At 39.0% G+C, this 230,686-nt stretch carries 208 protein-coding genes and 1 pseudogene (2 of these 209 only partly in view); 88 read left to right on the forward strand and 121 right to left on the reverse strand.

The annotated features are described in order from the left end of the window. The 9 genes and pseudogenes from AY601_RS11690 to AY601_RS26060 form a co-directional block, all read left to right on the forward strand. Positions 1-212 carry the end of an SPFH domain-containing protein gene (locus AY601_RS11690; RefSeq protein ID WP_068401020.1) on the forward strand. Its footprint begins 643 nt before the window's first position, so the window shows 212 of its 855 coding nt (coding positions 644-855); its start codon lies beyond the left edge, outside the window; the stop codon is at positions 210-212. 2 nt (positions 213-214) lie between these two features. Beyond that, a complete protein-coding gene (locus AY601_RS11695) occupies positions 215-397 on the forward strand; it encodes a hypothetical protein (protein ID WP_068401023.1) in 183 nt (60 codons plus the stop codon). 23 nt (positions 398-420) lie between these two features. Further along, complete coding sequence (locus tag AY601_RS11700) at positions 421-864, forward strand: DinB family protein (RefSeq protein WP_068401026.1); 444 nt, start codon at positions 421-423, stop codon at positions 862-864. A 504-nt stretch (positions 865-1,368) separates the two neighbouring features. Continuing rightward, positions 1,369-1,722 carry a hypothetical protein gene (locus tag AY601_RS11710; RefSeq protein WP_068401032.1) on the forward strand — a complete coding sequence of 118 codons (354 nt, stop codon included), beginning with the start codon at positions 1,369-1,371 and terminating at the stop codon, positions 1,720-1,722. 167 nt (positions 1,723-1,889) lie between these two features. Continuing rightward, a complete protein-coding gene (locus AY601_RS11715; protein ID WP_068401035.1) occupies positions 1,890-2,486 on the forward strand; it encodes a hypothetical protein in 597 nt (198 codons plus the stop codon). A 401-nt stretch (positions 2,487-2,887) separates the two neighbouring features. Then, the gene (locus AY601_RS11720; protein WP_068401038.1) at positions 2,888-3,652 is read left to right on the forward strand and encodes a hypothetical protein; all 765 of its coding nucleotides are present in this window, start codon (positions 2,888-2,890) and stop codon (positions 3,650-3,652) included. Positions 3,653-3,723: 71 nt separating this feature from the next. Next, the gene (locus AY601_RS11725) at positions 3,724-4,398 is read left to right on the forward strand and encodes a response regulator transcription factor (protein ID WP_068401041.1); all 675 of its coding nucleotides are present in this window, start codon (positions 3,724-3,726) and stop codon (positions 4,396-4,398) included. 4 nt (positions 4,399-4,402) lie between these two features. Beyond that, a complete protein-coding gene (locus AY601_RS11730) occupies positions 4,403-5,734 on the forward strand; it encodes a HAMP domain-containing sensor histidine kinase (RefSeq protein WP_068401044.1) in 1,332 nt (443 codons plus the stop codon). A gap of 669 nt (positions 5,735-6,403) precedes the next feature. Beyond that, a pseudogene (locus AY601_RS26060) lies at positions 6,404-6,615 on the forward strand (transposase); the annotation flags it as partial. Positions 6,616-6,974: 359 nt separating this feature from the next. On the opposite strand, the gene AY601_RS11740 reads toward AY601_RS26060, so the two are convergent. The 5 genes from AY601_RS11740 to AY601_RS11760 form a co-directional block, all read right to left on the reverse strand. After that, positions 6,975-7,670 (reverse strand): hypothetical protein, encoded by a 696-nt coding sequence (locus AY601_RS11740; protein ID WP_068401051.1) that lies wholly within the window; start codon positions 7,668-7,670, stop codon positions 6,975-6,977. 60 nt (positions 7,671-7,730) lie between these two features. Next, complete coding sequence (locus AY601_RS11745) at positions 7,731-7,925, reverse strand: hypothetical protein (protein ID WP_068401054.1); 195 nt, start codon at positions 7,923-7,925, stop codon at positions 7,731-7,733. 857 nt (positions 7,926-8,782) lie between these two features. Then, on the reverse strand, positions 8,783-9,658 hold the full coding sequence (locus tag AY601_RS11750) for a PfkB family carbohydrate kinase (protein WP_198163674.1): 876 nt from the start codon (positions 9,656-9,658) through the stop codon (positions 8,783-8,785). A gap of 81 nt (positions 9,659-9,739) precedes the next feature. Then, positions 9,740-10,201, reverse strand: a complete 462-nt coding sequence (locus AY601_RS11755) for a DUF4268 domain-containing protein (protein WP_068401060.1) — start codon at positions 10,199-10,201, stop codon at positions 9,740-9,742. Between the two features lie 28 nt (positions 10,202-10,229). Then, a complete protein-coding gene (locus tag AY601_RS11760; RefSeq protein ID WP_068401063.1) occupies positions 10,230-11,318 on the reverse strand; it encodes a fatty acid desaturase in 1,089 nt (362 codons plus the stop codon). 213 nt (positions 11,319-11,531) lie between these two features. On the opposite strand from AY601_RS11760, the gene AY601_RS11765 reads away from it, so the two are divergent. Continuing rightward, entirely contained in the window at positions 11,532-13,793 is a 2,262-nt protein-coding gene (locus tag AY601_RS11765; protein ID WP_068401065.1) for an NADP-dependent malic enzyme, read from the forward strand. 93 nt (positions 13,794-13,886) lie between these two features. On the opposite strand, the gene cysM is transcribed toward AY601_RS11765, so the two are convergent. The 5 genes from cysM to AY601_RS11790 form a co-directional block, all read right to left on the reverse strand. Next, a complete protein-coding gene (gene cysM / locus AY601_RS11770) occupies positions 13,887-14,765 on the reverse strand; it encodes a cysteine synthase CysM (RefSeq protein WP_068401069.1) in 879 nt (292 codons plus the stop codon). Positions 14,766-14,767: 2 nt separating this feature from the next. Then, a complete protein-coding gene (gene epsC, locus AY601_RS11775; protein ID WP_068401072.1) occupies positions 14,768-15,580 on the reverse strand; it encodes a serine O-acetyltransferase EpsC in 813 nt (270 codons plus the stop codon). A gap of 20 nt (positions 15,581-15,600) precedes the next feature. Continuing rightward, the gene (locus AY601_RS11780) at positions 15,601-16,425 is read right to left on the reverse strand and encodes a mechanosensitive ion channel family protein (RefSeq protein WP_068401075.1); all 825 of its coding nucleotides are present in this window, start codon (positions 16,423-16,425) and stop codon (positions 15,601-15,603) included. A 172-nt stretch (positions 16,426-16,597) separates the two neighbouring features. After that, positions 16,598-17,308, reverse strand: coding sequence for a hypothetical protein (locus AY601_RS11785; protein WP_068401078.1), 711 nt, complete (start codon positions 17,306-17,308; stop codon positions 16,598-16,600). A 490-nt stretch (positions 17,309-17,798) separates the two neighbouring features. Beyond that, positions 17,799-19,709 carry an AAA domain-containing protein gene (locus tag AY601_RS11790; RefSeq protein ID WP_068401080.1) on the reverse strand — a complete coding sequence of 637 codons (1,911 nt, stop codon included), beginning with the start codon at positions 19,707-19,709 and terminating at the stop codon, positions 17,799-17,801. A gap of 94 nt (positions 19,710-19,803) precedes the next feature. On the opposite strand from AY601_RS11790, the gene AY601_RS11795 reads away from it, so the two are divergent. Then, a complete protein-coding gene (locus AY601_RS11795; protein ID WP_068401083.1) occupies positions 19,804-20,667 on the forward strand; it encodes an alpha/beta fold hydrolase in 864 nt (287 codons plus the stop codon). A gap of 1 nt (position 20,668) precedes the next feature. Here AY601_RS11795 and AY601_RS11800 read toward each other — a convergent pair whose 3' ends face one another. Next, complete coding sequence (locus AY601_RS11800) at positions 20,669-21,406, reverse strand: DUF6515 family protein (protein ID WP_157287867.1); 738 nt, start codon at positions 21,404-21,406, stop codon at positions 20,669-20,671. A gap of 159 nt (positions 21,407-21,565) precedes the next feature. Between AY601_RS11800 and AY601_RS11805 the strand changes: the two genes are divergently transcribed. Then, complete coding sequence (locus tag AY601_RS11805; protein WP_068401086.1) at positions 21,566-23,479, forward strand: alpha-L-fucosidase; 1,914 nt, start codon at positions 21,566-21,568, stop codon at positions 23,477-23,479. A 4-nt stretch (positions 23,480-23,483) separates the two neighbouring features. Here AY601_RS11805 and AY601_RS11810 read toward each other — a convergent pair whose 3' ends face one another. Next, positions 23,484-24,077, reverse strand: a complete 594-nt coding sequence (locus AY601_RS11810; RefSeq protein ID WP_068401088.1) for an RNA polymerase sigma factor — start codon at positions 24,075-24,077, stop codon at positions 23,484-23,486. 295 nt (positions 24,078-24,372) lie between these two features. On the opposite strand from AY601_RS11810, the gene AY601_RS11815 reads away from it, so the two are divergent. Next, entirely contained in the window at positions 24,373-25,929 is a 1,557-nt protein-coding gene (locus AY601_RS11815; protein ID WP_068401092.1) for a protein adenylyltransferase SelO, read from the forward strand. Positions 25,930-25,937: 8 nt separating this feature from the next. On the opposite strand, the gene AY601_RS11820 is transcribed toward AY601_RS11815, so the two are convergent. The 7 genes from AY601_RS11820 to AY601_RS11855 form a co-directional block, all read right to left on the reverse strand. After that, the gene (locus AY601_RS11820) at positions 25,938-26,921 is read right to left on the reverse strand and encodes a 2-hydroxyacid dehydrogenase (RefSeq protein WP_068401095.1); all 984 of its coding nucleotides are present in this window, start codon (positions 26,919-26,921) and stop codon (positions 25,938-25,940) included. Positions 26,922-27,050: 129 nt separating this feature from the next. Then, positions 27,051-28,481, reverse strand: coding sequence for a chromosomal replication initiator protein DnaA (dnaA, locus tag AY601_RS11825; protein ID WP_068401097.1), 1,431 nt, complete (start codon positions 28,479-28,481; stop codon positions 27,051-27,053). Between the two features lie 703 nt (positions 28,482-29,184). Next, positions 29,185-29,610, reverse strand: a complete 426-nt coding sequence (locus AY601_RS11835; protein ID WP_198163675.1) for an organic hydroperoxide resistance protein — start codon at positions 29,608-29,610, stop codon at positions 29,185-29,187. Continuing rightward, positions 29,603-30,037: a MarR family winged helix-turn-helix transcriptional regulator gene (locus AY601_RS11840; RefSeq protein ID WP_068401102.1), complete on the reverse strand. Its 435-nt coding sequence runs from the start codon at positions 30,035-30,037 to the stop codon at positions 29,603-29,605. The genes AY601_RS11835 and AY601_RS11840 overlap by 8 nt, the downstream gene beginning before the upstream one ends. Before the next feature lie 159 nt (positions 30,038-30,196). Continuing rightward, a complete protein-coding gene (fabV, locus tag AY601_RS11845; RefSeq protein WP_068401105.1) occupies positions 30,197-31,387 on the reverse strand; it encodes an enoyl-ACP reductase FabV in 1,191 nt (396 codons plus the stop codon). 41 nt (positions 31,388-31,428) lie between these two features. Next, positions 31,429-32,889, reverse strand: a complete 1,461-nt coding sequence (locus AY601_RS11850) for an aminoacyl-histidine dipeptidase (RefSeq protein WP_068401108.1) — start codon at positions 32,887-32,889, stop codon at positions 31,429-31,431. Between the two features lie 120 nt (positions 32,890-33,009). Next, the gene (locus AY601_RS11855) at positions 33,010-33,630 is read right to left on the reverse strand and encodes a phosphatase PAP2-related protein (RefSeq protein ID WP_068401111.1); all 621 of its coding nucleotides are present in this window, start codon (positions 33,628-33,630) and stop codon (positions 33,010-33,012) included. A gap of 184 nt (positions 33,631-33,814) precedes the next feature. On the opposite strand from AY601_RS11855, the gene AY601_RS11860 reads away from it, so the two are divergent. From AY601_RS11860 to AY601_RS11870, 3 genes are read left to right on the forward strand one after another with little or no spacing between them, the layout of a single operon-like run. Beyond that, entirely contained in the window at positions 33,815-34,636 is an 822-nt protein-coding gene (locus AY601_RS11860; protein WP_068401116.1) for an alpha/beta fold hydrolase, read from the forward strand. A gap of 34 nt (positions 34,637-34,670) precedes the next feature. Next, positions 34,671-36,305, forward strand: coding sequence for a L,D-transpeptidase family protein (locus AY601_RS11865; protein ID WP_068401119.1), 1,635 nt, complete (start codon positions 34,671-34,673; stop codon positions 36,303-36,305). 59 nt (positions 36,306-36,364) lie between these two features. Next, positions 36,365-36,937 carry a ferritin-like domain-containing protein gene (locus tag AY601_RS11870; RefSeq protein WP_068401122.1) on the forward strand — a complete coding sequence of 191 codons (573 nt, stop codon included), beginning with the start codon at positions 36,365-36,367 and terminating at the stop codon, positions 36,935-36,937. A 101-nt stretch (positions 36,938-37,038) separates the two neighbouring features. On the opposite strand, the gene AY601_RS11875 is transcribed toward AY601_RS11870, so the two are convergent. Continuing rightward, positions 37,039-37,524, reverse strand: coding sequence for a low affinity iron permease family protein (locus tag AY601_RS11875; RefSeq protein WP_068401125.1), 486 nt, complete (start codon positions 37,522-37,524; stop codon positions 37,039-37,041). 166 nt (positions 37,525-37,690) lie between these two features. Here AY601_RS11875 and lspA point away from each other — a divergent pair, with 166 nt between their 5' ends. Next, positions 37,691-38,185: a signal peptidase II gene (lspA, locus tag AY601_RS11880; RefSeq protein ID WP_068401128.1), complete on the forward strand. Its 495-nt coding sequence runs from the start codon at positions 37,691-37,693 to the stop codon at positions 38,183-38,185. Between the two features lie 13 nt (positions 38,186-38,198). After that, the gene (locus AY601_RS11885; protein ID WP_232324740.1) at positions 38,199-38,867 is read left to right on the forward strand and encodes a peptidylprolyl isomerase; all 669 of its coding nucleotides are present in this window, start codon (positions 38,199-38,201) and stop codon (positions 38,865-38,867) included. A 14-nt stretch (positions 38,868-38,881) separates the two neighbouring features. Here the strand turns inward: AY601_RS11885 and AY601_RS11890 are convergent, their stop codons facing one another. From AY601_RS11890 to AY601_RS11900, 3 genes are all read right to left on the reverse strand, one after another. Next, a complete protein-coding gene (locus AY601_RS11890) occupies positions 38,882-40,150 on the reverse strand; it encodes an ATP-binding protein (protein WP_068401131.1) in 1,269 nt (422 codons plus the stop codon). Then, positions 40,140-40,529, reverse strand: a complete 390-nt coding sequence (locus AY601_RS11895) for a chorismate mutase (protein WP_084359221.1) — start codon at positions 40,527-40,529, stop codon at positions 40,140-40,142. Before AY601_RS11895 ends, AY601_RS11890 begins: the two co-directional genes overlap by 11 nt. A gap of 172 nt (positions 40,530-40,701) precedes the next feature. Beyond that, positions 40,702-41,397 carry an alpha/beta fold hydrolase gene (locus AY601_RS11900; RefSeq protein ID WP_157287869.1) on the reverse strand — a complete coding sequence of 232 codons (696 nt, stop codon included), beginning with the start codon at positions 41,395-41,397 and terminating at the stop codon, positions 40,702-40,704. Positions 41,398-41,734: 337 nt separating this feature from the next. Here AY601_RS11900 and AY601_RS11905 point away from each other — a divergent pair, with 337 nt between their 5' ends. Then, complete coding sequence (locus AY601_RS11905) at positions 41,735-42,100, forward strand: response regulator transcription factor (RefSeq protein WP_068401140.1); 366 nt, start codon at positions 41,735-41,737, stop codon at positions 42,098-42,100. On the opposite strand, the gene AY601_RS11910 is transcribed toward AY601_RS11905, so the two are convergent. Further along, positions 42,075-43,214, reverse strand: a complete 1,140-nt coding sequence (locus AY601_RS11910; RefSeq protein WP_068401142.1) for a histidine decarboxylase — start codon at positions 43,212-43,214, stop codon at positions 42,075-42,077. The two genes, AY601_RS11905 and AY601_RS11910, sit on opposite strands and share 26 nt — an antisense overlap. 167 nt (positions 43,215-43,381) lie before the next feature. Between AY601_RS11910 and AY601_RS11915 the strand changes: the two genes are divergently transcribed. Both AY601_RS11915 and AY601_RS11920 read left to right on the forward strand, forming a co-directional pair. Then, positions 43,382-43,846, forward strand: a complete 465-nt coding sequence (locus AY601_RS11915) for an Lrp/AsnC family transcriptional regulator (RefSeq protein ID WP_068401145.1) — start codon at positions 43,382-43,384, stop codon at positions 43,844-43,846. A 409-nt stretch (positions 43,847-44,255) separates the two neighbouring features. Then, on the forward strand, positions 44,256-44,804 hold the full coding sequence (locus AY601_RS11920; RefSeq protein ID WP_068401148.1) for a helix-turn-helix domain-containing protein: 549 nt from the start codon (positions 44,256-44,258) through the stop codon (positions 44,802-44,804). Between the two features lie 20 nt (positions 44,805-44,824). Here AY601_RS11920 and AY601_RS25675 read toward each other — a convergent pair whose 3' ends face one another. From AY601_RS25675 to AY601_RS11965, 9 genes are all read right to left on the reverse strand, one after another. Continuing rightward, positions 44,825-44,968 (reverse strand): hypothetical protein, encoded by a 144-nt coding sequence (locus AY601_RS25675; protein ID WP_157287873.1) that lies wholly within the window; start codon positions 44,966-44,968, stop codon positions 44,825-44,827. A gap of 420 nt (positions 44,969-45,388) precedes the next feature. Next, on the reverse strand, positions 45,389-46,303 hold the full coding sequence (locus AY601_RS11930; RefSeq protein WP_084359223.1) for a PorP/SprF family type IX secretion system membrane protein: 915 nt from the start codon (positions 46,301-46,303) through the stop codon (positions 45,389-45,391). Positions 46,304-46,356: 53 nt separating this feature from the next. Further along, positions 46,357-51,102, reverse strand: a complete 4,746-nt coding sequence (locus AY601_RS11935) for an MBG domain-containing protein (RefSeq protein ID WP_068401157.1) — start codon at positions 51,100-51,102, stop codon at positions 46,357-46,359. Positions 51,103-51,139: 37 nt separating this feature from the next. Next, complete coding sequence (locus AY601_RS11940; protein WP_068401160.1) at positions 51,140-51,862, reverse strand: hypothetical protein; 723 nt, start codon at positions 51,860-51,862, stop codon at positions 51,140-51,142. A gap of 74 nt (positions 51,863-51,936) precedes the next feature. After that, positions 51,937-53,343 carry a hypothetical protein gene (locus AY601_RS11945; RefSeq protein WP_068401163.1) on the reverse strand — a complete coding sequence of 469 codons (1,407 nt, stop codon included), beginning with the start codon at positions 53,341-53,343 and terminating at the stop codon, positions 51,937-51,939. Between the two features lie 202 nt (positions 53,344-53,545). Continuing rightward, positions 53,546-56,746, reverse strand: a complete 3,201-nt coding sequence (locus tag AY601_RS11950) for a TonB-dependent receptor (protein ID WP_068401166.1) — start codon at positions 56,744-56,746, stop codon at positions 53,546-53,548. A 137-nt stretch (positions 56,747-56,883) separates the two neighbouring features. Then, complete coding sequence (locus tag AY601_RS11955) at positions 56,884-57,849, reverse strand: FecR family protein (protein WP_068401169.1); 966 nt, start codon at positions 57,847-57,849, stop codon at positions 56,884-56,886. Between the two features lie 42 nt (positions 57,850-57,891). Further along, on the reverse strand, positions 57,892-58,488 hold the full coding sequence (locus AY601_RS11960; protein WP_068401171.1) for an RNA polymerase sigma factor: 597 nt from the start codon (positions 58,486-58,488) through the stop codon (positions 57,892-57,894). Between the two features lie 79 nt (positions 58,489-58,567). Continuing rightward, positions 58,568-59,935 carry a S41 family peptidase gene (locus AY601_RS11965; protein WP_068401174.1) on the reverse strand — a complete coding sequence of 456 codons (1,368 nt, stop codon included), beginning with the start codon at positions 59,933-59,935 and terminating at the stop codon, positions 58,568-58,570. Between the two features lie 142 nt (positions 59,936-60,077). On the opposite strand from AY601_RS11965, the gene AY601_RS11970 reads away from it, so the two are divergent. Further along, positions 60,078-60,926, forward strand: coding sequence for an endonuclease/exonuclease/phosphatase family protein (locus tag AY601_RS11970; RefSeq protein ID WP_198163676.1), 849 nt, complete (start codon positions 60,078-60,080; stop codon positions 60,924-60,926). After that, complete coding sequence (locus AY601_RS11975) at positions 60,926-61,354, forward strand: Dabb family protein (protein WP_068401178.1); 429 nt, start codon at positions 60,926-60,928, stop codon at positions 61,352-61,354. The genes AY601_RS11970 and AY601_RS11975 overlap by 1 nt, the downstream gene beginning before the upstream one ends. 11 nt (positions 61,355-61,365) lie before the next feature. Here AY601_RS11975 and AY601_RS11980 read toward each other — a convergent pair whose 3' ends face one another. Beyond that, a complete protein-coding gene (locus tag AY601_RS11980) occupies positions 61,366-61,980 on the reverse strand; it encodes a helix-turn-helix transcriptional regulator (protein ID WP_068401180.1) in 615 nt (204 codons plus the stop codon). 82 nt (positions 61,981-62,062) lie between these two features. Between AY601_RS11980 and AY601_RS26220 the strand changes: the two genes are divergently transcribed. The 8 genes from AY601_RS26220 to AY601_RS12015 all read left to right on the forward strand — a co-directional run bounded on the left by AY601_RS26220 (position 62,063) and on the right by AY601_RS12015 (position 71,502). After that, positions 62,063-62,194, forward strand: a complete 132-nt coding sequence (locus AY601_RS26220) for a hypothetical protein (protein WP_257722242.1) — start codon at positions 62,063-62,065, stop codon at positions 62,192-62,194. A gap of 128 nt (positions 62,195-62,322) precedes the next feature. Beyond that, positions 62,323-62,832: a DUF2480 family protein gene (locus AY601_RS11985; RefSeq protein WP_068401183.1), complete on the forward strand. Its 510-nt coding sequence runs from the start codon at positions 62,323-62,325 to the stop codon at positions 62,830-62,832. A 105-nt stretch (positions 62,833-62,937) separates the two neighbouring features. Further along, positions 62,938-64,065, forward strand: a complete 1,128-nt coding sequence (locus AY601_RS11990; protein ID WP_068401186.1) for an efflux RND transporter periplasmic adaptor subunit — start codon at positions 62,938-62,940, stop codon at positions 64,063-64,065. A gap of 8 nt (positions 64,066-64,073) precedes the next feature. Beyond that, positions 64,074-67,250 (forward strand): efflux RND transporter permease subunit, encoded by a 3,177-nt coding sequence (locus AY601_RS11995; protein WP_084359227.1) that lies wholly within the window; start codon positions 64,074-64,076, stop codon positions 67,248-67,250. Between the two features lie 22 nt (positions 67,251-67,272). Beyond that, positions 67,273-68,667, forward strand: coding sequence for an efflux transporter outer membrane subunit (locus AY601_RS12000; RefSeq protein WP_068401188.1), 1,395 nt, complete (start codon positions 67,273-67,275; stop codon positions 68,665-68,667). An 81-nt stretch (positions 68,668-68,748) separates the two neighbouring features. Beyond that, positions 68,749-69,192 (forward strand): peptide-methionine (R)-S-oxide reductase MsrB, encoded by a 444-nt coding sequence (gene msrB / locus AY601_RS12005; RefSeq protein WP_068401192.1) that lies wholly within the window; start codon positions 68,749-68,751, stop codon positions 69,190-69,192. A 133-nt stretch (positions 69,193-69,325) separates the two neighbouring features. Further along, a complete protein-coding gene (locus tag AY601_RS12010) occupies positions 69,326-70,906 on the forward strand; it encodes a M20/M25/M40 family metallo-hydrolase (protein ID WP_068401195.1) in 1,581 nt (526 codons plus the stop codon). A 134-nt stretch (positions 70,907-71,040) separates the two neighbouring features. Further along, positions 71,041-71,502: a hypothetical protein gene (locus tag AY601_RS12015; protein WP_068401198.1), complete on the forward strand. Its 462-nt coding sequence runs from the start codon at positions 71,041-71,043 to the stop codon at positions 71,500-71,502. Positions 71,503-71,569: 67 nt separating this feature from the next. On the opposite strand, the gene gpmA is transcribed toward AY601_RS12015, so the two are convergent. The 3 genes from gpmA to AY601_RS12030 all read right to left on the reverse strand — a co-directional run bounded on the left by gpmA (position 71,570) and on the right by AY601_RS12030 (position 75,934). Next, positions 71,570-72,265 (reverse strand): 2,3-diphosphoglycerate-dependent phosphoglycerate mutase, encoded by a 696-nt coding sequence (gene gpmA / locus AY601_RS12020; protein WP_068401201.1) that lies wholly within the window; start codon positions 72,263-72,265, stop codon positions 71,570-71,572. A 176-nt stretch (positions 72,266-72,441) separates the two neighbouring features. Further along, the gene (locus tag AY601_RS12025; protein WP_068401204.1) at positions 72,442-74,205 is read right to left on the reverse strand and encodes an ABC transporter ATP-binding protein; all 1,764 of its coding nucleotides are present in this window, start codon (positions 74,203-74,205) and stop codon (positions 72,442-72,444) included. Further along, positions 74,195-75,934: an ABC transporter ATP-binding protein gene (locus AY601_RS12030; protein WP_068401207.1), complete on the reverse strand. Its 1,740-nt coding sequence runs from the start codon at positions 75,932-75,934 to the stop codon at positions 74,195-74,197. The genes AY601_RS12025 and AY601_RS12030 overlap by 11 nt, the downstream gene beginning before the upstream one ends. Before the next feature lie 280 nt (positions 75,935-76,214). Here AY601_RS12030 and AY601_RS12035 point away from each other — a divergent pair, with 280 nt between their 5' ends. The 3 genes from AY601_RS12035 to AY601_RS12045 all read left to right on the forward strand — a co-directional run bounded on the left by AY601_RS12035 (position 76,215) and on the right by AY601_RS12045 (position 79,566). Then, positions 76,215-76,559, forward strand: a complete 345-nt coding sequence (locus AY601_RS12035) for a response regulator (protein WP_068401209.1) — start codon at positions 76,215-76,217, stop codon at positions 76,557-76,559. Between the two features lie 48 nt (positions 76,560-76,607). Beyond that, the gene (gene dcp, locus AY601_RS12040) at positions 76,608-78,749 is read left to right on the forward strand and encodes a peptidyl-dipeptidase Dcp (protein ID WP_068401212.1); all 2,142 of its coding nucleotides are present in this window, start codon (positions 76,608-76,610) and stop codon (positions 78,747-78,749) included. A 106-nt stretch (positions 78,750-78,855) separates the two neighbouring features. After that, complete coding sequence (locus AY601_RS12045) at positions 78,856-79,566, forward strand: DUF2490 domain-containing protein (protein WP_084359229.1); 711 nt, start codon at positions 78,856-78,858, stop codon at positions 79,564-79,566. A gap of 75 nt (positions 79,567-79,641) precedes the next feature. Here AY601_RS12045 and AY601_RS12050 read toward each other — a convergent pair whose 3' ends face one another. The 8 genes from AY601_RS12050 to AY601_RS12085 form a co-directional block, all read right to left on the reverse strand. Continuing rightward, complete coding sequence (locus AY601_RS12050) at positions 79,642-80,934, reverse strand: gluconate:H+ symporter (protein WP_068401215.1); 1,293 nt, start codon at positions 80,932-80,934, stop codon at positions 79,642-79,644. A gap of 91 nt (positions 80,935-81,025) precedes the next feature. Next, positions 81,026-83,149: a carboxy terminal-processing peptidase gene (locus AY601_RS12055; RefSeq protein WP_232324741.1), complete on the reverse strand. Its 2,124-nt coding sequence runs from the start codon at positions 83,147-83,149 to the stop codon at positions 81,026-81,028. Between the two features lie 149 nt (positions 83,150-83,298). Next, the gene (locus tag AY601_RS12060; protein WP_068401221.1) at positions 83,299-84,549 is read right to left on the reverse strand and encodes a sulfate adenylyltransferase subunit 1; all 1,251 of its coding nucleotides are present in this window, start codon (positions 84,547-84,549) and stop codon (positions 83,299-83,301) included. After that, positions 84,549-85,454: a sulfate adenylyltransferase subunit CysD gene (gene cysD / locus AY601_RS12065; protein ID WP_068401224.1), complete on the reverse strand. Its 906-nt coding sequence runs from the start codon at positions 85,452-85,454 to the stop codon at positions 84,549-84,551. Before cysD ends, AY601_RS12060 begins: the two co-directional genes overlap by 1 nt. A gap of 10 nt (positions 85,455-85,464) precedes the next feature. After that, complete coding sequence (locus AY601_RS12070; protein WP_068401226.1) at positions 85,465-86,169, reverse strand: phosphoadenylyl-sulfate reductase; 705 nt, start codon at positions 86,167-86,169, stop codon at positions 85,465-85,467. A 1-nt stretch (position 86,170) separates the two neighbouring features. Further along, positions 86,171-87,667: a TSUP family transporter gene (locus tag AY601_RS12075; RefSeq protein ID WP_068401228.1), complete on the reverse strand. Its 1,497-nt coding sequence runs from the start codon at positions 87,665-87,667 to the stop codon at positions 86,171-86,173. Between the two features lie 3 nt (positions 87,668-87,670). After that, complete coding sequence (cobA, locus tag AY601_RS12080; RefSeq protein WP_068401231.1) at positions 87,671-88,468, reverse strand: uroporphyrinogen-III C-methyltransferase; 798 nt, start codon at positions 88,466-88,468, stop codon at positions 87,671-87,673. Beyond that, on the reverse strand, positions 88,458-90,554 hold the full coding sequence (locus AY601_RS12085) for a nitrite reductase (RefSeq protein WP_068401235.1): 2,097 nt from the start codon (positions 90,552-90,554) through the stop codon (positions 88,458-88,460). Before AY601_RS12085 ends, cobA begins: the two co-directional genes overlap by 11 nt. A 463-nt stretch (positions 90,555-91,017) precedes the next feature. On the opposite strand from AY601_RS12085, the gene AY601_RS12090 reads away from it, so the two are divergent. Continuing rightward, a complete protein-coding gene (locus AY601_RS12090; RefSeq protein ID WP_068401238.1) occupies positions 91,018-92,682 on the forward strand; it encodes a MutS-related protein in 1,665 nt (554 codons plus the stop codon). Here AY601_RS12090 and AY601_RS12095 read toward each other — a convergent pair. From AY601_RS12095 to AY601_RS12105, 3 genes are all read right to left on the reverse strand, one after another. Further along, the gene (locus AY601_RS12095; RefSeq protein WP_157287876.1) at positions 92,654-93,322 is read right to left on the reverse strand and encodes a hypothetical protein; all 669 of its coding nucleotides are present in this window, start codon (positions 93,320-93,322) and stop codon (positions 92,654-92,656) included. The genes AY601_RS12090 and AY601_RS12095 overlap by 29 nt on opposite strands. 65 nt (positions 93,323-93,387) lie before the next feature. Continuing rightward, positions 93,388-93,921: a carboxymuconolactone decarboxylase family protein gene (locus AY601_RS12100; protein WP_068407467.1), complete on the reverse strand. Its 534-nt coding sequence runs from the start codon at positions 93,919-93,921 to the stop codon at positions 93,388-93,390. 124 nt (positions 93,922-94,045) lie between these two features. Continuing rightward, complete coding sequence (locus AY601_RS12105; protein WP_068401244.1) at positions 94,046-94,897, reverse strand: helix-turn-helix domain-containing protein; 852 nt, start codon at positions 94,895-94,897, stop codon at positions 94,046-94,048. 156 nt (positions 94,898-95,053) lie between these two features. Between AY601_RS12105 and AY601_RS12110 the strand changes: the two genes are divergently transcribed. After that, entirely contained in the window at positions 95,054-95,701 is a 648-nt protein-coding gene (locus AY601_RS12110) for an NAD(P)-dependent oxidoreductase (RefSeq protein ID WP_068401247.1), read from the forward strand. A gap of 38 nt (positions 95,702-95,739) precedes the next feature. Here AY601_RS12110 and AY601_RS12115 read toward each other — a convergent pair whose 3' ends face one another. From AY601_RS12115 to AY601_RS12135, 5 genes are all read right to left on the reverse strand, one after another. Then, positions 95,740-96,279, reverse strand: a complete 540-nt coding sequence (locus tag AY601_RS12115; RefSeq protein WP_198163677.1) for a DUF1349 domain-containing protein — start codon at positions 96,277-96,279, stop codon at positions 95,740-95,742. A 75-nt stretch (positions 96,280-96,354) separates the two neighbouring features. Then, positions 96,355-96,591 (reverse strand): hypothetical protein, encoded by a 237-nt coding sequence (locus AY601_RS12120; protein WP_068401253.1) that lies wholly within the window; start codon positions 96,589-96,591, stop codon positions 96,355-96,357. Between the two features lie 54 nt (positions 96,592-96,645). Beyond that, positions 96,646-97,986 carry an ankyrin repeat domain-containing protein gene (locus AY601_RS12125; protein ID WP_068401256.1) on the reverse strand — a complete coding sequence of 447 codons (1,341 nt, stop codon included), beginning with the start codon at positions 97,984-97,986 and terminating at the stop codon, positions 96,646-96,648. 12 nt (positions 97,987-97,998) lie between these two features. After that, positions 97,999-99,186, reverse strand: a complete 1,188-nt coding sequence (locus AY601_RS12130; RefSeq protein ID WP_068401258.1) for an ankyrin repeat domain-containing protein — start codon at positions 99,184-99,186, stop codon at positions 97,999-98,001. Positions 99,187-99,265: 79 nt separating this feature from the next. Beyond that, entirely contained in the window at positions 99,266-99,928 is a 663-nt protein-coding gene (locus AY601_RS12135; protein ID WP_068407470.1) for an START domain-containing protein, read from the reverse strand. A gap of 246 nt (positions 99,929-100,174) precedes the next feature. Here AY601_RS12135 and AY601_RS12140 point away from each other — a divergent pair, with 246 nt between their 5' ends. Further along, positions 100,175-100,957: a murein L,D-transpeptidase catalytic domain family protein gene (locus tag AY601_RS12140; RefSeq protein ID WP_068401261.1), complete on the forward strand. Its 783-nt coding sequence runs from the start codon at positions 100,175-100,177 to the stop codon at positions 100,955-100,957. Between the two features lie 40 nt (positions 100,958-100,997). Here AY601_RS12140 and AY601_RS12145 read toward each other — a convergent pair whose 3' ends face one another. The 8 genes from AY601_RS12145 to AY601_RS12180 form a co-directional block, all read right to left on the reverse strand. Further along, complete coding sequence (locus tag AY601_RS12145) at positions 100,998-104,678, reverse strand: AAA family ATPase (protein ID WP_068401264.1); 3,681 nt, start codon at positions 104,676-104,678, stop codon at positions 100,998-101,000. Continuing rightward, entirely contained in the window at positions 104,675-105,901 is a 1,227-nt protein-coding gene (locus AY601_RS12150) for an exonuclease SbcCD subunit D C-terminal domain-containing protein (RefSeq protein ID WP_068401266.1), read from the reverse strand. The genes AY601_RS12145 and AY601_RS12150 overlap by 4 nt, the downstream gene beginning before the upstream one ends. A 59-nt stretch (positions 105,902-105,960) precedes the next feature. Next, the gene (locus tag AY601_RS12155; RefSeq protein ID WP_068401269.1) at positions 105,961-106,389 is read right to left on the reverse strand and encodes a hypothetical protein; all 429 of its coding nucleotides are present in this window, start codon (positions 106,387-106,389) and stop codon (positions 105,961-105,963) included. A 223-nt stretch (positions 106,390-106,612) separates the two neighbouring features. After that, a complete protein-coding gene (locus AY601_RS12160) occupies positions 106,613-108,025 on the reverse strand; it encodes a TolC family protein (RefSeq protein ID WP_068401272.1) in 1,413 nt (470 codons plus the stop codon). Next, on the reverse strand, positions 108,012-111,206 hold the full coding sequence (locus AY601_RS12165) for an efflux RND transporter permease subunit (protein ID WP_068401276.1): 3,195 nt from the start codon (positions 111,204-111,206) through the stop codon (positions 108,012-108,014). Before AY601_RS12165 ends, AY601_RS12160 begins: the two co-directional genes overlap by 14 nt. Positions 111,207-111,217: 11 nt before the next feature. Continuing rightward, positions 111,218-112,351, reverse strand: a complete 1,134-nt coding sequence (locus AY601_RS12170; protein ID WP_068401280.1) for an efflux RND transporter periplasmic adaptor subunit — start codon at positions 112,349-112,351, stop codon at positions 111,218-111,220. Positions 112,352-112,566: 215 nt separating this feature from the next. Continuing rightward, positions 112,567-113,166: a TetR/AcrR family transcriptional regulator gene (locus tag AY601_RS12175; protein ID WP_068401283.1), complete on the reverse strand. Its 600-nt coding sequence runs from the start codon at positions 113,164-113,166 to the stop codon at positions 112,567-112,569. A 448-nt stretch (positions 113,167-113,614) separates the two neighbouring features. Further along, the gene (locus AY601_RS12180) at positions 113,615-114,724 is read right to left on the reverse strand and encodes an FAD-dependent monooxygenase (RefSeq protein WP_068401286.1); all 1,110 of its coding nucleotides are present in this window, start codon (positions 114,722-114,724) and stop codon (positions 113,615-113,617) included. Between the two features lie 151 nt (positions 114,725-114,875). Between AY601_RS12180 and AY601_RS12185 the strand changes: the two genes are divergently transcribed. After that, positions 114,876-115,835 carry a helix-turn-helix domain-containing protein gene (locus tag AY601_RS12185; RefSeq protein WP_198163678.1) on the forward strand — a complete coding sequence of 320 codons (960 nt, stop codon included), beginning with the start codon at positions 114,876-114,878 and terminating at the stop codon, positions 115,833-115,835. Positions 115,836-115,946: 111 nt separating this feature from the next. On the opposite strand, the gene AY601_RS12190 is transcribed toward AY601_RS12185, so the two are convergent. Further along, positions 115,947-116,312, reverse strand: a complete 366-nt coding sequence (locus AY601_RS12190; protein WP_084359547.1) for a winged helix-turn-helix transcriptional regulator — start codon at positions 116,310-116,312, stop codon at positions 115,947-115,949. A 67-nt stretch (positions 116,313-116,379) separates the two neighbouring features. Between AY601_RS12190 and AY601_RS12195 the strand changes: the two genes are divergently transcribed. After that, entirely contained in the window at positions 116,380-117,258 is an 879-nt protein-coding gene (locus tag AY601_RS12195) for an NmrA/HSCARG family protein (RefSeq protein WP_068401292.1), read from the forward strand. A gap of 200 nt (positions 117,259-117,458) precedes the next feature. On the opposite strand, the gene AY601_RS12200 is transcribed toward AY601_RS12195, so the two are convergent. Then, on the reverse strand, positions 117,459-117,998 hold the full coding sequence (locus tag AY601_RS12200) for a DUF420 domain-containing protein (RefSeq protein WP_068401295.1): 540 nt from the start codon (positions 117,996-117,998) through the stop codon (positions 117,459-117,461). 162 nt (positions 117,999-118,160) lie between these two features. Beyond that, on the reverse strand, positions 118,161-118,643 hold the full coding sequence (locus AY601_RS12205) for a DUF6702 family protein (protein ID WP_068401298.1): 483 nt from the start codon (positions 118,641-118,643) through the stop codon (positions 118,161-118,163). 118 nt (positions 118,644-118,761) lie between these two features. Between AY601_RS12205 and AY601_RS12210 the strand changes: the two genes are divergently transcribed. Beyond that, the gene (locus AY601_RS12210; protein ID WP_068401303.1) at positions 118,762-121,125 is read left to right on the forward strand and encodes a M1 family metallopeptidase; all 2,364 of its coding nucleotides are present in this window, start codon (positions 118,762-118,764) and stop codon (positions 121,123-121,125) included. 126 nt (positions 121,126-121,251) lie between these two features. Here the strand turns inward: AY601_RS12210 and AY601_RS12215 are convergent, their stop codons facing one another. From AY601_RS12215 to AY601_RS12240, 6 genes are all read right to left on the reverse strand, one after another. After that, positions 121,252-122,118, reverse strand: a complete 867-nt coding sequence (locus AY601_RS12215; protein WP_068401306.1) for a DUF4302 domain-containing protein — start codon at positions 122,116-122,118, stop codon at positions 121,252-121,254. A gap of 63 nt (positions 122,119-122,181) precedes the next feature. After that, entirely contained in the window at positions 122,182-123,213 is a 1,032-nt protein-coding gene (locus AY601_RS12220) for a substrate import-associated zinc metallohydrolase lipoprotein (RefSeq protein ID WP_068401309.1), read from the reverse strand. Positions 123,214-123,264: 51 nt separating this feature from the next. After that, a complete protein-coding gene (locus tag AY601_RS12225; protein ID WP_068407478.1) occupies positions 123,265-124,746 on the reverse strand; it encodes a RagB/SusD family nutrient uptake outer membrane protein in 1,482 nt (493 codons plus the stop codon). A gap of 15 nt (positions 124,747-124,761) precedes the next feature. Further along, entirely contained in the window at positions 124,762-128,367 is a 3,606-nt protein-coding gene (locus AY601_RS12230; protein ID WP_068407481.1) for a SusC/RagA family TonB-linked outer membrane protein, read from the reverse strand. Between the two features lie 252 nt (positions 128,368-128,619). After that, positions 128,620-129,813 (reverse strand): FecR family protein, encoded by a 1,194-nt coding sequence (locus tag AY601_RS12235; protein WP_068401313.1) that lies wholly within the window; start codon positions 129,811-129,813, stop codon positions 128,620-128,622. A 62-nt stretch (positions 129,814-129,875) separates the two neighbouring features. Next, on the reverse strand, positions 129,876-130,460 hold the full coding sequence (locus AY601_RS12240) for an RNA polymerase sigma factor (RefSeq protein ID WP_068401316.1): 585 nt from the start codon (positions 130,458-130,460) through the stop codon (positions 129,876-129,878). 404 nt (positions 130,461-130,864) lie between these two features. On the opposite strand from AY601_RS12240, the gene AY601_RS12245 reads away from it, so the two are divergent. The 6 genes from AY601_RS12245 to pgl all read left to right on the forward strand — a co-directional run bounded on the left by AY601_RS12245 (position 130,865) and on the right by pgl (position 136,956). Continuing rightward, positions 130,865-131,599, forward strand: a complete 735-nt coding sequence (locus AY601_RS12245; protein WP_068401318.1) for a hypothetical protein — start codon at positions 130,865-130,867, stop codon at positions 131,597-131,599. Positions 131,600-131,607: 8 nt separating this feature from the next. Beyond that, entirely contained in the window at positions 131,608-132,240 is a 633-nt protein-coding gene (locus tag AY601_RS12250; RefSeq protein ID WP_068401321.1) for a YiiX/YebB-like N1pC/P60 family cysteine hydrolase, read from the forward strand. A gap of 208 nt (positions 132,241-132,448) precedes the next feature. Continuing rightward, positions 132,449-133,225 carry an ROK family protein gene (locus tag AY601_RS12255; RefSeq protein ID WP_068401324.1) on the forward strand — a complete coding sequence of 259 codons (777 nt, stop codon included), beginning with the start codon at positions 132,449-132,451 and terminating at the stop codon, positions 133,223-133,225. Next, the gene (gndA, locus tag AY601_RS12260; RefSeq protein WP_068401326.1) at positions 133,215-134,630 is read left to right on the forward strand and encodes an NADP-dependent phosphogluconate dehydrogenase; all 1,416 of its coding nucleotides are present in this window, start codon (positions 133,215-133,217) and stop codon (positions 134,628-134,630) included. The genes AY601_RS12255 and gndA overlap by 11 nt, the downstream gene beginning before the upstream one ends. An 84-nt stretch (positions 134,631-134,714) precedes the next feature. Continuing rightward, entirely contained in the window at positions 134,715-136,229 is a 1,515-nt protein-coding gene (zwf, locus tag AY601_RS12265) for a glucose-6-phosphate dehydrogenase (protein ID WP_068401329.1), read from the forward strand. A 1-nt stretch (position 136,230) separates the two neighbouring features. Further along, the gene (pgl, locus tag AY601_RS12270; protein ID WP_068401331.1) at positions 136,231-136,956 is read left to right on the forward strand and encodes a 6-phosphogluconolactonase; all 726 of its coding nucleotides are present in this window, start codon (positions 136,231-136,233) and stop codon (positions 136,954-136,956) included. Between the two features lie 202 nt (positions 136,957-137,158). Here the strand turns inward: pgl and AY601_RS12275 are convergent, their stop codons facing one another. After that, the gene (locus AY601_RS12275) at positions 137,159-137,671 is read right to left on the reverse strand and encodes an ORF6N domain-containing protein (protein ID WP_232324742.1); all 513 of its coding nucleotides are present in this window, start codon (positions 137,669-137,671) and stop codon (positions 137,159-137,161) included. Between the two features lie 124 nt (positions 137,672-137,795). Between AY601_RS12275 and AY601_RS12280 the strand changes: the two genes are divergently transcribed. The 7 genes from AY601_RS12280 to AY601_RS12310 are packed head-to-tail and all read left to right on the forward strand — an operon-like array spanning position 137,796 to position 143,262. Next, positions 137,796-138,929 (forward strand): NAD(P)/FAD-dependent oxidoreductase, encoded by a 1,134-nt coding sequence (locus tag AY601_RS12280; RefSeq protein ID WP_068401334.1) that lies wholly within the window; start codon positions 137,796-137,798, stop codon positions 138,927-138,929. After that, positions 138,929-139,642 (forward strand): methyltransferase domain-containing protein, encoded by a 714-nt coding sequence (locus tag AY601_RS12285; RefSeq protein ID WP_068401336.1) that lies wholly within the window; start codon positions 138,929-138,931, stop codon positions 139,640-139,642. The genes AY601_RS12280 and AY601_RS12285 overlap by 1 nt, the downstream gene beginning before the upstream one ends. Then, positions 139,639-140,691 carry a type III polyketide synthase gene (locus AY601_RS12290; protein ID WP_068401339.1) on the forward strand — a complete coding sequence of 351 codons (1,053 nt, stop codon included), beginning with the start codon at positions 139,639-139,641 and terminating at the stop codon, positions 140,689-140,691. The genes AY601_RS12285 and AY601_RS12290 overlap by 4 nt, the downstream gene beginning before the upstream one ends. A 48-nt stretch (positions 140,692-140,739) precedes the next feature. Beyond that, positions 140,740-141,186: a 3-hydroxyacyl-ACP dehydratase FabZ family protein gene (locus tag AY601_RS12295; protein WP_068401341.1), complete on the forward strand. Its 447-nt coding sequence runs from the start codon at positions 140,740-140,742 to the stop codon at positions 141,184-141,186. Then, complete coding sequence (locus AY601_RS12300) at positions 141,179-142,456, forward strand: beta-ketoacyl-[acyl-carrier-protein] synthase family protein (RefSeq protein ID WP_068401343.1); 1,278 nt, start codon at positions 141,179-141,181, stop codon at positions 142,454-142,456. Before AY601_RS12295 ends, AY601_RS12300 begins: the two co-directional genes overlap by 8 nt. Continuing rightward, on the forward strand, positions 142,446-142,712 hold the full coding sequence (locus AY601_RS12305; protein WP_232324743.1) for an acyl carrier protein: 267 nt from the start codon (positions 142,446-142,448) through the stop codon (positions 142,710-142,712). The genes AY601_RS12300 and AY601_RS12305 overlap by 11 nt, the downstream gene beginning before the upstream one ends. Then, a complete protein-coding gene (locus AY601_RS12310) occupies positions 142,654-143,262 on the forward strand; it encodes a 4'-phosphopantetheinyl transferase family protein (protein WP_198163680.1) in 609 nt (202 codons plus the stop codon). The genes AY601_RS12305 and AY601_RS12310 overlap by 59 nt, the downstream gene beginning before the upstream one ends. On the opposite strand, the gene AY601_RS12315 is transcribed toward AY601_RS12310, so the two are convergent. The 3 genes from AY601_RS12315 to AY601_RS12325 all read right to left on the reverse strand — a co-directional run bounded on the left by AY601_RS12315 (position 143,228) and on the right by AY601_RS12325 (position 147,126). Then, positions 143,228-144,112, reverse strand: coding sequence for an exopolyphosphatase (locus AY601_RS12315; protein ID WP_068401347.1), 885 nt, complete (start codon positions 144,110-144,112; stop codon positions 143,228-143,230). The genes AY601_RS12310 and AY601_RS12315 overlap by 35 nt on opposite strands. A gap of 6 nt (positions 144,113-144,118) precedes the next feature. Next, positions 144,119-146,176 carry a polyphosphate kinase 1 gene (gene ppk1, locus AY601_RS12320; RefSeq protein WP_068401349.1) on the reverse strand — a complete coding sequence of 686 codons (2,058 nt, stop codon included), beginning with the start codon at positions 146,174-146,176 and terminating at the stop codon, positions 144,119-144,121. A 134-nt stretch (positions 146,177-146,310) separates the two neighbouring features. Further along, positions 146,311-147,126: a hypothetical protein gene (locus AY601_RS12325; RefSeq protein ID WP_068401350.1), complete on the reverse strand. Its 816-nt coding sequence runs from the start codon at positions 147,124-147,126 to the stop codon at positions 146,311-146,313. Between the two features lie 74 nt (positions 147,127-147,200). On the opposite strand from AY601_RS12325, the gene AY601_RS12330 reads away from it, so the two are divergent. The 4 genes from AY601_RS12330 (at position 147,201) to AY601_RS12345 (ending at position 149,850) form a co-directional block, all read left to right on the forward strand. Next, the gene (locus tag AY601_RS12330) at positions 147,201-147,692 is read left to right on the forward strand and encodes a YajQ family cyclic di-GMP-binding protein (protein WP_068401353.1); all 492 of its coding nucleotides are present in this window, start codon (positions 147,201-147,203) and stop codon (positions 147,690-147,692) included. Further along, positions 147,692-148,138, forward strand: a complete 447-nt coding sequence (locus AY601_RS12335) for a GNAT family N-acetyltransferase (protein WP_068401356.1) — start codon at positions 147,692-147,694, stop codon at positions 148,136-148,138. The genes AY601_RS12330 and AY601_RS12335 overlap by 1 nt, the downstream gene beginning before the upstream one ends. An 81-nt stretch (positions 148,139-148,219) precedes the next feature. After that, positions 148,220-148,726 carry a hypothetical protein gene (locus AY601_RS12340; protein WP_198163681.1) on the forward strand — a complete coding sequence of 169 codons (507 nt, stop codon included), beginning with the start codon at positions 148,220-148,222 and terminating at the stop codon, positions 148,724-148,726. Positions 148,727-148,815: 89 nt separating this feature from the next. Next, on the forward strand, positions 148,816-149,850 hold the full coding sequence (locus tag AY601_RS12345) for an LLM class flavin-dependent oxidoreductase (RefSeq protein WP_068401360.1): 1,035 nt from the start codon (positions 148,816-148,818) through the stop codon (positions 149,848-149,850). An 18-nt stretch (positions 149,851-149,868) separates the two neighbouring features. Here AY601_RS12345 and AY601_RS12350 read toward each other — a convergent pair whose 3' ends face one another. After that, positions 149,869-151,182 carry a nicotinamide mononucleotide adenylyltransferase gene (locus AY601_RS12350; protein ID WP_068401363.1) on the reverse strand — a complete coding sequence of 438 codons (1,314 nt, stop codon included), beginning with the start codon at positions 151,180-151,182 and terminating at the stop codon, positions 149,869-149,871. A gap of 127 nt (positions 151,183-151,309) precedes the next feature. On the opposite strand from AY601_RS12350, the gene AY601_RS12355 reads away from it, so the two are divergent. Then, positions 151,310-153,028, forward strand: a complete 1,719-nt coding sequence (locus AY601_RS12355) for an ABC transporter ATP-binding protein (protein ID WP_068401366.1) — start codon at positions 151,310-151,312, stop codon at positions 153,026-153,028. On the opposite strand, the gene AY601_RS12360 is transcribed toward AY601_RS12355, so the two are convergent. Further along, positions 153,011-153,901, reverse strand: a complete 891-nt coding sequence (locus AY601_RS12360) for a mechanosensitive ion channel family protein (protein ID WP_068401368.1) — start codon at positions 153,899-153,901, stop codon at positions 153,011-153,013. The two genes, AY601_RS12355 and AY601_RS12360, sit on opposite strands and share 18 nt — an antisense overlap. Positions 153,902-154,094: 193 nt before the next feature. Between AY601_RS12360 and rnr the strand changes: the two genes are divergently transcribed. The 3 genes from rnr to AY601_RS12375 are packed head-to-tail and all read left to right on the forward strand — an operon-like array spanning position 154,095 to position 158,369. Further along, positions 154,095-156,227, forward strand: coding sequence for a ribonuclease R (gene rnr, locus AY601_RS12365; protein ID WP_068401370.1), 2,133 nt, complete (start codon positions 154,095-154,097; stop codon positions 156,225-156,227). Positions 156,228-156,234: 7 nt separating this feature from the next. Next, the gene (locus AY601_RS12370) at positions 156,235-157,401 is read left to right on the forward strand and encodes a carboxypeptidase-like regulatory domain-containing protein (RefSeq protein WP_068401374.1); all 1,167 of its coding nucleotides are present in this window, start codon (positions 156,235-156,237) and stop codon (positions 157,399-157,401) included. Beyond that, positions 157,401-158,369 (forward strand): polyprenyl synthetase family protein, encoded by a 969-nt coding sequence (locus AY601_RS12375; protein WP_068401377.1) that lies wholly within the window; start codon positions 157,401-157,403, stop codon positions 158,367-158,369. The genes AY601_RS12370 and AY601_RS12375 overlap by 1 nt, the downstream gene beginning before the upstream one ends. Positions 158,370-158,384: 15 nt before the next feature. Here the strand turns inward: AY601_RS12375 and AY601_RS12380 are convergent, their stop codons facing one another. After that, on the reverse strand, positions 158,385-159,350 hold the full coding sequence (locus AY601_RS12380) for a response regulator (RefSeq protein WP_068401379.1): 966 nt from the start codon (positions 159,348-159,350) through the stop codon (positions 158,385-158,387). Between the two features lie 190 nt (positions 159,351-159,540). Between AY601_RS12380 and AY601_RS12385 the strand changes: the two genes are divergently transcribed. Then, complete coding sequence (locus tag AY601_RS12385) at positions 159,541-159,897, forward strand: helix-turn-helix domain-containing protein (RefSeq protein WP_068401381.1); 357 nt, start codon at positions 159,541-159,543, stop codon at positions 159,895-159,897. A 65-nt stretch (positions 159,898-159,962) separates the two neighbouring features. Here the strand turns inward: AY601_RS12385 and rpmA are convergent, their stop codons facing one another. The 4 genes from rpmA to AY601_RS12405 all read right to left on the reverse strand — a co-directional run bounded on the left by rpmA (position 159,963) and on the right by AY601_RS12405 (position 162,746). After that, complete coding sequence (gene rpmA, locus AY601_RS25330; RefSeq protein WP_084359233.1) at positions 159,963-160,352, reverse strand: 50S ribosomal protein L27; 390 nt, start codon at positions 160,350-160,352, stop codon at positions 159,963-159,965. A gap of 59 nt (positions 160,353-160,411) precedes the next feature. Next, the gene (gene rplU / locus AY601_RS12395; protein WP_068401388.1) at positions 160,412-160,723 is read right to left on the reverse strand and encodes a 50S ribosomal protein L21; all 312 of its coding nucleotides are present in this window, start codon (positions 160,721-160,723) and stop codon (positions 160,412-160,414) included. A gap of 82 nt (positions 160,724-160,805) precedes the next feature. Further along, positions 160,806-161,321 (reverse strand): hypothetical protein, encoded by a 516-nt coding sequence (locus AY601_RS12400; RefSeq protein ID WP_232324585.1) that lies wholly within the window; start codon positions 161,319-161,321, stop codon positions 160,806-160,808. A gap of 39 nt (positions 161,322-161,360) precedes the next feature. After that, the gene (locus AY601_RS12405) at positions 161,361-162,746 is read right to left on the reverse strand and encodes a dicarboxylate/amino acid:cation symporter (RefSeq protein WP_068401400.1); all 1,386 of its coding nucleotides are present in this window, start codon (positions 162,744-162,746) and stop codon (positions 161,361-161,363) included. Between the two features lie 172 nt (positions 162,747-162,918). Here AY601_RS12405 and AY601_RS12410 point away from each other — a divergent pair, with 172 nt between their 5' ends. Next, positions 162,919-163,416, forward strand: coding sequence for an RNA polymerase sigma factor (locus AY601_RS12410; protein ID WP_068401403.1), 498 nt, complete (start codon positions 162,919-162,921; stop codon positions 163,414-163,416). Then, positions 163,403-164,002: a hypothetical protein gene (locus AY601_RS12415; protein ID WP_068401405.1), complete on the forward strand. Its 600-nt coding sequence runs from the start codon at positions 163,403-163,405 to the stop codon at positions 164,000-164,002. Before AY601_RS12410 ends, AY601_RS12415 begins: the two co-directional genes overlap by 14 nt. 21 nt (positions 164,003-164,023) lie before the next feature. Here AY601_RS12415 and AY601_RS12420 read toward each other — a convergent pair whose 3' ends face one another. The 16 genes from AY601_RS12420 to AY601_RS12495 form a co-directional block, all read right to left on the reverse strand. Further along, positions 164,024-164,647, reverse strand: a complete 624-nt coding sequence (locus AY601_RS12420; protein ID WP_068401407.1) for a hypothetical protein — start codon at positions 164,645-164,647, stop codon at positions 164,024-164,026. Between the two features lie 120 nt (positions 164,648-164,767). Next, entirely contained in the window at positions 164,768-166,654 is a 1,887-nt protein-coding gene (locus tag AY601_RS12425) for a beta-N-acetylhexosaminidase (protein ID WP_068401411.1), read from the reverse strand. A 37-nt stretch (positions 166,655-166,691) separates the two neighbouring features. After that, positions 166,692-168,110 (reverse strand): glycoside hydrolase family 125 protein, encoded by a 1,419-nt coding sequence (locus AY601_RS12430; RefSeq protein WP_068401414.1) that lies wholly within the window; start codon positions 168,108-168,110, stop codon positions 166,692-166,694. 49 nt (positions 168,111-168,159) lie between these two features. Then, positions 168,160-169,422 (reverse strand): sugar MFS transporter, encoded by a 1,263-nt coding sequence (locus AY601_RS12435; protein ID WP_068401416.1) that lies wholly within the window; start codon positions 169,420-169,422, stop codon positions 168,160-168,162. Positions 169,423-169,449: 27 nt separating this feature from the next. Then, positions 169,450-171,369, reverse strand: a complete 1,920-nt coding sequence (gene nagB, locus AY601_RS12440) for a glucosamine-6-phosphate deaminase (protein ID WP_068401418.1) — start codon at positions 171,367-171,369, stop codon at positions 169,450-169,452. 23 nt (positions 171,370-171,392) lie between these two features. Beyond that, positions 171,393-174,083: a glycoside hydrolase family 2 protein gene (locus AY601_RS12445; RefSeq protein ID WP_084359235.1), complete on the reverse strand. Its 2,691-nt coding sequence runs from the start codon at positions 174,081-174,083 to the stop codon at positions 171,393-171,395. A 501-nt stretch (positions 174,084-174,584) separates the two neighbouring features. Further along, entirely contained in the window at positions 174,585-175,553 is a 969-nt protein-coding gene (trxB, locus tag AY601_RS12450) for a thioredoxin-disulfide reductase (protein ID WP_068401421.1), read from the reverse strand. Positions 175,554-175,670: 117 nt separating this feature from the next. Then, a complete protein-coding gene (locus AY601_RS12455; RefSeq protein ID WP_068401423.1) occupies positions 175,671-176,297 on the reverse strand; it encodes a toxin-antitoxin system YwqK family antitoxin in 627 nt (208 codons plus the stop codon). 19 nt (positions 176,298-176,316) lie between these two features. Then, positions 176,317-177,945, reverse strand: a complete 1,629-nt coding sequence (locus tag AY601_RS12460; RefSeq protein WP_068407494.1) for an acyl-CoA carboxylase subunit beta — start codon at positions 177,943-177,945, stop codon at positions 176,317-176,319. A gap of 103 nt (positions 177,946-178,048) precedes the next feature. After that, positions 178,049-178,633, reverse strand: a complete 585-nt coding sequence (locus tag AY601_RS12465) for a TIGR00730 family Rossman fold protein (RefSeq protein WP_068401425.1) — start codon at positions 178,631-178,633, stop codon at positions 178,049-178,051. Between the two features lie 9 nt (positions 178,634-178,642). Then, positions 178,643-179,221, reverse strand: a complete 579-nt coding sequence (locus tag AY601_RS12470; protein ID WP_068401426.1) for a hypothetical protein — start codon at positions 179,219-179,221, stop codon at positions 178,643-178,645. 136 nt (positions 179,222-179,357) lie between these two features. After that, positions 179,358-180,446, reverse strand: coding sequence for a hypothetical protein (locus tag AY601_RS12475; RefSeq protein WP_198163513.1), 1,089 nt, complete (start codon positions 180,444-180,446; stop codon positions 179,358-179,360). 199 nt (positions 180,447-180,645) lie between these two features. Further along, on the reverse strand, positions 180,646-182,115 hold the full coding sequence (gene guaB / locus AY601_RS12480; RefSeq protein ID WP_068401428.1) for an IMP dehydrogenase: 1,470 nt from the start codon (positions 182,113-182,115) through the stop codon (positions 180,646-180,648). A gap of 108 nt (positions 182,116-182,223) precedes the next feature. Next, entirely contained in the window at positions 182,224-182,694 is a 471-nt protein-coding gene (locus AY601_RS12485; RefSeq protein WP_068401431.1) for a GNAT family N-acetyltransferase, read from the reverse strand. 114 nt (positions 182,695-182,808) lie between these two features. Next, positions 182,809-184,083: a M16 family metallopeptidase gene (locus tag AY601_RS12490; RefSeq protein WP_068401434.1), complete on the reverse strand. Its 1,275-nt coding sequence runs from the start codon at positions 184,081-184,083 to the stop codon at positions 182,809-182,811. Next, on the reverse strand, positions 184,076-185,320 hold the full coding sequence (locus tag AY601_RS12495; protein ID WP_068401437.1) for a M16 family metallopeptidase: 1,245 nt from the start codon (positions 185,318-185,320) through the stop codon (positions 184,076-184,078). Before AY601_RS12495 ends, AY601_RS12490 begins: the two co-directional genes overlap by 8 nt. A gap of 97 nt (positions 185,321-185,417) precedes the next feature. Between AY601_RS12495 and mqnC the strand changes: the two genes are divergently transcribed. Further along, on the forward strand, positions 185,418-186,542 hold the full coding sequence (mqnC, locus tag AY601_RS12500) for a cyclic dehypoxanthinyl futalosine synthase (protein ID WP_068401449.1): 1,125 nt from the start codon (positions 185,418-185,420) through the stop codon (positions 186,540-186,542). A 73-nt stretch (positions 186,543-186,615) separates the two neighbouring features. Here the strand turns inward: mqnC and AY601_RS12505 are convergent, their stop codons facing one another. Both AY601_RS12505 and AY601_RS12510 read right to left on the reverse strand, forming a co-directional pair. Then, complete coding sequence (locus AY601_RS12505) at positions 186,616-187,446, reverse strand: ferritin-like domain-containing protein (protein ID WP_068401451.1); 831 nt, start codon at positions 187,444-187,446, stop codon at positions 186,616-186,618. Between the two features lie 11 nt (positions 187,447-187,457). Then, positions 187,458-188,168 carry a ferritin-like domain-containing protein gene (locus tag AY601_RS12510; protein WP_068401454.1) on the reverse strand — a complete coding sequence of 237 codons (711 nt, stop codon included), beginning with the start codon at positions 188,166-188,168 and terminating at the stop codon, positions 187,458-187,460. Between the two features lie 155 nt (positions 188,169-188,323). On the opposite strand from AY601_RS12510, the gene AY601_RS12515 reads away from it, so the two are divergent. The 4 genes from AY601_RS12515 (at position 188,324) to AY601_RS12535 (ending at position 193,919) form a co-directional block, all read left to right on the forward strand. Then, positions 188,324-189,103 carry a LytR/AlgR family response regulator transcription factor gene (locus AY601_RS12515; protein WP_068401457.1) on the forward strand — a complete coding sequence of 260 codons (780 nt, stop codon included), beginning with the start codon at positions 188,324-188,326 and terminating at the stop codon, positions 189,101-189,103. Beyond that, on the forward strand, positions 189,093-192,038 hold the full coding sequence (locus AY601_RS12520; RefSeq protein WP_084359237.1) for a sensor histidine kinase: 2,946 nt from the start codon (positions 189,093-189,095) through the stop codon (positions 192,036-192,038). The genes AY601_RS12515 and AY601_RS12520 overlap by 11 nt, the downstream gene beginning before the upstream one ends. Positions 192,039-192,463: 425 nt before the next feature. After that, positions 192,464-192,664: a hypothetical protein gene (locus AY601_RS12530; RefSeq protein WP_068401482.1), complete on the forward strand. Its 201-nt coding sequence runs from the start codon at positions 192,464-192,466 to the stop codon at positions 192,662-192,664. Between the two features lie 127 nt (positions 192,665-192,791). Continuing rightward, on the forward strand, positions 192,792-193,919 hold the full coding sequence (locus AY601_RS12535; protein WP_068401488.1) for a hypothetical protein: 1,128 nt from the start codon (positions 192,792-192,794) through the stop codon (positions 193,917-193,919). Between the two features lie 45 nt (positions 193,920-193,964). Here the strand turns inward: AY601_RS12535 and AY601_RS12540 are convergent, their stop codons facing one another. The 8 genes from AY601_RS12540 to mce all read right to left on the reverse strand — a co-directional run bounded on the left by AY601_RS12540 (position 193,965) and on the right by mce (position 199,786). After that, on the reverse strand, positions 193,965-194,294 hold the full coding sequence (locus tag AY601_RS12540; RefSeq protein ID WP_041884843.1) for a helix-turn-helix domain-containing protein: 330 nt from the start codon (positions 194,292-194,294) through the stop codon (positions 193,965-193,967). 28 nt (positions 194,295-194,322) lie between these two features. Further along, on the reverse strand, positions 194,323-195,675 hold the full coding sequence (locus AY601_RS12545; protein WP_068401491.1) for a UDP-N-acetylmuramate--L-alanine ligase: 1,353 nt from the start codon (positions 195,673-195,675) through the stop codon (positions 194,323-194,325). Between the two features lie 44 nt (positions 195,676-195,719). Further along, entirely contained in the window at positions 195,720-196,559 is an 840-nt protein-coding gene (gene prmA / locus AY601_RS12550) for a 50S ribosomal protein L11 methyltransferase (protein ID WP_068401495.1), read from the reverse strand. Continuing rightward, entirely contained in the window at positions 196,559-197,320 is a 762-nt protein-coding gene (gene tpiA / locus AY601_RS12555; RefSeq protein WP_068401497.1) for a triose-phosphate isomerase, read from the reverse strand. The genes prmA and tpiA overlap by 1 nt, the downstream gene beginning before the upstream one ends. 124 nt (positions 197,321-197,444) lie before the next feature. Beyond that, the gene (locus AY601_RS12560; RefSeq protein ID WP_068401501.1) at positions 197,445-198,620 is read right to left on the reverse strand and encodes a putative sugar nucleotidyl transferase; all 1,176 of its coding nucleotides are present in this window, start codon (positions 198,618-198,620) and stop codon (positions 197,445-197,447) included. Between the two features lie 126 nt (positions 198,621-198,746). Beyond that, complete coding sequence (locus AY601_RS12565; protein ID WP_041884831.1) at positions 198,747-198,995, reverse strand: type B 50S ribosomal protein L31; 249 nt, start codon at positions 198,993-198,995, stop codon at positions 198,747-198,749. Between the two features lie 94 nt (positions 198,996-199,089). After that, positions 199,090-199,377, reverse strand: coding sequence for a hypothetical protein (locus tag AY601_RS12570; protein ID WP_068401511.1), 288 nt, complete (start codon positions 199,375-199,377; stop codon positions 199,090-199,092). A 4-nt stretch (positions 199,378-199,381) separates the two neighbouring features. Continuing rightward, positions 199,382-199,786, reverse strand: coding sequence for a methylmalonyl-CoA epimerase (gene mce, locus AY601_RS12575; RefSeq protein ID WP_068401513.1), 405 nt, complete (start codon positions 199,784-199,786; stop codon positions 199,382-199,384). Between the two features lie 124 nt (positions 199,787-199,910). On the opposite strand from mce, the gene AY601_RS12580 reads away from it, so the two are divergent. The 6 genes from AY601_RS12580 (at position 199,911) to AY601_RS12605 (ending at position 206,153) form a co-directional block, all read left to right on the forward strand. Then, on the forward strand, positions 199,911-201,122 hold the full coding sequence (locus tag AY601_RS12580; RefSeq protein WP_068401517.1) for an IscS subfamily cysteine desulfurase: 1,212 nt from the start codon (positions 199,911-199,913) through the stop codon (positions 201,120-201,122). Between the two features lie 75 nt (positions 201,123-201,197). Beyond that, complete coding sequence (gene iscU / locus AY601_RS12585; RefSeq protein ID WP_068401521.1) at positions 201,198-201,611, forward strand: Fe-S cluster assembly scaffold IscU; 414 nt, start codon at positions 201,198-201,200, stop codon at positions 201,609-201,611. Between the two features lie 32 nt (positions 201,612-201,643). Continuing rightward, the gene (locus AY601_RS12590; RefSeq protein WP_068401527.1) at positions 201,644-201,970 is read left to right on the forward strand and encodes a HesB/IscA family protein; all 327 of its coding nucleotides are present in this window, start codon (positions 201,644-201,646) and stop codon (positions 201,968-201,970) included. Between the two features lie 134 nt (positions 201,971-202,104). Continuing rightward, complete coding sequence (locus tag AY601_RS12595) at positions 202,105-204,018, forward strand: AMP-dependent synthetase/ligase (RefSeq protein ID WP_068401530.1); 1,914 nt, start codon at positions 202,105-202,107, stop codon at positions 204,016-204,018. 114 nt (positions 204,019-204,132) lie between these two features. Further along, complete coding sequence (gene lysS / locus AY601_RS12600) at positions 204,133-205,854, forward strand: lysine--tRNA ligase (protein ID WP_068401533.1); 1,722 nt, start codon at positions 204,133-204,135, stop codon at positions 205,852-205,854. Positions 205,855-205,940: 86 nt separating this feature from the next. Next, on the forward strand, positions 205,941-206,153 hold the full coding sequence (locus AY601_RS12605) for a hypothetical protein (protein WP_068401536.1): 213 nt from the start codon (positions 205,941-205,943) through the stop codon (positions 206,151-206,153). Positions 206,154-206,209: 56 nt separating this feature from the next. On the opposite strand, the gene AY601_RS12610 is transcribed toward AY601_RS12605, so the two are convergent. Continuing rightward, positions 206,210-206,749, reverse strand: coding sequence for a hypothetical protein (locus AY601_RS12610; protein ID WP_068401539.1), 540 nt, complete (start codon positions 206,747-206,749; stop codon positions 206,210-206,212). A gap of 192 nt (positions 206,750-206,941) precedes the next feature. Between AY601_RS12610 and AY601_RS12615 the strand changes: the two genes are divergently transcribed. Then, complete coding sequence (locus tag AY601_RS12615) at positions 206,942-207,349, forward strand: thioredoxin family protein (RefSeq protein WP_068401543.1); 408 nt, start codon at positions 206,942-206,944, stop codon at positions 207,347-207,349. 8 nt (positions 207,350-207,357) lie between these two features. Next, the gene (gene ung / locus AY601_RS12620) at positions 207,358-208,035 is read left to right on the forward strand and encodes a uracil-DNA glycosylase (RefSeq protein ID WP_068401548.1); all 678 of its coding nucleotides are present in this window, start codon (positions 207,358-207,360) and stop codon (positions 208,033-208,035) included. Between the two features lie 261 nt (positions 208,036-208,296). Here ung and AY601_RS12625 read toward each other — a convergent pair whose 3' ends face one another. Next, positions 208,297-208,767 (reverse strand): Lrp/AsnC family transcriptional regulator, encoded by a 471-nt coding sequence (locus AY601_RS12625; protein ID WP_041884810.1) that lies wholly within the window; start codon positions 208,765-208,767, stop codon positions 208,297-208,299. A 137-nt stretch (positions 208,768-208,904) separates the two neighbouring features. On the opposite strand from AY601_RS12625, the gene AY601_RS12630 reads away from it, so the two are divergent. From AY601_RS12630 to smpB, 3 genes are all read left to right on the forward strand, one after another. Further along, complete coding sequence (locus AY601_RS12630) at positions 208,905-209,570, forward strand: metal-dependent transcriptional regulator (protein WP_068401552.1); 666 nt, start codon at positions 208,905-208,907, stop codon at positions 209,568-209,570. Positions 209,571-209,611: 41 nt separating this feature from the next. After that, on the forward strand, positions 209,612-211,474 hold the full coding sequence (locus AY601_RS12635) for an Nramp family divalent metal transporter (RefSeq protein WP_068401554.1): 1,863 nt from the start codon (positions 209,612-209,614) through the stop codon (positions 211,472-211,474). A gap of 81 nt (positions 211,475-211,555) precedes the next feature. Then, positions 211,556-212,005 (forward strand): SsrA-binding protein SmpB, encoded by a 450-nt coding sequence (smpB, locus tag AY601_RS12640; RefSeq protein ID WP_068401558.1) that lies wholly within the window; start codon positions 211,556-211,558, stop codon positions 212,003-212,005. A 1-nt stretch (position 212,006) separates the two neighbouring features. On the opposite strand, the gene AY601_RS12645 is transcribed toward smpB, so the two are convergent. Next, complete coding sequence (locus AY601_RS12645) at positions 212,007-212,663, reverse strand: protein-L-isoaspartate(D-aspartate) O-methyltransferase (RefSeq protein ID WP_068401562.1); 657 nt, start codon at positions 212,661-212,663, stop codon at positions 212,007-212,009. Positions 212,664-212,941: 278 nt separating this feature from the next. Between AY601_RS12645 and AY601_RS12650 the strand changes: the two genes are divergently transcribed. After that, entirely contained in the window at positions 212,942-213,619 is a 678-nt protein-coding gene (locus tag AY601_RS12650) for a hypothetical protein (RefSeq protein ID WP_068401568.1), read from the forward strand. A gap of 12 nt (positions 213,620-213,631) precedes the next feature. Here the strand turns inward: AY601_RS12650 and priA are convergent, their stop codons facing one another. Together priA and AY601_RS12660 are read right to left on the reverse strand one after the other, a co-directional pair. Then, positions 213,632-216,112 carry a replication restart helicase PriA gene (gene priA / locus AY601_RS12655; RefSeq protein ID WP_068401572.1) on the reverse strand — a complete coding sequence of 827 codons (2,481 nt, stop codon included), beginning with the start codon at positions 216,110-216,112 and terminating at the stop codon, positions 213,632-213,634. Next, positions 216,113-216,499, reverse strand: coding sequence for a DUF423 domain-containing protein (locus tag AY601_RS12660; protein WP_068401574.1), 387 nt, complete (start codon positions 216,497-216,499; stop codon positions 216,113-216,115). Positions 216,500-217,026: 527 nt separating this feature from the next. Here AY601_RS12660 and AY601_RS12665 point away from each other — a divergent pair. Continuing rightward, the gene (locus tag AY601_RS12665; protein WP_157287878.1) at positions 217,027-218,607 is read left to right on the forward strand and encodes a hypothetical protein; all 1,581 of its coding nucleotides are present in this window, start codon (positions 217,027-217,029) and stop codon (positions 218,605-218,607) included. 51 nt (positions 218,608-218,658) lie between these two features. After that, positions 218,659-220,059 (forward strand): DUF5723 family protein, encoded by a 1,401-nt coding sequence (locus tag AY601_RS12670; RefSeq protein WP_068407498.1) that lies wholly within the window; start codon positions 218,659-218,661, stop codon positions 220,057-220,059. Here AY601_RS12670 and tsaB read toward each other — a convergent pair whose 3' ends face one another. The 7 genes from tsaB to AY601_RS12700 all read right to left on the reverse strand — a co-directional run bounded on the left by tsaB (position 220,060) and on the right by AY601_RS12700 (position 224,451). After that, positions 220,060-220,746: a tRNA (adenosine(37)-N6)-threonylcarbamoyltransferase complex dimerization subunit type 1 TsaB gene (tsaB, locus tag AY601_RS12675; protein WP_068401586.1), complete on the reverse strand. Its 687-nt coding sequence runs from the start codon at positions 220,744-220,746 to the stop codon at positions 220,060-220,062. It lies immediately after the preceding gene. A 43-nt stretch (positions 220,747-220,789) separates the two neighbouring features. Next, on the reverse strand, positions 220,790-221,020 hold the full coding sequence (gene yidD, locus AY601_RS12680; protein WP_041884785.1) for a membrane protein insertion efficiency factor YidD: 231 nt from the start codon (positions 221,018-221,020) through the stop codon (positions 220,790-220,792). After that, the gene (locus tag AY601_RS12685) at positions 221,007-221,459 is read right to left on the reverse strand and encodes a ribonuclease P protein component (RefSeq protein WP_084359549.1); all 453 of its coding nucleotides are present in this window, start codon (positions 221,457-221,459) and stop codon (positions 221,007-221,009) included. Before AY601_RS12685 ends, yidD begins: the two co-directional genes overlap by 14 nt. Before the next feature lie 62 nt (positions 221,460-221,521). Continuing rightward, the gene (gene rpmH / locus AY601_RS25335; RefSeq protein ID WP_083251894.1) at positions 221,522-221,680 is read right to left on the reverse strand and encodes a 50S ribosomal protein L34; all 159 of its coding nucleotides are present in this window, start codon (positions 221,678-221,680) and stop codon (positions 221,522-221,524) included. A gap of 134 nt (positions 221,681-221,814) precedes the next feature. Continuing rightward, positions 221,815-222,549, reverse strand: a complete 735-nt coding sequence (locus AY601_RS12690) for a LytR/AlgR family response regulator transcription factor (protein ID WP_068401589.1) — start codon at positions 222,547-222,549, stop codon at positions 221,815-221,817. Then, positions 222,546-223,589, reverse strand: coding sequence for a sensor histidine kinase (locus AY601_RS12695; protein WP_232324586.1), 1,044 nt, complete (start codon positions 223,587-223,589; stop codon positions 222,546-222,548). The genes AY601_RS12690 and AY601_RS12695 overlap by 4 nt, the downstream gene beginning before the upstream one ends. Before the next feature lie 10 nt (positions 223,590-223,599). Further along, complete coding sequence (locus AY601_RS12700) at positions 223,600-224,451, reverse strand: LiaF transmembrane domain-containing protein (protein WP_084359553.1); 852 nt, start codon at positions 224,449-224,451, stop codon at positions 223,600-223,602. 171 nt (positions 224,452-224,622) lie between these two features. Between AY601_RS12700 and AY601_RS12705 the strand changes: the two genes are divergently transcribed. Then, positions 224,623-225,477, forward strand: coding sequence for a ChaN family lipoprotein (locus AY601_RS12705; RefSeq protein ID WP_068401595.1), 855 nt, complete (start codon positions 224,623-224,625; stop codon positions 225,475-225,477). 84 nt (positions 225,478-225,561) lie between these two features. On the opposite strand, the gene mscL is transcribed toward AY601_RS12705, so the two are convergent. Then, a complete protein-coding gene (gene mscL, locus AY601_RS12710) occupies positions 225,562-226,011 on the reverse strand; it encodes a large conductance mechanosensitive channel protein MscL (RefSeq protein ID WP_068401598.1) in 450 nt (149 codons plus the stop codon). Between the two features lie 174 nt (positions 226,012-226,185). On the opposite strand from mscL, the gene rpoN reads away from it, so the two are divergent. Beyond that, entirely contained in the window at positions 226,186-227,658 is a 1,473-nt protein-coding gene (gene rpoN / locus AY601_RS12715; RefSeq protein WP_068401600.1) for an RNA polymerase factor sigma-54, read from the forward strand. A gap of 88 nt (positions 227,659-227,746) precedes the next feature. On the opposite strand, the gene AY601_RS12720 is transcribed toward rpoN, so the two are convergent. Further along, a complete protein-coding gene (locus tag AY601_RS12720) occupies positions 227,747-228,214 on the reverse strand; it encodes a response regulator (protein WP_068401605.1) in 468 nt (155 codons plus the stop codon). A gap of 128 nt (positions 228,215-228,342) precedes the next feature. Here AY601_RS12720 and AY601_RS12725 point away from each other — a divergent pair, with 128 nt between their 5' ends. The 3 genes in view from AY601_RS12725 to AY601_RS12735 are tightly spaced (each overlapping or abutting the next) and all read left to right on the forward strand, a layout consistent with a single transcriptional unit that may run on beyond the window. Then, on the forward strand, positions 228,343-229,509 hold the full coding sequence (locus tag AY601_RS12725) for a ThiF family adenylyltransferase (RefSeq protein WP_068401608.1): 1,167 nt from the start codon (positions 228,343-228,345) through the stop codon (positions 229,507-229,509). Next, the gene (locus AY601_RS12730) at positions 229,496-230,203 is read left to right on the forward strand and encodes a hypothetical protein (RefSeq protein ID WP_068401611.1); all 708 of its coding nucleotides are present in this window, start codon (positions 229,496-229,498) and stop codon (positions 230,201-230,203) included. Before AY601_RS12725 ends, AY601_RS12730 begins: the two co-directional genes overlap by 14 nt. Further along, positions 230,190-230,686, forward strand: partial view of a 7TM diverse intracellular signaling domain-containing protein gene (locus tag AY601_RS12735; RefSeq protein ID WP_068401614.1) — the 5' portion only. Its footprint extends 1,660 nt past the window's final position; 497 of the gene's 2,157 nt are visible here — the first part of the coding sequence; the start codon lies at positions 230,190-230,192; the stop codon falls past the right edge of the window. Before AY601_RS12730 ends, AY601_RS12735 begins: the two co-directional genes overlap by 14 nt.

Consider the following 230,686-nt stretch of genomic DNA (forward strand, 5'->3'; position numbering starts at 1 on the left):
GACAACAGGCCTCTGCTGTGGTTGCAGCGCGTCACAAAATTGTGGAAGGTGCTGTCGGGATGGTAGAAAGCGCACTTAAACTGTTGGCTGATAAGAAAATCATTGAGTTTGATGATGACAGAAAAGCAGCGATGGTCAGTAATTTAATGGTTGTCCTTTGTGGTGATAGCGAGACAAAACCCGTTATCAATACCGGGACATTAAATCAATAAATATGTCAGAGAAAAAATCATTTGCGTTAAGGATAGATTCAGAAACGATGAAGGCTATAGAGAAATGGGCTGCTGATGAATTTCGTAGTGTTAATGGTCAGATTGAGTGGATGCTGAATAATAGCCTCAAAAGCGCAAAAAGAATAAAAGTAAAAGGAGCACAAAAAGATACTCCTGAACAATAACGAAAACAAGAACCGGAAAATATATGACCGCACAATCAATTCAAAGACTACAATACTTATGTAATACGATACCTCAGCTTTTGAATGAAATTGACGCTCCTGTATTTTCCTTAAAACCCGCTCCTGCCCAATGGAGTAAGAAAGAAATCATCGGTCATCTTATTGATAGTGCTGTGGCTAATCATAAGCGTTTTGTAAGAGGACAGTTTGAAGATATCCCAAGAATCACATACGACCAGAACAGTTGCAATACCTATAATTATTATCAGCAAATTGATGGTAAGCAAATCATTTCTTTCTGGACGGCTTATAACAATCAAATCTTAGCATTGATTCAACTGATGCCCGAAGCCGCACTAGAGCGGTTATGTTTTACCGGAGAACAAAAGTGTGTATCCCTGGCCTTTTTATTCGATGATTATGTGCAACATTTAGAGCATCACTTGAAACAGGTGGTACCTTATTAAGCTTTTGCAAACTCATAAATTTGCGTTACAGCAATGAATAACCCCTTTTTCCCTATTTAGATACCCTGATAAATCCGAATTCACATTGACAAAATAGCTGTTCACGTAATAAAATAGCACAACTTATAATATATCCCTATTATTAAGAATAAACAAGGTTAATCATGGGAAATCTATCAAAAGCTATATTGGTAACCGCCACTTTAGAAGTCGCTCTACTTTTATTGGTATTCTTTATTAAGTTAACAGATGGAGCCTTCCCCTTTTATAATTTAGCGCTCGTTACGGGTGAAACCATAATGGTTGTTTTAATAAGTCTGATAGGCATCTTAATAGTTAAATCAATGAAATCAGATTTTCGGATAGACAACTGAGCTTTCCATTATTAAATGATTTGAGCTAATGCGTAAGTAAACGACTATATTTGGCGCTCTATTCAATTTAATCATCACAATGGATCCACTGCCCGATACAATTATTAATTTGTTAAACTATAGCTACTCCATGGCGAAAGCCCTTCTGGAAGACCAAGGCGAATTCTATCCCATAGGGGTTTGCATCGATCAGGAAGGAAAAACTATGCAAAGATTAAGCAAAGACGATACTGAAGACCTCCCGCTTGCAAATGTATTAGTAGATCAGATAAAAAATGATTTCACAAATAGCTTATCAGCTGGAAAAATCATTGCTTATTCAATCGTTTATGAGGCTACGATTACTAATCAGCAATATCCGGAGCCAACAAATGTACTGATCGCCAAATTCAGTGGCATAGATAGCAATTCTGCAGGGTCTTGTTTCCTGCCTTACAAGATCACCGGTAAAGCAGTAGAGTTTTTAGTACCCTGGCTGGAATAAGTCCAATCCTTTTCAGATTTGACCATACTAGGCTTTATAGATTTAGCGTATATTTAGCTACAACCCTTTTTTATTATAGAATTGTCAAAGAATTACTGAGGAAAAAGTATATCAAACATTACGAATATTTTCCCCTTTAGTTATCTTTGCAAAAAACACACGAAACAATGAGCGAAATTAAACAGTACCCAGTCCTGAAACATATTGTAAATGTAATTAAGAATGCAATTGCAGATTCTAAAGTTGATGCGCAATCACAAAGCGTTTCAATTATAAAAGATGGGAATGATTCAATTCACATTAAACAATTATTTGATAGCACTGATGAAAATATCGCTACAATTTTCATTACTGATAAAAAAGAAATATTATTCAGTGAAGATCTATTAGAAACCCTGCAAGACATAGAAGATAGCGCTAAAGGTGATGCAGCACTAAAAAAAGCATTACAAGCTGCTACTATCATTGTAAATGACCTGACTATTGAAACAGATTTTATATTTCAAGCAGTTAAAGAATCATTCAATGAACTAAGTGATAGTTATGAATTTTTAAAGACAACAGAAAAAAATATAGAGGAACTTGCTGCTCAGTTTAAATTTGGTGACAACAGATTTGATATTAAACTTAAAAACGAGCCGGAAGTAATCCGCATCGAGGCTCAGGTCAATGCTGCTGTAACTCCAAAAGTTAAAAAGATTATTGAAGCAGATGTTTTGAAGATTGAACAAGGTTTGACTAAAATGTTCAAAGGAGAAAAATAAGCTGAAGATGGGATCAGGTGGTTAATGTTCTGATCCTGATAAAATTTTAAAGGCACCAGCTTGTTTAGCTGGTGTTTTTTTTTTATCCAGGTCAATATGGCATTGTCCTTCTTAAAAATCAACCCGTCCCGTGTTTATCATCATGAATGTATAATTATATCATTTTGGCTTCACTTTATAAGTCCTCAATGCGTGATCAATCTGGCTCTGTTCTGATGTATTTATACTATGGATGGGATTAAAATGAAACATCAATGCGAATAATGTGGATATAAGACTGCCATAAATAACCAGGTTAGCAGGGTTAGATATGGGTTATACTAAAGATGAAGAAAAATTAATTTGTCATTCATGTGCGGTTCATGAGGTACCTTTAATTTTGAGGTATAAATTTAAAAATCATGAAAAATCAAATCAATAAAACCTGGTTAACAATGTTGTTATTATTAGCCGGCACCTACGCAGTAAATGCACAACAAGTAACACCACCACCTGCACCATCCCCTATCAAACCTGAACTATTGGCCAATGGTCCGCAACAGCCTCCCCGTCCACCAAGAGACGGTCAAAAGCCTGGCGATGACGAAGGGCCAATGGAAGTAGAAGCAGTAAAACTGACTACGATTAAAGGAACCGTGGTAAATCCTGTAGCTAACGAACGCTTTGAATATAATGGCCTTTTGATCAAAACCAATAGCGGTACAATGACCGTCATGTTTCCACCACACTTAGGTGAACAAATACTGGCTAAAGCAAAAAACGGATCAGTGATTACAATAACTGGTTTCGAGCGGACCAATCCCGAAGGTAAAAAAGAATTTCACCTGGTCAGTTTAGATGCGAATGGCAGCATTATTGCAGATGCACCACCTGTAGCACCACGAGCACCGGCTGCACAGGAACAAAAAAATATTACCGCTACTATAAAGGAGTTAAACTACTCCCTACGTAAAGATGTAAATGGTTTTACACTTTCATCGGGCGAAAGCGTAAACATACCTTCGCATATTGCAAGGCAATTAAGCAGCCAGCTTAAGGCAGGCGAAAAGGTTACAGTAAACGGATTTTTAGAACCTAAAAGACCGGGCGTTGTTTATAGCAGAAACATTGCTATAATCAGGCCGCAAACATTAACTATTAATGGCCAGGCATATTTAGTCAGATAATATACGTTAATGCTGTATGGAAATATTTTCATACAGCATTAACGTATATTATCCTATTACCAAAATTGCAAATGAAAATACTACTCATAGAAGACGAAGTTAAGCTGGCAGGTTTTATAAAAATGGCATTAGAACAGGCGGGATATGTTACCGATCATGAAACGGATGGTACAACCGGCCTGCAAAGTGCGATGATAAATAATTACGACCTTATTTTACTGGACCTGATGCTGCCTTCTCAAAATGGTTTTGATATCTTAAAGAACCTTCGTTCATTTGATAACCATGTGCCGGTAATTATGCTAAGTGCGCTGGGAAGTACAGATCAGATCATTAAAGGATTGGATGCGGGGGCCAACGACTATCTGAAAAAGCCTTTTGAAATGCAGGAGCTGCTGGCACGTGTAAGGGTTTTACAGCGGCAGCAAACGCCAAAAAGCAATGCTAAAGTAAAGGTGAATGATCTGGAGATTGATTTGCATACCCGCCAGGTGAAACGTCATGAGAAGCAGATTAATCTGAGTAACAGGGAATTTTTGCTCTTGGAATACCTCATGTTAAACCCGGATAAGGTAATCACAAAAGCACAGATGCTGGATAAAGTATGGAACATGAACTTTGATCCTGGCAGTAATATAATAGAAGTTCACCTGTACCAGTTGCGTAAAAAGATAAACGAAGGATTTGAGCACCAGCATATCCAAACCGTTATAAACCGTGGCTACACCTTAAAAACCATTGTATAGCTTTATGGACGGCTATTTTTATAAAGGACTTAAGTTTAAAATTGCATTGGTTTTCAGTGTAGTTTTCATTGTAATCAATGTGATTTTCAGTACTGTTATATACCGGTATTTTAAAAATACATACCTAAGCAATTATAACAAATATCTATATAACCGAGCTAAAACCATCGTTAACCGTACAGAAATTAATCCTGATCTGATTGCTTTGCCAGATTCGGGCGAATCGATCAGAATATTTTATCATGATAATGACCAGCGGCAGGTAATTGTGTTTCAATCACCTGGGGTTATTTCCAGGTTATCTGTTCCCTATCAACGTGGTGTGATAGACACCCTTGGGCAATATGGCGTTTATGTAATTAAGGAAGATTTTGATGGCCGTCCTGTTGAATTGCTTTTAACTGTATCTAATAAAGAGCTGGTTAGCAAGCTTAATCATTTATCCTTTTTAATGATCACAGCCACCCTTGTTAGTGTATTAGCAAGCGCTGTAATGGCCTACCTCGCAGCAGGATGGTTGCTCAGGCCAATACGTTCAATGGCTAAAGATGCTGCGCAAATCAATACCAGCCGGTTAAGTACACGTTTAAAAGTTTTGCCAACACACGACGAATTACAGCTGCTTACAGAAACTATAAATTCCATGATAGATCGCATTGCCAGCGAGCAGGAACTGCAAAACAATTTCTTTGCAGCGGCATCACACGAACTGCGTACTCCACTTGCTAATTTACAGGCAGAAACCGAACTTTATCTGGGCGAGAGTAATAATCAGGAGAATAGAACCCTGTTTATGAGTCATTTGGAAGAAATTAATCGCTTGCAGGAAATTGTTGAGCAGTTTTTACTCATCAGCCAATTTAAACACCAGGGGCTAGCCATTAATAAAAGACCGGCAGACGTATCCGACCAGCTGCTTAAAGTATTTACACGCAACAGGTTTTTAGCAGAAAGACTTCAAATAAATGCTAAGCTGCACTTTGCTGAAAATATTAAAAATTTTGAGATATATGGAGATGGCGATAAACTGGAAGTAGTATGGCAAAATTTGCTGCAGAATGCGCTTAAATATGCACAGAAAGGATCACATGTACTTTGTGAAGTCACTCAGGAAACATCGCAGCTCAATATCACATTTAAGAATAAGGTGATGGATAAACAGTTTAATGTTCAAAGTCTGACAGATGCATTTACAACTAATCGTGCTCCGAATTCCGGTGCGGGCCTTGGCCTTTGGTTAGGTAAGCAAATAGTAGAGGCACATCATGGCACGCTTAAAATAGCTATTACTGATTATATATTTTCTGTTTCTGTTACTTTGCTTAACGAAGAGTAATATTTGAACTCTGAAAGATTTAAAGGGATAAGTCATAAACTTGTGGATTAGGGATTAAATACAACCTGTACGCCAAACTCAAACTGCTGCTTTAAAAATGAAATCGTCCAGGATTCCCCATGAAAATTTACCCGTTAAACTTCCCATAATAAATAAATGCCTTTCCACCAATGTAAGCTATTCGCGTTAAAGATTATCCTGATGCGTAAAAAATGTCCGTAATTGTCCGCAGCTGTCTGCAATTGTCCGCAGTTGTCCATGGGTTAGTCAAGGGGAAAATTATAATTTCATTAATTTTCAACTAGTTATGGTTTGGTTGTACCTGAGTGGTGGTCGGGATGACACCAGGTTGTAAACAGGCTGTAAGCATGGCAAGTCCATGTTGTTTCAACTAGTTGTTTTGACTTGGACTTGCCATGGACTCAACTTGCTCTTACCTTGGTCTTACCCTAACGAGTACCCGACCAGTACTCAGGCAGTACCCGGCCGATATAGCTTTATTATTTAGCTATTTTGAATTTATTTACGAACAGCCCGGCCTTGTTTCGGCTGAGTCATTCCCCTATAAATTGAAAGCTTTCAGCGCAAATTCCACAGGCATAAGAGCATCCGTGATAGCAAAGACTTTCTGTTGAGCGTGTCAAAAATTTATGCTTAAAAAAGAGAGAAATCAGAAAGGTGATTTACACTACCAATGCAATCGAAGGAATGCACCCATAGATCCGTAAAATTACCAAAACAAAGGGGGCTTTCACTTCAGATCAATCACTATTAAAACTTCTGTATTTAGCCTACAGGGACTTTTCTAAAAATGGACGATGCCGATGTGGAACTTGGGCTTGACAATGTCGCAACTCCATATTAAATTTGGTGATAGATTAAAAGCCTTCGGCGACTTCTTCCTGGGTGGGGCTGATCGCCTCCACCCAGGAAGAAATGGTGTTGACACAGTTCACTTTACACTCCCAGTTTTATTTTAACACTTTATAAGCAATATAATTGACTATAAAAATTGAAAATACTAAAATTAGTAAGTCATAAATAAAGAATTTTAGATAGAATCCTAATTTGGCATATTCAGAAGGATTACTAAGCTTTCCCTCAGTGTATTTGTAGAAGGTAAACGGAAAACCATAAATATCATAACCGTCCACTTTCGCTTCATTCTTAGAAAAGATAAATGTCAGCAAAACAAAAACTACAATTACTAATGTGCTCAAGATTATTTTAGTCTTCATCTTTATCTATTTAGGTTTCCAGATCTGTAATTATCAATTATAACATCAATTTGACTAGGAACTATGGTGGTACTCGTTGCATCATGACTATACCTGCTATCACCACTAAACATTACATTTGTACTATCTTTTGTACGCTGCCTTTTTACTGGAAAATATTGCCTGGGATCATTTCCATAAGCATAGTGTGAATTTACGTGCAACAAACCTAATGTATGTCCAAATTCATGAGGTATTGTGCTATTATCCAATCCTTTAATAATATTGGGTACAAATTTCAAATTTACTTCTACTTCGTTGCCACCGATCTTATTAGCTCTGCCATAAAACTTAGCCATCTCTCCAATATTAGGTACAATATTCAGCAGATGTTCATTATTAATTCTTTGGCTTACGTTAGATATAATTCTCACTTGTACCCTTATAGAGACAGTAACTAATTTTTTGATTGGTAAAGCAACATTCCTACTTGGAAAATTATCTAATCCGCTTCTAACAGTTTTAAAATTATGAGTATCCTTTAAATAAGTTACCTGATATGTATGTTTTAGTTGTCTAGTGACTACATTACCTAATTGATTAAGGTTAATCCCTTTATCAGAAGTAGAATTGCAGATTGCCAGATTAAGACTAATATCAACCTGAATTGAATGTGTAGACTCTCTAACCTCTATACGCCAGCCACCTGATTTACCCATAATTTAATTATTATTCACAAAAAATGTTCTATATATAAAATATATATCAACAATTAAGCCTTAATTTACCAATGAAAATTCAACTTCCAATAAGTCTTCAATACTTTCTTCAAAATTCGGACTATTGATTACAATCGACAACAGATTATCACAATCCAAACTATTACTTACCAGCCACCCAACATTGGCCTTAGTATATATTGTATCGTATTTATTGACAAATTGAAATTGATTTAACTTTTTTAATTCTTTCATTCTTATAAATTTTATAATTTTAAGCTGCTATTTTTCTGGTAATTTTCTCTTTGAATTTTATAATTTTCAATTCATAATCTTCACATTCAATATCTTCATATTTCACAAATAAATTGTATATTATTGATTATAATGCTTTTATGCCCTATTGCTGAAACAGCAAAGCGATCAATTAGCGTTGGACATCGACATCTGTTAAAATCGCTGTAGCGACCTCAAAATCATTGCAATTTTGAATTAAAATCTCACCAGATGAGTGTTGAATTAATTTTCATCAGCCTCGATAACTGGTAACGCACAAATGGGACTACTAACGTCTCTAGATATTTCATCTAAATTAGACATAACCATTTCTGATGATTCTCTTTTGAATTTTGGGGTTATTCGGTGTTCAACCATTGCATCTAAAATTAGTTGCTCTGCGAATTCCAGATCAGCTTCATTATCACAATGTCTAATTTTTCACACAAAAATTCACACAAAAAATCGAAATTTCAGAATAAATAGACAACAAAATAAAAAGGGGGTAAAAATAAAAGTGAGTTTAAAGAGGTTTAGACATACAAAAGGTCTTAAAAAAAAGAAAGGGTTGTTCCATCCAGACACATCCCTATTCTAACCAAATATAAACCTGTATGAACGGGTTTTCTCTTTAAAATTCCGGCAGTGTTGCTGTCATTTCTAATGACTCATCCTAGATCCGGAAAATATTTACTGCTTATTTTCTGATACAAATATATACAACTTTTATATAGTGTACAAATTACACTAACAATTATTTTAAATAAAACATTTCTATGACGAATTAACGACAAATCGTGCTCTGCAATCAGGAAACAAACATTAAAAATTTGAGTTTAGCCCCTATTTACGACTAACAATTGAATTATATCTTCTTCGGTACCATCAAAAGGTCCATAAGATTCCATTTTTAGACTGGCCATAGCTGCACCAAACTCACCCGACTGCTGGATACCAACTCCTTTTACTCTTTGAGATAAATAACCTGCCATGTAAGTATCACCACATCCGGTTGCATCGACTTCAGCGACTGGTCTGAAAGCAGGGATATCATAAAACACACCATCTCCATAAATAACAGAACCTAAACTGGCCCTGGTAATTACAACTTCCTGAACACCCCAGTCCGTTAAAATCTTCACTCCCTCTTGAATACCCACAACTCCTGTTAAAACCTCCAATTCAGCTTCATCAGCCTTTACCGTATGTACATACTGAAGCGCTTCCTTTTTATCCTTCCAATCTATCGCACAAACACTTTGCCCCTTCACTTCACGCAGGTATCCCTGAACATCTAAAGAAACCCTGCTCCTGCCTGCTAACGCTTTGATCAGCTCTACTGGAATATCATTTGATAGCAATGGCCCCAAATGGAAAATCTTAGCGTCTACAGCCTTAAACTGCTCCACAGTAAACGGATCAGATTCCTGCAATACGCGCTGCGTCCGGTGATCCAGATTCCCTGTGTATATATTCTCGAAGTAAACGGTTTTTGCACTTGGAAAAACAACAACTTCAGTACCCTTTGTACGTAAATCCAATACAAATGGCATCTCACTCTGAGCTATAGCTGTAACCAGGCCATAATTTATTCCCATCTTACGGATAGCATTAGAGAAATAAAATGATGTTCCTCCTGCCATATGCTTTTCAGTAGTTGGCGTAACCACTCTGTCTAGCGTAATATGACCTACACAACAAATATCGTACATATACATTTATAATAATCCTGATCAGCTGAACCGCTAACAAGCCACAAATGTATCAAATGATTTAATTTGAAAGGATAAATTTTATTTAAACAGTTCAAAACTGTGTGACGCATCACACCAGAATTCATCCAGGGCAATGAGTCTTGGTTTGAGAAAAGAGATAATTTCAGGCCAGTCTTCTTCCTTAAAAATACTGACATCAGGTAATGTTTTATAAATCCTGCTTACAGGTTTATAATTTTCATCCAATAAATGTTGTTCCCACTCCCAATCTTCATTTAAATAGCCTTTTAGGATGTTTTTGAATTCCTTAAATTGTTCAAATAGAAGTTCCTGAACCCCAGTATCAGGGTGAGAAAGCTCAATTGCAATAAAAGCAGACTTGTTGTCTGCATGCAATTTAAAATTCAGGTGCTTAATGCCGGTCTTGTAATTTATCCAGTTAATCCTCATCCCCTCAGCAGATAGCTGGGGGGCAATATACTGGCCAAAGGCCGTCCAGAAAGCCTGTTTCAGTTTGGAAACCTGATCCTTAGAATACATTAAAAATTATAATCCTTTCAGCAGTAAATTAACCTTTATCTTTTTGTAAGATCAACATCTTATCTTCTTGTAAACGCTGCGCCTGCCCATGTTCAACCAGCGCTAACTTATTGTAATGCGTCTCTAAAAAATCTGTCTTGGAATCTTTGAAAGATTTAACCGCTCCAATCGCGTACATAAAACGGATATAATACCAGGCGATATCTACCTGATGAGGTAAAAACCCAGTTCTTGCGCTTTTTGGATATAAATGGTGGTTGTTATGCCACTCTCCGGCAACTATGCCCGGCCAAAGCTGGTTAATAGACATGTCCTCGCGTGAGAAATCATAATTATCTCTGCGCATATCCTTGCCCTTACCGTGTCCTTCGTAATTGAAAGTGCGGACACCTACTGCCCAGATACCTGCAGCACCAAAAACAGTACAAGCTAAACCAAAACCACCAATTAAGAACAGTATACCAAACCAAAAACCCCAGTTTAAAGCCCAGGCAAGAACTGTCCTTGCCGGATTAGCGATAGATCCCCATTTTAAATATTGCGCATAGGTATTCGGCTGAACACCCGTATGCTTCATTAACCTTGCCGCGCGGTGATAATCTCTTTCACATAAATCTTTCGCTATCGGCTGATGGTTAACATCCGCCAAAAAGCAATATAAAAACCCACCAGAAGCATTATAAGGATCACCAGGCGCATCAGACTTCGCATGGTGCACATGATGTGAAACCACATAGATTTCTTCCGGAATCATAGAGATGGTCAGGTTTTGCGTAATAAAGCGCCAGAATCTGTTACTGAATGCATAAGCATTATGCGTACAGAACCGGTGATGCCATACAGTTCCATGGGTACCCATAATAATCATACTATATAAGAAAGCAACGATTAATAAGCTCCAGCTAAAATATTCAAAGATAAAAAAGTAAAGAAAAGGGATAGTAATGATAACTTTTGACCAGCTCATTAATGGCAGCCAGTTTTTCTTACTTTTAAAAATGTTCAGACGTTTAAAAAATTCCTGCAACAGCTGACGAGTCGTCGGCTTCGATAAATTACCATTAGCATCAGCCCATCCATAAGTTGGCGGATCCAATACTATACTCAAAAATGCCATAGGCTATAATTAGTTTTTCCTGTGAAAGTACGTCAGATTTTTCACAAATCAGCTACTATATAAAAAATTATTACAGCTAACGGTCACTTTCAGGTAATTTCACCATTATTTTCTAGTATTATTTTAAACATATACCTACTTTCGGCCACTTATTAGCTTTCTGGAGTAATCAACTCCCCCGGGCATAACAAAGATCAAGGATACACACACAAAATGAACAAAGCAACAAACCGCAAACAGGACGCATTAGCTTATCACGCTGATGGCCGGCCAGGTAAGATTGAAGTCGTACCTTCCAAGCCAACAAATTCACAACGAGATTTAGCACTTGCTTATTCACCTGGAGTAGCGGAACCCTGTATGGAAATATACAGAAACCCGGATGATGTTTATAAATATACAGCTAAGGGTAATTTAGTAGCAGTAATTAGTAATGGAACCGCAGTATTAGGTTTAGGAAATATTGGTCCTGCAGCGAGTAAACCAGTGATGGAAGGTAAAGGATTGTTATTTAAAATCTTTGCTGACATCGATGTTTTCGATTTAGAGATCAATGCGACTACTGCTGATGAATTTGTAAACGTAGTTAAAGCCTTAGAACCAACTTTTGGAGGTGTAAACCTGGAAGATATTGCTGCGCCGATGTGTTTTGAAATCGAGCGGCGCTTAAAAGAAGAAATGAACATCCCGGTCATGCACGACGATCAGCATGGAACAGCAATTATTACCAGTGCAGCCTTATTAAATGCCTGTGAATTGCAGCATAAAAAAATAGAGAAAATAAAGCTGGTCGTAAGTGGAGCTGGTGCTGCGGCAGTATCCTGCATCAAACTATACCTTAAATTGGGTGTCAAAAAGGAAAACATGCTGGTATTCGATAAGGATGGCATCGTGAATATTGACCGTACCGACCTTGATCCAATGCGTATGGAGTTCGCTACGCCAAGGAAAGATATCAGCACTTTAGCTGAAGCAATGAAAGGTGCAGATGTATTTTTAGGGCTTTCTGCTGCTAATGTAGTATCAGTAGAGATGGTACAGTCAATGGCTAAAAACCCTATTGTATTTGCATTAGCGAACCCTGATCCTGAAATCGCTTATGATCTTGCAATCAACAGCCGTAAAGATATCATTATGGCAACCGGACGTTCTGATTTCCCTAACCAAGTGAACAATGTATTAGGGTTTCCATATATCTTCCGCGGTGCACTTGATGTACGTGCTACATCGATTAATGAAGAAATGAAGCTTGCTGCAGTGAGAGCAATTGCTGAATTAACCAAACTTCCTGTACCAGAAATTGTACACCTTGCTTACAAAGCAAAAAACCTGAAGTTTGGAAAAGACTATATCATCCCAAAACCTATTGATTCAAGATTAATTGGTATTGTTTCTACTGCTGTTGCCAAAGCGGCGATGGAATCTGGTGTTGCCCGTAAACACATTACAGACTGGAACGCTTACCAGGAAGAATTGCAAGTCAGATTAGGTGCTGACGATAAAATTCTGAGAAACCTTGCCAGCAAAGCAAAATCTGCCCCTAAACGTGTGGTATTTGCTGAAGCTGATAACTATAAAATATTAAAAGCAGCACAGATTGTTAAGGACGAAGGTATTGCAACTCCTATTTTATTAGGTAATGTGGCCAAAATCCAGAAAATCATGCTGGAACATGGAATTGAATTCGGTGAAATTGAAATCATTGATCCATGGCAGGGAACCGAGGAATCTGATCAATATGCAGCGCACCTTTTCCAAAGACGTCAGAGACGTGGCATCACCCTTTACGAAGCAAAGAAACTGGTACGTGACCGTAACTATTACGGAGCAAGTATGGTAGAATTCGGACAAGCTGATGCCCTGATCTCTGGATTGACTAAAAACTACAAATCGACTCTGAAACCTGCATTACAGGTTATCGGTACTAAACCTGGCGTTAAGAAAATCGCTGGTATGTATATGATGCTCACTAAAAAAGGGCCTGTATTTTTAGGAGATACGACTGTAAATCCTGATCCTACAGCGTTGGATATGGTTGATATTACCGGAATGATCAACGAAACTATCAAAGAATTCAATATCACTCCGCGTATTGCCCTGTTATCTTACTCAAACTTCGGTTCTAACACTGGCTCCGTTCCAGATAAGATGAGAGTTGCAACTGCTTTATTGAAAGAAAAATATCCTGATATGATTGTAGACGGTGAAATGCAAGCTAACTTTGCGATGAACGCAGAATTGCTGCAAAGTAATTATCCATTCTCCAGCTTAAAAGGCGTTCCTGCAAATACTTTGATCTTTCCAAACTTAGAATCAGGAAACGTTGCCTATAAATTATTACAGGAACTTGGAAATGTAGAAGCAGTAGGCCCGATTCTTTTAGGCCTGAACAAACCAGTACATGTTTTACAAATGGACAGTTCTGTTAGAGAAATTGTGAATATGATTACAATTGCTGTAGTTGACGCACAATAAAACGATCACTAAATATAAAAGCCTCAGCTGATTTTGAATCGGCTGAGGCTTTTATATTTAACTATATGAGGCTTCCCTTTGAACTAATAGAGGTTATTTGCTTAAAAACAAATCACTGCTCAGGTACCGGTCTCCCCTGTCGCAAGCTATAAAAACAATTACCCCTGAAGTTAATTCAGAAGCCAGTCTAAGCGCACAAGCCAAAGCCCCACCGCTGCTCATTCCAGCAAAGACACCTTCTGCTTTGGCCATTTTCCTGGTATATTCCGAAGCTTCATCCTGTGAAACGTCCATTATTCTGTCTACCCTTGACGCATCAAATATTTTAGGCAGATATTCCTTTGGCCATCTTCTGATACCAGGGATTGAAGAGTCTTCTGTAGGCTGACAACCCACAATCTGAATTGCCGGATTCTTCTCCTTTAAATACATAGAATTCCCCATTATACTTCCTGTAGTCCCCATAGAACTCACAAAATGCGTAATCTTATGTTCAGTATCTTTCCATATTTCAGGTCCTGTCGACTTATAATGTGCCAGATAATTATCAGGATTTGCAAATTGATTTAACAAAAAATACCCAGGTGTAACCCCTTTTTCCTCTGCATAATCCCTGCACTTCTCAATAGATTCCAGTAACGTAACTTTTGCACCGAATGCTTCCATGGTGAGTGTACGCTCTCTTGTAGAGTTCGAAGGCATAACCAGTTCAATATCCAGCCCATAAATAGCAGCAATCATTGCCAGCGCAATACCCGTATTTCCACTGGTCGCTTCCACTAATTTCGTCTCTTTCGTAACTTCACCGCGTTCCATTGCACTGCGGATCATATTTAAAGCAGCCCTGTCTTTAACACTTCCACCAGGATTATTTCCTTCCAGTTTAGCAAAAATCCGAACTGCCGGATTAGGGTTTAGCTTTGTAATTTCTACTAAAGGCGTATTACCTATGCAATCTATTAATGTTCCCATGCTTAAATTCTGCTTTTTGTTTCTATCACTTTCATTGCCGATTGATGGTATACCGTGGAATTTGACGGAACACTTTTAGTCAACCACACATTTCCTCCGATCACACTATTTTCTCCAATCACCGTATCCCCACCTAAAATGGTTGCACCCGAATAAATGATCACATGATCACCAATAGTAGGATGTCTTTTCGTATCCGCCATGAATTTCTCCACGCTGAGCGCCCCAAGCGTAACATTCTGATATAACTTTACATGGTTACCAATTTTCGTTGTTTCCCCAATCACTAAACCTGTTCCATGATCGATGAATAAATACTCCCCGATTTCAGCACCCGGATGGATATCAATACCCGTTGCCGAATGTGCATATTCAGTCAGTATCCTTGGAATTAACGGGATACCCATTTTTAATAACTTATGTGCTATTCTATAGATTGATATAGCCAGAAATCCAGGATAAGTCCGGATGATTTCAAATTCACTTCTTGCTGCCGGGTCACCACTCAGCGCAGCGGTAACATCTGTATTCATTTGGCGGAATAACGCTGGAAGCTCATTGTAAAAAGTCTCCGCAATCACATGATGATTGCAGGTTGTACAAGCCTTTGTCTTTTGTAGAATATGAAGTAGTTCTTGTTCAGAATGACCAAAATACTTTTTAATTTCCTCTAAAGTATGGCTTGGATTAGTTAACCGTTCGGGATAAACTAAATTAAGCAGGCTCACAGCCCATTCCGCAATTTCAAGGTTGGAGGGTACGGCTTCAATCTGGCTTTGTTTGTTATAGATATGAAGATAAAATTCTTCGTTCATTATAGGTGGATTTTAAATGTTTAAGATACGTGATTTGCCATCACATAGATATCAGCTTTTTTTGATAAAATAATTTGATTCTTTTCTAACGCCTCTTTGATTTTTTGATAGTTATCATAATAAACAGCCCAGAAGTTGCCATTTGGTGCCCATGCCCTCGCTAACAAGACTACTGAACTATCTTCCAGTGAAGAAACCAGTACTACAGGCTTAGGGTCTTTAAGGATTAACGCATCACTTTCCAGTACACCCAGGATAACCTTACGTGCACTATCAATATTCATATCAAAAGAAATACTAATCTTATACTCTGCCTGACGGATTTCATTGTCTGATGTATTATTAATTACAGCATTTGCCAGCGGGCCATTAGGTGCATAAATCGTTGTACCATTCCCAGCTTTCAAGGTGGTATATAAAATATCAATCTTCAATACTGTCCCGGAGACATTATTCGCAGCACTAATATTATGTCCAACCTTAAAGGGCTTAAAAAGCAAAATCAGAACTCCACCTGCAAAATTGGAAAGACTGCCCTGTAAAGCCAGACCAACAGCCAAACCGCCCGAAGCCAGCACCGCAACAAAAGAGCTCGTTTGTATCCCGATCATTGAAGCGCAGGAAATAACCAGTAAAATATAAAGGATAACCCTGATAATACTGACTAAAAACTCACTCAAAGAAATATCAACCGTATTGCGTTGAAAGTGCCGGTGGATAAAACCAAGAAACCATTTAATCAGCCAGATACCGGCTAAAAGAGTAACTACAGCAAGAATGAAGTTTGGCAGACTACTGATGACCTTTTCTGAAAAAACTTCTACATAATTTTCAATTCTATTCATTTGTCAATAAACGCAATGTTAATTAGAGGGGACTAAAAAAGAGCCTGTTTAAAATTTATCAGATAAACTTCAAACAGACTCTAAGATTCTTTAAAGATACGTATCTATTTTTTTGTTCAAAATCAAAAGGTATCATTGCTGCGTCACATCAGTAATATAGCCTTCAATTGCCCTAAGTAATGAATTCTACTTCGAAAGATGTCCCGGGATTAAGGACAAAAAAATGTGATTTCAAACTTCCGTCAATTGCTTCATCGATCTTTCGCCAGTCGAACTCCGCAACTGTCAAATCGCCTGGCACTTCAGTCATCCCACTCTTGAATACCATGTCTTTGGTTGAAAACAGCGGAATAAACTCCTTTCCCTCCCTCACAAAAGTCTGAAAATCGATCCCATTACTCAGCGGATCAAAGTCTTTAAAAAGGGAAGTGACCTTTGAAACCTTGATTTTCTCTACAAAACTCTTCTTATAAGTAGGATCGAACCATTGTTTCATGACCAGTACATTCAGCGGCTGAGGCTTGTCCTTTACATAAAAAGGGAAATTGCTCCCCTCAATAAAATCCAGTAATTCCGGTCGATCAACCGTAGAGGTATAAAACATGGAGACATCTGGCATAAATGTCTTTTTGATATGATGCGTCATCTTCTTCAACCCTTCCCCATCCCCCAGATGCGCTATCGCCAAAAATAAATCATTATCATCCTTTTCCTCATCATACAACAAACCAAAATAAGCCCTTAACACAGTTGGTTTACTTATAAATAAGTTAACCAGATTCTCTACAAACCCTATGTCAGTACCTCTGAAATAGGAAGAATGATCATCTCCGCGCTCATCAGCATCATTCTCATTGGTATTTAAAAAATCAAATAATCCCATATATATATATTTTCAGGGCTTTGGTTTATCTTATCAAACAGGACATTGATTACCAAACCATAGCATCTAATATATGGAATTATAAAAGGCAATAAAAAGGAATAACTTAGAATTATGACAACCAGTAGTTTTTTTTTCTGCAAGCTGTAAAAGCAGATAGTATTAAAAATACCATGGTTAAAATAATCAGCAATTTTTCATAGTTTAAGTTTAAACCAATTAACAGTTTACTATATGTATAAAAGTAACCTCAGCATAAACCAAAAAAAATAACAATAATTTGCTATTTTCTCCTAACTATCTCATCAATTGCTATTTTCTCCTAACTATCTCATCAATAAATAACAATCCTCTTTCACCTCCAAACCACCACATCAACCAACCGGATAATCAATTTTAAAAAACACAAGCTAATGTGAGGACCTTCGTTCCGAGCCTCTTCGGCGAAGGCAATGTCGGCCTCACATAGCTTATATTTTTTAAAATTTGATTACCCCTCCACAAACTCCCACGCACTCTTATACCCCTCAAACCCTTCCACATACCCAATAAACCCATTATAAAACTCCGACCTGGAAAGCGTCGCACTGTCCCCAATCACCACAAGCTTCTTCTTTGCCCTGGTAATCGCAACATTCATCCTTCTCACATCAGCTAAAAACCCGATTACCCCTTCACTGTTACTTCTTGTCAACCCTATATATACGATATCCCTTTCTTGTCCCTGAAAACTATCAATAGTATTCACAGCAATCTTATCCGCATACACCATTAACTCCGGCGCGTTCAATAAAAGCTCTTTTAATAAATACACCTGCTGCTTATAAGGTGAAATCACAGCAATAGTAGGAAAATCGGCCAAAGCCACCCCACTATCCTTCACCCTGTTCACCAACTGCGTCAGGTGCTTCATCAAAAACACTCCTTCCTCAGGATTTGTCGTACTTGTTCCCTCCAGCTTCTCCTCAAAACCACAACCCGCCGTATCCACAAACTCCACAGGTTCTTCCCCCTCCATCAACACCCGGGTAGCTACAGAAGCATGAGCCTTCATCTTATCCTCATAAAAAATCCTTGAAGAATACCCCATAATCTGCTCATTCATCCTGTACTGCTCCTCTAAAAGAACTACTGCCTCTGGATGTAAAGCCACACACTTTTCCAATAAAGTAGTACTCAACCCATTTCTTGCAGCCACATTAGACTTTACCGTAGGCGACAGCTGGCAATGATCTCCCGCAAAAATCACCTTCTTAGCTTTCAAGACCGGTATCCAGCAAGCAGGCTCAAGCGCTTGCCCAGCCTCATCAATTACTACCGTATGAAAATGACGGTTTCTGACCGTATAATGATTAGATCCCACCAAAGTTGCCGTAATCACCTGAGCCTTTGTCACCAGATCATCAATAATATATTGCTCAGTATTGCCCACCTCTTTCATAATCTTATGCGCCTCACTGAACAACGCCTTACGCTGTTCCTGCTCGGCCTTACCGAAATTACGCTTATACTTATGCGCCAGGTTTTTATACTCATTCGCTTGCTTCTTCAGGTTTTTCATCTCCTTCATGCTGCTATGCTCAGACATTTTACTATCCAGCGTTAAAGCTGTCAACCGCTCCGAAACCCTTGCCGGATTACCCACACGTAACACATTTAACCCCTCATCAGCCAACTTTTCACTCAGTAAATCGACTGCCGTATTACTCGGAGCAACCACTAAAATCTGCTGATGATCCTGTTTAATCAATGCTTTTATTGCCTGAACAAGCGTAGTCGTTTTACCCGTTCCCGGAGGCCCGTGAACAATGGCCAAATCAGTTGCAGACAAAATCTTGTCTACCGCAATCTGTTGTACCTCGTTCAAAGAAGGGATACGGTACAAATGAGTTTGAGTATTGAACGAAGGAGATAAATCACCCGTCAAAATTCTGACCAGCCTCCCATCTTCTTCCTTCTCAAAAGGGGAAGCTGCCATCTTAAGCGCATTCTGCATCTCATCATAACTATTGTTATCAAAAAGCACATCTAACCCTAACTTACCATCACGCGACCAATCAGGCAATTCATCCGTCCGTAAAGTAACCTTGATTTTATGACCAGACTGGTGAGAAACCACTCCCTCAACCCGGTCAACCTTTGGATCATGGTTAGAAAACAGCACCACTGATGCCCCAAACCGAAGCTGATGACTAATATCCAGATGAGAAGTACGCTCCATCTCTACCGTCAGATAATCACCCCGGCTCATCTCAGAACCTCTGATCGCAATCGGGTACCACGTTAAACCATTCGCCCGGCGATCTGCTACAGAAGAAGACTCCGTTAATTTTAAGTAAGCATTTTGATCTTCTTCACGTTCAGTTTTGAGTAAATCAAGCAGTTTTTTGAAATATTCCATTGTTGCAAAGGTAGCAGTTTACCTCAATTTTGACATTCAGTTGAAAAGCACCTCAAACAGAAGCCCTATATTGCCATCAATCCATTAAATTACGATGAAACATTACAGACAAATCTATCAGCAAGCCAAAGACCTGACTCAAATGGAAAGCTCAGCAATTGATGATTTACTCTGGAAATTAATCTGTTATGCCCCTAAAATCCCTTTGAGATTAGCACAACAGCAGCTTTTAGACACAGCTGAACACTTTCAACTCTCGGTAACAGATACCTACTTTACCAAACAAGAACTCGTATTTAATGGATTTAAATGGGGAACAGGCAGCCGTAAAATACTGCTTACCCATGGATGGAGCTCTAAAGCAGCAGATTTCTCTGCACTGCTCGAAGAATTGCTTAAACTCGAAGACGTAGAAATCATTGCCTTTGACGCGCCAGGAAACGGAAGTTCGCCTGCAGAACTATCAAATCTGATTCTTTATATAGAAGCTATCAAAAAGATTATCAATCAATATGGAAAGCCATCTGCCGTCATTGGACATTCCTTAGGCGCAATGGCTAATGTAATTGCCCTGCAACAAGCAGGCATCAAGCCTGATGTACTGATCAGTATTGCACCAGTTATTAAACTAAAAGCCCTGTTCTGTAATATGATGAATAGCGTAAATGTCCCTGAAAAACTGCAGGATAAATTCTTCACTTCTTTTCAGGCTACCTTTAACAGACCTGTTTCCGATTACGATCTGGATACTTATTATAACTTTGATCACACCCTGAACCACTGGATTGCATTTGATGAAGAGGATGCCGTAGTAAACTCCGCTTATCTTAACCTCTTTTTAAAAGAGCGGCCATGGATAAAGTCTGAAAACTACAAAGGAGCAGGGCATGAAAAATTAATCAGGCACACCCCACTCCTTAATGATCTGATCAGAGATTACTTCTCTGCTACCTTATAAATTATTTCCCAATCACTTTATAAGAAACCTTTCCATCATCACCAAAAACCTGTTCATAATAGACCCCATAATCAGAAACATAGTATTTATTACCTTTAACCATTACTTCTTTATAACCTTCAGGCAGCTGATTGACAACATCACCAATTTGTGGCCCGTTATCCTGATTATCATTTGCATGGTCTGTATTCAGCACTCCATCTTTACCTGCAACAATATAAACCGTTTTCCCATCCTGATCCTGAGATTCGCTGTAATACACCCCTTTGTACTCATAATAGGTTTGTCCGTTAATCACAACCTGCTGCGCATCCGAAGGCAATGAAGGAACTGAAGCTCCGATTGGTGGAACAACAACCTTATACGTATCCTCATATTGCCTGTAAAATAACCCGCCAGAATAATAAAACTGGCTATCCCCGTAAAAAAACGGATAGTATCCAAAAGGAAGAACACGAATACCAAAACCTAAATAAGGCCTGTAAAAACTGCGGTAAGCATAGTATGGCCTTCCATAGTATGGTCTTCTAAAACCCCAGCCAACCGGACGGTAATGATAACCAGCACGAACGCCGATATGTACTGAGCCGCCACCGCCAAATGAGCCTCTCGAGGAGCCATGAAAAGACCTGCCGCCTCCGCCACGTCCACCTCTTTGTGCAAAAACACTTGTTGTCAGTCCGCTGAATACCAGCAAGGCAACCACAACTATTAACGATTTAAAATTTAGAGTTTTCATAAAAAAATGAATCAATTTGGTTTTTTTGACTACAAGACAATTAAAAGGATTATTGCAAATGCTGATCAATTCATTTTTTAACTAAAAGGTGATAAAACCGTGACAAACCGGGCAAAAGAAACAGAAGAATACTATCTTAGAGCTATCAATTGATCATACATGAGGTTATTCAACAAACAGCATCTTTTAATCCTATCTGCTATTTTATTATCCACGGGCACTTATGCCCAGCAACTGGCCGGCGCACCAGAACCTTATGGCGCTATTCCTACAGAGAGACAGCTCAAATGGCAGGAAACAGAAATGTATTGTATCATCCACTTCACTCCTACGACCTTTCAAAACAAAGAATGGGGCTATGGAGATGCTGACCCTTCCATATTTAACCCCACTAAATTCAATGCCCTTCAAATTGTCAGCGCTGCTAAATCGGGAGGTTTTAAAGGGATCGTATACGTTGCTAAACACCATGACGGTTTCGCACTTTGGCCTACAAAAACTGCGGCCTATAATATTAGTGAAAGCCCATGGAAAAACGGTAAAGGCGATATGGTCAGAGAATTTCAGCAGGCAGCAAAGCAAACAGGGATGAAATTCGGAGTTTATTGTTCCCCATGGGACCGGAACAACCCCGATTATGGAACACCAGCTTACCTCACTATTTACCGCAATCAGCTTAAAGAACTTTATACCAATTATGGGGAGCTGTTTATGAGCTGGCATGATGGCGCGAATGGTGGAGACGGTTCTTACGGAGGAAAAAATGAGAAAAGACAAGTAGACCAGTCCACCTATTACGACTGGCTGAATACCTGGGAAATTACCAGGAAACTGCAACCAAATGCTAGTATTTTCAGTGATATTGGTCTGGATGTACGCTGGGTAGGAAATGAAAAAGGGATTGCACCAGAAACAAGCTGGTCTACCATTACCCTGAAAGGAAACGAAAATAAACCACCGATGCCCGGTTTCCTGCAAGATTCAAACCTGGGCAGCGGTACAAGAAATGGGGAACAATGGATACCGTTTGAGGGTGATGTATCACTGCGTCCGGGATGGTTTTACCACGCTGAACAAGATGGACAGGTTAAAACTGTAGCTGAATTATTTAACATTTATTGTAAATCAGTTGGTCATGGCGGGGCACTGGATCTTGGACTTTCCCCAACAACCGAAGGAATTCTTCATCCAAAAGATGTCAGCACCCTGGCTGCATTCGGAAAATTACTTCAACAGGTATTTGCAAATAATCTGGCTAAAGAAGCTAAAATAAGCCTCTCTGATATACGGAACAAACAACCAGGCGAATTTGGTGCAGCCAACCTGACTGATGCAAACAGATACAGTTATTGGGCCACAGATGATGCTGTTCACACGGCATGGGCACAACTTGATTTTAAGAAACCTGTGCAATTCAGTATTGTGCAACTCCGCGAAAATATTAAACTCGGACAAAGAATAGATAGTGTGGCTGTAGAGGTGTTTAAAAACAACCGTTGGGAAATACTGGCAAAAGCAACCAGCATTGGTGCTAACAGAATAATCCGTTTGCCTCAACCTGAAACCTCTGCAAAGATCCGTATCCATGTTTATGCGCCCGTAGCGATCACTTTAAGTGAAATTGGCCTTTACCTGGAGCCAGCGCTTAAATCGGAAGATACGCAAACAACAGACAGTGCTTATCCCAAAACAAATTGGAAAGCGTCTGTTTCAAATCCTTCAGCTACAGCACAATTAAAAAACAGTATAGACAATAATAAATCAACCTATTTTGAGACCAAAAGCAATAACTATATTGACTTTGATTTTGGCAAACCGCTGGTATTTTCGGTCGTAGGTTACCTGCCCGGACAAGACGGGACAGCAATCGGAGCTATTGAAAAATATGAAGTATTCAGTAGTGAAGATGGTAAAAACTGGCAGAAGATTGCCATCGGGGAATTTTCAAATATTAAGGCTAACCCTATTTTACAACGGATCACACTAGCTGCAAAAACAACAGCAAGATATCTGAGATTACAAAATAGTGAAAATGGAATAATCCGTATTGCAGAACTGGAAGTTTATAAATAGTCCGTTAAAAATAGCACCGTAATTCTTTTACAGCCAGTCTGATTTTTGATTTTACGGTGCCTAAAGGAATATGGAGCTTGTCAGATACTTCCAATTGCGTGTAGCCCTGAAAATAGACCAGGTTGAGAATTTGCTTCTGCGAATCTGACAGTACCCCCATCAGTTCACGCACGCCGATGACATCAGTATTGTACCGAAAATAGTGAAAATCATTGACTTTGGAATAGACACTGTCGATATCATCATTTCTAATACTTTTTGCAAAGTTTTTCCCTTTGAGGTAGTCTTTTGCAGTATTGCGCGCCAAACAGGCCATCCAGGTAAATAACCTGCCTTTCTCTTCATCAAATTGACCGATTGACTTCCAGATTTTGATAAATGTCTCCTGCAAAATGTCTTCAGCTACTTCTCTGGAAGAAACAAGTTTGGAGATCACCCCTAATAACACGGAAGCATAGGCCACATACAGCCGGTTAAAAGACAACCGGTTTTGCATTTTTAATTCCAGGACTATTTCTCTTTCAGATGAACCTCTCTGAACAGAAACTTTGTCTTTACTGGCAATCACCATAATTTTATGACTATAGGACCTGTTCATAGGATGAATTAATTTAACCTGAGTAATTATTTAAATTTACCGCCTTACACTAAGTATCGCAATAGATTATCATTATTCATTCCGTTCATTTTTTTTAAGAGATAATTTTGTTTTTCCTGAAATAATCCGCGTCATATCAGCCACTTCAGGCCACTGGTAACACCCCTATAAGTTAATAAAAATTCACGACAGTAACAAGTAACCTATTTAAAAACGAACATAAAATAAATGGAAAGATTATTAAACCCCATCAAATGGGTCTACCTTTGCTTATAAAAAAGAGAAACTGGATTTTATGGAAAACCTAAGTACAAAAACGTTTAAAAATGAATTTACCGATACATTTGACGGTGATGAAAGCGGAAATTTTCCACCCAGACAAACTCCTGGGGTTTTATACAGTAAAGCAATCCCTACCCCAGTTAAAAACCCAGAATTAATAGCCTGGTCTGCTGAACTGGCCGAAGAGCTTCAGGTTCAGAAACCCGATGACAAAGACCTGAGCATCCTTGGCGGAAACCTGATAACCCCTTCTATGTATCCTTATGCAGCCTGTTATGCAGGGCATCAGTTCGGAAACTGGGCGGGGCAACTTGGTGACGGACGTGCGATTACGCTTGGAGAATGGGAAACCTCAAATAAAACCGTATATGAGCTTCAGCTTAAAGGAGCAGGCCCAACGCAATATTCCCGCAGAGGAGACGGCAGAGCGGTCCTGAGATCATCTGTACGTGAATATTTAATGAGTGAGGCTATGTTCTATTTAGGTATCCCTACCACAAGGGCGCTAGCATTGGTCAGTACAGGTGACCAGGTGATGCGGGATCTTTTTTACGATGGGAACGCTGCTTATGAAAAAGGTGCGATTGTGATGCGTACAGCGCCAAGCTTCCTGCGTTTTGGGAATTTTGAAATGCTTGCTGCCCGGCAAGAACTTCCTCAGCTGCAAAAACTGACTTCATGGACTATAGAAAAATTCTTTCCGCATTTAACAGGGGAAAACAAAACACTGGCCTGGTTTGAAGAGGTAGTTGAGCAAACAGCTAGTCTGATGGTAGAATGGATCAGAGTAGGTTTTGTGCACGGCGTGATGAATACCGATAACATGTCGATCCTTGGGCTCACTATTGATTATGGCCCTTTCTCTTTTCTGGACCAATATGATCTTGAATTTACACCGAATACCACAGATCTTCCAGGAAGAAGATATGCTTACGGCCGTCAGCCTTCCATCGGTTACTGGAATTTAGGTTGCCTGGCGAGTGCCATCGCTCCCTTGTTTGAAGAAACGGAACAGCTGTCAGCAGCACTGGAAAACTACAAGACAATTTACTTTGCCAAATACCATGCGATGATGGCCAATAAGCTTGGTCTGGATGAGTTCAAACCAGCCGATCAGGAGCTCATTGAGCGGGTAGAAAAGACACTGAATTTACTCAAAGCTGATATGACTATTTTCTATCAGCTGCTCATTTCACTACCTGCTGAAACCAGTACTGAAGAATCAGTTTCGGCACATTTTTCACCCTCATTTTATGAGCTTCCCAACAAAGTTACACAACAAGAGCTATATCAAACGATAAAGTCTTATCAAAAGAGAATCAGTGAGAACCAAATTTCAACTGAAGCTTCACAAGAGCTCATGAGAAAAACTAATCCCCGCTTTATTTTAAGGAATTATTTGCTGCTGCAAGCCATACAAGAATTAGAAAAAGGAGACCAAACCCTCTTTATAAAACTGCAGGAAGCCATCAAAAATCCTTATGCTGCAACGCAAGAAGAATTCTTTAAACTAAGACCGGAATGGGCCAATGACCAGCCCGGAAGTTCGACCTTATCCTGCAGTTCTTAAACCTGAAATCAGGTCAGTTTATTTCCCGTAGACTGGCCTGATTCCGCAGCATCCAAGTTCTGCAAAGTAGTCTGGGCAATCTCAGTCAAAGCCTCTGTAGTGAAGAATCCCTGATGCGCTGTAATCAATACGTTGGAGAAACTCATCAGCCTTAAAATCTGTTCATCTTCAATCAGGCTTTCCGAAAGATCCCTGAAAAAAAGCTTGTCTTCCTGCTCATAAACATCAATCCCAAGATAGCCCAGTTTACCCTGCTTAAGGGCTTCAATTGCAGCATGCGTATCTAAAATTGCCCCTCTGCTGGTATTAATGAGCATCACTCCCCTCTTCATCTGTTCAAATCGGTTTTGATTAATCAAATGATGCGTATGGTCATTTAAAGGGCAATGAATTGAAATCATATCTGCGGTTGTCATCAAAGTATCCAGGTTTACCAAAGTGACATTAGCGGGTGCATTAGCTACTACCGGATCATAAGCAATCACTTTACAACCAAAGCCCTGCATTATTTTTGCAAAAGCGAGCCCGATTTGTCCCAAGCCAAGAATACCCACTGTTTTACCATTCAGGTTAAAACCAATTAACCTTTCTAAAGAGAAATTCCCCTCTCTTACCCTGTTATAAGCCTTATGTGTTTTACGGTTCAAAGTCATCATCATGGCAACCGCATGTTCTGCTACCGCTTCTGGTGAATAAGAAGGCACTCTGTAAACATTTATTCCCAACCCCTTAGCGGAATCAAGATCTACCTGGTTAAAGCCTGCACAACGGAGTACAATCGTATCTGTACCATTCTGATGCAGTATTTCCAATGTTTTTGCATCCACTTTGTCATTCACGAAAACACAAACCCCACGACATCCACTGGCTAAAATTGCCGTATCCGCATTTAAGGCTGGTTCAAGAAAGATAAATTCATGATCAAAATCCTCATTTACAAGATTAAAATACTGTTTATCATAAGATTGTGTACTAAATACGGCTACTTTCATGCTAAATAATTTAAGCTTAATATAAGGTTTTTAAAACCCTGAGAAATTCGATTTAACAAAAAAGGCATCCGTAATCACGAATGCCTTTTTCTATTTTAACAGGAAAACCGCCTTTTAAGCCGGATAAACCTAGCTCATTTTTAATTTTTTCTGGATATCATTCACATAACCTTTGAATTTCTTATCAGTATCAATCAGATCTTCAACTGTTTGACATGCATAGATCACCGTAGAGTGATCTCTTCCGCCATAAAAGGCACCGATACTTTTCAAAGAAGACTTAGTCAGGCTTTTCGATAAATACATTGAAATCTGGCGTGCCTGTACAATTTCCCGTTTACGGGTTGGTGACTTCACCATCTCCACAGGCACTTCGAAATACTCACAAACCAGTTTCTGGATATAATCCATTGAAATCTCTTTCGTGGTATTTTTGATAAAGTTTTTCAGCATTGATTTAGCTAAACCAAGATCAATGTCTTTTTTATTCAATGTAGACTGTGCTAACAAGGAAACCATTGCTCCTTCCAGCTCACGTACATTGTTATCAATGTTATTCGCTACATATTCAACTACATCCGAAGGAAGTTCAATCCCGTCAGCATACATTTTTTTCCTTAAGATCGCGATCCTGGTTTCCAGATCAGGAATCTGCAAATCAGCAGAAAGTCCCCATTTGAAACGGCTCAACAAGCGTTCTTCAACACCTGAAAGGTCTTTTGGAGCTTTATCTGAAGTAATAATAATTTGTTTGCCCGACTGATGTAAGTGATTGAAAATATGGAAGAAAATATCCTGAGTTTTCTCTTTTCCGGCAAAGTTGTGGACATCATCCATGATAATTACATCCATTGCCTGGTAAAAGTTCACGAAATCATTAATTGTATTGTTCTTCAGAGACTCTACAAACTGCTGGCAGAATTTCTCACAAGACACATATATAACCAGTTTATCTGGCAGAGTACGTCTGATTTCATTACCAATAGCCTGTACAAGATGGGTTTTACCCAGTCCTACAGCACCATAGATCATTAATGGGTTAAATGATGTTGCACCTGGTTTTGCTGCTACAGCAAATCCTGCAGAACGCGCCAGGCGGTTACAATCACCTTCTACATAACTTTCAAAAGTATATTGAGAATTTAATTGAGGATCAACGTTAAGTTTTTTCAATCCTGGTATAATAAAAGGGTTTTTAATGTCCTTATTAATAGATACCGGAACTGGCATTGATTGTGTTTTAGAAGCAGCCCCATTTCCATTTGATGGCATACTGGTTGTATAGGGTGAACCGCTGTTTGACGACTTATCAACCACAATATTATATTCTAAACGTCCTTCTTCTCCCATTTGCTGTTTAACTGTCTTGCGCAATAAACCAACATAATGCTCTTCCAGCCATTCATAAAAGAATAAACTTGGCACCTGTACAGTTAATATGTTGCCTTCCAATTTTAATGCCGAAATCGGTTCGAACCAAGTTTTAAAACTTTGGACCGGGATATTATCCTTAATAATCTGGAGACAGTTATTCCATACTTCGGTACAAGTTTTTTGCATAGTTATTCTATAAATTAATGGTATTCGACTTAAACAACAACCAAATACGCTGCCGTTTTGGGAGTGCGAAGATCCTAAAAATTACCAACAAAAAATCATAAAATCTCACCTAATTCATAAGTCGCTAACAGGCAAAACGATAGCCAGTAAAAAAGCATCTTTTTTGTGGATAACTTATCCACATTGAAAATTCAGTGTTTATAACTATTGCTCAAATAAAAGGTTTTCATTCCTTAATACAGGACAATATTACCAAAAAAAGCCGACAAATCCAGCGCTGTTGATCAATCAGCAGGAGAGTCAAAAAAGAGAAGAGCGACATTTTGTCATTTACAAATTGTTTATATAACAATCATATGTATCTCATTTAAAATAAAATACATTAATCAATTGATTGAATAAGGTAAACAAACAACTAAATTAGCTATTGATTTTTGAACAAAGTGAACAGTTAGCGCAACTCAAATGGCCGTTCTGATTCATAGGGCCAGAAAAAATTTAAAAAGAAGAAAAAAATTTATCAGGGTTTTACACATTCCTGTAAAAGCAAGGGTAATCAGGGGAAGTAAAAGCCAGATTTCAGCTATGATTTACCCTAAAATAACTATACAATCTACAGTCATTCCAATAGCTCTTCCACTTGGTTTTAATAGCTAAATACGCCCGCTTTCTTCTATAATTTCACGGGCGCAGTTACAATTATTTAAATATTTTCAAGTTCAACCTCAATGTTGCCACGGGTAGCATTTGAGTAAGGACACACCTGATGGGCTTTCTCAGTCAATTTCTTTGCTACATCAGCGTCTACTCCCGGAATGGCTACCGAAAGCTTCACAGCCAGCTGAAAGCCTCCTGTACTATTCTTTCCGATACTGACTTTAGCAGTTACTTTAGTTTCACCTGTCTGTAACTTATCCATTTTAATCACTAAGTTCAAAGCGCTGTCAAAACAAGCCGCATAGCCTGCTGCAAAAAGCTGCTCAGGGTTCGTATAGGCTCCTGCCCCACCCCCAAGTTCCTTTGGCATTCTTACTTCCAGGTCTAAAACGCCGTCCGATGATTTTACATTTCCATTTCTGCCGCCAGTCGCACTCGCTTCAGCAGTGTATAATTTTTCAATTTTATCCATGATGTTTATTTATTGTATTTAAGATTCCTGTTAGTTTTTGCTGAAGACTGACCATTTCGCCCTCTGTAATATCCAAAGCGCAAAACAGGGCCCCCGGGATTCCGGCAGCAGCATATTTCAATTTTAACCCGCCACTGGTTAGCTCGATCAATACGATCCTTTCATCTTCCTCACTTCTTTTCCTGGTCAGATATTGTTTTTGTTCCAGCCTTTTCAATAGCGGTGTTAAAGTTCCGGTATCCAGCAAAAGCTTTTCACCAATTTCCTTAATGCTGATTTTATTGGTCTCCCAAAGCAAAAGCATCACCAGGTATTGCGGATAAGTAAGATCTAGTTTCTCTAGCAAAGGACGATACAAAGCGGTGATCTGTCTTGATAAAGCATAGATCGGGAAGCAGAGCTGCTGCTCCAGTTTAAGCATTTCCATACCTATTAAACGGGTATTACTTAAACATATTGTGCACAATACAATATCACACAACATAAACCACAACAAGATGGATATCAGCTAAATAAAATATAATATATACAAAAAGAGGGCTCCCAACTCAATGGAAGCCCTCTTTTAAACAGGTGGAAACCGAAATTAAACTAATCCCGGAACTTCTACCATTTCATTTGTTTCAGCCTCGTAATCAACTCCGGCTACATCAAAACCAAACAGGTTCAGGAAGTCATGTTTGTAACCAGCAAGGTCACCAAGCTCTGGTAAACTTTCTGTAGAAATGCCCGCCCACAATTCAGCAACTTCTGCTTGTGTTGCTGCATCCATCTCTAAATCATCTACACGGATTCTTCCTTTTTCATCCGTTGGAATAGCAGCACCTGTATATAATCTGTCCTGGAATAAACGCTGGATCTGCTCAATACATCCCTCATGAGTTCCTTTTGCTTTCATCACTTTATAAAGTAATGAAATGTACAATGGGATCACTGGAATAGCAGAACTTGCCTGAGTTACCAAAGCTTTGTTTACAGAAACATATGCTTTTCCATTCAGGTCTTTTAATTTTTCAGTGATATGGAAAGCAGTAGCCTCCAAATCATCTTTAGCACGGCCAATTGTTCCTTTACGGTAAACCGCTTCAGTTACAGATGGGCCTATATAAGAATAAGCAACTGTTGTTGCGCCTTCTGCCAGTAAACCTGCAGCTTTAAGATCTTCGATCCAGAAACCCCAGTCCTCCCCTCCCATTACCGCAACAGTATTTTCTATTTCTTCTTCGTTTGCTGGCTGAATAGAGATATCAGTAACTACACCGGTATGAAAATCTACTGTTTTGTTAGTAAAGCCCTGACCGATTGGTTTCAATACAGAATTATACACCACTCCTGTTTTAGGATGTGTCCTGCGTGGTGAAGCCAGGCTGTAGATTACTAAGTCAATCTGACCTAAATCAGCTTTAATCAGGTCTAAAGTTTTTTGTTTGATTTCATCAGAGAAAGCATCGCCATTGATACTTTTAGCGTATAAACCAGCCTCCTGAGCTTTAGCCTCAAAAGCAGCTGTATTATACCAGCCTGGTGAAGCGGTTTTACCTGGTGCAGGTGGCTTTTCGAAATACACACCTATGGTAGATGCATCCGATCCAAAAGCACTGGTAATTCTTGACGCCAGTCCAAATCCAGTAGATGCGCCAATAACCAGCACACGTTTAGGGCCAGCTATAGCGCCTTTTGATTTCACGTAGTTGATTTGATTGACAACATTTTGCTCACATCCCTGAGGATGAGCAGTCAGGCAGATGAAACCACGTATTCTTGGTGCAATAATCATAAATTGTTCTTTAAAGAAGGTCTGAAATAATTAATTCTTTTCTATTTAGTGTTTTTGGGAATCTCTTTCAATACGCTAAGCAGGAAGCCCCAGAATTTCTGAACGGAAGAAATCTGTACCCGTTCATCCGGAGAATGTGCCCCTCTGATAGTCGGTCCAAAGGAGATCATGTCCATTCCAGGTAAATGACCACCCAGAATACCACATTCCAAGCCTGCATGACAAGCATCAACCTGAGCTGCTTTACCAAAAGCGGTCTCATACATGCGCACCATTAATCTTAAAATATCTGAGTCAGGGTTAGGTTTCCATCCGGGGTAGTCTCCATCTTGTGAAACTTCACTGCCCATATTTTCAAAAGCAGCACGGATCGCATTGGAGACGTCTGTTTTAGTACTTTCTACACTGCTGCGTTGTAAAGACTGGGTGATAAATCTGCCATCTTTAACAATTACTCTTGCTAAGTTACTCGATGCTTCTACTAAATCCTCAATATCAGGACTCATTCTGAAAACACCATTTGGCATCGCATAAATTGTGTTGACAATCTTTTTAAAGTCAGTATTTACCATAACTTGTGCAGGCAAAGCTGTTTCGCTGAGTACAATAGCCAATGCGGGTTCTACCGTTTGGTATTCTTCCTGAATTATAGCGGTAAATTCTTTTATAAATTCTTCAAATGCTGCCTTTTCTGCAGTCGGAACTACGATGACAGCAGCAGATTCTCTTGGTATAGCATTTCTTAAACTGCCACCATTGATCGTACTTATTTGCAGGCCGATAGTCTGAGCCGCTGTAAAAAACAAACGGTTCATCAGTTTATTTGCATTTGCTCTGCCTTTATGGATATCCATTCCTGAATGCCCGCCTTTCAATCCCTTAATGGTGATTTCAAATGCAGTACTCAAAGCTTTTACTGTTTCTTGCTGGTAAGTATAGTGTGTATTGGTATCTATTCCTCCGGCACAGCCGATGGTGAGTTCATCATCTTCTTCAGTATCCAGGTTCAATAAGATGGTTCCGGAAAAGTTAGCCGGATCAAGCTCTTTAGCGCCCGTCATGCCAGTTTCTTCATCAATAGTGAACATCGCTTCCAATGCAGGGTGCTGAATCGTTGTTGAGGCTAATACAGCCATGATTGCCGCCACCCCTATTCCATTGTCAGCTCCCAATGTGGTGCCTTTTGCTTTTACCCAGTCTTCGTCCACAAACATTTCAATGCCCTGTTCTTCAAAATTGAACGCAGTATCGCTGTTTTTTTGGTGTACCATATCAAGGTGAGACTGTAAAATCACTGTTTTACGATCTTCCATTCCCGGAGTTGCAGGTTTTTTGATCACTACATTCCCGGTTCGGTCTGTCACGGTTTCAAGACCAAGGTCATTTCCAAAGCTGACCATAAATGCAATGACGCGTTCTTCTTTTTTTGAAGCGCGGGGCACAGCGTTCAGCTTTACAAAGCTACTCCAAAGTTCCTGAGGTTCTAAATTATTGACTTCCATTCAAAAGGGTATATGAAATAAGCCGTTATGGCAAATTCCCTGGTTAAAATTATTGGTAAAGATATAAACAGTTTAAATCCAAATGGCTTTAAAGAGCGGCCAATTTAAGGATTATCAAAATTATATCCTTGCTACTGTCCGGCCAAGATACCAGAATAGGTAACTAAAAACCGGTGCTGCCAGTACATCTGCGGTATAATGAACGTGCTGAACTAATAATAAAACACCTAATATGCCTGTAGCAATAAAAATGATCACTTTTTCATTTTTATTTTCCAGACAAAGCCCGATTAGGCATAAAGTAGCAGTATGACCTGAAAAAAACAGATCTTTAGTAATCATATTTGATCCGTAAATGAGCACTAAAAAAGGATCAGTAAGATGAACAAGATTAACTGGCGCATCGAGCGGGATCAGCAAAATCGTAATCATCCTGGCCACGCAGAAAAAAATATACCCCCACAATGCAGTGATGCACATCGAAGTATTTTTGATTATTCTCCAGATAAAAAAAACAATCGCCGGATTAATTATCAGGAAGATATAGCGGGATACATCATGAGCTGGTAAACGGCTCAATACCCAGTCATCCATGAGCACTCCATTTCTGGCCTGTATAAATAAGAAAAAATCCTGTATGTAAAAAAGTATCAGGACCATCATTAAGATGCCCAATATAAATTTCACCCTAAAGGCAGGATACTCCCAGGCGAACTGCCAGGTCAGCTGTTTAGTTTGCATTAATATGAATCAGGTTAGATTTTGTCGCAACAAATATAATATTACTTTTCCCGCCTTTATATTTTTGAGGCAAATATTGATCAATATAAGAACATAAACAGGTAAAAATCCTGTTTTTAACTAATTAATCGCAATATTTGATTATTGTGTTTCAGCTAAGAAACATCATCAATGCTAAAATATCATGCGTATAAAAGACATCATTATCTGTGGGGCCTGTGTATTGACCTTGTTGATTAATGCCTGCCAAAGTCAGGTAATCAATTATGGGAACAATCAAAAGACTGGGAAATACTTCAATATCAGAGGGTTTAAAATGTACTATGAAATATATGGGACGGGTAAACCTTTATTGATGATCCATGGAAATGGCGGTAACATCAGTTCTTTTGCAGGTAACATCCCTTATTTCTCAAAAAAATACCAGGTTATAGTAGCAGATAGCCGTGCACATGGCAAATCTGAAGACCTGCGGGATTCACTCAGCTTTGAAATGATGGCTGATGATTATGCTGCCCTGCTGGATTCTATAAATGTAAAATCGGCTTATGTGATAGGCTGGAGCGATGGTGGCATCAATGCTTTGCTGCTGGCCATGCGCCATCCGGATAAAGTGATTAAACTCGCTGCTACAGGGGCTAACCTTTGGCCGGATTCTACAGCTTTAAAACCAGAATTCTGGAAATCTGAGCAGGAAACTTTTCTTTCTGGTAAAGACAAGGCTTTTGCTACTGTTAAGGAAAAGAATGATTGGAAGGTGTTTTTACTCGATTGGAATCAACCAAACATTCCTCTGGCTGCTTTAAAACAGGTCAAATGCCCTGCGCTGATTATTGGTGGTGACCATGACTTAATCAATACGGAACATACAGTTTTGATTGCGAAAAATATCCCCGAAGGCCAGTTATGGATTGTTCCTAAATCTGGTCATGCTACCTTAATTGAGCATAAGGATGAGTTCAACCATAAAGTTGATGGTTTTTTTCTAACCCCTGATTTGCAATAATTTAATTTCCAACGTTTTACTTATATTCATAGCTATGAAACTAAAGTTACGCTTCAATTTTTCAATTTTAAGACTTTCTTCCTTAGTACTGCTTATACTGACTTCTTTGTTTTTTATACAGTGTCAGCGAAAAGAGGTAAAAAAAATAGCCAGGGACGTTACGATTACACCTAAAAATGCAGTGACCAAACTATTAATTGATAGTATGGAACTGGAAAAATATATCATCGGGGCTAAATTAGAAGATAGTGCTGCATTAAGGCTGAGGAACTTTTACAATAGCCGGAACTTTCAGTTCGCCTGGTTAACAGAAAAAGGGCTGGCAGAACAAACCAGGGTATTTTATGCACTCGACAAGCGTTATGATTCGACTTCCAGGGACAGTTCTAAAAATGAATTGTTAATCAGGAAACAACTTGATGGGTTAATCAGTAAAGACACTACTATTCTTGCCGTAAGCCCGGCTATGGTTCAACTGGAACTGGAACTGACCCAGCACTTTTTTAATTTTGTAACCAATGCTTATGCTGGAAAAGTGGATCCCGCAGCGCTGCAGTGGTACATCCCAAGGAAAAAAATTAACGCAGTAGCTTTGCTGGATTCGCTGGTCGCAAAAAAAGGAGCTGGCGTAGCAGCATGGGAACCTGTAAACGGTTATTATAAAACACTGAACAAAGAACTCATCCGCTGGTATAGCATTCAAAAAAGGGGTAGCTGGCCACAACTGGATGCTGCTGCGCTTAAAACTATCAAAGAAGGTGATTCCGGATCGGTAGTTTTACAGTTTAAGCAGCGGCTGATTGATTTTGGAGATCTGGATGCTAAAGATTCTACTTCAATTTATTCGGCAGCAGTAACCGCAGCGGTTAAAAAAGCACAGCTGCAATTTGGATATGGACAAACCGGAAAACCAGATCGTCTGTTAATAGCAGCTTTAAATGCACCTGTTGAGTCCCGTATTCAACAAATGCTGATCAACCTGGAAAGAATCCGCTGGTCTCCACTCCTGCCTGAAGGTAAATTGATTTTAGTGAATATTCCCGAATATAAACTACATGTATTCGAGGCTAAAAAAGAGGTATTGAATATGGGCATTGTGGTTGGAAAAGCAGCGAATAAGACTGTAATTTTCAGCAATACTTTAAAAAACATCGTTTTTAGTCCTTATTGGAACATTCCTTCCAGTATTGTACGTGCAGAAGTTCTGCCTGCAATGCGTAAGAACCGCAATTACCTGGCGCAAAAAAACATGGAGCAATATGGTTTTAGTGACGGGTTGCCGCTCATTCGTCAGAAACCAGGAAACACCAATTCTTTGGGACGTGTCAAATTCTTATTTCCAAACAGTTACAACATCTATTTACATGACACACCTGCGAAATCTTTGTTTTCGGAAGACAAGCGTGCATTTAGCCATGGCTGTATCCGGCTGGCGAAGCCTAAAACATTAGCTGAATATTTATTAGCGGACAGACCGGAATGGACAACTGAAAAAATTGACAAGGCCATGAGTTCTAAAAAAGAGGTATGGGTAACAATGAAAACTCCAGTTCCGGTGATCATTGCTTATTTTACCAGCTGGGTAGATAAAAACGGACTGATCAATTTCAGAGAAGATATTTATGGCCATGATCAAAAGATGGCTGAACAGCTGTTTCCTGCAAAATAATAAAATAATGTAAACCTTTCTATGAATGAGCGGTTATGGCTACTCAAAATCAATAGAACATGGCAACTACAACAAAAAAAACTACCACAACTACAAAAGCGAATTCAAAAAAGACAACTGGTCAGACTGGAAAAATGAAGGATTCTGAATTCCATGAATTCTTTGTAGACGAACTGAAGGATATCTACTGGGCGGAGAAACACCTGGTTAAAGCACTTCCAAAAATGAAGAAAGCAGCGACAAGTCCAGAGCTTGCAGCTGCATTTGAGAAACATACGCAGGAGACTCAAACGCACATTGACACCTTAGAAGAAGTGTTTGCATTATTAGAGACAAAACCTGCAGCCAAAAAATGTGATGCAATGGCTGGTCTATTGGAAGAAGCTGATTCTATTATTGCTGATACTGATAAAGGTACGTTAACCAGGGATGCTGGCTTAATCCTGGCTGCTCAGAAAGTAGAGCATTACGAAATAGCGACCTATGGTACATTAGCTGTATTCGCTCAGAACATGGGACATACAGAAGTGGCCAGCTTATTACAGCAGACGCTTGACAACGAAAAAGCAACTGATGTAGCTTTAACTGAAATCGCGACAGCTTATGTAAATGAAGAGGCTGCGGCAGAGTAAAATGTTAAAGATTAGTGCTAAAAGAGCCTGAACAGTTTAAAATACTGTTCAGGCTTTTTTAGCACTGTAACTATAATTTCCGGTTCCAATTTGCTGATATATCAGGATTCAGATTCCGATGTTTGATCTTTATGGTGTTTTTTGCGATGTTCAACTTTTTCTTTTTCCAGATTAGTTGCAGCATCTATAGAATGAGAATTATGAATATCGTCGTCCTCTTCGGAAATATCAGAGAGTTTTTGGTAATATTTATGCAGTACATCCAGCTCTTGCTCAGTCAGATCCTCAATATCAACCATTCTGTTACTTGCATGCCTGCTAGCTGCAATCAATTCATTTAATTTTAACTGGATAGCTTTTGAATCTTTGTTCTGAGATTTCTGAATTAAAAAGACCATCATAAAAGTTATGATAGTGGTTCCGGTATTGATCACCAATTGCCACGTATCAGAATATTTAAAAATGGGCCCGCTGATCCCCCAAACAATGACAACTAATAAGGCTATACCGAATGCTGCAGAACTCCCCGTCCAGCAAGTAATTTTTGTAGCTAATTGCTCAAAAAAGGATTCTTTCTTCTTTTCCATGAACGTTATAATTTGATTTATCCGGGGTATAACAATGCGAGTGGACTTCTGTTTTGAATGTTATCTTTTAATAGTCCTATTTATTTCAGTATTGCGGAGAAGAAATCTTTTAAATTTGAGATTATAAACTAAACGGATTAAGTTTATACCGAAAATCACTGTCCGGATGAAACTTATCTTAAGAAATCTATCTATTTTACTAATTGTACTGGCTAATGCAGGCTGTGATCAGCTTTCTAAAAATGTAGCCCGTCAGAATATAGCTTACCATGAAACGATCAATGTGATTGGTAAGCATTTGATATTAACCAAAGTGGAGAATTCAGGGGCATTTTTAAGCACCGGCGATTCAATGGCAGACTCCGTAAAGTTTATTTTCTTGTCTTTAATTCCGCTGCTCGCGCTTTGTTACGGCATTTATTACCTGCTGAGAAATAGTCAACTCAATAACTTACTGGTCCTGGGCATCTGTTTTGTAATTGGCGGAGGCTTAGGAAATTTGTACGACAGGTTTCTTTATGGCTCAGTAACCGATTTTCTGCATATAGACTTCTATATCCTGAAAACCGGGATTTTCAACCTTGCTGATGTTTCCATTATGATCGGAATGATTATGCTGGTTATACATTTATATGTTAAGCGCACACTCCAATTTACGTAGAATTATCTTTAGTATGATGAACCGATCTATTCTCACTACCATTTTATTCTTGCTGAGCTGCACAGTTCAGGCACAAACCAATTATGTAAGCCTTTCTACTTCAAAAGGCAATATTCTGATTATGCTGTATGATGAAACTCCCAATCACCGGGACAATTTCCTTAACCTGGTTAAAAAAGGCCTTTTCAAAGATCAGGAGTTCAACAGGGTCATCAAAAATTTTGTAAGTCAGGGTGGTGAACTTGATGAGACTATATTAGACAGAGAAAAACTTAATCCGCAAGTTCCTGTTCAACGGTTGGCGGCTGAAATAAGGCCAGAGTTATTCCATAAAAAAGGAGCTTTGGGTGCGGGAAGAAATGACAATCCAGATAAGAGCTCCTATCTCGATCAGATTTACCTGGTAGAAGGTAAAATACAGACCGATACAGAACTGGATACGCTGGAAGTAAAAAGAGGAATTAAATTTACGCCTGCACAGCGCGAAACTTATAAAACTGTAGGTGGCCTTCCACGTCTTGATCAGGATTATACAGTTTTTGGAGAGGTTGTATCAGGAATAGAGGCAGCCGAAGCAATTAACAATGTGGCTACAGCTAAAAATGATCACCCCATTAAAAAAGAAGGCTTTACCATTCACATCCTGAGCAAAAAGGAAATCAGTAAAATTGCAAAGCCTTAAAAAAACAGGATTACTTAGTGCACTAATAAGGCAGTAAGCTCAGTTCTTTCTTCTTCTTCCAGGTCAACAATACTCTCCAGCAGATGCAGCAAACTCCCCCTTTGATCAGAGACCAGCAAGGCATCAATTAATGCTATAAATGTTTTTTTCTGATCTATACTCAGGTTACTGAATATTTTAGGCTGAATTTCGTACATGGTTTTCAACGTATTCAGTAAATCTTGTTTCCTTTTCGGATTGAGTGGTTCTTTATCATTCAGGGATAGCACGCCTTCGTTTTCAAAACGCTGAAGCAGTTTACCTGAATATTCTTTCAGGAAAAACTTCCTTTTCGCGCGCAGGAGCTCATTTACTTTTTTACTGAGTAATTTATATTCCGGTGATGATTTTGACCGGTTATACAATTTCACCTGGGTATCAAACTCGGTTCCGCTGAAATCAAAATCTGTGAAAAATTCACTTTCGATGTAAACACTGTGAAAATATTCGTCGGCTTTCTTATTCAAGGTCGTATACTCCTTAAACTTCTCTTCACCCCTTTCGTTAATATAATAGACTTTGGACAGTTCTTTATGTAAAGACTCCTTCCACTGTACAAATTTCAGCTTAAACAACGTCTGTGTACTTTCATCCTTTAACAGGATATCCTCTTCATAATATTGGATATTATCAGTATAATCAAGTGGGATTCCATTGATCAAAATAGTATAGTTTCTCTTTTTATTCAACTCCAGAAACCAGCAAAACTCCGCTTTTAGAAAAGGGATAATCTCCAGTTCCATATTTTCCTGTACTATCTTGATATTGGAGAACAGTACCCTGGTGCCTGTTTTTTCACTTAACGGCATATCGAGTAAATTAGCCTGATAATTATTCAGGGCGGACACCCCAATCCTGATTCTGCCACTTTTCAGGGAATCGTTATGCAAGAAAGTAGTTTGCCACTCGGCATCGTTGGCAAATTTAAAGAAAGTTAACCTTCCTACCCCGTTTTTGCCATGCATGGTAGACCGGTTACGATTCAAAGCCAGCTGCAGCGCTTTCTCTGATTCATAAAAAGGATCAAATTTAACTTTCAGGTTTTTAAAATTTATTCCATAGCCATTGTCATAAATCCCGAGGTGATCCATGAAGCCCAGTTCATTCGCCGTATAGTTAATTTCTACGGTATCTGCATTGGCGTCAAATCCATTCCAGATATACTCAGCCAGCGCTTGTTTTTCATTGTAATTGCGCAAGACCTTTTGTATACCGCTGGAAGTGATATTTACATTATTTGCCATGGAATTTTAATTTAATTTCATCTTCAATTCTCAGACTTTCTTTATGGATGGCATTCATCATTTCAGTAACAAAGTTAGCTGATAGGCCCTCCTTTTCACCTGCGATGATACTTTTTTCCAATACCTGCCTAAAGCGGCCTGCTTGTAAGGGTGGGATATTGTTCTTGGCTTTGTAAATCCCAATCTCTCTGACTGCAATTTCCCTTTCTCCGATCAACCGCATGAGCTGTTTATCCAGCGAATCAATCTTCTTTCTGTTGATTTGCAATGTATTCAGACTACTATCTGGTGCTTTTGGGGTGGTCTCCTGTGCAAATAACATAGCATGGCTCAGCAAACAAGTACTAAATAAAAACAGGGTACGGCTATATAGCTTCATAATGATAGGATTTAAAAGTTAAATTTAACGTTTCATCTGTGATTTGGCTTATAAAATAATAACAGATTTATTTTTGTGTTTATACAATAAAGCTTAAGTATGAGCGTCTGTATATATGAGAGCGTTAATTTAGATAGCGGGGATGAGTCGGAGACTTATCCCCGTTTCTTTTTTACAATCCTTTTATAATTGCCTTGGTAACCTGGGGAATATCATCGTCAAAACGATGAGAGCCAGGAATCGTTACCTTATGTATTTTATCTGTTTGCTTTAAAGCTTTATAAAACTCACTATCTTCCTCCTTACCGAAAATACACCATACGGGAATCACTGATTTCAACAACTCCGGGTTTACTTTATATTTTTCTTTGTCTGTAGAGCCAAAATTCAATAAGTTTTTTAGTTTAACTACGTACCCGGTCGAAAAACCTGGTGAAAGCAAAACTAAGGAGTTTTGTTTTTCTGCGAGATTGCTGGGTAAACGGGAAGGGACAAAAGCGGCAATATCTGCCCCAAACGAATAACCAATCAAAGAGAATGACTCTTTATTCCATGTTTTTAAATAAGCGGACAGGATCACCTGCATATCTTTTGCAAACTGATCGGGTGTTTTCTGCGTCCAGAAATATTTACGGGTATCCAGGACAAGTGTTGAGTACCCGTTTTTAACCAGCTCTTTTACGGTTAACTCTGAAAAATTATTCCATCCACCATCACCGGTCAAAAAAACAAGCATTGGTTTATTGGAGCGCACAAAATGTGCATGCAGTGGAAATTCTGACAATCCGCGTGCAGGTTGAGCGTTCACGTTCATCAGGCTAAATGCCGTAATGAGTAAACAGGAGCTTAAAATGGTTATTATCTTCATGGTCGTGATTTTGTCTGAAGACTAGAGTCTCCTTTATTACCTCAGTGCAAAGTTAAGAAAAAGCCACATAGATGCGATTAATTCAATAGTGATCCTTGTCATTTTTTAAAACCAGGCACCGTTTTATATTTGGGCAGATAATTTATTCCATACCGGTGGATGCCGGCTTTCATTGAGGGGGTTTTACCGGGAAGTTCAACCCCCTTGATTTTTAATTCAAGAAAAACGTTTATTTGGTACAGGGTTTGCCATCTATTCTGTCAATAGTATAATCTGCCAGCTTGTTTTGATCTATAGGACGAAAACGGGCCTATTTCTATTAGAAACCTATTGAGGAATGATGAAGCAAATATATGTTGTAGAAGATGATCAGGATATCAGACAGATCATAGAGTTCATATTGGAAGATGAAGGTTATAAAGTGCGGCTTTTTCCGGATATTTCGTCTTTTCATGCAGCGATGAAAGATAGTATCCCGGATTTATATTTGCTTGATGTAATGCTTCCTGATGGAAATGGTCTGGAATTATGCAGAGAAATCAGAACAATGCAACGAACAAAAGACATACCGATTATTGTGATGTCTGCACACGCTTCGGCGGATACCGTTTTTCAGCAATGCAGTGCCAACGATTTTATCAGTAAGCCTTTTGATTTGAATGATATCCTGTTCAGAATTAAGAAACAGATAACATTACACTAGTCGCTGCTATTTCTGTGGCCAGCTGATCAATCTGATACTTAGTTACATTTGGCATACAAATAATATGGCACCAGCCGTTTTCTAAAGCCAGTTGCCATTTGATCCTTACCTGTGCTGCGGGCTCCGGTAAATTAACAGTAATTGAATCCGGATTTCTCCAGGCATTGATTCCTATTTCTTTCAATTTCATTTCTGCATAAGCAGCGACTTCCAGACTATGTAAGGCTCTTTTCTTAAATCCTTCCAGTCCGAGGCTTTTAATCATATACCATAAAAACAAAGGGGTATGTCCATTTCTGGAACCGGTTATTGTGGTATCCATACTGCCTGTATAAGATACTGAACGGGCAATACGGTCACGGTTGTTCTTTTTCACCACCACTACTCCACATGGAATCGGAGAGCCAATAAACTTGTGTCCGCTAATTGCAATACTATCCGCGCCATCCATAAAATCAAATGCAGGACGTGGTTCTATAAATGCACTGTAACTCCCTGAAAGTGCTCCATCTGCATGAATATAAAAATGCTGTATTGCCAGATCCTGTAAAATACTTCTGATCTTACGCACATCATCCCTTGCTTCGGTCATTGTAGTTCCGATATTAGCAAAGATAATTACAGGCATATGTCTGTTCATTTTGATCGTATCTCTAAGATCATCGTAATCAATCTCTCCGCTTGCCTGAGTACGGATTACAATATTAGGCATATTTAATAAGTGCAGGTTTTTCTGCACACTATAGTGTGTAGCCTGCGAAAAATAAACCATGCCCTTTGGATGAATTTCCCTGGCCAGGTATAAACCATAAAGATTTCCTTCTGAACCCCCATTAGTCACATATCCCCACCAGTTGTTGACTGGTGCCCTGAATAACAATGCAAAAAACTCCAGTACTTCTCTTTCCATTTCACGTGTACCTATAGTATAGGTGGAAGCTACAAACGGATCTCCAAGGTTATTAATTGGAAAGTTCAGAAATTCAGCCAGTTCAGAATAATTAAAATCTTTTGATACCGGGTACCCAAGCATTAACTCCGAATCAGCAGTTAATCTTTCCATTAAATCCTTCAGTCTCCCTGCATTTTCCGGGGATAAATTATGCTGTTCCATTTTAAAAATACAGTTGGTTTAAATGAGATGTAAATTAAGGAAACCTGATTCTTTAAAACTATTATTTGGCATAAATTAGAAAACAAACACTATTATATGGATATTTACAGTATTTTTAAACCTTTTGAGAGGTTAGAAATTAATTAATTCAGTATAAAAAAACTACCGTGGAAACATTTGATCAGATTGACAAGAAGATTTTAAAGGTTTTACAGGCCGATGCCCGTCTCAATACAAAACAGATTGCTGGTAAGATAGGTCTGACTGTTACCCCTACTTACGAAAGGCTCAAAAAAATTGAGCAAAGTGGTGTGGTAAAGGAATATGTAGCTTTACTGGACAGAGAAAAAATTGGCAAGACCATAGTTGCTTTCATTAATGTTTCTTTGCAGCTGCATTCCAAGCCCCTGATTAATGTGTTTGAACGGGCCATTGTTAAGGTTCCTGAAGTGATGGAGTGTTTCCATGTGGCTGGTAATTTTGATTACCTGCTGAAAGTTGTGGTCAAAGACATGAATAGTTATCAGAATTTCCTATCCAATAAACTGGCCACCATCGAAAATATAGCACATGTCCAAAGTTCATTTGTGATGACTGAAATTAAGCAGCAAACTGCCTATGTACTGGACTAATCTTGCTATTGTGGAAGCAGCAGGCCACATGAGTATTAACCTGTCTGGTTTGGGTCTGCCACTTCCTTTTCGCCCCTGTTAATCTGGTGGCTCTTTAATAGATTGGTTAGAATGATCAATTAACTCCTGCATAATTATTGGTGTGTGATTTAAGATTTCAGCTCCTTTATTTAAGTACAGTAATAAAAAACCGTTTAATCTCCTATGCAACTGTAAGATTTACGTCTATAAGTGTAATCACAATTACGTAAAGTTCTGTTTGTTAGACTATTTACTACCGATTTAATTTTTACATTTAGATATTTTAAATATTTAATTGAAATAATTTATAATTCATATAAACATTTATTTTACATAAAAATAACATTACAGGTGATTTAAGACAATTAATAATTATCACCTTGCATTTGTGGCAGAAAACGATAAAAGCGCATTAAAAGAATACGGAAACCGGGTAAGGACATTTCGGAAAGAGGCCAATATTTCGCAGGAAGCACTAGCTACTTTCGCACAATTGTATCAATCTTATATTGCTTCCATTGAAAAAGGAGATGTAAATATTGGGATTTTAGCGCAGCAGACGCTAAGTAATACTGTTGGGGTAAAGCATTATCAATTGGCAGATCCTGACTTTCCAATTCCGCCAGAAAATGTACTGAGAGAAAATATAAGACGCTATATTACGGCAAGAAACATAGATCCAGCTTATTTAAAAGACAAGTTTCCTAATTATGTTAAATATATGGACGAGTTGCTGCAATCGGGATTTTTAAATGAACCGAAGACCACCAAAGAGATTGCGGAGAAATATAAAAGTGAATACGAATTGGAGATCACCCCCTCCCGCATTGCCGATATATTAAGCCGTGGAACCAGGAAAGATAAAATTGATATCATCAGATCGGCCTGTGGTCAAAGAAACAGGTATAAACTGATGAATCAGAAAAACAATAGTTGAACTTGAAAAGATCGGAAAAACTAACCTTTACGGATCAAATTTTTGCGGTTTAAAAGTTCCTTTATAGCTTCCAGATCTTTGGAAAGAATGTCTACTATGGTTTTTACCACTTGGGGTTCTTTTACTAATTTAGTCACCGCTTTTTCTGCTGCTTTGTTTTCCATGATTATAGAATATATCATTAAATTAATCGAAATTATTAATTGATAAACAAATATAACAAAATAATGTTTGGTTGTACTTCTTTTACCTTCAACCACTTATGGATATATTTTTAGAAACAGACATAAATAAAGTACTATTATTTGGTCCTGGTGTAAAAAACACATAAAAACCATCAAATTGAAAAATTTCAATTGCTCAAAATTTATTTAAAAATTCGCTTTATTTACATTCCATCATAACTTTGTTCACCATCCGGGCCGTCCAGCCTTTATTATATTTTAATAATACATAAACGTTTTGTCTGAATTAACGGCGAATTAATTTCCCTCCAGATGGGCTGGATACAAGATCGGGTTGGATAGAAATCTTGTACAACCTGCTTTTGGCAGGCTGCACAATTGATTTCACAAAACACACATTTATAACAATTTTGGTTGCAATGGTCCCTTACCACCAAAGCGAATGCCTACAGAAATTTCATGAGATCCTTTACTGATCCTGCCAATGTTTGAATCACCAAAGCCAGTTTGATAACTATACCCTAATTTCACGTTAGTATTTAAGATGACTGATATAATTCCTGCAACCTCACTAGTTGTCTTATAGTTAACCCCAAGCCCGAGTTTATCTTTCAAGTAAACAGTTGCTGAGAAATCTGCCTCAGTATTGTAAGTTCTGCTATAAGATACCATTGTAGCAGGTTTAAATTTGACATCTTCATTCAAATTGAACAGATATGCTCCGCTGAAATAATAAGTATTGCTATAATTTCTTTTTTCATCAGCAGATGCGTTACCCAGGCTCCGGAAGCTCAATCGTGGCAAGGAAGCTCCTATATAATACTTTTCAGGACTATATAACATAACACCTATGCCTACTGTTCCAACGGTTTCTCTGATATCGTCACGAAAACTCACATCGTTCGGATCAACTTCTGTATAACTTGCGATATAATTCCTGAATCCTGCATTAAAAGAAGCTGCAAAAAAGTTCTGGTCTGAAAGCTGTACTGCTTTGGCAAAAAAGGCAGATACTTCAGTCAGTTTCTCTATATTAAATTTATCATAAGTCAGGGACAGGCCCGCTGCACCATTGATTTTCTCCATTGGCAGGCTTCCATTGAGTTGAAAGGTATAAGGGGCTCCTTCTATACCTGTCCATTGCTTTCTGCTGTTCAGATTAACGGAAGCTGCTTTATCTAATAGTGAGTAGGCAGAATTGAATGGCACCTGGTTATCATGATATTGAGTAAAAGAAGTCGATTGCTGAGCCTGGCTTATGCTGAGTACCATCACGAGTGCACTGGTTAATAGTGCCTGTTTAAAGAGTTTCATATTTCTGTTTTATATTTTGATAAGGCCGGAACACGGTCCCGGCCCGTTAAGAATTAGTATTTAAGGATAAAATAGCCTGTTTTACGCTTTACGTGGCTATCTGTCTGGTATTCAATCAGACAGAAATAGGTACCCTGAGGTAAGTTCTCTCCGGATTTTGATTTTCCAAGAAAGACATGCTGTTCATTATCATAACCCTCTATATCAAATACTTTAAGACCATTCCTGTTAATAATTGTCACTTTATTCAGCGGAAAGTCTCTGATTCCATCGATAGAAAGAAATTCATTCACTCCATCTCCATTAATTGATAGTGCGGGGTGTACCCTGATTGCCTCGCCAGCCGCATCTGTAATTTGCAGCTCCTGCACAATCATTTGAGCAGCCGCATAACGGTTATCTCCTGCCTGAATAGCGGTTATTTGAGTTTTACCAATCCTTAACCCTTTAAGCTGGTCACCAGATAACGAAGCATAAGCTGTGTTGGTTATTTTATAGGTTACCGGTAAGCCAGAACTTGATACTGCTTTTAAGGTATAGGTGCCATTAATTTGCAAAGCAGGGATACTTTCGAAAGTAAGGGTCTGCAGTAATTTATTAACCACTAATAAACGACTTGCAGATGGCGTAGTCGCATAGTTTGAATTAACCGGGGCCGTTGCCGTGATCATCACATTCCCAGCACTTACCAAATGAACTTTATTGTCTACGATAGTTGCAATTGCCGGATCACCACTATTAAAAATTGGCGTTTCCCCACTACTCAGGATTACATCAGGTGTAAAATCAGGATCACCTACAGCTTTTGAATTCATCACCTCCATAGCAATGGTTCTGGTGGTGGATGTAATGGTTAATGTTCCATTTACATAACTGAAAGTATAGTTAGCTGCTGAACCTCCTGAAAGAAGAATTGGATAGCTACCGGCAGCTGAACTTTTTAACGCTTCAGTTGATGCTAATGGTGAATTCTGAATAACAGATTCGTTTTCAGCATTTACAAAACCGCTGTATTTAAAAGTAAAGTCAGGGTTGTCAATTCCAAAGATCCTGGTTTTATTGTCTGCAGTTACTTTGAGAATAGCTTTATCAATTGATAAAACACCTGGTTCATAACTCAGGTTATAATTCAAGGCAGATCCTCCGGCGCCAGAAATAATATAAGTTCCTGAAGGGGATAATGGTTTAGCAATTGTAGTCAGTAAAGCTGGTGCAGAAATAGCGGTGGCTATAGTTTCTCCGTTTACGAAACCATCATAAGTAGCTGTTAAAACTGGATTTGCCTGTCCATAAAGCCTTGTTTTATTGTCAACTCTGACAATCAGTGCTCTTTTTGAAATAGTGAGTGGTTTACTGACTGTCGTGGCTACAAAATCAGCTGATGCGGCAAAAGATGCCGAAATATTTACAGTTCCTGTCCCTACAATCTTCACTTTTCCATTGTCAATAACAGCAACATTCAGGTTATCAGAAGAATAAACTGGTTGTACACCTGAATTTGATGATGCAGCCGGATCAAAGTTCGCATCTCCATAATTTAAACCAGGTAAATCAGCATAAACAACGGTTGGTAAACTTCTGATAAATAATTGGCCTGCTGTATAGGTAATCGCATAGTTTGCAGCAGCAGCATTACTAACTGTAATTGGATAAATTCCTTTTCCTGATGCTGTTGTGGCCGTAGTTACTGCCAGAGGAGCTGTGGTCAGATTAGCCGCTTGATCTCCGTTTACGAAACCGGTATAAGTAAAAGTAAATACGGGGTTTGCTTGTCCTGCTCCGCGTTCTGCATCATTGGCCTTAATATTTAGCGGAGCTGGAATGATAGTTAATAAACCTGGTTGATAACTAACTGTATAATTTGCAGTTGCTGTCAGACCTGAAGGTGTGAGTGGATAGGTGGCAGCAGCTGATGAGGTTGTTGCCGTTGTGGCCACAATTGTATTCAAGTTTAGGTCGCCTATATTGTCCTGAGCGGCCAAACCTGTATAAGCTAAGGTAAATACAGGGTTTTCCTGTCCATATAACCTGGATTTATCTTCGGCTTTAACCACAAGAGCAGCTCTGGTAATAGTCAGGACTCCTTGCTGGTAGCTGAATTTATAATTCGGTGCCGCAGCTGCACTTGCATTAATTGCGTAGGTACCCACCGCAGAATTTATAGTAGCCAGGGTCGATATTTGCGGTATTGTCGTTAAAACGTTTTCATTTTCCCCATAGGCAAGACCGGTATAACTAACAGATAGCGCCGGATTTTCCTGTGCATATATCCTGGTTTGCGGATTAGGAGTAATTACAATGGCTTTCTGTTCTACTTTGAGTGTAGTTGTTCCAGAGGCACCAGAGTTGAATGTCGCGGTTATAGTGGTAGATCCTGTTCCTTTTATTTCTAATAATCCTGCTGCATTTACAATGGCAATGGCTGGATTGGCAATGGTATAGGTTGGTTTACCACCAGCACTAATTGCACCTGGATCAAAGGGGGCATCACCATAAATTTTATTTAACGGTGAAAAAGCTACGTTCCCTTCTGTTAATTTTCCATTTACAAAAGTGATGTTATAATTAGCTGAGGTCAGGCCTGCCGGAACAATTAAAAATCCAGCTCCATCTGCTTGTTTGGTAAATGTAAGCGTGCCTGCAAGTTTACTTGCATCATCTGCATTCACAAATCCTTCGTAACGGGCCGTAAAGACAGGGTCCTTTTCTCCGGTTAGTTTAGATTTATCATCAGCAGTTATCTTTAAAGGTATTTTTGCGATGTTGAGTTCCTGACTGGCAATCCCAGGTCCATAAGCGGCATCTTCGGCTTGTAAGGCAGTGATATTTACCTGGCCTGCGCCAATGATTTTCACGGTCCACTCTCCTACCACATCTTTTTCAACTACTGCAATATCCGGATCGGAACTGGTAAAAGTTATTGGATTAGTTGTATTACTGGCTGCCTGAAAAACAAGGGGTTGATCACCATAGGCAGCTGTAGCAGGAAGATTACTCAGCGTTATAACTTGATCTTTCTTAGTTTCAATGGTAAGTTTTCCTTTGACTGGGTTAAAGGTATATTTATCGGAGGTTAAGCCGGAAACATCTACCAAAATGTCATATATGCCTGCTGGCGATGTGGCGTCTGCTTGTATAGACAATATTGGAGTTCCGGTGAGCGTATTTGCATCATCTGCACCTTTAAAAGGTCCATAAGTGAATGTAGCTACTGGATTTGCACTTCCCCGTGTTTTCCTCTTATCTTCTGCGGTTACATTTAAGCTTGCTTTGGTAATAGTCAATGTACTGGTAATCTCGGCAGCTGGAGAATAATTTGCACCTCCTGCCTGATTGGCCTTAATCAGGACAGTACCTGATTTTTTGATCACAATCTGGTTAGCTGATGTAAGCTCTGCAATTGCCGGATTGTCTGAAGTGTAAGTTACCGGATTTCCACTTGCACCACCTGTAGCAGATAAAGTGATATTTCCGTCGCCATAAACTGATGCTATTGTGGCTGGCAGACCAGTGATAGTTTGCGGCGTTGCAGTTACTGTAATAGTTTTGGTTGCTGTTCCAGGATCAAAGGTTGTATTGCCAGGTTCAGTAACGGTAATCACTGCTGTTCCCCCTCCTGTTATTTTCACGGTATTACCTGTAAGCTGAAGAATCCCTGCTGGAGCTACTGTATACTGGAAAGCAGTTAAGCCAGCCGTACTGCTTGCTGACAAAGTAAAATCTGCATCTCCTACTTTGAAAGTAGTTGGAAAAGTATTGGTAAATGAAACGGTCTGTGGTGTTTTTGGCAGCGCAAGGGTGACTTTGGTTCCGTCAAGAACCAATGACAAATCTCCATCTTCACCAGCTCCTAGTTCTGTTGAAATCGTAGAAAATAAAGCACCTTGATTAGCACCATCGGGCCATGAACCATCAGCAGAAGTGTTATAGCCTACTAATGATCCATCTACCAGGCTCCGCTGTTCAATACGACGGATTCCTGTTAAATCGCTGCTCAGTATCATTGCTCCCCATGTGCCTGATACTCCGTTTACATTTGCATAATAAAACGGTGCAAGGCCATTTTGCACACCACTTGTTCCTTCTGTGGATTGAACTCCATCATCTTCAATATAGGTTCCGCCAATAGGGCGGCCAGTTCCCTCTACATTATCATAAAGGAAGACCATATTTTTGGCAATTGCTGAAGTCGCACTTGTACTTCGGATCGCTGTACCTTTGAGTTGTGTTTCATAAGGATCCAAACTAACGATCGTTAGTTTTTCTGTTTCAGAGGAATGTAATTTGTAAGCTATAGCTGTTGGGTCTGCTGCATCAGGGTCATTAAGAGTAATTCTCAAATACAGTTGTTTTCCCGGTGGAAGATTTGTTTTAACAGTTTCTTGTATAAACCATCCTGTATAGGATCCTGAGGCATCAGTAGTTAGCGATCCATAATCAGAGACAAATGGCCCTCCACCATTCGATCCATTTGATCTGATTATTGGTCTGTGAAAATCACCTTTGTTATATCCGGGAAGATCCGGGATTACATTATCTGGCGCAAGCAAATAAAGATAGGATACTCCATTATCTGTAGCCTGGGGTGAACTCACAAGATTATTTTCATACCTGTAAGTTTTACCAGGTTTCAAACCGGTTATTTTGGCGCGGTAAACATAGGGAATACCCGTGCGAATATAGTTATCTACTCCCCCTTCAATATATTTCGGAAAAATCAGCAATTCAAGAGCGGGTTGCCCCTGCCCTAATGCTGGGATAGAAAACAAGACGAATAAAAACAGTAATAACTTTTTCATTTATAGTAGTATTAAAAAATGATTCTTTTTATTACGCTTATTTACTCATAAGCGTAGTCACACCACCCTGGTCATTCACATAGAGCAAATAGACATCACTGGCTAATTCTTTTGAATTTATTTTTTTAGGCAGCGTAAAAGGGATAGTTTTAAGCACGTTTTTGCTCACAACATCTTTGATGATCAGTGTAAAAGAGTTTACTTCTTGCAGCAACTGGTCTTTTCCTGGAATTATCACTTTAAACTGTGAGAATGACTGAGTAACGTTAAGAAATTCAGCGACTTGTATGAGTTGTAAAATAGGTGGCTGATAAGTATTTGTAGTTATGGCAATATCCACTTTATTGGGTAAGGCGGAAAAATAATTAGCCATACTTATTTTAACAGACCCGGTATCTGGCAAAGTTTCTTTATCAAAACCATTTAATGTTTCGTCAAAAATGCGCAGCGTTTTATCTGCATTTGGCTTAAACATAAAATAAGTATGTTTTTTATAAGCTTCAACCCTTAACAAGGTATCTATTAATAAGATGTCTTTATCATAGAACCTGAACCGGTTCTCACCCGAAACAAAACTTGCATCTTCTATCGGGGCAGAGAATTTATTAGCTGATCCAGCTATAATTCTAATCCCACCAGGAGTAAAATCTATAAACGCCAATTTACCAAATAAAAGGTCTTTAACAGGCTCACCTTTAGAACAGGATAAAAAGGAAAAAAGGATCAGTACAGAAAATATAAAGTAAAAAATTATTCTCATAGAGTCGGAATAAGGAAAAAGCAGCCCCCTATGGAAAGGGACGCTGCTTTTTCTTAGAAATTAAATGGAGAAAATTAATCTATAGAAGTCTGAGGAGAAAATTGTACCCATCCTGAATTCCACTCGCTAAGGTTAGCAGTAAGTACAGCACCTTTTGTGCTACCCGCAACTCTTGGCGTAAGGTTACTGAAGTTATAAGATCCTGATACAGCAGTTGTGTAGAAAGGACTTAAAGTTCTTGTGCCTCTGATACCTAATGCAACAAATGCATCCGGATTAACATCAGTAGAAGTTGCATTTGTACTTCCAGTTAAAGAAGTAGCAGTTGCAGGACTGAATACAGTTGTGAATGCATGCACATTATTGTTATTGAATCCACCTGGAGTTGCACTGGTTTCAGTACCACTTTGGAATTCAGCTGCGGTGTTATAACCAGCAATGATTGAATTAGTGATAGAAAGATCACTGTTTCTTCTCCAACGGTTTCCTGCACGTAATCCTGTGCTTGTAGTTGAATATCCTAATAAAGTGAAGTTTGAATAAGTAGGTTTAGTTCTTGGAGAAGCAGTTGTACCTGTACCATCGTTATCTGACTCAATTCCGTTAGAATCCGAAACACCACCACTTGTACTATGTGTTGAACTAGGATCTTTCAGACCAATTGCATACTGGATATTTCCGCTAAATCCGAAATCAGTATCAAAATCATCATCATCATTACCAACAGCTAATAAATATTTTGCATTTACAGTACCTCCGAAGAATTCAAAAGCGTCATCAGCTCCATAAGAAACCTGGATATGATCAAGAGTTGTACCTGAACCAACACCACCTAGTGTTAAACCATTGATTTCATTATCTGGTGCTAATTTAAAACCACCGTATTCAATACGTACATATTGAATTTTACCAGAGTTATCAGCTGGAATTGAACCACCGTAAGTAATATCAATACCTAATGCAACTCCATTTGCATCATACTTTGGTAAGCCTTCAATCTGAGGAGCAGTAGCTCTGTTTGTAGTAGATTGTCCTAATACAATCAGACCTCCGAAATCACCTGCTACACGTGAACCGCTTGCTTTTGGTGAAGTGAATACGATTGGTTGTGAAGGTGTTCCAACTGCATCAATTGAAGCTCCTTTTGTGATCACTAATACCCCAGCAATAGCATTTACTACTGCAGATGAAGGATCAACTTTGTAATTTACAGCATCACCTGTAGTTAATACAGTACCTGGTTTAATGGTTAGTTTAGCTCCGCCAGTCACATAAACAACACCTTTTAATTTGTACACTTTACCCGGACTTAATGTTCTGCTTGCAGAAATGTTTCCAACGATTACAGAATCAGCTCCTGTAAAAGGGCCGCCAGCCCCAGTTGAACGGTCAAAGCTTCCATCAGATCCTTTTTTACAGCCAGCGACTGCGAATGCTGCAATTGTAACAATTGCAAGCGCCTGTTTTGTGAATTTTTTCATCGTTTTTTTAATTGGTTTTTGGGTTATTATTTATAATCATAAAGTTAATAGTCTTATGTTTTGATAAAAGATATTCTATGTTAAGTTTGTATTAATAATTAATTGACTATAAGATATTTATAAAAAATATATAAATAAATAGTTCATATAAAAATCAGGTTTATATCAGATTTACCATGATTTACAAGCCTTAATCTGATGTTTAAAATTTATAGGTAAATGCCATACTCACATTTGTCCCGTTTTTAGCCTGATACGTAATAAAATCCCCTTCATCTTTATTATAGCGTTCGGATTTTCCAGGTATTGCTGTGAATCCTCCCTCACCACCACCTGTATAGCCTTCCCAGTTTTTATAAAAAGTGGTTTTTGAATTCAGCAGGTTGGCTATATTCAATTTGAGTTCTCCTTTTTGTTTAAAAAGACGGGTAAACAACTGCAAATCCACTAAATCGCGTCCCATCTCAAATTCAACAGACTGAGGATTGTCATTAATGGTATTGGTCCGGTATCCTGATTTATTGTAAACCATATTGACACCATATTGATCTTTTGTATAAGAAAGTCCGACATTGGCTATCCATGGAGACTGACCAAAAAGCGGTCTGGTAGTCTGAACTTCTTTAGGTACTTTATTATCTGTACCTCCATACTGGATCGCTTTTACCTTTGATCTGATGATAGTCCCATTTCCAAAAACAGAAAGATTACGCAACCAGGAACGATCAGCAATAAAGCTCAATGATTTTCTGACTTCCAATTCCAGGCCATAGTTAACGGCCGATTTTTGATTTTGAAAGGCATATTGATCCACAGCCATTTCCTGGATAAAGACCAATTCAATTGGCTTATCAAATTTTTTATAGAATCCAGATAAAGAGATAATTTCACCAGCAGCAGGATACCATTCAAATCTGACATCCGCATTATTAACCTTCGTGCTTTTTAAATCACCACCCCGTATTCTGATATCCCTGCGCGGATCATAAGAGTTAAAATCTGAAGTTTCTCTAAAATCAGGTCTGATGATCGTAGTTGCATAAGAAGCTCTGAAATTCAGATTTTCAGTCAAGCTGTACGTTATATTTGCTGAAGGAAGAAAATTCGTATTGTCATCCTTATTGGCCGGTTCGTCTCCACTTTTTCTTTTAAGCTGTAAATTGGTCAGTTTGTAGGTTTCATACCTTACTCCATAAACGATTCTTAACTTCTTGAACAATCGCTGATCCAACATCGCATAAACACTATGTGAATTTGATTTGCCACTAAACTGTGATCCGAATTCAGCAGGTATATTATAAAATACCTGCCCCGGGCCTGTACCTAAAATCTCAGGGCGCAAACTATGTTCATAAGGTACAACTTCCAGAATATCATGTGAATCATTATAGATTTCAGCAATCACACTGGACAAATCTCTTTTTTTATAAAAACCGCTATATCCGATTTTCACCAGTGTTTTATCTTGCAGAAAATCAAAATTTCTGGAAAGATTCAGTCCCCAGTTATAATCTTTTTCTTTCGTATCTGTATACAAACGATAATCAGGATTACCATCATTCTGATAAGGATTGGCTACCAGATAACGCTGATAATAAGATTGACCATTGATAGTCCCTGAATTAAAAGCCGTGAACTTTCGCTGATCATTGAGTTGCTGCCCTACGTTGGTATAAGAACCATTCCAGATTAATTTAATACCCGAATCGTCCAAAGTATGCTCACCTTCCAGTTTATGTTGTATCACTGTTGTACTTTCCGGAGCCTGAAGATTAAATTTGATCCTGCGGCTTGCCAAAGTATCCAGCTCATCATTAGGTTGTCTGCTGGTATAAGTGTAGTAGTCATTTTTATAGACATGAGAATACATGTTTCTCAGGCTGATTTTAAAGCCCTTTCCCTGGAGACCAAAGTTTAAAAGTCCACTGATCGTAGCGTTGTATTGATAAATATTTCCATTCTGACGTATTTTTGCGCTATCAATAGCCTGTACAGTAAAACCGGCCCTGGTACTGATATAATCAGTTATTTCCTGACTATTGCGTAAAGTCACTCCGCCTACAAAACCAAAGGTCACCCCATTTTTCAAAGGATAAGTCCGGCCTAAAGAAAACCGGTAATTTTGATTAGGCGTAAAACCATAGCGATAAAACCTGAAACCTTCAGGATCAAAAGCTTTGCTCTGTGCTGCAACATAGTCCGGCACCCCCCCCTGATTACTATTCACCCAACTGCGTAATCCATTCGGGAGCTTGTGCCCATCTCCCATAAAACCCAGAAACTCTGCATTGCCCCGTTTTCCTGCCTGTATAAAGTCCTTACCTATAGTATTGCTGTTATAGCCACTTCCTACCTGGAACTGTGTGAAATTCTGAACTGGGATATCCAGGGTATTCACCGTAACCTGGCCACCAGCAAACTCTGACGAAAGATCTGGCGTAGCTGTCTTATTAACCACTATACTACTTACCATTTCTGCCGGTATCGCGTCAAACGCAAAGTTCTTCTGACTCATATCCGTACTTGGTTGAGTCACCCCATCTATCTGGGCCTGATTATACCTGTCACTCAATCCACGCACTACTACATACCGGTTATCCACTACATTTAAACCACTTACACGCTTTAAGATCGCACCAACATTATTGTCTGGTGTACGTGCAATCTGTGCTGCTGAAATCCCGTCAGTGATCCCCGCAGCAGTTTTCTGCCGGGCATATAATCCTGCCGTAGAAGCTTTTTGATAACCCGAAGTTACCACCACTTCCTTTAATGCATTTGCAGCAGGTTTCATAGAAATGTCCAGCTTGGTTATTGTTCCTGCTTTAATTTGTACTCCAGTTATTTTTTGCGTCTGATAAGAAATGTAGCTGATTTCCAAGGTATAAGTTCCCGGAGGAAGAGACATTACATAAGTACCATCCACAGCACTCTGCATACCTGTACCCAATTCGGTTACCCTGATACTTGCGCTTGGAAAAGTTTCTCCTTTTTCATCGCTGACTGTGCCGGTTATTTTTCCCGGCTCTGGCTTTTTTACAGGAGGCTTTACTGTTAAGCGGACTGAAATATTTGAGTTTAACATGGAAAAATTAAGATTCGTCTTCTTTTCCAGGTCTTCCAGTACAAGTTTTAGTGGTAAATGATTGTAATTAATATTTTGAAGCTTAACCTCGGCCATCTGGGCCGGATCGAATACGAAAGTAAAAGACGATTGTGCATCTAAATCCTTTAATAAGGTCTGAGCAGTACAATTTTTATACATCATGGTAATTGTTCCACTCTGCCCCTGAGCTTTGGAAATACTATAAAATGATAAGAAAATAATCAAAGAACTGATGAGTAATAGGAGTTGAAGAGGATATACTGTATATTTTTTTTTGGACAGTAAATATATAATCATACTTTTGGAATGGTTTATTGCGCCTGTGAATCGTAATTTATCATTGTTTTTTCCGGTCTGACCGGTAATTAAGAGCAGTACTGCCGCCAGCGGTACTGCTCTTTTTTTTGGTACAACGTACCTGGTTTATCGAGCGCTCAATTCATAATAACATACCCCTCAGGGATTTTTTTAAACTTTAAATGATGAGTAAATAAGAGTGTTTTAAGTACGTCTTTAACAGGTTCATTTCTAAACCTGCCATTAATAGCAAAGCCTTTCAAATCTTGCTTTTCGAATTGCAGTGTAATATTATAATAAGAGGCTACTTGCGCTAAAGCCTCCGTCAAACTTGTATTGTCAAATTCCAGTGTACCATCTTCTGTATAAGGTTTAATTTGCCCTATCTTATCAAATACTGATTTTTCGCCCGCATCGCCAACCTGGCTATATTGCTGTCCTGGGGTCAGCCTTAAAGCTGTAAAGCCTTTTTGCTGACTGCCTATTTCAACCTTACCTGTATATAAGCGTATTTTTTCCAGCTGATAGTTTTTATAGTTCTCTACGGTGAAAGAAGTGCCTAAAGCTGTAGTTGATAGTTTTGCTGAATACACAGTAAAAGGTCTATGCTTATCCTTCGCAATCTCAAAAAAACCTTTTCCTTTAATCAGGAATACTTTACGGTTATTTGCAGCGAATGCCGCCGGATATTTAAATACGGAACCAGAGTTTAGGGTAACCACAGAGTGATCTGTCAGCGTAATAATTTTAACCGAACCTACAGGTACAGTGACGGTGGTAAACGAAGTTTGTTGTTTTAGGCTTTCAGCCTTGCGATGTGCTAAATATCCTAAAGTGGAAACCAGCAATAAGGATGCTGCAACTGCTACTTTGATAAAAAGCCTGAATACAGGTCTTATTTTAACTGGTGAAGCAATTACCGGATTTTCTTCTGCAATTACCTGGATTTCCATCTTCTGTCCTTCAACCGCTGGCATCATATCCAGGTAGTCTAAATCAAATTCTCCATTTTCTACTAACAGGAAAAACTCATCCAGCTCTGCTGCATTCAATTCTTTTTCAAGAAACCTACGGTATAGCTTCTTTTTCTCGCTCGACTTCATACTACTATATACTATCGAACGGTCTCTTAAGGGGGGATAGAATTAAAATAAATTATCCAGAGAAAACAGAAGTGGTAAAAATAAATAAAGATAATCAGCCGCATCAGCAAGTTTATTCAGATCTCTCTTTGCTAAACTCATGTGCTCTTTAATGGTTTCTTTGCTCACAGAGAGCATATTAGCAGCCTCAGCATAGGTAAATCCGTCAATTTTACATAATTCGAAGGTCTGTCTGCGCTTAGCAGGAATACGTCCCATAATTTTACGGAGCAAGGCCAGGTCCATAGCCGCAGTAATTGCAACATGCTGACTCGCCTCTTCCTGGGCAGACAAATATCTTCCACGAAACACAAGCTTCATCTTCTGATCGGATAGTGTACGCTTTAACCAGGTAAAAGTTACATTTTTTGTAATCGTAAATAGATAAGGCTTAAGCTCCCGATCAGGGTCGATATTTCCCCTTGCTTCCCAGAGACGCAGAAAAACATCACTGGTTAGCTCGTCTGCGAGTTCTGCAGCACGTGTATGTTGAAAACAGTAAGATCTGATATCTTTATAATACAGCCTATAAACCTGGGTAAAAGCATATTCATCACCACTAATGAAATCCTGAATAATACCTTTTGTTAATACTGTCATACCTTGCAAATTTAAGTTTCAGAACGACGTAGTATATCAACTACAGATTAAATAAATGTTAACTTAAATGAAACAATTATTAATCAGGCCTGATAATAGTCAAACTTGATTTCAAATCGACTGGAACCCGGGAATCAAAAAGAACTTTGGCTTTTTCGCTGGCAGCTTCAGTCTTAACCTGGCTAGTACCAGCATAGCTTTTTTGAAGACAACTCTGGATCAGCGGATCTGAAAGATCACCAAAAGGTTTTAAGGGAAGTACAGACAATTCATCCGCTGTTTGATCTGGTATTAATCCATTACTGTAGTCACCTTTTCCGGAAGCATTGTATAATTTAAAAATCATAGGATAGATTTCCCACTTCGGAACCAGCTGCGGATTTCTATAGTCTTTAATTACAAAACTGGCCATATCCTTACCTAGTGTTTGCTGCCCGGATTGAATAACAGTTATATAAGGCCTTAACGAATTGATCAGCAGTTCGGCAGCAGAAGCAGTATGGCTACCTGTCAATACATAAACTCTGCTGAGGTTGAGACGATAATTGGAAAGCCCGGAAAAGCTGATTTTCTGGACGGTTTGAACCTTACCCAGTTCTGCTCCAAAACTACTTTTTCTTGTTCCTGCATTGGAATTTCCTCTGTATTCTACAAAAGTAGCTCCTTCGGTAACATTTGAAGAGATCATCGCCGCTAAGGTAGCCGCAACAGGTACACTCCCCCCCGGATTATAACGCAGGTCAACAATTAATTCCTGAACCTGTTCTTGTTTGAAATACGTAAAGGCTTTTTTTAACTGTACTAGAGCACTTTCTTCAAAGGAATTCAAAAACAGATAGCCATAAGTTTGATGACCAGCTTCAAAAACCTGATAAGTATATACTGGATCTTCCGAATTGATTAACCTGGAAATTTTAATTGTTCCGGTTTTCCCCACCAATTCGAGTTCGGTACTTTGCTGCAGGATACTAGTAGTGGTCAGCGCTGCGATATTAGCTGGGGAAGGTACTGTCCCATTAATCGTTTTAATTATATCTCCACGCGCCAATCCTTTCTCTGCACCTCCGGAACCAGGAACAACCAGGCTAATTACCGTCTGAAGCTGTCCATCACCAGTTTGCAGGGTAATCCAATCCAAACCCAAAATATGCGCTAAAGATGGGGGATAACTTTCCGGAAGATCAGGATTTACCAGTGCAGAGAAACGGTCAGCCCCATTCCGTATCCCTTTAAAAAAAGTTGAAGGATCAGTATTCAGACTTGGTTTTCCTGGTAAGCTGGAATTCCAGTAATAATAGACTTTCATACTGTCGAGTACCCAGGAATTGATGCTTTCCTGACTCCCGGCAGGATAATTTGGTTTATCTTCCGATTTCCGGCAACTGATAATGGAGAAAAAAAACAGGTATAACAGCAGCGTTTTGATCAACAGAGCGCATGTCTTCATAAAAACGTTTATATCGGTGTGCGGTAAAATTAGCCGCCTTGTATAAAGTTTATATTAAGATAAAAACATATAATGCTGCGAAATGCCATTACGCTCCTCAGTTAGTAAAACTATCATTATATTAGTCACATTTATTTAGATTATGATTAGAAAAACCAGTATTACAGCACTTTTCCTTGTATTTTTAAGCACGCAGCTTTTTGCACAAAAACTCATTATCGGAACTTATAACCTGCGTAATGACAATAAAGGAGACATCGGCAATTTATGGGTTCAAAGAGCTCCGATTGTCGCAAATCTTCTTCGTTTCCATCAATTTGATGTCTTCGGAATTCAGGAAGGATTTAAAAACCAACTGGACGACATCAACAATGCTTTACCCGAATACGCGCATTATGGCCGTGGAAGAGATGATGGAAAGGACGGTGGCGAACATTCTTCGATTTTCTATAAAAAAGACAAATTCAAGCTTTTAAAGAAGGGAGACTTCTGGTTATCAGAAAACCCTGATCAACCAGGTTTAGGCTGGGATGCCACTTGTTGTAACCGTATTTGCACCTGGGTCGAATTGCAGGATATAAAAACGGGTAGCAAATTCTATTATTTTAACGCACATTTTGACCATCAGGGAAAAATTGCAAGAGTAGAAAGCAGTAAGCTGATTGTCCGTAAAATGAAAGAAATCGCAGGAAATGGAGCAGCTGTATTTACAGGTGATTTAAATGGCGGACAAGACAGTGAATGGTATTTAACCTTAGCTAAATCTGGTTACCTGAAAGACACCTATAGCCAGGTCAAATATCCTTACGTAAACAATCCTTCTTTCAATGAATTCGGAAAACACCTGGATGGTGCTGAAATTATTGACCATGTATTTGTAACGAAAGATTTTAAGGCAAACAGATGGGGTGTTTTAACTGATTCTTACCAAGGTAAGTATCCTTCCGACCATTTTCCTATATTAGTGGAGGTAAACTTAAATAATAAGTAATGAACAAATCAAATAGAAGAAAATTTATCGGGACAGCTGCAGTTCTTGTTGCGGGAACCGCAGCAACAGCAATGCCCGTGATCTATGCAAATCATAACGAAATGAATAATAAAGAAGAATTTCCAGTAGTGCACCATGTTTTTTTCTGGTTGAAGAACCCTGCTTCAAAAGCAGATCGCGATCAGTTGGTTGCTGGTGTAAAAACGCTTTCAGCTATAGAAACAGTAAACCACCTTAAAGTTGGTATTGTAGCCAGTACAGAAAAACGTGATGTAGTGGATAACAGCTGGGCTGTCTCTGAACTGATTTTCTTTAAAGACCTGGCTGGACAAGCAGTTTACCAGACGCATCCGATACACCTGGAATTCATTAAAAATTGCAGCCACTTATGGGAAAAGGTTATTGTCTATGATGCTTTAGATGCCTGAGAAATCTCAGGCTACTGAAGTGCGATCCGGTAAGAACATCTCCGATCTCCGGAAACGATATGATCTAACCGGTTAATTTCCACTTTTTCTCCCAGGACGAACCGGAATACATTCAGCTCTCCAGAACAAAATCCCTGGCAGGAAGTTGCAGCAGCACAGATAGGACAATGATTTTCAACGAATAAATAGCCATCCCCATCCTTACTGTATTCAGCCATATATCCCTCCCGGCTTCTGATTTCTGTTAGCTTCGCAATCCTTTCTTCCAGCGTATCAAAAGCAGCTAATTCCAGCATATACTTATCTCTGCCTGTCTGCTCATTAGCATCCATTACACTTTGTAATGCATTATCCCCTAAAGTATTTCTGATCGTATTGATCAGCTTTACGGTAAGTTCAGCATGTGTATCGGGAAATTTTTCATGCCCTGAGGCTGTTAAACTAAAAAATTGCTTTGGTCTGCCTACCCCGCTGGATTCGTTCGTAGCTTCGATTAATCCTTCCTCCGTATATTTTAATAATTGTAGCCTCGCGCCTTCCTTTGTCATGCCAAGTTCTTGTGCAATTGCAGAAGCGGTTAAGGCACCACGGGTTTTAAGCAGCATCAGGAATCTGTTTGTCATCATAAATTAATAAAACAAGTGTTTAGTTGTTTTATTAACAAAAGTACTAACTTTGCTGAACTTATTCATATTTTAAATCATAGTTATGCCTTTAAAATTACATACGATTATAGTCATCTCTTCTTCGGAAAAGCAGCCGGTATTTCTTGTTCCCTATTGGAACGTGCTGATGCGAAAAACTTCCTGCTTATTTGCTGCTGCATCTGATTTTTCTTAAAAACCTTTAATTAAGCAATAAAAGGCCCTCATCAGTCTGTTTATTCTTCACCCTTAAAAAAATATTTTATGCGGGCAGGAATTGTTATGCCCAAAATAAAATGAAGCTGCCAACACAATCACAAACAAATGGAACAAATTATTAATAAAGTAGAACTGAGTGGTATTGTTACGCTTGATCTGATTAATTACAAACCTCTCAAACAAGAATATATAGTTTTTGATCTTGTCCCCTATTTATTTCAGAAATACCTGTTAAAAGAGAAAGTATTCAGAGTAGACATGATCCAGATCAACTGGAGTCAGTTTACGGGAAAAGAAGTGGTTCTTTTTTGTTCAAATGATGCGATTGTCCCCTACTGGGCATATGTATATATCACTTCACTGCTCAAGCCTTTTACTAACAAAGTCTACTTTGCCAATCAGCAGGATCATACAGAGCTGATCTGGATGGAAAGAGTAAAAAATATAGACTATAGCACATTCCATGAACAAAAAGTGGTGCTCAAAGCGAGTACTATAGTTCCTCCTGAAATCTATGTCTGCGCTGCAGGCTACCTGATGGAAAACGTGCAAAGCCTGATGTGGGGAGAAGCCGGCTCTCCTGTCATGATTTATAAAAAGAAAAAAAACTTATAAAAACCCCATAATGAAACCATCATGTGCAGCAGAACACCAACCGAAATGAACAAAATCGCGTAGCACATGATAGCTTCATCTCCATTAAACAACAATTATATACTGATGAAAACAACGCTAATTTACTCCTGCCTTTCAGCTTGCCTGATTTTATCTTCCTGCGGAAATTCTAAAAACCCGCAGCAGCAGGAGAATATACAAGAATTCCCCGTTTTATCCCTTACACCGCAAAAGGCTGATCTTTTTGCAGAATACCCAACCACACTGCAAGGCGAACAAACCGTAGAAATCCGTTCCAAAGTAGATGGTTACATAGAACAGGTCTATGTTTCGGAAGGTACAATAGTCAGTAAAGGGCAACCTTTATTTAAAATAGATGCCAATAGCTTCCAGCAGGAAATGAATAATAAAAATGCAGCCGTGCTTGCCGCTGCGGCTAACCTGGAAACTGCCAGCATTCAAACACAAAGGACAAAAGTACTGGTAGAAAAGAAAATTGTAAACTCCTTTGAGCTTACTTCTGCTAAAAATGCAGAGCAGGTAAAAAAAGCAGAGCTTAACCAGGCAAAAGCAGAGCTGTCGGCAGCGAAGTCCAAACTCGCTTATACCCATATTGTAAGTCCTATTAACGGGGTTGTAGGAAGTCTGCCTTATAAAATAGGCACCCTGGTGAGCAGTACCTCCGAAACTGCCTTAACCACTATTGCCAATACCAAGCAGATTTACGCTTACTTTTCTCTGAGCCAGCAGCAGTTAGGTGCATTCTTAAAGCAATACGATGGCCAGAAAGTCAATGAAAAGTTCAAACATATGCCACAGGTATCCCTATTGATGCAGGACGGTGAAATTTACAGCACAAAAGGTAAAATTGAAACACTGAGTGGTGTACTGAACGCTTCAACAGGGGCTGCAAATTTCAAAGCAGTATTTCCTAATCCAGAAGGTAAGTTATGGAGTGGCGCAAGTGCGACTATCAGAATCCCAACCCAGTTAAACCATGCGATTATGGTACCTAAGTCCACAACATTCGAATTGCAGGGTAAATACTTTGTCTTTAAAGTTGACCAGAAAAACATCGTTCACCATACAGCAATTGAAATTATGGAGGCTGTCACAGACAAAAACTATGTGGTGACCAAAGGACTGGCCGCAGGCGACCAGATCGTTACCGAAGGCCTGGGCAATTTAAAAGACGGTATGAAAATCAAACCCAATCCTTCAACCTCGAAATAAGCATAGACATGTTAAAGAAATTTATTGAAAACCCGGTATTGTCTACGGTCATATCGATCATTATAGTTATCCTGGGGATATTAGGATTAATGTCCTTGCCAATTTCCCAATATCCAGATATTGCCCCGCCTACAGTTTCTGTAACGGCTGCTTATCAAGGTGCCAATGCCAATGTAGTGATGAAAAGCGTCATTATTCCACTAGAAGAGCAGATTAACGGGGTAGAGCACATGACTTACATGACTTCTACGGCAAGTAATAACGGAAGTGCGACGATTACCATCTTTTTTAAACAGGGAACGGATCCTGATCAGGCAGCGATCAACGTACAAAACAGGGTAACTAAAGCAACCAGCTTACTACCTGAAGAGGTCATTAAAGCTGGGATCACAACCAGTAAAGAGCTGAGTAGTCAAGCCTATAGTTTTTTATTATTCAGCAGCAACCCCGCCTACGACCAGAAGTTCCTTGACAATTACCTGAGGATAAACATCATGCCTCAAATGAAAAGGGTAAATGGTGTGGGAAGTACACAAATTTACGGCATGCAGGAATATTCCATGAGAATCTGGTTAAAACCTGATGCCATGGCAAATCAGGGCTTAATCCCCGATGATATTGTAGCGGCGTTAAGGGAACAGAATATTGAAGCTGCACCTGGTAAATTAGGAGAAAACAGCAATCAATCTGTCCAGTATACTTTAAAATATACCGGCCGTTTACAAGAAGTTAAACAGTTTGAAGACATCATTCTTCGCAGTGCTAAACAAGGTGGTTTGTTACGTCTTAAAGATGTAGCAGACATAGAATTCGGTGCACAGGATTATACCACTTCTTTGATCACGCAAGGAAAGGTTTCTTCTGGTGGTGCAATTAGCCAGACTTCTGGTGCGAATGCCAGAGAATTGATTATTGCCTGTGAAAATATTTTAAAAGAGGCTTCGAAAGATTTCCCTCCAGGGGTAACTTACCACACCTTTTTAAATGCTAACGATTTCCTTGATGCTTCGATTGAGAAAGTAATTTCCACCCTTGCAGAAGCATTTATCCTGGTTTTTATTGTTGTATTTATCTTCCTTCAGGATTTAAGATCAACTTTAATTCCTGCTATTGCGGTACCGGTAGCCATTATTGGAACGTTCTTTTTCCTGAAGCTTTTTGGTTTCACGATCAACTTACTTACTTTATTCGCTTTAGTATTGGCGATTGGAATTGTGGTCGATGATGCGATTGTAGTTGTCGAAGCGGTACATGCGAAACTGGATCAGGGCGCAAAATCTGCTAAAAAAGCCACCATGCATGCGATGAGTGAAATCAGTGGTGCGATCATTTCGATCACCCTGATTATGTCGGCGGTATTCTTGCCTGTAACTTTTATTACAGGCTCCGCAGGAGTCTTTTACAAGCAATTCGGACTAACACTTGCAGTGGCTATTGTAATCTCGGCGGTAAATGCTTTAACGCTAAGTCCTGCTTTATGTGCTATATTTTTGAAACCACACGTGCCAGAAGATCATAAGCGTCCAACTGGATTCTTACCTAAATTCTATGCAGGCTTTAATACTGCATTTGAAGCAGTGACCAATAAATACATTGGAGGGGTCCGGTTTTTGATCCGCAGAAAATGGATTTCTATAGCCGGGATCGCTGTATTTGCAGGTATATTTTATTTCCTGATCAAGACCACCCCTACAGGGTTTGTACCGAATGAAGACAGTGGAGCTATTTTCGGAGATATTATTCTCCCTCCTGCTTCGACATTAAAACGTACAGAAGAAATCACCAATCTAGTAGATAGTATAGCCAGGTCTATACCTGAAGTAGAACTTTCTTCCAGGTTAGCAGGAATGGATTTAATTAATGGATTTGGTGGTTCTTATGGCGCATTATTTATCCGCCTGAAACCATGGAAAGAAAGGAAAGGTAAAAATCAGGATGTGACCAGTATCGTCAATCAGTTGTTTGCCAAAACAGGCCATATTAAAGGTGCTAAGGTTATTTTCTTTGCTTCACCGACCTTACAGGGCTTTGGAAATAACAACGGTTTTGAAGTTCAGCTTCAGGACAAAACAGGTGGTAGTTATACAAATTTCTCGGAAAACATAGGGAAGTTCATGGCTGCATTGAATCAGCGTCCGGAAATCATGTATGCAGCAACACCATTTAATATGGGCTTCCCTGAATTGGAAGTAAATGTAAATGTCGCTAAATGTAAAGATGCCGGCGTCAATGTAAAGACTGTATTGAATACACTTCAAGGATATTATGGTGGATTATATGCTTCAGATTTTAACAAATTTGGTAAGCAATACCGGGTAATGATACAATCTCATCCCGATTCCAGAGGTAAAGAAGCAGATATCAATAAGGTATTTGTAAGAACAGATAAAGGCGTAATGGCGCCTATTACAGAGTTCGTGACCCTTAAAAAGACTTATGGTCCTGAGTTTATCAACCGCTTTAACTTATTTACTTCTACTACAGTAACCGGGACACCTAAAATAGGCTACAGCTCTGGAGATGCAATCAGGGCAATCAATGAAGTAGCTGCACAGACTTTGGGCCGTGGTTATTCCCATGAATTTTCCGGGCTAACTAAAGAAGAACTTTCCAGCGGCAGCCAGACGACCTTAATCTTTGCCCTGTGCTTAATTTTTATCTATTTTCTGCTGAGTGCACAGTATAAAAGTTATATCCTGCCTATGGCCGTATTATTGTCCTTGCCGATTGGATTAGCAGGTGCATTTATCTTTGCTAAACTATTTGGAATAGATAACAATATCTTTTTGCAGATCAGTTTAATCATGCTGATCGGATTGCTGGCCAAAAATGCGATTCTGATTGTCGAATTTGCACTGATGCACAGATTAAGCGGCAGAAGCATTACTCAATCGGCTATTTATGGTGCAAAAGCAAGATTAAGACCAATCTTAATGACCTCCTTCGCTTTCATTTTCGGACTGATTCCATTAATGCTGGCCACAGGTGCAGGTGCATTGAGTAATAAATCAATTGGAACAGCTGCTGTTGGCGGAATGCTGATAGGTACCCTGTTTGGCGTCTTTGTAATCCCTGTATTATTTATTCTTTTCCAGGCTTTACACGAGAAAATATCAGGTGTACATCCGCCTAAGCATGAGCCTTCACCTCTTCCAGAATCATTTAATCATGTCGGGTTCAGCTGACAAAGTAAAAACAGATCAATAAATGAAAAAAATATATCACTCTTTCCTGATTCCCCTAGTGATCGTTTCGGGCTTATGGAGTTCTTGTAAGGTAACCAGGCCTTATAGCAAACCCACAATTTCTACTGCGCCGGCTTACCGTGATGCAGGTCTTTCAGATACAACAAATATGGCAGCTTTAAAGTGGTCAGCTATGTTCACTGATACCGTATTAAACCATTTAATCTTACAAGGTTTACAAGCGAATTTTAATTTGAAGATCGCGATTGAGCGGATCAATGAGGCCAAGGCAAATTTAAGAAGGAGCAAAGCTGCTTTTTTACCTGAGGTTAATACCAATGTTTCGGTGAAGCAATCCAAGCTTGCCTATCCGCAAAGCTTTGGAATTTTCGACAATGCTACGCAGTATGATTTTGGTATTACAACGGCCTGGGAAATTGATGTCTGGGGTAAATTAAGCAGTGCAAAACGGGCATCACTAGCAGAACTGCTGGCTTCTGATGCCGCTAAAAGAGCAATACAGACGCAACTGATAGCCAACATTGCCAATTACTATTATGATTTGCTAACGCTGGACGAACAATTAGCTGTGACACAAAAAACGGCCTTAAACAGAAAAGCTGATGCAGAAGCCATTCAACTTCTTTTTGAAAGCTCTGTATTAAATGGAGTCGCAGTGGTACAAAGTGAAGCCAATTATTATGAGGCAGATCTGGCTATTCCTGATATCGAGCAAAAAATCAAAGAAACAGAACATGCTTTAAGCGTTTTACTGGCCAGAACACCCGCGAAAATTGAAAGGACATCTTTGCAGCAGCAAAAACTGGATTATGATTTAAAGCCCGGCATTCCTGCTCAGTTGTTAGCGAACAGACCTGATGTACAACAGGCAGAGTATGTTTTCAGAGCCGCATTTGAGCGCACCAACGTGGCAAAAACCAATTTCTATCCTGCTTTAACCATTACCGCAGCAGGAGGTTTTTCCAGCCTTACCCTTAAGGAGTGGATTAATAGTGCTGGTTTATTTGCAAATATTGCTGGTGGCCTTACCCAACCTCTTTTCAACAGAGGTATCAATAAGGCGAAGTTAACAACTGCACAATCTCAGCAAAATCAGGCGCTGTATAATTTTGAATTATCTCTTTTAAAAGCAAGTCAAGAGGTATCCGATGCATTAGCTGTTTACCAGTCTGCCATACAAAAAGCTGGTAAGCGGCAAAAACAGTTAACCGCTTTAACGAAAGCGTTATCCTTTAATAAGGAACTGCTGAATTACAGTAAAAATACAAATTATACAGATGTTCTCACTGCTGAACAGAATCTGCTGACTGCAGAACTCAAAGGCATCAATGATCAGAGTCAGAAACTACATGCGGTGGTCAATTTATACCGCGCTTTAGGTGGTGGGTGGAATTAGGTTGTTCAGACAGCTGCAAAGATTACTTTCGGGTAGTTTTTGCAGCCTGTTTTTTTTAATTGTATTGCTTATCTTTATCCTATGAACACGAATCCAATAAATAACCCATACTATTCCAGAACGAACGGCACCAAATTAGAGGTTTCCAATACGGAATGGAAAAAGATACTGCCAGCTGATTTATACCATGTTGCAAGAGAGCAAGGTACTGAACGTGCATTTGCTGGAAAGTATTGGGATAGCGAAGAAATCGGTACTTATTATTGTGCGGTTTGCGGAAATGTGTTATTTAAATCTGATGCTAAATTTGCCAGCAGCTGTGGATGGCCGAGTTTCTTTGAAACCATTAAACCAAGCAGTGTAATTTATAAAGAAGATATCAGCTATGGCATGCGCAGAGTGGAAGTAACCTGTGGCCGTTGCGATTCTCACCTGGGACATATTTTCAATGACGGGCCAGCGCCAACGCATCAGAGATTTTGTATGAATTCTGTTTCACTTGAATTTGAGCCTGATCAGCAATAAAAGTAAACCTGATCAGCAGTATAACAAAACTGACCAGCAATAACTTTATACAGGACACAATCTTGTTACTATCCGGAGGATAAAACCTTTTATAGCTACCTTTAATTTAGATTTATTTATCAACCCTGAATTAATGAAAGCTACTCAAAAACACTCTTATCTAAAGCATAGCACAAAAGCTCTTGTTATTTCCCTGCTGCTCACAGGAAATATTGGTTATGCACAAACAAAAAACCAGGTTATTGACAATATTGTAAAAGAAGCTACTGAAAACTCACAGTTAGAAAATCTTGCACATGAATTAATGGATGTAGTAGGCCCGCGTTTAGTAGGTTCGCCGCAAATGAAACAAGCCAATGACTGGGCAGTAACTAAATATGCAGATTGGGGAATCACAGCAAAAAATGAGAAATGGGGAGAATGGCGCGGATGGGAAAGAGGAATATCTCATATTGACATGGTTTATCCCCGTGTAAAATCTTTAGAAGGAATGCAAGTAGCCTGGAGCCCGGGTACTAAAGGAAAATCTATAGTTGCAGAAACGGTAGTCTTTCCAATGCTCACAGATTCAATCGCCTTCAAGAACTGGTTGCCAACAGTTAAAGGAAAATTCGTCCTGTTTTCTATGAACCAGCCAACAGGCAGGCCTGATTATAACTGGGCAGAGTTTGCGACTCCTGAATCTTTTGAGAAAATGAAGACCAGCAGAGCCACACAAACTACTGCATGGCAGGCTAACGTAAAAAAAACAGGCTTAACCCTAAAAACCCTGCCAGCTGCATTTGAAAAGGCAGGCGCAATGGGTGTAGTAACTTGTAATTGGTCGAATGGCTTTGGTTCAAATAAGATATTCGGCGCCAATACAAAGACAATTCCTACCGTTGATATCTCTTTAGAAGATTACGGACTATTATATAGATTAACCGAGTCTGGAAACAAACCTAAAATAAGTGTTCATGTAGAATCCAAAGAACAAGGTCTGGTTCCCACTTTCAATACAATTGCCGAAATTAAAGGCACAGAGAAACCTGATGAATATGTGATTTTATCTGCGCATTTCGATTCTTGGGATGGCGGAACTGGTGCAACTGACAACGGTACAGGAACAATTACGATGATGGAAGCCGCAAGGATTTTGAAAAAGATGTACCCTAATCCCAAAAGGACTATTTTAATTGGACATTGGGGCAGCGAAGAGCAAGGCTTAAATGGCTCCAGAGCTTTTGTAGAAGATCATCCGGAAATTGTAAAAAATATACAGGTAGTGTTTAACCAGGACAATGGTACTGGAAGAGTTGTCAATCTTGCAGGACAAGGTTTCCTGAATTCTTATGATTACCTGGGCCGCTGGTTAACAAACGTACCAGAAAGTATCAAAAAACATATTACAACCAATTTCCCTGGTACTCCGGGTGGTGGTGGCTCTGATTTTGCATCCTTTGTTGCTGCAGGTGCACCAGCATTCTCTTTAAGTTCTAACAGCTGGTCTTATGGAACTTATACCTGGCATACGAACAGGGATACTTATGATAAAATTGTATTTGATGATGTACGCAATAATGCGACGCTGACTGCAATTCTCGCTTATATGGCTAGTGAAGATCCAGTAAAAACATCGAGAGACAGAGTTATGTTACCTGTTAATCCCAGAACCGGTGAACCAGGTACCTGGCCTCCTATTGTAAAACCTACCCGTAAAGGTGGAGTGAACTAGATAATGTACAACAAAGCAGATACGGTATTACAGCAAAAAGCAGATGAATGGTTAAAAAAACAAAATAAATAGCCATATCCTTATGGAATCAACTTCGTGGGCGCATCCTGTTTGTATATTAAATAATAGCGCTTATGAAAAATCCTATGCTAATTTGTATAGCTCTGGCATCAACAATACTGTACAGTTGCCGTCAGGATAATGGTAAAAACCCGGAAAAACCAATTGCCACAAACTGCTACATGGCTGTAGATGGCAAAGATACCGCCAGGATGGAACTTCAATCTTTCAGCAAAGGGAGAGTAAGTGGAAATCTGGTAGTCAACTATTATAAAAAAGATGACAATCATGGAGAATTTGAAGGCGCATTTAAAGGTGATACCTTATTTGTTATTTATTCCTTCAAAATTGGCAAAAATCCTACAGGTTATAAAAACCCGCTTGCCTTCTTGAAAAAAGACAACAAATTAGTGATGGGCATTGGAAAGATGGAAGGGGTATTGGGCAGAATCTATTTCAGAAAAGACGTCCCGATAGACTTTGCGCAAGGTAGATTTACCTATGCCCCAGTGAACTGTAAAAAGGAGCTCAAATAGCTCCTTTTTTCTCTAGTATATTTTTAAGGTTATCCAGCCCGACTAGAAAAATCTAACTATCCACTGATCATTCTGGCCGAAGAAAATACTTCCGTAAAGGAAGAAAACTATCATCCATTTCGTAAACCAGCGGAATTCCCGTTGGCACCTCATAATTGATAATATCTTCATCCGAAAGCTGATCAAGATATTTGACCAGTCCACGGAGTGTATTCCCATGGGCTGCAATCAAAATATGTTTCCCGCTTTTAAGTGCTGGTGAAATTTCATTCTGATAATAAGGGATAACCCTTTTCATCATTGTTTCCAGACTTTCAGTTAAAGGTAAAAGTGAAGGATCTATACCCGCGTAACGCAGATCTTTAAAAGGTGAACGGATATCTTCTGCAGTTAGTGCTGGTGGCGGGACCGTAAAACTTCTTCTCCAGGTTAACACTTGTGCTGCGCTATACTTAGTTATGGTATCAGCCTTATTAAGTCCCTGAAGCGCACCATAGTACCGTTCGTTCAACTGCCATGCTTTGATTTCCGGAATCCAGAGTGAATCCATAGCTTCCAATACAATATGCAAAGTTTTAATTGCTCTTTTAAGCACAGAGGTATAGGCAATATCAAAAGTAAAACCTGCTTTAGCGAGTAATTGACCGGCCTGTAAAGCCTCAGCCCTGCCCTGCTCACTTAAATCGACATCTTCCCAGCCCGTAAACCTGTTTTCAAGGTTCCATTCACTTTGCCCATGCCGGATTAAAACTAGTTTATTCATGAAAATTTATTTATGCTCTTATAGAACATCAAAACAAAGCTTTTGTTTAATTAGCCCTGCCAGAATAAATTTCTGAAATCTCCAGGTTCATTTTGCCGGTCTCCTGAATCAGGTCATGCAAAATATCTTCCTGTTTATATTTAGTAACTGCCATATTTAATCATTTAAAAGGGGCATTAACTCAATCTTTTCCCATGCATCAATCTGTCTACAGCTTCTTTAAACGAACCTGCCCTGGTTACTTCTCCCGAATTGATGAAGAAGATCTCATCTGCATTTTCAATCGTATTTAACCGGTGTGCAATCACTACTAGAGCTGTTTCTTTAGGCAAGTTAGCTAAAATCTGACCAAGCAGCTGTTCGGTTATCGTATCAATATTAGCAGTAGCTTCATCCAGAATCAACAACTCCGGTTTACGCAACACTGCCCGCATAAAAGCAATCAGTTGTTTTTGTCCGATACTCAAACTATTCCCACCAGATAAGATTGCTGTATCCAATCCTTCATCAAAGGTAGCCAGTAATCCTTCTAATTTAGCCTCTTTCAATACATTCAGGAATTGTTCATTGCTGAATTTATGATAACGCGGATTACTATAGAGAATATTTTCGCGTACCGTTCCTGTAAACAAGAAAGGCTCCTGCAGGATAAAACCAATTTTTTCCGCACGCTCTTCTGCGCTGTAAGTACGGATATCTTTTCCACTTAACAGGATTGTACCTTCCAATGGATCATACAATCGGGCCATTAATGACGCTGTTGTTGTTTTACCACCACCTGTTGGCCCTACCAGCGCATAGGTTTTACCACGTTCCATCGCAAAGCTGATATTGTGCAGGATCTCATAACCACCAGGATAACCAAAGTGTACATTTCTGAATTCAAGTACCGCATTTGTCGGGTTCTCCGTATCATCATAAGAAATGGTCACCAGGTTATTGTTGAGCGATAAAATCTGGCTGATCCTGTCCCAGCCCGCCAAAGCTAACTGGAAACTCGTCCATAAGGCCGCCAGTTGACGCAGCGGATTGTAAAAATTGGTTGCATAAGACAGGTAACTCACCAATAAACCTATCGTAAAGTTCCCTTGTGTAATCAGGTAAATACCAAAAGACAATACCGTCAATTGTGCAATTGATGAAAACAACCCAAACACAGGAAGAAAAATATTATTAGCCAGGCCTGCACCAATCGCAGTTTTATAATTTTTCTGATTAGCGAGATCAAATCGCTTTCTGAAATAATCGCGCCTGTTAAAAGCGATGATCACCTTAAAATTATTCAAGCTCTCCTGAATTTCAGCACTCATTGCACCCGTACTTTTCAGATTTAATGCATTTTTTTTCTTAATCCATGGAGAGATTAATTTGGTAAAAATCAAAATAAAAGCAGCAGGCACCAAAGCCGCCAGTCCCAATTCGATATTGATGATCAGCAAAAAGATTCCCGCTCCGATCATGATCACAATATTACTGATAAACTGCATCAATGCCTGTGAGAAGAACTGACTAAGTTTATCCGTATCATTATTGACCCTGGAAATCAGATCACCTGCTTTATTTTCATTAAAAAAAGCAAGCGGAAGTTGTTGAATCTTATTAAAGATCGTATTCCGCAGCTCGAAAATAATACGCTGTCCCAATCCTCCCATTAACTTGGTCTGAAAATAACTGCTTACAAAAGCAATCACATACATCGCTAAAAGGATACCTGAAAATACCAGTACGCCATGATACTGTTTAGTCAGGATATATTTATCAATGGTGTGCCCGATTAAAAAGGGGCCCAGTAAATTCAAAAATGCGTTCAGCAGTACCGCACTAAGTGCAATAATTAATGTTTTTCTTTCCTGTTCTACCAACTTTAACAAGCTCTTTATACCCGACCAGGTAGAACTTTTCGCTTCCCCATCGGGCAGACTGTTCAGGTTATAATTCATAATTGCTTGTACTTTGTTGAGAGTTAAGAATCTGTATATATTCCGGGCTTTTTTGTATCAGCTCTTCATGCGTTCCTTCCGCCAGCAACTCACCCTGCATCAGCAGAATAATCTTCTCATAATGCTGTACGGCTGCAATTTTCTGCGTCACAGAGATCAAAGTAAGCCCTGGATAATTTGCAGTAATATTGGCCAGTATTTTTTGTTCCGTTTGCGGGTCAACCCTTGCCGTAAAATCATCAAGCAATAATATTTTTGGATTTAAAGCTAGCGCCCGGGCTAACATGATCCGTTGTTTCTGTCCCCCGGAAAGACTTAGCCCCCGCTCCGAAACTCTAGTATTCAAACCTTCGGGCATGGCCTCTATAAAGTCTTTCAATTCTGCAGTTGCTATAGATTTTTCCAGAGATTCATCAGTAACCAGATCACTAAAAGCAATATTTTCACGGATACTCATGTTAAACATAATACTATCCTGAAATACAAATCCTACCTGTGCATGAAAAGCTTCAGACTGATATTCTTCAATAGGTTTACCATCATACAACACTTTTCCTGAACTCGCATGAATAAGCCCTGTCAGCAGGTAAAGCAATTGAGATTTGCCCGCAGCCGTAGGCCCGATAATCGCAAGCTTTGAACCAGGTTCCACTTTAAAAGAAATATCCTTCAATGCAAATTTCTCTCCATAAGTAATGCACACAGCTTCGACCTCAATTGATCCGGTCAGATTTGTTTTTAACGTACCAGTTTCTGCAGGATCTTCTGCATTCAGCACTTGACTTATCCTTCCAAAAGATGCCGTAGCCTGCGCAATAACGTTGCTCATAAAACCAATCACCAGGATCGGGAAAATCAATAACGCAAGGTAACTGTTGAAAGCCGCAAAATCCCCGATAGTCATACTCCCCTTAATCACATAATGCCCACCCAGCGCAAGAATCGTTAATCCAGCCATGTTTGCTGTAAAAACGATGATCGGAATCAGCCATGCAAATAACCGCAGAATAGAAATACCAATATTTTTTGCCTGTGTACTGGCATTAAAAAACTTTTCATATTCCAGTTGCTGGGAATTGATGACGCGGATCAGTGCAGCACCAAGAATACTTTCATTAATAACCTTGTTTAACCAGTCAATAACTTCTCTGCTTTTCTTAAATAGTACTTTTACCTTACCTAATACGATATAATACGCCCCGCCAATAATAGGAATAATACAGATTGTAGTTAAACCCAGTCTCCAGTTAATACTTAACAGCAAAATAGTAGCGCCGATAATAATAAAGATAGAAGACACTATAGAAACGATGGCCTGAGAAATAAACAACTTCACTGAATCCACATCTGAGGTCAGGTTAGTCAATAATTTTGAAGGATTGGTTTTCTCAATGAATACAAAGCTCTGTTCTGAGATTTTGCTGGTAATCCTGGTTCTCAGATCGCGTGCTACACGCTCCGAAGCGAAAGTCTGTACAATCCCCTGCAGGTAACTGAATACAAAAATAATCAGCGCGACTACGGTAAATTCTACAATAATGCCTTTATAGGAGAAGTCACCAGTATTATAGGCATCGATCCCATGACCAATCATCCGGGGAAGCCATAAATTCAATCCATTGCTGAACAAAGCAAATAGAATGAGCATGATGACCATTACTCTATAGGGTTTTAACAGGCTGAATATTCCCGGAGGACTCTTTTGATCAGTACTGATTTGTTCTTTCATTTTTAAAATTTATGCCTTCAATCCCAATCAATAGCCATTGGTTTATTGAGCTGATGAAGTTATAAATTTTTACAGGAATAATTTATCGGCAGTCTCGTTTTAATCATATTTTAACGGGGAATGAAATACTCAGACCGGTCAAATTAATTAAAAACCTCTTGTTTCCACATATAATAGGTCAAAAATTCTAAATTCCTTTTATTCCTAAAAAACATTATCTTTAATTAGATCAACAAATGCTCTCAAACTCATTTTTTGATGCTGATAAAAATGATTCGCGATGAAAAGAGTGATTATACAGGATACTGACCTTGATCTGCTCAACATACTGACCTTCCTTTTAGAGGATGCCAGTTTTGAAGTGCTGGCCGTATCTCATTATAAAGATGTGACTTCAAAAATCAACAGCTTTAATCCTGAACTGATTTTACTCGATTTCAGACTTTCGGGCGAAGAATGCACCTGTTTATGCGCAACGATTAAAAAGGACTTCCCTGGTCTCCCGGTCCTTGCATTAAGCTGTAATTATAATATCCGGAAACAGTACGCCATTTATGGTTTTGATGACTATATCTCCAAACCTTTTGACATTGACCATCTACTCTCTGTGCTGCGCAAATATTGAATCTTATAGTATTTTATGTAAATTCGGCTAAACCATTTATCATAGAAAATGAATAAAATATTCATCATGCCACTTTTGGCCGTCATTGCAGTGACCGCATCCTGTGGAAATAATAAGGAGAAATCCGGCAGCGAGCAAAAAAGTTCTTCTGCTAACCCTTTTACTGAAGCGAGTAAACTTGCTTATCAGACACCAGCATTTGATCAGATCAAGGATGATGATTTTCAACCTGCTTTAGAACAGGGAATGAAAATCCAGTTAGAAGAAATGCAGAAAATTGCAGATAACCCAGATGCTCCAACTTTTGAAAATACACTGGTTGCAATGGAAAAGAGCGGGCAGATGTTAACCAGGACAAATAATGTATTTAGTGCCTTAACCAGTGGAAATACAAATCCCAAACTACAGAAAGTACAAGAAGATATTGCGCCCAAGCAAGCAGCACACCAGGATGCCATCTATTTAAACCCCAAATTATTTAAACGTGTACAGGCAATCTACGGGAAACGCGAACAATTGAAACTTGACCCGGAGTCTAAACGCCTGGTTGAATTTTACGAACAGCAATTTGAACTGGCAGGTGCTAAATTGTCTGATGCGGATAAAACCAAACTTAAAAAACTGAACGAAGAAGAAGCTTCCTTAAGTACAAAATTCTCTAACCTGTTATTGGCAGCTAACAAAGCAGGAGCAGTTTTATTTTCGGACAAAGCAGAATTGGCCGGACTTTCACAAGGAGAACTTGATGCAGCGGCACAAGATGCAAAAGCAAACAAACAGCCAGGTAAATGGTTAATCTCCTTAAAAAACACCACACAGCAGCCTATTTTACAGTCTTTAACCAATCGTGCAACACGCGAGAAAATATTTAAGGCTTCCTGGGACCGGACAGAAAAACAAGATGCCAATGATACGCGCAGCACTATTGTACGTATTGCAAAAATAAGAGCTGACAAAGCAAAACTGATGGGTTTCCCTGATTATGCAACCTGGAAGTTACAAGATCAGATGGCTAAAAAGCCGGCAGCAGTTGACGCATTTTTCGCACAGTTGGTCCCTGCAGCAACTGCTAAAGCCAAAGTTGAGGCAGCAGACATTCAAGCACAGGCAGACCTGGAAAAAGGCGGTTTTAAAATCCAGCCATGGGACTGGGATTATTACGCAGAGAAAGTCAGAAAGCAAAAATATGACCTGGATGAAAATCAGGTCAAACCTTATTTCGAGCTTAATAAAGTATTAGAAAACGGTGTTTTCTATGCTGCAAATTTATTGTATGGAATCACGTTCACAGAACGTCATGATCTTCCGGTTTACCAGAAAGATGTCAGAGTATTTGAAGTCTTTGACAAGGACAAATCTACAATCGGCCTGTTTTATTGTGATTATTTCAAACGCGACAATAAATCAGGAGGTGCCTGGATGTCTAATTTCGTTGGGCAGTCTAAATTATTTGGCACTAAACCAGTAATTTTCAATGTGTGTAATTTCACCAAACCTGCTGAAGGGCAGCCAGCTTTGATCAGCTTTAGTGATGTAACCACGATGTTCCATGAATTTGGACACGGTTTGCACGGCTTATTTGCCAATCAGCAATATCCAAGCTTATCGGGTACTAACGTAGCCCGCGACTTTGTGGAGTTTCCTTCTCAGTTCAATGAGCACTGGGCATTAAACCCGCAGGTATTTAAAAACTATGCTGTTCATTATAAGACAGGTGAGCTCATGCCACAAGCTCTGGTTGATAAAATTAAAAAAGCAGCCACTTTTAACCAGGGATATAACTTAACTGAGATTCTTGCTGCGGCTTCTTTAGATCTGGCATGGCACAAAATCCCGGCCAGCGCACCACTGCAAAACACAGATGAATTTGAAAAGGCTTCTTTACACCAATTGAAACTGGATCTTCCAGAAGTTCCGCCGCGTTACCGCACTAGTTATTTCTCCCATATCTGGGGTGGAGGTTATGGTGCCGGTTATTATGCCTATCTATGGACAGAAATGCTGGATGATGATGCTTATTCGTGGTTTGAAGAAAACGGTGGCTTAAACAGGGCCAATGGTCAGCGTTTCCGCGATATGATCTTATCCAAAGGAAACACAGAAGATTATGGAAAAATGTTCCGCGAATTCAGAGGACATGATCCAAAGATCGGCCCCATGGAGAAAAACCGTGGTCTGACTACTAAATAGAAAGAAATTTCAACTGAACGGGATTAAGCTTAGGCATAATCCCGTTTTTTTATAGGGTGTTATTAATATTGTTATTATTTTAGCGAGACACACAAATTAAAATCAGATGATCCGTATTTCCATTTTCTTGCTGACAGTCCTTTGCTTTTTGGGCACCACTGTCATTGCCCAGACTAATTCTCAGAATAGTGGCTGGTTGTTTCTGCTTAATAATACTAAAATCAATGAAAAATGGGGAACTCATCTGGATGTACAGGTCAGGTCTGCAGACAATTGGAGTAACGTAAGAAACTTTTTGTTCAGACCAGGGATAACCTATTTTATTAATCCTCAAAATGATTTGACAGTAGGTTACCTGTTAAGTGAAACACATAATCAGGTTGATGATCTTGGTGAGCATAAGCTTGTGGAGCACAGAATCTGGCAACAGTACATTCACAAGCATAAAATCAGTACAGTAAACGTTAGCCACAGGTTCAGGTTAGAACAACGGTTTGTAGAAAAGGTACGTGATCAGGACATATTTGCGCAGCGTTTAAGATACTTTGTCCGCTTCCTTATCCCATTAAAGAAAGAAGCACAGCAGTTTGAACAGGGTCTGTTTGCAGCATTGCAAAACGAACTTTTCTTCAATGTTCAGCATAAGGATAAATTGAGTGGTCATTTCTTTGATCAAAACCGGGCTTATGCAGCACTGGGCTATCGTTTCAGTAAGAAATTCGACCTGGAAGCAGGCTATTTAAATCAGGCTGTAAAAGGAGTAAGCACCAATTCGGTAAACAATGTAATTCAACTGGCAGTATACACCAGATTTTAAATAAAATGCCTGTTTAGATTACTGGTTAACAGTGCATCTAAACAGGCCTTATCAATGCTGCGTAGCGCAATTAATTTACACAAACTGACTCATCAGCATCACCCCGGCCAGTCCAAGTACAGAAACCAGGCTTTCCATCACTGTCCAGGTTTTGAAAGTCTCTTTTAAACTCAGGTTAAAATATTCTTTGAACATCCAGAAGCCTGTATCATTCACATGAGAAAGCATTAAACTTCCTGCGCCTACCGCTAATACCATTAATTCTGGTGACGCTCCTGCAGTGATAAAAGGGATTACCATTCCCGAAGCTGTTAGTGCTGCTACTGTAGCAGAACCCAAAGTAACCCGTAACAATGCAGCGATCAGCCAGCCCAGAATTAGGGGAGAAACGTGCAGGTTACCAGTCAATGTTTTCACCTGTTCACCAATTCCACTGTCTACCAGGATTTGCTTAAAAGCCCCACCCGCAGCTATAATCAGGATAATCATCGCAATGCCCTTTACGCCTTCTACACAAGAATCCATTGCTTTTTGCATCGGCATACGCTGAATAGAAATCGTAATGAGAATGGCCATTGTTAAAGCCACTGTTGGATTTGCAATAAAAACAAGCACATGCTGGATGGAAGGATTTTGAGTGATTAAAACCCCAACGGTTCCTACCACAATAAAAAATATCGGAGAAAGTGCAATAATAAAACTTTTCAGCGCAGACGGTAAATTTTCTTCTCCCTGCAAATCCAGTTTCTGGTGTGCCCGGTCTGCTTTAGGTAATTTGATAATTGCTCTTGGAAAAAAGATCCCGGCAATAATAGCTACGGGAATACTGATGATCAAACCATAAATTAAAGTACGGCCAATATCAGCGTGAAAAATACTGGCTAAAGCAACCGGGCCAGGATGAGGCGGAAGAAAACCATGCGTTACAGAAAGCGCAGCAGCCATTGGGATTCCAACATATAGTTTAGGAAGTTTAGCAGCCGAGGCAATCGTAAATACCAATGGAATCAAGACCACAAAACCAGCATTATAAAATAACGGGATACCAACCAGGATACCCGTCAGCAGTACCGCCCATTGTATATTTTGAATTCCGAAAATCCTGACCAGCACGAAGACGATCTTTTTTGCCGCTCCACTATCCTCGGCCAGTTTACCAACCATTGCCCCTAATGCCAGTACCATGACCATATCTCCCATTGTACTGCCAATACCTTTGCTTACAGTGCTCATTACCTTTTCTACAGGTAAGCCTAACATCAGCCCTGTAGCAACCGCTACGATCAGCAGCGCAAGCATAGGGCTTACTTTCTTAAGGATCAGGATCAGCAGGATAATTATCCCAAAGAGTACGAGTAATAAGTCCATAGTAATTTGGTTATTCTTTTTCAGTAATAGTTCAAATGAAAGAAGCCGTTTAATTTGATTTTAAACGGCTTCTTAAGATAGTATTTTAGGATTAAACTGTAGGCTTCAATTGAATATAATCCGCCATTATCCTTAAAGTTTCATCCTCCAGGAAATCAAAATTCTCACTTTTCCTGATCTTGTCCCCCTTTTTCACAGGAGCCAATCCTCTGGTAGCTCTCAGTTTATTGATCTTTTCTAAAGATTTAACCTCCAGCACTTCTCTTTCTGATTTCAATTTCGCTTCATTCAAGGTAACTGAGGTTTCCAGATTACGCTTTTTCATGTCCGCAATATCCTGAACAAGAATTTTGTAATCCAGGGATTTCTCCATTCTTGTTTCATGCAATTTAGCTAATTCTGTTTTTAGCGTTCCCAGATTGGCTACCGGTACAAAATCTGATTTCTGGATCTCATCCCAAGGCAAAGCAGAAGGTTCCGTGTCCTCACCCACTTTATCCATTGGATAAAAAGAAGGCAAAGTAATATCCGGCATCACTCCTTTATGCTGTGTACTGCTCCCGTTTACACGATAAAACTTAGCGATGGTTAAATTGATTTGTCCTAACTGAGGGACCTCAGCTTTTTGAACAGGCTTACCTGTACTATCTAATTTAACCAGGTTAGCTAAACGTTCTAAAATAGAAGGGTTAACTAGCTTATTTAAATCAATTGGCTGTTGTACAGTTCCTTTACCATAAGTCTGTGTACCGATAATTACGCCTCTTCCGTAATCTTGTATGGCACCTGCAAAAATTTCAGAAGCAGAAGCCGTTGTACGGTCTACTAATACGCCAAATGGCCCACTCCAGGCTACGCCGGGATTTTGATCGCTATCCACTTCAACTTCTCCTTTTTGATCCTTCACCTGAACAACAGGCCCCTGGTCAATAAACAAACCAGTCAGATCAATAGCTTCTAATAAAGATCCTCCGCCATTCCCGCGAAGATCCATCACAATTGCATCAACTTTATCTTTATTTTTCAGCGTATCAATTAATAGTTTAACATCACGTGTTGTACTTTTATAATTAGCTTCTTTAGCAATTGCAGCTTTAGAATCGATATAAAACGCAGGCACACTAATGATACCTACTTTGTAAGGTTTACCATTAGCTTGTATCGTTTTCACTTCCTTTTTGGCAGACTGATCTTCCATTACAATCTTCTCTCTGGTAATCTCTATAATCACTGGTTTTGAAGACATATCATGTCCCACAGGGATAATTTTCAATCGGACAACAGTCCCTTTAGGCCCCTTTATTTTCGCGACAGCATTGTCAAGTCTCCAGCCAATAATATCTTCAAATTCACCATCTGCCTGTGCAACTCCAATAATCCGGTCTCCTGCATGCAATTGTTTACTTTTATAAGCCGGTCCGCCGGGTGTTACTTCTGCTATCTTCAAAACATCGTTTTCCGACTGCAGGTAAGCACCGATTCCTTCTATCGAACGGGACATCTGTTCGTTGAACTGACTGGCATTAGATGGATTGAAATAATTGGTATGCGGATCTATAGCGCCTGTAAAAGCATCCATCAGTAACTGAAATACATCCTGGTTATTCAATTTAGAAGACTGTAACTTCAGGTTTTTATATCTCTTGGTTAATGTTTCCGCATTTTTAACATCCGAAGTTCCTGCCAGTTTTAAATTGACCAGCTCATATTTAACTTTTTTCTTCCAAATATCATTCAATGTAGCGATTGAAGTTACCCAAGGCATTTTCTCCCGGTTAAAAACATAGGTATCCTGCTGATTAAAATCATATTTATCCCTGATATGCTTCATGGCATAATCCAGCGTTTCATTATATCTTTTGGAATAAATATTAAAGATATAGAATGGGGCACTCAGATCGCCGTCTCTAAAAGAATCGTCCAATGTGGTTCTGAACTGTTCAAAATCTTTGATATCAGAAGCCAGGAAATAATTGCGGTAAGGATCTAACGCCTTTATATACTTATCCAGCACAATCGAAGAGATAGAATCATTGACTACTATTTTTTTATAATTGTAGTTTTCTATCAGTGCAACAATTTGCCTCGCTACCAGGCTTTGCTTCTCATCAGGCATAATATTTGGAATACCTTCAACCACCTTTTGTGGCTTTGGAGTAGCCTGACAAGCCAGGACTGCCGCGGTAAAAGTTGCCACTAATATTCTTTTTAACATCTCTTTAAATAATTTAAAATCCATTCTTGTAACAATATCTAAATATAATGCCAGTTTCTCACTAAATAACTATAAAATCCTTTTCTATCAAAAAAGGGACAAACGTTTTGGTTTATCCCTTCCTGGATTGCATTGAATGCTATTCATCTTTATTCGACTATAGCCCTGAACATCAATGCACCTACAGTTAAATTTGTGCGTCCGTCAATCAGAATTGCTGAACCATTTGCTTTATTCTCAGTATATAAATCGAAAGCCAGTTCATCAGCCGTTTTAATAACCACACGTCCTATATCATTTAATCTAAACTCATGAGTTTCCTCTTTTTCCAAAGTATTGATATTAACTTTATGCAGGATTTCCCTGATCTTACACTTGCTTAGTTTACTGTTATGCTGTAAGAAATAAGTAATAGAATCATCCATTGGCTTATTGTCCATCCAGCATAAATCTGCCTCTATCAATTGAGAACGTTGTGGCAAATAACTTGAATTCACCAGTACATCTCCCCTGCTGATATCAATATTATCTTTCAGGTGTAAAGTAACAGATTGCCCTGCGGTAGCTTCCTCAGGCGTCTGCTCAAAGATTTCAATCCTGTCAATCACAGAACTGCTGCCCGAGGGTAAAACAGTGACTTTATCATTCACCTTAAACGCACCACTCAAAATACGGCCGGCATAACCTCTGTAATCATGCAATGCTTCAGTTTGCGGGCGGATAACCCATTGTACCGGCATCCTTGCATAATGCAGATCCTGGTTCACCGTAACTTCTACTGTTTCCAGAAAATCAAGCAAGCTAGTTCCTTTATACCAGGGCATATGCTCAGAAGTATGCACAATATTGTCCCCCTTTAAAGCGCTGACCGGGATAAAAGTAATATCCTGCAAATTCAGCTTCGCAGCCATTTTTTTATAGTTTTCAGTGATCGTATTAAATACCTCTTCACTGTAACCTTCCATGTCCATTTTATTGATACAAATAACAACATGGCTTACCCCCAGCAACGAAACCAGGTAAGAGTGCCTGATGGTCTGTTCTACCACGCCATTTCTTGCATCTACCAGAATGATAGCCAGATTAGCCGTCGATGCACCCGTAACCATATTGCGGGTATATTGAATATGACCAGGCGTATCTGCGATAATAAACTTCCTTTTCTCAGTCTGAAAATATTTGTAAGCCACATCGATTGTAATTCCCTGTTCTCTTTCTGCCCGCAGCCCATCTGTTAAAATGGCCAGGTCAATTGTACCGTCATCATTTTTACGGTTTGATTGCTGCAAAGCTTCCAGCTGATCTGCCAGAATAGAACCTGTATCATATAATAATCTGCCAATCAGGGTACTTTTCCCGTCATCGACACTTCCTGCTGTAAAAAACTTAAGTATATTCATTAAAAGTATCCTCCTTTTTTGCGGTCTTCCATTGCTGCTTCAGACACTTTATCGTCCAGACGGGCACCACGTTCACTTATTTTTGATGCGCTGATTTCATCTATAATATCATCAATCTGATCAGCTTCAGATTCTACTGCTGCAGTACAGCTCATATCCCCCACAGTGCGGAACCTCACTTTGCGGTGAGTTACGATATCTGCCTCATCCATATTCAGAAAAGGAGATGCGGCCATTAATTGTCCGTTTCTGGTGATACAATCTCTATGATGCGCAAAATAAATAGATGGCAGGCTCATTTTTTCTCTGCGGATATAATTCCAAACATCAAGCTCCGTCCAATTACTGATTGGGAATACCCTTACATTTTCTCCTTTATGGATCCTGCCGTTATAGATATTCCAAAGTTCAGGACGCTGGCGTTTAGGGTCCCACTGGCCAAATTCATCTCTTACCGAAAAAATACGTTCTTTGGCTCTCGCTTTTTCCTCATCTCTTCTGGCACCGCCGATACAAGCATCAAAACCATGCTGCGCGATCGTATCGAGTAAAGTAATAGTCTGCAAAGAATTTCTGCTTGCATTTTTACCTTTCTGCTCAATAACTTTACCACTGTCAATTGATTCCTGCACATAACCTACAATCAGTTTTTCACCTAAACGCTCAACCATTTCATCCCGGTAGGTAATAGTTTCCTGGAAATTATGCCCGGTATCAATATGTACCAGCGGAAAAGGAAATTTCCCCGGACGGAATGCCTTTTCAGCAAGCCTTACCAGCGTAATAGAATCTTTTCCTCCAGAAAAAAGCAATGCTGGTTTTTCAAACTGCCCCGCTACCTCACGCAGAATATGAATCGCTTCTGCTTCTAATTCGTCTAAATAATCTAAATTATATTTACTCATGTGTTTCTCGTTATTTTGTGGCGTGCAAACCACATTCCTTCTTTGACTGATCTTCCCACCACCATCTTCCTGCTCTGAAATCTTCACCTTCCTGAACTGCCCTGGTACAGGGGGAACAGCCAATGCTCGGAAATCCTTTGTCATGAAGCGTATTGTATACAATGTTGTTCTTTTTAATATAGGCTTTCACCTCATCCAGGCTCCAATAAAAGATTGGATGAAACTTAATCAGCTGATTTTCTTCGTCCCATTCCAGATTTGACATGTCTGTACGGTTTAAAGATTGTTCTGCCCTGATCCCGGTTACCCAGCATTTATTCCCTTGGAGGGCTCTTTTTAAGGGGACTATCTTCCGGATAGCGCAACACTCTTTTCTATTTTCAACTGATTCATAAAAACTATTCGGCCCCTTTTTAGAAACCATTGCTTCCAGAGCCGCTTCATCCGGATGATAAGCATGAATAGGCTTTTGATAGTTTTCCAAAGTCCTGTTCCATACATAATAAGTTTCAGGAAATAAACGGCCAGTTTCCAGGGTAAACACCTTTATTGGCAGATCATTAGCAAATATTAAATCTGTGATGACCTGATCTTCCCAGCCAAAACTTGTAGAAAAGGTGATCTGTCCTGCAAATTTCTGCGAAAGGAAAGTCAGGGCTTCTACAGCGCCCATGTCTTTAATCTGCACAGCTATTTCTTCCAGGTACGCTTTCATTTTATATAACTTTTAAAATAAACATAATAATACTTCTTAAACTCACAGCGATTACAATAATCCCTACAGCAACCATAATGCTCTTGACCGAAATACGGTTAGAAACTTTTGCTGCTATCGGCGCTGCTAAGGCACTGCCGATAACCAACCCCGCTACCGCTTCCCAATGTGCAGACTTTAGCATCGTGATAAAAGTCAATGAACTCATCAATGCGATAAAGAAACGGGTTATTTTTACTGTTCCCAGAGAGAACCTGGCATTTCTGCCACCAGCAATCAGGCTCGATAAAACAATAGACCCCCATCCACCGCCACCTACAGCATCAATAAAACCGCCGAAAAGCCCCAATAAAGTAATCTTCTTAATCTTTCCGCCAACTCTCTTTCTGGATACTTTAAAAGCTTTGGAAAGGATCACCCCACCAAGTATCAAGGTGTATAAAGAGATAAATGGTTTGATATAAGCCCCGTAATGCTCTAATGAAGATAATAAATAAGCACCCGCTACTGCACCCAGGATACCTGGAATAATCAATAATTTAAACAGTTTCCAATTGATATTACCCATCCGGTAATGCATCCAGCCTGCTATACCATTACTCAACACTTCAGAAAGATGGACACCCATACTGGCCGAAGCTGGAGGAATGCCCATTGACAATGAAAAAGCGGTAGAAGTAACCCCATAAGACATGCCTATAGCACCATCGATCATAGCAAAAATGAAGCCTCCTGCTAAAAACCAGTAAAACATAGGATTAATCCCTGCTACATAAGCCTGAAACTCCGGCTCTCTTTGCCAGAAAACAGCAATCAGGACCGCAATTGACAAAACAATTGTTAACCAGATCAGCCATTTGAACTTAGGATACGAAGTTTTCTGAACAGCAGGTTCCGCAAATTCCTGAACAGCAGGCTCTACAAGTACCGCGCTCACTTCATTCAGTTTCTTCACTTTCGAACTGAAATCTCCTTGTAAAGTATTACGAAATGAACTCATTTGCTGTAAAGTAATATCCAGTTCGCCCGGTAAGTTATCATTAAACAATTCTTTTAATCTTTTAGCAATGGTTGGTGATTTGCCATTGGTAGAGATTGCAATTTTCAGATCTCCTTTTTTTACGATAGAACCGAGGTAGAAATCACATAAATCAGGCTTATCAGCCACATTTACCAGTAATTTCAATGCATGGGCATCACGTATAATCTCTTCATTTAATCCATTATTATTAGTAGCAGCAATCACGATATCTGCTTGATGGAGATCGGCTGCGGTATAACTTTTCTTCAAAAGTTTAACCTGTGTTAACCTTTCAGCGAGTTCATAAACTTCCAAGATTATCTCTTCAGCAACTACAGTAATTTTTGCCTGTTCACTCTGACCAAGCACAGCATTCAGCTTTTCAAGACCTACAGGCCCTGCTCCGATAATGACCGTATGCAATTGGTTAAGCTTTAAAAAAACAGGAAATAGTTGATTGCCTTTTAGTTCTTCCACAGTCTATAACTCTTCTTTAATGGCTGCAAAAAAATCCTTGATTGGCTGAAATTGAGGATGTAAAGAAACTACTTCACCAAATACTAAAATGGCTGGTGCCCCAATTCCTTTTTCAAGTACAACTTCTTCAATCGTATCGACAATACCAATCGCCAGTTTTTCTTCTTCAGTAGAACCGCTTTGGATCACCGCAACAGGTAAATTTGATTTTCCTTCCTGCTTGTAAAGTTTTACAATCTCCTTCAGTTTGTTTAGCCCCATTAATACAACGACTGTTGCTTTAGTGCGGACAGCCTCATAAAGATCATTGGAGATTGCTCCGGAAGCCGTAGATCCTGTAACTACCCAAAAGCTTTCACTTAATCCGCGGTGTGTAACCGGAATCTGCTGTAAACCGGGTACAGAAATCGAACTCGACAATCCGGGAACCATTTGCGCCGGGATATTATACCCCGCTGCAAAATTCAACTCTTCATAACCACGGCCAAATACAAAGGGATCGCCACCTTTCAAACGTACTACATGTCCATAATTGATCGCATAGTCCACCATCAGTTTATTGATCGCTTCTTGTGAATAAGAATGTTCACCAGAACGTTTTCCTACATATACTTTGATAGCATCTGCAGCAGCATATTCCAATACCTTTTCATTCACCAACGCATCATATAAAACCACATCCGCATCTTTCAATGCATTTGCGCCTTTCATCGTGATCAGTTCAGGATCTCCCGGCCCTGCGCCAACCAGCGTAATTCTTGGTTCTCTGATTTCTCTTTTTGTTCCTGAATTAATTAACATTTACCTGCGCCTCCCTCTTCGCTCTCATTGCTGAATAAAATTGTGTTGCCTGTTCCAGATAAGCTATTGCAAACTCTTCTGTAGGCTCATTCTTATTAATTTGCAGTACCAGTTCGTTAAAAGTTGAAGGTAAAACGACCTCACCTGTTTCCACGAAATTGGTATCAAACTCTCTGATTACACCCGTTTGCGTACTGCTGCTGATACTTTTATCTAATAACAATGCCTTTGCAGTATTCACAAATACACTGTAGGAATGATAAATGGCATCAGACCAGGCCTTACCTTCAAAAGCTGAACCTGCCCATAGCAGCTTCTCTTCCCCTTCGAGTAAGAGTGTAGCCACCAAATCAATCACTACGCCAGCACATTCGCCTACGCCAATCGCAGTCACAAAAGTCTCTTCATGACCCCAATCTACATACTCTTCATCTTTTAAAGCAGTAAGGTCTGCCAGTGGTTTCAATAACTGGTAAAAGTGATCTTTACCTTTAGCATCGTAATACTGGTGGAAACTTTCATTTTCACCCGAATTCGTACTGTAGTCATCCAAAACTGTGCGTAAAATAGCTGGCGCACGTTTAGTTGGTGCTTTAATTACGCGTTCGGCTACGCGGCCTTCACCATCACCTACTGTTCCGCCACCAATCATGACCTGCACTGCAGGTACGACTTTTCCGTTTGCTTTGACCGAACTTCCATGAAATCCAAGGTGAGCCAGACCATGCTGACCGCATGAATTCATACAGCCACTTATTTTTATCTTAATGTCTTTATCGTAAATCAGATCAGGATATTCCTCATGAATTACCCCTTCTAATACTGCAGCAAGGGACATACTGTTTGCAATTCCTAAATTACAAGTATCTGTACCCGGACAAGTCGTAATATCCCCCACACTATCAAATCCAGGAACTGCAAAGTCCAGTTCATTTAATACAGTATATAATGGGATCAATGCCTCTGCGCTGACAAATTTCAACAACAAACCCTGATTCTGGGTAATTCTGATTTCATCCGCTACATATGGGCGTATAGCCGCTACAAATAACCGCGCTTTATCAGTCTTGATATCACCTACTGGTACCTTGATATATACCCCATAAAAACCACTTTGTTTTTGCGGGAATACATTGGTATCCAACCATCTTTTATAATGGACCTCATCTGCCGGACGCTGATCAGTTGCAGCAAGAGCTTCTGGCAAAGCCGGAAGGGGTACTGTTCCCAGATCAACCTTAAAAGATTTTGATTTATTGGCTATTACTTCTTCAGCAATTAAGCGCGTTACTTCTTCTAATCCAAGTTTTTGAACCAGATACTTTAACCTTGCTTTATTTCTGTTGGTTCTTTCTCCATGACGGTCAAAAACCCTCAAAACAGACTCTGAATAAGGAATCAATTGATCTTCAGGCAGAAAATCATGAACTACACTCGCCAAAAAAGGTTGTGCGCCCAAACCACCTGCAAACATGACTTTAAAACCCCGCTCTCCTTTTTCATTCACTTTAGGAATAAAACCTAAATCATGAATATAACTGAAAGCGGTATCCTTTTCTGTTGATGAAAAAGAGATCTTGATCTTCCTGCCCATTTCCTGACAGATGGGGTTCCTTAAAAAATATTTAAATACGGCCTGAGCGTAAGGGGAAACATCAAAAAGTTCCTCAGGGTTGATCCCTGCATCAGGCGAAGAAGTTACATTTCTAACCGTATTACCACAAGCTTCACGTAAAGTGATATCATCACGTTCCAGTTCTGCCCACAGTTCGGGTGTACGGTCTAAACTCACATAGTGAATCTGAATGTCCTGTCTGGTAGTTAAATGCAGGTTTCCGCTACCATATTCATCAGAAACATCTGCAATACGCAATAACTGTTTAAAGGTGACTTTTCCGAATGGCAATTTAATACGCACCATTTGTACGCCCGGTTGCCGCTGACCATACACACCACGCGCCAGCCGAAGACTGCGGAACTTTTCGTCGTGTATTTTTCCTTCTCGGAAGGCACGGATCTTTTGTTCAAGATCTATGATATCTTTTTCTACTACCGGGTTCTCCAGCTCCGTTCTAAAACTTTGCATGTCAATAAATCTTGGTTAAGGATTGTTTTGTTTAAAAGACGTTTTCAGGGTCTCTTATCCCAAAGATATATATTATAGATAGAATTAGTAGTATTAAATTAAAAAAAAGACTAACTATACTCATTAAAAGCATATTAAACGGATATTTTAATTTTCATAGGATAAAATATGTTTAACCATTTGTACTACTTTACCATTCAGGGAAACAGTTGCACTAACTGACAACAGATTGTGCTCACACTGTTCAAAATATATTTTACCAGAAAAAAAGGCAAAAAAAAACCCGGACATCCACCCAGGTATCTCTTTTATCAACTAACCTTAACTAGAAAATACTAACCAAATATTTTACTGGCACAAACATACCAGCCTTATATAAATTCAGTGTTAAAATTGGATGACCTATTCGTAATGCTCTTATTTTTATTTAAATTTCGCATCTTTTCATACTATCTATCACTCCATGCTGATTTTAGCTTACATTATTCTTGCCCTGGTAGCACTTTACCTCCTAGTTTATCTTTATAAAAAGAACTTTGCTGTTCAAACACAACGGGAGGAACTTAAGCGGGATTGGGGAAGTGCTAAAAACAGCAGATATATAGACATCGATTTAATAGAAAACTACTTTTTAAATACAATTACTGAATCATCAGAAAAACTACAGCTGATTTCTGATAAAATAGCAGATGATTTATATATCAATGACGTTTTTAAACTTATTGACAGAACCATATCCAGAGTAGGCCAGCAATTTCTATATGCAAGGCTCAGAACAATTGATAAAGAGCAAACAGACCTGATCTTTCTGGATAAGTTTGCGGATGTCATTACCGCAGATGAAAAACTAAGACTTGACACCCAAGCCACTTTACAAATACTGGAGAAAAATGATTCCTACTATTTCCAGGATCTGATTTATGCAAAGAAAATAGAGGCACCTTCATTTATGCCCATCGTTTATACCCTTTCTGTCCTGAATGTACTTTCCCTTGTTGCTGCGATCTTTCATCCAGGTTTTCTGCTTGTCTTTTTTGGAATATTCATTATCAATTCCGGAATTCATTACTGGAACAAAAACAAGGTCAGTGTACATACTTCTTCTCTCGGCGAGTTCCTAAAAGCGTTTGATACCGCTAAAAAATTAGATGCCGACGCAAAGATCAATATCCAATTTCCAGAAATCAGCACCCTCATTAAAGAGCTGACCCCACTGAAAAGAAAAATGCTTGGCGTAAAGCTGGACAACATGGCTGAGGCAGATACAGTAATGATAGGTTACATGCTGTTCGAACTGTTAAAGATTGCCTTCAATGTGGAAATCATCCTTTTCTACTCTATTATTGATTCCCTGAGATCACAAAAAGACCTGTTAAAAAGACTTTTCAAATTCATCGGAACGGTAGATACCGCTATCTCAATTGCTTCGCTAAGACATTCGTGGGATGGAGAATATTGTAAACCAGTATTTAACGAGGAAAATTGTATCCATATCTCAGGTGTCAAACATCCACTGGTTGTAAATTGTGTTCCGAATGAACTTGATTTACAACATAAAAACTTATTGCTAACAGGCTCTAATATGTCTGGTAAAACAACTTTTATCAGATCCGTTGGCGTCAACCTGATTCTTGGTCAAACTTTATTTACCTGTATGGCTAAAGAATTCAGTATGCCTTACTCAAAAATATTCTCTTCTATTACCATTTCGGATAGCTTACTGGAAGAAAAGAGTTATTATTTTGAGGAAATGAGGATCATCAAAAACTTCATTGAAGAATCTGTAAGCAAAGAACCGTGCTTCTTCATCCTGGATGAAATTTTTAAAGGAACCAATACGATTGAGCGGGTTTCGGCCGGAAAAGCGATCCTCTCCTATCTGGCCAAGGGCAATAACCAGGTTTTCGTTTCTACCCATGATACGGAGCTTAATGAGTTGCTGAAAACACAATATGAACATTATCACTTCTCTGAAACTATTGCAGAAGAAGAACTGATCTTTGACCATACCATTAAAAAAGGCCCGTTAAAAACAAGGAATGCAATCAGAATACTGGAAATTAATAATTATCCGGCAGCGGTGATTGCTGATGCCAATGCTACGGTTGATTTATTAATGAAGGATTAGTTAAATCCTGGATAATTGATTTAAAAGTCTTAATATGAAGACTGTCTCTTGCATTTTCCGGATTCTTAATATAATCTTGGAGGGCTTGTACATATGCTTTACGGAAAGACTCATTCTTCGTATTGGAATTGTACTCGCCTTGTGCTTTGTATAATGGCTGTAAATTTTCGGCAATTTTCCTTTGAATGCCATAAGGTGATTCATCTCTCATAATCACAATATTCCTTTCAAAACCGGGTATATATTTAACGATAAAACGTTCCCCCCGTGGTGGGATAATAATTTCATTGCGAATTGGATAGATCGAGGCGGTAGTGGTAGAAAAATCCGTAACCACATCTTTTCCATCGGCAGTTTGAACAACAACATCATAATCCCAGATCGCGGAATCATTTAAAGTGGAACTGGTTTCCTTTTCCAGCGTCACAACCGCAGATCCTCTCACGCCAAAATGTGCCAGAAAAGCCGCATTGACGAACTGACCAGTAAAAACATTGGCAATCGATAAAATAAAGCTAAGAACCATATAAAAAATACTACGGCGCCAAAAAGAAATAATAATACCAGTTATCAGAAGGACAAAGAATGACCAGGCCCCATGATGCGCAAAGAAGTAAAAAAGCATTGATAATATCTTCATTGTTAATCTTTTATTATATATAAAAATAGATTAATATTTCAATATTATCAATGCTGAATTATTTATTACAAAGCAGGGGCTAAAGGCCAGTCTACAGGAATATCAGTTAAGGCATGCAGGTAATTGGTAATCACTTTATCGCCGATCACCATCACAATATCAACCAGGTTTCCTTCAGTATAACCTGCTGCATAGAATTCTGATAAAAAGTGCGCATCTGCATGACCTTTATTCTCTGTAATACTTTTAACGACATTTGCTAAAGCTGAAAGTTTTGGGTCGAACGTAATTTCTGCTTTACGGATTTCTAAAATCTGATTGTCAGTAAAGCCATTCATTTTTGCGAAAGCAGTATGTGCGCTTAAACAATACAAACAATCATTGACCTGGCTAACTACTAAATTTATCACCTCACGCTCTTTAGCTCTGAGGGAGGTTTTTGCATTTTGAAGCGTCAGGTAATTCCCCAATGCATTTTCAGAATGTGCAAATGCAGCATATAGATTTGGAACAAAACCTACCATTTTATTTAAATTATCAAAAATAGCCTGGTTAGCTGGAGTTACTTCTTCTCTGGTTGGAACTGTGAATGTTTTCATGCGTTTATCAGTTAATGTTCTTGAATAGTGAACACCACAAATATCTGCCTTTGATCGGACCTGAACCATAGAGAGACTTCCCGGGGATTTGTAATTAATGCCTGAAGCTACCCTGGTTGCTTTTCTAAGAGGACAATCTGGCTGCTCTGAAATCCGAAGGAGAAAAAGAAACTTGTTTCTTGAAGAAATTACTGAAATAAGCCGCATCATCAAAACCCAGTTCATAAGCGATCTCTTTTGCAGACTTATCTGTATAAATCAAGAGGCGCTTAGCTTCTAAAACCACTCTTTCCTGAATAACCGCTAATGGAGATTTGTGATTATAAATTGCGAACAGATTGGCCAGCGTCTTTGGTGAGCGATTCAACAGTTCGGCATAAAATTGAACCTGATGCTGTAAACGAAAATGCTGCTCTACTAATAAATTATAACGCCTGATGATATCAAGCTTATCATCTGTCAGCTTCTTATCGGTTATATATTGACTTTTGGCCAGCCTGGTAATGATAATGATCAATCTTTTCAAGAGCATCTGCAACATTTCCCGCTGAATATTATCTATAGTATTAAATTCTTCAATGAAGATTTCAAAAAGTAAGGTAATCTTTTTCTGTTCCTGTTCATTCAGCCGCACAAATAGGTTGCCTGTAGATCCATAGAACAAGAATCCTACACAGCTTACCTCTTTATCATGGTCAACAATACAATAAAAATTCCTGTTATACTGCCATGCTATTACTTGTCCGGGCTTTTCAAACTGAAAAGACTGATTCACCATTAAAGGCAAAATACTCTGTTCAGGGAAGTCATATTTTACACCGTCAATCGTAATCACTTGCTCCGCTCCCCTGTTCCATGCAATCGTCAGAAATTTATCAGTCCGGTCACGCTGAAAAAAAGAACGGTCAAAATCAGCCTCATTAATAGTCAAATGGAATTCGCCTTTAGTAACCGGCTCTAAGTGATGGAACTTCATATACAAGTAATTGATAAATTACGTAAATTTAGTGCATTCTACTGTCTTTATAAAATATCGCTTCATCAAGCGGGTTAACCAAAAACCCGTGTAATCATCAGGTCAGCTGACTAATGGTGAGGGCACAATATTTTCAATAATTTTATAAAGAAATCAATGAAACAAGCTATAAAAGTTGCGTTATCAGGCGCTACAGGAAAAGCAGGTCAATACCTGCTTCAGGAATTACTAAATAATGGATATCAGGTAAAATCTCTGATCAGAAAACCAAAGGATTACAAAATATCACATCCAGCATTAGAAATAGTTTCAGGCGATATTAAAGACCTTACAACCGCAAATCAATTAATTGAAGGCTGCAACGCAGTGATCAGTACAATAGGTCAAAATAAAGATGAGGTGCTGATTTCAAGTCTGGCTACTGAAAACATCATCAAGGCTATGGAAAAGTTTAAACTCAGCAGGTATATCTTATTGACAGGTTCGAACCTTGAAGTTCCAGGAGATCAGAAAAGCGCTAAAAACCTCGAAGGAACAGCTTGGATGAAGGCGACTTTTCCCGCGATTGTGGCAGATAAACAAAAAGCTTATGAACTCCTGACCAGGAGCTCAATAGACTGGACAATTGTCAGGTTACCCTGGATTGAAAAAACAATGGAAAGACGAGGCCTGGCCATTAATTTGAAAGATTGTCTGGAAGAGCTGATCAGCACAACAGATCTTGCAGATTTTCTTATCTCTCAGCTTACAGATACAGCTTATATTAAAAAAGCCCCCTTTGTGGCTAGTAAACTCAAATTATAAACAAAAAGGGAGCCTGCAATGGCTCCCTTAATTTGTACTTATTTTAAAGTCTCCACCTTGAAATCTTCAAAAGTAACCGGAAAACTCTCTTTACCCGGAGCCGCAGCTACCATGCCGATCTGCACTTTTACTCCCGGAGGAAAATAAGCCAGACGCAGCATATCATATCTTTTTTCATCGAAGGAATATTTGATCTCCACATAATCTCCTTTGCGCAATAATTTCAACCAAACAGACTCAGGGCTATCATGACGCGGCACCACAGACCAGTCTGAAACTTCTCTGGTCACCACTGCACTGATATTCTGAACGCCATCCACGTATTCTATTCCTGTTTTGATCCAGTTCTTTTCATCTATCCTGATCATTAATCCGGCCTGATGAAAAAGTTCCTGATACTGACCTGTAATTTTTACACTGGCCTGGAAATCACCAGCAATCTCCTGATAGTAAAAAGGGCCATTATCACGTTTAAAACCGTAATGTGTCACTTGCCAGTAATCCGTATCCGGATCTACAGTGAAATTTAAAAGGGCAGCATCTCCATTCCATGTGCCGGGTTGATTGAACCATTTCATAGCTGTAATATAGGAAGAAGCTCTTTAATTTAAGCGATAAATTTAATATCAAAGCGGTATAACATCGCGGGCTAACTACATGCCCCTGTCGCGGATCATCTCACCCAATAACTGGACTAGTTCGTCAGATAAATCATCATCAGTAATCCATCTGATGCCAAGCTCAATGTCTTCTTTGGGATAGATGACACCAAGCACCAATGGAACTACAACGTCATTTACTGTTTCATCATAAGAAACAATATACTGCCCGTTATCTGCCGAACTAACAGTAACTGTATGGTGCAAAAACCTGATACTAAATTCGTCCATCTGAGTTTAATGAACGGGCCGTTTTCCAGCATAGAAACCAGCCCGTTTTTTATATTATCCTTTTAAAATCTTACTCTTTTCTGCATCAAATTCCTCCTGCGTAAGTATACCCGCATCGAGTAATTCTTTCAGATCCATTAAGGCCTGCTTTTTAGAAGCCAGGTCATTTACCGGAGCAGAGACAGGTGCATCAGCCTTAATTACAGGGGTCACAACAGTTCCAGGAGCACTGAATTTCATAATCAGCTCTGTAATCTCATTATATCCCTTGATATTAGAATAGTCGATAGCCTTTTGTTCTTTGACATTGACAACGTTAACATCAGCGCCATTCTCCAACAGGAATTTAGCAATATCCTTTTTACCATTTGAAGCCGCATAATGTAAAGCAGTATTGCCCGACTCATCCTGATAATTTACAGCAGCATCTTTCTCTACCAGCAATTTCACCATACTCAATGCACCGCATTTCACAGTCAATTGCAGCAAACTCTCCCCACTGCAAACTTCATTATTCAGCGTAAAGTTACTATCAAGAGTGATCTCCATTGCACTTTCCACCCAATCCAGGTAAGAATCCATAGCCCCATCTGCTTTATTAAATGGCCTGGCATAATTGGAATCCAGTCCATTCTCAATAAATAATTTAACAGTTTCTTTCTGATTGTGTGCAACAGCATACCAGATCGGCGACATTCCGGCTTTTGAAGAGATAAAAATATCCGCTCCTCTTTTAACCAGTAATTTAACAATCAGTTGATTATTATCATAACAAGCCACTAATAACGCGCTCTCCCCTGCATCATTGATATGATTGACCTCAGCACCATTATCAATTAATAGTTCTGCCATCTGGCTATTTTTAGCCTTTGCAGCAATCAGTAAGGCATTATCACCAAGGTTGTTTGTTTTATGAATATCCGCACCATGCTCCAAAAGTGTTTTGACAATCTCTCTGTTACTGCAACCCGCAGCAATCAGTAAAGGAGTTTCCGCATCATTATTCTCTGAATCTGCCTCCAATCCAAGATCTATCAGTTTTTTAAGCACTTCTATCTGTGCTGTTCTGGCTGTAATATGGGAAAAACTGTTGCCTTGATTATCATTGATATCTATCTTAGCTCCTTTTTCAATCAAAAACATAGCAGTTTGCTTCTGTTTCTGAACCAGCGCAAAATAAAGCGGTGTTTCTCCATTATGGTCCTCATAATCAATATTAGAACCTTTATCGGCCAGTATTTTCACGATATCAAGATAGCCCCTGTAGGCTGCATAATGTAAAGCAGTCCGGCCTCTTTCATCTGTATATTTCACATCCGTTTCATCGGAAGAGAGTAATAACTCCGCTATTTTTCTATTGCCGTTTTCGCAGGCAATCAGGAATGACATTGACATTTGATACGTTAATTATTTTGCTGAATTGGACATTAATAATTGCACTGTTTTTATCTTGATATTGTTGTTGGATGCCAGCATTAAAGGCGTTTCTTCGTTACTGTTAACCACATTCACATCTGCCCCCGATTCAATCAGCAACTTTACTTTTTTATAAATATCCTTTGCTTTTTGTTCATCCAGCACGATATTATACTTGCACACCTTATGCAAGATCGTTTCGCCCAGATCATCCTGCTCATTAATTTCTATTTTACCTGTTGCCAGCGCTATTTCTAAAGTTTCGAAAGATTTTTCCGCTAACCAGTCCAGACCGGATTTTTGCTGGTCATAATGTGGTGCTTTCTGGTTGATGTCTGCGCCTGCTTCTAAAAGTTTTGGCAAAATGCTGATATAGGAATTATTATTCAGACGGCTCAAATAAAAAGATAAAAGCGTGTTTCCGGTATCATCTACCTGATCAAAATCTGGCGTGGTATAAGCTGCCAGTTTATCATATAGTTTTTCACTGAACTGATCTACAACTGCGCGCGTAAAAGCTGTTTTACCCTTTTGATCCTGCACATTTGCATCTGCTCCATTTTCTAAAAGCAAATCCAGATAATCAATCTTATTATTATTGATGGCTGCCATGAGCGGGGTTTCTCCGATTATATTTCCCTTATTAACATCTAAACCAGCCTCAATTAAGACCTCCATATAAGCGATCGCTTTTTCAGGGGCCATCATTCTTTTATTAACAACTTCATAAAGCAGGCTCTGCTCTGCGTTATTCGTATAATTTACATCACAGCCTGCGTCAATCAGCGCCTGAATAACCTTAACATCTGCGCCATTTTCAAACGCATAACTCAATAAGGTTAGCCCCCCTATCTCATCATTGATATTATCCAGTTTCCCCAAAAAGCCGGACAACCAGTCAATTGATTCTTCATCTGCCGGAAATTCTCTGATTATGGTTTCGAAAATTGTATTCCGGAAAGAATCATATTCGTAAATATCTGTTTCAATAGTTTTATCAGCTATCCAAAGGTCAATAATTTCAAATTCTTTAGCTTTGATGACCTGACTGAAAGGAAGGGTGAAATTGGATTGACTGGTTACGTCTTTAGGGATTTTTTCACCACTGCGGAGTAAGGATTTCGCTTTTTCAAAGTCTCTGGATTGGATTGCACTTACAATTTCACTTTCGATTCTCATTTTATATTTGTAGTTTTCTGTTTATAAGTATAACTCGAAATACGGCTAAATGTTTTACAGCAGCGATAATATATTTTCTTTAATCACTAATTAGCTTAAAGTGTGCTTTTTTATACACGTCCTTTTGTACGTGTGCTTTCAGGTTTCTAAACGTTTCCAGCGGGCCTTTGGTCGCAAATAGATTAATTAACCAGGCTGGTATATTGCCCATAGGATCAACCTCCAATATATATTCCGCTCTGACCAGATTTTTACTCACTGGAGTAATCGTCCATTTTCCAACCGAATGGCTGATTCTGACTACATCTTTCTTTTCTCCGATATATCCTGGAATACAGGGAGAATTTACGGTGATTACTTTAGTCTGAGGATCCTGCTCTGCTTGAATATGGACTACATAATCACGATCTTCTGCTGGCCAGGGAACATCAACAAGAGAGTAATAGATCAGATCCAGTGGAGAAACCTGTTTAATCATCACATTTTCTTTGCTGTGGTAAACCCATTCACCACAAGTTTGTATATCCATAATCGCAGCAAGCAATTGTGAAGAAGAAGCCGGAATGCTGGTGACTACTTTGATTGCTTTGATTTTAGAATTTTCAATCGGGCGCATATAAACCTGAATACCTTCTTTATTGACAGATAAAGACCATTTTTCTTGAGCTGAGGCCAAATTCAGACCTGTAAAAAACAAGATAAAAGAAAGAAACAAGAGGTGGAAACTGGTGAACTTTGACATAAAAAACTGCCGCATAAAAAGATAATTTAACCGGGCAGTAAAAATACATAAATCGTATTTACAGGACTATTTTTATATATTTATATCAGTCATCATGAAGTAATTATACTGCAATTTTGCTCTAACCATTTAGATTTCAGTACATTTGTTCAATTAAAACTAAAAAAACCTCCTCAAAACCTACATCATCTGAAGAAAAAGACTACCTAATTAATCGTATCAAACATAGCACTTAAACCCCAATCTATGAGAAAATACCTTTTAGGCGGAGCAGGAATAACATTTAGCATACTTGCCCTGACCATTATAATTAGCTGGATACCTTGTTCAAACCGGAATTTACCGGACAAAGTTGTTACCCAAGACTCACTTTACAATTTGCATGTCAACAAAATCTACCATGCAGCCCATCTGGAGCAAACAGGTCTTAGTCCCCAGGTTTTTGAGAAAGCATTGACTGGATTTTATAACCTTAAAAATGTCGGGAAGGTTTCCAGTGAAAAATCTATTTTGACTATTGCAGACTTCGACCAGAACAGTACAAAAAAGCGGCTCTGGATTATAGATCTGTCAACGGACTCCCTGCTATTAAATACCTGGGTAGCCCATGGTCAGCGTAGCGGTGATGATTTAGCCACCCGTTTCTCTGATGTAACGGATTCTTACGAAAGCAGTCTTGGTTTTTATGTGACTGCCGAAGTTTATAAAGGAAAACATGGACGCTCACTCCGCCTGGATGGTATGGATGAAGGTTACAATTCAAACGCCAGAAAGCGCTCTATCGTAGTTCATGGTGCACCTTATGTGAGCCAGGGAACAATTAATGAGTTAGGAAGACTAGGACGCAGCCAGGGTTGCCCGGCAGTACCAGCAGAGCTGTCTGATAAAGTAATCAATACGATTGAAGGCAAGACGGTTATTTTTATCAATGGAACACATCAATCTTATTTTTCAAAATATCTGGATGTGCATCTTGCAGCAAACATCGTTGTGCCTATGCAAGACAGCAGTTTAATCGCCCGTATATAACTAGATTTATAAGCAGAGAAAAGCATGATGCCCAATTGTTTTATTGCGCATCATGCCTTATCAATTCCCCATAGCTAAACAAGGCTATTTTACTCGATCCTCCCGGCTGTCTGCTCAATTGTATCTGTGTACCTATCCGCTCCTTCAAAGTCTCCACATGCGAGATAATACCAATACTTTTACCATTCGCCTGCAAGTTCTCCAATGCGGTAATCGCAACATCCAGCGTTTCTGCGTCCAGTGTACCAAACCCTTCATCAATAAACAACGAATTGATCTGTACTTTGCGGCTTGCCAGGTCTGATAAACCTAAAGCCAGCGAAAGGCTGACCAGGAAACTCTCTCCGCCAGAAAGCGTAGACATCGGCCTGATTACATCTGCCTGATAGCCATCAATGATCTGCAAATCCAGATCCTTTTCAGGACTTTTCAGAATACTGTACCGATCACTTAACCGCAGCAAATGGCGGTTTGCCAATTCTGTTAACCTCGCTAAAGTAAGTCCCTGCGCAAAGCGGCTGAATCTTTTACCATCAGCCGATCCGATCAAAGCAGCCAGTTTCTGGAAACGATCCGACTGTTTTTGCTGTTCAGCAATTTGCCCCGCAACTTCACTATGCTTTAATTTCAGCAGGTCATCTTCAGCAAGCTGATGTCTTAACCTCACCATCTGCTCTACTAAAACTCTCAATTGCTGGCTATATTCTTCCAGCTGAGGACTGATGGCCTCAGTGGTCTCTTCTGTTAACGCTTTTTGTTTTTCCAGATCCAGATCCTTTTCAGCGGCCAGCAAGAGGCTTTTGCCTGATGCAATTTTCTGTAAAGCTTCTTTCTGCAATTCATCGGTAGCCTTTGCTTCCTCCTCAGGTAAATACAACTGCTTCAACTCCGTTAAACTTTGTAATCCCTCTTTCGTAAGCTTACCCATTAGTTTTTCTAAATGATTATTAAACAGCTCCTTAGTTGATAAGTTAGAAACATGGAGTGTTGCTTTCCGGTCTTCAATAATCCTAACTTTTGCCTGCTTTTCTTGCAATACACGCTGAAAATCCTCAGCTTCTTCCCTATATTTCTTTAAAGCATTTACCAATTGCATTCTTTCCTGCACAGGATCTTTTGAGCCAAAGAGTTCAATACGATCTTCTTGCAATTGCTGCCAGATCTTTTCTTCTTCCTTCAATTGTCCCGTAAGCAATTCAATCTGATCCTTCTTCTCATTCCATACCAGAAGACTATTTTTAAGCTCGGTTTCCTGCTGACGAAGATCAGGCTGCAATTGATTTAATTCTTTTTCAGAGGTTTCATAACGGTTAAACCGTTCTTTCATCTCAGCAATAATTTCTTCAGTACGTTCTGCTTCAAAAATAATCCCGAATGGCTTAGTCAATTGAACAGCTTTAGCCACCATCACTTTAATTTCCTGCTCAGCTGCTTCAAGCTCCTGTACAATTAAATTCAATTGTTTCTCAGCAAAACTGATGGTTAAACCTGCTTGCTCAATTTTATTCCGCTCCTGTCCTAAAACTTCTTTTTGCGTGACAATTTGTAGTTCCACTGCATTAAGTTGCGCTTGCGTATTCTTTACTGCCTTTAACTGAATTTCTAAAGCTTGCTGTTGCAATTTCTTTCTCTTGATGACCGCCTCTATAATTCCAGGCTTAACAAGCTCTAAAGGCTTTGGTAACTGCTCATTATTGGCATTAAACTCCAAAAGACGCTGTGTGATTGCTTCTTGTAGAACTATCAAAGATTGCTCTGAGGTCTGCACCTGATGATCCAGTGTATTCAGCGCGATCAGTTGTTGGTTTAAATTCTTTTTTAGCAAATTAACCTGCTCCAGCTGTTGATTGCGCCTGGTTGCCGACTCCGTTAACTTACTGGTATATTTTCCTTCCACAAATGGATGATGTACCGAGCCGCAAAGCGGACAAGGCCGTTCTGGTTCCAATTGTAAACGGTCTGCATCATACTTCTGTACTTTCACTTCCAGCTCATAAATTTGCTGTAAATAGTCTAGCTGGATTGCTCCTTCTGTACTTTCCAATTCCAGTTTAGCTACTGCCTGCGCTACCGAAACCTTCTGCTTTTGGTAAGTCTCTAAAGCCGCAGTCAATGCATTTTGCTCGGTCAAAAGCTTATGGTATTGGCCAGACAAACGTAATTGCTGTTCGGAAGTCTGGATCAGCACAGGCAATATGCTTAAATCTGCTTCTAGTTCCTCTACAGATTTTCCGGCCAAAGTGTGCGCTAATTCCTGACTAAACCGGGCTATTGCTGTCTGAAATTCAACCAGCTTAAGTTCCAGTAAACCACTGTTTTTTTCGGCCTCAACAACCATCAGCTTCCCTTTTTCTGCCTGATTTTTATACTCCAGCAAATGTTTTTGCTTACCAGCAGCACTAGCTTCCAAACTCTTCAGCTGCTGTACCATCTGGCCAAATACAATCACTTCTTTATCCAGCTCACGTTCTTTAGCATTGCTTTTCAGCCACTCCGAAAGTATATCAATCCGCTGTTTTAAAGTTTTTAACTGCTGGTCCATACGCAGCCGGGCAGTAGTAATAGTTTGAAGATTTAAATTAGCTTCCTCAAAAGATTTCCTGATCTTATCCAGCTCGTTTTTAACCTGTTCAATCCGCAAATCCTTCTTAACCACTGCCTCAAATACTGGTTCAGACTCCGTTATAGTTTGCTCCGTTAATTCAATTTTCTGTTTGGCCTGCTCCAAAGCAGTCTTCATCACAGCTTCCTCTTTAACTAAATCCGGATGCGCTGCTTCTGCCTGCTGTAAATCATGCTGGATTTTAAGCTGCTGGCTCTCTATGGTAGCTAATTCGGCTAATGCAGGGCGATGCACCAATGCGGACAAATGCTTTTGAAGCCTGAAAAAACGATCCTCATGCGCAGTATAAAAAAGCTCATCAGCAGACAAACTCTGCAGCAATTCCGTTTTCCTGGTTTCTAATTTCCCAAGCGTATTCAACCAGTCAATTTTAGTCCTCAACAATTTTTCCTGCACTTTTAACTCGCTCTCCTGCTCAGAAAGTGCCAGTAAACTATCCTGGTAAATCGTTCTTTCTTCAGTAGCCAGTAAAACTACATGATCCAATTGTCCTCTTAACTGATCCAGTTTCGCCCGTTCTTCTTTTGCTTTTTCGTAAGCATCTATAGAAATCTGCGAATAAATACCTGTATCGGTTATCCTTTCCAGCAGTTCACTTCTTTCATTCTCATCTGCTTTCAAAAAGCGTGTAAAATCCCCCTGCGATAAAATCACAGAGCGTAAAAACTGGTTATAATCCAGTCCGCATAACTCTACAATTTTATCTCTCACCTCCTGCAAAGGATGCTCAATAATAATAGTGCCGCTAACCGCTTCAGCAAGCTCCATTTTTTGCGTTTGCAATGCACCTTCAGCTTTTCCGCGGCTACGCCTGATAGACCATTTGGCCCTATATAATTTATCTTTAACTTCGAACTCTACTTCCGCAAAAGACTCGCCCGTATGCCGGGTCATAATCTCAAACACATCCTTGGTATGGCGGTGTACCCGTCCATACAAAGCGACTGTAATCGCATCCAGTATAGTTGTTTTTCCAGCACCAGTAGGCCCTGTAATTGCAAAGATCCCGCTTTCAGTAAAAGGAGGCTGATCAAAACGAATCTCATGCTGCCCTTTCAGGGAGTTAAGATTTAAAAATCTGATACTTATAATCTTCATCCCTTATCCTCCTTTTGTGCCATATATTCTAAAACCTCTTTGAAAGTAAGCAGCAGGTCCGCATGGTCCTGTTCCGGATATTCTGCCTCACAACGTTTTAAAAACACGGTCTGCGGATCAAGATCCGTCAATGCCATAGCCTCATGCGTTTGTTCATCCAGATTCAGGACTGCTCTTGTTCTGAGCTGCCGGGGAAATAACCGTTCTATAAATGGCTTATTCACGATCAGCGTATTCAACTGTTCCTCTAAATCAAAAATGAAGGCTGCTGTTTCCACCTGAACCTCTACCCATGCCGGATATAATGTGCCAGGATCTTCCAGTAAAACCAATTTAGTCTTCACCTTTTCAAAGTCCCCTTTAATCCTGATCAGCTTGCGGTAACCAGGCACTTCAACTTCTACCAGGCTAACCAACTCCCCTGCTTCAAATTCAAGAACAATAACCTGTTTTCTATCGTCAGTTTCAGAAAAACTCAATGGAATTGGCGAACCTGAATACCGGATATGATTCATTTCATTGATTACCTGCGGGCGATGGATATGCCCCAATGCCACATAATCAAACTCTACCGGGAACTGATCTCCACCAACCTGCCCCAAATTACCTACATGGATCTCTTTTTCACTATCCGAAGTACTCGACCCTGCAGCAAAAAGATGTCCTGTAGCAATGACCGGAATGTGATTAGCCTTATATTCCCCGATATATTCTTTGAAACGATGATAGTGATCACAAATCCCCTGTTTAATCCGGGTTTCTCTTTCTTCAGCAGTTTCGCCAGAAACAGAAAGTCTGATATCGCGGTCACGCAGAAAAGGGACGGCACAAACTACCAGTTCCAGTTCACCCGAAGGATTGTGTATTTCTATAATCTGATCTGTAAAATCTTCAGGGACCCCGCCAATAATGTGTACATTAAAGTACTTAAGCAGTGTAGAGGGGGCGTTTAGGGTACTGATAGAATCATGGTTGCCCCCAATAATGATTACTTCTCTGCAGTTCGTATCCTTTACCCTTCTCAAAAAACCATAATACTGCTCAAAAGCTGTATTAGAGGGGCTACCGGTATCAAAAACATCACCAGCAACGATTAAAACATCTATTTTTTCGGTCTGTAAAGTCTGTATCAGCCAGTCCAGAAAAGCCTGATGCTCCTCTGTACGTTCACTTTGTTCCAGTCTTTTTCCCAGGTGCCAGTCGGCCGTATGAAGAATTCTCATTGCCTGCTAAATTAAACAATTGCCCAGACAATTGTTTAATTTAGGCAAAGCCTGTTTCATTAGTTTTGTGTATTCACCCCATTACCAGGTGCAGCAGAAATCAAACTATCTACTACAAACACACTTACCCCTCTCCAGGGCAGTGGACTGATATATTCTTTATAATGCACTTCAATATTAGACCCTGCATTTTTATTCAGTTGTTCAGCAACCTTCGGATCTGTTACCGAAAACATAAACTCATTAGAAGCTATATTTCCCGGGGCCTGAGAACGTATTCCGGTCTGAATGAGACGCCCTTCATTTGTCTTAAACATATATCCCTTTTTCACGAAGTAATTCAGCTGACCGGCCTTCACACCTTCACCAAAAACAAAGAAATATCTATAATAGCCAAAACCAGCCAAAAATAAAACCACAATCAATATCAATATAGTCCAGAATTTACCTCTTGACTTTTTTTGCGGAGGAGTATTTATATTTTCCATAGAAGATGTTTTCTAAGTCGGTAATCAACAACTGTTCCATAATCAATTATCGCTGTCCCAACCCTCTTGTAATCAATTAAACACGCATAATACCTTCAAAACATGTCCTGAAAACCAATACAACATTCAATTAATCAGGATAATTTCTCTAATAATAAACCGCTATAAAATAAAAAAGGATACACTACCAAAGTAATGTATCCCTTTTGAAATTTTTTAGAGTTTACTTCCAACCCCCACCTAAAGCCCTGTACAATTCAACTACCGCATTCAACTGCGCAGTCTTTACAGTTGCTAAATCCAGCTCACTCTGCAACGCATTACTCTGCGCATTAATCACTTCCAAGTAATTTGCCATGCCACTCTTAAACAACATATTCGCATTACTCAAACCACTCTGCACAGTCTTCACCCTTTTATCAGCAATCACATACTGCTGCTTCAACTTCTCAATCTTAACCAGCTCATCAGAAACCTCACCAACCGCAGTCAAAACCGAAGATCTGAACTGGATCACTGATCTCTCACGGTCAACCAAAGCAACCTCATATTGAGTCCTTAACTGTTTACGCTGAAAAATTGGCTGCGTAATCCCACCAGCAACCACACCAAACAATGAACCTGGAATATTAAACCAGTTACTCGCCTTAAACGAATTCAAACCACCATTCGCAGTAATCAAAAGAGAAGGATATAAACCTGCTTTGGCAATCCCAACCTTCGCATTTGCTTTCACTAACTCCAGCTCTGCACTTTTCACATCAGGTCTTAAACTTAACATGCGGGAAGGAATACCAGTACTCACCTGATCCTGAACATTGATCGAATTTAAAGTTCCGATCCTTGCAATAGTTTTAGGGAAAGCACCCGTTAAAATACTCAAAGCATTCTCTTCCAAAGCTATTCTTTGCTCCAATTGAGGAACCAGACCAGCAGCAACCAACTGTTGCGCCTCAGCTTGTTGAATTGCTAATGAAGTCACCTGACCCGCATCAAACTGTAACCTGATAATATTTAACGTACTATCATTTAAAGACAAGTTCTTCTTAGCGATTTCCAGTTGAGTATCCAACATGATCAATCTATAAAAACTCTGTGCAATATTCGAGACTAACCTGGTTTGAACAGCTTTTTTAACCTCAGCAGACTGCATAAAAGCCGCACCTGCTGCATTTCTCTGGTTCGCAATTTTACGCCAGATATCTGCCTCCCAGCTTAATCCGCCAGTTACATTATAATCTTCAATATGTTTTGACTGAGAAAACTGGCCAATCTGCAACCCATTCAAACTATTATCCGAAGGACGGCTTGAATTTGCCCCAACCTTCAAATTTAACTCAGGTAAATTACCCAATTTTGACTGACTAAATAACAAAGCCGCAGCTTCCATATTTTTCAATGCAATCTGCATATCATAATTATTTACGATTGCAGTATCAATCAGGTTTCTGATTGTCTGTTCCTTAAAAAAATCTTTATAAGGCAGTGCTGCAATACTCGCCGTATCAGTTGAAATACTACCCCTGAATTTTTCAGGAGCAGCATTTACTGGTAAGGGAATATCTTTAGATACTTTACAAGCACCCAGCACGAGTACAAGTAAAAGAGCAGTATATATACTTTTATACGGTTTCATATTCTTTAATATTAATAGGTTCTTCATGTTCTTCTACAGCTGTATCCTGAGGTTTACCCGTAACTTTTTCCTGTAAAAACTGGAAGATCACGAACAATACAGGAATGATGAACAATCCAAGGATAACCCCTGTAATCATCCCGCCAGCAGCACCAATACTAATCGAGTGGTTACCTAAAGCAGAAGGGCCACTTGCACGCATCATTGGGATCAACCCAACCACAAAAGCAAGTGAAGTCATGATAATCGGGCGAAGTCTCAACTTAGCAGCCTCTAAAGCAGAAGAAACCAAAGTATTCCCTGCTCTTCTTCGCTGAACCGCAAACTCTACAATCAGAATCGCATTTTTCGCGAGCAATCCAATCAGCATGACCAGTGCCACCTGCACATAGATGTTATTTTCAATTCCGGTTAAACCGATGGCAACAAACACACCGAATATACCAGTAGGAATAGATAAAATAACAGCCAATGGCAGAATGTAACTTTCATATTGAGCCGATAACAGGAAGTATACAAACACCAGACATAATCCAAAAATGATCACAGACTGACCGCCAGAAGTAATCTCTTCCTTAGTTAAACCAGTAAATTCATAAGAGAATCCCGAAGGTAACTGCTTTGCAGCTACTTCTTCTACCGCCCTGATCGCATCTCCAGAACTATAACCTGGTTTTGCCATCGCATTCACACCAATGGAGTTAAACAAGTTATAACGGGACACCGTTTCCGGACCATAAACCCTTTGTAATTTCACCAAAGTATTGATCGGCACATTTTCACCAGCTCTGTTTTTCACAAATACATTATCCATCGAAGAAGGATCAGCACGGTCAGCCACATCTGCCTGAACCATTACCCTGTAGTACTTTCCAAACCTGTTAAAATCTGAAGCCTGCGCACTACCAAAATAGGCCTGCATTGTCGTTAACACATCCCTCACAGAAACACCTAACTGTTCAGCTTTAGCTTCATCCAGTTGAAGTTCCAACTGTGGATAATCCGCTCTGAAAGTCGTAAAAGCTACTGCAATCTCAGGACGTTTCATCAGCTCACCGATAAAGTTATAGGCTACACCACTGAATTTACCAATGTTACCTCCTGTTTTATCCTGTAACACCATATCCAAACCGTCCACATTACTGAAACCAGGAACTGTAGGAAAAGTAAACACGAAGAAATTCGCGCCTTTAACACCTGCAAGTTTACCCCTGATGATGTTCATGATCGCATTGATATCTTTGACCTCTCCACGTTCTGCAGTAGGTTTCAATAACACGAACATTGCACCGGCAGACGGACTGTTTGACTGCGTAAGCAGGTTAAACCCACCCAGCACGTTAAACAATTTGGTGAAAGCTAACGGTCTTAATAAAACCTCTGTTTCTTTCAATACTTGTGTACTTCTTTCCAGTGAGGCACCAGCTGGCAATGACATCGAAACCGCGATGAAGCCCTGATCTTCCGAAGGAATAAATCCTGTCGGTGTTCTTTTCACCATCCATACTGTCGCAAGGATAACGATTAATAAACCAGCTAAACCTACCCATTTAGTACGGATCAGGAATTTCAAGCTACTTACATATCTGTTAGTTAAAGATTCAAAACTAGTATTGAAACCTCTAAAGAAACGTTGTTTAAAACTAGTTGGAGCGGCAGCGGCACCATGATCTGCTGTATGTGTTTCCTTTAAGAACAGGGCACATAATGCAGGACTCAATGTTAATGCATTCACAGCTGAAATTACAATCGCAATGGCCAGTGTAAAGGCGAACTGCCTGTAGAACACTCCGGTAGATCCTTCCATAAAACCAACAGGCAAGAACACCGCACTCATGACAAGGGTAATCGAAATAATCGCCCCTGTAATCTCATGCATCGCCGCTGCCGTTGCCGGTTTTGGGCCCATTTTTTTATGCTCCATTTTCGCATGGACGGCCTCGACCACCACAATCGCATCATCGACCACAATACCAATGGCCAGTACCAGTGCAAATAAGGTTAACAAGTTAATCGAGAAACCAAAAAGCTTCATGAAAAAGAAAGTACCTAAAATCGCTACCGGAACAGCAATCGCTGGAATCAGTGTAGAACGGAAATCCTGTAAGAAGATAAATACAACAATAAATACCAGGATAAATGCTTCAATCAAAGTATGGATTACCTGGTCAATAGATTGATCCAGAGAAGTTTTAGTACTGTAAACCACATCATAAGATACGCCTTTAGGAAAATCCTTTTCAGCTTTTTTCATGAATTTAGTGATCGCTATCTGAATCTCATTTGCATTTGATCCACTTAACTGCTGAACAGCGATGTTCAGACCTGCTTTACCATTTACACGGGTTAAATTCGAATAAGTATAAGAACCTAACTCTACTCTTGCTACATCTTTAAGACGTAAAAATGAACCATCAGCATTAGAACGGATAATCATGTTCTGATACTCTTCTGGTTTGGTTAATTTACCTTTATATTTCAGTACATATTCAAAAGCATTCTTACTGCTCTCCCCAAATTTACCCGGAGCAGCTTCTAAGTTTTTATCTTTAATAACCGCCATTACTTCATTTGGCGTTAGGTTATAAGTTGCCATTTGTGCAGGATTTAACCATACACGCATCGAATAATCCCTGCTTCCGCCAAATATATTTGCCTGACCTACCCCTTGAATCCTTTTTAACTCAGGAATTAAGTTGATCTGCGCATAGTTGGCTAAAAACGTCTGATCGTAACTTTTCTCATTATCGGTGTGTAAATCTACCACCATGATTAAGCTGTTTTGTTGTTTTGCAGTGGTTACCCCTGCTTGTACAACCTCAGCTGGCAGCTGACTTGTAGCTTGTGCTACACGATTTTGTACGTTTACCGCCGCCTGATCCGGGTCAGTACCCAGTTTAAAGTAAACTGAGATGACCAATGAACCATCATTACTCGCTGTTGAGCTCATATAGCTCATGTTTTCAACCCCGTTGATTGACTCTTCCAAAGAAGGCGCTACAGAACGTAATACAGTTTCGGCATTTGCACCGGGATAAAGCGCAGTTACCTGTACAGCAGGAGGCGCGATATCCGGAAATTGCTGTAAAGGCAATTTAGTGAGTCCCAATACCCCCAGAATCACCAATAATATGGAAATAACAGTGGCTAAGACAGGTCTGTCTATAAATTTCTTAAACATGATATGTTAAATTATCTTGATGCAGTTTTAATAGGTTCTTCTTTTAGTTTTTCTGGTTTGATAACTTCACCTTCTTTTAATTTATCAATACCATCAAAAACAATTTTGTCTCCTGCTTTTACGCCTTCTTTAACCAGGTAATTGATGCCTGTAGTCCCAAGAATTGTAATCGGAGTTTTGCTCACTTTATTTCCAGCATCAACAGTGTACACGAACATTTTGTCCTGAACTTCTATCGTAGATGATTGTGGAACAAGGATCGCATCAGGGTGACTGATGCTCAATCTTAATTTACCAGTATTACCAGATCTTAACAGTCCCTGAGTATTAGGAAAAGTAGCTCTTAAAGCAATCGAACCTGTTTGTTTATCAAACTGGCCATCAACCATGTCTATTTTACCTTCTTGTCCATAAACGGTACGGTCTGCTAAAACTAAAGCAACACCAGGTAATTTTTTAAGTCTGTCGGCAATTGTTTTACCAGGATAAGTTGCATTGAAATTGATAAAGTCATCCTCTCCTAAAGAGAAGTAAACATGAACTTCGTGTGCATCTGAAAGCTGAGTAAGCGGAACTGCATCTGTAGTACCTACTAAACTTCCTTGTTTTCTTGGTAACCGGCCTACATAACCTGTTACCGGTGCTTTAATCAAAGTATAACCCAGGTTGATATTTGCTGTAGCTACACCTGCTCTTGCCTGCTCTACGCTGGCCTGGGCAGATTGAAGGGTAGCCTTAGCGCTTTTAAGCTGGAAATCAGATACCACTTTGTTTGCGACCAAAGGGGTAAGTTTATCTACTTCAAGCTGCGCATTCATTACTGCTGCCTGTGCTGCATGTAATAAAGCTTTAGCGTTGTTTACTGCTTCCTTAAATGGAAGTTCATTAATTTTAAAAAGTGGTTGTCCTTTTTGGACAAGAGCGCCTTCGTTCACATAGATCTTATCTAATGAACCCGATACCTGTGGGCGTATTTCCAAATCAACGGCTCCCTGAATGGAAGCTGGATATTCGGTAAAAGTGGTTTCTGAACTATTGTGTAACGCAATAACCGGGAGGGATTGTATTACAGGAGCAGCTACCTGAACTTTATCGCTGGAACAGCCAATAAATAAAACGGCGAGAAGTAAAATTGAAATTTTCATAACGTTAATCTGTTGTTTAACTTGTTGTGTGTGATGTAGGTAAAATGTATTATTTATTAATATTGGGGTAATGCTTTTTTAACGTAAATAGGTTATTTAACACTGTTAAGTTATGAGGCAAAAAAAACGAAATAGTCCGGGCAGACTTCCTCCTGAGCGGTGAGCTAATTACAAATAAATAATCTAACAGTGTTAAGTACTCCATAAAAAAATTTTTAATCGTTGATTGTTTGAATAATTCCGTGAATTGCATCTTTTAGAATATGCTGATTCATTTCATCGTTAGTGCCTCTTCTAACCAGGTTAATAGAAATCAATCCGTGGATGACAGACCAGAAAGTATAATACTTTCTACAAACTCTATCTTCACAGAAACTTTCTGCATTCATTATTTCTACAATGGTATCTGTAATGAGTTTACGTGAAGCTTCTGCCTCTGGTAATGCCATTTGCTGTTCACAACACATCATGTCCACGCCAAACATGACCTGGTATAAGTGTGTATGTTCAAATGCGAAATCCCAGTAAGCAATCCACATGGCTGCCAGTTGTTCTTTAGGATCGTCGTATTTTGCTTTTGCATTCTTCAGATCGATTAGCAGGAATAAATTTCCTTTTCGCGTTAATTCCAGCAGAATGCCTTCTTTATTGGCAAAATATTCATAAATAATCGGCGCAGTGTATTCAATTTTATCTGCGATTTTGCGCATACTCAAGGCCTGCCAACCGTCTTCTTTAACGATTTCTAAGGCAGCATCAAGTATGTTAGCTCTTGTTTCTTCCTTAACCCTTTGAATTCTTTCTTTACTACCCATGGTAATCTTGCTCCTGTGTAAATAATCTAACACTGTTAAACAAATGTAGAACTAGTTTTAAAAATCTATATCAGCGTATTGTCAAAACTCTGAAAAGACCTTTAATTGATCTTTAAAAGATGATTTAAAATAATGATGACTTATGTTTGAGTAAATATTGTAAGATGTTTAACTAACTACACTGGTTGTGTTCTCTTGCAGTTTGATACGGGTTTGAAACGGGTTTGATACGGGTTTGATACGGGCCGAGGCGTTTCAAACCCGTATCAAACCCGTTTCAAACCCGCTTCAATAGGCAGCAAGACACAGCCAAAGACGTCTCTAAATAGCTACTAAATACCTTCAGTAAAGGAGAACAACTATGTCTATATACTAAATCAGTCAGTATAAAGAACGACAGCAAATTAGATAGAAATTTAAAACGGGTATCCAAATTGGCATTGATGGCCTATTTGGTGACTTTATTACGCGTATTGATCTTATCTTCTGTATCTGGCAATACTAAAGACATTCCATCGTAAACAGTTGCCTGTAATTCCTCGACAACAGCCCGGAAGTTTTCATTGTATATACTAAATGCGATTTCGTGGTTTTCATTTTCAGCCATGGCATCGGCCAGAACGGTAGCGCCTTGCATTGCAAGCGTGCTTCCCATACCGGTTGGGAACGCTGGTGCATAGCCTGCATCCCCGATTAAAGCTACCCGCCCATTTGTCCAGGTTGGCATTTTAATCTGACAGCCCTGATCCAGATAAAAGTTATCTGAGCGTTTTAATTCCTCTAAAAGTTGCGGTACTTTCCAGCCGATTCCTTTAAAGGCATCGATGACGATCTGCTTTTGTCCCTCAATGTCGTAACGGTCAACTGTTATTTGGTTAGATGTTCTGAAAGCTAAAAGCGTGTCTGCTGAATCTTTATTGTAAAAATACACAGTAGCCATATTATTTGGTGTATTGTACATGTGGGCATAGTTTTGCTCCCCCAGCTTTCCGTCAACCGTAAAAACAGAGAAGTAGAAATTTAAAAAATGGGTAAACTGCGATTCTTCACCAAATATTAGTTTTCTCACTCCTGAATGGATGCCGTCAGCACCAATCACAAAATCATATATTCCTTCCATTCCATCTTTAAAAGTAACACGAACTTCTTTCTCATTCTGATCCAGCCTGATGATGCGATTACTGAATTTGCAGGTCACATTATTTTTAACTGTTGCATATAAAATATCAACCAGGTCATCCCTGCGCAATTCCGTATCATCGGGCGATATAGCACCAATCTCTTCTACCAGCATGATGCCTTGTACTTCGTTTTGAGCATTCACGAACTTAAGCCCTTTGGTGGGCAGCTTAGCTTCTTTGATAGCATTGAGTACACCCATGCGTTTGGCGCAGTGTAATGCATCTCCACGTACATCAATGGGTGAACCGCCTCGCCGCGGCTCAGCGCCAATTTCCACAACGGTCACCTCATACCCGTAATACTTCATCCAGTAAGCCATCGTTAGTCCTGCGATACTTGCCCCTGATATTAAAACTGATTTTACTTTTGTTCCCATAAGTTTTGTTGTTTACTTATTATTCAATATTAAAGAGCTGCTACTATTTGCATTGCAGAAACTTCCTTGAAGATCATAGGACAAAGATAAAATGCAGTATAAGAGTAAAATAGTTATATTTGGCCAAATTTTAGTCGCAAAAGCTCAAACAATGATACTAAATGTCAGCGAACCGAACCAAGTACTCGACAAATTGGCTGAAGTGCTTGAAACCACTTGTCAGGACGGACTACTAATAATTCCTGCAGCTAAGGGAAAGGGTTACCTTAAAGGCTTCTTTTTAGGCAACTCTATAGGATTGATGATCAGGGACTGTGAATTTAATGAGGATTTGCTGATTAAAAGAAATTTCAATCTTAATCCACATGAAAGAGTAATATTTTCTTTCAATAATATACTGATCCCTAAAATTCAAAATGCGGCGCAAACTAATGTTCAGAATCTGCCTTCTGTACAGATCGGAAAAGGGAAATTGAATCTTGAAATATTTTATCCCAGCCACACGAATTTCAGATCCATCCTTGTGACGATCTACTTGTCTGATCTGAAGTTGCTTTTAGGGGATCCTATCGAAAATTCTGTCTTAAGGTCTATATTGGAGACTGAACACGATATTTTGTTGGAGGAAATTATTACTCCCGCTATTCAGAAAGTTGCGTTGGAGATTACCGATAATGATATCCCGCAAATGCTGCATCCGCTATATTACCGGCTAAAAGCCGAGGAGCTGATCTGTCTGGTTTTCGCGGAATTGCTCAAACGTGAAAATGCTCCGATGCAGGCAATCAACGAGATCGATGCGGAAAACATATACAAGATCAGAGCAAAGATACTTAGCGATTTATCCGTTGCTCCGGTGTTAGAAGAGCTTGCGAAGGAAGCTGGAATGAGCAAGTCTAAGCTTAAACGCTTGTTTAAACAGATTTTTGGAGAAAGCATTTTCAACTATTTTCAAATCTTTCGAATGAAAGAAGCGGCGAGACTACTGAAGGAGCACAGGCGCTCGGTATCTGAGGTCGCTTATGCATTAGGCTATTCTAACCTGGGACATTTTACCAAAGTTTTTGAAGCGCATATTGGTATCAAACCAAAGAAATTTTCACTCCGATAGCACCATTAATCAATTCTTTTCCCAGTAACATTACCGTACCGTTCCACGCGCTCGGTCTGCGCCTGTATATTTAGCGCCTTTTCTTTGACACACTTGCAAAACCCTATTTTTCTATTTATCCAAAATCACCTGGCGATGTTTAAAACCAAAATCAATCAAAGCGCTTAACACGGGCCATGTTTCCCTGGCATGTGTAGTCAGCGCATAAGATACTGTCACTGGCTTGGTTGAATTTACAGTTCTTGTGATCAACTTATTTTCCTCCAATTGAATTAATTCACTGGTAAGAACTTTGGACGTTATTCCTCTGCAAGTCTCTTTTAATAGAGAAAACCGCAAAGATTCGTACTGATTTAAATTTAATAAAATATAAAATTTCCATTTGCCGCCGAGTATCTCAATAGCGTCTTTCAATGCCAACATGCGTTTCTCATATTCTTCCATGGTCTTAGCACATGGTTGATTTACAATTTCCATAGTAGGTATCCTGTAGGTAACAGATAGTAGATGTATGCGCAGTTCAGTATAAATTTGCATAAAAAAGATGAGGATACAAAGCATATTAGTTACAGGGGCTACTGGCCAGCAAGGTGGATCGACCGTTCGTGAATTATTAGCCCACGGATTCAAAGTAAGTGCCCTGACGAGAAACATAAATTCTCCGGCGGCCCGGGAACTTGTTAATAAAGGAGTAAGATTAATTGAAGGTGACTGGTCAAATCTGAATTCCTTTGCTTCCTCATTAGAGACCATTGATGCTGTATATATGGTTCTGCCCCCTACCTGGAATATGAGTGTGGAAGAAGACAATAAAGAGGCCGATTCAGGCATCGCTTTTATTGATTTACTAAAGCAGAAAAAAGTTAGTTACGTTATTTATAGCTCCGTTATGATGGCGGACAAACAGAAATCTTTCCGTCTCAGATTTAAACACACGATTGAGGAATATCTTTGGAAAAGTGGGCTAAAGGCGACTATATTGCATCCTGCCACCTTCATGGAAAATTTCTTAATGCCAACTTCCGGAATCTCAGAAGGAATACTTTACAACTTTATGCCGGAGGGCAGGAAAATCCCATACATCAGCACAGAAGATATTGGCATATTTGCCAGAATTATTTTCCAGGATCCGGAGAAATATATAGGCAAAACTTTAGAGCTTGCAGGTGATGAAGTCGATGAACAAGAAATATTAAACGCCCTGAACACGAGTTTAGGACGGGACTTAAAATTTGTTCAGCTACACAAAGCAGATCTGGCAGCCCAAAACGCCTTATTCGGAAAATTGATTGACATGTTCACCAATACAACTTTTCCTAAAATTGATTTTGAAAAATTAAGAAAAATGAATCCCCAATTACGCACATTTTCAGCGTGGTTAGCACAGTTTGGCAAAGAGGAATTCGAAAGAAAAATTACATAAAGCCACAAAGCTGGCTAGTTTATGACCGAATTTCGTTAGGCTGCTTGGTTTTTGAAAAAATGGATCAAATTGATTTTACTGGCCCATTTGAGGTTTTATCAAGAATGCCAAATAAATAGTAAAATATTTCCAGGGATACACAATCAAAACTATATTAAAAACTTACCACATCAATAACACAGGCTGAGGCTTACTCTCAATTATTTCAGATAGTAAGGAGATATCATTAAATAAACAATAACGCCAGTCATGCTTACATATAGCCAGATAGGCATGGTCCACCTGGCAAATTTCCGATGCTTCTCAATTTGCTTTGTTATCCCGTATCCGATGGTTGTTAGCGCAAGTGGCACAATGATCGCTGCTAAAATTATATGCGTAAGTAAAATAAAAAGATAAATGGATTTTAATAACCCAGTACCACCGTATTTAATTGAAGGTGTAGAAAAATGATATAATAAGTAGGATACCAGGAATACCGTTGTGAACGCAAACGCAAGAAAAATAAATGTCCGGTGCATACGGACATTTTTCTGTTTTATAGCATAAAAGGCAATGAGCAAGGAAAGAAACGTAAGTGCGTTTGATACCGCATTAACCAAAGGCAAACTGGAAAAATCATAACTCTTTAGGCTTGCAATCTTTGGTAAAAAGATAGTGATCACTATTAATCCATTTATAGCAATGGTTAGTATCCAAACCAGTGGCTTGAAATTTTTCCTAATGGTTTCTGATTTCATTCAACGAATTTATAAATAATACTAATTAGTATGTTTTTTTAATTAAAGATCAGACACCCGGTGCTCAATTGTTACCCCCGGCTCTTTCTGTAAAGGGTTGGGCTCATTCCCCTGTATTTTTTGAAAAACCTGTTGAGGTGGCTTTTATCATGAATAAAGATGCTATAGCAAAGAGTTAACCCTTTTATCTGGATAAGTCAGTTTAAAACTGTGCCTGTTGCCTTTAAAGGTTAAATGAAAGATATTCGTCTGATCATCGAAAAGATCATATAACACGGTGCTGGTGGTTTCCAGTTTAACTATATTCTTAACTTTTGCCGATTCCAGATAAACTACTACGGCTTCATTGTCTTTTTCAAAACCAATATAGTTTAGCGGCAAGGCCTTTCCGTTCGCTGCAAGTTGTAAATGAGCTGTTATGTATTTACGCACCAGCTGATCCATTTCTTTATGTTTCGCCTCCAGAGACAGATCTGCTTTAACTTTATACTTTTTACTCAGAATATCCTCGAAATCGTCCGTAAATATCCGGCAGCTCACTTCCATCGTGCTTTCTTTCAGGTTATAATTTAATTCTGTAGAACTCAGATGTAAAGGATGTTTAAAATTACTTCCGGCACCGGCAGCTGCCAATGGCTTAAACATACCGGTGATTACGTAACAAATTAATAGAGAATGGTGAAGGAAGGATAACATGGCGCTAATATAATTTTTGCTTTACAAAAAAACGGTTTAAATTTAGACTTCCTACTATAAAAGCTAAATGACTAAATTATTAACAGCTACCCTGCTGCTGTGCTCCGGCCTGCAGGTCTCTTATGCTCAAAACATTCAATATAATCCGGGTAGTAATCACGGAAATAAATTTGAACAGCTGGGTACTATCCTTTCTACGCCGAATGAACAGCGGACTGCAAGTGGTGCACCCGGTGTTAAGTACTGGCAGCAGCGGGCAGATTATGACATTAAATGTTCGCTGGATGAAAAGAAACTCGAACTTACAGGTGCAGAAAAAGTAACTTATTTCAACAATTCGCCAGATGTGCTGACTTATATATGGCTTCAGCTGGATGAAAATGAGCACAGCAATATCAGGAATGCGGGTTACCAGACCAGTACGACAATCCCTGCAACTGCAACTACCCGCGAAATAGATAATGCTGTAATGGATCAGCCTGACAATGGAAACGGTGTTGCTATTCAGAAAATTACTGATGCTGCCGGAAAAGAATTAAAATATACGATCAACAAAACCATGATGCGTGTAGAAATACCTGCTCCTTTAAAATCAGGACAGCAGTTTATTTTTAATGTAACCTGGAAATATAAGATTACAGACCGTATTGCTGGCGGAGGCCGTGGTGGTTATGAATTCTTCCCTGAGGACGGCAATTATCTGTTCACTATGGCACAATGGTACCCAAGATTGTGTGTGTACAGTGATTTTCAGGGCTGGCAGAACCACCAGTTTACTGGAAGAGGTGAATTTGCACTGACCTTCGGAAATTTCAAAGTACAAATGACAGTCCCTGCAGATCATGTGATTGGCGGAACAGGAGAATGTATCAATTATAGCGCTGTACTTTCTCCGGCAGAACTGGCCAGATATAACAAAGCGAAAACAGCTACTGAACCAGTGGAGATTGTTACGCTGGATGAAGCTAAAAAAGCAGAGGTTTCAAAAAGTAATGCCACAAAAACCTGGGTTTTCCAGGCAAACAATGTCCGTGACTTCGCCTGGACCTCTTCCCGGAAATTTGTCTGGGATGCTATGGCAGAGAAAGTTGAGGATAAATCAGTGATGTGTATGAGCTTTTATGGTAAAGAGGCCTATAATTTATACAGACCTTATTCTACCAAAGCAATTGCCCATACGGTTAAAACCTATTCGCACTTTACCATCCCCTATCCTTATCCTGTTGCACAAAGCGTAGAAGCAGCCAATGGAATGGAATATCCAATGATCTGTTTCAATTACGGAAGGGCTGAAAAAGATGGTACTTATAGCGAAAGTTCTAAAAACGGAATGATCGGTGTAATCATCCATGAAGTGGGACATAATTTCTTCCCGATGATTGTCAATAGTGATGAGCGGCAGTGGACGTGGATGGACGAAGGATTAAATTCGTTCCTCGAATACCTGACTGAAGAACTTTGGGACAATAAGTTCCCGGTAAAAAAAGGGCCCGCTTACACGATAGTTGACTATATGAAATTACCGAAAGATCAGCTGGAGCCGATTATGACCAATTCTGAAAACATTGAACGTTTTGGCCCTAATGCTTATTCTAAACCTGCGACGGCTTTGAATATCCTGAGAGAAACCATTATGGGCAGAGAATTATTTGATTACGCTTTTAAAGAATATGCCAGAAGATGGGCTTTTAAACACCCTACGCCAGCCGATTTATTCAGAACGATGGAAGATGCAAGTGGTGAGGATCTGGACTGGTTCTGGAGAGGATGGTTTTATACGACAGATCCTTGCGACATTTCTCTGGATGCAGTAAAATTTGCCAAAGCGGATGTAACTTCTAAAGTTCCGGTTTCAAGAGTAGCGATGGTTAAACTGGATCGTCCTATGGTCAATGCTTTTGATGATATTTCTAAAGTGAGAAACAGGGAAGATAAGAATATCAAATTTTATACTGATCAGGACAAATCAACACAGGATTTCTACTGGAGATATGACCGCGGAATGGAGAAGTATGATGACAAAGAACATAGACAGGAAATTCCTGAACTCGTAGAAGCTTTGACTTCAGAAGATCAGGCAAAATATGCCGGTAAATTCTTTTACGAGCTTTCATTCAGCAATAAGGGTGGTTTGATCATGCCAATTATCGTTGAATTCACTTTTGCTGATGGCAGTAAAAAGATTGACAGGATTCCTGCGCAGATTTGGAGACATAATGAATTACAGGCTTCTAAATTCTATGTGCAGGATAAAGAAATAACGGCTATAAAGTTAGATCCTATGCGTGAAACAGCTGATATTGATGAGAGCAATAATATTTGGGGAGGAAAAGCACAGACTTCTAAATTCCAGTTGTTTAAACAAAAATCAATGACTACACGCGGACAATCTGCAGGCGGTAATCCGATGCAAAATGCCAAAGGAATGTAAGCACTGAGGTTATCAGCGCATAAAAAAAAGGCTAATCATTGTTAAAAATGATCAGCCTTTTTTATTAAATCCCGGTTTCCCGGGAGGGTTGGCAGCTATTACAGGTAGGTATAGGGCCAAAGATGATTAAGGGGCAACAACCAGATCGTAGCGTTTGCCTTGCCACTGTATATACAATGATAATTTTGCATTATCATAGAATACTTCGTTAAAGGTGATACCATTATATAAAATCGGGTCTTTAAAAAAAATACTGTTTACAGTAGGCCCCCAATTTGTGGTTTGGTTTTGCTGAATACCTTTACTATCTGTATAGGTCAATGTAAACGTTCTATCTTCGTCTTTATCAGTCACAATATTACACTCTGGAGCATGTGTAGCATCTATTGTCAATAGTATTTTCTTTCCATTGGCAGCAGCTGCATAATTATCCAGTGCTAAACTGATTGCTTTCAGTCCATTATTTTGATAAGCTGTGTATTCTGCCTGCGTCGCTTTAATCAAAATCATTGGCGACTGATTAAAGTTTCCTTCAAATCTAACCGTATCGGGTGAAGCACTTACAAAAGAAAATTCAAAATCTGAACTGTAGCCAAGACCTCTGGCTCCATTTGCAGGATCTGATAAAACGTGCAACGCGGAATAAGTATCAAATATAAGAGATGGCCGTTGTAAAGATTTCAATTGATAACTGCTGGTACCAGCAATGCCAGATTTTGGTGAAATAAGTGTCACTAACGGATCAGGATAGGATTGCACCTGTTTCTGATCATCAAATTTAAAGAAAAAGCCTGTACCAGTAAAGGTACCGGGAAAAAGGACGGCCTTCCATCCATAAGGAGCCGATGTTAATATGGATTGGTCTTTTTTGAGTTCTGCTGATGCCCTCTGCCCTGGTGTTTCTCCAAAAACCAAAGAATCATCTTTTTTACTGCAGCCAGTTAAACCGGCAAACAGCAGTAGTATATAAGTATGAACTAAATATTTTTTCATTTTGCTGGTTATCTTTAATTGTTTAGGATCTGTTCGCCAGATCTGTCAAAGTTATTTATCGCTCTATTGAGTCGCTATCAGCAGAGACTTTTGTACGTTGGTTTGCAGGCTATAGAAATTGATATTATAGGCCGATTTAAAATAAGCAACGACAAGAGCTTCTTTTTGTCTTAGTTTGGCTATCCCCGGCGCATAAGCTGGGTCAGGAACTAATTTTTTTATAAAGAAAGCAGCCATTGAGGGCTCGCTACCGTCATAAACCTTAATGATTGCATCATAATCTGAATATTTATAAAATTGACCGAATATGGTACCGTAAGATCCTGCCGGGTATAATGCAGGGTCAGGTTTAGAACTTTGTTTTTTAATATATCCAGTTTCATAACCATCTTTCCCCCAGGTCAGCATCAAAGAGACCATCTCTGCAAAGTCTTCTTCCGGAGCTTTTCTTGCATATCCTGAGATAAAACCTAATGAAAGTGGATTCACCGGAGAGTTGTACCATTCAGCGATATAATCTGATGGAGTTACTTTATTGTAATCAGTCGTATATGCTTTTTTCTGATTCAGGATATGTGTAAATTCATGATGGATTAAATGCAATAAGTCTTTAGCATCAGCTGTATTTTTAACATTTATCGCATTGATATTAGTCAATAAAATATCCAGCCCGCCTTCAGCAACACCTTCTGTACTAGTCCCATCTTTATTTAACTGTGGACTGCCGGATAAGATTAATTGCTTAGGGGAATAGGTTTTCATGAATAGATCACTACCTGTTTCTGTGTTATATGGATCTATCCAAATTTGTTTTAAGGCAGTTGCTGCCGGCAAAACTTTATCTACCTGAGGAGGAACCAATGTATATTGCATATCAAATTCAGACTGGTCCCATTTATATTTCACTTCAATGTTATAAGGTTTAACAAGAAGATTATAAAGATCTTTATCCAAAGGTGTCGTACCTGACACTTCTCCTCCCAGGTAATTATCCTGAAGAACCAGTTTCTCACTTTTCTTACATGAAAATATAGAGATGGCAACCAGCGCAAGCAGAAGTATTTTTACTTGTCTGATGTTTATAATAGTTTTCATAATATACTATAATTAAGAATGTTATATTTTTTATAAATAAATCCGGGAATACTATCTGGGATTCGCTGGCAGTCCACCAGCAGTTTGCGCAGTTTGAGGAATTTGTAAAATCCTTCTTAAATCGTCCGGTTTCAATGAGAATTCTTTCTTGTCTTCGTCAACATGAACTACTGGCAGATTATAACGAAGAATATCAAACCATCTTAGTCCTTCCTGCATAAATTCAGCCCTTTTAAAATCAAGAATAGTTTTGATCAATGCTTGTTTTACATCACCGGTTTTATAGAAAGCAGTTACTCTGGCCTCAGTTATATTATGCGCTGTTGCATTGTAATTTGTTATTCTTGTACTTAAATAAGTATTAAGAATTGTCATAGCCGCAGCATTATTGCCTTGCATCACTAGAGCTTCTGCTTTGTTAAACAATACTTCTTCTGCACTTAATAAAGGGATGTATATATAATTATTACCAATTAATGGGGTTGTATTAATGAAATTGCCACGCCATTTATTAATACCCATCATCTCACCACCCGAACCGTAGCCTACTGCCTGATTAGCCCATTTACCACCCGTAACATTAGGCTGACTATAAATTTGCTTTTGGAGCGTTGAATTCAATCCATATCTGTACAATTGCCAACCGTTATTCCAGATAGAAGCCGTGGTTGCTAATAATAGATTAGCCTTTTCATTAGAACTCGTATAAATCGCTGCTTTTCCAGCATCTGTCAGGGTTAAATAAGTTGAATTCCATGGTCTCAAATAACTACCTATATTGGTTGGAAAGGTAAGATCTGCCTGTTCAATGACTTTATCATATTGCTTTTTAAACAGGTAAACCCGGCTTGCAAAAGCATGGGCAGCTGCTTTTGTAAAGCGGTAAGCAGGGACTTTATAAGCATTGTCATTTAATAAAGGCAGTCCTTCTGTTAAATCCTTTTCAATCATCTCATAAACGTAAGCTACTGTTTTGCGTTCATAAGACTTATATAAGGTTTTTTCAGGCTCTGTCACATAAGGTATCCCCAGATCAGTTGCTGCAGTAGCGGGATCATAGGTTTTTGAAAAAAGGGAAACCAGCATAAAATGAGAATAGGCACGCGCTATTAATGCCTCCCCTTTATAGGCACTGTATGCTGCAGGATTATTCGCAGTATTAATGGCTTGCAAGGCTTGGTTAGCTGCTGAAATCGCACTATAACAAGCTCCCCAGTAAGTATCGACAGCTCCATCATCTGATGATGAAAAATCTGTAAACCGATAAGGGTTATCATTGAGCAAAGCATTATTATATTCCGTTTTATACCCCCTGTCCCCCACATTGTCGGTCATCGATTCACAAAAGGTTATATAGTCTTCACTCGGATAAGCTGAAGTGAGTAATTGAGATACTTTATCGGGGCTATCAAGTTCTGCCCTGTTATCTGGTGCGGTATCGAGCATTTTTTTACATCCTGATAAGGAAGCGGAGCAAATTAATGCACCTATTATCATGACCGCTATTTTAGTATGAATATGTTTTATTTTCATGTCAAGTTTCATCTTTTATAATCCAATTTTTAAAGAAATAATCACCTGCTTTTGTAAAGGCTGGGCTACGCCTCCAGCGTTGAAAAATTCGGGATCTTGTCCTTCCAGTCTCTTATCCGCAAAAAACAACATTAGATTAGTACCAGCAGCTGTCAGCGACATATTGTTCATCCCTATCGCGTTGGCAAACTTTGCAGGTAATTGATAGGCTAATGACAGATATTTCAACCGGGCAAAACCACCATTGGCAACTCTTGCTGAGGAGAGGTCATAATTGTTATATGGATAAGTTCCTGATGGCATATTGTAATTATTGATGGCATCCAGAATAGACGGAATATTGGTTTTTGTTTCATCACCAGGCAGTATCCATCTGTTTCTGAATTCTGTTGGCATTGCATCAAGATCTGAATATGTAGGTTTGAATGAAGGGTTTAACCTTACTTTATTACCAGCCTGGTAGGTGATCTGTGCAGTTAAAGTAAAAGCTTTATAGCGAAAGCTATTGCTAAAACCGCCCGAATAAGGAGGATCTACCGGCCCTTCATACTTCAGGTATTTAGTTTCAATATCCTGTAAATTAACTTTCTGGCTAACCACTCCTTGTTCGTTGATGAAAAGAGGAACACCTGTATTATGGTCTAATCCCTGGAAATCAAGAGAATATAAAGAACTTACAGGAAGCCCGAGCCTATTGGCACCTGTTGGTACTAACATGTCAAAAATAACAGGCTGGTCTTTGGTATTGGTAATCTTATTGGCTGCATAAGAGAATATCAATGTCGATCTCCAGCCCCAGTCTTTTTGTCTGATGATTTCACCAGAAACAGAAAACTCAATTCCATGCGATTTTAAATTAGCATAGTTTCCGGTTTTTACAACCTGTCCGCCAATTCCACTGCTTCTTAAGTTTCCAATCAGGTCGAAACCTTTTTTATTGTATACATCAGCTGTAATGTTAAGTCTGTTACTGAAAAATCCTGCGTCCACACCAATATTACCTGAATATTGTTTTTCATAAGTCAAATCCGAATTCTCCAGATCTTGTATTCTGATACCAGATTCAATTTCTGAGGAATAAGGTCTGAGTGTATTAGCTGTCCGCAATACCAATGCTGAATTTGTTGCATTACCTGTACTGGCAGACAGACCATAACTCGCTCTTAGTTTCAAGTTACTGATCACGGTCACCTCTTTAATAAATGCTTCCTGATCAATATTCCATGAACCACTCACACTCCATGTTGGCAACCATCTTGCCTGTGGTGATTGACCTAATTGGTTAGAACCATCATATCTGGCTGCTGCACTCAAATTGTAGCGGCCGTCGAAAGTATAGCCAGCAGTTGCGTAAAAGGAAGCAAAACGATCATACGTTTTACCCATTCCGTAATATTGCCTGTTCTGCTCTACTCCTTGTTTGATAATTTTATAATTAACAAGTGGGATCCCACCGTTTTCATATTGGTAACCAAAACCATTGTTAAACGCATTTTGTCTGTCGGCTGATCTGAGCTCCTGGCCTACAAGAAGATTCAGATCGTGTTTACCAAAACTTCTGATATAAGTCAGGTTGTTTCTTAAATTATAAGTAGCCAATGAGTTATCTGTACGATTATATAAACCCCCGGCAGCCATAACCACTTCTGGCAAAGCATTTGGATTGTCTGAATCTTTGTATAAATAAGTATTCGCATTAGCGATCTGTGAATTATAATTAGCTCGGTATGCATTTGCTCTGTTGGAGTTTTCATTTACTAAATTTTCCTGAGTCGTTTTAGCATAACGAACAGCACCAAGGAATTCATATTTCAAATAAGGGTCTACTTTATAAGCTAGATTCAACTGTAATTTCACATCAAGATCTGTCAATTTGATCTTGTTATTTTGCAGCTCATTGATAATATTGAATGGCGCATAATTCATTCTGAAATATTCCAGGTTACCCTGGTCATCATAAGGAGTCAAGGCACGGCTTGTATTTAAGGCATAGCTATAAGGGTTGATATCAAACTCCCTGTTAAACTTTCCAAAAACAGGGTCAGCTGAACGGTTGATAGTACCTGGTGCCTGTTGATCTCTGAAGGACGCTGTGGTGATGATGCCTCCGCTAAGTTTTTTGGAAAAATTATAAGTATTCTGTGAATTAAAAGTATAGCGTTTTACTTTATCAGCAATGGTCCATCCATTATCATCATAATAACTTATTGAAGTATAATGTTGTGCTTTATCAGTTCCACTGGAAATACTGATGGAGTGCTCTTGTGTTAAAGTGTTACGAAATAACAGATGAAACCAATCTGTATTGGCATTTGCATATCTGCTCAAAAATGCGTTACGTGCATCAGGGGTATTCTCCAGAAGAAATTTACCTGTTGTGGGATCAACAGTTTGAAGGTCGTTGTACATTTTTCCAAATACGCCTACATTTGACCGGTTTCCAATATCTTTCAGGTTAAGCATCCCCTTTCCATACATTTCAGAATAAATAGACATCTGATCTGCTGAATTTGAGATATTAAAACTACTATAGGTGGGACGCAATTGTGAACTGAAATTACCCGTATAGTTAATTTGCAAATTCCCGTTTTTCCCTTTTTTAGTGGTAATGACAACTACTCCGTTCATTGCTCTTGCGCCATAAAGTGAAGTGGCTGCAACGTCTTTTAATACATAAATATCTTCAACGTCATTCATGTTAATCCCTGCAACTGATGATCCTAAAAGCGTAGTCGCATCCCCACTGGAAAGCTGATCATTCGTTACATCGATGACATCTTCCAATGCAATACCATCTACTACCCATAAAGGCTTGTTTGAACCGGTTAATGAAGTAACACCACGGATCCTGATTTTCGGCGCAGAACCAAAGGTACCAGATACATTCTGAATAGAAACCCCGGCTACTTTACCTTCCAGTGCACGGCCGATATCTAAAGATCCGGTCTGTCTGAGTTCATCGCCTTTTAGTTTTACAGATGAACCGGTGAATTTTTTCTTATCTAACTGCTGATAACCAGTGATTACCGTTTCTTTCAGGTTTGTTGAGCTTTCTTCCAGTTTAATGGCTAAAACCGGATTATTCTCTGATACCCTGACTTCATGTGGTTTAAAGCCGATTTTCGTAAAAACCAGTATGGCACCTTTCTGGACACTAATGGTAAATTTACCATCTGCGTCTGTTTGCCTGGTATTCGTGGTTCCTTTCTCAGTAATGTTCACGCCAAAAACAGTCTCACTCCTTCCATCGTTCTGGGTAAAGGTTACAGCTCCTTTCACGGTAACAGGATCAGGAGCACGATTGGTGAGTGCTTCGATAAAAGATCTCTCCTTTTCTTTAATGACAACAGTTTTATCGACAATTTCATAAGAGAAGGGCTGATCTTTGAAACATAATTTCAATGCTTCATCTAAAGTGCCATTTTGAATCTTTATGTCTACCTTTTTTGCGCTTTCAAGCAGACGTTCATTATAAAAAAACTGATATCCGCTTTGTTTACCCAAATCATTGAAAATTTCTGGCAATGCGCTGTTTTTCTTATTAAGATTGATCTTTTGGGCTAATCCGGCTGCACTCACATGCATTAATACCGAGAATAGAAGAACGAAGGTTACCTTCATGGTTCGCCAAATTAGGTTACGGCCCTGCCAATTTTTGGACAGCAGGGGGCAATGAATAATATTATTCATATTTTTGTTTGGATTGGGTTGATGATTAAACTGTTTGCAGAAATTGTTAAAGGGTTGGCCCAGTCATTTCAGAAGCTCCGATCGCCATCGGGGTTTCTGTTTTTCACAGGGTACCCAGTTGTTTAATATAGCCCGTCGTCTCTGTAGATTTGTTTCATGTAAGTTTGGTTTATGGTTGATTGATTAGTTGATTATCATTTTTCTGCCTTCGATACTGAACTTGATATCGCTCAGTTGTAATAGCTTGATGAACTTGCCAAGACTGGCAGTTTTAGGGATCTTTCCTGTAAAGCGGTCAGTTGGTACAGTACCCCGGTAAACAATTTCCAGATCGTACCATTTTGCAGCTTCACTTAATACATCTTGCAGCTTCGTGCTTTTAAAGTAAAACCAGCCTTCTGTCCAGGCTGTTACCTGTTCAATATCAGCAGGTACCATGGTAATGGTATTTGCTTTCTGTATAGCTTGTTCTCCTGGTTTCAACAGAATGGTATGCGCAGCCCTCTCTTTTTTTCCGGCGTAACCTAATGAAGAAACTTTTACTGACCCTTCTAATAAGGTGGTGTGTGTAATGGCATGGTCCGCATAACTGCTGATATTAAAATGGGTACCCAGCACTTCCACTTCTTGTGTACTCGTTTTGACTTTAAAAGGATGATGTTTGTCTTTTGCCACTTCAAAGTAGGCTTCTCCAATAAGTTCGACCCTGCGCTCTTTTTTAAAAGCAAATGATGCAGGATATTTTAAAGAAGATGCTGCATTAAGTTTGATTTTTGAGCCATCTGGTAAAACTACCTGATAGTTTTCTCCGGCTGCAGTGGAAATTGTATTGTATCCGGAACCTGATGGATTTTCATTACCAGGCTTTGAAATTACGGTATAGATGAGTTCTCCGCTGTTTGTTTTAGTAATAATAACTCCGGCTTCTTCTGCCAGTTTCCCTTTTACATCATCAGATAAAATGATCTGATGTCCGTTAGCCAGTGTCAGGGTTGCCTTATTTTTCCCCGCTGTAATATGGTTAGCTATTTCAAGGGTTTTTGTAAGACTATTTTCTGCCGTTTGCTGTCTGTTTACTAAATAAACGGAACCTATAATTAATACTGCCGCTGCCGCAGTCCATTGATACCAGCGTTTGATTGATCGTACAGGTGTTTTTTCAGAAACCGGATCTTCTTGTGCAGCCAGGTTTGCCCGCTGCAATGTTCCTGCCCAGATTTCTTCTTTCAAATGGCTGAAATCTTCTTCGGTTTCAGTAAGATTTTGTTTCAGAATTTCTGCACTATACCAGCTTTCTAACAGTTTAATCTCCGTAGCTGTAGCTGTGCCTGAATTATATTTACTAAGAAGATTTAGTGCTTCTTTCTCATTCATCATCTGAAGTGCTTATTTATAACAATAACCGTTCAGGATGAATCAGGGGGTAGATGAATCACTGATTATCTTAAAATAATTAAAATGGCAAGGCTAAAACCTATTTGTTCAATTCTTGGCCTGATAATTTTCAGTGCATTCTGTACTTGTTTTTTGACGGTCTGATCTGATAGATTCAGCTTTTCAGCAATCTCCTTGTGAGAAAGGTTCTCTTTACGGCTCAATTCAAATATCTCCCGCATTTTTGGCGGCAGGCTCTGAATTTCACGCTCAATAATTTTACTGAGCCGCTTTTCATCCAGTTTATCAATGGTATCAGGATCTGTTTCTGAGACGAAAGCAGCAATAGATTTGGCATAGTCATGGCGGACTCTGCTTTTTTCAATACTATTCAGGACTTTATTTCTTGCAGCAGTGTATAGCAGGCCACCCAAATTATGATTGGATTTAATCGCTGAAGCGTTGATCCATAGTTTACTGAATATTTCCTGAATGACATCTTTAGCCTCATCTTCATCCCTGAGCATTTTATAGACTTGTGCGTAGAGAACACTCCAATACCGATTATAGATTTCAGTAAATGCAAAGCGGTCACCAGATTTCAATAATTCAATCAGTTCACTATCTGAATACTCACTATACATTCCCATAAACTATGAATTTATAATAATCCGGCAATAAATACAACAAATTTCATCTGAAGGATTTAATTGAAGATCTTTTCTTTTAAAAAACAGCTAATGTTACCTAAAGACTATAAGTAAACCTAATTAAAATCTATTAATTAAGAATATTCAGAGAGAAAATAATCCACAACTATAAAAACAGCATAAACAGACAGAATAACTATCTATCTTGAGCGTATTTAGAAAAGTAATCTAAGAATACGCAACTATATTTTATTCGGATTAATCTTTTTTAGGATAGAAATTGCAGCACACTATTGAAAAAGAAACAATGCAATGTAAAAAATCGAGATCTTACTTAAACGGTCCTGATGAATATCAGACATTATCTCTTTTTTTTGTACCATTGTATACTAATACACCTTATTTTGAACTATAAAAAGAGCTACCTCGTACTGCTCCTGTTATTATTTGCATTTTTCGCTAATGGGCAGCAGTTAAAGAAAGTAAAAAATGTTGCCGCATGGAAAATAAGCTATGCGCTGGATTTCGGTCAGCCGCAGCAAAAAGAGGCTGCTTCAAAACAAAACCAGGGAGAGCTGGCCATGATGGATCTGGCCATGTCTCTATCCGGATCTTCGGATGACAGCCCTCCTCTGATTTGTTACCTGAGCCCTGAATATATCAGGGTAGAGCAAAGAGGTTTAGGCGGAAGCATCACTATAGCCGACAAAAGAGATACTGTAAGCTATTTATTAGATACTTTGGCCAAAACAGCTATGAAATATCCAGCAGCAATGCCTAATATACAAACTGCCATGGCTGGAGATTCTATGATGGTCATCAGTTCTGCTGATTTTGTGATGCAATTGAAAGAGGGCTCCAAGGTAATTGCAGGAAAAGCCTGCAAGAAAGCAATATTTATTAATCCGCATTCTCCGGAAAATGTGATTACAGTTTGGTATGCCCCTGAACTTCCCCGTTTGTATTGGCAACAATACAGTTATTTAAAAAGTGTACCAGGTTGTGCATTAGCTATCGGAACCTTATCAAGGGGCCTGAACATTGGCATTAAGGCGAGCCTGATTGAGCAGATGACTGTAGCAGAAAGCTTTTTCATCCCCCCGCCTGCTTATACAATTAATGACGAAATGTCTTATTAAAATCAACCATGCGTAAATTATTGATTTGTGTTTTATCAGCTGTGCTTTTATCTTTTTATGCTAAAGCACAGGAAAATATTCAACTAAAATCCGGTGATCTGATTTTCCAGAATTTAGACTGTGGCCCTTTGTGTGATGCAATCAATGCTGTTACACAAGGTTATCAGGGTAATAAATTCAGTCATATGGGAATGGTGCTGCTTAGAAATGATAGTGTTTTGGTCATTGAGGCCTCAGGCAAAAACGTGCATCTTACACCGCTCCAAACATTTTTGTCTAAATCAGCTCATCCGCATTATGTGGGAAGATTAAAACCGGCTTATCAGAAAATAATCCCTGCAGCACTGGCATTTTCAATGGCACAAATGGGGGTGCTGTATGATGATCAATACTTATATGATAATGGAAAATACTATTGTTCTGAATTGATATATGATGCATTCAAGGCAGCGAATAAGAACAAACCATTTTTCAAATTATTCCCGATGACTTATAAAGAGCCTGGGTCAGGTGCCTATTTTCCGGTATGGAAAGTGTACTTTGAACACTTAAACATGGAAGTTCCAGAAGGTAAACCAGGATGTAATCCCGGCGGCATATCTTTATCTGATAAAATTGATATTTTAGGGCAATATAAATAACCGTATATATCAGTTAAAAAGTCATATAGATATCAAATTAACCGCTAAATTCACGTTTAAATGTGCTTTATTCAATTTTTCATGAATTATCCCCGATAATTGGACATTCTTATCGGGTTTCTGGTTTTATATGGCGGGAAATTTGTTAATTTGAGTCGTCAAACATTGGCAGCAAGGCATAAAAAGCAATATTCATAAAAAAAGAAATATGGCCAACAACGAGCAAGAAAAAGAGAGTACCAATATTTTATCAATTGATATTGGCGGGACCGGTATCAAAGCCTGCATTTTAAAAGAAAATGGCGAACTATTTTCAGAATATACAAAACTGCCAACACCGAAGGATTCTACTCCTGAAAATGTAATTAAAGTTATTCATGAATTGGTTGGCCCACTTACTCCTTATAGTAAAATAGCTATTGGTTTTCCTGGTTATGTCAAACATGGTATTGTGGAAACAGCTCCCAATTTAGCCAAAAACAAATGGGCAGGTTATCCGCTTGCACAGCATATCAGTGATATTTTAGGAAAGCCTGTCCGCTTAATTAATGATGCAGATCAACAGGCACTGGGTATTATAGCGGGTAAAGGTTTTGAAATCGTACTTACATTGGGTACAGGTTTCGGCACAGCTTTAACTTTTGACGGAGAATTACTTCCGCATCTTGAGCTTTCTCATCTTCCGGTAACAAAAAACAAGGATTATGATGATTATATCGGTGAAAAGGCATTCCAGAAAGAAGGCGACAAGAAATGGAATGAAAGACTAAAACGAATTATAGAAATTTATAAAACAGTGTTTAACTATGATGTGCTCTACCTTGGAGGCGGAAATTCTAAACACATCAATTTTGAACTAGAGCACAATATTCACCTTGTTTCTAACAGGGATGGAATAAAAGGCGGTGCAAAATTATGGGCTGCTGAAGAAAAATATCACGTTTTCACTACCTATCCAAAATCAAATACAACAAATGGAAAGTAAATTCACATTAGGAATGATAGGCCTTGGTACAATGGGCCGCAATTTATTGCTGAACATGGCCGATAAAGGCTTTGCAGTAACAGGTTATGACAAGGATCCGAAAATGATCCAGAAACTTAAGGAAGATGGTGCAAAGCATAATCTGACGGCCTATAGCTCATTAGAAGATTTTATTGGAAGTCTGGAGTTACCAAGAAGAATTATGCTTCTTGTACCTGCAGGGCCAATTGTTGACAGTGTCATCCTGGAGCTTTTACCTTTATTGGATAAAGGTGATATTATTATTGATAGTGGAAACTCTCATTTCACGGATACCAGCAAAAGAGCTGCTGAACTTTCTGGTCAGGGAATGCATTTCTTCGGCATGGGTATTTCTGGTGGTGAAGAAGGTGCACGTTTCGGCCCAAGCATTATGCCAGGTGGTGATAAAACTGCTTATGGCGAGATGAAAGAGATTCTGGAAGCAGTTTCTGCTAAAGTAAATGGTGATCCATGTGTGGCTTATATTGGCCCCGGAGCTTCGGGCCACTTTGTGAAAATGGTACACAATGGTATAGAGTATGCCATGATGCAGTTGTTAGCTGAGGCTTATGACATTATGAAAAATGCACTTGAATATTCAAATGAGCAGATTCATGATGTATTTGAGCAGTGGAACAATGGTCGTTTACAGTCTTTCTTATTAGAAGTGACTAAAGATATCTTTGCTTTTAAGGATGAAAAAACTGGTGGTTACCTGGTGGATTACATCAAAGATGAAGCGAAGTCTAAAGGTACTGGAAAATGGACTTCACAAGTGTCAATGGACTTGCAGTTACCGATCCCTTCTATCAATGAGGCAGTAAGTACAAGGGATTTATCTAAATTCAAAAGCTTACGAACTGCATTGGCCAAAACTTATACTCAGGACAAATATACTGTTGGAGATAAGGATAAGTTTATTGTTGAACTGGAACAGGCTTTATATTTCGCTGTAATTTCTTCTTATGCGCAAGGCCTTCATTTATTATGGCAGGCATCTATCACTTATGAATATGAATTGAATTTACATGAAATCGCACAAATCTGGCGCGGTGGATGTATTATCAGGGCAGAATTCTTAGAAGATATTTACCAGGCTTATAAAAAGCAACCGGATCTGGAGCATCTTTATGCTGATGCAGGTATCGCAAAAAAATTAGAAGAAATTCTTCCTGGAATGAGATCTGTAGTTAGCCATACCGTATTAACTGGATTAGCTGTTCCTGCATTTGCTTCTGCCCTGACCTATTTCGATTCGTTAAAAACAGAAAGAATGCCTTCTAATTTGATTCAGGCACAAAGAGACTTTTTTGGTGCACACCAGTTTGAACGTACTGATGCAGAAGGAACGTTTCATGCGCTCTGGAATCCAGTAAAATCATAATATAAAAGAAATGATCCTGAACGCGTTATTAATGCTATAATAAGCGCATTCAGGCTTCATCACTGATAAATAAAATATGCACTAATGAAAACAAGTCAATGCCTTAACCCAACCGTTTTTGTCATCTTTGGTGGCACTGGGGATTTAAATATGCGCAAACTTGCGCCAGCACTTTATAACTTGTATTCTGATGGCTATATGCCTAAAGATTATGCAATAATCGGAACAGCGAGAAGCAAGCTCACTGATGTACAGTTCCGCAACACTATTATGGAGGGGGTAAATAGTTTTTCCCGCGCTGGTAAGGTTAAGAAAGAGAAGTGGGATGGTTTTGCAGAAAATGTATACTACAATCCTGTAGATGTATCTGCTCCTGAAACTTTCCAGGATCTTAAAACAAGTATTGAAAAGCTTAAGAAAAAATTTGGCCCTAAAACACAGGTGATTTATTACCTGGCAGTAGCACCAAATTTATTCCCGCTAATTGCGGAATGTATCGCTAAGTATGATCTTGCAGGAAATGAAGAAAATTGCCGTATCGTAATTGAAAAACCTTTCGGCCGCGATTTAGAAACTGCAAGAGAATTAAATAAATTGTTAACCGGAATTTTCACGGAGAAACAGATCTATAGAATTGACCATTATCTGGGTAAGGAAACTGTTCAGAATATTATGGCTTTCCGTTTTGCCAATTCATTCCTTGAGCCACTTTGGAACCGTACTTATATTGATCACGTACAGATTTCTGTAACCGAACAATTGGGTGTTGGAGATCGTGGTGGTTATTATGATGGCGCTGGTGCTTTAAGAGATATGATCCAGAACCATATTTTACAGCTTCTTTGTTTAATTGGTATGGAAACTCCTATCAATTTTGATGCTGATGAAATCAGGAACAAAAAAGTTGATGTGCTGAAAGCTATGCGTCCTTTTGGACCTGACGATATCCGTATGAGCACTGTTCGCGGACAATATTCTAAAGGATGGGTTGAGGGTAAAGAAGTTCCGGGTTACCGCTCTGAGAAAGATGTGGCACCAGAGTCTAATACAGAAACTTTTGCAGCAGCCAAATTCTTCGTGGATAACTGGCGCTGGCAGGGAATCCCTTTCTATGTACGTACAGGTAAACGTCTGTTCCAGACTTCTTCTTTGATCACGATACAGTTTAAGGATGTTCCTCACCAGGTTTTCCCTGCGGGTGTAACTGAACACTGGCAGCAAAACAGGTTGATCATCAGTATTCAGCCAGAAATGAGTATCCGTTTACAGGTACAGGCTAAAAGACCTGGGCTGGACATGGTATTGAATCCTGTTGATATGGTTTTCGATTATAAAGGGACTTATAGTGCTGAAGCTCCAGAGGCTTACGAGACTTTATTACTGGATGTAATGATTGCAGATCAGACACAGTTTATGCGTGCAGATCAGGTAGAGAGTGCATGGGAATTGTTAATGCCTGTAATCAATGCATGGGAAAGTAAAACTTCATTGAGTTTCCCTAACTATCCTGCTGATTCATGGGGCCCTGAAGATGCCGAAGCGCTGATTGCCAGAGATGGTTTCCACTGGTTCACCTTACCTTTAAAAAATAAAGACTAGCATGAATTTACTGATCTATAAAACAAAGAGTGAGCTGCTGGAAGATTTAGCAGATTACGTGATTGCAATTGCAGAAAAGGCGATTGCAGAAAAGGATTGTTTTAATTTTGTGCTCACCGGCGGTAATTCCCCTAAAGATTTATATGAAATGCTGTCTACCACCTATCGTGAAAAGCTGGATTGGTCAAAGGTATTTTTCTTTATTGGAGATGAACGTAATGTTCCACCCGGACATGAAAGCTATAATGGCTTAATGGCAAAGAAATCAATATTAGCTCCTTTAAATGTCGCTGCTGATCATATCTTTTTTGTAGATACTACATTAGCTCCTGAAAAAGCTGCAATTGAGTATGCTAAAGCAATTACTACTCATTTTAAGGGTGCAGACCTTGCTTTTGACCTTATTTTATTAGGCATGGGCGATGACGGGCATACAGCTTCGTTATTCCCGGGTACTGATATTTTAGACAGCAAAGAAGTAACGGTTGAGAGTGTATTTGTAGAGAAATTAGCGACTTACAGAATCAGTTTTACCGCCCCTTTGATCAATAAGGCTAAAAATGTGGCCTTCCTTGTATTTGGCGAAGCTAAAGCTGATGCGTTGAAACATGTCATTGAGGATGATCCTAAGACTCCTGAATTGTATCCATCACAATTGATTGATCCGATTGACGGAAGCCTGACCTGGTTTTTGGATAGTGATGCAGCAAAATTGCTGGATAACTAAACACATATTTTCTATAGAAAACCCTGTTTCATTCATTTGGAACAGGGCTTTTTTGTGAGGTTTTAGTCAATGGCTTTTCACACATTGCTGAAATGGACAAAAAGACAGAAAGTTACTTAGGAGGCTTTAAAGATGGTATCGCAAATTGCGATACCATCTTTAAAGCCTCCTAAGTAACTTTTACTAAAAACAACAGAAATAATCATTGCTCTTTTTTAGTCTTAAAACCAATCAGCGTTCTTGGCTGTTCATCTTTCTCTATAAACTTACTCAGGTAGTTAAAAAGAACTTCAATTTTCTCACCTTGTTTATAAAGTCGCTTCTCTACTTCCTGTACCAATAGGGAAATATCTTTATGCAGAAGAATGGTTTCTCTTAGCTTGACAAAGACTTCTATAATGCGGATACTCATCTGTATTGGCTTCTCTCCTTTAAGAACATTCGACAACATGAGCACACCATGCTCCGTAAAAGCATAAGGCAATATGCCTCCTAGCTGCTGTCTGGAAGGTATCGCAAATTGCGATAGTATGTTTTCAGTCTCCTGGGGCGTTAACTGAAACATAAAATTCAATGGAAAACGATCCAGATTACGCTTCACTTGTTCTCTTAAACGGATAGGTTTAACGCCATAAAGTTCGGCCAGATCTTTATCAAGCATAACTTTCTGCTCCCTGATCAGGTGTATTTTATTCATTACAACTTCATCTATCATATCGCCAAATTATCTCACCAAGATAATTATATTACTTTAATTTAAATAATATATTTCTATTGATTTAAACAAATAGTCCAGTATAGTGTTGTAAGATTACGCTTCTTATTCCCTTGTTTTGATTATGCCTGTACAAACTGATATTTTAATTATAGGTGGCGGGCTTGCCGGATTAACCGCAGCATTACATCTCCAGCAAGCAGGGATTGAGGCCATCCTGATCGAAAAGGATATTTATCCTCATCATAAAGTTTGCGGTGAATACATTTCTAATGAGGTTCTCCCCTATTTAAAGTGGCTGGACGCTGATCCGGCTGTGCTGTCTCCTTCGGTAATTTCCAAAATGCAATTTTCTACAGTTTCAGGGCGTCGTATTTCTACCCGGTTACCTATGGGTGGATTTGGAGTGAGCCGTTATAAACTGGATCATTTTCTCTATCAGAAATTTCTGGCTAAAGGAGGCCGCGTGATACAGGATACAGTAAGTCATGTAGTTTTTGAAAAAGATACTTTCCTGGTTTCCACACAAGGTGAAAAACAATATATAGCCAGACAAGTGATTGGTGCTTATGGCAAACGTTCTGCTATAGACCTCAAATTAAAAAGGAAGTTTATACAGCATAAATCGCCATTTCTGGCTGTAAAAGGACATTATGCTGGTGAATTTGAAGACGGACTTGTTGCATTGCATAATTTTAAAGGAGGCTATTGCGGTGCTTCTAAAATCGAGGATCAAAAGATAAATATCTGTTACCTCGCAAATTATGAAACTTTCAAAAGATATAAAAACATCGCAACTTATCAGGAAAATGTATTGTATCAGAATAAACATCTAAAAAGCCTTTTTGAAAAATCCGAACTCTTGTTTGATGCACCAATAACGATCAGTCAACTCTCTTTTGGTGCCAGAGAAGCAGTGGTTGATCATATCCTGATGATTGGCGACACTGCGGCATTGATACATCCTTTATGTGGAAACGGCATGGCTATGGCTATACATAGCGCAAAGATCTGCTCAGAATTACTGATTTTGTTTTTCAAAGGGGAGATTCCTGATAGAACTGACATGGAAAAACGTTATCTTATCTCCTGGAACCACCACTTTAAATCCAGATTATGGATGGGAAGGACTTTATCAGCCCTGTTCGAAAAAGAATATTTAACAGAAAAATTATTGGGTGGAATGGTTCGGCTGCCATTCATACTGCCTTTGATCATCAAAAATACACATGGCCATACTTTAACTGTTCCTGAATAATGTTTGTAGATACCACTTATAGAAGCAATGCTCCTGAAATTATGGATAATTTCCAGATGGAGGGTGAAATACTCAGAGATGCATTAGACAAAATTGCCAGCATCAACCGCCTGCTTGGCGGAAACAAGGTCACACTGGAAGGAATTATTTATTTACTGCGGGCACAACCAAAATCTGCATTGATCCGTATTACAGATATAGGGTGCGGAAACGGAGATATGTTAAGAGCGCTTGCAGCTTATGCAGAGAAAAATGATTTAAACTTTATACTCACTGGTATAGATGCAAATAATTTCACGATTGAGCACGCCAGGAGTTTATCTGCAGGTTATAAAAATATAAGCTATGAATGCATAGATATATTTGATAAGCCGAATAAAGAGCAATCAGCAGATATTATACTTTGTACTTTAACATTACATCATTTTAAAGATCAGGAGATCATTACACTGCTGCAAAGTTTTCAGCAGACAGCAAGGCTCGGTTTTGTGATTAATGATTTACAACGGAGTGCAATCGCTTATTACCTGTTTCTGGGTTTATGTTTTGTATTCCGCCTGAATGAGATGTCACGTGAAGATGGACTGGTTTCTATTCTCCGCGGATTTAAAAGAAAAGATTTAATGTCGTTTTCAAAAACATTAGGCCTTAAAAATTACTTAATCAAATGGAAATGGGCGTTCCGCTACCAATGGATAGTTAAAATATCATGAGTGTAACCATAAAAAGCATCAGCAAAGCATTGCCTGAATATTCAAGAAGTACAGCGGAGATCATTCCTTTTCTGGACGGGTGGCTGCATGGTCAGGAAGACCGGTTTGTCCGTAAGGTTAAAAAGATATTTGAAAATGCTGCAGTAGATAAACGCTATTCATTTATGTCTCCCGAAGAAGTTTTCAGCGACCTTACTTTTGAAGAACGCAATGATATTTATTGCAGAGAGGGTATTAAACTAGGTACAAAATGTCTGACTGATGCGATTGAGAAGGCAGGCTGGAAAAATGAAGATCTTGATTATATCATTACCGTAAGCTGCACGGGAATTATGATCCCCTCTTTAGATGCTTATCTGATCAATGCCTTAAAACTGCGCCAGGATATTGTGCGCCTTCCGGTTACAGAAATGGGCTGTGCAGCTGGTGTGTCAGGGATTATATACGCTAAAAATTTCCTGAAATCCAATCCTGGCAAAAGAGCTGCAGTTATCGCTGTAGAATCTCCAACGGCCACTTTTCAGCGCAATGACTTTTCGATGGCCAATATTGTAAGTGCAGCTATTTTTGGAGATGGTGCAGCCTGTATCCTCTTGTCTTCACATCCGGAGGATGACGGACCGGAAATAATGGACGAAGAAATGTATCACTTTTATGATGCAGAAGACATGATGGGCTTTAAAATGACCAATACCGGTTTACAAATGGTATTGGATGTTACTGTTCCTGAAACAATTGCTACACACTTTCCCGCTATTATTCATCCTTTTCTGGAAAAAAACGGATTAAATATTCAGGCTATAGACCATTTGATTTTTCATCCCGGCGGAAAGAAAATCATTGAAATTGTAGAAGCCTTATTTGGTGATCTTGGAAAAAATATAAACGATACTAAAGCGATTTTAAGGTTATATGGAAACATGTCAAGCGTTACCGTACTCTATGTGCTTGAGCGGATTATGGATGCCAAACCTAAACCTGGAGAAAGGGGGCTGATGCTTAGTTTTGGTCCCGGATTTTCTGCACAACGAATTTTATTGCAGTGGTAAGCATTTTTTGTATTTACTTTACAGCTTAGAATTGATAATCTTATACGCATGAATACACAAGAAATACTATCAAAATTACCTTACAGCAAACCTTTTTTATTTGTTGATGAGTTATTACAAATCGATGAGAACGGATCAACAGGTACTTATACTTTTGATAAAGACCTTGATTTCTATAAAGGACATTTTAAAGATGCACCGGTTACACCAGGGGTAATCTTAACAGAGACCATGGCACAGATCGGGTTGGTTTGCCTGGGTATTTATTTATCGGAAAATGCAAATACAGAACTGAAAGCACATGTGATGCTGACTTCTACGGCAATGGATTTTATGAAACCTGTTTTTCCGGGTGAAAAGGTTACCGTAACTGCTGAAAAAGTATACTTCAGGTTTAAAAAGCTGAATTGTAACGTCGTGATGAAAAACGAAGCAGGAGAAACAGTTTGCAAAGGAAATATTTCAGGAATGGTAACGACAAAAATGAATGACTAACCGTGTTGTCGTCACTGGTTTAGGGGTTGTTTCACCAAATGGTGCGGACATTACGCAATTCAGGGATGCGCTTAAAAATGGTGTGTCCGGGATCCGGCATGATCTGCAGCTGGAACAACTTCTTTTCTCTTGCCAGATTGCAGGGAAACCAGTGATTGATGCAGCCCGGATTAGCCAATATTTCACTGACCTGGAAATCAGGAACCTGGAAAGCACGGGAATTATATATGGTGTAATTGCGGGTTTAGATGCGTGGAAGGATGCAGGGCTTAACCCTGCTCCGGATGAAATGCCTGATTGGGAAAGCGGAACTGTTTTCGGTACCGGAACTTCTGGTATTGACAAATTCAGAGGTGCTATTTATAAATTAGACAACCTGCAGATCCGTAAGCTGGGCAGTTCTATAGTTGCCCAGACTATGGCAAGCGGAGTCAGTGCATTACTAGCCGGAAAACTTGGATTGGGTAATCAGGTAACAACAAACTCTTCTGCTTGTGCAACAGGAACGGAAAGTGTTTTGATGGCTTATGAGCGTATTAAATCGGGTCAGGCAACCGTAATGCTGGCTGGCAGCACAAGTGATAGCGGACCGTATATATGGGCTGGTTTTGATGCAATGAAAGTCTGCACGTACAAACATAATGAAGCTCCCGAAAAAGGAAGCCGCCCAATGAGTGCAACGGCAAGTGGCTTTGTTCCTGGAAGCGGTGCAGGAGCTTTAGTGTTAGAGAGTCTGGACAGTGCTTTAGCAAGGGGTGCCAGGATTTATGCGGAAATACTGGGCGGACATGTCAATTCTGGCGGACAGCGTGGTGAAGGTACAATGACCGCACCTAATCCAGTAGCGGTACAAAGATGTCTGTCCAAAGCATTCAAAGATGCAGGCATACAACCTGCTGAAGTTGAGGTGATTAATGGTCATTTAACAGCAACTGTAAAAGATCCGCTTGAAATACAAAATTGGGTAACGGCATTGGGGCGTTCCGGTAAGGATTTCCCTTATATCAATTCGGTTAAGGGGATGATTGGACATTGCATCTCTGCAGCAGGCAGCATTGAATGTGTAGCTTCTGTTTTACAACTTCATGAAGGGTTTATTTTTCCTAATATCAATTGTGAAGATCTGCATCCTGCCATTGAAATGCTGATAGATCCGGAGCGGATCCCCCGTGTTTGTCTCCAAAAAGATTTTAATATACTCGTCAAAGCAAGTTTTGGTTTTGGCGATGTCAATGCCTGTTTAGTCTTAAAAAAATATAATGATGGATAGAGAAGTTATCATTTCCGCTATTAAAGAAGTTGCAGCGCCTTATACGCAGGACAAAGAAGCATTAGATCAGCTTAGTGAGACCACAAGTTTTATTACAGACCTGAAAATCAATTCTGCCAACCTGGTTGATATTGTACTGGACCTGGAAGAAAAGTTCGGCATAGAGATCGATAATGATTCTATGGCAAAAATGCTGGATGTCAAATCAACACTCGACGTCATTGAAGCCAAACTTGCTGAAATTGATAGGCAATGATCTGGTAGACCTGCGCCTGGCAGCGATAGAGAGCAACTGGAGGAGAAAAGGCTACCTGAACAAGATATGTACGCCTGAAGAACAAAAACTGGTTCTGGAAGCTGCTATGCCTGATGAAATGTTATGGTTGATCTGGACTATGAAAGAAGCCGCTTGTAAAATAGTTCAGCGCAGTACAGGAATCAGAAAGTATGAGCCTTTAAATTTTTGCTGCACATTGAATACGCAGGGTATAGAAATATCGGGAATGGTGAGTTACTTTAAGGATAGTTTTCTAATTAGAAGTGAGCTCCAAAGTACATTCATCCATTCTGTTGCAGTATCGGATATTAAGGATTTTGATCAGCTGCATTTGCAGTATCTGAAACCTGGTATTGCTTACAAAGCCGAATTTAACACTATAACTGAGCTTTATCAGCTGGCCGGTACTCCATCAGGTATCCCGGAGTTAACCCATCAGATTACCGGCCAAAAGCATGCTGTTTCTGTAAGCCACCATGGTGACTATCTGGCTGTTATTTATTCAGATTCTCTTCTATTAACAGATTAATAATCCCATCTGCCATACCCACTCTTGGTACGTGAATCTGCTTGATACCGGTCCACTTCATCAGGGTAATAAAGATTTCACTGGCCGGAATGATTACATCAGCACGGTCTGGGTTCAGGTTAAAAATCTGGATACGTTCTTTTAAGGAATGGCTATTCAATTGATTGTAAAGAGATTTGAGTTTCAGAAAAGTTAAAGGCGTTCCCTCTTTTTCATTCGCCATTTTATACAATTTATTGATATTCCCTCCAGTGCCTATGCCTGCCAGGTTTTTATGATACCTGGTTTGATCCTTAACCCAGAGCCTCATCTCTTCCCAGGTTTCTTCTTTATCCTGGTTATCAAGAATTCTGATTGTTCCGATATCAAATGATTTAGAAGCCACAGGTATTTTATTTACGAAAACAGACAACTCTGTGCTACCACCACCTACATCTATGTAAAGATAGTTTTTCTTGATATCAAGGTCATCCTCGATATGATTGGCATAAATAATATTAGCTTCCCGCTGACCTTCAATAATCTCCAGGTCAACATTGGCTTTCTCTTTAATCATTTGAATGATCTCAAGCCCGTTTTGTGCCTCTCTCATAGAAGATGTTGCACAAGCAAGATATTTAGTCACCTGATAAACATCCATCAGGTTTTTAAAGGCCTGCATAGTTTTGATCAGGTCTTCGATTTTACGTGCCGAGATTTTATGGTCAAGAAAGGCGTCATCACCTAACCTTAACGGAACCCTGACCAGCGTATTCTTTTTAAAACCAAACCCATTTTCATTGTGTGTTATATCTGCAATAAGCAGTCTAACGGCATTAGAGCCAACATCAATTGCTGCATATCTGAGCATAATCTTCTACTGGTGTTTGTTTTTTAAGTAATTATAAGTTTGAACCTGTGCTCTCACCTTAGTGCTAAGCCGGTTTTTATGGTATTTATTGTTATTCAACCGGGTAATATCTCTCGCTTTTACGTTATCCTGTAACTGAAAATCAATAATATCCCTGATTTCCTGTTTAACGTCTTCATCCAGCACAGGAAAACCAACTTCTACACGGTGCTCAAAATTGCGGCTCATTAAATCACCTGAAGAAAGGAACATTTCTTCTTTACCGTTGTTCCCAAAAATAAAAACACGCGCATGTTCTAAAAACTTATCAATGATACTGATGACTGTAATATTTTCACTGAAATCTTTGACTCCCGGAACCAGGCAGCAGATACCGCGTACAATTAATTTAATCTTTACGCCAGCATTACTTGCGTCATAAAGTTTCTCCACGATCCCTTCATCAGCCAAACTGTTTACCTTAAAAATAAGATAAGCAGGTTTACCAGATTTCGCAATCTTAATTTCCCGGTCTATCAAAGTATAAAACTTAGTTCTCGATTCCAGGGGAGAAACGATCAGGTACTTAAATCCTGTTGCTACAGTGCGCTTGTTTAAGGCTGCAAAGAGCTTAATTAAATCATGCGTGATCTCTTTTTTAGCTGTAAAAATACTATGGTCACAATAGAGTTTAGCAGTTTTCTCATTGAAATTACCAGTTGCAAGATTCGCATAATAAACTGGACGGCCTTTTTCTATCCGGGTAACCAGGCAGATTTTAGAATGGACCTTGTAATCAGTCAGCCCATAGTTTACATGAACACCTTCTTCTTCCAGCCTGTTGGTCCAGAAAATATTTGCTCTTTCATCGAAGCGTGCTTTAAGTTCAACCAGACAGTTTACCTTTTTACCATTTTTTGCCGCATTAATTAAAGCATTAATGACTCTTGAATTCTCTGCAAGACGGTATAGTGTGATATTTATTGCCGTAACTTTAGGATCAATTGCTGCTTCACGAAGAAAAAGAATGATGTAATCGTAAGATTGATAAGGTAAATTAACCAGGTAGTCTCTTTCTGCAAGTTTGTTAAAGATACTTTGGGTACGGTGTAAACCAAATACCTTCAGGGGTATATTTGCAGGATATTCAAGGCTTTTATCTCCTACATTAGGAAAGCGAATGAAATCACCAAATTTATGGTAACGGTTTCCTGGAATCAGACTTTCTGCTTCCAGTTTCATTTTAGCAACCAGCACACCGAGCATATCAAACGGCATTTCTGTATCATAAAGTAAACGCATTGGTTTACCTTTTTTACGTTTATCAAGGCTGGTTTTTAATTCATCAATAAACTTATCGCTTACATTTTTATCTATATCCAGTTCTGCGTCTCTGGTCAGTTGTATGGAATAGGCATCCATTTCATCGTATTTGAATACGTAAAAGATGTCATCCAGACAATATTTGATAATATCCTCAGCAAGAATAATAAATTTTAATCCGTTGGTTTCCGGCAGGACCAGGAACCTTGGCAAATCGGGAGGTAATTCTATCAATGCATACTTTTCATCTTTTTTGCCGGTTTTCTTTTTAAGCCTTACAAAAAAGTACAGGTACCGGTCTTTGAGTTCTGGAAAAGGTTTTTCCATATCAATCATGATCGGTACCAGGTTGGAAAGTATTTTATCCCGGAAGTGCTCTTTTACGAACTCTCCCCTGGCCACATTGAGTTGCGTATCATTCAGGATAAAAATCCTGTTCTGTGCAAGTTCATTGATCAGCGTAGCCTGAAATAATTGTTCAAATTTACGCTCCTGTTTAACGACGATATTCTTAATCTCGTTCAGCACTTTTTTAGGATTAAATCCTAAAAGTTCTTTGGCCTTGTCGTTTAAATTAGACAACCTGGTCATTGTAGCTACACGCACCCGGTAAAATTCTTCCAGGTTAGAAGAGAAAATAGACAGAAATTTAATTCTTTCAATCAGCGGAACAGTTTCATCTGTTGCCTCCTGTAAAACCCGTTCATTGAAATATAACCAGCTGAGTTCTCTATTTAAAAATGGGACCTTCTTCTTTGTCATGGGGGTTAGTATCAAAAAATCCCTGGTGGGACCGGATGCTCAAAACTGCGAATTCTATTGTTAATTCAATGTTAATTATTCGAGCATTAATCTACGGAAAAACGCGATTAAATTAACGTCAAACTACTATTGAATTAACTTTCATCTGTAGTCTTCTCTTCCGTTTTTTCTGAAGTCACCACAGGTTTAACAGCCGTTGGTGTAGTTTTAGCGGCGGTTGCAGCAGGTTTAGCAGGAAGGCGTTTAACGACTGCTTTCTTTACTGGAGCAGTTTTAGCTGCTGCTGTAGTTGCAACTTTTTTAGCTGCGCCAGTTGCTGCTGTAGTTGTTTTACTTACACGTTTTACAACTTGCGAGGCAGGTTTTGTATGCGCTCCATTTTGAACAGCAGTAATCGTTTTATCTTTGACTCCAGCCGTTTCTTTTTTCAATGCTGTAGCTTCTTTTTTAACTGCCGCAGTTTCTTTTTTTACTTTATTTTTCACTGCAGGAATTGCCTTTTTAACTGCTGAAGCAGATTTTCCCACAGTTGCTGCTGCTTTTTTAACAGGCTTTGCAATTAACGTAGCTGCCTTTTCTTCACTGGCAATCACCGGAACTTTAATGCTGTTCACTGATGGTTTTATGCTCGAAACTGCTTTCTTAACTTCTTTTTCAACCTTTTTAGCACCTTTTGCAGTTACTTTTTTAAGTTTTTTCGCAGTCTTTGCTATTTCCTTTTTAGTTGGCTTGGTTTTCTTAGTGGCTTCTGCTTTTACAGCAACAAATCTCTTAGCTAATTTACTCGCAACAGATTTCGCAGCTTGTGCTAATTCTTCACCAATTTTTTCGGCATCATGACCCAAATGAGAAACTGCTTCAAAGAATTTTTGCGAAAGAGTCTGCTCCAATTCTTTTTTAACTGCTTTTTTAGCATTATTTTTTTGCACTTTTGATTTATTGGTTTTCATAATATTTTTTTTAGCAAGAACGTTAAATAATTAATATCTAAATCTAATATATTTTTTATACTAAAGCTATAATCATGCCCACTTTCGATATCGTAAGTAAAGTTGACGCGCAGACATTGGATAATGCAATGAACAACGCAAAAAAAGAGATTCTTAACCGTTATGATTTCTCTACCTCTCAGAGTACTATTGATCATGACAAGAAAACAAATGTGATCACCATTGTTACTGAAGATGACATGCGCCTGAAAGCAATTGAGGATTCAATTATCTCCCGTATGGTGAAACAAAATCTGGACCCTAAAAGTCTTGACTTTGGAAAGGAACAGTATGCTTCTGGTAATATGATCAGAAAAGAAGTTTCTATCAAAGAAGGGATCGACAAAGATGTCGCTAAAAAGATAGTTGCAAAAATCAAAGCAAGCGGGCTTAAAGTTCAGGCTTCTGTAATGGACGATCAATTGCGTGTACAAAGCAAAAACATTGATGACCTTCAAAAGGTAATCTCGCTTTGTAAAGGTGAAGATTTCGGACAGCCGCTTCAATACATCAATATGCGTAACTAATGGAAATTGCTGATAACGGCTTTATTTTTTCGGATGACAAAGGCAAAATCGATGCTGCTGCAGTCCATCTTTTCCTGAGTACCCAATCTTATTGGGCTGAAGGGATTCCATTACAAACGGTGACTAAATCTATTGAAAACTCTCTTTGCTTTGGAATCTATAAGGAAACCCGTCAAATAGGGTTTGCAAGATGGATTACTGACCGTGCTACATTTGCTTATCTGGCAGATGTGTATGTAGAGGAAGAGTTCCGGGGTATGGGACTTTCGAAAAAATTAATGTCGCTTATGCTTTTTCATCCTGATCTCCAGGGCTTAAGAAGATACATGCTGGCAACCAGAGATGCACATAGTCTTTACAGTCAATATGGTTTTGAGCCACTGGAATCGCCGGAAAATATAATGGCGGTTACGGTCAAAGACATTTACAAAAAGCAGGAAGATTAGTCTCCCTGCTTTTTATTGCATTTGCCAGCCGGATGAATTCCATCGTTGCTGAACTGACAAATGATATTACTTTTGCAGGATATGAAAATAATCCGGTTCCATAGTTTAGCGCTTGCAGGTCTGTTATTTACTGCTTCCTGTACACAGCAGCCCAAAAAAGAGAAGTTTAACAACGACACTTTAGTCAAAGCAGAAGTTGCACAACCGAAAACTCGCAAACTGGATACAGTAAAACCTGTTTCCACAAAAACCTGCAGTCAGATTGCCTATTTGATACTGACTACATCGCCTCGTTACCAAAGTTTAACGAATGGATTGAAAGAAAGGATTATCAAAAATGGCGGTACTTCATTCTATATCTCTTATGAAGGAAGCCCGTATTCCAAAATAGATAGTGCCACAAATTACTCCGAAACTTATGATTATAGTATTCATGAAAACTATCCTGACCATGCTCCCTTAATCGCAAGTTTCACTTTTGATCCTGCAAAGAAACAGCTATTTGAATATAATGTAGCACAAGATTCTTTAATGCCTGCTGCGTTCGATAAAACACTTTTAGTGGATTTAGCTAGAGCCTGCGAGTAAAAAATCAATCAGAAAACATTACTTATCATAGGTTAACGGGAAGTTTTAGTTTCCCGCTTAACTTTGTATCAGATTAAAACAAGGGAATTATGGAATTAGGTATTAGTATGTTCGGGGATTTACGTGTTGATCCAATAACAAATAAATTTCAACCTGCCCAGCAAAGACTGGGCGAGATTATTGAAGAGATCAAATTAATGGACGAACTGGGAATGGATTATTTCGGTATCGGAGAACATCACCGTCCGGATTTTGCAGTTTCAAGTCCTGAAATTTTACTGGCAGCAGCGGCTGTGGTAACCAAAAATATCAAACTAGGCAGTGCAGTAAGTGTATTAAGTTCTGCTGATCCGGTCAAGTTGTACCAAAATTTTGCGATGGTTGATTTATTATCAAATGGCCGTGCTGAATTAATGGCTGGTCGCGGAAGTTTCATTGAATCGTTCCCTTTATTTGGAAATAACCTGAAGGATTACAATGAATTGTTTACAGAGAAGTTAGACTTATTGTTAAAAATAAATAAAGAAGAAAGTATTACCTGGAAAGGAAGGTTCAGACCAGAACTGGTTAAGCAACAGGTATTGCCAAGAGCAGTAGATAACAATTTACCAATCTGGATCGCTGTAGGTGGTACTCCGGAGTCTGTGATCAGAGCTGGTCAACTGGGGTTGCCTTTAATGATCGCTATTATTGGTGGATCTCCTAGCCAGTTTAAACCTTTATTTAACTTATACAGGGAAGAATACCAAAAGGCTGGTCATGATATGGCTAAATTCCAGGTAGGTATACATGCACATGCATTCTTTGGGGATGACGGGGATGAGGTAGCTGCTAACTATTATCCATTGTATGCCGCACAAATGGACAGAATAGGGAAATCACGCGGATGGTCGCCATATACTAAATACCAGTTTGATTATGGCAGACAAAGAGAGGGAGCATTATTTGTAGGCGATGCTGAAGCAGCAATTGACAAGATTTTATATGCACAGGAGATGTTTGGTCTGACACGATTTGCAGCACATATGGATGTTGGTGCGCCTGCACACAAAGATATGATGAAGTCTATCGAAATTTTCGGAACCAAGATCGCTCCGAAAGTTCGTGAAGCATTGAAAAAATAAGCAGGCATTGTGAAGACCTTAAACGGTCTTCACATCTGTTTCACTATATTCTTTGATATCTGTAATATATCCATTCAGGATCAGGAAGTCAAAGAGTGGTTTTGCTTCTGGCGTCACCGGCATATTTACAGTCGTAATTACTTTATTTGATTTTTTATCCAGGAAAGGATAAGCAAACAGTTTCACATTTTTGGTAAACATATCACTTACATAACTCAATAGCATACTGGAATAGTTCTCTCCAAAATTTGAAGAATTGAATACAAACTTCAGGTTATTGATATTCGTTGAAATACCTACGCTTTTTGGTTTACATCTGTCCAGATATTTGGCCAGTTTGTTATGCCTTGCAAAATTGGAAACGATCACGAGATTACCCGTTTTACAAAGCTCTTCAGCCCTTAGTGCTACTGCTTCCAGGTCAATATTCTCAGGAATTTCTTCATCGGCTGTTAAAACATTCGACAACAAGACCTCAATTAAAACACTCAGATTATCTTTTTTCACATCTTCTGTTCTTTTAAACTGATCTACAGCTTTATTGAACATACTAAAGTTAGGCAATGATTTCTGCGCATATTTTGTCCGCAAAATCATAATATCTTTTTTATACAAAAGATCTTTAGGCAAACATGGGTTTCCCAGAGAATCAAAAATAGCTGCATCTGAGAAATCCTTTACAATCAGGTAAAGATTCAGCAGGATATTATTTATGTTTTTAAAAGCCGGACCACTTACAGAGATCAAATCTATCTCTACAGAACCTACAGTCAGGTTATCTGCGAGTGATTCAACCATTCTTTTAGGATCAGTATGATAGTAAAAGGCTGCGTAAACCAGGTTAACCCCGATTATACCTAATACATTCTGTTGTAATGCAGCATCAGTATCCAGTAAACGTACATGAAAAAAGATTTCATTTGGTTCTCCTCCTGGTTCAGTCTGAAACTTGATTCCGATCCATCCATGCGGATCATTGGATTTATTATAGTTCAGGGTAGTTACTGTATCTGCAAAAGCGAAGAAACTCCTGGTTTCATATTTTTCACCGTACAATCTTTCTGTCAATAAACCAAATTCATGGTTCAGCATTTTAGTCAGCCTGGATTGACTTACGTATCTTCCGGTTTCTTCGACCCCGTAGATCGCATCACTAAAAGTCATATCATAGGCAGACATAGTTTTGGCCACTGTTCCCGAAGCCGCACCTGCAGTAAAAAAATTGCGTGCTACTTCCTGTCCCGCCCCGATCTCAGCAAAAGTCCCGTAAATATCAGAGTTTAGATTAATATTCAGGGCTTTACGCTTGGTATCAAGAATTTCTCTTTCCATTCTGCAAAAATAGCAGAAAATGCGAAGAAGGAGATTAAATTTAGATGATAAAATTGTTTAAAGCTTATTTAGATGAATTTTAAACCGCTTCTTAATTTGAGGGATAATTTTCTATCTTGTCCCGCTGATGTTAAACGTAATTGATCTGAATATCCAGTTTTTTAATCAGGAAGACCGCTCCTGGCAAACCGCAGTTAACCAGATCAGTTTCAAAGCTGAAAGAGGACGGGTTTTAGGGATAGTCGGCGAGTCCGGCTCTGGAAAGTCTGTGACCTCTTTCGCGATTATGCGTTTACATGATCCGTTGTACACTAAAATTAGTGGAGACATTCTTTTTAATGAAATCAGCCTGCTTTCCTTATCCGATAAGGAAATGAATACTTATAGGGGCAATAAAATTGCCATGATTTTTCAGGAACCCATGACCTCTCTGAATCCTGTTTTCACTTGTGGCAACCAGGTTCAGGAAGCAATTATGCTCCACCAAAGTCTGAGTAAACAAGCTGCAAAAGAAAAAACAATTGAACTTTTCAAGGAAGTACAACTGCCCCGTCCGGAGACAGTTTTCGATACCTATCCGCACCAGCTTTCAGGCGGACAAAAACAAAGGGTAATGATTGCAATGGCTTTAAGTTGCAACCCTGAATTTCTGATTGCCGATGAGCCTACCACTGCATTGGATGTAACGGTACAGCAAACGATTCTGCAGTTATTGCTTAAAATAAAAGAAGAAAGGAATATGGGAATGATTTTCATCTCTCATGATCTGGCAGTGATCAGTGAAATTGCTGATGATGTAGCTGTCATGTACAAAGGGACAATTGTAGAACAAGGATCGCTGGAACAGCTCTTTAAAAATCCAAAACATCCCTATACAAAGGGTTTGCTGGCTTGCAGGCCCTCTCCTTTATACCGTTTAAAAAAATTGCCGGTCGTAGCCGATTTCCTCAAACAGGGCACGGATCAGCCGATTGCTCATTTGCTGGCCATAAATAGTTATACGCAACAGGAAATTGACAGCAGAAGAGCAGTTTTGTATGCCACACCTCCCCTGCTCAAAGTGCATCATCTTTGTACGTGGTTCCCGGTCAGAAATGGTTTGTTCGGTTCTGCTAAAGAGGTGGTTAAAGCGGTAGATGATGTTAGTTTCAAACTTTATCCAGGAGAAACACTGGGTTTGGTTGGTGAATCAGGTTGTGGTAAAACTACGCTCGGCAGAACTATTTTACGTCTGATTGAGCCTTCTTCCGGCTCAATTATTTTTGACGGACAAGATATTACACATTTAAAAAAGGAAAAGCTCCGTGCACTGAGAAGAGATATACAACTCATTTTTCAAGATCCCTACTCTTCTTTAAATTCGCAGCTTACAGTAGGAAATGCATTAATGGAACCTTTGCAGGTACATGGTGTGTTTAACAGTAATGCGGAACGTAAAGCACATGTACAGCATTTACTGGAATTAGTGGATCTGAAACCTGAACATTTTAACCGTTATCCTCATGAATTTTCAGGAGGCCAGCGGCAGCGTATCGTGATTGCCCGTGCGCTTGCACTTCAGCCTAAACTGATTATCTGTGACGAATCTGTCTCTGCACTGGATGTTTCTGTACAGGCCCAGGTGTTAAATTTACTGAGAAGGTTACAGCAGGAAATGGGTTTGACTTATATTTTTATTTCTCATGACCTTGCAGTTGTTAAACACCTTTCGGACAGAATGATTGTGATGAATAAAGGAAAAATAGAGGAAGAAGATTTTCCGGAAATCATCTATGAACATCCTCAGACCGCTTACACGCAAAAGTTGATTGCTGCGATTCCGGGGAAATTAAGCCTTGCCAGGTAGTTGCTGTTCTGGTACAGTGAGCTTTATAATTGCAGTATTCAATACTCTCCTGATTTCTCTTTCTTTCAGCTTATCATAGTTATTCAATAATACCTGTGCTTTAAATTTAGCAATATCTTTATTGATAGCCAGTGTTTTGATAGTCAGCCCACTGGATACAATATTGTCTTTAAAATTATCCACAGCCTGATACAAGTGCTCTTCTAAAAAATCAGGTGTATAGCCGAACTGAAGTGCCATTTCAAATTCTACACTTAATTTCTTAATATTCTGTTTGGACTGGTTAATAATGACGGAACTGAATACCACAGAGTTAGGGATAATAACCATATCATTATCTTCATTCTGAAGAATCATGTTAATCAGGGTAATGTCCAGTATTTTTCCTTCATTATCATTTACACGGATATGATCACCTAATGATAAACGGTCTGAGAACATAATGATCAACCCATTAATCATATTGGTAATATAATCTTTAAAAGTAACTGCAATAGCTGCCGCTACAATCGTAATACTGGTTAAGAATTCCAGCGGTTTGATCCCCATCCAGATCATGATTGCAATTACTCCAAATACGGTATTCAGAATTGAAACTATCCTGTTAATGCCCAGAATGAAGTTATCCTTGATCGTGGACTTAAAGCGATGTTTCTTAATATACCAGTAAATGACAACCAGGCGCAGAAATGAGACTGCAACGCTGGGTCCGAGAAACACCATAAATGCGTGAGCAGTCAGCGCTATAAAAGGAAAATCGGTAAATATTACCGGCTGATAAGTTTCAAAATACGCCAGCACAAAGAGAATGATAGTTTTGATGATAATCATCAGAAATTCCCTTCTTGTACTCCGTTGTTTTTCTTCTATCATTTTAAATTTTCTCCTGTTCTTACTGCTCTTTTAATATCCATGACCAGAATTTGGATCACCGCTAAAGCTCCGGTAAAAATTGCAATTATACAAATCCCTGATACGCTTTATGGCCTTTAATATTGGATTTATAGCCCTTAAGGCTTCATAAATCATTTCAAAGTGTTACCTTCGGAATATTGACAAATATACTATGGCAAAAAAGAAATCTTCTCAAATAAAACTCGTCTTAACTCAGTTAATCAGTGATGTTTTAGAGAATAGCAATAATGAAGCCTTGAATTATAAACAGGTTTCAGCCAAACTCAACATAAAAGACGAAGAAGCTAGGGAAACCATTTTAGAGATCCTGAAAGAAGAGGCACAAAAAGGTGTTTTTTCGGAACCTGAAAAAGGAAAATTCAAGCTTAAAGATTTAAAGACCTTTATCACCGGAAAAGTAGATATGACTGCCGATGGCGCAGCTTTTATCGTTCCTGATGATGAGTTTGAAAAAGACGTATTCGTATCGGCCCGTAAACTGCACAATGCACTGAACGGCGATAAAGTAAAAGTTTATATCTATGCTAAAAAAAGAGGCAGAAAAAATGAAGGCGAAGTCGTCGAAATTATACAACGCTTAAAAACTGATTTTATAGGCGTAATCAAAATATCTGATCGTTTTGCATTCGTCACTATAGATGATAAGAAAATGCTGCATGATATTTTTGTACCACTTAGTGACCTTGATGGTGCTAAAAATGGACAAAAAGTACAGGTAGCGATTACGGACTGGCCGGAGGGTGCAAAAAATCCTATCGGAAAAATTATCAATATCCTGGGTACTCAAGGGGAGAATAACACAGAAATGAATGCGATCCTTGCGCAATATGGTTTTCCCTTGTCTTTCCCTCCTGAAGTAGAGAAAGAAGCCAATGAAATTCCAGAAGCGATTACGGAAGAGGAATTGAAGAACCGCCGCGACTTCCGCGATACGGTAACTTTTACCATTGACCCCGCAGATGCAAAAGATTTTGATGATGCGATCTCCTTCAAAAAATTACCAAACGGCAATTATGAAGTTGGGGTACACATTGCGGATGTTTCGCATTATGTGCAACCTAAAACCTATTTAGATAAAGAGGCTTATTCCAGAGCTACTTCTGTTTACCTGGTAGACCGGGTAATCCCTATGCTTCCTGAAAGATTAAGTAATGGTGTTTGTTCGCTTCGCCCTAATGAAGATAAACTTTGCTTTGCAGCTGTTTTTGAATTAGATGAGGCAGCCAACGTAGTAGAGGAATGGTTCGGAAGAACTGTGATTCACTCCGACAGACGTTTCAGTTATGAAGAAGCTCAGGAAGTAATAGAAAATAAAGAAGGCGACTATGCCCAGGAAATCCTGAAGCTGAATGAGCTTGCTTATATTTTAAGAGACAGGAAGTTTAAAAATGGTGCGATAAGTTTTGAAAGTACTGAAGTAAAATTCAGACTGGATGAAAAAGGAAAACCAGTTGGTGTTTACGTCAAAGAACGTAAAGATGCCCATAAACTGATTGAAGACTTTATGTTACTGGCCAACAAAAAAGTAGCTGAATTTATTGCTAAAAAAGGTAAAGGAAAGGCTAAATATACTTTTGTATACCGTTCTCATGATTCTCCAAACCTGGAAAACCTGGGTAACTTTGCTTTATTCGCTGCCCGTTTTGGTTATAAAATCAACATGAAATCGGATAAGGATATTGCAAAATCACTGAATTTCCTGATGGAAGATGTGGAAGGCAAAAAAGAACAGAATGTATTAACACAACTGGCTATCCGTTCGATGGCCAAAGCGGTATATACGACTAAAAAAACAAGCCATTACGGCTTGGCTTTTGATCATTATACCCACTTCACCTCTCCTATCCGCCGTTACCCTGATGTGATGGTTCATCGCCTGCTGGCTGCTTATCTTAACGGAGAGCGCTCCGCAAATGAGGATGAATATGAAACGGCAGCTTCTCACTCTTCTGCCATGGAAAAACGTGCTGCTGATGCGGAACGTGCTTCTATTAAATACAAACAAGTAGAATACCTGGAAGAGAATGTAGGTAAGCTCTTTATGGGAATTATCTCTGGCGTGACCGAGTGGGGAATGTATGTAGAGCTGATCGAAAACAAGTGTGAGGGAATGATCAGACTGAAAGATATAGCTGATGATTTTTATGTACTGGACGAGAAAAACTACTGTATAGTAGGCCAGCGCAAGAAAAAGAAATATCAATTGGGTGATGAAGTCAAAGTGAAAGTAAAAAGAGTAGACCTTTCTAAACGTCAGATTGACTTTTCACTGGTACAGGATTAAAAAGAACATGTATAAATCAGGCACTGTTCTTTTCTTGTTACTCTTATTTTCTTCCATCTGCGTTTTGGCACAGCAAAGAATTTCAGGTGTTATAGTAGAAAAAAACACAGGTAGCCCTGTTGTTTTTGCTACTGTACAAGCGCAAAATCAAAAAAGCACTTTAACTAATGGGAACGGTGAGTTTGAACTTACCGTAACCTCATTACCGGTTACTTTATTGATTACTCACCTAAACTATGCCGGTGGTAGTTTTGAGGTTAAAACTGCTGATGCGCAATTGAAAATAGAGCTTGATCCGCAGGTAATGACTTTAAAGGAAGTGTCTGTTGGAAATCCGGCAATTGCGATTATGCAGGATGTTACCAATAAAGCTTTAAAGACTTACAATAAATCCAATTTTGGTAAAGCTTTCCTCAGACAAATTGCCTATGAAGCTAACGAGCCAATCTATCTGAATGAGATCTGGATGGATGCAGAATGGAAGCCTTATGGGCTGATTGGCTGGCATCCTACAGAAGCGCGCCATTTGCAGGGTAAAAAAGGAATATCCTATACCAATACGAGTTTTGTTACTTTCGTATTGTCTGGTTACCTGGCAAATTCTTTCCATAAAAAACCACTTTTAAAAAGAGTAGATTCCCTTTATACTTTTAAACTTGCAGGCACTTACCTGCAGGATGGAGAAGAAATCGCAAAGATTATCTGCACACCTAAACGTGAATTGAAGGAGAAAAGATTTGAGGGGGCCTATTATGTGAATACGGTCACCAATAATGTCCTTAAAATCGAAGGGGTAATTAAAGGCATGTTTTTTAAGAGCAATGGGCCGGTCAGTATCAAAAACAAGGAAACGGAATTTATAGCACAATACAGGCTGAACAAACAAGGAGATAATGTTTTGGACTATGCTGTTTTCAACTCCACCAACAGGTTAAAGATGTTAGGTTTTGGTGTTCAGGATACGGACCTTTATTCTACCTTGTACATGATGGATGATGCGCATATAAACCAAAATATCCTGGAAGAGGTAAGTTCAACCATCAACGATAGTAACCTGGTTAAAGCCATGACTTATAATGAAGATTTCTGGAAGAAGAATCCAGGAATTAAAAGAACAGCCAGGGAACAGGCAGCAATAGAAATTTTAGAAAAAAACTCCACATTAAGAAAATAATGCATACCATTTTTGAGTTACAACAATTAATTGAAACAGCGATCAAAAAGATCGAATATCCGGCAATTCCCTCAAAACTATATGAGCCTATAAGTTATATTATGCGCCTTGGTGGTAAAAGGATCAGACCGGTATTGCTTTTGCTTTCCAGTGAATTGTTCAATACCGATGCCAATGAAGCAATAGAAGCAGCATTGGCGATTGAAACTTTCCATAATTTTACGCTGATCCATGATGATATTATGGATAATGCACCTTTAAGAAGAGGACAGGACACCGTTCACATTAAATGGGGCGTAAATAATGCAATCCTCAGTGGAGATGTAATGATGGTCGAAGCCAACAAACACTTGACGAACCTGGACAACAGCATTCTTAAAAATGCTTTGCATTGTTTTAACATGACTGCACAGGGAGTTTGTGAAGGTCAGCAACTCGATATGGAATTTGAGCAGCGAACTGACGTCAGTATTGTGGAATATATCAATATGATCCGTTTAAAGACGGCAGTATTGGTAGGTGGGGCAATGAAACTTGGGGCAATTGTAGGTGGGGCAAGTGACGAAGATGCAGAACACCTTTATGATTTTGGTGAGAATTTCGGAATTGCTTTCCAGTTGCAGGATGATATCCTTGACGTTTATGGCGATCCGGTTAAATTCGGCAAGCAGGTTGGCGGTGATATTATCTCCAATAAGCAAACATTTCTTTTGCTTAAATTAAAAGAATTAGTAAAGGATAGTGACCTTGTTTTGCTGGAATCACAATATTCAAATATAGATTATCCTGCAAAAATTGAATCTATTACAAACTTATATAACCAATACAAAATCAGGGACCTTGCAGTTAATGAAATGAAACGCAGCCTTGATATTGCTTTTACAGCATTAGAAAAAGTTAATATTGAGGCAGTTAGAAAAAATGAACTTATTCAGCTTGCCGAATCATTGATTGACAGAGAAAACTAATACTTAACTAAGGTACTAATTGTCTACCAGATGTTTAATTTTCTCATAGGTTAAGGGTTTCGTCAGGAAATCCTTAACTGACCTGTAAGACTGCGCTCTTGTACGTTCTGCGGGATCAATTGTAGAAGAGATGATAACTACATCAATATCTGGCTTTTGTTCCTCCAGGAGCTTTAAAAACGTCCAGCCATCAATCTCCGGCATATTCAGATCGAGTAAAATTAAATCAGGCTTATTTTGCTTCAAATAATCGAGCGCACTTATTGAACTTCCAAACTGCACTACTCTTTTATTTTTGTTGTGTTTGGTAATGATCATATGATGCAGTTTATTGGTTAGCGAGTCATCATCAATCAGCATAATATGTTTGGAAGCTATCCTGGTAGATTCTGCAATAAAATCATCAGCCTCCTGTTCTTTATTGATCAGACTGTTCAGCATTTTAATAATATCATCCAGTTTTTCTGCCTGAAAGTTAATATCTCTCAATAATTCTTTGATCTTTCTCGTATCAAACAATTCCATATCCGGGAAATTCATCAGGCTGGACAAACTTAAGATATTCGTTATCGGCGCGCGCAGATCATGTGAAGCAAGGTGTGAGTACTCATCCAGCAGTTTCATCTGGTTAGATTTTCTGTTGCTGTCAATAATAGTACAAGCCACCTGCGGATTCTCAGGATCAATAAAAACCGGTGTAAGGACGATTTGTAGCAAGACATCATCCATACCTTTCACCTTTAAGCGCTTTTCTATACTGAAAACCTTCCCTTCAAAGCACTCTGCTACAAGCTTAGAAAACGTTCGTTCGTACTTTTGTGAAATGATTTCCACAAAAGATTCCCCAATAGTGGGATTTTTGGCTAAAAAATACCCTATTTTTTCTATGGAATGAATATTAAAAAAAGTAATGTGATTTTTTTTATTAAAAAGAAAATAAGAGTTATCTGTGTAACAATCACAGTAAGCACTAAGCTTCATAGTTGATTTCCTTTAGTATGACACAAATACAAGCACTCATTTAATTTTTTTTTAACATTTAACATCCTACTTTAAACTCGAAATCCTCGTATAAAGATAAACAAATTATGTTTGAAGATGTAATGGATCGATAATTGTCTTTTTTACACCAATAGAATAAAGTCACAAACCAACAAAAAATATATTATTTATGCAAGAAATTCTATCAAAGAAAATATTAGGGAAGAGGATTAAGTCATTAAGACTAGAAAGAGCTTATGCTCAGATTGATGTAGCAAATTTATTGAATTTATCCAGGAGTAATTATTCTCAAATTGAGCTTGGCAATCAATACCCTACATTTAATACGCTTTGTGCGCTTTCAAGGCACTATAAGAAGAGTTATGAATGGCTCTTACACGGAGAAGATAACAACGGGCCACAAGCAGTACTTCCGGTAGCAAGCTTAATGAATGAACTGGAGACCACGCTTAAAAATTTCTCTTCGTGTTTAGAAAAACTGGAAAACGAACTTCAAAGTCTTAAAATAAAAATTGACGTATCTTAAAAATAAGGGTCAATAAAAAAGCCACAACGAAAACGTTGCGGCTTTTTTATTTAATTTTTTAAAGATTATTCTGCCGGAGCAGCGTCAGCTTTAACAGCTTTTTTAGCTGGTGCTTTTTTAGCAGGTTCTTCAGCTACCGGAGCAGCAGCAGCTTCTACTTTTACAGTAGGAACAGCCTTTTCAACAACTTCGCTAATTACACTTGCAGGTAAGATAGAAACGTAAGATTTGTTATCTTGTTTCTTTCTGAAAACTACAGTACCAGCAACAAGAGCGAATAAAGTATGGTCTTTACCAATACCTACGCCTTTATCAGGATGGTGTTTAGTTCCGCGTTGACGTACTAAGATGTTTCCTGCAATTGCTTCCTGACCACCAAAAATTTTGATACCTAAGCGTTTACTATGAGACTCACGTCCGTTTCTCGAACTACCGGCTCCTTTTTTATGTGCCATTTTGTTTTATATTTTATCAACTAACAGTGTAAAACTGATAATTTTTGTTTAACAACTAATTATAAACTGATACCAGAGATCTGGATTTTTGTGAAATACTGGCGGTGGCCATTTTTCTTTTTGTAACCTTTTCTACGTTTCTTTTTGAAAACGATTACTTTATCGCCTTTTAAATGAGACACGATTTTAGCTGAAACGATAGCTCCTGATAATAAAGGGGCACCAACAGAGATATTACCTCCGTCTTCAACCAACAATACATTGTCAAATTCAATACTAGCGCCTTCATCTCCTTGCAAACGGTGTACAAAAAGGTGCTGGTCTTTTGCAACTTTGAATTGCTGTCCTGCTATATTTACTATTGCGTACATTGTTAAATAATTAGTATTTTAAATTGTTTATTTTTTTATCGAGGTGCAAATATAGAATATATATTTATAAATTCATAATGATTTACTTTTTCTTAGTATATCTTTCTTCAGCATCATTGATACTCTGCTCCAAAAGGGTCTTCATTTGCTTGGCCACATCCCGTAATTTAGCGATATCACTATAATCAGTAACAAAAATCACCTTTTTAGTTTTACGTTTATAGTTAAACTGCATCACATAACGCAGTACTTTAGATTTATTAAGGTCAGTTCCGGCATTGGCAATGACATCAGGAAAATTCCAGAATCCAATCTCGCTCGCCTTATTATGAATATAAATGATATCATTCTGTCTTAACTTCACATTGGTTTTGATCAGCGAATCTTTTGAATTCAGGTACTGATAGTCCCCTGTAGCAGAATCATAAGAATTCACCAGGTCATTACCTGCTCCCCATTTGAACTGAAAAGAGACAAATTCATCCGATCTGAAGGGCGCATTTTTAATAATAGGCATATAATAAAACACACAGTAGGCCAGAAAAGGAACTACAATAGTGAGCAGTAGAAATATTTTTTTCGCGTTGGTACTCATCATTTTTAATCTATATTAATTGGTCTTGCATTCTTAACTTATCTAATCCAGAGGCCCTGTAAGCTCTCCCTCCCACTTGCTGACCACAGCTGTTGCCAGACTGTTACCAATTACATTTGTCGCTGACCTGCCCATATCCAGCAAAGGATCAATACCAATCAATAAGGCCAGTCCTGCTTCAGGAATATTAAAAGTTGCAATAGTACCTGCAATAACTACTAACGAAGCCCTTGGAACACCTGCAATACCTTTACTGGTCAGCATCAGGATCAGCAGCATAGTAATTTGCTGTTGAAACGATAAATGTATCCCGTAAGACTGTGCAATAAATAAGGACGCAAAGGTCATATATAACATTGAACCATCCAAATTAAACGAGTACCCTAATGGTAATACGAAACTCACAATTTTATCTTTACAGCCAAAGCGTTCCAGCTGCAACATCGTTTTCGGATAAGCCGCTTCACTGCTTGCTGTACTAAAAGCAACAATTACGGGTTCTTTCATCCTGTTCATCAGGTTGAATACTCTTCCTTTGAGAATAAGATAACCAATCATAATCAGTACCAGCCACAACAGCAGCATCGTGGAATAGAATTCTCCAATAAATAAAGCATAAGTAGAAAGAACACTTAAACCCTGTTTTGCAATTATCGCTGCCATCGCACCAAATACCGCAAATGGGGCAAAATTCATCACGTATCCCGTCACTTTTAAAATTACATGAGCAACTGAATCAAAAAATTCAATGATAATTTTACCTTTTTCACCAATAGCAGCAGTTGCGACCCCAAAGAACAGGGAGAAAGCTACAATTTGAAGGATTTCATTGGTTGCCATTGCTTCAGTCATACTTTTTGGGATGATGTGTGCAATAAAGTCTTTCATCGATAAAGCCACTTTATGAATCCCAGTATCCTCATGACTGCTTGGAAGTGGCAAATTCATCGCTTCACCCGGTCTGAATATATTGACCATGATCATTCCCAGGAATAAAGACAATAAGGAAGCACTCATAAACCAAAGCATGGTTTTACCGCCAATTCTTCCTACCGCTTTAATATCCCCTACTTTAGCTACCCCAACTACCAGTGTGGTAAAAACCAGAGGAGCAACGATCATTTTAATTAACCTTAGAAAAATATCACTTAATAAAGTAAGTGGTTCCAGCTTTTTCTCTCTTTCAGTTTCGTTATCTCTTCTTATTTTAACGTGCTCTGCTCTTTGTGTCTTCAGTTGCAAGTACTGTACAGATGCTGTATCAGTTCTCTCGCCAATCTTTATATCTAAAGTTTTAATTTGGGCATCTGCACTGGTAATCTTATTGTTATAGGTATCAAATGAGTTTACATTTAATACATATCCTAAGATAACTCCTAGTACCAGTGCTAAAAATATAAAGAATGTTAATCTGTTGTTTTTTGACATTATATTTGGTTGAGTGTTTTTTCCGAGCGTAAAACTACAATAATAAACTTATTTTCAGAATCGGGCACTCCGTTTTTATAGTATTGTGGAAATGCTATATTGCATTTAAAAACATTTTAGCCTTGTAACATTTTACTATTAACCGTGTCAAATAACAAAAATAACGACTCAATTGGATCAGAAAGACATCTTATTTAAGCAAATCTTCGATACTAACTCCAAGAAAATATTCCATTTGTGCTATGGCTATACAGGTGATGCTGAGTCTGCAAATGATCTTTTACAGGAGACTTTCCTTAAGGTTTGGCAAAATCTTGATAAATTCAGGCAGAAATCATTAATTTCGACCTGGATTTACAGGATCGCAGTAAACACTTGTTTAACTTATCTCCGTTCGGAGAAAAGACAGGCAAAGGACGAACTAACGGAAAATATTATTGAGAACAGAGTAGAAGAATTCTCTGAAAAAAATGAGCAGGTGGCTCTTTTATATAAATCAATATCCAAATTAGAAGAAAACGACCGTTTAATTATTACTATGGTTCTTGATGAACTTCCTTATCATGAGATAGCGGATATTTCAGGAATCAGCGAAGGAAATCTTAGGGTTAAGATTCACAGGATTAAACAAAAACTCACCGAATTATACAATCATCATGCAAGAATTTGAACATATACAGTCTCTTTGGCAATCACATTCTGTGGAGGTAAAAATCACTTCAGAAGAGATGCTGGATCAGGCAAAAAAAGAGGTGAATTCCATTCGAACCAAATCGCTCTTTAATATTGGCGGAATGGTTATATCATTCCTGGCGATCAGCTCCTTACTGGTTTATTTTGATTTCAGCTCGTGGGCTACATTTTTAGGAATCGGAATTATCGTAAGTGCAGTAGCGATCTATACGGTTTTATTATACAGAGAACACCTGTTGATTTCCCGGAACGATTTCACAGAACATCCAGGGGCATTTCTGAAAAAACTTCATGAATACCAGTTAAGCCGTTTCAATTTGTACAATAAGCTTTACTGGTTTTATGCCGCAGCAGTATCAGTTGGTTTCATTCTTTTCTTCTTTGAAACACTGAACCACCTGAATACCTGGGTACAAATCGCAATCGTACTATTTACAGTAATCTGGATGGGCTTCTGTGCAACCATCCTGCGTAAATCTTATATGAATAAAGAAAAAGAGCGCATTGACCTTTTAATTGAGAAATTTGAAAGAATCAGTGCGCAGTTTAAAGAATCCGTTTAATTAGCTTAAAGAACAAGAGGATTACTCTTGTTCTTTAACTTCATCTACAGAAAAGCTATTTCCTCTCAACCCGTAATGCAGCATTTTCACTGCACCATTCTTCTGCGTACTATCCGAAGAATTAACAATAGGAAATGACCTGAACAACTCTCCGTTTTTTTGGATAAATTTATCATTCCCACCATAAATCTTCTTCATTTTAGCGCTTAAAGGCGGAAAGCTGATTTTATTAAAGCTGCCATTATATTCATAAACGTTAAGATCTCTGACGTTCTTTTTACTCAGCAATTCGATATACAATTCCGGGTTACCATCATTGTCCATATCCATATTCCAGGCATCTGTAATTATACCATCGCGTTCTACAGAGAGAGATTTATAATTATTTTTTGTTGAATCGGACATCAGGATCAGGTAGCCACCCAGGCTATCCACTCCTCTCCCCCAGCTTAATACTTCAAAGTGAAGTCCTGGTTTGATCACGATATCCTTATGAAAAGGAAAAGTTCCTGCGGTATTTTTAGCCACAGCCTTCACATCGGCTGCCGGAGAAATTTTAATCGGCTGATCCTGTTTACAAGCAAACAAAAATAACAATCCCACACAAAGTGCAGACTGCTGTAAAATATATAGTTTTCGTCTCATTTTGTTCATTTTATTTTAGCAATTTATACTAAAAAAGCGTTTTAACCAAATATAAAGCCTGTTTAAAATTCAAATGATGAATTTCAAACAGGCTTTATATTGCAAGGAATAAAAGAGAAATTACTTCGCTCCGTTATTTAAAGGAGTTTCTGAAATTACACTTCGTTTTCCTTTTGGCGTGATCACAACGGTCTTCAATAAAAGTTTAGTGCCCTTAGGTACATTGACTTTTAATGCAGAACGATATTGATTAGAAACATCAGATGGAGTGGTTCCATCTAAAGTATAATAGATTTTAGCTCCCTGAACGGGTACTTTCAAATCAACAGTAATATCTTCGCCATCAATTTGCTGATCAGACTGGCCTACCGGAACCGGGACCCAGTAATTCGTGTTTGTTTTATCCAGACGTGCTAAGTGCAATGGGATTCTTTCTTCAGAAAAGTTCTTAAAGTTCTTTCTATCTAATGGAGACCATGCAATTTCAGCTAAAGCGAACATTCTTGGTAGAATCATATATTCTGCTTTCTCAGGACTTTCAATATATTCTGTCCATAAATTAGCCTGTACACCTTTAATATATTTCTTTTGATCTGCTGACAAAACTTCTGGAACAGGATCATAGGCATAAGCGACCGAATAAGGTGAATTTCCGCCAATATTAACAGGCTCACCACTTGATTTTGACTGTGCATGGTCAAAGTATAAACCTTGATTTCCCGGCGTCATAATTACATCATGGTTAAGTTTTGCAGCAGCAATACCACCTTCAACCCCACGCCATGACATTACTGTCGCATTTGGTGCTAATCCACCTTCTAAAATCTCATCCCATCCAATGATAGATCTTCCTTTAGAATTGATATATTTTTCTATACGCTGAATAAAATAACTTTGCAGTTCATGCTCATCTTTCAAACCTTTTTCTTTAATCAGCTGTTGACAGAAAGGAGATTGTTTCCAGTATTCTTTTGGACTTTCATCCCCCCCAATATGGATATATTTCGAAGGAAATAAGACCATTACCTCATCTAAAACATCTTCTAAGAATTTAAAAGTATATTCAGTTGGTGCAAATACGTCATCAAAAACACCCCATTGCTGCTGTACCTGTTTACCTTTTCTTGAGCCAGCCCAAGGTGTTTTAGGATCAACAAAGGTATCTCTGTCCGGAAAACAGCTCAACTGGGGATAAGCCGCGATTGCTGCTGAACTGTGACCTGGTAATTCAATTTCAGGAATTACAGTCACAAACTTTCTTGTCGCATAAGCAACAACTTCTTTCACTTCATTTTGTGTATAAAAGCCTTTATAAGGTGTATTGTCAGAAGTCACTCCAGGATGATGGCCTACAACAGAACCATTTCTTTCTGCGCCGACAGTGGTCAGCTTAGGATACTTTTTAATCTCTATTCTCCAGCCCTGATCTTCTGTCAAATGCCAGTGGAAATTATTCAGTTTATAAGCTGCCATCAAGTCAATATACTTCTTAATGAAAGAGACAGGGAAAGTATGTCTTCCTACATCCAGGTGCATTCCTCTATATTGGAATCTTGGATAATCTTTGATGATACTGGCAGGTACATCAATTTCCTGACCCTTCTTCTCCGGCATCATTTGCATCAGTGACTGCACACCGTAAAAAAGACCAGCCCCTTTTCCGGTAACCGTAATATTGCGGGCAGTAACCTGGAGCTCATAACCTTCAACTGGCAATTTTTCAGCGCCAACAGAACTTAATACGATAGCACGCTCATTAGTGGCCGCTGCTTGAGACGGTCTCAATGCAAAACCGCCCTGACTGGCGATATAAGCATTCAAGATATCTGCCGTTGCCGCATTGGAGGTTTCATTGGAGACCAGTACCACAGTTTTGTCCAGTTTAAATACACCGGCCTTTTTTTCTACTGATACCGGTGCAGGTATAATACCTAAGTTTTCATCCGTCTGTGCGCTTACACTCAGCGTGACACAGGCCAGAATAAGCCCTGAAATGATTTTCTTCATGATTTTGATTAAAGTTTATATTTGGTTCATTGTTTGGTTAGCTCAATAAATGCGGGCGTGCTAAAAACACTTCCCATAAAAACTCACCGAAGATCGTATTCGTCCAGGCAAACCATGGTCTTGTAAAAATTTCAGGATGATCCTTTTTAAAAGACTCATGCATAAAACCAGTACCAGCATGCGTTTTTTTCAAGGCAGCAATACATTGTTTAATCTCTTCGTCATCTGTACTGGTCAGTCCTCTGCAAATAATACTCAGCGGCCAGATCATATCCTGCTGCTCTACATGCGGACCACCAATCCCCTCTATATCTTTCCCTTTATAAAAATATGGATTATGTTCTGATAGCGCAAATTTTCGGGTATTCTGATAAATAGGATCTGTTACAGGCACTGCATTCAGGTAAGGAAGAGAAAGTAAACTTGGCACATTCGAATCATCCATCAAGTTTACGTTGCCAAATCCATCCACTTCAAAAGCATAAATTTTTCCATAAACAGGGTGTTCAACTACTGCATATTTCTGGATTGCAGTTTCTACTTCTGTTGCCAAAGCACTCAGTTCAGCAGCAAAAGCTTCTTCTTTGAAAATTGCCCTGAACATTTCTGCCACTTGTTTTAAACTCACTACCGCGAAAAAGTTAGAAGGAATCAGGAAAGGAAAGATTGTAGCATCATCACTCGGTCTGAACATCGAACAGATCAATCCTACAGGTTTTACCGGGAAGCCATACCCCGCCATGGGTAAACTATCTGTTGGCTTAGCTGTATCACGTTGAAAATGATAAGGTCCCAAACCTGTTTTACGTTGTTGCTCTTTAAAAGTTTTCAGGATCGTACGGATAGAGGTCTTCCATTCCTCATCAAACGGCGTAGCATCACCAGTCATTTTCCAGTAATTATAAGCCAGGCGCATCGGGTAACAAAGCGAATCTATTTCCCATTTACGTTCATGAACACCAGGCTGCATATCGGTATGGTCACCTGCCCATTCACTTTTCTGTTCTCCATCTTTGTAAAATGCATTCGCATAAGGATCTTTAATTACATAATGTGCCTGACGATGGATAATCCCTGCAACTAACTGTTGTAATTTTTTATCTTCTTTCATAAAAGCAAGATATGGCCATACCTGCGCAGAGCTATCTCTAAGCCACATTGCATCAATATCTCCGGTGATCACATAAGTATCAGGTTTGCCATCTTTCATCGCAAAGGAAACTGTCGTATCCAGCGTATTCGGCAAACAGTTATTAAATAACCAGCCTAACTCTTTATCAGAAACCTTCTGCTGAAATTTAAGAATCGCTTTTTCTACCGCCGGACTACTGAATTTTCTCTTATTCAACGGTACTCTTACATTTGGATAAGCTAACTCAAATGCGCTTAAATCCTTACTCAAAAACAAACCAGCAGTAAGCAAACCTGTACTGGTAATGAAATCTTTTCTGTTCATCTATATTTGGTGTTATTACGCCTGCCTCCGGGCAGGCGCTTATTATAATTTAATACGTTTTGCTCTTTACTTTATATCCTGTCGCTGCATAATAAAAGATAAATGCATAACAAGGAACCATGATCCAGTAAGCTTGCTGTGCATTTAACGCATCTGCAAGCGCACCATAACAAAGCGGAATGATTGCTCCCCCCGCGATACCCATAATTAATAAAGAAGAGGCTATTTTAGTAAATCTGCCCAGTCCGGAAAGCGCCAGCGGCCAGATTGCCGGCCAGACCAGCGAATTTGCAAGACCAAGCAAAGCAATAAACAGAACGGAAGTATAACCCGTAGTAAATATCGCAATTACAGTCAATACAATACCAAGTACTGCAAACCATTTCATCGCATTTTCCTGGCTGATATATTTTGGGATACAAATGATACCGATCAGATAACCAAGGATCATTCCCATTAAAGTAAAAGTGGTAAAAAACTTAGCTGTGGAAAGTGGGATGCCCTGATAATGCGCATAACTGATAATTGTATCACCAGCCATTACTTCTACCCCTACATAAAGGAAAACAGTCATTACACCTAACAACAAGTGAGGAAATTGCAGGATACTTGTTTTACCGGCAGTAGCCTGCGAAACAGCTTCATCTTCCTGGTCTGTATCTATTTCCGGTAAAGTTGAAAAGTAGATTAGTACAGCTAAAATAATCAGTACAATAATAATGATTACATAAGGCAGGATTACTCTTGATGCCAATGCATTCAGCTCAGCGATTTTCTCTGCCGGATTCATCAAAAGCAAGCGGTCATGAAAACCATCGGCATCCTTTAAAGCAATAGCGCCCAAAACGATCGGTGCAATTGCACCGGCCACTTTATTACATATCCCCATAATACTGATCCTTTTCGCTGCACTTTCAGCAGGCCCCAGAATCGTGATATAAGGATTAGAAGCCGTTTGCAATAAAGCAAGCCCTGTTCCCTGGATAAATAATCCCAGTAAAAACAAACCATAAGTACGGGTCAATGCTGCCGGAATAAAAACCAGTGCTCCAATCCCCATCACGACAAGCCCCAAAGCCATTCCCTTTTTATAACCTGTAACTTTAAGCACACTGGCAGATGGGATAGCCATTACGAGATAACTGATATAAAACGCAAACGCAACCAGGTAAGACTCAAAATTATTGAGCTCGCAAGCGAGTTTCAAATAAGGGATCAACACTGAATTTAACCAGGTTACAAATCCGAAAATAAAGAATAGGGCACCAATTATAATAATAGGTGGCATTCCTTTTTTAGCTGTTGTTGTCATTGAATATTAGGGTTTAGGTTTAAGCAATTAAAACTTCCACTTCACAAATGCTTCCATAGCTTCATATTCAGCTAGTCCAAGTTGATCATAAGCCCTGGCAGTTTCCTGCGTACGTGCTTCTGCCCTTACCCAGAATTCTCTTGAATCCTCACCCGGAAAAACAGGCAGGTCCTTTTGCGACTGATGTTTGAAGATAGCCAGTTTCTTTCTTTCCACTTCTTGTGGGGAAAGTGGTACAGCCATCTCAATTTCATGGGTTTCAAACTCATGCCATGCACCTCTGTATAACCATAACCAACAATCTTTTGTCCAGCTCTCTGTTTTTCTCAAACGGGTCATTGCTTCTACTAAAATATTGAAACAAACTTTATGTGTGCCATGCGGATCTGCAAAATCACCTGCAGCAAAAATCTGGTGCGGTTTTACTTCCTGTAGCAATTCCATCGTTTGCACAATATCATCTTCAAAACTCACATCTTTCTGAAACTTGCTTCTGTCATAAAAAGGAAGATCCATAAAATGGATACGCTCATCGATTACACCAGCAAATCTTGCCCCGGCAATTGCCTCACCTTTACGGATCAGTTTTTTTACCGTACGGATTTCTTCCGGATCTGTCTGATTAGGTAATTTTGCACTGATAAAATTACGCATGTCATTGTAAGTATCTTTCAAAGCTTTTGCATCCTCACCTCTTGACTCTGCAAAATCTATATTGAATTCCATGAAACGCAATACATCATCATCCCAAACCGCAGTATTACCTGAGGTTTGATAAGCAACGTGCACCTGATGCCCCTGATCTGCCAAGCGGATAAAAGTACCGCCCATAGAAATTACATCATCATCCGGATGCGGAGAGAAAACGATCACACGTTTCAATGCGGGCTCTGCACGTTCCGGACGCTGGCTATCGTCTGCGTTCGGTTTACCACCCGGCCAGCCAGTGATTGTGTGTTGTAATTTATTGAAAATATGAATGTTGATCTGATACACCGGGCCACGTAAAATAGCCAGTTGTGCCATACCATTATTGTTATAATTATCTTCAGTTAACTTCAGAATAGGCTTGTTTAATGTTTTTGCTAACCAGATCACGGCCTTGGTAACCTGCTCATCAGTCCAGGCACAATCTTTAACTAACCATGGTGTATCAAAACGGGTCAATGAAGAGGCAGCATCCTGATCCAGAATAAATTCTACATGAGGTGATAATTGTAAATAAGTAGCCGGTACATCAGCAGACAATTCTCCCTCTACAGCTTTTTTTACAATCGATGCTTTCTTCTCATTCCAGGCCATCAAAATGATTTCCTTGGCCTTAAAAATAGTACCTATACCCATTGTAATGGCTTTGGTGGGTACATTGGCTACTCCACCAAAATCACGGGAAGCATCTCTTCTGGTCAACTCATCCAATGTTACTAATCTCGTTCCTGAATTAGGGGCAGATCCTGGTTCATTGAAACCAATGTGGCCCGTTCTTCCTATCCCCAGCACCTGTAAATCAATACCGCCAAAACTGCTGATTTTCTGCTCATACTTCAAGCAGAAATCTTCAATATCTTCTCTCTTTAATTCACCATCCGGGATATTAATGTTTTCCCTTTTAATATCAATATGATCAAAAAGGTTTTCATTCATGAAACGAACATAACTTTGATTCGATCCTGGTTTCATTGGATAATACTCATCCAGATTAAAAGTCACCACATTGCTGAAGCTAAGCCCTTCTTCTTTGTGCAGGCGGATCAGCTCTTTATATACTTTCACAGGAGTGGCTCCGGTAGCAAGGCCTAAAACAGCCTGTTCTCCTTTTTCCTGTTTTGACAGCATAAGAGATGAAATTCTTTTTGCGACTTCAATACTTGCAGTTTGTTCATCAGCGTAAACACTGACCGGCAACTTTTCGTATCTCGTCTCTTCTAATAAATTTAATCTTGACATGTTTATATTTGTGAGGTTTGGTTCTAGGGATTAATCTGGATGGTTTGTTCCTGTCCAACATAGTTGGTTAAAGTGATCATTGGCAGTGAAGCACCTTTTTCAGGTTGATAATCTATAATGATTTTTTTGTCTGCCCCCGGAAGGATAGAGAAATAGTTATCCTCATAAAATACCGGTAAAACTCTTTTTTTAGTTTGTGCATTCACCAGGGAAACTCTGTTGAAAAAGCTAACAGGGCCATTGGCCGGGTTGCTTAAAGAAACTTCAATCTGTCCGCTTTTCAACTGTTTTGCAGTCATTTTAAGTGCAGAACCTTTTAATTCATTCAGTCCTGAATAACCGCCTTTACTATCGGCTAACCAGTATAAATTAGTACTCAACAAGTTTTTATTTTCATCCAGTAACTGTAAAGAAAGGAATGAACCTTTTTTAGCCGAAAGTTCATCTACAATCTTTTTAACTGACATTACCTTTTTAGTACTTGCCGGATCAAGGAAACAGAATACTTTAGTTAAAGAAGTCTCTTTTCCGTCCATATCAAATACCCTGGCGTCCAGCATGATGTTTTGTTTGCCTTTAAAGCCATTGTTGACCACCATCAGCATCCCATCTACAGGATTATACATAGCGTGTAATGGCTCACTTCCAGAACGTAAACCAAATAAACAAGCATTCGGGTCCAGGTAATAATCATACATCTGTCCACGCATCGAAGTCCATGGATTCTGTGTTTTCCAGATAATTACTCCAGTATACCATTCCCACATGTGTGCGCTGAAACCCTCCATTAATCCTCTGTACTGATCATAGTTTACCAATTGTGCTTTCTTTGCAAAATCAGCAACATCCGCAGGCTTGCCATAAGGAAGAATATGTTGCTCATAACCTACTCCCAGATAGTTGTGGTAATCCCATACAGAATCAACTTTTTCAGAAGGCCCTTTTGCTTCACGTTTTTCCGGAGTTATATAAACAGGCGCTATTAAATTAGCCTTAGGAATAAATCTTTCCAGAGATTCCAGATCTCCAACACCTACGGAGCCTACTTCAGAGTTAAAAGGGAAAGTTCTGTCTTTCCAGAATGTGCTTACATCCTGGATTGTATAAGGCCCGTCACCATTTCCACCAATTGTATTCAACGACATGCTGTCTGAATTTGAATAATCAATAAACCAGCGTGTACCATCTAGTTTTGGTAGAATTGAATCACGTAATGGAATCAGGATATCATCTGGTGGGGTAATCTCATTTCCTCCGCACCAGATAGCTAAAGAAGCATGGTTACGTACCATTTTAATCATGTCTGTAGCCGATTCAAGAAACAAATGATGGTCATCAGGGTATTTTCTGCGTTTCCATTGATCTTCCAGTTTCATTGGATCTTCCCATCTGCCGTTACAATCACCCGACATCCAGAAATCCTGTAAAACCAGCATTCCATATTTATCACAAGCCTGGTAAAACTCAGGACGCTCAATTAAAGCTCCACCCCAGATTCTGATCAGGTTCAGGTTCATATCACGGTGATACCTGATTTCTGTATCATATCTGGCATCCGTAAAGCGAAGCATCGCATCAGAAATGATCCAGTTACCCCCTTTAATAAATATCTTCTGTCCGTTGACTAAAACTTCTTTACTTTTAGTGGTCACATTCCATGCTGTCTGAATCTCTCTGATCCCTACATTTACAGTCTGGCTATCACAAAGTTTAGTACCCTTTTCTAAAAAGCTGATTTTTAAAGCATATAAATCCTGTTTACCGTAACCAGCAGGCCACCATAATTTAGGATTGGCGAAACTTAATTCAGGAAGATTGATTTCATTGGTACTGTTAGGCTTCAAGGTAACCGATTTGGTCACCTTCTGTCCACCCATCGTATAAACCAGGTTCCCTGTTACAGGTCTGGCAGTTGTATTTTTAAGTTCAGCAGAAACCTTGATAATTGCAGGTTGCTGTGGTCCGGAAGCTTCACGCTTTCCAGGTACAAGGGTAACCACATGTGGATTATCCAAACTTACACCGCCTGTTCTTTCAATATATACTTTATCCCAGATTCCAGTATTTCTATCTCTGATTGGACGGATCCAGTCCCATCCGGCAGTATATTGATGGGCTACACCTTTTGCAATAGTTCCATCACCACCTTGTCCGCCATTTGGGTTACCCACTTCATCGGGAGGATAAACGATTACTGCTAACCTGTTGGTTCCGCTTTTAGAAAGCAATGAGGTAATGTTAAAAGTTTTCCGAAGGTACATTCCTTTGAAAGGTTTGTCATTTACTTTCTTACCATTCAGGAAGATATCACAACTGTAGTTAATTCCTCTGAACTTCAACCACACCTGGCCATCAGCTCCCGGAATTGCTTCCTTAAAATCTTTTGTGAACCAGTAAGTATAATAGTCCCTTCCTGTTTCATAAATATCAGGAATCAGTTTATTATTCATTCCAAAAAAAGGATCCGGCACTTCTTTATTTTCCAGCATGGTCGTGAGTACAGTTCCAGGAACTACTGCTTTTTTCCAGCCTGACAAAGAGAAAGTAGCGTTAGAGATTTCAGTGCCTTTTGCTTTTACTTGAGTAGATGGCATACATAGCCAGCCCGAATTGAGTTCATATTGATCTTGAGCTGATGACTGATTGAATGTTGCAAACAAGATCAGTAAGGAAAACAGCATTTTGAGCAATCGGAATTTGGTGGTTTTTGACATTACGGATTTGTGTATTTATTTGGTTTTTAATATAATGGTATAAATATGTTCAAATTTTTTCATAGGATGAAGAATTGCTGTCAAACAAGAAGTTCTGACAGCAAAAAGAACGTAACCAGGCAGAAGATCATTCAAAAAAAATGAAGAAGCTGGTCTTTAAAAGAATTGCATTTTATAATGATTTATATTAACAGTAAATTAAATACCGTAATACCCTAAAATTATTTAAAAATCTAATACCAAACACGTTGTTAAATCGCTTTAGCTTATTAAATTGATGAAATTATAATAAAATATGGAGAATACAAAACACAACAAGTCATTTATTTAGATGTTTGAAAGATAAAACACTAAGGCAGTGTTTTTTAAGGCAGATATTAAGCCTTGTAATATGATTATAACAATTAATCAACCTTATCTATTAATACAAATTTAATTTTTAACACAAAAAGGCCCGTCAGTAAAACTAACGGGCCCAATATCAATTGGATGATACCCTGTTTAAGAAACAGCTTTCACTTCATGTTCTTTAGCCGCAAGATAACGTTCTGCATCCAGCGCTGCCATACAACCTGAACCCGCAGCAGTTACTGCCTGGCGATAGTAATGATCCTGAACATCACCAGCAGCAAAAACACCTTCAATATTTGTTTTTGTTGTTCCGGGAATAGTTTTAAGATAGCCTGTATCATCCATTTCCAACCAGCCTTTAAAGATGTCAGTATTCGGTTTATGACCAATAGCCACAAAGAATCCTTCTACTTCCAGATCTTTTTCTTCACCAGTCTTGTTATTTAAAATTTTCAGACCAGTTACATTTTTACCATTTCCTAAAACTTCTTTGGCCTCAGAATTATAGATCACTTCAATATTTGGCGTATTTAATACACGGTGAACCATTGCTTTAGAAGCTCTGAATTCATCACGGCGTACTAACATATATACTTTCTTACATAATTTAGCCAGGTAAGTTGCCTCTTCAGCAGCAGTATCTCCTGCACCTACAATAGCCACATCCTGATTTTTGAAGAAGAATCCATCACATACTGCACATGCAGAAACTCCAAAACCATTGTAATGCTGCTCACTAGGTAAACCTAACCATTTTGCAGTAGCACCAGTAGAGATGATTACCGTATCGGCAGTAATAGTTTTAATCTCATCCACCACAACCTTATGCGGTGTAGCAGAGAAATCTACTGAACTTACATAACCAAAGCGGATATCTGAACCAAAACGTTCTGCTTGTTTGCGGAAATCTTCCATCATTTCAGGGCCCATGATTCCATTAGGGTAACCCGGGAAATTATCAACATCAGTAGTCTGCGTCAATTGTCCTCCAGCTTCCATTCCGGTATACAACACAGGTTTCAAATCTGCTCTGGCAGCATAAATTGCAGCAGTATAACCTGCCGGCCCTGAACCTATGATCAGACACTGAACGTGTTCTATTTCTTGAGAAGTATTCATCTATTTATTTATTAATATTATGATAGCTTATACACCCGTAAGTTTTACAGGTGATCTTATATTCTTTTTAATGTACGAAATTAAGTTTTAAAGCGGGATGCACAAAACCTAAAGCGATTAATTCGTCCTGGCACGCTCTGCCTGCTTTTCGCGGAGTTTTTTACCTTTTAAAGTAGAAACCAGCTGATCATTAACGTACTCATTTTCCTGTTTACCACCGTTGAGTGTCCAGGTACCTTCTTTTTTTCCATTGGTATATATACCAGATAACTGCTCCTCACCCCTGCTATCAAAAGCTTTATAAGACCCGTGGATAATCCCCTGCGCAAAAGTAATGATCTGCTTCATTTTACCGTCAGGATAAAAACTAATCCAGCGGCCATCACGTCTTCCGTTCCGGTACGCACCAATCAGTTCAATGTATCTTTCTTTTCCGTTGATCTCAAAGCCATCATTTCTATTGTTATTTTCAGGGGTAATCCAGTTATAATAAACGAATTTACCAACAGGGACTTCCATATTATCATCCCTGAAAGAACCAGAAGCCAACAATACACCGCTAAAATCATACTTTTTAAAAGTATAAACCGTATCTCCGGTAATTTTACCCAGCACAGCATAAGTTACTGCCTGAGTTGAATCCAGCGTAAGCTGATCTTTACCATCAAGCAAAATCGTTTTGATCTGGGCATAACTACTTAACCCAGCAAACAGAAGAAGAAAACAAACAAGTATCCGTTTCATTGTTATACAAAGTTAGGGACTAGGTCTGGATAATTCCAACATTGAATTGTCTTTTTATCGGGGACTGATTTGCCGCTTCAATTCCCATGGAAATAACCTTACGGGTCTCCAGCGGATTAATAATTCCATCTACCCATAACCTGGAAGCTGCATAAAAAGGAGTGGTCTGGCTATCATAGCGATCAGTAATCTCTTTCAGCAATTCAGCTTCCTTCTCCGGAGTAATCGTTTCTCCTTTTGATTTAAGTGAAGCTGCCTGAATTTGTAACAAAGTCTTTGCAGCCTGAGATCCACCCATCACCGCAATTTTAGCACTTGGCCAGGCATAAATCAAGCGTGGATCATAAGCCTTACCACACATCGCATAATTACCCGCGCCATAAGAATTACCAATTACAATCGTGAATTTAGGGACTACAGAATTTGCTACCGCATTCACCATTTTTGCGCCGTCCTTAATAATTCCGCCCTGTTCCGATCTGCTGCCTACCATGAAACCTGTTACATCCTGTAAGAAAACCAAAGGGATTTTTTTCTGGTTACAATTCATGATGAACCGTGCCGATTTATCCGCACTGTCAGAATAGATTACACCACCAAACTGCATTTCGCCTTTTTTAGATTTGACTACTTTCCGCTGATTCGCAACAATACCGACAGCCCAGCCATCTATCCTGGCTAAACCGCAGATAATACTCTGACCGTATTCTTTTTTATATTCTTCAAATTCTGAATTATCTACCAGGCGGTAAATGATTTCATGCATATCATACTGTTTCTCCCTGTTTTCAGGCAGAATTCCGAATATATCCTCAGGATTTAATTTTGGTTCCTGAGGCTTCACCCGGCTAAAACCAGCCGATTGAGGTTCCCCCAGCATACTCATGATATTCCGGATGCTATCCAGTGCGGCCTGGTCATTGGGTTGCTTGTAATCTGTAACACCAGATATTTCACAATGTGTGGTTGCCCCACCCAATGTTTCATTGTCAACATCTTCACCAATGGCAGATTTCACCAAATAAGAACCCGCAAGAAAAACAGAGCCAGTCCCTTCTACAATCATAGCCTCGTCACTCATGATTGGCAAATATGCCCCACCAGCAACACAAGAACCCATAATTGCAGAAATCTGTACAATTCCATCCGCAGACATCATGGCATTATTCCTGAACATTCTTCCAAAGTGTTCCTTATCAGGAAATATTTCATCCTGCATCGGCAGATAAACCCCGGCACTATCTACCAGATAAATTACCGGAAGTCTGTTTTCCATCGCAATTTCCTGCGCACGGAGATTTTTCTTGGCAGTCATTGGGAACCAAGCTCCTGCTTTCACAGTAGCATCATTAGCCACAATCATACACTGACGTCCAGAGACGTAACCAATCCCACAAATTACTCCGGCAGATGGACAGCCTCCTTGTTCTGCATACATACCGTCAGCAGCAAAGGCCCCTATCTCCAAAAATTCTGTTTCTTTATCGATCAGGTAAGCTACTCTTTCCCTGGCCAGCATTTTACCTTTTTCTTTTTGCTTCGCCGCGCTCTTTTCTCCCCCTCCAGCAAATATTTTCTTCAGCTTTGTTTTAAGTTCATATACCAGCTGCTTATTAATATCTTCGTTTTTGTTGAATTCGATGTTCATTCGGGCAAGATAAGCCATTCTACCAAATTATAGAAAGAGAAATGCAAATTTTACAAGATAAAATCGCCCTTATTGTCAATAAGACACATTATATATTGGTTGATTAGCTCAAGTTTCTATCCTCAAACCAAACGGAATCAGGTGCAACTTTAAAGTCCATCATTTTTTGTAGTAACTCAACTGGCTCTGTGGCATCAATAACCAGTTTCCTGTTATTTGGCGTCAACAATTTATGCGCAACCATTACATCCAGCTGCGCAAATAAATGATCGTAAAAACCACCAACATTCAATACACCAATAGCCTTATTATGTAATCCTAACTGTAACCAGGTCAGTACTTCAAAAAACTCTTCCAAAGTCCCGAAGCCACCAGGAAGGATAATAAAACCATCCGAAAGATCGGCCATCTTTTGCTTACGCTGATGCATATTCTCGGTAACAATCAGTTCGGTAACCTCTAAATTCCCAACCTCTTTATCCAGTAAAAACTGGGGAATTACACCAGTTACCAACCCTTTACGGTTCAACACTTCTTCCGAAATAATCCCCATTACACCCACACTGCCTCCACCATAAATCAGGCGGATATTATGATCCACAAATGCCTGCGCCAAATTTTCTACAGCCGCTCTTAAAACAGGGTCGCCGTTAAAATTAGCACCACAATAAACACAAATCGATTTCATTCAAAAAAATTATTTAGTATCAGTTTTAGGCTTTTTAGTATTTGCAATAAATGCATCTCTCAAATTCGCCAGATCAGCAACCAATTGTTCTTTAATAGCCTGGAAATCAAAATCCAAAGTATTAAAAGAGTAATTCTTAAAAGTAAGTTTATAACTTAAAACCAGTGGTCCCAATTCATAAGTTGACTCTTTAACAGCCTCTTCCAGTTCCAGACCGTTCTCAGTAAAAGTGATATTTTCAATCAGGTTATTCAAAATCTGTTTTTTATCTTCTCTATGGCCTTCCCGGTCATAAACGAAAGTAAATAAAGCCTCAGCGTAATTTCTGATTGAATCCATGATCGCCAGGTTCTCTGATATCGCCTTTTTCAATTCCTTCTTAATTTTAGCGCGTGTTTCATTACGTCCTTCAAATCCTGTTGCCTCATCCTCAGCCAATAATTCTGACTGATAACTTTTTAAGGCCTCAATGCCAAGGAATGATAACTTAACACCGTCTTCCGATTCTTCCAAAAAAGCAGGTTTTGCTATTTGATCAAAATCACTTATATAAACACCCGCAACAGGTACTTCAATTTCTATTCTCATCAGATTCTATGCTATATATAGTATAATAAAAAATCACTTCAATCCTTTTTATGAAAAAGCACTGAAGTGATTTAAACAATTTCAAAGCGGATGAATTATCTCATTCCAGCCCTCACATCGCAAATATACTGATATATTATTTTACAAAGACAGAAAGTGCTGTAGCTCCCCCGCTCTCTGAATTGATTTCCTGGACAAAAAACAGGTTTTTCCATGTTTTAGCTGTCCCACCTTCATTAACAACAACATAGACATCACTGTCATTTACAAATACAGAATTTGCTGTAATCATTCCTATCTTTTCATATGAACCAGAGACTAAGTTAGCGGCTATCTTATTTCTCCACAATTTAGCTGTGCAGGTAATACCGTCATTTTCGTAACCTGCAACATAAACATCGCTGCCATTTACAAAAAGAGAGTTGCCGATAGCTTGCTTTGTGCCATCAGTTAAGTTATCAGTCACCCCATTTTTCCATATTTTAACTACAGATTTTGATAAAGGCGTTGAGCCTATACCTTGATTTCCGGGAAGATTACCATCTTCTGGATCTATATTCTCTTCACTGCTTACATAAACGTCAGTTCCACTTACAAAAACAGCTTTGGCAACAGCATGTTTTGTTCCATCGCTTAACCTGACAGCAACCCCATTTTTCCATAAGGTAGCAGCAGTTTTACGGCCTTCCAGGAATTCATAACCTGCTGCATAAACATCGTTACCGTTCACGTAAACTGAGTAAGCTCTTGAAAACTTTGGCCCGCTTGCCAGTTTAACAGCTACTCCGTTTTTCCAGACCACAGCAAATCCGTGATCAAAACCAGCTACATAAACATCAGTACCGCTTACAAAAATTGAATAGGCACCGGAATAAAGCTCGCTGCTCAGTACTGTAGCGACACCATTTTTCCACAATACGGTTTTAAGACCATCTTTCCCTGTAACGTAAACGTCATTAGTCTCACTCACATAAACAGAATATGCCTGTGCTAAATTAGTTGTTCCATCAGTCAGCTCAGTTGCAACCCCATTTTTCCATAAGGTAGCTACCGGAACCAGTTTACTGTTATACCGCCAGCCAGCTACATAAATATTTGTAATTTTTGGAGGGTCTGGCTTAACTACCGGAGGCAGCGTTGGGGCGACTACCTCATCCTTAGATTTAGAGCAAGAGGTAATCAAGGCAAATAAGCAAATTGTAAAAATTAATTTCAAATTTTTCATTTCCATATCGTTTCATGTTGAACACTGATAATCAGTTCACTAAAATAATAATTAATTAACATAAAAGCGAAGCCAACTTACACCATATGAAATAACAATTCCATTACAATTGAAACCTGAACAGCATAATCAAAAAAAAGCATGCTAATGGTTACACCAATAGCATGCTTTAAAAAAAATTCGGGTTTTTGTAAAAGACCTAGCGTGAATAGTTTGGAGCTTCTTTAGTGATCGAAATATCATGTGGATGACTTTCTCTCATTCCAGCTGCTGTTATTCTTACAAACTTAGCCTGTTGCAGTTCTTCAATAGTTGCAGCACCGCAATAATGCATTCCTGCTCTCAAACCACCAACATATTGATAAATTACTTCAGCTAAAGTTCCTTTATAAGGAACACGGCCTACAATACCTTCAGGAACAAGCTTAGTCACTACATCTTCCTCATCCTGAAAATAACGGTCTTTAGAACCATGCTGCATCGCTTCTACAGAACCCATACCACGGTAAGACTTGAACTTACGTCCTTCATAAATGATAGTCTCGCCTGGTGACTCCTCTACTCCTGCGAATAAAGAACCAGCCATGATTGAACTTGCACCGGCAGCGAGAGCTTTAACGATATCTCCCGTTTGTTTGATACCACCATCAGCAATAACAGGGATTCCTGTACCTTCTAAAGCCTTTGCACATTCATAAACTGCATATAACTGAGGTACTCCCACACCTGCTATGATTCTTGTTGTACAGATTGAACCCGGTCCTATACCAACTTTAACAGCATCAGCACCAGCTTCAGCAAGTGCCAAAGCAGCAGCAGCTGTAGCAATATTCCCGGCAATTACCTGTAAGTCAGGGAAACGAGCCTTAATAGCTTTCACCATGTCAATCACACCTTTCGAGTGTCCATGTGCAGTATCCACAGTAACTACGTCAACACCGGCTTTAACCAGGGCAGCAACGCGGTCAATATTATCAGCTGCAACGCCAACAGCAGCACCAACCCGGAGGCGGCCACGCTCATCTTTACAAGCTTTAGGGTAATTTTTATATTTCTGGATATCTTTAAAGGTGATTAAACCCGCAAGATTACCTTCTTTATTGATAACCGGTAATTTTTCGATTTTGTAGTCCTGAAGGATTTCTTCAGCCTGGATCAGGGTTGTTCCTTCGGCAGCCGTAATCAGATTTTCAGAAGTCATTACTTCCGAAATCGGGCGCTGCATATCTTTCTGGAAACGAAGATCGCGATTGGTAATGATACCAACCAATTTATTATTATTGTCAATAATAGGTATACCACCTATTTTATATTTAGTCATGATCTGGAATGCATCTGCAACAATTGCATCTGCACGAAGGGTTACCGGATCTTGTATCATTCCGCTTTCTGAGCGTTTAACCTTGCTAACTTCTTCAGCCTGGCGCTCAATACTCATATTCTTGTGCAGCATGCCAATACCACCAGCCTGAGCAATAGCAATTGCCAGTCCGGATTCAGTAACGGTATCCATTGCAGCAGAAACTACAGGTACATTAATACGTATTTTTTTTGTTAAATAACTTCCGGTGTTTACATCACGGGGAAGGACTTCGGAGTAGGCTGGAACTAATAATACGTCATCGTATGTTAGTCCTTCGGCAATAAATTTTTGGGGATCGAGTTGCATGGCAAATAATTAGGAGTTATTACTTGCCGGGCAAATCTACATAAATTATTTGAAACCAGAAACATTTCTCTCCAATAAACAAAGATTGGAGAGAAATTGACAATCAAATTAGATCTCTGAACCTTCTTCAGGCTCACAATGTTGTCTCAACTGCTTAGGTCCTTGCGGCCAGATATAAGAAGTGGTTTGTTTTTTCCAGCCCAGCTTCTGATAAAAATTACCCTTTCCCGGAGCTGCCGTTAAATTTACAAAATGATAATTATCAAGCTGTCCGTTCAGCATATTGATGATTTTTTTCCCTAGTCCATTTCCCTGAAAGTCTGGATCAACAACTATATCTGCCATGACTGCATAATAACGTCCATCCCCTACTACCCTTCCAAAAGCAATAATCTGATCTTCATGGTAAACAAACAAAGTCCATGTGCTTTTTCTGAAGGCAGATTCGATCTCCGGCTCTACCCTTGTTCTCCAGTCAATCTTATAGAAAAGCTCACAAACATAGGTCCAGTCAACCGTAGACAAATCATGGTTTAGCTTATATACGAAACTATTAATATCGATTTTTTTTGGTGTCATAAATCTATTTTACAATCATTCCCAAAAGGAAGAAATGATCTTTATCCGGCGCAAATATGAGCAAATATTTCAGGTAAAAAAATGGCCGAAAAGAAATAAAAAATTACATTTTACTTATTTTTTACCAACCACAACTTTCGTAAAATCTGCGGTATTTAAATACTTATTGGCCAGTGCTTTTATCTGTTCAGCAGTAATTGATTTAACCGTATGGATGTAATTGTCATAATAATCATAATCCAAACCAGAATAATAAATGTTTTTAAACTTATCAGCATGAGAGAATGCATTTTCCAGGCTTCCCAGCATAGAACCCAGCATATAACTGCGGACCAGGCTTAATTCCTGCTCAGAAACTGCTTCTGATTTCAATAAATCAATTTCTTTCTCAATCTCATTTAATGCACTGGTACAAACATCAGCGCCAACTTCTGTAGCGATGAAAAAATAACCAGCATCTTTCAAAGAAACGATTGCAGAACCAATACCATAAGTATAACCTTTATCTTCCCGGATATTAGCCATTAATCTGGAACCAAAGTAACCACCTAAAAGACAATTCATCACCTGAAAACCTGCAAAATCCGGATGCGAACGATTGATACTTAAAGTTCCCATTCTGATTGCGGACTGTATTGCATCTGCCCTTTCTACGAAAATCTCACCTTTGGGTGCACTTTCAAAAGAAAAATGATTGATTGTAGAAGAAGCTTCATTATTCCAGTCCTTTCCAAAATTGGCATTCAACAAGTCAAATTCAGCAGCTTCAAATTTTCCGGCAACAAATATAGTACAGTTTTCAGGCTTGTAAGCAGCACTGAAATAAGCCACTAAATCTGCTCTGTTTATAGCCTGATAATCTTCCACATCAATATCAGAACCATAAGTTGAGGTTCCGAAAATCGCATGGGCAAAGTTCTTTCTCGCAAGAAAATCATTCTTCTGCAAACTCACTTTAAGAGACTGCTGTTGATTTTGTTTAAAAATATCCAGTTCCTGCTGAGGAAAAATACTCTCATTCAATACAGACCATAAAATAGGCAGTACTGATCCAAGATGTTTATTCAGCGTATATATTTTGATACTCGATTGATCAGCACCATAATCCGTTTGTAAAAAGGCACCATAATAATCTACCTTGTCGGCAATTTCTCTTGCAGTAAGCTTGTGGGTCCCATTATTAATCAAATGGTTTACCGCTATGGCCTGCAATGGTTTAGATTCATCCCAGTTTACATTTTCAAAAACAAATTCAATACGAACAAGCTCCTGTTTTCCGGCATTCACAGTAAATACCTTAATCCCGTTCGCTAATTCTTGTTTTTGAGGAGCAATAAAATTAATATCATTCACCTGTCTTGACTCAGGTATAAGGGTTCGGTTAAGCATTTTCGGAAGTTAAATAGTATAAAGTAGAACATTGCTCTCTTACGAAAGTCTTTTTGGCAACCTGGAGCAGTTTCGCTGCGTCAACAGCAAGATACTTCTGAATTTCAGTATTTAATCCATTTGCATCCCCCAGTAGCTCATAATAAGCAAGATTCATTGCTTTATCAAGCAGGCTCATTTCAGCAAACACCATAATAGACTCCGATTTGTTTTTCACTTTCGTCAATTCTACCTGGCTAACCTCTTCAGTCGCGATCTTATCCAGCTCAGCCCAAACAGCTTTTTCTGCGGCCTCCATTGTCACCCCTTCACTCAGTTTACCTTCTACGACAAATAAACCTTCATCCAGACTACTGGTAATGTAAGCATGAATGTCACTAAACAGCTGTTGATCTTTCAGTAAACTATTGTATAACCTGGAAGACTGTCCCTGAGAAAGCACATCAGATAAAAGATCATAAACCTGGTAATCAGCATCTCTGCGCGCAGCCATTTTGAAAGCCAGAAAAAATGCATTCAAAGGAACATTTGCAGTTACAGTCTCTTTGCGCGCTTCTGTCTGAGCTGGCTCCTGAACCAAATCCCTAACGTATTTATCTCCGGCAGGAATAGGACTGAACCATTTCTCTGCCAATAACTTAATCTCTTCAGTTTTCACATTTCCACCCACAACCATAATGGCATTCTGAGGATTATAATGTTTTTTAAAGAAGGCCTTCACATCATCCATCGAAGCATTTTCGATTTGTGCGAGGTCCTGTCCTATAGTTGCCCAGCGATAAGCATGTTTTTTATAAGCGAGCGGTCTTAATTTCAGCCATACATCACCATAAGGCTGATTTAAATATCTTTGTTTAAATTCTTCACAAACCACATTACGCTGTGTTTCCAGACTTTTTTCAGAAAACGCCAGGCTTAGCATACGATCACTTTCCAACCAGAAAGCAGTTTCAATATTCGTGGCCGGCAAAGTGATATAATAATTTGTAATATCATTACTTGTGAAAGCATTATTTTCCCCTCCCACTCTTTGCAGCGGTTCATCATAGACCGGTATATTCACAGAACCTCCAAACATAAGGTGCTCAAAAAGATGGGCAAAACCGGTTTTACCCTCTTCCTCATCCCGCGCACCTACATCATAAAGGATGTTTAATACCGCCATAGGCGTTGTATCATCTTCGTGTACCAGAACACGTAAGCCATTAGCTAGTGTAAAACGATTAAAATCTACCATAAAATATATAATTGTGTCAAATATAGGAATAATGATTTAGGGTAAATGTGATAATCTCATGAAATAAAAACAGCAGAACAAATGGTATATTTGCTGTATGAATACTGCCGAATTATTACAAAGGGCTCTGCAATTCGACTTTTTAACAAAAGAAGAGGGCGTGTTTCTGTACCACAATGCTGCTACTGCCGATTTGGCCTTTGTTGCAAATGAGCTGAGAAAAAAACAGGTCCCAAGCGGAAAAGTTACCTGGCAAATTGATAGAAACGTTAATACAACCAATGTGTGTATAGCGAACTGTAAATTTTGCAATTTCTTCAGAAGACCAGGTCATGACGAAAGCTATATCACAGACATAGAGACTTATAAAGTTAAAATTGAAGAAACTTTCCGTCTTGGCGGTGATCAGTTACTTTTACAGGGCGGACACCATCCTGATCTTGGGCTTGAATTTTATGCTGACCTGTTCAGAAAATTAAAAGAACTTTATCCTGATCTTAAATTACACGCTTTAGGCCCGCCGGAAATTGCACACGTTGCAAAAATCGATAAACTTACGCATACAGAAGTTTTAAGCGCACTGAAAGCTGCCGGTATGGATTCTTTGCCTGGCGCAGGAGCTGAAATATTGAATGACAGGGTTCGCCGCTTAATTTCTAAAGGAAAATGTGGCGGCCAGGAATGGCTGGATGTGATGCGTGCAGCACATCAACTGGATATTACCACCTCTGCAACGATGATGTTTGGTCACGTAGAAACTATAGACGAACGCTTTGAGCATTTAGTGTGGATCAGAGAAGTTCAGAGTGAAAAACCAGCAGATGCCAAAGGATTCTTAGCCTTTATCCCATGGCCTTTCCAGGATGACGGTACTTTATTGAAGCGTTTAAGGGGAATTACGAATGATGTTTCCGGAGATGAATACGTAAGGATGCTTGCATTAAGCAGAATTATGCTGCCGAACATTAAAAATATACAAGCATCGTGGCTTACTGTAGGTAAAAATGTAGCACAATTGTGTTTACATGCAGGTGCTAACGATTTTGGCTCTATCATGATTGAAGAAAATGTAGTTTCTGCTGCTGGTGCACCACACCGTTTTACAGCAAAAGGAATACAGGATGCCATCAGAGAAGCAGGTTTTGAACCGCAATTAAGAGGTCAGCAGTATAACTACCGCGACCTTCCTGAGCACTTAGAAGAACAAGTGATTAATTATTAATTGCTGTTATAAATAAAAAGGAAGAGAATTTCGATCCTCTTCCTTTTTCTCACCATATCTCCCCCTCGAAAAATTATTTGATAAACAGACTTGCAATCGCAAGTACCTGATCTTTACCTAGTGGTTCATCAAAAGCTTCTGTTGATGCATTCACGGAGAAACCAAGACCTGGAATATTAATATCTAATTGTGTTACGTTATCCTCACCAGCATAACTCGCTGCTGCTGCTGCAACACCGCTGTCGTTAGCACCAGTAATCCATGGTTTTAAAGAAGTTAAACCTCCACCAGCCGGAGCTTTACGCATTTGGCGGATATGTGAAGCATGGCGCGCTTCAACAGAATGAATCTGTAAAGCAGTCTGCAATACACTTGGACTACTCATTAGGTTACCAGCCTGACCTTTATAAGCTCTTACACCTGTATCTTCAAACACTTGTGCTACTGCCAGAAAAGTTGGATAATCAGAGAATACAGTAGGGAAATTTCCTTTTGCAGTAAAATCAAACGAAGCCGCCGTAAAAGATACCGGAGTACCACCCGAAGCAGTAATTGCTCCTTTTAACAAATTAACATGTGCCAATTCATGATCACGGATCGTATTGATGGCGCCTACAGCAGGTGTACCGGCAGGAATTAATCCCGCAGTATTAATACCAGTCTGGTAAAAATTATATTCAATATATTCTAAAGTTAAAGCAAAGTTCAGCACATCAATCACACCGTTTGTGGTTTGTCCGTAGGCCTTTTTGAACATAGAACCTAAAGCCATTGGAAGCGCAGCTAAAGCTACCTTTGATCCAAAGCCATAAAATGATTTCATTGCTGCTCTGCGTGGATTTAAGCGTTCATACACTTCTCCATCCACTTTTTCAATTTCTTCTAATATGTTAATGATATTCATGATTTCCCGGATTAAGAAGTAGGTAAATTAGACGCGTTAATTGCAGTTTTGATAAAAGCTTTAGCCTTAGTTAAAACCTGGATAGGTGTCAAGGCACCATCAAGCCCATTGGCATCAACAGCTGTTAAATCAGCAAAAGACCCATTCGAAATCAAATCACGGATTAAAGCAGCATGACGGGCTTCAACAGAAACAATTTTTCCGGCAACCTCTAAGTATTTTGCAGTTTTTAAAAGTTTACCTGCACCATTGTAAGCCGAAACCCCTAAATCTTCAAATGTTTTAGCTGTCGTCAATACACTTGTTCTATCAGCGAAATTAATCGACGAGAAATCTACTGTTAAATTTACAATTGCACCAGTACCTAATGCTTTTTTGAAAAATTCACGGTGAGCTAACTCATGGTCTCTGATATCAGTTAATAAAGCAAGCTCATTTGCAGGAATACCTGTATAAGGGCTTTTGACTACTGCATCATAAAATGCACCCTCTAATTGTTCAAGTGCATAAGCGTAATTTAAGATACCCGGATCACCGCTACCTAAATCCACACCTGTATCTAATCCTGGGATACTTTTATCCTTTTTACAGCCTGCAGCAACTAAAGCCACTCCCGCAACCCCTGCTCCTGCATATTGCAGAAAAGATCTGCGTTGCAGTTTTGCAGTCAGAATACCGCTCTCCTGAAGCAGTACTTCTTTCTCTCCTTGTAAACTTTTCATAAGAAATGATTTAAATTATGGTTCAACTAAGTTGAGGGCCCCCATGATTATACCGTGACATACGGCATATAAATTCGTTTGGTTTTTGACTTTGTTAAAAAAATTCTTGACTCCTTTATTTTTTTGATAATTTCACCTTATAAAAATATCGGCTTGTGTTCAATGTGATAATAGTAGACGATGAAGAATTTGCGCGCTCTTCACTTTTTTTTCTCTTACAGGAAAATTGCGAAAATGTGCACATCAGCGGGATTGCCAAATCAGTAGATGAAGCACGTGAACTGCTCTCTTTACATGAAGTTGACCTGATCTTTCTGGATATCGCTATGCCCGGGAAAAATGGCTTTGAGCTTATTCCAGATGCGAAACTGAACAATACCCAGGTCGTTTTCACTACCGCTTATGATCAGTATGCCCTGAAAGCAATTAAGGCGAATGCCCTGGACTATTTACTTAAGCCAATTGACATCGATGAACTCAAAGAAACGGTAGAAAAAGCAACAAAATTAATCCGTTTAATTGACCAGGAATCTGACCGGAATGAACGCTTAAAAAATTTAGCAAATAATTTAGCAGACCGGTCCGAGATCAGGAAAATAAGTTTGCCGAACGGGCAAGGATATACCCTGATAGACCTCAATGAAATCATTCATATAGAAGCAGATAGCAATTATTCTATCTTTCATCTCGATAACAGAGACAAAATTACTGTATCTAAAGTACTGAAAGACTATGAAGAAATTCTGCCAGAAGATCAATTTATCAGGATCCATAAATCCAGTATTGTAAATTTAAATTACCTTAAAGAATACAATTCAAAAAATGGAATGGAAGTTTTACTGAAAAACGGAGAGAAAATAGCCGTTTCAAGACGAAGAGCAAGTATCTTCGCAGAAAAAGTTAAACAATATACCAATTTCACCAGTGATAAATAAAGCCAGTGCTTTCCCTGCCAAAGGAATAATCCTGCTTTTCCTTTTAATAGTTTCGGGTATTTATGGCTATGGACAGACTACTTTTATTAAACATTACGGCAGTAAAGATGGTTTACCGAGTAACAGCTGTTATTTTATACTTCAAGACAAAAAAGGCTATATCTGGGTAGCCTCAGACGCAGGAGTAAGCCGTTTTGACGGAAAAGTATTTGAGAATTTCTCTATCGATGACGGTTTGGCCGACAATCAGATTATCCGTTTGAATGAAGACCGCTCCGGAAGAATCTGGTTTTTCTCCTTAAACGGACAGCTCAGTTACTTTCAAAACGGTGTGATCTACAATGAAAGCAATGATAAACTGCTTCAGCTTTTAAAATTTAACGGTGTAGTTACCTCCTTTTTTGAAGACAGCAAAGGTCGCATCTGGTTTGGTACCAATAAAAACCTGCTGGCCAGGTGGGATGGGAAATCACTAAAAAAGTACAGCTCTGCTGATCCCGCTAATCAGTTTATCAATACTTTTATTTACGAAGATAAATCCGGCAGGATATGGGCATCAACTGCACACGCTGTACGTATCTTTGATGGAGAAGCCTTTCATAAAACAACATATAAAATCGGTTCTTTATCCTATAAAACTGTCAAAAACCTGCCCAACCGGACAATGTATTTTCTGGATAAAAAAGGACTTAATTTCAAAAACGGTATACAACAGCAGCTAACGATGAAGATCGACAGCAATTTGCTGGCAGATAATCCTGGCTATTTTTATGCAGAAAACCAAAAAGCCCTATGGCTAACTACCAACTCAGGAGTCTATCACCTGGAAACGGATGGCACAAAAACACATTACCTGCATAACCTGACCACAAACCAGGTGATCAAAGACAATCGGGAAAACATGTGGTTTGCCACGAGCAATGGGATCTATATGTTGCCTAAAAAGTCTAAAAGAGTGTATATCCGGGATAACCGCCAGGGCTTGAGCAATAATACCGTCAGGAGCATTACTAAAGACTACTCAGGTCACCTCTGGCTCGGACTAGACAATGGAAAAATCAACGTCCTGAATAAATCAGCTAATCAGATGCAGATTATTGAGCTGCAGGATAAGAAAAAGTTCAACAGCATTAAACAAATCAGTACAGATTCTACCGGAAAAACAATGTTTTTCAGCTCAGATTACGGATTAGGCATGCTATCCGCTCAACACACAAATCAAAACATTAAATACCTGCAGGAAACACATAGTTCCGGTTTTGTACTGAAAAACTTTAGCGTCAGCAGTAAAAACCATCTTTCCTTAGCCCTATCCTCGGGTGTAGTGATGGTGAATGACCCTTTTCATAAACTATCTTTTACTTCATCAAATTATAAAGAAGGAGAAAACTTCTTCAGCAACAGGGCCTACCGCGTCTATTATGACAAAGACGATAATCTATGGTTTTCCAATGTGAACGGGCTGGCCGAATTATCTGCAGGCAAACTTACCAGACACTATCAGCGTCACCCCTTATTAACCAAAAGGATCAATGACATTGCACAGTTACCAGACGGCACTATTGTGCTGGCAACCGATGGATATGGATTACTTTTCTTTAAAAACAACCTGCTGATCAGGCAAATTACCCGTGAAGACGGGTTGGCAAACAACATCTGCAAAAAGCTATTTATTCAAAAAGACCACGTTTGGGTGGTGACTACGAATGGCGTAAACCGGATCTTTTTAAACAGTAAAAATCCCGTAGAATCTTTTGAATATACTAATAACCTGCTCGACAATGATGTCAACGGCTTATATGTAGATCGTGATACCGCCTATTTTGCCACTAACCATGGCCTGGTTTTCTTTGCCAATACCCCTTTTGACAGAAATAAGGAAATGCCCAAAGTACTGATCTCCACGATCATCAATAACAGAAAACCATTGAGCCTGAATACAGATTCCTTCAATCTTGCCCCAGCAGCAAATAATATTACTTTTTACTACAGTGCCCTTGACTTTCAAAACAACTATATTTTATACCGTTACCGGTTAAAATCGGCCAGCCCATGGACAGAAACAAAAAACAGGAGACTGGAATTCTCTTCTCTGGAGCCCGGAAGCTATAAATTTGAACTCAGCGCAAAAACAAACAATAGCCAGTGGAGCAAGCCAGTAGCCGTAAGTTTCGTTTTAAAAGCACACTTCTGGCAATCCTGGTGGTTCATTTTCGTCATCCTGCTTTTAGCCAGCTTTAGTTTTTATAAGATTGCGGTCATCGTGACCCAGCAGCAAAAAGATAAAGAACAACAAAGACTGCTGTTAAAAAACAAGATCCTGATGCTCGAACAACAAGCGCTGCAAGCAATGATGAACCCGCATTTCGTCTTTAACGTAATGAACTCTATTCAGCATTACATCAATACTAAAGACACCTCATCAGCCAATAAGATCCTAACCGGTTTCGCCAGGCTGATCAGAAAAAACCTGGACATCTGTACCAAAAGCTTTATTGCGCTGGAAGAAGAAATCGAATACCTGACACTTTACCTGACCCTGGAAAAGAAAAGATTTGGAGAGAAGTTTAATTATACCATCCATATTGCCCCAGATATCGACCAGGACGAAACGATGATCCCCTCTATGATTTTACAGCCCTATATAGAAAATGCCATCTGGCATGGACTGATGCCTAAAGAAGAGGGCGGAAAAATCTCCATTGTAATTCAGCAGGAAAATGCGGATTACTTATTGATTCAAATTATAGATGATGGTGTAGGAATAGACAACTCACTACAGGTTAAAAGAGAAACACATGAGAGTAAAGGCATGAGCCTAACTCAGGAAAGAATCAACCTGATCAACCAGATTGAGGCAAATCCAATACAAATCAGCATTAAACAGAACGGTAATTCGGGTACAACTATCTCTATTTTAGTCCCAAATAAGTAGATTTTACCGTTTACTCAAAGATACCTACCACTTACTAAGTATTATTCGTTTAAAATTAAAATAGCATTAAACTTGTTATAGATATTAAAACAAACAAAGTTTGTAAAACGCGTTCTTATAGAATTGGCCAAAGATATTTTTAACCTAACCTAAAACTTATCTCAATTCAGGTTTCATTTGTGTGTTAAAAGTGGTAAAGTTAAAGCTTTACCACTTTTTTTTTGTCCTGAATTATTGCCTATTATGAACTGACCAGCAACCTCTTGAAAAAGTTCCGCTGAAATTTGAAAAAAGTTCTTTTTTTGAAAAGCTTTTATGTTAAATTTGATTGAGCAAAAAATCTTTCTGGATAGCATCGAAGCTCCTTTTAATGATTTTTTGTAAATTTAACGTATCAACAACTCTGGTAATTTTATTTAAGACAAATGACAACTCCAAAAAAATCTGTTAAGAAAAGTTCATTAGATGATCAGGCACAGGACAAAGAGATGAATGATGAGAATTCTTATGACTCTATTGAGAAAAAGAAGACTTTCGACGATGACGACGATGATTTTGATCTTCCATTAGATGATCTGGACACCTTCGGCGACTTTGATTCAGATGATGATGATGACACTTATTAAGTAATTCTGTCAAATTATATAGAGCATCTTTTTTACAGGATGCTTTTTTTTTATCCTTGCTTTGCTGCAGCTGTTTAAAGTTCATTTAAACAGCTGCAGCAAAGCAATTTTAACCCCAAATGAATAAATGCAGGTAATTTCCGTTTCCAGTTCACAGACAAAAAAAGAATTTTTACAGGTTCCGCATACCATTTATCAAAATGATCAGAACTGGATTTGTCCGCTCGATCAGGATGTAGAGAAAACATTTGACCCGGAGAAGAATATATTCTTTCAACACGGAGAATGTACCCGCTGGATCTTAAAAGATGAACAGGGAAAAACAATTGGAAGGATTGCTGCTTTCATCAATAACAAAAAAGCATTTAACTACGAACAGCCAACAGGTGGTGCAGGTTTCTTTGAATGCATTGACAATCAGGACGCCGCCTTTAAGCTATTTGATGCCGCACAAACCTGGTTAAAAGAAAAAGGAATGGCAGCGATGGACGGACCGATTAATTTCGGCGAAAATGATACCTTCTGGGGTTTACTCGTAGAAGGCTTCACTCCCCCATCTTACGGCATGAATTATAATCCTCCTTATTACCAGGCCTTTTTTGAAAACTATGGATTTGTTACCTCTTACCAGCAAATTACCAATCACCTTGCGGTCAGAAACCCTTTTCCGGAACGCTTTACAAAGATTGCAACCTGGGTAGCGAATAAACCAGGTTATACATTTGAACACTTTTCCAAGAAGAATGCGGAAAAATATGTGCAGGACCTGATGGAAATCTACAATGATGGATGGAAAGACTTTGAAAACTTTGTCCCAATCAAAAAAGAAACCCTTCAGGAGAGTTTCAAACAGATGGAGGCCATCATGGATGAAAAACTTATTTGGTTCGCTTACCTCAACGGAGAACCTGCTTCCTTTGTAGTTATCATACCAGATGCCAATCAAATGATCAAAGGTTTCAACGGAAAATTAGGTTTGATCGAAAAACTGAAATTTGTTTACCGCAGATGGAAAGGCGTCAACAGGATGAGAGCCATTGTGATGGGTACAAAAACTGCCTATCAAAAACACGGACTGGAATCCGCTTTATTTATTAAACTAAAAGAATATGTTTTGCCGCTGGATCAGTATGACGAACTGGAATTATCCTGGGTAGGTGACTTCAATGATAAAATGCTTTCTATTCATGAAGCAACCGGCGCTGTTTTCGGCAAGCGTCACCTGACTATGAGAAAAGTCTTCTCTGCCGTTTAATTTAAAAGCCTGTTTAACAATGCTAAACAGGCTTTTAAAATCTTACTATTTTTCTCTGATTTCTTCGTAAAGATCAATAACCTTCTTTTGAAGTTTAATGATCTCTTCTTCTCTCAGTGATAGTTTCGCTTTCAGATTATTGATCTCTTCAAAATTTACAGATTGAGGATTTTCTCCTTCTTTGGAGATGATGTCCATTGTTGAAACTTCAAAAAGATTAGCGATCTGAGCCAGCCTTGAGATGTTGATATCTGTAATCCCAGTTTCAATTTTTGAAAATGCAGGAATAGAGATGTTTAATCTTTTAGCTACTTCGCCCTGACTCCATCCATTTTTTTGACGGAGCTGTCTGATGTTCTTACCGATGATGTTCATTGTTATAAATTTAGGTGTGTTTTGTTCTTCAAGTATTCAACTCACGTGCCAGTTTGGCTAAATCCATACCGCCAAAGTTACCTGAGCTCATCAGCAAAAGGTTTGTCTGGCGAAAATCTAACCCTCTTAAGTATTGCTCAAGAGTAGAGGCATTGTCAAAAAAAGTAAGCTTATCGTTATTAAATGCTGTTTGAACATCTATTTCCGTGAAAGGCTTAATTTTTTTTTGTTGAAATGTTTTTATATCTATATATACGATAGGATTCTCTGCACGGATCATCGTATCTGCATATTGTAGTAAAAAATTTTTATTTAAACTACTAAATGTGTGTAATTCTATACAAGCTACTAATTTTCTTTCCTCAAATTGCGACTTTACCGCCTCAATAGTAGCTTTTAATTTTGAAGGGGAATGTGCGAAATCTTTATAAACATTTGTGTTTTTCTCCGCATTTAACAACTCCAACCTTTTTGATGCCCCTTTAAATGAGGTAATTGCAAGATTAAAATCATTTTCACTGATACCAATTTCTTTACAAACCAATTTCGCTGCGCTTAAATTCATAAGGTTATGATCACCAAAAACTTTCAGCGGCAGATTTTCAGGTAGTAAATAAGTTATACCATTGCTAACGCGGTGTGCAGGAATTTCGTATCCTGTTTTAACGATTTCTTTACGATTACTTTCAACAAGGGTGTGTAAATCTTTGTCAGTCGAAGCATAAAACAATTTGCCATCAGGCATGATTGTATCGATAAAAAGTTCAAACTGGTGCAAATAATTTTCGAAAGTAGGAAATACATTCACATGATCCCAGGCTACTCCGCTGATTACAGCAATATTTGCTTTATAAATATGAAATTTAGGTCTTCTGTCAATCGGGGAAGCTAAATATTCATCTCCCTCGATAATAATTATAGGCGCTGCCTCAGTAAGGCGTACCATCGTATCGAATCCCTCCAGCTGAGCACCAACCAGGTAATCGAAATCTTTTTTGTAGTAGTTAAGTACATGCAGGATCATGGAAGTAATCGTGGTTTTACCATGACTACCCCCAATAACTACTCTCAGCTTATCTTTGGTCTGTTCATAGATATATTCAGGATAAGAATAAACCTTCAGTCCAAGTTCTTGCGCCCTGAGTAATTCAGGATTATCAATAAGGGCATGCATTCCTAAAATAACCGCATCAAGATCAGCCGTGATTGACTCCTCATGCCAACCCAGTTTTTCAGGTAAAATCCCATGTCTGGAAAGTCTGCTTGCCGATGGCTCAAAAATTAAATCATCTGAACCACTTACAATAAAACCTTTCTGATGCAAAGCTATTGCCAGGTTATGCATTGCACTTCCCCCAATAGCTATAAAATGTATTCGCATTCTCAAATATTAAAAAAAATAAAGCAATTAAATACTTTTATTTATTAAACCTTTTCAAAACGGGAGGCTACCCATTCTCCAATCTTCTTATGATTCAGATAATTTATGCCAAATTCAGCACAAGCATCCTTAATCATCTGAAGATCCGGAGCTTCATAAAATCCACTAAAAAATATTTCACCACCGCTTTTTAAAACGCTGGCGTATACAGGAATCTGATCCAGTAAAATATTACGATTTATGTTTGCCAGGATCATATCATACTGCTCAGCAGGGATCACTTCTTTTCCACCACATAAAGCAGTAATATTGGTAATGTTGTTCAATGCAGCATTCTCCTTAGCACTCAGATAACAAACTTCATCATTATCAATAGCCACTAAATCTATAGCGCCTTTTTTAGCGGCAAGAATAGCTAATATAGCTGTTCCACAGCCCATATCCAGAATATTCTTTCCTGCAACATCACTTTCCAGGATGTATTGCATCATCATGGTTGTAGTTTGATGATGGCCAGTTCCGAAGGCCATTTTCGGGTCAATAACGATCTCGTATTTATATTGAGGCTGAACAGGGTGAAAAGTAGCCCTTACATAGCAGGTTTCATCGATAATAAGTGGTTCGAAATTCTTCTCCCACTCCTCATTCCAATTTTCTGCTGCAATTTCTGTTACTGTATAATTATACCCGAACTCTCCTTCAAACTGAAGAAGAGATCCGGTTAAGTTTTCTTTACTATAGCTATCGAAATCAATAAAGGCAGAAAAACCATTTTCGGTATCTTCAAACGTATTGAATCCAATTTCAGCAAGCTCACTGATTAATAAATCCTGTTGATATTCCTGGATAAGCTTAAAGCTGAAGGTGACTTGTATATATTGCATTAAGAATTAAATGTTTTAACGATATCTGCAAAATCACGTGATTTAAGAGAAGCGCCTCCGATTAATCCACCGTCAATATCTTTCTGCGCGAATAATTCAGGTGCATTTTTAGGTGTACAGCTACCTCCATATAAAATTGAAGTTTCTTCAGCAGCAGCTTCACCATATTTACCAGCAACTTCTGCACGGATAAATTCATGTACTTCCTGTGCCTGCGCTGCAGTAGCTGTTAATCCGGTACCGATTGCCCAAACTGGTTCATAAGCAATAACTACTTTTGCAAAATCTTCAGGGCTCAGGTGAAAAAGGCCATTTTCTAATTGTCCTTTAAGGATTTCAAAGAAATTACCATTGTTTCTTTCATCTAACGTTTCACCGATACAAAAGATAGGTGTTAATCCGTTTGCTAGAGCGATATTAGTTTTATCAGCAAGCAAAGCATCACTTTCAGCAAAATACTGACGACGTTCTGAATGCCCGACAATTACATATTCACAACCAATTGATTTGATCATTTTAGCCGAAATTTCACCAGTGAAAGCACCGCTTTCTTTTTGGTGGCAATTCTGAGCACCAATTTTAACGACATCACCTCCTAATTTTGATAAGCTGTTTAAGTGAATAAACGGAGCACATATGATAGCTAGCTGATCGCCTTTTTTTTCATCTCTTACGATGTTAACGATTTCTGAAAATAATGAAATACCTTCTGCATAGTCCGTATTCATTTTCCAATTTCCTGCTACTATTTTCTTTCTCATAATTAAATCTAATATTATTTTAACTGTAATCCTATTGCAATGCTGTTGAACCCAAATTTTGACGCTCAAATTAAGTTACTATACCTCAACTACACTTATAGCTGATAAAAATACACAAACTCTCTTAAAAAGATCTATAAATTGAAGTTAAATCAAAAATCGATGACAATATATCTTTTTCTATCTGATTAAACTCAACATTTTTGCGTTCATATACTTTTTCTGCTGTTTCGAACATTTTTTCAAGGCTATAAACAGCCAGGTTATCAGAACCACCCCAGGCAAAATCAGGAATAAAGTTCTTCGGATACCCCGAACCGAATACATTTGCACTTACACCAACCACAGTACCGGTATTAAACATCGTATTGATACCACATTTAACATGATCTGCCATAATTAAGCCGCAAAATTGAAGTCCAGTCTGTCTGAAAGCAGTTTTTTCATAATCCCACAATTTAACAGCTGCATAGTTATTTTTCAAATTGGAATTATTGGTATCAGCTCCGATATTGCACCACTGGCCCAGCACCGAATTACCCAGATAACCTTCATGCCCTTTTGCAGAATATCCCCAGATTACGGCATTGTTGATCTCCCCGCCCACCGTACTAAAAGGACCAATTGTGGTCTGGCCGTAAATCTTGGTCCCCATCTTTACTCTGGAACCCTCTCCCAAAGCAAAAGAACCCCTGATATGTGTACCTTCCCAGATCTGCGTATTTTTACCCAGATAAATAGGTCCTGTTAAGGTATTAAAAGTAGCACATTCTGCTTCTGCCCCCTCTTCAATAAAAATCTGGTCGCCCAGCACAGTATTGGTCGCACTTAGGTTTGCTGAAACCCGTCCTTTAGTCAAAAGATCAAAGTCAGCCCTGAGCTGAATGTCATTATTTCTAAAAATATCTTCAGGAAATACGATACGTGTAAAAACACCATGATAAGAAACAGGGCGCAATAGCGCTCCCCCGGCTAAACTAATGATTTCACCCGGATTAACTTTATAAGCCAGGATAAGTTCACCCTGAACAAGCACTTCACCACTTTGCAAAGCAGCAATCGCAGCAAAAAGACTTTCATCCGGGCAAACAGAACCATTTACATAGGTATCCGCATCATTGCGCGTTTTATATTTTGCACTAAGATAGACTGAGGTACAGAATCCTGCACCAGTTGATGCATACTTTTCCCATTTTTCAGCTATGGTTAATATTCCGATCCTCAGATCGGCCACAGGCCGGGTAAAAGTAAGCGGCCTTAAAGATAAAGCAGTCTGATCATCAAATAAATTAATGTTCATTTGAGTTGTTATTGTTGTTCACAGAATTTGCAGAGCGCAAACTCCTATTATATAATATAAGCAAAAATAAAAAAAGTCCCGAAGCTTAGCATCGGGACTTTATAATAATTTCTTATAACTGTAGAATTATTTCTTAGCGTAACGAGTTTTAAATTTATCGATACGACCAGCTGTATCTACCAGTTTCATTTTACCAGTATAGAAAGGGTGAGAAGTATGAGAGATCTCTAATTTATAAAGAGGGTATTCGTTACCATCTTCCCAAGTCACAGATTCTTTAGTTTCAACACAAGATTTAGTTAAGAAAGAGTATTCGTTAGACATATCTTTAAATACTACGAATCTATAGTTTGAAGGGTGAAGATCTTTTTTCATAATGAATATATACTTATTTGTACTTATTTGTCGCTTATTTTGAAGGTTGCAAATATCCTAATTATATTTTTTATTTACAAGCATTATTAAAAAATTATGTGCTATACTTTTTTCTGGTTTCAATTTTCTGTAGCTGCCTGCTAATATATTCATCTGCAATCACTTCTGCAGAAGGTAGTTGCGAGCTGCTGATCAGCAAAGATTTTAATCTTTCTTCATTCACATCTGTGCGATATAATATATTCATCATTTTAGAGATGTCATTATCCAGTAACCAGGAGAAAGCATACACCATTTTCCCTCTCAATTGCTCCGCAGACAATTCATCTTCCAGTTCAAAATCGTTCCCTATAATCCTGCAAAGCACTTTCAAATCATCCATTACATCATTTTTTTATTTCCTGACACAACTCGATCAGTACGCCGTTTGTTCCCTTAGGATGTACAAAGCAGATCAGTTTATTGTCGGCCCCAAATTTAGGTTCTTCATTCAAGAGTACAAAGCCCTCATTTCTCAGTCTTTTCATTTCCGCATAAATATTATCCACATCAAACGCAATATGATGTATCCCCTCTCCTCTTTTCTCTATAAATGAAGCGATCGGACTAGCCGCTACAGTGGCAGCCAGCAATTCAATTTTATGCTCACCTGTCCGGAAAAAGGCGGTATTAACCCCTTCAGAAACTACTGATTCCTGTTTATAAGCAGCTGTACCCAGTAACTTTTCATACAGCTGACAAGAGGCATCCAGGTCTTTTACTGCGATACCGATATGTTCAATTTTATTCATTGTCTATGTAAACGTTAAGCGAATGTAAAAATGCATGTTTCCATCCGATGTTCATAGCCCCATCTTACATTCTTTGGCAATCTTTTTTTGTACATTTGTATATTAAAAGAATAAATTACATACAATGGAACTTCCTATTTATCTAGATAATAACGCAACAACCCCGCTTGACCCAAGAGTACTTGAAGCCATGCTGCCTTATTTTACTACCAAATTTGGTAATGCTGCAAGCCGTAACCACGCCTTTGGCTGGGTTGCAGAAGAAGGTGTTGATTATGCACGTGAGCAAGCTGCCAAACTGATTGGCTGTACTGAAAAGGAAATTATTTTCACTTCAGGTGCTACAGAAGCAGATAACCTTGGTATTAAAGGTGTGTTCGAAATGTATCAGGATAAAGGTAATCACATCATTACTGCAACTACTGAACATAAAGCAGTATTGGATACTTGTAAACACCTGGAGAAATTAGGTGCAAAAGTTACTTACCTGTCAGTAAAAGAAGATGGCTTAATTGATCTTGCTGAATTAGAAGCAGCAATGACTGAACAGACTATCCTGGTTACGATCATGTATGGTAACAATGAGATCGGTGTTGTTCAGCCTATCAAAGAAATTTCTGCAATCGCACATAAATTCGGCGCATTGTTCATGACTGACGCCACTCAGGCTGTAGGTAAAATACCTGTAGATGTAAACGCGGACGGAATTGACCTGCTTGCCTTCAGTGCACATAAAATGTACGGCCCTAAAGGAGTTGGTGTATTATATGTACGCCGTAAAAACCCAAGGGTTAAAGTAACTGCACAAATGGACGGTGGTGGTCATGAGCGCGGCATGCGTTCAGGAACATTAAACGTACCTGGAATTGTTGGTTTAGGTAAAGCCTGTGAATTATGCCGTTTAGAAATGGAATCAGAAGCAGTACGCCTTTCCGGACTGAGAGATAAATTAGAAAGTGCACTGACTGTGATGGAAGAAAGTTATGTGAACGGGAACACACAACACCGTTTACCACATGTAGCAAATATTTCTTTCAAATATGTAGAAGGTGAAGGATTGATGATGGCCATGAAAGATCTGGCTGTTTCTTCAGGTTCTGCTTGTACTTCAGCTTCACTGGAACCATCTTACGTGTTAAAAAGCTTAGGCCTTTCAGATGATCTTGCACACTCTTCTATCCGTTTCGGTTTAGGCCGTTTTACTACTGAAGAAGAAATTGATTACGCGATTGAGAACACTAAAAAAGCAGTGAACCACTTAAGAGATCTTTCCCCACTTTGGGAGATGTTTAAGGAAGGAATTGATTTAAGCAAAATTGAATGGGCAGAGCACTAGTCTTCAGGCTGGTTCATCTATAAATAAAATATTTAAAAACAATCCTCTTTAACGAGAGGTTTAGAGGAAAACAAAATGGCATACTCAGAAAAAGTAATGGAACACTATACCAACCCCCGTAACGTTGGTACATTAGATAAAAACAGTAAATCAGTAGGTACAGGTTTAGTTGGCGCACCAGAATGCGGCGACGTGATGCGTCTTCAAATTGAAGTAGATGAAAACAATGTAATCACTGACGCTAAATTTAAAACATTCGGCTGTGGTTCTGCAATTGCTTCTTCATCTTTAGCAACAGAATGGCTGAAAGGTAAAACTGTGGACGAAGCGATGACGATTGACAATATGGATATCGTAGAAGAATTAGCATTGCCACCAGTAAAAATTCACTGTTCAGTATTAGCAGAGGATGCGATTAAGTCAGCAATCAATGATTACCGTGTTAAAAATGGCATGGAACCAATTGCATTGCCTAAATCACACCACTAAATATACCGGGCCTTATTTAAACAATTAAGCATATGATCACGATCACAGATAAAGCTAAAACCAAGATTGATAACTTAATGCAGGAATCTCAGATGGATACGACTTACTTTTTACGTGTTTCAGTAAAAGGTGGTGGTTGTTCAGGCTTATCCTACAATTTAGATTTTGATAACGAGGAAAAAACAGGAGATCAGTTCTTTGAAGACAGAGGGATCCGTATAGCACTGGATATGAAATCATTTTTATATCTGGCCGGTACAGAACTCGATTTCACAGATGGAATAAACGGAAAAGGATTTAACTTCAATAACCCAAATGCAAGCCGCACTTGTGGTTGCGGAGAAAGTTTCTCAGTTTAACCTGATATGATATATTAAAAGGGCACTTTAGAGTGCCCTTTTTTGATTTAAGCTAATTTTACCGTTATCTTTAAAAATACGTATTGTGTTTTTAATGTAAAAAACTTTATTATTGCCCTCGCAAAAAAATAAATATGGTATCATTTAACGAGTTTTCTACGGTTCCCAGCTTATTAAGAAACGTAGTAGAAAACATTCACAAGCCTGAAGAAACATTCTTAATTCACAAAAAGAATAATGAATGGGAAAATATCTCATTTAAGCAGACTTTGGACACAGCCGATGCGGTAGCTGCATTTTTTTTATCAAAAGGAATAGCTAAAGGCGACAGAATGGGACTGATGATTGAGAATGGTCCTGATTATGTATACTATGATCAGGGGATTCAGCAAATCGGTGCCATCAATGTATCAATTTACCCTACCCTATCCGAACAGGAAGTTGAATATATTATTAACGACTCCGGTATAAAAGCCATCCTGATCGGTAATCCATTTCTTTACAAAAAGATATTAAAGATCGCAGACAATTGCAGACACCTTCAATATATCATTCCTGCTTTTGCAGAATATACCAAAACAACTGTTCCCCAGGGACTGAATAAAACTATTATCAGTTTTGAAGAACTGATTAAAGAAGGTAAAGAACTCGTTTCTACCTATCAGGTTAAAATTAAAGAAACAAGGGCTATTCTGCGTCCTTCTGATACCTCTTCTTTAATCTATACTTCAGGTACAACCGGCACCCCAAAAGGTGTGATGCTTTCTCACAGCAATTTCGTGGAGAACGTAAAGGTTTGTCTGCAGCAAATCCCGATCATTGACGAAACAGACGTATTCTTATCCTTTCTTCCTTTATCCCATGTTTTTGAAAGGACAGCAACTTACCATGTATGCTGCGCACAAGGCTGTAAAATTGCCTATGCACAAAGCCTGGAATTACTGGCAAAAAACATGGCAGAGATCAAGCCAACTGTGATGAGTTGTGTGCCCCGTTTATTAGAGCGCATCCATGATAAAGCCATTAAAAGCGGTACAGCTGAAGGCGGCCTGAAAGCTAAAATATTCTTATGGGCACTGGAAACAGGACAAAACTACCGTCATCAAATTGAAGCTGGCAAAACACCGGGTATCGTACTCGCTGTAGAAAAGAGAATTGCAGAGAAACTGGTATTCAGCAAAATAAAAGAGAAAACCGGTGGAAGATTAAAATTCATGATTTCCGGCGGTGCAGCACTTCCTAAAAATGTAGGTGAATTTTTCGGTAACCTGGGCATTAAAATACTCGAAGGCTTTGGCTTAACTGAAACCTCTCCGGTAATGTCAGTTACAGAATACGACAGACAAGTTTATGGTACCGTAGGCCGGATTATCCCGGGTATAGAGGTCGCTATCCAGCACATTGAAAGTAAAGAAATGATCAGCATTCAGACCCACGAATCTTTTGCGGCAGATTTTGAGTGTGCCGAAGGTGAAATTATAGTGCGCGGACATTGTGTAATGCAGGGTTATTTTAATAAACCAGCAGAAACTGCTGAAGCAATTGATAAAAACAACTGGTTTCATACAGGCGACATTGGCCGTTTCTATAAAGGGAATCTTCAGATTACTGACCGTTTAAAAAACATGATTGTCAATGCTTACGGAAAGAACGTTTATCCTACCCCGGTAGAAAACATCTATTTGAAAAGTCTTAAAATAGAATCCCTGTTTTTAATTGGCGACAAAAGAGAATATCTGACTGCGATTATTATCCCGAACAGAGAAAGCTTACAGGAAAAATTCAACTTATCTGACGCTTACTTTTTACAACCTGATATTTTCATCAACGAACCAGAAATCATAGACTGGATCGGACAGGATATCAGGAAATTATCCAATGAATTATCTAAGTTTGAGCGGATCAAGAACTTCAGGATCAAAAGAAACCCTTTCAGCATTGATGAAGGTGAGATCACACCGACCATGAAAATAAAACGTAAGGTGGTCGAAAAGATCTACGCTGAAGCGATCAATGAGCTCTATACTGAAGCCGTTGATGCCGATTAAAAATTCTAAAAAAAAACAGCCTCTAATTTAGTATTTTTGCAGCTGTTTGAACACAGCGTTCAAATCAGTAGCAAATTAGAGCTTATCCGGTGAAAGCCGAATATATAACATATTATGAGTACAGGATTATCAGAATTAGAAATACTGCGCAGAAATGCGCTTACTCAGTTACGTGAACTGGGCATTGATCCGTATCCACCTGAAGGATATGAAATCAATACAAACGCAGCCGATATACTGGCTAATTACGAAAATAATAAGGAGGCTTATCAAAAGGTAAGTTTTGCAGGCAGGATCATGACCCGTCGTATTATGGGAAGTGCAGCTTTTGTAGAGATACAAGATTCTACCGGCCGTATCCAGGTTTATTTAAAGAGAGACGAGCTTTGCCCTGAAGAGGATAAAACACTTTACAATACCGTTTTCAAGAAATTACTGGATCTTGGTGATTTCATTGGAATTAAAGGATATGTCTTTACCACTCAAACAGGTGAGATCTCTGTACACGTAACTGAATTCAAATTACTGGCTAAATCACTAAAACCTCTTCCAATCGTTAAACGTGACGAAGATGGGAACATTTTTGATGGTTTTACTGATCCTGAACTAAGATACAGACAACGTTATGTCGATCTGACCGTAAATCCGGACTTTAAACAGATCTTCATCACCCGTTCTAAGGTCATCAATACCATGAGAGCTTACTTCGATGAGCAAGGCTGGATGGAAGTGGAAACACCTATCCTGCAAGCTATCCATGGTGGAGCAGCAGCACGTCCTTTTAACACGCATCACAATACCCTGGATATGCCTTTATATCTGAGAATTGCGAATGAGCTATATTTAAAAAGACTGATCGTTGCTGGTTTTGATGGGGTATATGAGTTCGGAAAAATGTTCAGAAATGAAGGAATGGACCGTACGCATAACCCAGAGTTCACGTCGATGGAAATCTATGTAGCTTACAAAGATTATATCTGGATGATGGGTATGGTAGAAGCCTGTCTGGAGAAAGTAGCATTAGCTACACATGGTTCACCTATCGTTAAAGTTGGCGAACATGAAATTAACTTTGCAGGTCCTTACGAGAAACTGACGATGTATGAATCTATTCAGAAGTATACAGGGATCGATGTTTCAGCAATGACCGAAGAGCAGCTTAAAGAGACTTGTAAAAGCCTGAATATAGAGGTTGATCCGTCAATGGGCCGTGGAAAACTGGTTGATGAATTATTCAGTGAGAAAGTAGAAGCTAACTTAATTCAGCCTACCTACATTACTGATTACCCGATAGAAATGACACCACTGGCTAAAAAACACCGTAGTTCTGAAGGTTTGGTGGAGCGTTTCGAGCTTTTTGTAATGGGTAAAGAAATCGGTAACGCTTATACCGAGCTGAATGATCCTATTGATCAGAAAGAACGTTTTGAAGACCAGTTAAAACTGGCAGCAAGAGGGGATGATGAAGCGATGGCAATGGATGACGATTTTATCCGTGCACTAGAGTATGGCATGCCTCCAACTTCAGGTTTAGGTATTGGTATTGACCGTTTGGTCATGCTGATGACTAACCAGTCTACTATCCAGGAAGTACTTTTCTTCCCGCAGATGAGACCGGAGAAAAAAGCCAAAATCACTACTGACGAAGATTTCGTAAATGCTGGTATCCCGGCCGAATGGGTTCAGGTAATCCGTAAAATGGGCTTTAACACTGTAGAAGATTTAGCAGGAGCCAATGCAAATAAGGTATTTAACGATTTGGGCGGTATGCGCAAAAAGTTAAAACTTGAATTAGCTATGCCTTCAAAAGAAGACGTAACAGCCTGGTTCTCTTAACATAATCATAACAAAAACTTAAAGGCCTGCTATATTGATTTATAGCAGGCCTTTCCTATTTTTAGCAAACAATAAAATTGAATGTTATGAATAATTCAAGTCTGGAGATAACTGAAAACGAATACTGCATAAAATTAAGTAAAGATGCCTTTGATTTGTCCCTGATCCGTCAGCTTATCAAAAGAATTCAATCTGAACAATTGTTTTTCAGCAGAAAAAAAGAAGGTATGGAAGATGACATCATCAGCCGTGGCGCAATGGAAAGTATTGATGCTTTTGACCAGCTGAGTGATAAATAAAAAAAGCCACGATGATGTGGCTTTTTTTATTTATTGTCAGGCTAATTCCTAATTAACTACCTATATCTTACTTGCTGTTGCTTATCCATCATGCCCAGCTGATCTTTCATTTGTTTGATCTGATCTGCCAGTAATTTGTTCTTATCCGCTTTCTTAGCTTCTGTCAGATAAATCTGTGCTTCTCTTTTATTACGTTTACCCATAGCAATACCAGCTAAACTTAATTTCGCCAATGCGATATTATGATCCATCTGCATACCCAATGCTAAAGCTTTCTTGAAATATTTCTCAGATTGCATCGGCGCTTTTCTCGATTCAATCAAACCGATCAACAACTGATAATAACCATGCTGAGGTCTGATCAACTGTGTTTCATAATTTGTTATTCTATTTAAAAAGCGTTCCGCTTTAGGCATATCATCTTTACGTAAAAACCATTGTGCAAGCAGCATGTTTTCGTTGTAGAAAAAAGTAGCTACGATGAGTATACTAATCAATACCGCTAAAACTCCCCAACCCCAAAAACCGAAAATCATAAGTGCTACCGCACCCCCCAGTATCACAAAAGCTGCGATAAGTCTTACTATGTTTGGCATATCTATTTTTAATTATTTCGTGCAAATATCGTGTTTATATACCAAAAATCAGATTTAAATTTAAAACAGATGCTAAAAATGTTTATCTCATTTTGATGCTTATCTTTGTTAAAACCTGACCAGAGTCATTCTTCAGCTATGAATAATAATTCTGGTCAGGTTTTAACACCAAAACTAAAGGCGAAATAAAATATGCTAAATACAGCTGCCCGGGAGAAATTATTTGAATCTCCGGAAATGAAAGCACAATATGCTATAGAATATCCTGGCTACGCGCCCGATCCTGAGGCTGTAGAAAAGCTAAAATCATTGCTTCAGCATATAAAGGTTATGATTGTACTGGGTACCTGGTGCGGAGACTGCAGAAGACAAGTACCCCGGCTGTATAAAATTCTGGATCAGGCCGGTTTTTTAGCAGAACAAATCACACTGATCTTTGTTGATGAATCAAAAAAGGCAGCCAATGGATTAACCGATCACCTGAATATAGACAAGGTTCCCACTTTCATCTTTACTGAAAATGAGCAAGAGATCGGCAGGATTACAGAATCTCCCTTAGTTACGCTGGAAAGCGATATAATTGAAATACTTACTAAATAAAATATTAAATGTCAGCAGCATTAGAACCAGGCTGGTTAAAAGTACTGGAACCTGAATTTGAAAAAGAATACATGAAAAACCTGAAGGCCTTTCTCCTGCAGGAAAAAGAAACAGGAAAAACAGTGTATCCGAAAGGTGCAGATATTTTTGCAGCCTTTAACCATACCCCTTTTGACAAAGTAGAAGTGGTGATCTTAGGTCAGGACCCCTACCATGGAGACGGGCAGGCACACGGACTTTCCTTCTCCGTACAAAAAGGAGTAGCCACGCCCCCATCTTTGAAGAATATTTATAAAGAACTGGAAACAGATATAGCAGGGTTTAAAACACCAAATCACGGTAACCTTACCCAATGGGCTGATGAAGGCGTATTATTACTGAACGCATCCCTTACAGTTCGCGCACACGAACCAGGTTCCCATCAGGGTAAAGGCTGGGAAGCATTTACTGACCAGGCTATCAGCCAGCTTTCTGATAAAAAAACAGGATTGGTGTTTTTACTATGGGGTAAGTTTGCACAACAAAAAGCTGTACTGATTGATGAAAAGAAACATACAGTTTTAAAATCTGCACACCCCTCGCCATTTTCTGCTTACACCGGATTTTTTGGTAGTAAACATTTCTCGAAAACAAATGAAATTCTGATTGCTGAAGGAAAGAAGCAAATTAACTGGCAGATCAGCTAATCTTAAAAGCAGGTCATGCAGTTATAAATTAGCAACATGCTGGCACCATATTGGGCGCCATAAATTAAGCACCATATATTAAGTACCATACGTTGGCACCCTACATTGGGCACCCTACATTGGGCACCATACATTGAGCACCATACAATTGTGGAGAAACAGTTTATAGCTTATTTTTAAGCGAAACGATGAAAATTAATTTCTGGTAGTTTTTCTACCAGAAATTAATTTGAAGAAGTTGTAGCTAAAAAGAAGCATAAACTAATACTCTAAGGGGACAATCGGCTCTTTCTTGGTGGTCGACATGATCATCATGGTCTGAAAAGTTTTCACTACGCTGATTTTACTGATTTTGTCCATAATCAGACGCTCGTAAGCTTTAATATCACTTACATAAACTTTCAACAGGAAATCTGCCTGTCCTGTCACATGGTGACATTCAGTAATTTCTTTAATCTGGTTGACCTCATCCAAAAATATCTGGATCGTATTGTTCTTGTGGAAGTCCAATTGTACCTGAATAAACGTTTTAATGCCTAAACCCAGTTTCTCTTCATCCACTAATGCATGGTAACTCTTAATGAAACCGGACATCTCCAGTTTTCTTACTCTTTCTAAAGTAGGTGCTGGTGACAACCCAATTTCCTGCGATAAAAGCAAATTGGTTATTCTTCCGTTTTCTTGTAAAAGTTTAAGTATTTTAAAATCTATCTTATCTAATTCTGCTGCCATTTTTCCGATCTTGAACCCAAAGGTAGAATAAGAACACCTTATTTACCAAATTTAATTCTAAAAATAAACATAAAAATTATGCTTTATTTTATCTAATAATTTTTAGATTTACCTAAAACTATTATTAGGCTAATACAATGCATTCATTTACTGAAGAGAATTACCTCAAAGTCATTTATCACATCTCCCAAACTGAGCCAGGTACGGTACAAACCAATGCAATTGCCAATGGATTGAACACCAAAGCCGCCTCTGTAACTGATATGCTTAAAAAGCTGGCAGATAAGCAATTAATTGATTATATTAAGTACCAGGGAGTCACATTAACTGAAAAAGGGAAAGCTGCCGCAATCAAAGTCATCAGAAAACACCGGTTATGGGAAGTCTTTTTAGTAGACAAATTGAAATTCAGGTGGGATGAAGTCCATGATATTGCAGAAGAACTTGAACACATCAACTCTTCCATACTCGTAGAACGGTTAGACGATTTTCTTGGTTTTCCTAAGCGGGATCCTCATGGAGATCCGATTCCAGATCAGCATGGAAACTTTGAACTTTCTGCACATATACACCTCCATGAAATTGCCAAAGGAAAAACTGGCATCATTATCGGGGTCAGTGAACATTCTTCTCCATTTTTAATTCATCTGGAGAAATTAGGTTTAACCATAGGTGTAGCAATAACCGTCCATGGAATTACCGCCTATGATGGTTCAGTAGAGCTGATAGCCAATGCTCAAAAGATAAATGTCAGCCGCAAAGTAGCGCAGCACATCCTGGTTAAATTAGAAGAAACCAAGTAATATTAGAAGAAGCTGTTAATAATTAAAAGAATTTTTAGCTGATGAAGCAGACAGAATCATTAAGTGAAGTACATCAAAGTGTAGATACCGGTAAGCGTACCGGATGGAGAAGGATATTATCTTTTATTGGCCCGGCTTACCTGGTTAGTGTTGGTTATATGGATCCCGGAAACTGGGCGACCGATCTTGCAGGAGGTAGTAAATTCGGTTATCAGCTCATCTGGGTATTGCTGATGTCGAACTTAATCGCCTTGTTATTACAATCATTAAGCGCGAGGTTAGGTATTGTAAGAGGTCTTGATTTAGCGCAGGCTTCCAGAAATGCCTATCCTAAATGGGTAAATATTCCCTTATTTGGTTTAGCGCAAACTGCAATTGTAGCCTGTGACCTTGCTGAAATTATTGGTATGGCCATTGGTTTAAACCTGCTTTTCGGCCTTCCGCTGATCTGGGGTATCAGTATCACTATTTTTGACACCGTTTTACTTTTATTCCTGATGAATAAGGGAATGCGGAAAATGGAAGTTTTTATCGTTTCCATGGTTTTCATTGTAGGGATCTCCTTTTTAGTAGAGATGTTTATCGTAGAGCCATCCTTAAAAGAAATCGTCAAAGGACTGGAACCTTCAGTACTCTCCGGACAAGCGCTGTACATTGCTATTGGTATAATCGGTGCGACTGTGATGCCACATAACCTGTACCTCCATTCTTCCCTGGTTCAGACCAGGAAGTTTGAGCGCGATGATAAAGGGATTAAAGAAGCGATCAAATTCAACTTTATAGATACTGCTGTTGCACTTAACCTGGCTTTTTTTGTAAACGCAGCGATCCTGATCCTGGCTGCAGCTGCCTTTTATAAAAATGGCATGCATGAAGTTGCTGAAATACAGGATGCCTATAAGCTGCTTGGACATATTTTTGGCGGAGTTGCACCAAGTCTTTTCGCAATCGCACTGATTGCAGCTGGACAAAGTTCTACCATAACCGGGACACTGGCAGGACAGATTGTAATGGAAGGTCACCTGAACCTTAGGATACAACCCTGGTTACGGCGCTTAATTACGCGCTTGCTAGCTATTATCCCTGCCTTTTTCACCATCCTTTATTTTGGAAATGATGCATTGAGCGGTCTATTGATTTTAAGCCAGGTCGTTTTAAGTTTACAACTCGGTTTTGCGGTGATCCCACTGATCCACTTCACTTCCGATAAAAAAGAAATGAAAGGCTTTGCCATCAAACTCTGGGTCAAAATACTGGCATGGATCAGTGCTGCTGTTATTGTTGCCCTGAATATTAAACTCGTTATAGAAGAGATCTCAGGATGGGCAACAGCCACACATGGATGGTATATTTATGGATTAATTATTCCGGTTGCTGTCTTGATTGGATTACTTTTAATGTATGTTTTCGTTTATCCGATGCTTAATTCCAGCACGATACAACAGAAAAACATTCCCCATGGAAATGCAATGGCAATTGATCCTGTAGACCAGATCCATTATACCAGGATTGGCATTACCGTCGACTTCTCTAAAAATGACCTGAACACGATCCGCCATGCACTGATCCAGGGTGGAAAGAAAGCAGATTACCATTTAATCCATATCGTGGAAACCGCCGGCGCCCAGTACCATGGGAAAGCTGCACTCGACCATGAAACACTAAGTGATTCAGAAAATCTGAAGAAGTATGGTCAGAATCTGGCCGATCTCGGTTATCATGGCATTCCACACATCGGTTTTGGAGGAGCAGCGCGTGCGATTGCAGAAATTACTAAAACCAACGATTTACAGTTACTCGTGATGGGTGCACATGGACATAAAGGCCTGAAGGACTTGATTTTCGGGACTACTGTAGATGCAGTAAGACACAAAATAACAATACCAGTATTGGTAGTCAGATAACCTGGCACAATCCTATATCCATTGTAAAATTCAGAAAGAATTGCCGTAAATCGGCAATTCTTTCTGATATTAGCTGATTCTATGGCGACTGACATTCAAATAAAAAATAAAAGAGCATACTTCGATTACCATGTTGTTGATAAATACAACGCCGGACTGGCTTTGCTTGGAACTGAGATCAAAGCGATCAGACAAGGTAAAGCCAATATGACCGATGCTTTCTGCATGTTCATTGGTAATGTACTTTATGTAAGAAATCTTCATATCTCAGAATACAGCCACAGTTCTTTCCATCACCATGATATTAAACGTGACCGGATCTTACTGCTGCAAAAAAAGGAATTGAAAAAATTAAAATTCAGAAGTGAAGAAAAAGGATATACGATTGTTCCGCTTCGCATTTTCACCAATGAAAGAGGTTTTGCAAAAATAGAAATCGCATTGGCACAAGGAAAGAAAGACTTTGACAAAAGAGATAGTATCAAAGACCGCGAATCCAAACGTGAAATGGACCGGGCAATGAAAGGCTAAATTACCAGGCCTGGTCCCCTACCAGTGGTACAAACCTAAAAGTATCCAATTCAAACTTCTCATAGTCAGTTTCACTGACACGGATCACTGTAACCATAATCTGTGAATGTTCATCACCTACCGGGATCACCAGCATACCACCAATTTTTAATTGCTTCAATAAGATTTCAGGAACAAACGGCGCACCAGCAGTTACAATAATTTTGTGGTAAGGCGCATGCGCTGCAATTCCCATTGAACCATCGCCAAAAAAGAAGTTCGCATGATACCCCATTCCGGGCAATACTTTCAATGTGTGTTTGTAAATACTTTCTTGTCTTTCGATCGTAAATACTTCTGCGCCCAGTTCCATTAAAATACAAGTCTGATAACCAGAGCCGGTACCAATTTCCAGCACTTTATCGCCTTTATTAATATGCAGTAACTCACTTTGGTAAGCTACCGTATAAGGCTGAGAAATAGTCTGTCCATCACCAATCGGGAAAGCAATATCTTTATAAGCCTGGTTCCAGAAGGTTTCATCAAAGAAAAAATGTCTTGGTACTTTTCCAATTGCACTCAGTACACGTTCATCTGTGATGCCTCTTGATTTAAGATGTTCCACTAATTTTTTCCTTGCTCCTCTTTCCCGGTAATTATCTACAAACTTATACGCCATTGATTTCAAAAATACTTCTTTGAAATCGATTTTTAAGGTTTTAATTGGATGAATTTAACCTCCAGGCTGTAAACACCAACAAATCAAATCATAAAGCGCAAACCAGCCTGTTAATGGAAAGAATAAATCTTTCACTTATTCAAGATAAAAAGGTAATTTTTTTTCAGTAAAAACTGGAATATTACTTATCAATACAAATAAAAAAATCTGAAGCAGATTTTAATCTGTCCCTCAAAATAATATATATTTTTATGTAGCTAAATGAAACATAACACTTTATGAAACAGGGATTGCGCTCACTTTTACTCGTCTCTCTTTTTGCCTTAAATGCACACTCACAGTCTAACAGTACTTACAGCGTAGGATTTAATGCATTCAGTTATCTGCAACTGCCAAGGATAGCAGACCAGGACCCGCTAAAATATATCACGTCCAAATTTAATGGCGGAATATTTAAAATTGATGATCGCCAGATCAATTATCGCTTAAGCGGCAGATTTCTCAATCAGTCACTCGATTTTAAAAGTGATTGTACCAACTGTAACCTGGTCAATGGAAAAGTAACCGATTACGCGATTAAGCTTGGGTTTGAGAAAAACCTGAATTATTCCAAAGTACGGCCTTATTTTGCTTTTGATATCGGCTATCGCTATAACCGTTTTAAAGGATTAAGGAATTTCATAGATCTCCAGAGAACAACCGCATTAACAGACCAGATGGAAGCTATAAAAAGTGGCTTTACTTTAGGCCCCACTATGGGACTCCGGATAACCCCTATTGAGCAAATTTCCATTTTTGCAGAGGGCAGTCTTGAATTGTACCTTTCTCATTTAAGGACACAAACTGTTGCACAAAACACTGCCGCCCAAAGCATAGAAACTGCCGAAAATAAAAAAGAATTCCTTTTTACTCCCGTAACCGTGGGTTTACAAATTCATTTGGGAAGCAGGAATTAGTTTTCGGTTTCCCTAGTAAGGATCTACGTCTACCTGCATAATTACACCTTTAAAGGTATTCTCCCCGTTAAAGTCTGCTATAGTTTGTTTAAGTGCAGCCTTAACTTTATGAATAGCCGTTGATTTATCTGATTTAATAATCAGCTGTTTGATGTAATAATTCCTGATCCTGGAAACCAAAGGCTGTTCAGGCCCCAGTACCCTCGTTCCGAGTTGCGCCCTTAACAGCGTAGCAAAACGTGCAGACGCGGCATTGAGCAGATTTGAATCTTTATGTTTTACATTGATAAAAATCAGCCTGGTAAAAGGCGGATAATGAAATTGTCTGCGCTCAGCAATTTCATCGTTATACATCTCCAGGTAATTATTATCCACTACCTGTTTGATAATTCTATGGTCGGCATCATAGGCCTGAATACATACTTTCCCCTGCTTATCTCTTCTGCCCGCACGGCCTGCAACCTGTGCTAACAACTGAAAACTGCGCTCAAAAGCTCTGAAATCCGGGTAATTCAATAAAGTATCTGCATTGATTACACCGATCAGTGTTACATTATCAAAATCAAGGCCTTTAGCCACCATTTGTGTACCAATCAGGATATCTGTTTTCTTTTCCTGAAAATCACTTATAATCTTCTGAAGACTATTTTTTGTTCTTGTACTGTCTACATCAAGCCTTGCAATTTTCACTTCCGGAAAGATCAGGCTTAATTCCTCTTCTATTCTTTCAGTTCCAAACCCTTTTTGTTCAATATGTACAGAACCACAGGCAGGACAAATATTCATACTGCTTTCATGGTATCCGCAATAATGACAATGCAGCTTACCACTGCTTTTGTGGAAAGTAAGGCTCACGTCACAGTTCACACACTTAGGCGCGAAACCACATGTTTTACAAATCAGGATAGTTGCATAACCCCTGCGGTTCTGGAAAAGGATCACTTGTTCTTTTCTTTCCAGCGTTGCAGTGATGTCATCAATTAATACACTGGAGAAATAAGAAACCATTTTCTTCTTCTTGGTTTCTTCAGCAATCCCTACCACTTCCTGTATAGGGAGTTCAACCCCTCCAAAACGTTCGTTTAAGGTAACAAGGCCATATTTTTGATGCAATGCATTGTAATAACTTTCTATAGAAGGCGTAGCTGAACCCAATATGATTTTTGACTGATGCAGATGCGCCAGGTAAACAGCAGCATCCCTGGCCTGATATCTTGGAGCAGGTTCATTTTGCTTGTACGATGATTCATGTTCCTCATCGACCACGATCAATTTTAAATTTTTGAAAGGTAAAAACACTGCTGAACGTGCGCCAAGAACAATTTTATATTTACCATTCATGACGCTGTTCCAGATCTCTACCCTTTCGTTGTCATTGAATTTGGAATGATATACCCCGATCGCATCGCCAAAATAGCGTTTAATCCGTTCAACGATCTGTGTAGTCAACGCAATTTCAGGCAAAAGGAACAAAACCTGCCCACCTTTTTCAATCGCCTGCTCAATCAATTTGATATAGACCTGAGTTTTACCAGAAGCAGTTATTCCATGTAATAAAACAACATCTTTGGTCTGGAACTCTGTTCCTATTTTTTCTAAAGCTGTATTTTGTGCCGGGCTGAGTTTAAAATTAAGGATCATATCATCCGACTCGTCATTTAACCGGCTCACTACTTTCTTTTTAAGGAAGAAGACTTCCTTATCCAGTAAGGCTTTCAAAGCCGCCTGCCCACAACTGCTGTCTTCCAGCAATTGCTGTCTGGAGATTTCAATCCCCGATTTGGAAAGTTTAATATACATCAGCAGGGCATCCAGTTGTTTCGGCGCCCTTTCCAGCACCTCAAAAAGATGCTTGAAATTCCCTTCCTCGCTGTAGAAAGGGTTTAGGGTGATGTATGATTTTAATAAAGGTTTATATTTTTCAACGACTTCTTCTGCAAGATGAACTACCCCTTTATCCAAAAGAGAACGGATCAGCGGAAATACTGTTTTCTGTCCTAATAGTTTAGAAATCTGATCTACCGTCAGGCGTTTCTGTTTTTCCAGTGCAGTAATCAGTATATTCTCTTTATCAGTCAATTCAAGCTCTTCTAAAGACACTTCTTCCCGAAGGATGATAATGGTCTCGCTCGCCAGTTTTAATCCTGCCGGAAGCGCTGCAGACATCACATCGCCTTCATTGCAGAGATAGTAGGCAGTCATCCAATCCCAGAACTGCAATTGCAGGGTATTTACAACCGGATGTTCATCGATAACATCAATAATATATTTAGCCTGGTATAAAGCCGGTGCGGTCTGGCTGATACTTTTAATCAGCGCTGTATAGATTTTATTTTTCCCAAACTGAACGATTACCCTTTTACCAACAGCGGTATGCTCATTTAAGTCAAATGGAACACGATAGATATAGTTTTTTGAAAGAGAAAGCGGTAAAATTACTTCTATAAACAAGGTATCCCTCTCTGAAAAATCAATATCATTTAATTCCTGCATCTATCTGTTTTTTAAAGCGGCGAAGAAAAGAAAAATCCAGCCGGTAATTAATAATAATCCTCCTAAAGGAGTAATCGGGCCTACAATATTTACCCAGCTTAACTGTAATACTTCACGTGTAGCCAGCAGGTAAAGTGATCCTGAAAAGAAAATGATCCCTATGGTGAAACAGTAATAAGCAAAATCAACCAGTTTATTCCTGAACCTGGCGAAGGTGGATAGAAAAAGCAAGGCAAAAGTATGATAAAACTGATATTCAACTCCCTTGCTCCAGATAGCCAGCTGATCAGCAGCAATTACATTTTTCAGGCCATGCGCACCAAAGGCACCTAGTACTACCGCCACTGCTCCAAAGAAAGAGGCAGTCAAAATTATTTTTCTATTCATTCAATTCGTCTTAATTCCAGCCCGGTAAAATTACGCAACCTAAATGCATTTTCGTTAACCCTATTTGCAAATTATTTATTTAAGCCACCTATAGGTGCTTAAATGAAGGGATTGCTGACAACGTTCAACCAACTCCATCCCCAAAGATTAACAGCAATTTACCTTAAAAAACAAAGGCTTTTTGCCGTTTGGAAAAAATGACTTTTCAATTGAATATAAAACGTGGCCTTGGCGTACAGAGCAGGTGTTGAAAAGGGGTTAAATAGTGCCTTGGGATGACCTTACAATGACCACAGTCATTCCAACCTCATCCCAAGGCCGTTTAAAGGTCGTTCTAATACACTACAGTGGTACTATTCAACTAGAACACAACCAGTATCCGACCAGTTTCGCTTACACTTCTGACAACAATACATCAGAATCAGCAAGTTCTGCTCTCCAATCCTGTAAAACATCGGAAGAAAGCCCGTTTTAACAATAAAATATCACCTAATGCCCAACAATTACCTTAAATTTGTTAGACGCAAATGAAAAAGATATACTTCACCCTCTTTACGCTATTCGCAGCCATTGTGGGGATGGCCTACTTATATTTTTCTAAACTGAACAAGGAAACCTCCTATAAGGAAACTAGTCTGTACGCGGCAACAGCAAACTCTGGTCTTGTTTTCTGCATTCAAAATGATAAAAGCATATTTGACATTTTGAAAGGACAGGATTTTTTTGAGAAGCTGCTTGGTCAGGAGAAATTCAATCAGCTGAGTTTACTGAAGAATACACTGGTCACCAATCCTGCGGTTAATAACCTGGTCGGCAACAAGAATATTTTTATCAGTTTCTCTGCCGGAAAAAATAAAGAGATAGACTACCTGATCAGTACCCAGTTAAATGATGAACTGGATAAGCCAAAACTTTACAGCGCCCTGCAATCCAACGGCATTAAGCTGACAACTGATAGTGGGATGATGAAACTCGTCTTAAATGATAGTGCTACTTTTTACCTGAATATAGATAAAAACCTGATTTTGCTTTCCAATAGCCCTGCACCCGTAAAGTCAGCAACTAAAGCTGCTTCAAATGAAGAGAACAATCAGTTTGTTGCTTATATAAAAGCCAGTAATAAGTTCAAAAGAAACAGTTTAGGCAACTTATATATCGATTTCAATAAAATACCTGCTTTATTAAAGTCAATGCTTCCTGGTCAGCTCAATGGCGGCCTGTCTGTACTTCACAGGCAAAATTCATTTGCTGCACTAAATTATAATTTTAGCAAAGAGCGGTTATTTTTTAATGGAAGTTCAGCACTCAATGACCAGAAAAACTACCTGACGCTTTTTGCAGCGCTCGCTCCTCAAAAAAACGATATTGATAACTTGCTGCCAGAAAATACAGCTAACTTTAAATTGTATGCCCTGACCGATTATAAAACCTGGAAAAAAGGGCTCGACAACTGGTTTTTAGTCAATAAGGAGGCTCAGAAGATCAAAAACACAATCAAGAGCTTTAACAATGAATATCATTTAGACGCAGAAAAGATATTCCCGGTGTACTTTCAAAATCAGCTGATCTCTTTTCAGCTTAAATCATCCGAAAATATAGCGGCGATTAACCTCACCAATGGCGATAAAGTAAAACAACTGTTATTGGATATGAGTGACGATTACAATACAGATATCAAAAGATTTAAAAAATCAGGGCTTTTATATTGTTACTTCGGAGAGCCTTTCAGACCTTTCAGCAGACCATATTATACTATAATTGATAATTACATGGTATTTTCAAACCAGGCTGGTGCACTGCAATCTTTTTTAAACGATTATCACCAGAACAAATTATTGGTTAATACCGCTGATTATATCAATGTATACAGTCAGTTATCAAAAACATCAAATGTTACTTTTTATGTGAACCGTAAGAACTCCACTGACCTGGTCAGAAGAGCGATCTATACGCCTTACTATAACCACATGATCAAAAAAGAAGGATTGGAAAAGTTCAGTTCTATGATTTATCAGCTTAATGGAGATAAAGGTGCTTTTCAAACCAATCTATTATTGAATACTATACCAGAGGTAGTGACCGATACCCTTCAAAATTTAACAAATTAATAATCAGAATGTAAATTTTAAATGACCATATTTAAAAATCGTTTTCAACTTATGGCAAAAAGATACCTTATACTAAGCCTTTTTCTAATTCTGTCTACACAAATTAAGGCACAACAATACGGACTGTTCAATACCAAAACATTGTTTGATGCTTTTGAAAATCCAGCTCAGAAAGCTTTTGTACTTGATTCTTCCCGTCAATATGCTTCGAACTTTCTGCTTCCCTATTTCGGATTAAATGCAGCCAATAAAGGAGCTTCTAATCTTAGTTTGAGAACTTATATCAATGATAAGGTTTACAAGACAACAGGAATACCTGTAGACAATGGAAGAAATCAGGCTTATCAGAATTCTAATATTTATTTGTTCACTTTCAGGATTTTCAAATCTTATAAAGATCACCAGGAATTAGGTTTTTCATGGCAGATGAGATCAGATGCTTTTGCAGATTATACCAATGCTACACTGGTTGCTTTTGATGATTTTAAAAAATTTGATAAGAGCATGAGCAATCCTTTCAATGGCAACGGTTACGGCCAGTCTTACCATCAGTTCAGCATGAACTATAGAGAAAACGTCTCTAAACAACTCGCTTTTGGTGTAAAAATGAGTTTATTAAGCGGAATAACTTATAATAAAATAGATATTACCAGTTCCAATATACAATTCGATCAGAATCAAGGGCAACTCACAGTTAATGTCGGTGGAACTTATCAATCCAACTTTCTCCGTGCAAAAGAGCTGAATACAAATACCCTGATCCCTGATTTTAAAAATCCCGGATTATCTGTAGGTTTTGGTACTACTTATACCTCTAAAACAGGCTACTTTTTAATGGGAAGTGTAAAAGACCTGGGCTTTATCAGGTGGAATAAAAATTCTCATTCTATTGCTGTTCCTGCAGGTCAGGACATCACTATACAGCCAGGAGAAAATAGCAACACCCTACAAAGGAGGCTAGAAGAACTCTTCACCAGCAACGACCAGCGAAAAGGCTTTTACACTGCAACAAATGCTAAACTTGATTTACTGGTCTCTAAAAGATTCGACTTCTATACCCCAAACTTCATCGTCTCTAAAAACATCTGGAACAAAGGCGGGGACATCGCTTTGGTCAACAACTTTGCCTACAATGAATTTTCAGTCAGCCTTTCCCCTATTTACAACTTAAACGGTTTTATGATGTTAGGCACACAAGCCAAATATCAAACTCCGAACTTCGAGTTTTTTCTGGGCAGTGACAACGTCTTAAAATCAGCAAAATATAAACAGCAGCCCGACCTGACGAATAACAGCTATGCAGGAGCTTCTGTATATATGGGAATCGGGATTAAATTCGGTAATACAGTGGAACATCCTCAAAACAGCAGTTATATGCCGGGAGTTGGTGACGATCTGGATAAGAAAGGATTCTTTGCGAAATTATTCGGGGTGTTTAAAAAGAAAAAATAGTTAAACTTTCTTTTTAGCCTGGGTAACTACAAAATCTTTCAGATAGTAAGGTTCAAAATAGGCTACATCCTCAAAATTACCTGCTGTGAAGGCATGATATGCCAGCAAGCTCATATTTGCCGCAGAATTAAAATTGAGGGCAGAGAAAGCCGCATTTGGAGAAACAATGGAGTCGCTGCATTTCATTGCGCCGTCACCTATAAAAGTGATCTGCTGCTTAATTAATTGCTCCTGGTACGAAGTTTCATCAATAATTTTTGCCTCCACCGGCAGTACTTCATTCAGGTTATGGTCATATAATCCGGTAAAGACTTCCATCCTTCTGGCGTCAATCATTGGACAAACCAGCCCCGTATAGGAATCCGCAGTTTTCAAAAACCCTTGTGCCATCATCCTCAACGTCTCCACACCGATCAGTGGTTTATCCAAAGCAAAACAAAGCCCCTTAGCTGTTGAAACACCAATTCTTAATCCGGTATACGATCCTGGCCCTTTACTCACTGCTATTGCATCCAGCTCCGCATAAGTTAATCCGGCCGTTGCCATGACATCCTGTATAAATAAGGTCAGGCTTCCCGCATGAATATTCTGTGCAGCAAGTTCTTTTAATGCGATTGTCTCTCCATTGACAGCCAATGCAGCGGAGCATACTTGTGTAGCTGTTTCTAGTTGAAGTATTGTAGCCATAACAATGATATAGTGGATTTAAAATTAAGACAGGCCCGATTGACTAAGGAACAGGATCATGTCCATGTTTCCCCCAGGGATGACAGCGTCCGATCCGTTTAAGTGTTAACCAGCCGCCTTTAAAAGGCCCGTGCTTTTTAATTGCCTCTACGCCATATTGAGAACAGGTTGGCGTGAAACGGCAGCTTGCACCCAGTAAAGGAGATAAGAACAACTGATAAAACCTGATCAGCGCCAAAAAGAACCAGCCGATGATTTGCTTAATCAGTTTCATCTTCTGGAGTTAAAGGTACTGGTTTTTCAGGCGCAATAGCAGTTACAGCTTTGGCAGGCGGGTCAACAGCCAGGATCAGTTTTTTTAAAGCATTTGCCAGTTTCTTTTCAAAAAAAGCATAATCATAATGTTCCTTCCCAACAAATTGAAGAGAGAGCAGTAACAATTGATCAGGATGATTTAATAAGGGATAAAGAGCTGATGCTTTCAGTAAACGGTAAGCCTCCCGCGTCCTGCGCTTGATCAGGTTCCTGTCGTGCGCACGCTTGAACCGCTTTTTCGATACATTAACCACTACCTGAACAGGAAAAGCATTTTTCTCCGGTATAAACAGATAGGAAACCCGAAAGGGGTATACTAAAAAAGAAGAACCGTTCTTAAATAGCAGGTCTAATAATTTCCTGCTGCATAACCGTTCTTCTTTGGTAAAATTTTTCATGTTTTTGATCGCAGATTTGCAGACTGAATGAGCTGCCAGCACCAGAGGTGCTGCAATCAAAATTATGCTTTGTGACGACGTTCGTCAGAAACTGATAATTTTCTTCTTCCTTTTGCACGACGAGAAGCTAATACTCTTCTACCGTTTGCTGTAGCCATTCTTTCGCGGAAGCCGTGTTTGTTTCTTCTCTTTCTTTGCGAAGGTTGGAATGTTCTTTTCATAACTGTATGATATCTTAACTATTATTTTTTAATTGAGAGGTGCAAATATAATGCGATTTTTTCTTAAATGCAAATACATGCAGCCTATGTTTTCATTTTTATTTGTGATCGCTGTGTTAAAGCTGTTTAAATTTCTATAAACCAAGGGCAGCCTTGAGCTTAACATAGCCCGTTTTACTGACAGGCAGCCAGATATCAGATTTCAAAAGTACGATATAACTATCTTTTTCTTTCAATTCAATTTTAGTGACCTGGGCCAGATTAATCAGATAAGAGCGGTGAATCCGTATAAATTGTTCACTATCCAGTGTTTTTTCAAAGAAACTCATCGTCTTGTTCTTATAAAAAATCCCTTCTGTAGTACTTAATTTCACATGGTCATCATCCGCTTCCAGATAATGGATATCTGCCACTGCAATAATTTTGATCACCCCATTATTTTTAACCACTACCCTGTGGTGTTGCGAAGGGCTCAGCGATGCCGTTTCCAATAAATCCTGGGTAAGTTCCGGTTGCTTTAGTTTTGCAGGAAGCCTTTGCATGGCCTGTACGAACCGCTCCTGCTCAATTGGTTTGAGCAAATAATCAACAGCATTCACCTCAAAAGCTTTAATGGCAAATTCGTCAAATGCGGTTGTAAAGATTACTGCTGGTGGATGCTCTACCAACTCCAGCATCTCAAAACCATTGATTTTAGGCATTTGTATATCCAGAAAGATAAAGTCGGGACGGAAAGCTGCAATGGCCTTCAACCCTTCAAAACCGTCATTGCATTCAGCAACAATTTCTATCTCAGGAAAATCTGACAAGTAATGCTTTACAATATCCCTGGCTAGCGGCTCATCATCAATCAGTATGGTTGTGATCATAGTTTTTGTGGTATTTTAAGCGTAGTAATATATTTATTGTCCTCAGTTGAGGAAGTCTGCAGCAAGTTATTGTCTGCAAAAAGCAAGTAAAGCCTGCGCCGGATTGCAGTGAGCCCAAAACCTGTTCCTCCCGAAGCTTTCGTTTCCGGATCATAAGGATTTTCAACACTCACAATCAGCATATTCCCCTCTACCCTGATCAAAACAGAAATCAGGATTGCCGCAGCGGTATTGTATAACCCGAATTTAATCGCATTTTCCACGATAGGCTGTAGTAATGTCCCCGGTAAGCACAGCTTTAAAGTATCTTCATTAACCTGGATATCAAGATTTAAACGATGGCTGAACCTGACCTTTTCAATATCCAGGTATAACTGGATATATTCCATTTCTTCGGCCACGCTCACCCAAACCTCATCATCTCTTTTCAAGGTACCTCTTAAAAAAGAAGCTAATTTTGTAATCATTGTTCCCGCTTCCTTTGGATTAACGATGGTCAGTGCATACACTGAATTTAAACTATTGAACAAAAAATGAGGTTGCAATTGATGTCTCAGCTTGTTCAATTCTGCCTCCTTAGCTAAATTCTGAGCGGTATAAAGGCGCTCCTGCATTTCTGATTGTTCTTCTAAGCGGTACCACAATACGTTTACAAATGCACACCAGGCCAGAAAAACAAAGATGACAATGAACCTGAATACCAGCGATAAGTTCAGGAAATTCACATAAGTAAGGTCCTGCGAAAAAATACCAGTTAATAAGCAGCGGCAAATCCAGGTAATCAGTACAGAGAGTGCAATAGCCAGTACGATGACAAACAATATGATTTCATCTTTCGGCTGATAAAATCTCAGCACAATACTAACCACGACACAGCAAAGTGCCAAAAGTGTGCTGGTAATTAAACTATCTGCAATTGACACTACCCAGCTGAAATTAAGCGTATAGAAAAACAACAGGACAAACGCGGTTGTCCAGGCCAGGTACAATAGCGCTGCCGTTTTTTGTGCTTTCCTTGTTAACAGTGGGTTACTCGTCAAAATATTTGGTTTAGAAATTACTGATACTTACTCCACCAAATAAAACTACTCCTTTTATTGTAATTATTTTAAGTGGTTCGCTATTTACCGGATTAATTGTGCGGCTATCGTCGAATCCGCCGAATATCGGGCTCACTTGTGATTCCACTACCCAGGTTGGGGGGATGATTAATTTAACACCTCCAAAAATGGCTACAACTTCAATGGATACGTGATCAGCAAAATCGGCCTGTGTCAGGTCCAGTTCGCATCCTCCGAAAACAGAAACGACATCTCCGCCTTTAAAATTTTTGGAATAGATTTGTTGTTTACCACCGCTAAATACATTCACAGCGTCTATATAGTCATTGTCAGTAGTTTGCGTGCTGGCATGAGGTTCAGAAGTCTGATTGTGCAGTGGATTAGGCTCCGGAGCTGGTTCCGCTGAGGGATTGGCAGGATTAGTATTCCCGGCCGGTGGATTACCCCAGGAATCTGCCGGTGCATTGCTATAATCTTTCCATTTAAATCCTTCAAACTTTCTCTCCCATTGGTTTTTACCTGGTTTTTTGGGTTTAAAGATGACAAATAAGCCTAGAATTATAAATGCAGCTCCAATGTAGTATTGCGTCAGGTTAAAATCAAACAGATTCTGCACATTAAAATAACCGCCTATTAAAACCATCATTAACCATCCCCCGCCATGAAATCTGCGTTTAAAACCAATAACTAAGCCTATTAAAATTAATACTGTAGGCCAGCTGAATATCCAGTCCGGGATAAAAATCCCAAAATTCCGAAGTAAAAATACGCTGCCGATGATCAAAAGAATTAAACCACTCCATACCCTGTTAGACCGGTTTTTATATTTATAGTTTTCCATAACCTTGCTGTCATTTATTGAAACCAAAATTAAGGAGTAAATATGCATTGTTAAATAGCGCTCATCTATATAGACGTAAAACCCCGGTGAACATCATTTTTTAGCCGGTGAAAAGGAAGACTGTTTTAAACAGCCTCTAATTATGCGTTACTTTGAGAAATACTAAAAGATATGAAAAAGAAACTCCTTCTATTTGCGTGGGTCTTGATCCCTACAGCCTTATTTGCCCAAAATAATGATCACTCTTATCAAATATTTGAAACAAAAACCAGGAAAACTATCTCCGTAGAAGAACTCGTTAAAAACATGAAGAAAGTTGATGTGCTTTTCTTCGGTGAAGAACATAACGATTCAATCGGACATGTATTGGAAGCACAAATATTCAGTCAAATGAGTCAAACCTATCCGGGTACAACGCTGTCTTTAGAAATGTTTCCAACCGATGTGCAGCCCGTACTTAACGAATATCTTGCTCACGTAATTTCTGAGAAGAATTTTATCAAAGAAGCCCGCGCCTGGAACAATTACAAAGATTACAGGCCTTTAATTGAGTTGGCCAAAGCAAATAAAACAGACGTGATCGGAGCCAATGCAGCGACCAGATACAGCAATGCAGTTACCTTCTCCGGATTAAACAAACTGAACGATTTCCCGGTTACTTCTAAAGAATTTTTACCGCCATTGCCTATAGATACAGCGACAGGAAGATATTATGATAAATTCATAGAAACATTGGGCGGGCATGATATGGGTGGAATGAAAATCTTTCAGACACAAAATTTATGGGATGCTTCGATGGCCTGGTCTATTGCAAAATACAACAAGTTAAACCCGAAGAAAAAGATATTCCAGGTTAACGGAAGGTTCCACAGTGATGAAAAACTAGGGACTTTTGCCCAGCTTCGAAAATATGCACCGAAACTGAACCTGGTCAACATTTCGTGTTTTGCAGCTAAAGATGGTACGGAACCAGACTGGACAAAACAGGCTGAACTGGCAGATTATATCATCCTTACGGTTAAGTAACGAAATAAATACGTTTGCAGCTCAAGCAAAAAAAAGGCCAGCCCGTAATATTTACAGGATGGCCTTTTTCAGGATAAAAAATGCTTAAATATTCTTCGTTTTCAGTAAGTCTCTGATCTCACCTAATAATACTTCTTCTTTGGTTGGAACTGGTTCAGCAACAACAACTTCTTCTTGCTTACGTTTCAGCTGGTTGATCGCTTTTACCATCAGGAAAATAATGAAAGCCAGGATAACAAAATTAATCACTTCTGTTGCAAAATTACCCCATGCAAACACAGGGCCCGCTTTTCTTGCCTCTTCCAGAGAAGCAGCCGGGTTAGCCGCAACGAAATCTCTCACTTTATCGCTCAGCGGGATATAATAGTTTACAAAACCCTTATCACCAATCAATAAGCTAATAGGAGGCATAATTAAATCATTAACCATTGAGGTCACAATCTTACCGAATGCCCCTCCAATAATCACACCGACTGCCAGATCGACTACATTTCCTTTAATGGCAAATTCCTTAAATTCTTTTACAAAACTCATAGTATTTAATTTTTCATGGTGTTCAACTACCAATAAAAATATAAACTTTATCAGGAAAACAAAGCTTTTTTATTGGAAAAACACACCTAAACACAATATTCGTTCCACAATATGGTTGATATATAAACCAAATGCTTATTTTTGAAACGGGTCATAATACCTTTTCTACAAAACATGCTTAAACAACATTTACAACAAAAGTTACTTCAAAAGTTATCGCCTCAGCAAATTCAGTTTATCAAACTGCTGCAGGTGCCTACTGTTTCCCTTGATACCAGAATAAAAGAAGAATTAGAAGAAAATCCTGCGCTCGAAGACCCAAGTTTAATGATCGCAGAAGAACCTAAAAGTGAATATGATGATCTGAATGATTCTCCCGATGATTTTGACGGGGGTTCAAAGGAAGAAAGTACTGATGAATTTAATGTAGATGATTACCTGCAGGATGATGGTGGAAATGATTACAGCACTTCCTACAACAACAATGATGATGATGAGGAAAAGAAAGAAACTCCGATAGCTATTGAGAGTACTTTCTTTGAAAGCCTTCAGGAGCAGCTTGATTTGGTCCCTTTATCAGACCAGGATTTTATTATCGGTAAACAGATTATCGGCAGTTTAGATGATGACGGTTACCTGCGCAGACCAATTACTTCGATGATTGATGATCTTGCTTTTTCACAAAATGCAATGGTCGAAGAAGAAGATGTACTGGAAATGCTGAAGGTAATTCAGAGTTTCGATCCTCCGGGAATTGCAGCCAGAGATCTTCAGGAATGCCTGACTTTACAATTGCGCAGAAAAGACCCGCACAATCTGATTATCCAGAAAGCGATCATGATCGTAGAAAATTACCTGGATGAGTTTACCAGAAAACATTACGACAAACTTGAAAAATCACTCGGTTTAAACAGTGAAGACTTAAAGGAAATCATTGCAGAAATCCTTCGGTTAAACCCTAAGCCAGGAGACTCAAACCAGGTAACCACCAAGCAATTACAGGTTATCCCTGATTTTCATATTTCTAATAATGACTCTGTGCTGATTTTGACCTTAAACTCGAAAAACGCACCAGAATTAAGAGTGAGCCGTTCTTATATAGACATGTTTCAGCATTATGATAAAGCGGCACAGAAAGACAAAAAGCTAAAAGAAGCTGTACAATTTGTAAAGCAGAAACTGGATTCAGCCAAATGGTTTATTGATGCGATTAAACAGCGTCAGCAAACCTTGTTAAAGACTATGAATGCAATTATGCAATATCAGTATGAGTATTTGCTGACAGGTGATGAACGTAAAATGCGTCCGATGATCCTGAAAGACATTGCGGATAAAATTGACATGGATATTTCTACCGTATCAAGGGTAGCAAACTCTAAATACGTACAAACAGAATTCGGGACTTTCTTATTGAAATCTTTCTTCTCGGAAGCTATTCAAACTGAAAGCGGTGAAGAAGTTTCGAATAAAGAAGTAAAGAAGATCCTGGAAGACTGCATTGGCAACGAAGATAAACGCAAGCCACTGGCAGATGAGAAGCTGACAGAAATCTTAAAAGAACAAGGTTATAATATTGCCCGCAGAACGGTTGCGAAATACAGAGAACAGATGAATATTCCGGTAGCCAGGCTGAGAAAAGAGCTTTAAGCTACGCGCTGGTCAAACCTCCATGAAAAATGCCCCTAAGCAAGGAATATTCCTTGCTTAGGGGCATTTTTCATGGAGGTTTACTTAATTAAGAAAGTAAGTTTTGTCTGAGCAGGAATTCCAGTTGTTTATTGGCGACCAGCAAAGCTTCAGTCAGCTCTTTATTTTCTTTTCTCAGCGCGTAAATCTCATATGCTTTTTCGATGTTGATCCTCAGATCTTCATCCATCCATGGTTTTTGAATATATTTATAAACCTGACCTTTGTTGATGGCATCGATAACGGCATTGATATCCGCATAACCGGTCAGCAATATTCGGATCGGATCAGGAAAATCAGGAATGATGGATTCCAGAAATTCGATACCAGTAGTAACCGGCATGCGTTGATCGGTGATGATGACATGAATAAGTTCAGTTTCTAATACTTTCCGTCCCTCTACCGCAGATTCTGCTGTAAAAATGTTGAATTTCCTTCTAAAGCCAGCTTTAAAAGAATTAAGATTATGAACTTCATCATCCACATAAAGCACATTAATTGGGGTGTCGGAATTCATTGTTATTTATTGGATTTTTTTGTTAAATATATTGCTTTTATAAATTCTAAAAAACTAATTTCGGATAAAAATTATTTCTAAATAATAATTGATCAATTTTACACAAAAGCTCACACAATAAAGCAAAAATGGATAAGATTAATTCTAGTGTTCATGCGCCTGACCATTCAATGATATACCGTCCCGTTTATTTCAGATTAATCAATCCTGAGGAAGGAGAAAAGCTAAAAGCTTTAATCAGCAATAACCCTGATTTACTCATCTACGATACCATTTTAAGCCAACTTGGGGAACTCATTAAACTGAATAATCCACAACAAAAATTAACTCCGGAAGAGTCGGCAGCATTGGTTGCAGCACACCTGAAAACTGATGCAGATGCTTATGGTGTCTGGGTATATTATCCCTGGTCAAATAAGTTAGTACACACACTTGATGCGCAGGAATTTGCGCAGGTAAGAACAAGCAGAAATGTCTATAAAATTACCCCTGAAGAGATCCAGATCCTGCAGCAGAAAAAGATAGGGATTATTGGTTTATCTGTAGGGCAGAGCATTGCTTTAACACTGGCTATGGAACGGACCTGCGGAGAGCTCCGCCTGGCCGATTTCGATGAAATTGAACTGAGCAATATGAACAGGATCAAGGTAAATGTACAGGACCTTGGTTTAAACAAATCCATTGTAGCAGCCAGACAGATTGCAGAACTTGATCCATTCATCAATGTCATCTGTTTTACCGAAGGTATCACCCTGGATACTATCGATGAGTTTTTTACTGGAAATGGCAAGTTGGATATCCTGGTAGAAGAATGTGATGGAATTGATATAAAAATCCTTGCCCGCATCAAGGCCAAAGCACTAGGGATCCCTGTAGTGATGGATACCAATGATAAAGGAATGCTGGATGTAGAACGTTTCGACCTGGAGCCTGAAAGACCTGTTTTCCACGGAAAGGTGGCAGAACTGGAAGCATTAAGTGCAGATCAGCTTACAGAAACTTTAAACAAACTGACTATTCCTGAAAAAATAGGCTACCTCGGAAAAATCATAGGTTTTGAGAATTTATCTCCTGCCATGATGAAATCAGTAGGCGAAATGAATAAAACTATTGTCGGCTGGCCTCAGCTCGCTTCGGCAGTAACTTTAGGCGGGGCTATGATTACAGATATCAGCCGCCGTATACTTCTTAAACAATTTAGCAAATCAGGCAGATATTTCGTTGATTTCGATGAACTGTTTAAAGATGAGTTGAATACAATTACTAATATAAACGGAGACAATGATACACATTAGAACATTCAGAGCTCCGGATGATCCGGAAGCCTGCTCAAAATTTATTGTCGGCCACAAACGATTACTTGAACTTTACGGCATCACTCAGATTACTTCAAACAAACAGGATTGGGTAGAAGACCCGAAGACTATGGTGATTTTGGTGGAAGACAAAGAAACTAAATTTATCTATGGCGGTGCGAGGATCCAGATTAAAACTGATCAGTATGAATTGCCTATTGCTTCTGCAATTGGTAAATACGATCCGAAAATATACGACATGATCAACGCTGATGAAGAACGCGGCGGGACTTGCGAATTATGTGGGTTGTGGAATTCAAGAGAGGTTGCGGGTATGGGTATTGGGAGTCACGTACTGGCCAGGGTCGGTTCGGTACTTGCAGCGAAATTACCTATTGTAAGTCTATTTGTATTGTGTGCCCCTGTTACGGTTAGAATGGGAAAAAGAGTGGGTTGTGTGATTGAAACATCACTGGGTAACAATGGTTTATTTTACTATCCTAAAGATGATCTTGTGGCCACTGCAATGCGGTTAAGAAATCCTTTTGATTTGAGTAATGCTGATGATTCAGAGCGTGAAAAAATACTTTCCCTGCGTGATAACCCACATCAGCTTTTTGAAGAAAGAGGTCCAAAAGGTATGTACCAGTTAGAATATAATTTAGACATCCCAAATCTGCATGATCCTGTTTAAAAAATTACTTTTTTTACTAATAGCGCTCTTATCCAGCAGCGCGCTCACCTATGCAGCGACACAGGACAGTACGCTTGTCTTTAAAAACGAAAACAACATTTTAAAGATTGAAGATGGTATATCCATTTTCAGAGATCCTTCAAAATCATTAACTATCCATGAGGTAATTGGCCGTAAATTCGAATATCTCAATCAGAAAGTCCCTAATCTGGGTTTCACTTCAGATAAGATATGGATCAAATTCTCCGTAGAGAACCAAAGCGCTGCGGAAAATTTAATGCTCGTTGTTGCGCAGCCCGCAATTGATAGTATTACCTTGTACAGACTGGATAACCATAAAATTTATGCCTCTTCAAAGTTAGGAAAGTTTAGAGCCTTTTATGCCAGATTAGTCAATAATCCCAATTATATATTTCCGGTAAATATCGCCAGTAACAAAAAGGAAACCTTTTACATCAGCATCAGTTCTACAGATCAGATTCA

Origin of the sequence: Pedobacter cryoconitis (genome assembly GCF_001590605.1) — a bacterium.
GTDB lineage: Bacteria > Bacteroidota > Bacteroidia > Sphingobacteriales > Sphingobacteriaceae > Pedobacter > Pedobacter cryoconitis_A.

Excerpts from the sequence above, each read along its gene's own strand:
- AY601_RS11870 (WP_068401122.1), top strand. The coding sequence starts at position 36,365 with ATGGCAACTACAACAAAAAAAACTACCACAACTACAAAAGCGAATTCA.
- AY601_RS11790 (WP_068401080.1), bottom strand. The coding sequence starts at position 19,709 with ATGGAATATTTCAAAAAACTGCTTGATTTACTCAAAACTGAACGTGAA.
- AY601_RS12370 (WP_068401374.1), top strand. The coding sequence starts at position 156,235 with ATGTATAAATCAGGCACTGTTCTTTTCTTGTTACTCTTATTTTCTTCC.
- ppk1 (WP_068401349.1), bottom strand. The coding sequence starts at position 146,176 with ATGACAAAGAAGAAGGTCCCATTTTTAAATAGAGAACTCAGCTGGTTA.
- msrB (WP_068401192.1), top strand. The coding sequence starts at position 68,749 with ATGAACACGAATCCAATAAATAACCCATACTATTCCAGAACGAACGGC.
- AY601_RS11755 (WP_068401060.1), bottom strand. The coding sequence starts at position 10,201 with ATGTATTCTAAGGATCAGGTTTCCAAACTGAAACAGGCTTTCTGGACG.
- cysM (WP_068401069.1), bottom strand. The coding sequence starts at position 14,765 with ATGGGAACATTAATAGATTGCATAGGTAATACGCCTTTAGTAGAAATT.
- iscU (WP_068401521.1), top strand. The coding sequence starts at position 201,198 with ATGGCATACTCAGAAAAAGTAATGGAACACTATACCAACCCCCGTAAC.
- AY601_RS11905 (WP_068401140.1), top strand. The coding sequence starts at position 41,735 with ATGATGAAGCAAATATATGTTGTAGAAGATGATCAGGATATCAGACAG.
- AY601_RS12305 (WP_232324743.1), top strand. The coding sequence starts at position 142,446 with ATGATGGATAGAGAAGTTATCATTTCCGCTATTAAAGAAGTTGCAGCG.
- AY601_RS12580 (WP_068401517.1), top strand. The coding sequence starts at position 199,911 with ATGGAACTTCCTATTTATCTAGATAATAACGCAACAACCCCGCTTGAC.
- AY601_RS11855 (WP_068401111.1), bottom strand. The coding sequence starts at position 33,630 with ATGCAAACTAAACAGCTGACCTGGCAGTTCGCCTGGGAGTATCCTGCC.
- AY601_RS11865 (WP_068401119.1), top strand. The coding sequence starts at position 34,671 with ATGAAACTAAAGTTACGCTTCAATTTTTCAATTTTAAGACTTTCTTCC.
- AY601_RS12160 (WP_068401272.1), bottom strand. The coding sequence starts at position 108,025 with ATGAAACCGTATAAAAGTATATATACTGCTCTTTTACTTGTACTCGTG.
- trxB (WP_068401421.1), bottom strand. The coding sequence starts at position 175,553 with ATGAATACTTCTCAAGAAATAGAACACGTTCAGTGTCTGATCATAGGT.
- dnaA (WP_068401097.1), bottom strand. The coding sequence starts at position 28,481 with ATGCAAAAAACTTGTACCGAAGTATGGAATAACTGTCTCCAGATTATT.
- AY601_RS12170 (WP_068401280.1), bottom strand. The coding sequence starts at position 112,351 with ATGAAAATTTCAATTTTACTTCTCGCCGTTTTATTTATTGGCTGTTCC.
- AY601_RS12705 (WP_068401595.1), top strand. The coding sequence starts at position 224,623 with ATGAAAAAGAAACTCCTTCTATTTGCGTGGGTCTTGATCCCTACAGCC.
- AY601_RS12485 (WP_068401431.1), bottom strand. The coding sequence starts at position 182,694 with ATGACACCAAAAAAAATCGATATTAATAGTTTCGTATATAAGCTAAAC.
- AY601_RS12140 (WP_068401261.1), top strand. The coding sequence starts at position 100,175 with ATGAGAAAATACCTTTTAGGCGGAGCAGGAATAACATTTAGCATACTT.
- AY601_RS12420 (WP_068401407.1), bottom strand. The coding sequence starts at position 164,647 with ATGAGACGAAAACTATATATTTTACAGCAGTCTGCACTTTGTGTGGGA.
- AY601_RS11720 (WP_068401038.1), top strand. The coding sequence starts at position 2,888 with ATGAAAAATCAAATCAATAAAACCTGGTTAACAATGTTGTTATTATTA.
- AY601_RS12615 (WP_068401543.1), top strand. The coding sequence starts at position 206,942 with ATGCTAAATACAGCTGCCCGGGAGAAATTATTTGAATCTCCGGAAATG.
- yidD (WP_041884785.1), bottom strand. The coding sequence starts at position 221,020 with ATGAAACTGATTAAGCAAATCATCGGCTGGTTCTTTTTGGCGCTGATC.
- AY601_RS12375 (WP_068401377.1), top strand. The coding sequence starts at position 157,401 with ATGCATACCATTTTTGAGTTACAACAATTAATTGAAACAGCGATCAAA.
- AY601_RS12630 (WP_068401552.1), top strand. The coding sequence starts at position 208,905 with ATGCATTCATTTACTGAAGAGAATTACCTCAAAGTCATTTATCACATC.
- AY601_RS12660 (WP_068401574.1), bottom strand. The coding sequence starts at position 216,499 with ATGAATAGAAAAATAATTTTGACTGCCTCTTTCTTTGGAGCAGTGGCG.
- AY601_RS11995 (WP_084359227.1), top strand. The coding sequence starts at position 64,074 with ATGTTAAAGAAATTTATTGAAAACCCGGTATTGTCTACGGTCATATCG.
- AY601_RS11795 (WP_068401083.1), top strand. The coding sequence starts at position 19,804 with ATGAAACATTACAGACAAATCTATCAGCAAGCCAAAGACCTGACTCAA.
- AY601_RS12700 (WP_084359553.1), bottom strand. The coding sequence starts at position 224,451 with ATGGAAAACTATAAATATAAAAACCGGTCTAACAGGGTATGGAGTGGT.
- epsC (WP_068401072.1), bottom strand. The coding sequence starts at position 15,580 with ATGAACGAAGAATTTTATCTTCATATCTATAACAAACAAAGCCAGATT.
- AY601_RS12490 (WP_068401434.1), bottom strand. The coding sequence starts at position 184,083 with ATGCTTAACCGAACCCTTATACCTGAGTCAAGACAGGTGAATGATATT.
- AY601_RS11715 (WP_068401035.1), top strand. The coding sequence starts at position 1,890 with ATGAGCGAAATTAAACAGTACCCAGTCCTGAAACATATTGTAAATGTA.
- AY601_RS11805 (WP_068401086.1), top strand. The coding sequence starts at position 21,566 with ATGAGGTTATTCAACAAACAGCATCTTTTAATCCTATCTGCTATTTTA.
- AY601_RS12570 (WP_068401511.1), bottom strand. The coding sequence starts at position 199,377 with ATGGATGATTTGAAAGTGCTTTGCAGGATTATAGGGAACGATTTTGAA.
- AY601_RS12465 (WP_068401425.1), bottom strand. The coding sequence starts at position 178,633 with ATGAAATCGATTTGTGTTTATTGTGGTGCTAATTTTAACGGCGACCCT.
- lspA (WP_068401128.1), top strand. The coding sequence starts at position 37,691 with ATGAAACTTATCTTAAGAAATCTATCTATTTTACTAATTGTACTGGCT.
- AY601_RS12535 (WP_068401488.1), top strand. The coding sequence starts at position 192,792 with ATGCAGGTAATTTCCGTTTCCAGTTCACAGACAAAAAAAGAATTTTTA.
- AY601_RS12150 (WP_068401266.1), bottom strand. The coding sequence starts at position 105,901 with ATGAGAATTCTTCATACGGCCGACTGGCACCTGGGAAAAAGACTGGAA.
- AY601_RS12435 (WP_068401416.1), bottom strand. The coding sequence starts at position 169,422 with ATGACAACAACAGCTAAAAAAGGAATGCCACCTATTATTATAATTGGT.
- AY601_RS12360 (WP_068401368.1), bottom strand. The coding sequence starts at position 153,901 with ATGATAGAAGAAAAACAACGGAGTACAAGAAGGGAATTTCTGATGATT.
- AY601_RS12455 (WP_068401423.1), bottom strand. The coding sequence starts at position 176,297 with ATGAAACGGATACTTGTTTGTTTTCTTCTTCTGTTTGCTGGGTTAAGT.
- AY601_RS12505 (WP_068401451.1), bottom strand. The coding sequence starts at position 187,446 with ATGAATATCATTAACATATTAGAAGAAATTGAAAAAGTGGATGGAGAA.
- AY601_RS12175 (WP_068401283.1), bottom strand. The coding sequence starts at position 113,166 with ATGGGTAGTAAAGAAAGAATTCAAAGGGTTAAGGAAGAAACAAGAGCT.
- AY601_RS12280 (WP_068401334.1), top strand. The coding sequence starts at position 137,796 with ATGCCTGTACAAACTGATATTTTAATTATAGGTGGCGGGCTTGCCGGA.
- AY601_RS11725 (WP_068401041.1), top strand. The coding sequence starts at position 3,724 with ATGAAAATACTACTCATAGAAGACGAAGTTAAGCTGGCAGGTTTTATA.
- AY601_RS11695 (WP_068401023.1), top strand. The coding sequence starts at position 215 with ATGTCAGAGAAAAAATCATTTGCGTTAAGGATAGATTCAGAAACGATG.
- AY601_RS12000 (WP_068401188.1), top strand. The coding sequence starts at position 67,273 with ATGAAAAAAATATATCACTCTTTCCTGATTCCCCTAGTGATCGTTTCG.
- AY601_RS12405 (WP_068401400.1), bottom strand. The coding sequence starts at position 162,746 with ATGTCAAAAAACAACAGATTAACATTCTTTATATTTTTAGCACTGGTA.
- gndA (WP_068401326.1), top strand. The coding sequence starts at position 133,215 with ATGGAAAGTAAATTCACATTAGGAATGATAGGCCTTGGTACAATGGGC.
- AY601_RS12135 (WP_068407470.1), bottom strand. The coding sequence starts at position 99,928 with ATGTCAAAGTTCACCAGTTTCCACCTCTTGTTTCTTTCTTTTATCTTG.
- AY601_RS12530 (WP_068401482.1), top strand. The coding sequence starts at position 192,464 with ATGACAACTCCAAAAAAATCTGTTAAGAAAAGTTCATTAGATGATCAG.
- AY601_RS11760 (WP_068401063.1), bottom strand. The coding sequence starts at position 11,318 with ATGGCATTTTTGAGTATAGTATTGGATCCGCCAACTTATGGATGGGCT.
- AY601_RS11840 (WP_068401102.1), bottom strand. The coding sequence starts at position 30,037 with ATGGAAATGCTTAAACTGGAGCAGCAGCTCTGCTTCCCGATCTATGCT.
- AY601_RS12670 (WP_068407498.1), top strand. The coding sequence starts at position 218,659 with ATGGCAAAAAGATACCTTATACTAAGCCTTTTTCTAATTCTGTCTACA.
- AY601_RS11985 (WP_068401183.1), top strand. The coding sequence starts at position 62,323 with ATGGAACAAATTATTAATAAAGTAGAACTGAGTGGTATTGTTACGCTT.
- mqnC (WP_068401449.1), top strand. The coding sequence starts at position 185,418 with ATGAATACTGCCGAATTATTACAAAGGGCTCTGCAATTCGACTTTTTA.
- nagB (WP_068401418.1), bottom strand. The coding sequence starts at position 171,369 with ATGTCAAGATTAAATTTATTAGAAGAGACGAGATACGAAAAGTTGCCG.
- AY601_RS11700 (WP_068401026.1), top strand. The coding sequence starts at position 421 with ATGACCGCACAATCAATTCAAAGACTACAATACTTATGTAATACGATA.
- AY601_RS12595 (WP_068401530.1), top strand. The coding sequence starts at position 202,105 with ATGGTATCATTTAACGAGTTTTCTACGGTTCCCAGCTTATTAAGAAAC.
- AY601_RS12460 (WP_068407494.1), bottom strand. The coding sequence starts at position 177,945 with ATGAACATCGAATTCAACAAAAACGAAGATATTAATAAGCAGCTGGTA.
- AY601_RS12545 (WP_068401491.1), bottom strand. The coding sequence starts at position 195,675 with ATGCGAATACATTTTATAGCTATTGGGGGAAGTGCAATGCATAACCTG.
- AY601_RS11950 (WP_068401166.1), bottom strand. The coding sequence starts at position 56,746 with ATGATTATATATTTACTGTCCAAAAAAAAATATACAGTATATCCTCTT.
- AY601_RS12115 (WP_198163677.1), bottom strand. The coding sequence starts at position 96,279 with ATGAAATGGTTCAATCAACCCGGCACATGGAATGGAGATGCTGCCCTT.
- AY601_RS11935 (WP_068401157.1), bottom strand. The coding sequence starts at position 51,102 with ATGAAAAAGTTATTACTGTTTTTATTCGTCTTGTTTTCTATCCCAGCA.
- AY601_RS12355 (WP_068401366.1), top strand. The coding sequence starts at position 151,310 with ATGTTAAACGTAATTGATCTGAATATCCAGTTTTTTAATCAGGAAGAC.
- AY601_RS12130 (WP_068401258.1), bottom strand. The coding sequence starts at position 99,186 with ATGAGAATCGAAAGTGAAATTGTAAGTGCAATCCAATCCAGAGACTTT.
- dcp (WP_068401212.1), top strand. The coding sequence starts at position 76,608 with ATGAATAAAATATTCATCATGCCACTTTTGGCCGTCATTGCAGTGACC.
- AY601_RS11955 (WP_068401169.1), bottom strand. The coding sequence starts at position 57,849 with ATGAAGTCGAGCGAGAAAAAGAAGCTATACCGTAGGTTTCTTGAAAAA.
- AY601_RS11885 (WP_232324740.1), top strand. The coding sequence starts at position 38,199 with ATGATGAACCGATCTATTCTCACTACCATTTTATTCTTGCTGAGCTGC.
- AY601_RS12690 (WP_068401589.1), bottom strand. The coding sequence starts at position 222,549 with ATGATCACAACCATACTGATTGATGATGAGCCGCTAGCCAGGGATATT.
- AY601_RS12310 (WP_198163680.1), top strand. The coding sequence starts at position 142,654 with ATGTCAAATCAACACTCGACGTCATTGAAGCCAAACTTGCTGAAATTG.
- AY601_RS12235 (WP_068401313.1), bottom strand. The coding sequence starts at position 129,813 with ATGATGAATGAGAAAGAAGCACTAAATCTTCTTAGTAAATATAATTCA.
- rnr (WP_068401370.1), top strand. The coding sequence starts at position 154,095 with ATGGCAAAAAAGAAATCTTCTCAAATAAAACTCGTCTTAACTCAGTTA.
- mce (WP_068401513.1), bottom strand. The coding sequence starts at position 199,786 with ATGAATAAAATTGAACATATCGGTATCGCAGTAAAAGACCTGGATGCC.
- AY601_RS12650 (WP_068401568.1), top strand. The coding sequence starts at position 212,942 with ATGAAACAGGGATTGCGCTCACTTTTACTCGTCTCTCTTTTTGCCTTA.
- smpB (WP_068401558.1), top strand. The coding sequence starts at position 211,556 with ATGGCGACTGACATTCAAATAAAAAATAAAAGAGCATACTTCGATTAC.
- AY601_RS12540 (WP_041884843.1), bottom strand. The coding sequence starts at position 194,294 with ATGAACATCATCGGTAAGAACATCAGACAGCTCCGTCAAAAAAATGGA.
- AY601_RS12295 (WP_068401341.1), top strand. The coding sequence starts at position 140,740 with ATGAATACACAAGAAATACTATCAAAATTACCTTACAGCAAACCTTTT.
- ung (WP_068401548.1), top strand. The coding sequence starts at position 207,358 with ATGTCAGCAGCATTAGAACCAGGCTGGTTAAAAGTACTGGAACCTGAA.
- AY601_RS12195 (WP_068401292.1), top strand. The coding sequence starts at position 116,380 with ATGAGGATACAAAGCATATTAGTTACAGGGGCTACTGGCCAGCAAGGT.
- AY601_RS11800 (WP_157287867.1), bottom strand. The coding sequence starts at position 21,406 with ATGAAAACTCTAAATTTTAAATCGTTAATAGTTGTGGTTGCCTTGCTG.
- pgl (WP_068401331.1), top strand. The coding sequence starts at position 136,231 with ATGAATTTACTGATCTATAAAACAAAGAGTGAGCTGCTGGAAGATTTA.
- AY601_RS12685 (WP_084359549.1), bottom strand. The coding sequence starts at position 221,459 with ATGAAAAATTTTACCAAAGAAGAACGGTTATGCAGCAGGAAATTATTA.
- AY601_RS12050 (WP_068401215.1), bottom strand. The coding sequence starts at position 80,934 with ATGGACTTATTACTCGTACTCTTTGGGATAATTATCCTGCTGATCCTG.
- rpmA (WP_084359233.1), bottom strand. The coding sequence starts at position 160,352 with ATGGCACATAAAAAAGGAGCCGGTAGTTCGAGAAACGGACGTGAGTCT.
- AY601_RS12510 (WP_068401454.1), bottom strand. The coding sequence starts at position 188,168 with ATGAAAAGTTTACAAGGAGAGAAAGAAGTACTGCTTCAGGAGAGCGGT.
- AY601_RS12475 (WP_198163513.1), bottom strand. The coding sequence starts at position 180,446 with ATGAAAAATTTGAAATTAATTTTTACAATTTGCTTATTTGCCTTGATT.
- fabV (WP_068401105.1), bottom strand. The coding sequence starts at position 31,387 with ATGATTATTGCACCAAGAATACGTGGTTTCATCTGCCTGACTGCTCAT.
- AY601_RS12035 (WP_068401209.1), top strand. The coding sequence starts at position 76,215 with ATGAAAAGAGTGATTATACAGGATACTGACCTTGATCTGCTCAACATA.
- AY601_RS12385 (WP_068401381.1), top strand. The coding sequence starts at position 159,541 with ATGCAAGAAATTCTATCAAAGAAAATATTAGGGAAGAGGATTAAGTCA.
- lysS (WP_068401533.1), top strand. The coding sequence starts at position 204,133 with ATGAGTACAGGATTATCAGAATTAGAAATACTGCGCAGAAATGCGCTT.
- AY601_RS11740 (WP_068401051.1), bottom strand. The coding sequence starts at position 7,670 with ATGGGTAAATCAGGTGGCTGGCGTATAGAGGTTAGAGAGTCTACACAT.
- AY601_RS11850 (WP_068401108.1), bottom strand. The coding sequence starts at position 32,889 with ATGGAAGTCAATAATTTAGAACCTCAGGAACTTTGGAGTAGCTTTGTA.
- AY601_RS12415 (WP_068401405.1), top strand. The coding sequence starts at position 163,403 with ATGCAAGAATTTGAACATATACAGTCTCTTTGGCAATCACATTCTGTG.
- AY601_RS12345 (WP_068401360.1), top strand. The coding sequence starts at position 148,816 with ATGGAATTAGGTATTAGTATGTTCGGGGATTTACGTGTTGATCCAATA.
- AY601_RS11980 (WP_068401180.1), bottom strand. The coding sequence starts at position 61,980 with ATGATGACAAACAGATTCCTGATGCTGCTTAAAACCCGTGGTGCCTTA.
- AY601_RS12445 (WP_084359235.1), bottom strand. The coding sequence starts at position 174,083 with ATGTCAAAAACCACCAAATTCCGATTGCTCAAAATGCTGTTTTCCTTA.
- AY601_RS11960 (WP_068401171.1), bottom strand. The coding sequence starts at position 58,488 with ATGACAGTATTAACAAAAGGTATTATTCAGGATTTCATTAGTGGTGAT.
- AY601_RS11965 (WP_068401174.1), bottom strand. The coding sequence starts at position 59,935 with ATGAAGACATGCGCTCTGTTGATCAAAACGCTGCTGTTATACCTGTTT.
- AY601_RS12725 (WP_068401608.1), top strand. The coding sequence starts at position 228,343 with ATGGATAAGATTAATTCTAGTGTTCATGCGCCTGACCATTCAATGATA.
- cobA (WP_068401231.1), bottom strand. The coding sequence starts at position 88,468 with ATGTTAATTAATTCAGGAACAAAAAGAGAAATCAGAGAACCAAGAATT.
- guaB (WP_068401428.1), bottom strand. The coding sequence starts at position 182,115 with ATGCAACTCGATCCCCAAAAATTTATTGCCGAAGGACTAACATACGAT.
- tpiA (WP_068401497.1), bottom strand. The coding sequence starts at position 197,320 with ATGAGAAAGAAAATAGTAGCAGGAAATTGGAAAATGAATACGGACTAT.
- AY601_RS12210 (WP_068401303.1), top strand. The coding sequence starts at position 118,762 with ATGACTAAATTATTAACAGCTACCCTGCTGCTGTGCTCCGGCCTGCAG.
- AY601_RS12610 (WP_068401539.1), bottom strand. The coding sequence starts at position 206,749 with ATGCCAAACATAGTAAGACTTATCGCAGCTTTTGTGATACTGGGGGGT.
- AY601_RS11785 (WP_068401078.1), bottom strand. The coding sequence starts at position 17,308 with ATGGGATTATTTGATTTTTTAAATACCAATGAGAATGATGCTGATGAG.
- AY601_RS11710 (WP_068401032.1), top strand. The coding sequence starts at position 1,369 with ATGGCGAAAGCCCTTCTGGAAGACCAAGGCGAATTCTATCCCATAGGG.
- AY601_RS12335 (WP_068401356.1), top strand. The coding sequence starts at position 147,692 with ATGGAAATTGCTGATAACGGCTTTATTTTTTCGGATGACAAAGGCAAA.
- AY601_RS12300 (WP_068401343.1), top strand. The coding sequence starts at position 141,179 with ATGACTAACCGTGTTGTCGTCACTGGTTTAGGGGTTGTTTCACCAAAT.
- AY601_RS11910 (WP_068401142.1), bottom strand. The coding sequence starts at position 43,214 with ATGGAACAGCATAATTTATCCCCGGAAAATGCAGGGAGACTGAAGGAT.
- AY601_RS12120 (WP_068401253.1), bottom strand. The coding sequence starts at position 96,591 with ATGGACGAATTTAGTATCAGGTTTTTGCACCATACAGTTACTGTTAGT.
- AY601_RS12720 (WP_068401605.1), bottom strand. The coding sequence starts at position 228,214 with ATGAATTCCGACACCCCAATTAATGTGCTTTATGTGGATGATGAAGTT.
- AY601_RS12205 (WP_068401298.1), bottom strand. The coding sequence starts at position 118,643 with ATGTTTAAGCCATTGGCAGCTGCCGGTGCCGGAAGTAATTTTAAACAT.
- AY601_RS12095 (WP_157287876.1), bottom strand. The coding sequence starts at position 93,322 with ATGAAGATATTATCAATGCTTTTTTACTTCTTTGCGCATCATGGGGCC.
- AY601_RS12060 (WP_068401221.1), bottom strand. The coding sequence starts at position 84,549 with ATGAATATACTTAAGTTTTTTACAGCAGGAAGTGTCGATGACGGGAAA.
- AY601_RS12255 (WP_068401324.1), top strand. The coding sequence starts at position 132,449 with ATGGCCAACAACGAGCAAGAAAAAGAGAGTACCAATATTTTATCAATT.
- AY601_RS12200 (WP_068401295.1), bottom strand. The coding sequence starts at position 117,998 with ATGAAATCAGAAACCATTAGGAAAAATTTCAAGCCACTGGTTTGGATA.
- AY601_RS11780 (WP_068401075.1), bottom strand. The coding sequence starts at position 16,425 with ATGAATAGAATTGAAAATTATGTAGAAGTTTTTTCAGAAAAGGTCATC.
- AY601_RS12230 (WP_068407481.1), bottom strand. The coding sequence starts at position 128,367 with ATGAAGGTAACCTTCGTTCTTCTATTCTCGGTATTAATGCATGTGAGT.
- AY601_RS11975 (WP_068401178.1), top strand. The coding sequence starts at position 60,926 with ATGAACAAATCAAATAGAAGAAAATTTATCGGGACAGCTGCAGTTCTT.
- rplU (WP_068401388.1), bottom strand. The coding sequence starts at position 160,723 with ATGTACGCAATAGTAAATATAGCAGGACAGCAATTCAAAGTTGCAAAA.
- AY601_RS11895 (WP_084359221.1), bottom strand. The coding sequence starts at position 40,529 with ATGAAGCTATATAGCCGTACCCTGTTTTTATTTAGTACTTGTTTGCTG.
- AY601_RS12605 (WP_068401536.1), top strand. The coding sequence starts at position 205,941 with ATGAATAATTCAAGTCTGGAGATAACTGAAAACGAATACTGCATAAAA.
- AY601_RS11765 (WP_068401065.1), top strand. The coding sequence starts at position 11,532 with ATGAACAAAGCAACAAACCGCAAACAGGACGCATTAGCTTATCACGCT.
- rpoN (WP_068401600.1), top strand. The coding sequence starts at position 226,186 with ATGCTTAAACAACATTTACAACAAAAGTTACTTCAAAAGTTATCGCCT.
- AY601_RS12250 (WP_068401321.1), top strand. The coding sequence starts at position 131,608 with ATGCGTAAATTATTGATTTGTGTTTTATCAGCTGTGCTTTTATCTTTT.
- AY601_RS11990 (WP_068401186.1), top strand. The coding sequence starts at position 62,938 with ATGAAAACAACGCTAATTTACTCCTGCCTTTCAGCTTGCCTGATTTTA.
- AY601_RS12010 (WP_068401195.1), top strand. The coding sequence starts at position 69,326 with ATGAAAGCTACTCAAAAACACTCTTATCTAAAGCATAGCACAAAAGCT.
- AY601_RS12645 (WP_068401562.1), bottom strand. The coding sequence starts at position 212,663 with ATGGCGTATAAGTTTGTAGATAATTACCGGGAAAGAGGAGCAAGGAAA.
- AY601_RS12340 (WP_198163681.1), top strand. The coding sequence starts at position 148,220 with ATGAAAATAATCCGGTTCCATAGTTTAGCGCTTGCAGGTCTGTTATTT.
- AY601_RS11940 (WP_068401160.1), bottom strand. The coding sequence starts at position 51,862 with ATGAGAATAATTTTTTACTTTATATTTTCTGTACTGATCCTTTTTTCC.
- AY601_RS12110 (WP_068401247.1), top strand. The coding sequence starts at position 95,054 with ATGAAACAAGCTATAAAAGTTGCGTTATCAGGCGCTACAGGAAAAGCA.
- AY601_RS11730 (WP_068401044.1), top strand. The coding sequence starts at position 4,403 with ATGGACGGCTATTTTTATAAAGGACTTAAGTTTAAAATTGCATTGGTT.
- AY601_RS12045 (WP_084359229.1), top strand. The coding sequence starts at position 78,856 with ATGATCCGTATTTCCATTTTCTTGCTGACAGTCCTTTGCTTTTTGGGC.
- AY601_RS11750 (WP_198163674.1), bottom strand. The coding sequence starts at position 9,658 with ATGTACGATATTTGTTGTGTAGGTCATATTACGCTAGACAGAGTGGTT.
- AY601_RS12030 (WP_068401207.1), bottom strand. The coding sequence starts at position 75,934 with ATGAAAGAACAAATCAGTACTGATCAAAAGAGTCCTCCGGGAATATTC.
- AY601_RS12165 (WP_068401276.1), bottom strand. The coding sequence starts at position 111,206 with ATGTTTAAGAAATTTATAGACAGACCTGTCTTAGCCACTGTTATTTCC.
- AY601_RS12125 (WP_068401256.1), bottom strand. The coding sequence starts at position 97,986 with ATGTCAATGTCATTCCTGATTGCCTGCGAAAACGGCAATAGAAAAATA.
- AY601_RS12185 (WP_198163678.1), top strand. The coding sequence starts at position 114,876 with ATGATACTAAATGTCAGCGAACCGAACCAAGTACTCGACAAATTGGCT.
- AY601_RS12495 (WP_068401437.1), bottom strand. The coding sequence starts at position 185,320 with ATGGTAGATTTTAATCGTTTTACACTAGCTAATGGCTTACGTGTTCTG.
- AY601_RS12590 (WP_068401527.1), top strand. The coding sequence starts at position 201,644 with ATGATCACGATCACAGATAAAGCTAAAACCAAGATTGATAACTTAATG.
- AY601_RS12330 (WP_068401353.1), top strand. The coding sequence starts at position 147,201 with ATGCCCACTTTCGATATCGTAAGTAAAGTTGACGCGCAGACATTGGAT.
- AY601_RS12155 (WP_068401269.1), bottom strand. The coding sequence starts at position 106,389 with ATGGAAAATATAAATACTCCTCCGCAAAAAAAGTCAAGAGGTAAATTC.
- rpmH (WP_083251894.1), bottom strand. The coding sequence starts at position 221,680 with ATGAAAAGAACATTCCAACCTTCGCAAAGAAAGAGAAGAAACAAACAC.
- AY601_RS11970 (WP_198163676.1), top strand. The coding sequence starts at position 60,078 with ATGATTAGAAAAACCAGTATTACAGCACTTTTCCTTGTATTTTTAAGC.
- AY601_RS12350 (WP_068401363.1), bottom strand. The coding sequence starts at position 151,182 with ATGGAAAGAGAAATTCTTGATACCAAGCGTAAAGCCCTGAATATTAAT.
- AY601_RS12145 (WP_068401264.1), bottom strand. The coding sequence starts at position 104,678 with ATGAAGATTATAAGTATCAGATTTTTAAATCTTAACTCCCTGAAAGGG.
- AY601_RS12665 (WP_157287878.1), top strand. The coding sequence starts at position 217,027 with ATGAAAAAGATATACTTCACCCTCTTTACGCTATTCGCAGCCATTGTG.
- AY601_RS12560 (WP_068401501.1), bottom strand. The coding sequence starts at position 198,620 with ATGAACATTAATTTATTTGATGATCAGACTGCTTTATCTTTAAGGCCG.
- AY601_RS25675 (WP_157287873.1), bottom strand. The coding sequence starts at position 44,968 with ATGGAAAACAAAGCAGCAGAAAAAGCGGTGACTAAATTAGTAAAAGAA.
- AY601_RS12015 (WP_068401198.1), top strand. The coding sequence starts at position 71,041 with ATGAAAAATCCTATGCTAATTTGTATAGCTCTGGCATCAACAATACTG.
- AY601_RS12085 (WP_068401235.1), bottom strand. The coding sequence starts at position 90,554 with ATGCAAAGTTTTAGAACGGAGCTGGAGAACCCGGTAGTAGAAAAAGAT.
- AY601_RS11745 (WP_068401054.1), bottom strand. The coding sequence starts at position 7,925 with ATGAAAGAATTAAAAAAGTTAAATCAATTTCAATTTGTCAATAAATAC.
- AY601_RS26220 (WP_257722242.1), top strand. The coding sequence starts at position 62,063 with ATGCCTTTAAAATTACATACGATTATAGTCATCTCTTCTTCGGAAAAG.
- AY601_RS11945 (WP_068401163.1), bottom strand. The coding sequence starts at position 53,343 with ATGAAAAAATTCACAAAACAGGCGCTTGCAATTGTTACAATTGCAGCA.
- AY601_RS11875 (WP_068401125.1), bottom strand. The coding sequence starts at position 37,524 with ATGGAAAAGAAGAAAGAATCCTTTTTTGAGCAATTAGCTACAAAAATT.
- AY601_RS12730 (WP_068401611.1), top strand. The coding sequence starts at position 229,496 with ATGATACACATTAGAACATTCAGAGCTCCGGATGATCCGGAAGCCTGC.
- AY601_RS12380 (WP_068401379.1), bottom strand. The coding sequence starts at position 159,350 with ATGAAGCTTAGTGCTTACTGTGATTGTTACACAGATAACTCTTATTTT.
- AY601_RS12100 (WP_068407467.1), bottom strand. The coding sequence starts at position 93,921 with ATGAAAACATTCACAGTTCCAACCAGAGAAGAAGTAACTCCAGCTAAC.
- priA (WP_068401572.1), bottom strand. The coding sequence starts at position 216,112 with ATGCAGGAATTAAATGATATTGATTTTTCAGAGAGGGATACCTTGTTT.
- prmA (WP_068401495.1), bottom strand. The coding sequence starts at position 196,559 with ATGCAATATATACAAGTCACCTTCAGCTTTAAGCTTATCCAGGAATAT.
- AY601_RS12055 (WP_232324741.1), bottom strand. The coding sequence starts at position 83,149 with ATGTTAAAAAGAATATTAGTGGCAACTTTTACCGCGGCAGTCCTGGCT.
- AY601_RS11815 (WP_068401092.1), top strand. The coding sequence starts at position 24,373 with ATGGAAAACCTAAGTACAAAAACGTTTAAAAATGAATTTACCGATACA.
- AY601_RS12425 (WP_068401411.1), bottom strand. The coding sequence starts at position 166,654 with ATGAAGAAAATCATTTCAGGGCTTATTCTGGCCTGTGTCACGCTGAGT.
- AY601_RS11860 (WP_068401116.1), top strand. The coding sequence starts at position 33,815 with ATGCGTATAAAAGACATCATTATCTGTGGGGCCTGTGTATTGACCTTG.
- AY601_RS11835 (WP_198163675.1), bottom strand. The coding sequence starts at position 29,610 with ATGGATAAAATTGAAAAATTATACACTGCTGAAGCGAGTGCGACTGGC.
- AY601_RS11930 (WP_084359223.1), bottom strand. The coding sequence starts at position 46,303 with ATGAAACTCTTTAAACAGGCACTATTAACCAGTGCACTCGTGATGGTA.
- AY601_RS12090 (WP_068401238.1), top strand. The coding sequence starts at position 91,018 with ATGCTGATTTTAGCTTACATTATTCTTGCCCTGGTAGCACTTTACCTC.
- AY601_RS12180 (WP_068401286.1), bottom strand. The coding sequence starts at position 114,724 with ATGGGAACAAAAGTAAAATCAGTTTTAATATCAGGGGCAAGTATCGCA.
- AY601_RS12290 (WP_068401339.1), top strand. The coding sequence starts at position 139,639 with ATGAGTGTAACCATAAAAAGCATCAGCAAAGCATTGCCTGAATATTCA.
- AY601_RS12400 (WP_232324585.1), bottom strand. The coding sequence starts at position 161,321 with ATGATGAGTACCAACGCGAAAAAAATATTTCTACTGCTCACTATTGTA.
- AY601_RS11900 (WP_157287869.1), bottom strand. The coding sequence starts at position 41,397 with ATGAAGATAATAACCATTTTAAGCTCCTGTTTACTCATTACGGCATTT.
- AY601_RS11820 (WP_068401095.1), bottom strand. The coding sequence starts at position 26,921 with ATGAAAGTAGCCGTATTTAGTACACAATCTTATGATAAACAGTATTTT.
- AY601_RS12105 (WP_068401244.1), bottom strand. The coding sequence starts at position 94,897 with ATGAAGTTCCATCACTTAGAGCCGGTTACTAAAGGCGAATTCCATTTG.
- AY601_RS11810 (WP_068401088.1), bottom strand. The coding sequence starts at position 24,077 with ATGAACAGGTCCTATAGTCATAAAATTATGGTGATTGCCAGTAAAGAC.
- AY601_RS12325 (WP_068401350.1), bottom strand. The coding sequence starts at position 147,126 with ATGAAAACCAATAAATCAAAAGTGCAAAAAAATAATGCTAAAAAAGCA.
- mscL (WP_068401598.1), bottom strand. The coding sequence starts at position 226,011 with ATGAGTTTTGTAAAAGAATTTAAGGAATTTGCCATTAAAGGAAATGTA.
- AY601_RS12025 (WP_068401204.1), bottom strand. The coding sequence starts at position 74,205 with ATGAATTATAACCTGAACAGTCTGCCCGATGGGGAAGCGAAAAGTTCT.
- zwf (WP_068401329.1), top strand. The coding sequence starts at position 134,715 with ATGAAAACAAGTCAATGCCTTAACCCAACCGTTTTTGTCATCTTTGGT.
- AY601_RS12625 (WP_041884810.1), bottom strand. The coding sequence starts at position 208,767 with ATGGCAGCAGAATTAGATAAGATAGATTTTAAAATACTTAAACTTTTA.
- AY601_RS12430 (WP_068401414.1), bottom strand. The coding sequence starts at position 168,110 with ATGAACAGAAAAGATTTCATTACCAGTACAGGTTTGCTTACTGCTGGT.
- AY601_RS12285 (WP_068401336.1), top strand. The coding sequence starts at position 138,929 with ATGTTTGTAGATACCACTTATAGAAGCAATGCTCCTGAAATTATGGAT.
- AY601_RS12215 (WP_068401306.1), bottom strand. The coding sequence starts at position 122,118 with ATGAAAAAATATTTAGTTCATACTTATATACTACTGCTGTTTGCCGGT.
- AY601_RS12565 (WP_041884831.1), bottom strand. The coding sequence starts at position 198,995 with ATGAAAAAAGATCTTCACCCTTCAAACTATAGATTCGTAGTATTTAAA.
- AY601_RS12470 (WP_068401426.1), bottom strand. The coding sequence starts at position 179,221 with ATGAGAATAGAAATTGAAGTACCTGTTGCGGGTGTTTATATAAGTGAT.
- AY601_RS12275 (WP_232324742.1), bottom strand. The coding sequence starts at position 137,671 with ATGATAGATGAAGTTGTAATGAATAAAATACACCTGATCAGGGAGCAG.
- tsaB (WP_068401586.1), bottom strand. The coding sequence starts at position 220,746 with ATGGCTACAATACTTCAACTAGAAACAGCTACACAAGTATGCTCCGCT.
- AY601_RS12635 (WP_068401554.1), top strand. The coding sequence starts at position 209,612 with ATGAAGCAGACAGAATCATTAAGTGAAGTACATCAAAGTGTAGATACC.
- AY601_RS12315 (WP_068401347.1), bottom strand. The coding sequence starts at position 144,112 with ATGCTCAGATATGCAGCAATTGATGTTGGCTCTAATGCCGTTAGACTG.
- AY601_RS12190 (WP_084359547.1), bottom strand. The coding sequence starts at position 116,312 with ATGGAAATTGTAAATCAACCATGTGCTAAGACCATGGAAGAATATGAG.
- AY601_RS12240 (WP_068401316.1), bottom strand. The coding sequence starts at position 130,460 with ATGGGAATGTATAGTGAGTATTCAGATAGTGAACTGATTGAATTATTG.
- AY601_RS11890 (WP_068401131.1), bottom strand. The coding sequence starts at position 40,150 with ATGGCAAATAATGTAAATATCACTTCCAGCGGTATACAAAAGGTCTTG.
- AY601_RS12070 (WP_068401226.1), bottom strand. The coding sequence starts at position 86,169 with ATGAAAGCGTACCTGGAAGAAATAGCTGTGCAGATTAAAGACATGGGC.
- cysD (WP_068401224.1), bottom strand. The coding sequence starts at position 85,454 with ATGAGTAAATATAATTTAGATTATTTAGACGAATTAGAAGCAGAAGCG.
- AY601_RS12220 (WP_068401309.1), bottom strand. The coding sequence starts at position 123,213 with ATGAAAACTATTATAAACATCAGACAAGTAAAAATACTTCTGCTTGCG.
- AY601_RS12225 (WP_068407478.1), bottom strand. The coding sequence starts at position 124,746 with ATGAAAATAAAACATATTCATACTAAAATAGCGGTCATGATAATAGGT.
- gpmA (WP_068401201.1), bottom strand. The coding sequence starts at position 72,265 with ATGAATAAACTAGTTTTAATCCGGCATGGGCAAAGTGAATGGAACCTT.